The sequence below is a fragment of the Legionella maioricensis genome, from assembly GCF_023618015.1.
Taxonomy (GTDB): Bacteria; Pseudomonadota; Gammaproteobacteria; order Legionellales; family Legionellaceae; genus Legionella; species Legionella maioricensis.
The window spans coordinates 173,014-403,699 of the sequence record NZ_JAJKBJ010000001.1 but is presented as its reverse complement, the minus strand read 5'-3'; the positions used below and the strand labels follow the sequence as shown (position 1 = coordinate 403,699).

Here is a 230,686-nt window from a genome sequence, read left to right as displayed (position 1 = left end):
AGGATCATAAAAATAGCTCAAAAAAATCATAGCAAAAATGATTTCTATAAGAGCCGGCAATATCATCACAATAGGTCGACCAATAAGATCAACAGCGGACGAGTGTGAACGCTCTATGATTGTAAGAATTTCGCCTGATTTACGTTCTCTATGAAATTTTGTGGAAAGTGCTTGTACGTGATCAAAAAGTTGTAAACAAAATTTTCTCGCCCCTTCTAATTCTACAGGAAAAGCTATTACTTGACTGAGGGTGATACAAGCTTTAGATGCGCCCCAAACCGATGCATAAGTCAGAATGATGACTAAAGGGGTGCTGTTTAAAAATAAGGCATGTCCAGAGAGTGCATTAATGGCTTCTTTTAAAAAAATGGGGACACACAAATTGAGTGCAATCGAAATCAATATAAATACGAAGGCCAAGACAACGTGAATTTTTCCTTTGAGGCTGTTCTTTGTCCAAATGCAAGGCCAAAGATAGTGGATGGTTTCTTTGATGCTGGGGAAATTTTCATTCATCATGACGCACTCTTTTGCTGCTGGCTATTCCACATAGAGTAATATAATCCCTTTTTCTCGATTAATTCTTGATGCATTCCAGTTTCTACGACTTCTCCGTCTTGTAAAACAAGGATGTTGTCTGCATGAATAATCGTACTCAAACGATGTGCGATGATTATGCTTGTTGTATTTTTTGCAAGCTCTTCAATATTTTCCTGGATATTTTTTTCAGTTTGCGTGTCGAGTGATGCGGTTGCTTCATCAAATAACAAAATACTGGGGTTGCGCAATAAACATCTCGCTATTCCAATCCTTTGGCGTTCTCCTCCTGATAACTTGAAACCCCCTTCACCGATATTAGTTTCGAGGCCGTTGGGGAGTTTTTTTACCATCTCTTCCAAGTGCGCCAGTTGGATTACGGTATTGATTTTATGCTCGGAGGTATTTAGAGCACCATAGCAGAGATTGAACTTCAACGTATTGTTGAAGAGTAGAACTTCTTGTGGAACAATTCCGATTTGTTGGCGTAATGAATGCTTGCTCACAGTAGTAATATCTTGGTCATCTATGAGTATTTGTCCCTGAGTGACTTCAAATAATCCCAGTAATAATCTTGCAATCGTTGACTTACCCGATCCGCTGGGTCCTACAATAGCTGTCATCTTTGCGGGTGGGACTTCGAAGCTTACATTTTTTAAAATGGGGTGTGCTGGTTGATAACCGAAAGTAACGTTTTTAAAGTCAACATGCGGCCCAGTAATGGATAAAGGTTTTGCATCAGGATGATCTTGTTCCACTTCATCGGTTTGCTCTAATAAGTAGGCTGAATATTCTATTTTGGATAAATCATTTTTGGTATCTCGCCAACGCACACTAGCTTCGCTTAAAGGTTCAAATAACTGTAATAAATAGCCGTTAATCAGAACAAAGTCACCCACGCTTAACTGTCCAATTAAAATTTGATACCCTACTTTATAGGACAAAAAGGCAAGACCACCCGCAATAATGAGTGTTTGTATCACCAAAAATGTACCCATTCCACTAAATAATGCTGTATTTGCATGAACGCTTTCTTGTAAAAATTGGTCGATTTTTTTATGTTCTGTAGTTTGACTGTTATAGTATTTTACGGTTTCTGTGTTGAGTAGACTATCGGCAATTGCCGCACTTACATTTAATTCAGCATGGCTACAATTTCTCTGCAGGCTTGTAGATTTTTTTTGAGTAAGTCCATTAAAAACAAGATAGATTCCCAAAATAATAATGAGGTAGAAGCCATAACTTAAGCCATAGAAGTGCCAAATGATTAAAAAAGCAAATAGAATTTCTAAAAGAACAGGGGCAATTCGAAACAATATGTTCGAGATAAGCATTGCGATTGCAAGCTGTGCACGACTAATCGCGCTGGTTAATTTGCCGGTTTCCTTATCCAGATGAAATTTGTAATTTAAAGCATGAAGATGTGCAAAAACATGAGTACTATAATCTGCAATCGTTGTACTTATGTTTACATAAGTCAGCATCTCGCGAATTTTTTCAGTGCATCTTGCCAGTATCCAGAGCAATCCATAACAGCAGAGCAGTGAGATAATCATCATGCTCGATGTCTTTATCGTTCCAGATAATGCAGTTACTATTTCTTTAAAAAAAATGGGTACAATTAAATTTAAGGCAAGTGTTGTGAAAACCAAAAATAATGAAAATATGACCCGAAACTTTTTTTTAAAGTTTTTTTTTGGCCAAAAAAATGGAAAAAAATGGGATATTATCTGTAAACTCGTCAAATAGAGTCCGTATTGATTATTATCATATGATTGAGGAGGATAACATTAAACAATGTAGGAAGTAAAAAACCGTAGATATTGAGGCAAGCGCAAAATAATTTGTGTTCAAAAAAACATACATTTATGGAATAATATGAGTCAATCCGTAATGATATTCTATGCACTGACATGTTATTTGAAATAAAAGAATTCTTGATAATAGTTGATTATTGATAGGATATTGATCAAATTTTTTATAAAATAAATAGTGCAAAATTTTGATTACCAAATTTTGGAGGGACTATGGAATTATTAGATGCAGTTGAGGCATTGGTGAAAAATCCTCTCCTTGATACAGTGATTTTAGAGGATTGGATTTTAAGTAAAAGCTTGGTTGAATCATATAAAAACTCAGATACCCATAAGATCAGAGAGTTAATCACTGATAAAAAGAATTTTTCGGATATGAGTCATGTGATCCCGTATTCCGATATGACCCATGTTTTTCCAGTGACCCAATAGGGATTTAAGTGAAAGTTTTAGCGTTAGTTGGCACTGGAATTAAAACAATAGCTCATATTACAGAGGAAGCAAAAGGATATATTTCTACTTGTGACAAGGTATTGTATTTAGTTAATGAGCCTTTATTAGAGCGTTATATTCGTAAATTAGCGAAATCATCAGAGTCACTGGATGCAATCTACCTTAACTCTAAATCAAGAGAAAATGCTTATAATAATATGGCACAATATATTCATAGAGCGATAGAAGATGTAGGCTCTCTATGCGTCGTTATATATGGCCATCCATGTGTGTTTGCTACTCCTGGCTTGCTCGCTTTATCTGTGCTTAGCGATAGCATTAAAACAGTGGTGTGTCCTGGTATTTCTGCTCAAGATTGTTTATATGCTGATCTTCGATTTGATCCTGCATCTGGAGGTATCCAGTCCTTTGATGCTACAGAATATCTTTTGTATGATAAATCAGTAGATACTTCTTCTCATGTAGTGATTTACCAGATTGGTATGGTTGGAAATTTGGGTTTACCAACGAATAAAATCAATTTGGAGGCCCTTAATTTTGTTAAAAAAAAGTTAATCAAGCTCTATAAAAAAGAAAAAAAAGCTATTATTTACGAAGCCGCTCTTTATCCTGGTACTCATCCAAAGATATCTGAATTTGATTTAGAGCAACTTGATAGGCAAGAGTTAACAACACTATCTACTTTGTACATTCCTCCCGATGAAATACTACAAGTGCCGAGTCCTGATGCATTAAAGTTATTAAATCAAGTGGCATAGTTTAAGTAGATGTATCTAATTTTTATTTAATGTGAGGGATTACAATGAGCTCAACAGTCAGCTCTTCTAAAGTAGGATTTTCTTTTAGTGATTTACCAGTCACTTGTAAATTATTATTGGCTCTTTCTTTTATAGAAGCTATTGGAGGCGGTCTATCTTACCATATTGCGTATTTTTTTAGTGTAAGCACCAATTTTAATAAATTAAATATAGGTTTCTTAGGCTTTTCAATGGGGATTGGAGCTATTTTGGGTAGCATATTTGGTGGATACGTTACGGGAAAAGCACAAGCAAAGGGTATAATTGGGACAAGTTTCTTACTCATAGGAGTCGCATTTGTTATTTTAGCAAAAGTAAGTTCTTTTCATTTATCTGTTGTCTTTGTATTGTTAATGGGATTTGGAATCAACTTGTTCATCACTTGCAGTAACTCATCTTTGTTGCAGATTTCAAGAAATACCAATCACAGTTTAACAATTGCCCAATCCTACAAAAATGCACTGGAAAATACTGGTGGTATTGTGGCAATGGTATTGATAATGCTTTTAGCGCAAAATCATTTTAAATTAGCAATGATTTTGGTTGGCGTTACTTTGATATTGTTTTCAATAGTCATTTTTCTAAAATTAGAAATCAGCAATCATGATGTAGCTGCAATACCCAGTAATAAAGAAGAAATAGACACAATCTATAGCTCGCTTATTCCAATGTTATTTTCAGTATTTTGTATCGGTTTAACTTATGGGATACAAAAAACAGTACTAGGGATTCACTTAAACGAAACAATAGGAAACTCTTTAATCATTGGATTTTTTTTCGCAACCGATCCCATTTTAATTGCATTATTTCAAGTAAAATTATCAAAAAGGATTGAGCGATTCAATAAACATATAGTTGCTTGTATTGGCTGTATTTTATTAGGAGCGTCAACGTTTGCTATGGGCTTGTCTTCTACAATATTAGGAATGTTTTGTTCGCTTTTAGTTTTTACTCTTGGTGAGATGTTGTTTATGGCATACTCCGTTGCATTATGTCATCAATATGGAAGCTCTAACCACAGTGGCTTAGGAATAGGGGCGTGGCGTAGCGCATATGCATTAGGTATGATGATTGGCCCCCTCATATCAGGAGTAGCAATGTATTATTTCAATGCCCAAAACGCTTGGACAATATCTTCTTTGCTGTGTTTCATGAGTGCCTTCTTAGTATTTAATTCTAAAAGAGCACAGCGGTTAGAAGCTGTTTATTGAGATGCATCCTTTAAAAAAAGGGGCATCTTGACAAAAAGTGTTATTACTTAAATGATGCACTCCAGAATCATTTTTGAATAAATGATGAATGTCCGAAAGCCAATTTTGTTTATTCTCAAACCCATGGTAATAAACAAATTGAGCTTTTTTGGCCTTTTCTTCAAGAATTGTGCCGGCCCATTCTTCATGAATAGAGGAAAATAAGTCTTTGTATTTATTTGTAACGATTTTTATATTTTCAAGCTCAGAAATTAAAGTAGCTTTTTTTCTGGACAATCCTTGATATGGTCTAAAAATAGGATGTTGAAGCGAAAAATATACTGGATTTTGTTCAACATGTTTTTTAGGTATTAATATAGAAGGTTCTGTTTTTAGCTTATAAATGTCTTTTAAAACGTAGGTTATCCATGATGCGGGCAAGAGCTCATCAGTATTAGTAAACGAAAACCCATATTTTTCACCTATGAGAATTTCAAAGATATATTTAGCAGTATCTTGAATAAAAAAATCTCGCTCTAAATTTGACTTATCAAAGGCAACCCTAAAAATATGTTGATAATAGTCCCCGTAGTAGGTGTAAGCATAATAATTTAGATAGTATTTAAAGAAATATTTATTAATATTGATCCACTCAGGATTGTTAACAATGTTTTCTATCCATTTTTCAGAAAAGTAAACGATGGAGGCCCGCCACTTACTTTCAGAAGGGCAAGATTGGTAAATTCGTTTAAAGAATTCACTGTGATCATGGTATGAATTAGGGATGGTACAATCAATTCCAGATCGAATAAGACGATTATGGCTTCTTTTGCATCCAATGTTTTGTATTACAAGAGTGGTTTGTGCCCCAGCTTTTACAGACAGTATGCCATTAGGCAAGTATCGTTTAAGTGGTTTTATCTGGGTTACATGTCCAATGTTAAAAAAATCCCCTTTTTTATCTATGTAAACAGGATGCGTTTCATTTTCTGCATTACCTCTTAAGTACCATTCAAAGCCTTTATCTAATACAAGACCTAATGGACAACTATGAAATCCATAAAAGAGGTCTTTCGTAATTGGTTCTAGAGATGAAAAATTATTAAGGGTTTGAAGCTTTCCTTGGTGTGGAATATAAAAGGTTTCAGAATCACCAATTAAATCACCATATCCAAAGTTAAAAATATAAAGTGGGAAATCTTTTCCAGGCGCGATTTCATCAACCAAGAAAAAAAACTCAGGATTAGATCGTTTTACTTCCTCTCTAATTTCATCCCAACATACTTTAGTAAAATTCCTACAAAATTCCATATTAGTATTTTTATTAATTAAATTGATTTTATTTAGAACTAAAATGCGTATTTGCCAAATATTTTAGTGATATAAATGACAAACATATTATGCTCTAATCAGATCTTGCTTGTCAAACAAGTAAAGTACGCTGCTGTATCGTAATAAGGATTTTAATCATGAAGATTGTAAGTGAACAGGGTATTAATGGAGAGTATATTGCGGCTCAGGTTATTGATAAAATCTTAAGTAGTACGGAACATAATCTTGTTACATTATCCGATATATTAGGGATATCTTTAAAAAAGCTTGTTCTGAAAAAGGGATTTTCAAATGATGAACTCTTAATGATTGTAAATCTAGGAAGCTCTTTATTCATTAATTAGTAAAATACTTTAGATCCATTCTTGACCCAACCTATTATTTGAAACATTGATGCTGATTCAAATCGGATTTGTGGCCAGTTTGGATTGATAGGTGAGCATATAAATGTATTATCTTCAGAGCTTATTTTTCTAAATAAGTTTTCTTCTGTAGCCTTAATATGAATCAGTACTAAATCGCAATGGTTTTGTTTTTCTTTACAAAAAGTAACTAGATCGCCCGTATTATAAATAGGAAACATGCTTTTATCATGCACGATAAATGCAAAATCTTCATGAGTTATGTTGTCTTGAATTGATGAAGGTATTGGGAGATAACCTTCAATTTTAGATGAAGCATTGATTATAGGGATCGTTAGGAATGGATGATCCTTCATAGGTTTGTGGTCAATATCTAAAAATAATAACCATGTTGGAGAAACACCCAATGCACTACCGAGTATTTCTGCATCTTTAAGCTTGGGAGTTCTTGTTCCTCTTTCCCAATTACTAATTCGTTGCGCGGAAAAACCAGTAACTTCAGCCAACTGCACCGCAGTTAATTTTTTGTTTTTTCGCGACTCTTTAATTCTTAAACCTATTTTTAATTTTATATCCATATAAAAAACCTTGCAAAATAAACGTAATTGTTTATTATAAACGATATCGTTTATATTTGTGTGTATTTTTTACCTAGCGTTTATTATACACATAAGTTGAATGAAGAGTAACAAATAAACAAACCGATTTAGATAAAAAATATATTTTATGCGTTTTCTGTAGCTATCTACAGAATAATTTGAAAAGGAGTATTCGTTGTGGAAAATAACTTTAGGCTACAAATCTGTAAGAGCATCATTAATTATCTATTAGAGTCAACTAACTATACTCTAAAAGATATTGCTGCTTTATTAAACTGCTCAATAAGACAATTACGTTCTATTTATTTCGATGAGTTAATGCCAACAAATCTATATTGCGAACGGGATCTTGTGAGGCTGTATCATTTAATTCTTGAACTCAATACCAATAAGCAATATGTGCACCAGGGTTATAAATGGGGTTGCATATGAACACTTTAAATATTGAAGAGGCTTCAAAGTTTCTAGGTGCCCACAGGGAAACTATCCGACGAATGGCTGCATCAGGTGAACTACCTGGAGTAAAGATAGGGCGAGGTTGGCGTTTTATAGAACAAGATCTTGCGATGTATATGCGAAACAAGTACTCTACTTGCGATGCATCGTGGGGTGTCGATATAGGAGATAATAAATGGCACTCACGAAAAAAAATGGGTTCTGGTGGATCGACATCACCTTCGGTGACAAGCGTATACGCAGAAGCACTAGGACTAAAGTAAAACAACAAGCGCAACAATTCCATGATAATTTTCTTCAAGATCTGTGGAGTAACAAGCATACCCAATTACCTCAACAGAAATCGTGGGTAGATGCTGTTGTGCGATGGTTAGAGGAATCAGCGCATAAACGAAGTTTAGTTACGGATAAATTTCATTTGGCCTTTCTAGACCCTTATCTTGGCCAGAAAGCGTTAGATGAAATTAACGCCGAATTAATTGAATTTATTGCGCAAGAAAAAGAGCGGACTAATGTTACTCCAACGACGGTCAACCGAATGTTGGAAATTATACGTGCTATTTTAAACAAAGCTCATAAGGAATGGCAGTGGATAAACACCATGCCATTATTCAGAATGAGAAAAGTTGAAAATAAACGTATACGTTGGTTGAGTAGGGGACAGGCTAATAAATTGCTTCAGGAGCTACCAAATCATTTGAAGGATATGGCAGCTTTTACTTTGGCAACTGGTTTACGCCAATCTAATGTTACTCAATTGCAGTGGAGTGAAGTGGATTTAATTAGAAAACATGCACTCATTCACCCTGATCAATCTAAAACAAAGAAGGCTATCCCTGTTCCTTTAAACTCTCAGGCAATTGCCATTATAGAAAAACAAGTGGGCTTACATCCCACATTTGTATTTACCTATTTTGGTAAGCCTGTTACGCGATGTAATAATCATGCTTGGCAAAAAGCGTTGATTCGGGCAGGAATCAAAGATTTTCGCTGGCATGACTTGCGTCACACCTGGGCAAGTTGGCACGTGCAAAATGGTACCTCATTGCAAGAATTACAGCAATTGGGAGGATGGTCAGAATATGAAATGGTGTTACGTTATGCGCATCTTTCAAGTGACCATTTGAAAACAGCAGCAGAAAGAATTTCAAAAATTTCTGGCACGTTTTCGTCACTGTAACTTGGTTTTTACGGCATGCTTCGAACTAAATATTAGCTAACTTATTGATTTTACTGGTATTAAATGGCGCGCTCGGAGGGACTCGAACCCCCGACACCTTGGTTCGAAGCCAAGTACTCTATCCAGCTGAGCTACGAGCGCGATGGGGTGTGGATTTTGAAATTATTTTTTTACTTTTGATCTTTATAATATTAAGACCAAAGAGCAAAAATGGTGGGCCGTATAAGATTCGAACTTATGACACAGAGGTTAAAAGCCTCCTGCTCTACCGACTGAGCTAACGGCCCTTTACAGGGTAATTCTTTTTTAAAACTACATCTTACAGACTGTCGGTATCCAGCTTATTAAAACTGGTGGGCCGTATAAGATTCGAACTTATGACACAGAGGTTAAAAGCCTCCTGCTCTACCGACTGAGCTAACGGCCCTAAAGAGGCTGAAATCATACCGGATTAGCGTAGAATTTCAAGTGTTTTTATTGAAATTTTTTTTTTATAATCAGATTGAATCAATTATAGGCGGTTGGAAATGATTGAATCTTGATTAATAGGGGTTAAATTCTCCTCTGTAGCGAGTATAGTCCAATTTTTTGAGTGCAGCTTATCTCTAAGCGATGGCGCGTCCTGACGTGCGGTCAGAACCAGCAAAACATCAGCCCCCATGGCACCACAACCTTTAACTGCCAGGACTTCAGAATGAGTTTTTAATTGATTGATAAACTCTAAACTATGTTGAGCGACCAGATTTATTTCACTTAATTGATGATGATAGTTATTGATGGCATGAAGCAGTTGCTCACTATTTATTTGGTCAAAGGCTTGTTTTGCCTCATCTGCTATTAAGGATAATTCATCTACTTGGTACGGGAGGCTTGCTGCCTGGAGATGATGGTGAGTCGCCAGTTTAACTCCGGTATGGAGGAGTATAAAAGAAAGGTCTTTAAAGGGCCAATCATAGGATATGACGGTCTTTTTGTGTTTATTGATATAAACACAACCCTGTTGTGATTGCGCAATGACATCATAGCCACTGGGTCTTAAACCGGTGCCTGACCATGATGATTCGTAATAGGCTGTAAGCATAGCAGTTAAATCAGGTATTTTGTTCTCCAGATAGCTCGTTGCTAAATAGCTCGCTAAAAATTGAGCGCTGGAGGCTCCCAAACCACCAAGACCATTATAGGGGTCATACCAGGATAGACTTTTACCGGAATATTTTTGTTGGCGCCACCAGACACCTGCGGGTGAGTCAGGATGAATCCCGGTTAATTCGTCACTATCTGTTAATGACAGTTCAAAATAAGGGGTGGTCGTTAAAATTATGGCTGAAGCTTCGGCTACGGCTGCATATTCACCTAATAAAAAGGTTTTGGCAGGTATTTGCCATTTCATATAGCAATCGCCGTTTGCCTGATTTCCGCTAATAAGTCATGGGCATTATTCAGACTGACTCTTTTGTTGATGTATAGCCATTCTTGCAACCGTTCTTTGAGAACCGGCATTTCATTCTCGTCAGCGCCTGCTACTAAAAGCAGATTATCAATGTGCAACTTCATATGCCCCTGGATAATGCCATCAGTGCACAGGGCTTTAATAGCACCTAAATTCTGGACCAGTCCTACTGCCGCAATGACTTGAGAGAGTTGATTGGCTGAAGTGATGTTCATCATTCGTAAACACATTTTAGCCGTAGGGTGAAGGGAGGTCACACCACCTACAGTACCTACTATAATGGGGGCAGTTAATTCTCCAGTGAGGATACCATCCTCATAACGCCAGCGAGTGATTGCCTGATATTGGCCTGTTCGGGCCGCATAAGCATGTATCCCGGCCTCTACTGCTCGCCAGTCATTACCCGTTGCGATTAATACTGGATCAATACCGTTCATTACCCCTTTGTTATGAGTAGCTGCTCTATAGGGATCCATTTCTGCGAATAAAGAGGCCTCTTGTAATTTATGACCAAGAACCGGATCAATATGGCGTATTATTACCTGAGCAGTTGTTAGTTTTTGATCGTTTAAGTTGGATAAAATGCACATGGTGACTTCTTCACCCGTTAAATGTTCAATGGGTGTTTTCAAGTATTCAAGAACCTGATTAATGATATTGGCGCCCATCGCATCACAACTGTTCATGGTAAGATGAATAACGCCCATGTCTTTACCGTCTTCTCTTTTTAAATGACGCAACTGCAAATCAACGACTCCACCGCCGCGTTTGACCATGTTAGCAGCTACATCTTCATTCGCTTTTTCGATGAGATAGCGGCGATTTTCATTAAAAATACGTGAAAATCTTTGAAAGTCGTTGATTTTTCCTAATTGAATCTGTCCAAGAATACATTCGCCATGAATCCAGGTTTTTATTTCCCCATGTTGCCTTATCCATTTTGCCGATTTAGATAAAGCAGCAATAATAGAGGTTTCTTCCACGGCCAGCGGAATGACATAATCCTGGCCATCAATTTTAAAATTCGTTGCAACACCTAAAGGCAGTTGAAAATAACCGATGACGTTTTCTATCAATTTGTCAGCCAGGTTTAAATTCTTGATGCCACCTTGTTGTAGAAAAAGAATGTCTTCATGAGTGATAACACCTAAGGTTAATAATCTTTGAAAGCGTTCTTCTCGTGATAACTTTGAAAATCCGCAGAATAATTCTTCAGCATTAGAAGCTATGGACATGCCTTCTCCTTTAAATCGCTAAGTATAAGACTGCCAGTACAGAACATGGCAGTTTTTAATTCATATTCTATAGCCATCATCTTATTAAGAACGTGTTGGCTTGATTCCAGGGCTGCTTCAAGCATAGGTTTGGCAAAACCTACAGTGGTTGCACCTAGAGCAAATAATTTAGCGGCATCCAGGCCGTGCCTTACTCCTCCTGAGCCCCATATTTCAAAATCAGGATTTATAGCGACAGCATTTTTTACACTTTGCAGGGTATCAATGCCCCAATTGCGAAAGGTATCAGCGGTTTGATGCTTCAGGTAGTCATTAACCGCTCTATGGCCCTCTATACGTCCCCAATGAGTGCCGCCAACACCACTCACATCCACAGCAGCAACACCGATATCGTTCAAGCGAATTAATGTATTTTTCGAAAATCCGCAACCGGTTTCTTTAACAATTACCGGGGTAGGGAGGGTTTTAACCAATTGAGCCAGAGCGGCCCAACACCCTTTAAAATCGGTAGTTCCTTCAGGTTGAATGCACTCTTGCAGGGGATTGCAATGAATAATTAATGCATCAGCTTGAAGTGCATCTATTAAACGTTGAATGGCTGAAACAGGGGTATTAATCAGTTGTGCTATTCCCAAGTTACTGAATAAACTTACGTTGGGAAATTCATGACGCAGAGGTGTCCATTCAAAAGCAGCTTGTTTATCAGTTAATTCTCGTCGTTGCGAGCCTACACCCATAGCCCATCCTGATTGGGCACAAGCTTCTATAAGACGTTTATTGATATTAATTGAATTGGAGTGTCCCGCGGTCATTGAACTAATAAGAAACGGTTTTTCAACGTCTTTATTAAAGCGCTTATTGCCAATGGATATGTCATTAAAATTAATGTCAGGTAAGGCTTCATGTACTAAAGAAAAATGATCAAAGGGGTTTAATTCGCTGCTTTGATTGGCTGGCATTAATGCCAGTTCAATATGGTCGCGTTTCCGTTGTTCAAATTGACTGTAGTCGTTTTGCATACCTGAATTCTGAATTTGAGAAAAATAGTTGCAATTTTATCATAAAGTAGCAAAGCAAACCACCTGGAAGTTTCACCTGATGGTAATGTTTATGAGGAATATAGTAACGGTGATGAGAATACTTCTTAACTAGGGGCGCTAAAAAAATGATAATAATTACCATCGCAGGGCATTAAAATAAAAACATTACATGAGAAAACAACAGCCCTTAGTTGATTCTTCCTCCGACAAATTCATTTCTTCAAACTTGAAAACGCCTAATTGCGTTAGAAGACTACCATAATCTTTTTTTAACGTGCCGATATTTTTTTCGTTACTGTATTGAGTCAATATTTCTTTTGCTGTGTCTGGCAGAGTAATGCACTCACGGTCTAAATCAAGCACTCGCGCTGTCGCCGTTTTTTGCAAATCGAGTTGACTCAGTAATATAGCTTTCTTATTTTCATCGTGAAAAAACTTCATACTCTGGGTAACGATGATGGTATTGTTGTTAATGCATGCAACCGCGCTATAACCTTCAGGAAAATTAATACGACTTACGTTTTTATCTTTAAGTTCTACCATCAACCGTCCTGCAATGATGGGAGCCTTGGAATAATTTTTTGCTATGTTAGGATTTTGCATGACCGCTGTAAAGTCAGACCCCATCCCTCTGTCAATGCTTTCCAAAAAAACGCTTGAACTTGCTTTTCTATCAATATCTATACCAGTTGCATGATAAAGAACAAATTGATGATCAACTTTTCTCCTGGCGACAATTGCATTACATGGCGCGAATTCCCTCGAAAATACATTTTTACCTGTTCTTGTTCCGGCGACGCCGGCCTCATTGCCACGTCCACCTGAAAATCTTAGATGTTTAATTAATGTCTCTAATTCATCCTTGTTCTCTTCATTACAATTTACTTTGCCCTCATAATTATTTTTTAATTCATCTATTATGCATTGATCATCGCAATAAAAGGTTGTAGGAACGGAGGAAACAAGCAGTTTATCTTCGACAAAATAAACTTTTCTTTCTTCATCATGGCCTATTAGCACGATTGCATTTTCTTCTTGTTCCCGTATTTCATTTATTTTACTCTCTAAATTTTCTTCACTATTAAATTGATAAAGTACATAATCTTTATAAGCCAACTGTTGCTCAATTAAAAGCACAGGAACAAAAATAAGAGCAATCTCGCTACCATGCTCTAACTGAGATAAGGGATTTCCATTGGTGTCCATGACTTGAACTTGTCCATCACTGGCTGCATGGAGAACTATTACAGGAGGGACGCTGTTTTGTGGCACCATATTTATTTATCCTCAATAAAAGCCAAAATAGAACATAGCGAGATTATGAGAATTGAGTAGCGCTATGAAAGAGTGATTTTAATACAATTGTACATTAAAAAGAATTATAAGTTCAATATTTGTTCTTATGATTAAGAACCCATTAACTGATTTGTTCTCTGTTGGTATCTTTATTTCGATGGTATCCCCACATTGGTTAATGCATGGCCTAGATGGGGAAGATTAACAGTATATCAAAAAGCTTATGCATAAATTTGGAATAATTTGCCACATTCTTGCCGGGTGTGCATCTATTCATTAGCAGAAGTTTACCCAGCGCTGATATTGTTAAGGAGAGGATATTATGAATTGGCACTTAGATTGCATTCAGAGTTGAACAGTAGATTCTAGAATTAGTAACAGTCCTATATTAGCAAACTAAGAGAGGATGACAAAACATGGTGGATTTAAATAAGTATAAAACGAACTTGTTGCTGAAATTAGAGGGGGAGCAAATTATTTTTGATCTAATTAGTAACGGCATTACTATTACCAATCAAGATTCTCTTATTCTTTACACTAATCCAGCGTTCACAAACATTACGGGATATACTAAAGAAGAAGTAAAAGGTAAAAATATTGGGATGATTCATTCCGGATACCATGACAAACTATTTTATGAAAATATGTGGGACAGTATTACCCGCACCGGGGTGTGGGAAGGTGAAATTTGGAATAGACGAAAATCAGGTGAAATATTTCCTGAGTTTTTAACTATCTCACAAATTGAACAAGACAAGGATCGTCTTTTTTTCTATATAGCGGTTTTTTCTGATATCACTTTTTTAAAAAGTGATATCAACAAAAAATTTCATTTGGCATTTTATGATCCTCTGACAGAACTCTCAAATAGAAATATGTTTTATGATCGTTTAAATAAATTACGTGAAAAAAAGATAACCGTTTTTTACATGGATCTTGATAAATTTAAAGAGGTTAATGATACTTATGGGCATTGCATTGGTGATACTTTATTAAACTATGTTGGGAAACGTCTGGCTTCTATCTGCAGAGCAGAGGATATTGTTGCGAGAATCGGTGGTGATGAATTTGCTGTGATTTTACAGTCTGATAGTAGTAAAGCATCTGCAATGGAATTGTCTGAACGTATTGTTAATAGCATTGAACAACCCTTCAATATTGATGGGCGCAGTATTTCTATTTCGATTAGCATCGGGATCAGCTTTTATCCGGGTGATGCTAATTATTTAGAAGGCTTAGTTAGTAATGCCGATAAAGCCATGTACAAAGCAAAAAAAAGCGGATCAAAAATTGAGTGTTTTGATGAATAGAGAAAACGTTCTTAAAAAGTAGGAATGAGTCGTTCCGAATTAATTAATAATTAATTAATTGTTCACTTATTTTAAACATCTGTTAGAGCAATCTAACAGATGTTTAAAAATTTAGCTTCGAACTCTTATCGTCTCCAATGATGCCAGCGGTGCCAACGGTGTCCACGATGCCAGCGGTACCCGTGATGCCAGCGGTGCCAACGATGGTAATAGCCACCATAGTAAGCAAGTTGGATCGGAGCTACGTTAGGCACAACATTCACATCTCTTGGAGCTGCGTTGGCAGGAGAGGTGAATAGCAGCGCCCAGAATAATAAGGCAAAAACGGCAATAGATTTAAATGCCAGTTTACATTTGTAGAAGTAACTTTCCATTGTATATACTCCTCATCATATGTTCATGTCTTATTATAGACCAATATATTTATAAAATAATCAAGATGATTTTTAATTTCCCTCTATAGGAGATACGTTTCATTGATGTGAATAAGATCTAAAAAGTCGCGATCATGAGAAATTATAATAAAAGGTCCTGGATAGCTTTTTAGCAAGGTAACTACATGATTTCTTGTCTTAAGATCCAGGTTATTGGTGAGCTCATCAAGGAGAAGCAATTTAGGTGGTTTTGCAGCAATTTTAGCCAGGCTTAATCGTGCTTTTTCACCGCCAGAGAGCATAGCCACAGTAGAATTTACTTGTTCATTTTTACGAAAAAGAAAATTATTTAAATGATGGCGAATGGTGTTATGAACCCAGTCTGGTCTGCACTGAGCGATAGTTTCCAAAACAGTGTCTTCCTTGTTCAATAATTGATAATGTTGATCTAGATAGCCAATATCTGTTGGGGAAGGAGTTATCCATAGTCCATCTTTATGGACTGACGAGTCCCCCATAATGGCCTTTAGTAGAGTTGATTTGCCTGAACCATTAGCGCCGCAAAGCGCTAAACGGCTCTGACCGGTGACATTTAAGTTGATGTGATTCAAAACCACGTGTTGGTCATAGGCAATTGCTCCTTCTGTAATGGTCACTAAAGCTTTAGTAGTACTACTCGATAAAGTGAGCTCAAATTGCGGGATAATTTCTTCTTCTCTATCTAATTCCTGCAATCGATTCGATAGAACCCTCTTATCTTCAGACAGGTTTTTCTTCTTTTTACCGGATGTTTCCAGAGCTCTGAGCATTTTTGATTTGGAAACTATAGTGGGCCATTTGGATTGTTGAATTGATTTTTCTCCTTTGATTCGTGAGTTTTTTGCACGTACTTGTTCTTTCATCAAAGAGAGATGATTTTGTTTTTTTTGCTGCTGTAAATGCTCTATTTGTTCTTCAACGGCCTGCCGTTGTAACATCCTCTGCTGTTGGTAGTGATCAAAATTTCCGTGAAAAGTAGTTATTTGTTTTTGATTAAAATGCCAAAAACAATACTTCTGTCTTCGTAACAAACTCACATCATGAGAGGCTATTATTAAAGTACCACTGAATTGATCTAACAAGCGCATAAGGCTTTGACGGTTTTTACTATCCAAATGATTAGTCGGTTCATCAAGCAGCAATACATGAGGATTCTGAGCTAATGCAGCAGTCAATGCATGATTAAATTGTTCAGCTCCACTGGAGGAAACAGCGCAATCTGGTAACTGGGGAACATAAGCAATAGTCAGATCTTTTGCGTATTTAATGAAACCATCGCTGGGAGAAATAAGCTTTTTAATGATTTTAAGCATACTGCTTTTTCCAGAACCATTATTACCAATTAAAGCAATACGTTCGCCGGCCTGAATTTCATAATTAAAGGCTTCAAAACAGGTTTTTGGGGTAAAATATAGACTGATGTCAATTAATTGAATAAAACAATTCATATACACACTCTCTCAAAAGATTTGGGCGGGGATCGGTTTGCCCATTCTGTGGGCCTTATTGAGAGATAATGTTCATGTCAGATAGACCTAAATTTTGATTAATTGCGTTTTATTATATCTATTAAGCTGAAGAGTTGCAAACTTGAAGCCAGTAACTTTGCTTTAGCTCTACCTGGGGGGGAAAGTTACTCACTAAGCCCTACATTAGACCATAAAATGGATAGTCAAATTTGGTATACGGCTCATAAACAATAGAGAGGGGGCCGCCATATAACTATGAGTTATGCGTCCATTTTAATTTATTAGAATTATTTATATTCATTTTTTTTGTGTTTTTAGTAAATGTGACTGAAATTGGTTTTTAAATTAGGCATCTTGGTACAAATATCACCTGGACCAAAAGGGGACTGGATGATTAATTTGTTGATTCCTTTTTATAAAAAAAAACAAACATTTATTGGGGCAACAAGCTGTTGAAAATATGATCTATTTTTTGACTCTTTTTTTAATTTTTTTTATGGAGTTGTACAAAAAAAGCGAGTACCATCCGCACATTAATTGTTCATAACCTTGGGGATCTAAAATGGCTAGAGTAAAAATAGCGCAAGCGAAATTAACGAAAATATATAAAGCCGCTGAATTGATTAGAAAAAATTTAATCAAAAATTTAGAAGAGTGTAAAACGGCGGGTGGTTTTAAAGCCATTATGGCTCAATACCGGAAAGATACTCTGGATGGTCATTTCTCTCTGGTAGGCAAAAATTTAACAAAGTCTCGTAGGGAAACTCTTGAAAGACTAGATGCTCAAATTGATATGTTGATCAACGAGAAAAGAGAGCAATTTGAGGATAAATTGACCCAATTACATGAGAAGGAGAAGGCGCAGCAAGCAGCAGAGTTGTCTTCATCTAGCGATGAAAGTGAACATTCTGATGTAAGTGAACACTCTGAGCACCCTGAAGTAATTGAGCCACCTAAAGAAACTGAGCACCCTGAAGTAATTGAGCCACCTAAAGAAACTGAGCAACTTGAAGAAACTGAGCAACTTGGAGAAATTATTGATGCTCCTCCCCATGATCTTAATCACATTCCTGCTTGCTGCTCTGTAGGCTCTGAAAAGAAAGTAGAGAAAGTTCTAAAGAAAGAAAAATCGAAGACAGTTCTAACTCCAGATTCTACAATCTCAACTTCTGAAATCCCAGTTGTAACGAGAGAAATTAATCCTGAGCGAGTAGTGCATTTAGCGCGGGTTAAAGCACAATTAGATGCTCTTTCAGATAAAAAGGCTGAATTCATTGGCAAATATTCTGCTCATGCGGAGAGATATCCCAATGATTTAGCAAAACTGGAAGAATTTAACAAGGCGATCCAAGCTACGGAAAATATCCATCATAACGTAACCTCTATATATAATGCATACGTGTACGGCGATATAGAACTGGATCATTTTAAAGAAGCAGCAGCCCCTTTACTGGATAATGATGTTGAAGACGTACAGACACTGAAATCGCATCGTGGTTTGAAAGAGATAGTGGTTAACTTATTAGCTGCTATTTTAACTGTTGGTCTTATTCATACAGCTGCTGCTATAGCTAAAGGAAAGTTCGAGTTTAGATTGTTTAAGCCAGCAACAAAATCTGGTGTAATAGTCGACAATCTTGAAGATGCAATTGAACATTCTCAAGTAGCCGCTGCAACTGCCTAAGTAACTGCCCGCTAATTTGCTGTTCTGTTTGGTATAACAATCAGAACAGCAAAATTTTTTTAAGCTAACCGGCTTATATCGTTTATTTTTCTTATAATCATTTTGCCTTTTTTCAGCCTCTTTGCCATTGACTTAAGCCGCTTTCCGTCCTCCCGAGAAGTTTGCGACGAGGGAGCTCTTGAAATAGGCATGGCCACATTTGGGAGATCCTTCGCTTCGCTCTGGATGACGTTTTTTTGGGGGGCTGGATGACGTTTCTTTCGCTCTGGATGATGTTTCTTAAGTCAATGGCAGTGCTCCTCAGCCTGAACGGAGCGAGATAAATTGGAACAAAATCCTTAACTTAAGGGCAATGATTCTTAGAGTTCGTCAGCACTACTAAAAATTCTAAATAGAAATATAAGAAGTATGAATAATATTATGATAACATGACTCATTAGCTTTTGCGGTCTTAGGCTATATTGTATTATCCTGGGGCAATTTATAAAAAAAATAACTATGGATCAAAGCAAAGCTCAAATCACATTCGACAAAGAACAAAACAGATTCCAGTGCAGCGGCGACTGGAGTGTTCTGGCCATGGGCGGCTTGTCGAAAAACTTTAGAGACAGTGATTTACCCAAAAAGCAAAAATTAATAATTAATGGCGAGTTAATCAGTTCCTTTGACAGTGCAGGAGCCTTGGCTTTAAAGACCTGCGTTGATGAGCTCAAGGAACGAGATAATGAAGTTAAGTTAATTAATTTTTCTGAAATCCAAAATCAACTTATTCAATTGATTGAATCGAAACAGGACGTTTTATCCTATCAAATTCCCACTCCCAAAAAAGAGGGGGTACTTTACCAAATAGGCAAAGAGTCAGAAAATAAGCTAATGCAGGTCGATGGTCTTGTTATCCTCATTGGTGATTTGAGTACCAAATTATTTGAAGCTATGGGAAGTTGGCGTCGGTTTCACTTTCCCAGCATTATGTCAAATATTGATTCAGCTGGACTCAAAGCCTTACCTATTGTAGCCTTGCTTTCCTTCTTAATTGGGGTGGTGCTTGCTTATCAAATGGGGCTTCAGTTAGCCACTTACGGGGCCAATATTTTTATTGCCTATTTATCGGGTATGGCCATTTTTCGTGAATTTGCTCCTTTAATTACTGCAATTATTGTTGCTGGACGAACCAGCTCCGCCTTCACGGCTCAGATTGGAAGTATGAAAATTAATGAAGAAGTTGATGCGTTGCTCACTATGGGACTTTCTCCCACGGAGTTACTTGTCTTACCCAAGGTAATCGGTTTATTGATCGTTTTTCCTTTATTAATTTTTTGGGCAGATATTTTTAGCGTTTTAGGGGCAATGATTATGTCCAAATCCATGCTAAACATTGGTTTTGAAGATTATTTACAGCGTCTGAAGGATTCTGTTGGGCTTTCTCAAATGATGTTAGGATTATATAAAGCTCCTGCTTTTGCAGTGTTAATCGCGCTGGTTGGTTGTTATCAGGGATTTAGAGTTGAAGCGAGCGCTGATAGTATAGGAAGTCAAACAACCAAAAGTGTGGTGCAGGCCTTGTTTTTGATTATCATAGTTGATGCGATATTTTCTGTTGTTTACAGCTGGATGAAACTTTAAATGAGTGAGCCCGTCATTGAAATAAAAGGGATGAAGAATTTCCTCGGTAATCAATGGGTGCATTCTGATGTTAATCTAACGGTAGAAAAAGGAGAGATACTGGCCATTATTGGCGGCTCTGGTAGTGGAAAGACCACGATACTACGTAGCTTGCTGATGTTATTGAAACCTACGGCCGGTAGTATTAAAGTATTCGGCAAAGAAATTTACAACCTCGATGCGCATGAAGCATTTAGGCTTCGTCGTCGGTGGGGAATGCTTTTTCAACATAGCGCCTTGTTTTCAGCGATGACTGTTTTGGAAAATATTATGTTCCCGATGCAGGAGTTCACTAATTTAGAACCAGAATTTATGCAGGAATTGGCATTATTGAAGATAGCTTTAGTTGGATTACCCAAAGAAGCAGCGGGAAAGCTGCCTTCTGAATTGAGTGGGGGTATGCAACGAAGAGCCGCTGCTGCGCGTGCCATAGCTATGGATCCTGAATTGTTGTTTCTCGATGAGCCAACAACAGGATTAGATCCACGCGGTGCAAGACTTTTTGATGAGTTGGTTCTTTTTTTAAGAGATTCATTGAATTTAACTATAGTCATGATAAGCCATGATATAGAGTCTTTAAAAGGAACAACAGATCGTGTAGCTTTTGTTGGAGATGGGAAAATTCTTAGTGTAGAACCCATTAAAGAATTGATGAAAAATAAAAATCCATTGATTGCTGATTATTTCAGTAAACTTTAAGGCAAAATATATACATATAGGGGATAGTTTACTTGGAATCAAAAACCAACTACACCATTGTCGGGCTGATCGTACTTATTTTGGCAGCTGGGCTTCTATCTGCAGGTTTATGGCTTTCTGTTGGTTTTAATCAGAAGAAGTATTCTTCATATACAGTGTATTTTCCTGAGTCTGTGGCTGGTCTGACTCAAGATGCTCCTGTGAAATTTAATGGCGTGCAGGTAGGTAACGTAAAGAAAATTAAATTGAATAATAATGATCCCAGACAAGTAGAGGTTACATTAAATATTGAAGAGGGCACACCCATTACGAACAGTACTTCTGCAACTTTGATTTCTCAAGGGATTACCGGAGTAACCTATTTAGGATTATCTGCAAGTACTTCCGATTTAACTCCATTACAAAAAATGCCTGGCGAACCTTATCCAGTAATTCCTACAAAACCTTCTTTATTTAATCAGCTGGATACGATATTAAAAGAGGTCTCTGAGAATGTAAATAAATTGAGTAATGAAGCTCAGCGTATATTTAATGAAGAGAATGCGAAGCACATAAAAGAGTCATTGGCGAATATAGAACGGGTTACTCAAGTAGTTGCAGATAACAATGATAAAATTAATCGCAGTTTGAAAAATGCTGATTTATTTTTAGCCAACATGGCAAAGGTCAGTAATGATATTCCTCAGCTGATTAAGGAGTTAAAGACCGGGGTAGTTAAATTTAATTCTGCCGCTACAGACATAGGTAAAGCCGGTAAGCATGTATCGAAAACTATGGCTTCCGGAAAAAATGCTATAGATAAAATCTCACAGCAGGCTCTTCCTCCCGCAGTGATTTTGCTTCACCGATTGAATGCTATTTCTGCTAACCTTGAGAAGATTTCTAATGAAATGCGTCAAAATCCTTCGGTAATTATTCGTGGAACAAAGCCACCTAAACCTGGTCCAGGAGAATAATCATGTGGATCCTAAAGCTCCTTTTTTTGACTATGGGAATAACGTTACTCATAGGGTGTTCTCCAGTTAAACTGCCTGTGACCAAGGAGTTTCAGTTGAGTTCTTATAGTGCCAAGCAATTTGCTTCAAGTCCTCGTCAGATCACTCTTTTGATTACTACGCCTGAGGCTGTTGCAGCGTATCAGACTGATCAAATGCTCTATATTCAAAAGCCCTTTCAAATCGAGGCATTTTCTAAAAACTCATGGATTAGTCCTCCTGCAGATATGCTGTATCCCTTATTAGTGCAAAGCTTACAGCGTACAGGTTATTTTTATGCTGTCGCCTCCAGTCCTTATAATGAGAAAGCAGATTATCGGTTAGATACTCAATTATTAACTTTGGATCAGAGTTTTATAAAAAAACCCAGCGTGATTGAGTTTGCCGCCAAGTTGGTACTGACTCGTACTGATGATAATAAAATAATTGCATCGCGAATTTTCAGCCAACAAATTCCTTGTCCGACAGATACTCCTTATGGTGGTGTAGTTGCTGCAAACAGGGCATCTCATCAGTTTACTGCAACTGCAGCAGACTTCGTGATTTCACATATAAAACGGGACTAAACATGGTAAAGCAATAGCCAATAAATAAAAAAAATTGTACAATGGCACCCCATGATTAGCATGTGTAATTTCTAATAATAAAAAGAACTAAAGGAGATTGAGGATGAAAGGCAGATTGTTATATAAATTGGGACTGCTTGTAGCAAGCGTAGTGCTCATTGCTGCTTGTTCCAAAACACCGGGAAGCGCTAGTGGTGCTGATATGAGTGATGCTGATGCTTCTGCTCAAGGTTTAGGGCAAATGACTCACTTTGCTGGTCAACAACCAGGTGAATCTTATACAACCCAGGCACCTCATAATCAATTGTATTTGTTCTCTTATGATGACAGTAATTTGGCGCCCAAATATTTACCTTCAGTAAATGCCCAGGCTGAGTATCTGAAGTCACATCCAGGTGCACGCGTTTTACTGGCAGGTCATACCGATGAACGTGGTAGTCGCGAATATAACGTAGCTCTCGGAGAGCACCGTGCAAACACTGTAGCTGATATTTTGCGTATGGCTGGTGTAAGCAGACATCAAGTACGCGTTGTTAGTTATGGAAAAGAGCGTCCTGCTAATTTAGGACATGATGATGCATCGCACGCGCAAAACCGACGTGTAGAATTTACTTATGAGGCAACAAGATGATTAATTGCAAAAAACACATTATCGCCATTGGATTTACTTTAATGCTTCCATTGACCGGTTGGTCGGAAGCACCTGTAATCGACGATAGTGAGAATTTTGCATTTACAGACGGCCAGCAGATAGCGGAAGCTTCTGCTGGTCATCCCAAGTACGATGAATCACATGTAGAAAATGGTCAGTTTGATGGCGCACAGAATGAATACTATCAAATGGACAGCGCCCAGTCCGATGATGGTCCGGCTCTAGTCAGAGAAGATCAGAGTAGTGACTCCAATAATGATATTAATAACAATGCGAAACTGATTGATAAAATACAAGCGCTTCAGCAAGAAATTCAAGAACTGCGTGGACAACTGGAAGTTCAAGCCCATGATTTAAAATTACTACAGCAACAACAAGTTGCTTTTTATAAAGATTTGGATGCTCGGTTAGGGAATGGCTCTCCTAAGACGGCACAAAATAAACCTGTTACAGACATTACTTTAGGTTCTAAAACACTGGCTGCTCAACCGAGCTCTACTGCTACGGCTGCAACCCCAACTAATGCAGTGAAACCTGCTGCTGCACCTCAGCCCGTAATTGCAGTTTCCAGAACTAATCCGGCCGATGAGCAAATTAGTTATTTGGCTGCCTATGAATTAGTAAAAAATAAACGTTACGATAATGCAATTAATGCCATGCAAACATTTGTCCAAAAATATCCCAAAGGAGGATATACTGCTAATGCGGAATATTGGTTAGGCGAGTTATACCTGGTTAAGAAAGATTATTCTAAAGCCATAGAACACTTCGAAGTGGTATTACATCAATTTCCTGCTTCCAGTAAATCCGCTGCCAGCCTGTTGAAATCTGGGTATGCCTATGCTGCAACAGGTAATAATCAAGAAGCAAGAAAACGTTTCCAACAGATCATCAAAAGTTATCCTGATACATCGACAGCCCAGTTAGCCAGCGCAAAATTGAAAGCAATTAAAACTTTATGAAACGATTCAATAATCAATTAAGAATTACGGAAATTTTTCATTCATTGCAGGGTGAGTCAGTTACAGTGGGATTACCAACCGTGTTTGTACGTCTAACCGGTTGTCCATTACGTTGTCAGTATTGTGATACGGCCTATGCCTTTACTGGCGGTGAAATACGAGAAATGGATGAGGTACTTAATACAGTCGCTTCGTATCAATGTAACTATGTCTGTGTTACTGGTGGCGAACCTCTGGCACAACCAGGGTGCATTGATCTACTAAAAAAGTTATGTGATGCAGGATACTCCGTTTCATTGGAAACAAGCGGAGCGCGTGATATCTCTAAGGTTGATCAACGAGTCATGGTCGTGATGGATTTAAAAACACCGGATTCGCTAGAGTCTGATAAAAATTTATTAGCTAATCTGGATTATTTAAAGGCCGACGATCAAATTAAATTCGTACTATGCAGCCGAAATGATTACGAATGGGCCTGTAATGTAATCAACGAGTACCGCTTGTATGAACGGGTACAATTACTTTTTTCACCGAGTTGGAATCAACTTAATCCGACTGATCTTGCCAATTGGATAGTACAAGATAAATTACCCGTTCGTTTTCAGTTGCAATTACACAAAATTTTATGGAATGACGCGCCAGGTCATTGATCTCAAGGAGAAAATTTATGCATTGGCTAGCTCAAGCTCCTGCAAATATTGCTTTAATTAAATATATGGGAAAAAGCGATGAAGATTCGAATCTTCCTGATAATTCTTCATTGTCATATACTTTAAACAATTTACTAAGTACAGTAAAACTAGAGATATTCCCTGGAAAAAAAGATATTTGGGAACCCCTTATTATTCCAGGTGGTAGTGAGTTTAAGTTATCTGCGGATGGACAGAAAAGATTTATTGAACATCTCGCTCGTATAAAATCTTATTTTAATTATCAAGGCGGCTTTTTAATCCAGTCCAGTAATAATTTTCCTCATAGTAGCGGATTGGCAAGTTCTGCATCCAGTTTTGCTGCCTTAACCAAATGCGCCTCACTTGCGCTGAGTGAATTGACCCATAAACCAATGCCCACTATTGACGAGCAGGCTCAATTAAGCCGCCAAGGATCTGGTTCATCATGTCGTTCCTTTTACTCTCCTTGGGCATTATGGAAAGAAGATACCGTGTCTGCCATAGATTTGCCTTATAAGAAATTATTGCACCAGGTTATCGTTATCAGTGGTCAAGAGAAACAGGTGTCTTCCAGAGAAGCTCATAAACGAGTTAAGACCAGCAGTTTTTATGCGACTAGAAGTCAAAGAGCAGAGGAAAATTTAAAGCTTTTGCTTAACGTACTGATGGCTGAAGATTGGGCTAGCGCTTATGAAATTTGCTGGCGGGAATTTCAAGACATGCATCATTTGTTCACGAGTTGTGAGCAACCTTTCTCCTATATAACAAAAGAAAGTTTAAGTGTACTGAACACCTTACAAGATCAATGGCAGAGCAAGGGCGATGGACCTATAGTCACTATGGATGCTGGACCTAATATTCATTTATTATATCGACCCGATCAAGAAGATATGGCGCGCCAGTTTAAATCCGATTATTTGGTTGGTAATTATGATGTTTTATGATTTTGACACTACAACATTTGGTAAATGGATTTTAGCAGGAGAACATGCCGTAGTCAGAGGGCATGAAGCTTTAGTATTTCCTATTAAAGAAAGGCAGCTGATCTTACGCTACCAAGCTTGTTCCAGTTCCTTAGGCGCTGATTATACTGGAAGTAGCGGTGCAGATATGCATTTACTATTTTGGAGTGTACTCGAGCAAGGCATGCAATTATTAGGGCGCTCATTAAATCAATTGGGCGGTCACTTTCATTTAGAAAGTAATATTCCTGTGGGCGTAGGCATGGGCGCATCGGCTTCTCTTTGTGTTGCTATGAGTCGTTGGTTCTGCGCTCAGAATATGATCTATGAAAATAAAATCAATGAATTCGCCAGAGAGCTAGAACATTTATTTCATGGTAAAAGCAGTGGTCTGGATATTGCTGGTGTAGCCTCAGAAGAAGGCGTATTTTTTAAGCAGGGTTCCTGTACTCCTTTAAAACAGATAATCCATCCTAAGTGGTTTTTATCTTCGTGTAATCAAATTGGTATTACCTCTCACTGCATTCAACAGGTACAGCACTTGTGGGATAATAATCCCTTGCTTGCTCAACAAATTGATAATCAAATGATTGAAGCCACTCAAGAAGCTAAAATTGTTTTGGAGCAGGGCGGTACTAATGCTGTGGAGCGTTTAGCTAAGGCTATGAATAAAGCTGCAGATTGCTTTTACCAATGGGGGCTGGTGAGTGAGAGTTTACAACAGCATATGAATCAATTAGTTTCTAATGGGGCAATTGCGGTTAAGCCAACGGGTTCAGGCGGGGGAGGATTCGTACTGAGTCTCTGGGATAATACGCCGTCAGAGAATTTGGATTTTATTGCAGTTTAATTGGCCTTATTAATCAACAAACTGATAGTAAACTTCATTTTCTTTTATCATCCCTAGTTCATAACGTGCCTGTTCTTCCAGAGCTTGATCACCACGTTTTAGCTCTTTGACGTCGGCCTCTAATGCTCTATTTCGTGCCGCCAATTTGTTATTTTCATGTTGGTGCTCTTCAAGTTTTTTTTCAAGACTAATCCATTGGATTAAATTGCCATCACCTAGCCATAGCTTATGTTGTAAAACAACTAAAGCAATAATCAAGATAATGAATACGGGGCGCATATGTTTGTCTATTTTTAAGGTATCTTTGATTATTGTATTACCATATTACAGCTAGGGGCAATATCTGGCAGAAGTAATTCTGTATTTAATTTATTGATTTAGAGTTACTACGGCATCTCGAGCGTATCGAGAGATCTCACAGCTAGGGCACAGGGCCATATTTTGGAGATCTCTCGTTGTGTTCGAGATGACGGCGTTACGCACCTCCTCAGCTATTTACTCAACACTGTTTTACCTGCATAAGCCAGATTTGCTATTTCATTAATGCGCAGTAATTGATTATATTTTGCTGTACGATCAGTTCGACACAAAGAACCTGTTTTGATTTGTCCACAACCTGTGGCAACCGCGAGATCAGCAATAAAAGAATCTTCTGTTTCTCCAGAGCGATGGGACATAACGCAGCGATATTTGTTTTGATGCGCCAATTTTATTGCTTGTCTTGTTTCGCTCAAAGTTCCTATTTGATTGACTTTAATCAGTATTGAGTTTGCAACGCCTTGCACTATTCCTTCTTGTAGAATTTTAGGATTGGTGACAAATAAATCGTCTCCAACCAGTTGAATGTTATTACCCAGGCGGTTGGTTAGCTGTTTCCATCCCGCCCAATCTTTTTCATCCAGTCCATCTTCAATACTGACTATAGGATAGTTAGAAACAAGATCAGCGTAATATTCGATGAGTTGCATCGAAGTAAATTTCTGATTTTCAGAAGCCATGTGGTAAAAATCTTGATCATAGAGTTCTGAAGCGGCAACATCCAGGGCAAACACCATATCCTCACCTAAACGAAAGCCTGCTTTTTCAATAGCTTCACTGAGCATATCCAAAGCTTGTCGATTAGATTTTATGTTGGGAGCAAAGCCGCCCTCATCGCCCACAGCAGTATTCAATCCTTGTTTTTTTAGTACGGATTTTAGTACATGAAATGTTTCTGCGCCCATTTGCAGTGCTGTTGGGAAGTCAGGAGCCCCTACTGGCATAATCATAAATTCTTGAATGTCTACGTTGTTATCAGCGTGCGCGCCACCATTCAAAATATTCATCATGGGAACCGGCATAGACATTTTTTCCCCCTCATTGAGGGCTATATATAAAGGTTGGTTGTGAGAATTGGCCCGGGCTCTGGCACTGGCAAGGGATACCGCTAGAATTGCATTAGCTCCCAGACGCGATTTATTGTCCGTCCCATCCAGCTCACATAACAGATGATCTAAAGCAGCTTGGTCCTCAACAGAACACCCGTGTAATGCTTTATTGATTTCATTATTAATATGAGAAACTGCATTTAATACACCTTTCCCTCCATATCGCTTTTGATCATTGTCTCTAAGCTCACATGCTTCGCGGCTGCCTGTAGATGCTCCTGAGGGAACACTGGCTCTTCCAGTAATATCATTTCTAAGCGTGACATCAGCTTCAACAGTAGGGTTACCACGGGAGTCTAAAATTTCACGAGCTTGAATTTTGGTTATTTGCATGATGAGTCCTAAGGGCAATTAATAGTGTGTCAGGTATAGACCTCTTGTATAACCTGCATCTTTTTGCATTATTGCCGTGTTGTAAGCGTTTTTCCGGTGCTTATTTACTTCATGTAAATTCTGCTCCTTGAAACGTTTACGCCTGGCACTAAAACAAAACATGCAGGTTATGTAAGTGGTCTATTGTTTTGTTAACTGTCTTGGTTGTCAAGTATTCTCTAAATATATAGAGAGAGGCTTGCATTTAAAATAGGCAAACTGATATGGAGGTGTCTATAAAGTACTATATGTCTAATAGTACTATATAAAGTGAACGGCGCCGAGATTTATCATAGCATTGGCCAAGGGCAAAAGCGGTAATCCAAGTATGGTATCTTCATTTCCCTGTACTTCCGTAAATAACCATTTACCTCGTGCTTCATAATGGTAGGCCCCGCAACTATGATAAGGTTGTTCTGTATGCAGGTAAGCATTAATTTCCTTTTCACTTAAATGACGTACAGAAAGGTGTGCCATGTCGTGATATTGCCAGACAATTTCATTGTGCTTAGCAATACAAACGCAGGAAATTTGTTGGTGTTTTTTGCCACTCAATAATTGTAAATGTTCTATTGCTGTTTGATGGTTTAATGGTTTATCCAGTACTTTATTATTAATAACACAAAGCTGATCCGCCGCTATTACAAAATGTTCTGGATAACGTTCACTGACATCCAAGGCTTTAGCTTTTGCAAGGGTAAGGCCTAAATCAAGAATGCTTTCAGATTGGTGGTTTTTTTTAATAGCCTCTTCGTCACACTCTGAGGGAATAACTAAAAACTCCAAGCCAAGAGAATGAAACAGTTTTAATCTAACGGCAGAGCTCGATGCAAGAATGAGCGGTTGCTGTTGTAAAAATTTAGACATACGCCGCGACCGAAGCCATAAGTAAAAAACCGATGATGACGAAACTAAAGTCTCTCAAATTACAGCAACGTTCCACCATGACACAGCGTTCTAATCCGTGCAATGTACCTAAGTAGAGAAACGTACCTGCAGAAGCTGCAATTAATATAGGATCAAAGATGGAGTTAGTCTCCACTCCATGTCCGAAATACCAGCCAAAATAAATACCTAAAGGCGTCATGATGCTGAACAAGAGAAAGAACATCATACTTTTGTTAGTGCTCATCGAACTTTTGTTTAATTGCACCGCCATAGCAAAACTTTCTGCCCATTTATGAGTAATAATTGCCAGAAATAACATAATGATCATCGAGTTGTAGTGAGCCAGCCCTAAAGCAGCACCCAACATGACCGAGTGCACGGAAAGCATAGCCCAAGCTAAAAGAGCAAAGGCGGGGTGTTCTGCACTGTGGTGGTGATAGAGTTCCTTTCCTAAGTGTTCAAACCATAAAAAAATCAGGAAGACCGCACCGGTGATGATAAAAGCAAAAGGATAGTGATAACCCATTGCTTTAAATAAATTATTCGCCTCAGGCAACATATGGAGGAGGGCTGCTCCTAAAAACACCCCAGTGGCTAAAGTCTCTCCTATGGGAAAATCAATGTGTTTATCGTCACGGATACGTTTTTTGAAGGGATACCAGCCAGCCATAAGAACGACTATAAAAATTGAAAGACCAAAAATTATTTTTAAACTGGTTGCCGAGACCATGAAGTATTCCTGCTTTAAAAAGTGTATATTATTTTCACAAGACTGATTTAGCAAGCTTTTTTATCTTTTTACTCATAGATTTTATTGGGCAGGTTTAATTGTGGTGCATAATTTTATGCACACTGAATAAACGTACCTCTTCAATATCGGCCTGTAGTTTCAAAGCTAAAACAACTCGTTTATGTAGCTCTTGCCATTGGGTGAATTCTTCAGAGCAAGCGATATCAATACTTATTTTCCCATCTAAATAATGTAAATTCCAAAACACTATCTGGGGGAAGTCTATATGCACCTCGCTAAGTAATTGCTCTTGCAATACTTTCCTACTTGGTAAATGCAAAGAAGGACTACTGACCTCATCATCTTCAGGGTCAACATGAACAATAACATCGGTCACGCTATCAATTTGATCAACTAAAGCATTATGCACGTGTTGTGCTATGTAGTGTCCTTCAGATACTGATATTTTAGGAGAGACCAGAATATGGACATCAATTAACACATCATTACCCATAAATCGACTACGTAGTTGGTGAATTTTTTGAACTCCATCTATATTTTGAATTACTTCCTCTATTTGAGCCAGTAATTCTGGTCCAACCGCTGTATCAACAAGTTCTTTTACACTGTTCCAGCCATAACTCCACCCCATTTGGACAATCATGATGCCCACTATAACTGCTGCAATAGCATCCAGATAAATAAACCCTGATAGACTACCTATTAAACCCAATAGCACTACAATGGATGATGCTGCATCAGAACGATGATGCCAGGCATTGGCAGTAATCAATGGAGAATTAATACGTTTGCCTATATGATGCGTGTAATGAAATAAGGTTTCGTTTGCTAAAATGGAAATGCAAATGATGGGCAAAGACAGCCAATTAGGCATGGTAGAGCTTGATTTGATTAATTCGTCAAGCGCATCCCAGGCGATTCCGAAGCCGGCAAGAATAAGAAAGAGAGATAATAACAGGGTTGCTGCTGTTTCTATGCGCTGATGTCCATAAGGATGAGAGTCATCGGCATCAAGACTTCCATATTTAGAGGCAAATAAAACCATAATGTCAGTAAGGAGATCTGAAAAAGAATGTACTCCATCAGCGACTAATGCATGAGAGTGATATAAAAATCCACCAATTAATTTAATAAGACCAAGAAGGGCATTTACAATAGCGCCAATTACGGTTACTTTTTTGGCTTGCCAATACCTGTCATGCTGAGTCATGAGTAATCCTTAACCAGTTCAAAAAGTTTCATGGATTTTTCGCATTAAACGATAAGAATAAAATAATATCATTTTGTGTGGTAGATACATACCCCGTCACTTTGATGTTCGCTGCTATTAAGTGAAGGGATTTCTACAAATGTTTGCGTTTAGAACAATGCTATCGCACGTAACGTTCCTGCTGTGGCTGAATTTAAACTAGCGCTCTGTCCTGGGTCAGGAATATAGGAAATAGCGGGTTCGAGATAAATATTAGTGAGAATCTTGGCCTGGTAATATAATTGAAACATCAATTCAGTCTTGCGATTTGTTATTTTTTGATTGAGCCAGGCGAGAGAGAAGCCGGCGCCAATAGAATCTGAGTCGCGGTTAGCAACAAGCCCAAATGCAGTTAAGCCGGCTCCAACAGATTGTTTCATGGGTAATACGCCGGAGTTATTAATTCCATACTGATAAAAAGCTGAAACACCGCTAATGTCATATCCTGGATGTCGATACCATAAGCGTTGAGAGCCAAATAAATAAGCTCCTGTTGCGCTCATTTCACTAAGATTATTTTGTTGGATAAGCCCTGCCTGATGCCATAAGCCTATGCCTACAGTGCCGGGTTTTTGCCCTAGAAGCCAGGCGCTTCCTGTTTCTCCTACGTGAAAATAATTGCCATTAAAAGAGGGACCTGTCAGACCGGTTTGTTTGCCATTCGCCAAATTGCCATCATAGACCCCATAGGAGACATACCATTGCTTGATTGGAGCATAGGTTGCTGTAATCCCATATGCCGAATTGGTGTAACCGGGCATGACCCCAACCAAAGTAGGGTTAATAAACACTGGAGTATAAATTAAGCTGGTAACCGCCGGAATATTAGGGTCACCCTGAGCGAGATTAACCGGTTTAATCACGTTATTAAAGTCTAAGGTTGTGATTGTTTTTCCTATACGAATAAAAAGACTATCATCAAAAAGAGCTTGTCTATACCAAAGAGCATAGAGTTCAGAACGATTGTAAGGAGCGACATCGGGTAAGGAGTTATATCCTTGCATAATGCCAGCTTGACCATTTGTGTTTTGCGCATTCTGTTGCAGGAATTGGGCGCTAAACAGCCCACCTTCCCACCCATTAAATCGTTGCGTATCAATAGTTAAGTTAACCAGTCCTACACTATTCGAAGTCGACTTTTTTGCATCTGGGATGCCTCCTGAAAACAAGCCATTTGTATCGCCTATCCAGGCTCCTTGCACTTCAATGCCATGATTGTCATGTATACCTAATTTTTTTTCTATATAACGTTGAATAATTCCTGAGCCACTAGTCACGTTAACCGCAGCCGGGTTTGAGCTGATGCTTGTTGTGACCGCCTTGCTTGCATGATCCGGCGATTTTTGGGGTTTTGTCGACACACTCTTGGAGGAATTGGCATGTGACTCCAAGACACTAAACAAAGATAAAAATAGTGTAGTGAAGAATATAAAACAGCTGCTTTTTCTTAGGTGCATAAATTTACTTGCTTTTTACTGGCTCACATATAACTATATTCAATATTAGCTATTTTTAACAGGACTTAAAATGCTAAAAGGATTACACGTTTTCTCATTGTTTTTAACTACCTTGTATGCTTCTTCCCTCATGGGGCAAACGTATCGAGTTCCGGCCACTTCAGAAACGACCACCCTGGGTCTTTTTACTCTTGATAAACCTCCTGTGATAAAAGTTCGTTCGGGTGATTCCGTTTCAATAGAAACATGGAATAGTTGTCTTCATGAAATGGTCTACAATAAAACAACTCCTGCCGATGTGGCAAAATTTTATATAAAGCACGACATTCAGAAAAGACGCGGCATGCATACTTTAACCGGACCAGTTTACGTTGAGGGGGCTGAACCAGGAGATGTGCTGGAGATTCGGATTCTTGATATTAAACTGAATGATTTTGGTTATAATTTCCTAAGCCCAACCCAAGGCATTTTAACGGAATTTACCAAGCCCCGGATCAAATATTTCAAATACGATAAAAAAACTAATACTACAGAATTTAAAAAAGGCGTGTGCTTACAGTTGAAACCTTTTCCAGGCGTAATTGCTGTAGCTCCTCCGCTTGATTGGCCAGATGGATGGCCCGTTAATTTGCAAACCAAAATGGGACAGCCAGTATCTGGCCAGTTTAATTCCGTTCCTCCAGGACCTTTTGGCGGGAATTTGGATGAGCCCAGTTTGCAAGCCGGTTCCATCCTCTACCTCCCGGTATTCCAAAAGGGAGCACTGGTTTGGACTGGAGACTCTCATGCGATGCAAAGTAACGGTGAAATTGATGTGACCGCTTTGGAGACTTCATACGAAGGGATCACCCTGCAATTTATTGTAAGAAAAGATCTGAAAGCAGAGGGAGTTTTTGATAAAACGAAACGAAATGGGGGCAATTTATTTACCTGGCCAATTATCGAAAACGCTAAGGAGTGGATTATTGTGGGCTTGAATGAGGATCTTTTTGAGGCAATGCAACAGGCTTCAAAAAACGCCATTGACTTTTTAGTGCGCACCCAGGGATTTTCGCCTCAGGAGAGCTATCAGTTTTTGAGTATGGTCGGTGATTTCGAGATTGCTGAAGCAGTTAATGTCATTAAAAGCGTAACAGTGCACATTCCTAAAAAATTATTTAAAGAACGTGGTAAAACGTCACTTTGCGCTGAAGGCACTTTTCCATTAAAAGTTGCAAAGAGCGCTGCAGATGCTCCCTGTGTACCTCAAGAAGGGATAACGGTTGAATAACTATTAGGTGATAAAATGAAAATAATCATGGCCTGTTTGCTGCAACTACTAGTAGCCTCAGCAGGATTTGCTGAGAATATTTTAATCAACAACGAGACTACCTTTCCTATTAAAAAACAAAAATCAAAACTTGTTATCCAATGGGCAGCAAGTGCTAAAGAGATCCAGGAAGCGAATAAGGCTATAATTTATGGATTAAAATTGGATCCTAGTTCATTGCAAATTATTTCAAAGGCGGGAGAGAATATTTTAAATATTCCCAAAAATGCAGCGCATTTTAGACTCCTTGCCTGGTCAAAAGATGCGGAAATGCCCGATTTGCTCACTAGTTGGGTCGATGTTGTTCCGAATAAATCGTATAAACTACAAAAAGATCAGCTAGTCCTGGCCGTTCTCATGTCAGGCGCAGGATGCTAGCTATTGTATTGATGTGAGCTAAGCGGTGATTATGAAATCATTACATCTTTGCGGGAACAGATTCTACTTTTAACTCGGGGCGTGGTTTAATCAAAAAGCTAGCCCCAATTTGATCAAAACCTAATGACTTGTAAAAGTTGTGAGCCGTTTCTCTTTTAAGATTGCTGGATAGGGCCATTTTATAACAACCTAGGTCGTCACACGTATGCATAGCAAAATTCATCATGAATTTCCCTATGCCTTTGCCTTGAGTTTTAGGACTTACCATGACGTCCTCAATGATTGCTAAACACTTACCGTCATGAATAAGGTCTGGTGCAATTAATAAAGCAAAAGTTCCTACAACAGCTCCTTCTGAAAGGCTGACAAAAATTTTATAGTTTGGGTAAGAACGCATTTTTTTATACAGATCTATGGCTTGCTGTGGTGACAATATATTTCCATCATCCATATCAGGCTGAGCATAGAGATTGAGAATTTCAGGAAGATCTTCTTCAGTGGCTTCACGTATTTTTAAGCTGGTGATAATGGAGATAAATAATGTATTTTTTCTATCTTTCCTGGCCTTACTTTCAAAGTCCACCACAAAACACTTACCATGGTGTTCAAAATCAGACAATTCTTCAGTAATAAGCTCATCATTGGAGAGGGTCAACTTATAACATTTGCGATCGCGACAATGCTGGATGGCAAAATCCATCACTGCTTGTCTTATACCCTGCTGGTTTCTTTTTACATCCAATACTAAGTTGTCAATAATCCCTGATGGCGTTCCTTGATGAGCTAAATTATCCATTATTAACAAGGAAAATGTACCAATAATACGTTTTTCCTCTGTAATGATGAATAACTTATAATCAGGATAAGATTTCATTTGTTTTAATAATGGAACTGCGGTTTCAATCGATAAACGCCTTTCATTAGTTGATTGGCTTATTAAGGTTAGAATTGTTGGTAAATCTTCAAGTGTCGCCTCTTTTATTATAAATGACATATTATTTTATCCTTATATAAAATATTGTTTCTGATTCCATGAAACAGCTTGGTAAGTTCTAAATCATCTCTAAAATAGTCTGATTTTATAAGGTATTTTAGGTTCTGTGCACAGGGTTATCCACAGATTTTGTGGATAAATTAATTGTCCTTTTTTTACTGATTTAGTTGATATAAGCCTTTATTATCAGGGGTCTTAGAGATTTCAAGAGAGGTAGGGGTATTAAAGTAAAACAAGGTATTAAAATAATTATCCACAGGAAGTGGATGAGGCTGGCGGGACAGCAAGATTGACTATAGTAACAAAGAAATAAATAAAAAACAGTCTTGACTTCGCATATTTTACAAATATTTTTTACCCTTGTAAAAATTGCTCAAAATTACCTAGCCAGCGTTGGGTGATAATGCGCGCCGTTTCAGGTGCTTCTTGAACTAATTGTCGGGCAAAGGGAGGTAAAAGCGTCAAAAGCGCTTTATCTCGTTGCAAGTTAGCTAATTTAAATTGTCTGTATCCTGTTTGTCTTGTTCCTAATAGTTCTCCGGCTCCTCTTAATTCCAAATCTTTTTCCGAGATAATAAAGCCATCATTAGTAGAACGCATTACTTTTAGTCGTTCAGAACCTTGATGAGATAGGGGGGCTTGATAAAGCAAAAGACAATGTGACTGGGTCGTTCCTCTGCCTACTCGACCACGTAATTGATGTAACTGGGATAAACCTAATCGTTCGGCATTTTCTATAATCATTAAACTGGCATTAGGAACATCAACCCCTACTTCAATCACTGTAGTAGCAACTAACAAGTCTATTTCACCAGATTTAAAAGCAGCCATAGTTGCTTCTTTTTCAACAGCCTTCATTCGTCCGTGAACCAGTCCAACACGGGCTGAAGTGAGCTGTTCTTGCAAGGCTTGGGCTGTATTCGTTGCGGCCATGCATTGTAATTTTTCCGACTCTTCAATCAGGGTACATACCCAGTAAGCTTGTCTGCCACTGGCAATGGCTGCCTGTAATCTCTCTATAATTGATTCGCGTTTATCCTGGCTTAATACTGCAGTGGTAATGGGAGAACGACCTGGTGGGAGCTCGTCAATCACCGAGATATCCAAATGGGCAAAATGAGTCATGGATAAAGTTCTGGGAATAGGAGTTGCAGTCATCAATAATTGGTGCGGAGTTAGCTGAGCCTGCTGTCCTTTTTGCTGCAGAAGTAATCTTTGTTCTACTCCGAAACGGTGCTGTTCATCGATAATTACTAAGCCTAGCCGGGCAAATTCTACTTCATCCTGAAATATGGCGTGAGTTCCAATAATAAGCTGACAACTATTATCCAAAAGAGCGGCAAGCGCTGTTCTGCGTTCAGCAATTTTCATTTTACCACTCAGCCTTAAAACTTTTATCTCTAAAGGCTCTAACCAGTTTGTTAGGTTATTAAAGTGTTGTTCACTCAATAAATCAGTCGGAGCCATAAAGGCTACTTGATATCCATGAGCAATAGCCTGCAGTGCAGCAAGGGCTGCAATAATGGTTTTGCCAGCGCCAACATCCCCTTGCACCAAACGCAGCATCGGTTTAGTTTGCATTAAATCGTCTCGGATTTCCGTTGCGACTCTTTGTTGGGCGTTAGTCAGTTGGAACGGAAGGGATGTCAGAAAACGATTGCTTACATTATGTTCAGCGGGTATTGCAGGGGCATGACGTTTGCTTCGTGATTGTTTGGCAAATTGCATACTTAATCGTTGTGCCAGTAGTTCATCAAATACTAAACGCTTAAGGGCAGGGTGTTCCCCCATTTCCAGACTATGCAATGAAGTATCTGGTGGTGGGTTGTGCAGTAATTTAATCGCATCGCCTAGGTGATGGAAGTTATTATCTTCTAATTGCTGTTGACTCATCCACTCCAATTGATGGAGTTCCGTGTCACAACTTTTAAGCGCAATTTTAACCAGTTGTCTCAAACGCGTTTGCGTTAAACCTTGAGTTGTTGGATAAATAGGCGTCAGGGTTTCATCGACCAGGCATTCACTTTCATGGTCAAGCAATTGATATTCAGGATGGATCATTTCTAAAGAGTTATTAAATTCTCGTACCTCACCAAACGCATGAATCATATAACTATTATTCAAGGCACTGACTTGTTGTTTGTTAAAATGAAAAAAGCGAAGTTTCACAATCCCTGTTTTATCTTCTACATAGCAATTTAACATCATTTTCTTGCCGTATTTAATTTCGGTTTTACAGACATGCCCGGCGATAACACACCAGTCGTTGGAGCGTAAATCTTGAATTGGAGTTACTCTGGTTCTGTCTTGATATCGATAAGGTAAGTGAAAGAGCAAGTCTTGCACTGTCAGTATGCCGCATTTTACCAGTTTAGCTGCAAGCGTTGGGCCGACACCGGCTAAAGATTCACAAGAGTTGGACAGCACAGTATTATGAGATAGTGTAAAAATTTAATAATAACAGGAAAATATATCCGTTGCGAATTGAGTATTCCGACGTCGCGTCGCTTGTCCGCGAGACGTCGAAATAAAAGTCGGCAAGGTTTTATTAATAGGTTTTAATCAAGTAATGATTATTTAATCAAGGACTATGAAAGAATACAGGAACACTTTATTCTATAATCATTCATGATTAGGAGTTAAACTGGATGAATCGCATTATTTCTTTTGCGGCAGGCTTGGTTTTGGTCTGGATAATAGGCTCTTTGTTAATTGCCGGCAGGGGTATATTAATTCCTATCGTGATTGCTATTTTTCTTTGGCATTTATTGAATACGATTAATAGTGGTGTACAGAAAATTCCCTTTTTCGGATCACGCTTACCCACATGGCTTAGCATGATTTTATCCTTATTAGTTGTCGTTATTTTTATGGATATGCTTATTAATATTATTAGCAACAACGTTAATGAAGTGATTGCTACCTCTCCACGATATCAGGATAATTTGTTAACAATTTTTAATAATTTAGACCAGCGGTATCATATAAAAGGATTTATGGATTTTAATTATATAATTAAAAATTTAAGCATTCAGAGTATGGTTGTTAATATTTATGGTGTCTTTACCACCATAACCAGTTCAGCTGTTTTAATTGCCTTATATGTTGTTTTTTTATTTGTTGAACAACATTATTTTACTCAAAAAATGGAGGCTATATTTCATAAAGAGGAACATCAAAAACTGGTTAATAATATTATTTCGCATATAACCAAAGATACACAGACTTACCTGGGCATTAAAACCATTTTGAGTTTGCTTACCTCAATATCAAGTTGGTTTATCATGAATTGGGTAGGATTGGATTTTGCTGAGTTTTGGGCTTTATTAATTTTCTTTTTAAATTATATTCCTAACATAGGCGCTATTGTGGCCACCGCTTTTCCTGCCGCTTTGGCTATAATTCAATTTCAAAGCTGGGTACCGTTTTTAGAAGTGACTTCAGGAATTGTCGCGGTGCAGTTTGTCGTGGGTAATTTTCTAGAGCCCCGTCTATTAGGTAAGTCATTAAATCTCAGTCCATTAGTGATTTTAATTGCCTTAGGCTTATGGGGGGCCATTTGGGGCGTATTGGGAATGTTTTTATCAGTACCTATTACAGTAATGATGATGATCATATTTGCCCATTTTGATAGAACAAGGCCCATAGCTGTTTTATTATCACAAGACGGTTATATTTATAAATCTTATGAGACTATTGATGAAGAGGTGGTGATTAACAAAGTTTAAGTTTTTGTTTTATTCTATAGATTTAAAAAAAACCACTAGACGAATAGCTCTTATTATCACAGAATTGTCAAATACATATAAGGAAGTTGTTTGATGAAAAAAATCATACTTTGTGGGGCGCTATTTAATTTAATCTGTACTCAAGTACAGGCTTTACAAGCTTCAGATTCCGTTTCTAAAACAATACCCTCGAAGACTAAATCGTCTGTGACCAAAAAAGCAGCGCAACGGGCAGCATCAACAGCAAAAAAACAACCACAAAATAAAATAAAAGACCAAATTGCAGGGTTAAAACAATCATCTCCCATCGCCCCAAATACGCAAATCATTGAACCCGAAACAATGGAACAACAAAAACAATCAATTATTAATTGCGACTCCAGAATTTCTCCTGAAACCACGAGCATTGAGCAAGACTTCATATTAAGCTGGGCTGCATATGCAGTCACTCAGTCTTTTGATTTTAACCTTGCATCACTTGATACCCAATTGCGGAAATTACAATCCTGTTATACTAAAAAAGGATGGGTTGGATTTACTGCCGCACTTCAAAAATCAGGTAATATTGATGCAATTAAAACCCAAAATTTAAGAGTGAGCAGCAAGTTAGATGGCGCTGCTCGACTGATTGAAGCGAATGACAATCAATGGAAAATCATCTTACCCTTAAAAGTTGTCTACCAAAACGACGAGGAAGAAGAGACCCATTTTTTAAATATCTATTTAATCATTGGGTGGAAAAATGCTTTTGGTTTAGGGATTACTCAAATGATTGCCACCCCACGCTCTGCTCCTTTATCTCAAAAAGCAGCCACACTAAAAGATGCGCTGCAAAGTGTTTATATTGCTGCCTCAGATAAAAGAACCGATGGGGTACAACAGATTGCTACCCCTTTTGTTGCTTCTTTATTCCAAAAAGAATCAAGAGCCTCATCCCCCTATGCTGATATAATTCACAGCCAGGCTGACTTGACTCAAGAAAGACAAAAAAGCCAAACGACAAGAGAGACTCCACATCTTGCTCAACTACGACCTGCCCCTGTCTTACAAAATGCACAAATAGCACCACCAATAAGCAGGACACAGAATAAAATAGCCTCTGTCACGAATCACGCTCATGAAGCGGTTCCCGACACTGCAAAAATGAATAAAGTTTTGGTTTTAAATGAAGTAAAATCTGCAAATCCAATTTTTGATTTTAAGCCCGCTTTCCAGGCTTCCTTGCAGAAACTGCAAGGATATGGTGAAAACGGATGGAATGAGCTTCAGGCTTCAGTACAAAAATTAAGCTATATCGAAGCAATTAAAACGCCAAAGTTGACCGTGAACAGCCCAAAGGACAGACAACCTCAATTGATTGAAACACAAAACAATCAATGGAACATCACTTTACCCATGCAGGTGGTGTATCAAAATGATAAGAATAAAGTAAGCCAATTACTTAATGTTAATTTAACTGTCGGTAGAACAAGGACCGGTGAACTTGGAATTATGCAAGTCGCTGCTGCCCCGAATGGTGCTCCTTCGCAAACGACAAAAATTTCTTCTAATCAAGATAAACAGCGAGAACACTTATCGCAAAAAGCAGAACCGAATAATACAAGCAGACTGGCTCAAGCTCTTACCCTTCATCAACCGGTGTCTCAAAAGGCTTTTTCTAAGCCATCCCAAAAACCAGGGGGCATTAATTGTAACTATAAAATTCCTGCTGAAAATACAAAAATTGATGAGGAACTGGTTTTAACTTGGGCAAAAAAAGCCACAGCGCAATCCTTTGATTTTAACTCTTCATCTATAGATACCCAACTGCAGGAATTACAGTCATGTTATACTGAAAAAGGATGGAATGAATTTAAAACTGCATTGCAAAAATCAGGTAATATTGAAGCCATTAAAATTCAGAAACTCGTTGTGAATAGCGAAGTAGATGGTCAGCCGCAACTGCTCGAAACCAAAGACAATCAATGGAAAGTCACTTTACCCTTACATGTGGCTTATCAAAATGACAAAGACAAATTGGTTCAATTACTTAATGTTAATTTAACTATAGGCCGTAAAATTACAGGCGAGCTTGGCATTATGCAAATGATTGCAACACCAAGAGTAGCTCCTGTCACTTCCGATACAACACCGACTTCTTCACCTAAAGAGCTTGCATCACACGCAGAGCTAACTCAAAAAATGCCAGAGAATAATACGGTGCAGCAGTCTCAATCCCCGTCTGTACCTGTGGAACAACAGCCTCAAAAGGTTGAGATCATCCGTTGTGATTATAAAATCCCTGCTGAAACTCAAAAAATTGATGATGCGGTTGTTTTAAGCTGGGCTGTACAGGCTGCACTTCAATCTTTTGATTTTAATTTTGCCTCTATAGATACCCAATTGCAGCAATTACAACCCTGTTATACTGAAAAAGGATGGGATGAATTTAAGAGCGCATTACAAAAAGCAGGTAATATTGAAGCATTTAGAACACAGAAACTGACTGCGATCAGTCAGATGGATGGACGAGCTCAATTAATTGAATCTCAGGGTAATCAATGGAGAATCAGCTTACCTTTACACGTGGTTTATCAAAATGACAAAGGTAGCACAACTCAACTATTGAATGTTAATTTAATTGTGGTACGAAAACCTACGGGCGAACTAGGAATTATACAATTAAACTCTTCCTTGCGTGCCGCAGCAGGGACTCCTGAATCGCCACGTAGTTAACTTCCTTCAGAACCCAGGCTAAATATTAAATCAGTGGCTGAAGGATATCGTTTTCTGGTCTGCTCGCCAGCTTTTTTCTTTTTGTTCGCCAAGAAACCTGGCTGGCTAGAGAATCTGCTGGGCCTAACAGCCAGCCTACGCTTATTTTTAAAGACAGTATCTCCATTTCTCTCAAGGCTCAGATCTACCTCTAATTAAGGACAATGGGGTTTGGATTCAATTGGTTATTTTGTTTTATAGCCTCTATATAAAACGGTACCTTTTCATAAGGCTTGAAAAAGCGCATAATAGCGTTATTTTGACGAATATATGAGTAGTATGAAACATTCCATAGAACATCTTTTAAAACAGGCGCTAAACTCCTTGCAGAAATCAGGTGAAATCCCTGCGGATTTAGATGTTGATATTAAAGTAGAGAATGCAAAAGATCCCGTTCATGGCGATTATGCAACTAATTTGGCTTTGATTTTAGCCAAGCCATGCCGACAAGCCCCTCGAAAATTAGCTGAACTATTGGTTCAGGCTTTACCGGCTGATGCAGCGGTGGAAAAAATAGAAATAGCAGGCGCGGGATTTATCAACTTTTTTATTCGTAGTAGCGCCCGTTCATTAATTGTTGCTGAGATTCTAAAAAAAGGTAAAGAGTTTGGTCGCAGCCATTTAGGGCAAAATCAAAAAGTTTTAGTTGAGTTCGTTTCAGCGAATCCAACAGGACCTCTTCATGTTGGCCATGGTCGAAGTGCCGCTTTTGGTGCTACTTTGAGCAATGTTTTAAGAGCTGCTGGTTATGATGTGACTTTGGAATATTACGTCAATGATGCTGGACGACAAATGAATATTCTTGCAGCCAGTGTCTGGTTACGTTATTTGGAATTAGCGGGTGCTGCGGTTGTTTTCCCAACAAACGCTTATAAAGGCCAATACGTTTATGAAATAGCTCAAGAGCTGTGGGCTCAATACGGCACAGCCTATGTCCATCCATGGGATTCAATTATTTCAGGATTACCTGATGATGAGCCCCAAGGCGGGGACAAAGAAGAGTATATTGATGCAATGATAGCACGAGCTATTGTTTTGCTGGGTAAACCTGGTTTTGCTCTGTTTCATCAACATGCATTAAAAACGGTTTTAGATGATATCAAAGAAGATCTCCTTGGATTTGGGGTAAATTTTGACAGTTGGTTTTCTGAACAATCATTATTCGAAGACGGTTCTATTCAAAAAGGGATTCAAGCACTGAAAGACGGAGGCCATACTTTCGAGAAAGAAGGGGCTCTTTGGTTTAAAGCAACTGATTTTGGTGATGAAAAGGATAGGGTCTTGGTACGAGCTAATGGCCAAACCACTTATTTTGCTTCAGATGTTGCTTACCACTGGAATAAATATGACCGAGGTTATGATCGGGTAATTGATATATTTGGAGCTGATCACCACGGTTACGTAACACGCGTCCGTTCTGCAGTGACCGCTTTAGGACATGATGAAAAAGCTTTAGACGTATTATTAGTCCAGTTCGCTATTCTGTATCGAGGCGGGGAACGAGTTCAGATGTCTACTCGTAGTGGTTCTTTTGTGACTTTACGGGAGTTACGCGAGGAAGTAGGTAATGATGCTGCCCGATTCTTTTATGTAGCACGTAAGCCAGAACAGCATATGGATTTTGATTTGGATTTGGCAAAATCGGAGTCAAGTGATAATCCGGTTTATTACATTCAATATGCCCATGCCCGGATCTGTAGTGTATTAAGACAATTGAAGGAAAGAGGCTTGCTTTGGGATCAAGCTATGGGTCTTAAGCATATTGATTTATTAGAACAACAGCACGAAGCCACTTTAATTTCCTTAATTTGTCGCTATCCCGAAATTGTGGAAACATCAGCTTCTTCTTGTGAGCCTCATCAGTTAGCCTACTATTTAAGAGAGCTGGCTAATGGGCTACACAGCTACTATAATGCGGTTCAGCTTTTATGTGAGCAGGAACAATTACGCAGCGCACGTTTATGCTTGTTAGAAGCGGTACGGCAAGTATTGAATAATGGGTTGAATTTATTGGGTGTATCAGCTCCTGAGAGTATGTAATGGCAAGACAATACGGTAATAAACGGTCTTCTCGACAGCGTGGTAGCGCACCGCAGCAGTTTCTGGTAGTTATTGTTACTTTTTTACTGGGGTACTTAACGGCTTCTGTTTTTGATGTTGAAACAATAAGTCATTGGATGAATACTCAAGTATTAGCTCATCAACAAGTAAAACAACAACCTGTTAAAGCGGAGAAGCAACAGGCACAATTACCACCAAAGCCGAAGTTTGAATTTTATACTCTATTAGCTAATGAGAAAGCTGCTGGAACAACAGCTCAGTCTAATGCGAACAGTCATTCCGCCCGTCCTTCAGCTGCTGTCTCGGCAACCCAAGCAGCTTCTACCGCTGCAGTGAAGACAGCCGCGACTCATCCTGCAACAAAACAGTCCTCTAATCCTCAACAGAGAATGCCGGCTAAAGTTGCTGAAGCAAGGCCCTCAGCCCAAGCTCAAGTATCTAAGGGAAGTTATTTGGTGCAAGTGGCATCATTCAAGGCTCGGCAGGATGCCGAGCATATGAAAGGAATGTTAATTCTTAAAGGTTTTAATGTTAATGTGGTGCCTGTTCAAGCTCGAGGTGGTTGGTTTAGAGTAGTGGTTGGACCATATTCTAATCGCGTTCTGGCACAAAAAGCTCAGGAAACCCTGGCTCGGAATGAGCGGCTTAAAGGGATGATAACAAGTGCTGGCGCTTAAGTAGAAAAAAATATCCAAATAATTGTCGTTGCGAACGAAGTGAAGCAATCCAGTACAGAACTCTAACGAAACATCGTTCCGGAATGCTTCGCCAAGGCTCGACGAGAGGGAATTAACTTGCCCGTGAACAAGTTATATACACTTCCCTCGCTTCATTTCACTTGCACTTTTAGTGGATGATGTTATAGAACATTATCGATTAACAACAACCTGGATGGTGCCAGCATTTTTAATTGCATGCGGTTTACTTACCGCCACGGTAACCTGAGTTACTTTAAATTCCTGTTTAATTAAGTGGGCCACTCTGTCAGCCACAGACTCAATGAGTTGGAAGGATTGGGATTCCACAAATCCTGTTACGGTTTGGCAGAGGGCATCATAATCTATCGTATTTGCTAAATTATCCTGACAGGCACTAAAATCTGCAGGGATAGTAATGTCTATTAATAACTGTTGATCGATACGCTGTTCCCAGGCATGTACTCCAATTCTAGTGGCTACATTCAGGGCTCTAATATTTAAAGTATCCATAGTACATCCTTAGATAATGATCATTGTATCGCGATTCTACACCATGTTTCGAAATGCATACCACTGTAATAGGATAGTTATCATGGTACCATAAGCGCAATTCATTGTAGTTGAGACTCAAATATGTACGACTTAAATCAATCTTTATTTCTTCGCGCTTTGCGACGTCAACCAGTAGAGCGAACACCTGTATGGATCATGCGTCAAGCAGGTCGTTATCTGCCGGAATACAGAAAAACCAGAGAACAAGCGGGTGATTTTTTAAGTCTGTGTAAGAATCCTGAACTGGCTTGTGAGGTGACCTTGCAACCTTTACGTCGTTTCTCTTTAGATGCGGCCATACTGTTTTCCGATATTTTAACGATTCCTGATGCCATGGGACTTGGTTTGTATTTTGCAGACGGAGAAGGACCCTGTTTTAGCAAGCCTATACGGGATGTGAAGGCAATTAATGATCTGATTATTCCCGATATTACCGATTCTTTAGACTATGTGATGAATGCAGTGCGTTTAATCCGTCGGGAAATGCCGCAAGAATTGCCTTTAATTGGTTTTTCCGGTAGTCCTTGGACCTTGGGCTGCTATATGGTTGAAGGGGGAAGCAGCAGAGATTTTAAGCGCATTTTAAAATTAGTCTATACTGAACCTGAGGCTGCTCATTTGTTATTGAATAAATTAGCTCTATCAGTTAGTGCGTACTTAATGGAACAGATTAAAGCCGGGGTTAATGCAATCATGATTTTTGATACGTGGGGAGGGATTTTAACCCCAGTCAATTATCAAAATTTTTCTTTATATTATATGCAGAAAATCGTTAGAGAAATCAAAGCCAAATATGCTGATATCCCTATTATATTGTTTACTAAAGGTGGGGGACAATGGTTAGAGCAAATGGCTGCGACCGGATGTGATGCTTTAGGAATTGATTGGACATGTGATTTGCACTCTGCTCGAAAAAGAGTGGGAGACAAAGTTGCTTTACAAGGAAACCTGGATCCGGCTGTACTTTTAAGCTCAGAACAATGTATTCGTAAGCAAGTGGAGCAGGTCTTGGCCTCTTTTGGACAGGGAGCAGGGCATGTATTTAACCTGGGACATGGAATTACTCCTGATGTTCCTCCTGAGCATGTTGCGGTGATGATTGATGCGATAAATGAATTTAGTCCGCAATATCATTCGAGATCATTATGATAATTGAGAGTCGATTTAAACCTGCGTGGTGGCTGACTAATCCTCATGCACAAACTATATATTCTTCTATGAGACACCCTGTACGCGCGTCTATTGATAGAATAGAAAAAATGGATTTGCCTGATGGAGATTTTTTGAATTTGGCATGGAGCACGGCAGATTTACCTGAAAATGCCCCATTAGTCATCATACTTCATGGATTAAGCGGTTGTGTAAATTCCAGCTATGTTGCACGATTTATGCAGGCGTTTAATCAACAAGGCTGGCGTGCCGTATTAATGCATTTTAGAGGCGCGGGTGACGAGCTTAACCGTCTACCGAGAGCTTATCATTCGGGTGATACCGCTGATTTAGACTATTTAATTAAAGTCTTGGATCAACGCGAACCTGAAAGTAAAAAATTTGTAGTAGGCGTCTCATTAGGAGGAAATGTTCTACTCAAATGGTTAGGGGAAAAAGGACCTACTCAATCTATAGTGAGTGCTGCTGTAGCCGTCTCTGTTCCTTTTGTTCTGAATATAGTGGCTGACCGCATGAATAGTGGTTTTTCTCGTTTGTATCAGACACGTTTATTAAATCAATTAAAAGAGATTTTTGCTCGTAAAGAGAGTTTTTTGAAACATCCCCCGGAGGCGATAAAAAGAGCGGCTGAATGTCAGTGCTTTTGGACTTTTGATGATCAGGTGACCGCCCCTTTACATGGTTTTAATAGTGTCCATACTTATTATCGGGAATGCAGTTCCCGGAAATACTTAAAACATATAACCACACCTACACTTATTATTCATGCTTTGGATGATCCTTTTATGACCGCTGAAGTTTTACCTTCAGAGGATGAATTATCTGATTCGGTGATTTTAGAATTGAGTAAAAAAGGAGGTCATGTAGGATTTATTACCGGGAACACGCCAGGAGTGCCGGTCTATTGGTTAGACCAGCGAATTCCTGAGTATATTTCAGAACAATTAGGTAGCTAAGCATTTCTGAATTGTCTGCTCAATTGCAGAGCCATTTCAATTGATTGTTCGTAATTTAGTCTGGGATCAACCAGGCTGTGGTATGCCGTTTTCAGATCTTCAGCATCCAGGCCTCGAGCGCCACCGATGCATTCAGTAACATTATCACCGGTTAGTTCAAAATGTACTCCACCCAGGTAACTTCCCATAGAACGATGGATTTCCAATGCTTGTTTTAGCTCGGTAAGGATGTTATCAAAGTGACGTGTTTTAGTGCCATCAGCAGTTGTTTCAGTATTTCCATGCATGGGATCGCAAGACCAGGTTACTGGAATTTTGGTTTTCTTTACTGCCTCAATCAACGGAGGTAATAATTGATCGATATGTTTTGCTCCTAAACGAGTGAACAATAGAATGCGTCCCTCTTCGCGTTGAGGATTGGCAAGAGCTAACACCTCAGCAAGCCATTCAGGCGTAGCACCAGGCCCTACTTTAATTCCTATAGGATTTTGAACTCCGCGTAAAAATTCCAGATGAGCACTGTCAATTTGTGCTGTACGCATCCCTATCCAGGGCAAATGCGTTGATAGATTATACCAATGGCCATCTTTTACCTGACGAGTCAGAGCTTGTTCATAATGCAGGTGCAGTGCTTCGTGTGAGGTATAAAAATCTACTTTACTCAGATTACTGGAGCGTATTCCATCTATAGCCTTCAAGAAATCTAAAGCATCTTCAATGGAATCAACAATATTTTGATATTCTTTTTTTTGTTTTGAGTGCTCCACAAAACGTAAATCCCATCGCTGGGGGTTATGTAAATCTGCAAATCCCCCTTCCAGTAAAGCGCGTATAAAATTTAAAGTCATTGCCGAGCAGCTATACGCTTGCAACAGCAACTTGGAATTAGGTTCCCTGGCTGTTTGAGTAAATTCGGGTGAATTAACTATATCCCCTCTGTAACTGGGTAGGGTAATACCACCGATGGTTTCAAAATCAGAAGAACGAGGTTTAGCATATTGTCCCGCTATCCGCCCAATTCGAATAATGGGTTTACGTAATCCGTACAACAAGATCAAGCTCATTTGCAACATGATTTTCAATTTGTTACCGATCACTTCAGAACGGCAATCATTAAAGGATTCAGCACAGTCGCCACCTTGAAGTATAAAGGCTTCACCACGTCCGGCACGAGCCACTTCCTTTTTTAAACGCTTTATTTCACCACTGGTAACTAATGGAGGCAAAAGGCTTAATTGTTCTACTACTTTGTTTAATTGTTCTTGATCTGCGTAAGTTGCGGCTTGCAAATACGAATATTGTTGCCAAGAAACTGGCGACCATTCTTGCATAATAGACCCAAATGTTTTTTTTGATACCTAAGTATGGAATAAATGAACATTTACTGCAAGCCGTGTCTTAATTCATGGTTTTTTTATATGCAGTCGATATGCAAGGTGGTCTGATGAATTGGATTAACTACATAAAATCAGGTTAATAAGAGGGCTATTTAGTTCTTGATTTCAATTGCATTGAATTTTAATTCAAAATAAAGACTTGAAATTTCATAGGGGTGACCCCATGTGCTAGAGTCAAGTTAGTCAGGAGTCATTATTGATGAGTAAACATAACAAAAAAGATTGGAATAAATTTAAGGAAGAAAACAAAACAGAAGAAGTGATGGGAGAAGAGTCTTCTGAGGAACTACCGCAGGAAGAGGCTGCCTTAGCTCATCCCAGTTACACTGCTTTGGAAGAGCAACTTACTATTGCCGAGCAAAAAGCTCATGAAAACTGGGAAAAATCAGTGCGTGCATTAGCTGAACTGGACAATGTACGACGTCGTATGGAGCGTGAAGTCGCCAATGCTCATAAATATGGTGTAGAAAAATTGATTACTGCTTTGTTACCCGTTGTAGACAGTCTTGAACAAGCCCTGCAGATAGCGGAAAAAAATGCAGATGCAGCCATGCATGAAGGTTTGGATCTTACTATGAAACTCTTTACTGATGCATTGCAAAAATTTGATGTAGAACGCATTGATCCTATGGGGGAATCGTTTGATCCGCAACAACATGAAGCAATGTCTATTCAGGATGTACCTGGTACACCTCCTAATACGGTTATAGCGGTATTCCAAAAAGGGTATAAATTGAGTGACCGAGTGATCAGACCTGCTCGAGTAATTGTGTCAAAAAACAAATCAGCAGAAGAAAATTAATAAGAAGGCAAAGTGACTTCTTATCTATATAAAGATAAAGAATGTCGCTTTTTATGGGTTGAATTATACGTTTACAACCCCATATGAATATTATTGTACTAGAAACCACTAATTTGGAGCAAAAAAACAATGGCTAAGATTATAGGAATAGACTTGGGTACTACTAACTCATGTGTTGCTGTAATGGAAGGTGATAAACCCAAGGTAATTGAAAACAGTGAAGGCATTCGAACTACTCCTTCCATTGTTGCCTTTACTGACGACGATGAAGTATTAGTTGGTGCCGCAGCAAAGCGTCAATCAGTAACTAATCCTGAAAAAACTTTGTTTGCAATCAAACGTTTGATCGGTCGCCGTTTTGATGATGCTGTTGTGCAGAAAGATATTAAGATGGTCCCCTATAAAATTGTTAAAGCAGATAATGGGGATGCTTGGGTTAGAGTTAAAAATCAAGATAAAGCGCCACCACAAATTTCTGCAGAAGTATTGCGTAAAATGAAAAAAACAGCAGAAGATTATTTAGGCGAAGAAGTTAAAGAAGCCGTGATCACCGTACCTGCTTATTTCAATGACTCTCAGCGTCAAGCAACTAAAGATGCTGGTCGTATCGCAGGACTTGAGGTAAAAAGAATTATTAACGAACCCACTGCGGCAGCTCTGGCCTATGGTATGGACAAGAAACGTGGTGATTCGGTTATTGCTGTTTATGACCTGGGTGGTGGTACCTTTGATATTTCCATCATTGAAATTGCAGAAGTAGATGGCGAACACCAATTTGAAGTATTAGCTACCAACGGTGATACCTTCCTCGGTGGGGAAGATTTCGACTTGGCTTTAATTGAGTATTTGGCTGCTGAATTCAAAAAAGACTCCGGCATCGATTTACATAATGATCCGCTTGCCTTACAACGACTGAAAGAGGCTGCTGAGAAAGCCAAAATTGAATTGTCTTCAGCACAACAAACCGATGTAAATCTGCCCTATATCACAGCAGATGCTTCTGGACCCAAACACTTAAATATCAAACTGACTCGTGCAAAACTGGAGTCTCTGGTTGAAAAATTAGTTGAGCGCACTGTTGAGCCTTGTAAAATAGCGTTGAAAGATGCTGGCCTGACTGTATCGCAAATTAATGAAGTGATTTTGGTGGGTGGTCAGACACGTATGCCTTTAGTTCAAAAAACTGTTGAAGAATTTTTTGGTAAAGAACCACGTAAAGACGTTAACCCCGATGAAGCGGTTGCAGTGGGTGCTGCTATTCAAGCGGCCGTATTATCAGGCGAAGTGAAAGACATTCTTTTACTTGACGTTACTCCATTATCTCTGGGTATAGAGACAATGGGCGGTATCATGACAAAATTGATTGATAAAAATACCACTATTCCTACTAAAGCCAACCAAGTATTCTCGACTGCGGATGACAATCAAACTGCGGTTACTGTTCACGTGTTACAAGGGGAAAGAGAACAGGCTTCAGCGAATAAATCTTTGGGTCGATTTGATTTGGGCGATATTCCTCCTGCACCTCGTGGCGTGCCTCAAATTGAAGTGACGTTTGATATCGATGCCAATGGTATTCTAAATGTTTCTGCTAAAGATAAGGCAACAGGTAAAGCTCAATCAATCGTCATCAAGGCATCTAGTGGTCTAAGTGATGAAGAAGTTGATGCTATGGTAAAAGATGCTCAATCTCATGCGGAAGAAGACAAGAAATTTAAGGAAATGGCAGAGCTTCGCAATCAGGCAGACAGTATGATTCATAGCTGTGAAAAATCGATGAAAGATTTAGCCGGTGAATTGTCTGAAGATGAGAAAAAAGGCATCGAAACAGCAATCGCTGAATTAAAAGAAGCGGTACAAGGTAGTGATAAAGCTCATATTGAAGAGAAATTAAAAGTGTTAACAGATGCTTCTGCTAAAATGGCTGAGCGGGTTTATGCTAAAAAATCTGCGGAAGGACAACCCGGTTCTGCTGATGCTCAACCTCAAGAGTCTGCTAAACCAGCTGAAGAGGGTGTTGTTGATGCCGAGTTTGAAGAGGTCAAAGAAGATAAAAAATAAGCTCCGGTACGAGCTTTGGGTCGGGACGATAATTTTTCGTCCCGTTGGTATTTTGACAAGGACTTAATTGTTAAGTCCTTGCTATTTATTTAAAAATTGTGAGCAGTTATGGAACAGCGGGATTATTATGAACTTTTAGAAGTTAGTCGAAACGCTAACGATGTTGAAATTAAAAAAGCATATCGCAAACTGGCAATGAAGTATCATCCCGATCGTAATCCCGACGATTCTTCTGCTGAAGAGAAATTTAAAGAAATTCAAAAAGCCTATAATGTGCTATCGGATAAACAGAAACGTGCTGCTTATGATCAATTTGGTCATGCCGGAGTTGATCCTTCTATGGGCGGTCAAGGCGGATTTGGTAATGGTTTTGGCGGCTTTGGGGATGTCTTTGAAGATATTTTCGAAAATATTTTTTCCGGTGGTCGCGGAGCTGGGCGCCAATCGCGCGGTCAACGTGGAGCCGATCTTCAATTTAATGTTCAGTTAACTCTTGAAGAAGCCGCTGTGGGTAAAGAAGTGGAGATTACCGTTCCTCGCCATGGTAGTTGTACTACTTGTGAGGGATCCGGGGCTAAAAAAGGAACCCAACCTAAGACCTGCGAAACCTGTAATGGTATGGGACAGGTTAGAATTCAACAGGGTTTTTTCTCGATTCAGCAAACATGTCCTGGTTGTCATGGCGAAGGAAAAATTATTTCTGATCCATGCCCAAGTTGCCATGGACAAGGCCGGATTCGAGAAAGCAAAAAATTAACCGTTAAAATTCCCGCCGGTGTGGATAATGGCGATAGAGTAAGATTAAGCGGTGAAGGTGAAGCGGGTGTTCATGGCGGTGGCTCAGGAGATCTGTATGTTCAAATTAACATTAAAAAACATGCGATATTTGAACGCCATGAAAATGATTTACATTGTGAAGTTCCTATCAGTTTTATAATAGCTGCATTGGGTGGCTCTATTGAAGTTCCGACGCTTGAGGGCAGAGTGACCTTAAAGATTCCTGCTGAAACTCAAACGGGCAAAGTATTTCGTTTAAGAAGCAAGGGAATGAAATCAGTTCGCGGTTATGCTCAGGGGGATTTGCTGTGTAAAGTAGTAGTGGAGACCCCAGTCAACTTGTCTCGCGAACAGAAAGAACTATTAACCCAATTACAAGATTCTCTGGAAAAGGCTAAAGCAAACCATTCCCCGCGTTCCAGTTCCTGGTTTGCTGGGGTGAAAAAGTTTTTTGAAGACATGAAATTTTGAGCTAAGTGAGTTACAATTGTAACTTTAACAATTATGTGCAAGGATTGCACATTTTTTATAATTGTGCTCTGGGTGGTAAGGATAGCTATACATTGAACAATATCGAGTCTACTCATGATAAATAAACCAGCAATTTTGGTATTAGCTGATGGCACTACCTATGAGGGCTTATCAGTTGGGGCTGCTGGAGATTGTGTCGGTGAATTGGTTTTTAACACCTCAATGACTGGCTATCAGGAAATGCTCACTGATCCCTCTTACGCTCGCCAAATAATTACTTTAACTACTGCTCATGTGGGCAATACCGGTTGTAACAGTGAAGACATGGAATCTCACAAGGTTTGGGCTGCCGGTTTAGTAATGCGAGACTGTTCCCTTTTGCATAGTAATTATCGTGCTGAACAATCTCTCCCTGATTGGCTTAAAAAAAATGGCGTTGTTGCCATTTCCGGCGTGGATACTCGCGATTTAACTTTAAGGTTGCGCGAACATGGTGCTTTAGGGGCCTGTATTTCTACCAATACTGCTGAACCGGAAAAAGCTCTTGAAAAAGCTCAGTCTTTTTGTGGCTTACAAGGCGTGGATTTAGCTTTAGAGGTGTCGCGACAAACGATAGAACGATGGCATGAAGGGCAAGGGGAGTGGGGGGAGCAATCCAAGCCGCATCAATTTCATGTAGTCGCTTATGACTTTGGGGTGAAGCATAATATTTTACGTATATTGCATGATAAGGGATGTCATTTAACTATAGTGCCCGCTAAAACCTCTGCCGCAGAGGTTCTTGCCATGAATCCAAATGGTATCTTTTTGTCTAATGGTCCAGGGGATCCTGAAGCCTGTGATTATGCCATCAAAGCAACTCAGGAGTTTTTAGCAAGCAACATTCCCGTTTTTGGTATTTGCTTAGGTTTCCAGATTTTGGCATTAGCTTGTGGCGGTATTACCAAAAAAATGAAATTTGGTCATCATGGCGCGAATCACCCTGTGGTGGAAACCCAAGGAAATAAACGAGTCTTTATTACCAGCCAAAACCATGGTTTTGCTGTTGACGAAGAAAGCTTGCCTGATTGTTTAGAAGTAACTCATCGTTCTTTATTTGATGATAGTTTGCAAGGGATTAGGCACAAAAATAAACCAGCATTTGGTTTCCAGGGTCACCCCGAAGCTAGCCCCGGCCCACATGATATAGAAATTATATTTAATGAATTTATAACATTAATGAAGTAAGGGGTGCCCAACTTCATAGTTTAGAGGGATATGTAATGAATGAATGCCATGTTTTTACCTCCGAATCCGTTTCTGAGGGGCATCCGGATAAGATAGCGGATCAAATTTCTGATGCCGTTTTAGACGCTATTTTAGCTCAAGATCCTGCTGCGCGAGTTGCATGCGAAGTTTTTGTTAAAACCGGTATGGTTCTGGTAGGAGGAGAAATTACGACCAAGGCTTGGGTTGACGTAGAGGAAATTACCCGCCATGTAATTAAAGATATAGGCTATAATAGCTCCCAAATGGGTTTTGACTGGGAGTCTTGCGCCGTACTTTCTGCTATTGGCAAACAATCGACCGATATTGCTCAAGGGGTTGATAATCAAAAAACTAAAATTCTGGGGGCAGGAGATCAGGGCTTAATGTTCGGTTATGCCAGTCGTGAAACAGATGTATTCATGCCAGCTCCTATTGCCTATGCACATCGCTTGATGGAAAAACAAGCAAGCATGCGTAAATCAGGGGCATTGCCTTGGTTAAGACCTGATGCGAAATGTCAATTGACTTTAAAATATGATCAAGGTATGCCAGTAGAAGTAGATACTGTAGTGTTTTCTACTCAACATGCACCCGATGTAACTTATGACGATTTAACTGAAGCTGTTCGTGAAGAAATTATTAAAAAAATACTGCCTGCTGAATGGCTAACAGCAAAAACACGTTACTTTATAAATCCGACTGGGCGTTTTGTTATTGGTGGTCCCTTAGGCGATTGCGGTTTAACCGGCCGTAAAATTATAGTGGATACCTATGGTGGGATGGCCAGGCATGGAGGAGGTTGCTTCTCCGGTAAAGATCCATCAAAAGTTGATCGATCCGCGGCTTATGCGGCCAGACATGTAGCTAAAAATATAGTAGCGGCAGGTTTGGCTGATAAATGTGAGATCCAAGTGTCCTATGCTATAGGCATAGCAGAACCCACGTCAATTTTCGTTGAAACGTTTGGTACTGGACGCTTAAAAAATAGTGAAATTATTGATTTAATTCATACTCATTTTGATTTAACGCCACAAGGAATTATTGACCATCATGATTTGCTTCGTCCCATTTACAAAGAGACAGCAACTTATGGTCATTATGGAAGAGATCATTTTCCCTGGGAGCGTTTAGATAAGGTAACTGCATTAAGCAAAGCACTCTAATTCTAATAAGGATATTCTAATGAACTTAGTTGATGACACAGCGGCTCAAGTGAAGAGCTTCCATGATTATAAAGTAGCTGATATGTCTTTAGCTGACTGGGGGCGTAAAGAGATTGCTATAGCAGAAACCGAAATGCCTGGTTTAATGGGATTACGGGCGGAATTTGCTGCAAAGCAACCTTTAAAAGGAGCAAGAATTGCTGGTTGTCTGCACATGACTATTCAAACTGCGGTCTTGATTGAAACGCTGCTTGCTTTAGGGGCTGAAGTTCGCTGGTCATCCTGTAATATATTTTCGACTCAAGATCATGCTGCTGCGGCAATTGCAGCAAAAAATATCCCTGTGTTTGCCTGGAAGGGTGAAACAGAGGAGGAGTATTGGTGGTGTGTTGAGCAAACTTTAAGTGGCCGCGAGGGATGGAGTCCCAATTTACTATTAGATGATGGTGGCGATTTAACCCAAGTCGTTCATCAAAAGTATCCTCAGCTTTTGTCCGCGATTAAAGGCGTTTCAGAAGAAACAACTACAGGTGTTGCCAGATTGTATGAAATGGCAAAGCAGCGGCTTTTAAAAGTTCCTGCGATTAACGTAAATGATGCAGTTACCAAATCCAAATTTGATAACCTCTATGGTTGCCGGGAATCTTTATTAGATGGCTTAAAACGGGCAACCGACGTTATGATTGCTGGTAAAGTGGCTCTGATTTTGGGCTATGGTGATGTGGGTAAGGGATGTGCACAAGCATTACGTGGACAGGGTGCTTCCGTTTTGATCGCAGAAATTGATCCTATTTGTGCTCTTCAGGCAGCAATGGAGGGGTATAGAGTAGTCACTCTCGATGATGTGGCTGAACAAGTGGATATTGTGGTTACAGCAACAGGTAATTATCATGTAGTTACTCTGGAACATATGAAGCGTATGCGTAATCAGGCAATATTATGTAATATTGGCCATTTTGATTCTGAGATTGATATTCAAAGTTTGAAACAATACAAATGGGAGAATATAAAACCCCAAGTTGATCATGTCATATTTCCTGATGGCAAGCGTCTTATCGTGTTGGCTGAAGGTCGCCTGGTTAATTTAGGTTGTGCTACTGGTCATCCTAGTTTTGTAATGTCCGCTTCCTTTACTAATCAGGTATTGGCACAAATTGAGTTATTTCAAAATTCAAGTCAGTATGAACATCAGGTTTACGTGCTTCCCAAATTATTGGATGAAAAAGTGGCTCGTTTACATTTAAGTCGTATTGGCGCCAAATTAACTGAATTAAGGGATGAACAGGCTCAATATATTGGGGTGAATAAAAAGGGGCCTTATAAACCGGATCATTATCGTTATTAAATTTAAACACTACATTTGCACATACCACGTCATCTTGAACAATGCCACGTCATCTCGAGCGCCAGCGAGAGATCTCCTGGCATGGGTACCGAGCCTCCATTTGGAGATCCCTCACTACGTTCGGGATGACGTAGTATTGCTCGAATGACAAGACACTTCTCCAATGGATGCCACGTCATCTCGAGCGCTAGCGAGAGATCTCCTGGCATGGGCACCGAGCCTCCATTTGGAGATCCCTCACTACGTTCGAGATGATGTAGTATTGCTCGAATGACAAGACACTTCTCCAATGGATGCCACGTCATCTCGAGCATCAGCGAGAGATCTCCTGGCATGGGCACCGAGCCTCTATTTGGAGATCCCTCACTACGTTCGGGATGACGTAGTATTGCTCGAATGACAAGACACTTCTCCAATGGATGCCACGTCATCTCGAGCGCCAGCGAGAGATCTCCTGGCGTGGGCACCGAGCCTCTATTTGGAGATCCCTCACTAGGTTCGGGATTGACGTAGTATTGCTCGAATGACAAGACACTTCTCCAATGGATACCACGTCATCTCGAGCGCCAGCGAGAGATCTCCTGGCATGGGCACCGAGCCTCCATTTGGAGATCCCTCACTAGGTTCGGGATTGACGTAGTATTGCTCGAATGACAAGACACTTCTCCAATGGATGCCACGTCATCTCGAGCATCAGCGAGAGATCTCCTGGCATGGGCACCGATCCTCTATTTGGAGATCCCTCACTAGGTTCGGGATTGACGTAGTATTGCTCGAATGACAAGACACTTCTCCAATGGATACCACGTCATCTCGAGCGCCAGCGAGAGATCTCCTGGCATGGGCACCGAGCCTCCATTTGGAGATCCCTCACTAGGTTCGGGATTGACGTAGTATTGCTCGAATGACAAGACACTTCTCCAATGGATGCCACGTCATCTCGAGCATCAGCGAGAGATCTCCTGGCATGGGCACCGATCCTCTATTTGGAGATCCCTCACTAGGTTCGGGATTGACGTAGTATTGCTCGAATGACAAGACACTTCTCCAATGGATACCACGTCATCTCGAGCGCCAGCGAGAGATCTCCTGGCATGGGCACCGAGCCTCCATTTGGAGATCCCTCACTAGGTTCGGGATTGACGTAGTATTGCTCGAATGACAAGACACTTCTCCAATGGATGCCACGTCATCTCGAGCGCCAGCGAGAGATCTCCCGGCATGGGCACCGAGCCTCCATTTGGAGCTCCCTCACTGTCTTCGGAATAGCAATTCCCATTCTGAGGTTAGGTTTAACCTTACGCCTTTTCCTGGTTGCATTTAAAAATGCTGACTATCCCTAAGTCATCACAACTTAGTCTATGTTTCATGACGGAAAAATTAGTGTTTCCTATCTCCTTCCCTTTTGCGATTTTATTTCTAAAGGTGTAACGTATAGTTGATACCTATGGATAGTTCGCCAAAGACTTTAATAAGGAGATTGAAGGATGGTTTCAAAAAAAGGGATTATGGCGTTAAGCCTTTTGTCATTATCACATGCTCTTTTTGCTTCACCTGATAATGAAACTATAAGAGTTATTATAAAATACAAACAGCAAAATCAATCAGCGTCTGCATTAAAGTCGCAAATTATTCATGCTACTCAATTACCAGTAAAAGAACTGAATCCCATGGCTAATGGGGCTTATTCAGTAATTTTAGATAGTTCCAATTCTGATTTAAAAAATGTTAAGGATCAGGATGCAACCTCCCTGATATTAAATCAGCTACGCAACAATCCCAATGTGCTTTATGCAGTTAAAGATAGAATAGGTTATTTTAAACCAGTGCCCGATCCATCTATCAGTAAAAGCCTTGGTGAGTTGCTGTCCCATGATAGTCAATGGGACGAATTCGCGCCTCCGGGCGGAATTATGCTGGAATCCAAGTCGGGATTAAGAGACGGTGCCTGGGCTTATACGTCAGGATCATCAAAAAAACCTATTGTCGTCGCAGTATTAGATACAGGTATTGCTCTTAATGAGAGTTTGGAAAATAACTTGTTAAAAGATAAGAATGGACAGGTTTGGGGATGGAATTTTGCTGGTAATAACAATAATTTAACAGACGAAACCAAGTCTTATCATGGAACTCATGTTGCCGGGACTATTGCAGGTTATGGGCATGTGATGAATGGTGTTGGTGAAGATTTAAAAATATTAACGGTTAAAATTCCTGGTGAAACAGGAATGTTTTATGAAAGTGCGGTGGTCAATGGAATTTATTGGTCTGTTGGTGCAGATGTGCCTGGGATTCCTAAAAATATGTATCCTGCGAGAGTACTAAATATGAGTTTCGGTGTTGATTTAGAACCAGGTAAGGAAATAGATTACTGTGATGAAGCACTGCAGGAAGCTGTATTTTTCGCGCGCAAAAAAGGTGCTGTACTCGCTGTCGCTGCTGGTAATGATAATGTTTGGGAGCATTATAATGCCCCTGCAGTATGCAATGGCACGATTAAGATTGCCTCTACTGGACCTGAAGGATTAAGGTCTTATTTTTCTAACTACGGACCAAGTGTTACCTTGGCTGCTCCTGGTGGTGATAAACGATATGGAGCTGCTGGGGGGATTCTATCTACAGTAAATCCGGGTGGAGGATATAATTCTTCAGGATTTGATTTTTATCAGGGAACCAGTATGGCTTCTCCCCATGTTGCGGGAGTGGCAGGGTTAATTTACGCGATTAATAATAATTTAAAAGCAGAGCAAGTCGAGCAAATTCTTTATATGACGACCCATGACTTTGGTAGAACCAATGATACCAATAAATCCTGCGTAGGAAGAAAACCCTGTGGACATGGTATATTGGATGCTGAGAGTGCGGTGAAAACAGCACTGAATGGCTATGATGTATTATTCTCTGCTCCGGCAAAAGTTGCTTTGACAACCAAATCCTGTGGCCAGATGATGTTTCAGCCAGGAGACAGTAAAATAAACTCTGAAAATGCAGTGTGGATACCAACTCAATTGGGGTGCGAGTCTGAAGAAAATTATCTGCATCCCCACATAGAAAAAACTAAAGACGGAAAAATTCTGGCTTATTACGGTTCGGTGAGTTATCAATTAGATCAAACAGCTTTTAAAGAGTGTCATGTCGTTGGTTATGATGGGGTAGGGTGTTATTTGTAAGGAAGGGAAGGCTCTAGGCTTTGTAAGGTCTAAATGCCGTAGAAGTACCCCGTCATTCGAACTACTACGTCATCCGAACTATTACGTCATCCCGAACGAAGTGAGGGATCTCCAAAACTGGGCGCAGTGCTTAGGTCAGGAGATCTCTCGCTAGCGCTCGAGATGACGTGGGATTGTGCGAGATGACGTGGATATTTCTTCGGATCGGTGAATGATTATTTCAGCCACTCATTTAGAATATCAACAATTTTTTGGGCTTGATCAGCACTGGAGATATTGAACTTGGATTTTTGCCAATATTGATTATTTCTTTTTTGATAACGTCTAATAGAATATTTAACAGGCCCATAATCATTTTTAGCATTATCCCAGTCTTGATATTTAAACATAATAGTAGTCCAAGCCCCCTTGGTTAATACTTGTTTATCAAGCTCTTTAGTCGTTTCAGTTCCATTTTCACTAAAAGAAATAGTGATATCGTCTACAGTTTCAGCCATTTAAGTTAGATCCTCAATTATTTGTTGATGGATTGTAGTTTGCCATCGACAAAAGTCAAGGAAACAGTAGGTTGATATTGTCCTGGTTGATAAATCCAAATTTGCGGTTTTTGGGCTGTAGGGACTATTTGGTTAATAAAAGTATTGTTCACGACAGAAGGACTGCCACAAGAACCATAGACCTTACCGACCGGATCACCTACTTGAATATTAGCTCCGTTGCAAATGGAAAAAGCATTCGAGTCAGAACCATTGACTTTAATTCCTTTAACTCTACTATTCACTACATCTACTTGTAATTGCGTGCCTCCATTTCCTGTTGGTACGTTCCATACCCCATAAAAAGCGGTTGCAGCACCCTGATTATTATAAATTAATTGTTGCACAGGAATTCTTTGCATAATAGGTTGATTTGAGTCTTGTTGACTTAAAGGTTGGCCACAAGCGGCAATAACCTCGTTAGGAGACATCCCAACATTGATATAGGCATGATTTTGAGGACAATAAAAGGATTGATCCGCCATAAGGCTGAAAGGCAAACCTAACAAGACTAAACCATATATAGATTTAATGTTCATATGTCCATCCAGTCAGTTCCGTACAATTCAATTATAGTCCTTTTTAATTCACTACGCTCTATAAGAGATTCCATGGTAAGGAAGCACTGATAAATAAGGTAATAATTTTTAATATGATCATCATGATAATAGGAGAAAAATCAAAACCGGAAATATCAGGAATAATTTTTCTGCCCAGAATTAATAATGGTTCAGTCAATAAACGCAGAAAATCCGCTATTGGATGTTGCCAGCGAGGATTTACATAGCTCATAATCACGCGAATCAGAATAGCGTAGAACAGGAGATTACAGGGCTGAATAATTAAATCAGCAAGGACGTAAAGTAGTATAAAGACCACAGGTATTATGGCATGAAACACCAGTAAACTGAGGGTGATTATTTTAATAAATTCAACCAGTATTAAAGTGCCAAAAGCCACCCAGTCATATTTTTGCCCTGGTTTATATTTTTGTTTAAATAAATGAAAGGGGCTAACTAAAGGATCAGTGATAGTGGCAATAAGCTGACTGAACTGAGTCAGTGAGCTGATTCGTAAGTAACGCAAAGCAATACGAACCCATAAACTGTAAATGATCACTCCAAAAAATAAAGAAAATAAAAAAAATCCTACCGCAGTAAAACCAGACATCATTCCTCCTGTTTAGGGAACTTTAAAATACCTTGGGGAACGGTAAAATGGGTTATTCCACTGTTCCTAATTCATGGGCACGCTGTTTCGCAGCACTCATTGCTGCAAGGGTCAGGGCATTTAATTGTTCATGCATTATACTGAGTGCTGCAGCTGTGGTCCCTCCTGGTGATGTTACCTTTGTTCTTAGCTGGGTTAAACTTAAATCGTCGTTTTGAGCTAATTTTAATGCGCCACTAAAGGTTTGCAGCACGAATGTTTTGGCAATGGACTCCTTTAAACCCAAGGCAATCGCCGCCTCAACCATAGCTTCTAAAAATGAAAAAACATAAGCAGGGCCACTTCCTGAAAGGGCGGTAAAGGTATCCATGTCGTCTTCATTTTTTGCCCAGGTGGTTATTCCAATTTGGGAGAAAATCAATTCTGCTTGTCGTTTCTGTTCTGGACTTACAAATTGATTTGCTATCATCGGTGTTGCTGCGAGTCCAACAGATGCAGGAGTATTAGGCATGGTGCGGATAAGCGGCTGATTGGCTTTACAATGTTTGGCGAACCAGGACAGACTCAAGCCCGCGGCAACAGAAATAAGAAGACAATCAGGGGGAAGAAGAGGAGTAATTTCGTTAAGAATTAAGCTCATTTTCATTGGTTTTACAGCCAGGATGACAACTTCTGCTTTTTTAATTATTTCTTTATTATCGTAATGAGTCTGAATTTGATCTTTGTTTCTACCTGCACTTAATGAGGGGGCTGCAGCAGACAAGGAATACGAACCTTGTTGACTTAACCCGCGCGCAATGGCTTTAGCCATATTTCCATAACCTATAAAACTGATATTCATGCTCTTATACCTTATCGTTCGCCAAAAATTGCTCGACCTATACGAACAATAGTAGAGCCTGCTTTGATTGCAGGAATCAAATCATCGCTCATTCCCATGGATAAAGTATCCATTTTTAACCCTGATTCTTGATTGATGGAATGCATCAATTGATTGAGTTGTAACAATAAATGATATTGTTCTTCGGGAGCCTTTTGCGGTGGAGGAATAGTCATAAGCCCTCTCAGTTTGAGATGGGGTAATTGACTGATCGCCAGAGCTAATTCACGAGCTTGCTCGGGGAGTATTCCCGATTTGGTTTCTTCTGCGACTAAATTGACTTGCAAACACACATTAAGCGGGGGCAAATTTGATGGTCTGTATTCATTAAGTTGTCTGGCGATTATAATCCGGTTAATGCTGTGCACCCAATTAAAATGCGTGGCAATACCTTTAGTTTTATTACTTTGAATTGGACCTATAAAGTGCCAGGAGATGGGTAAATCTTTTAACGCATTTATTTTATTTAATGCTTCTTGATAATAATTTTCGCCAAAGTGGGTTGCACCCAATTGAAACGCTTTCGTAATGGTTTCAATACTTTGTTTTTTACTGACAGCCAATAATAAAACACTACCCGGTTTTCTGTTGCTGATTATCTCAGCTTGCGCAATTAATTGTCTCACATGATTAAAATTTTGTTCCAGACCCATGCTCATTCCACGATTTATATATTAAAGCGGTATGATAATACAACAATAGACCTCTTGCATAACCTGCAAGAGGTCTAATATTTGCTGTGTATCATTTCCTGAGCTAATCTACTAGAAACAATTAAGGAGTTATCTATTTTTTCCTGGTATACCCGGGAATAAATAGGATAATTAATAAATAATTAGGGATAATGGTACATGGACATAGCAGAGTTATTAGCATTTTCTGTTAAAAATAAATCTTCGGATTTGCATATATCCTCAGGATTACCTCCGATGATTCGTGTAGATGGGGATTTACGTAAAATCAATTTACCCGATTTAGAACACAAAGATGTGATAAAAATCATCTACGACATCATGAATGACAGGCAAAGAAAGGAGTTTGAAGAGTTTTTAGAGACTGATTTCTCTTTCGAGATTGCTAATCTGGCCCGTTTCAGGGTTAATGCGTTCAATCAATCCCGTGGTGCTGCTGCCGTATTTCGAACCATTCCATCGACTATTTTAAGTATGGAAGATTTGAATTTACCACCCATTTTTAAAGAGATGGCCTCTTTCTCCAGAGGTTTGGTGTTGGTCACTGGGCCTACTGGTTCAGGGAAAAGTACGACTCTTGCAGCCATCATCGATTTTATAAATTCTTCACGCTATGAACACATCCTGACAGTCGAAGATCCTATAGAGTTTGTTCATCAAAGTAAAAAATGTTTGGTAAACCAACGTGAAGTGCATAGAGATACCTTAAGTTTTAATGCGGCCTTGCGTTCTGCTTTGCGTGAAGACCCGGATATTATTCTGGTAGGGGAATTACGCGATCTGGAGACGATTCGCTTGGCAATGACTGCTGCTGAAACAGGACATTTGGTATTCGGCACTTTACACACTAACTCCGCCACTAAAACAATCAACCGGATAATTGACGTATTTCCGGCTGAAGAAAAATCAATGGTTCGCTCTATGTTGTCCGAGTCATTACAAGCGGTTGTAGCGCAAAGCTTATTGAAAAAAACTAATGGGGGACGAGTTGCTGCTCTGGAAATAATGATATGTACCGGAGCAATTCGCAATCTTATTAGAGAGGATAAGGTGGCGCAAATGTATTCCTCTATTCAGACTGGACAAGCTAAAGGAATGCAAACTTTAGATCAACATTTAACAGAATTAGTAAATAAAAATATTATTTCCCGTCATATTGCTAATGAGGCAGCCGTGAATAAAACCTTATTTTAGTTATCCAGGATTAGGCTAAGAGTATTTATAATGTCTTGAAATAGAGATTCGGAGTTGATAATACTTCTTGGTCTTAATAATTTATTAATGTTCATTATCTACAATAAGCCCCCATGATTTATTTAGTGGTGGTTAAAAAGTGTTAAAATACGACATTCAGGAAGTACGAAATACCTTGAGATAAATAGGGATTTTTTTCAGCGTCTGTTGAGGGAAAATATAAAAGATCCCCAACTGAGTGTCTTTATGAATGGATTGAGACCCTTATTGTACCAAAACACGCGAAGGCTATCTAAAGACAGCATTACTCCTGTAATATATAAATGGAGAGACGAGGGTGATTTTGAACCTGCACTAGGCTACGAAGAAATTAGAAAATATATTGTAGACAATAAAGAACTCCTCGAGCCTATTTACAATAGAACCTTCAAATGTTGATATTTCTGACAAACAGACGATGACGCAAGATCATCAAAAATTGACTTGTGATTTGATTCATGAAGTGAATCATCCAACAAGTGAAGTAATTTCTGATCCAATGATGAATATTGGTATGCAGGTGCTAGGTGGTTTTATTGCATTAGTTGGCTGTGCGGCAGTTACTACTGCTTTTGTATTGCTGAATGCTGCGACTTTCGGTATACCTGGCTTAATTGTCGCCGGATTGGGAGTTGCTTTTGTGCTTGGAGGAGTAGGTTTATTTGCTCGGGGCACATCCCAAAAAAATCAGACAGAGCCTGATGTAACCATCGATTTTAGTGAAGAACAATTACCAGCTCCACTTTGATCTAGGCAATGGTCTTAAGCTTTGATGGGTATTATTATTCAGGGAAAAGAAGGATTAGAGCTCGGAAAAATGCCCCCCGAGCTCTATACATGCTAAGGATTAGGCATTTTTTTGTAATTCAATCAATTGAGGAATGCCAATTTCTGCAAGAGACAACATACTATTGAGTTGCTCACGACTAAAACTTCGGTCTTCTGCAGTTCCTTGTACTTCAATAAAATGTCCTTCTTCATTCATGACGACGTTCATATCGGTTTCCGCCAGCACGTCTTCTGCATAATCCAGGTCAAGAACAGCTTGTCCTCTATAGACGCCTACTGATACGGCGGCAATATAATTAAAAGCAGGCATTTTGCGAATTTTTTCCCGTTGTACCATCCAGCTGATCGCGTCTCTCATTGCGACACAAGCACCAGTAATTGCTGCCGTTCTCGTTCCGCCATCCGCTTGGATTACGTCACAATCCAGGGTTATGGTATTCTCGCCAATTGTTTTCAAATCAACACAAGTTCTTAAAGATCGCCCAATAAGACGTTGAATCTCCAGCGTTCTGCCACCTTGTTTGCCTTTACTGGCTTCTCTATCGCTACGGCTATGAGTTGCTCGGGGCAGCATACCGTATTCTGCAGTGACCCATCCCTGATTTTTTCCTTTAATAAACCGAGGAACCCCTTCTATGATGGAAGCATTACAAAGTACTTTAGTTTGTCCAAACTCAACAAAAACAGAACCTTCAGCATAATTGGTATAATTACGCGTTATTTTAATGGGGCGAAGTTGGTTGGGTTCGCGGTTACTTGGGCGCATCACATAATCCTCAATAAAAAATGGGGAGTATAACGTGTTAATGCTGGAGTTGCACTCCTTGCGACAGTAAATGCTCCGGGTTTAAAGTGACTATTTGAAGATCTATCTCTGTCCAACAGTTCCCATTTGAGGTATATTCGCACAAGGTTTATTCGTCGGTATTTTTATGATTCATAGCATGACAGCTTTTGCTCGATCTCAAAAACAGGTTGACGCGGGTCATCTTTGTTGGGAAATCAGGTCTGTTAATCATCGTTATTTGGATGTTTCATTTCGTTTACCAGAGTCTTTTCGTTTTATTGAAACTCATTTACGCGCTTCGTTGCGAGATAAAATAAATCGAGGAAAACTTGAATGCCAGCTTAAGTATCAAGATACAAGTTGCAATAATCAGTCTATGCTTATAAATATAGGTATGGTTAATGCATTAGTAGATTTAAGCTCTAAATTAACGGACTCACACCATTTGGCAAATGATTTGAGTGTCAGTCATGTACTTTCCTGGCCCGGTGTGGTGCAATCCAATCCATTGGATATGGAGGAGTTGGGAAAACAGGCTTTGCAGTTATTTCAGGATACTGTAGAGCAACTAAGTCATACCCGATTGACTGAAGGTCAGGCTTTAAAATCGCATGTGACAGGGCGTTTGCAGGCATTAAGTCAAGAAGTAGAGCGTTCCAAGTCTGTAGTAGCCACACTGGCAAACCAGACTAAAGATAAATTGCTCACTCGCCTCTATGCTGTGCAGCTTGAAGTCCCCGAATCACGTGTGGAACAAGAAATTGCTATGATTTTAGCGCGACTTGATGTCAGTGAAGAGCTGGACCGGTTACAAACACATATTAAAGAAGTGGGTCGTACCCTGGAGTGTGATAAAGTAGCGGGTAGAAGATTAGATTTTTTGATGCAGGAATTAAACAGAGAAGCAAATACGTTGAGTTCAAAATCGGACTCCATTGAACTAACCCAAAGCGCTGTTGAAATGAAAGTGTTAATTGAACAAATGCGTGAACAAATACAAAATATTGAGTGAGTTATATGGTTGGTAATGATTCTGGAAATTTATTCATTGTTGCTGCGCCTTCTGGAGGGGGCAAAACAAGTTTGGTGCGCAAACTGATTGACACTCTCGATCGTATAGAGGTTTCAATTTCCCATACTACACGAGCGATGAGACCAGGAGAAAAGCACGGGGCTGATTATTTCTTTGTTAATGAAGAAGACTTTATTGGTATGGTCAATGAGAATGCCTTTATTGAGCATGCCAGGGTTTTCAATCATTTATATGGAACATCAGCTGCGCAAATTACCGAGCGACTGATGTACGGTATTGATGTGGTTTTGGATATTGATTGGCAAGGAGCGGAACAAATCAGACGCTCCTTCCCCAAGGCCATCAGCATCTTTATTGTTCCTCCTTCACTGGAAGAATTAAAATTAAGATTGATGAATCGACGTCAGGATAAAGATGAAGTAATCAGCGAGAGGATGAAAAAGGCACAAAATGAACTAAGCCATTATCCCGAGTTTGATTACTTAATTGTGAACGATGATTTCGAACATGCGGCATCTGAATTGGCAGCTATAGTGACTGCAAATCGTCTGCGAATGGATAGGCAGGTAAATAAACAAGCAAAATTGCTTTCATTCCTGTTGTCATCGCAGTAAAATATAGGGTTTGAGTGAGAAACAGATAAAAACCGAGTTAAATCGAGTATCTGTTTATAATGACTGGAGAAATTTATGGCACGAGTAACAGTTGAAGATTGTTTAGAACACGTCGCAAATCGATTTGAATTGGTTATGGTCGCTACTAAACGAGCAAGACAAATAGCAGTTCGCGGCGATCAGCCTATGGTTGAGTGGGAAAATGATAAGCCTACTGTGGTTGCTTTACGTGAAATTGCTGAAGGTTTTGTGACTGCAGATATTTTAGATAAAGAATAAAATATGTTGTTAACTTTGCAGTAAGAGGATCTGTCCTCGATAAATATACCACTTGCAAAAGCAAGTTATGGTATTTAAGCAAAGCATGGCGTCTAAAGGCAAAGCATAAAACCATAATTTGACAACGAGAGGTATTAAAAGCCATGTTGGACATTAGGGAGTACTGCGTGAGCTACTTTAAGGAGCTCGATGAAGAGCTGAAATGCTACCTTGAGCAGGCGCAAATAGAAAAATGTTACCAAGCATATCTGGTTGCTGAAAAAGCACACCATGGCCAAATGCGCCGTTCAGGCGAGCCCTACATTACTCATCCGGTAGCCGCTGCCTTAATTCTTGCGAGAATGAGGTTAGATTATCAAACGATAATGGCTACTTTGCTCCATGATGTTGTCGAAGATACTTCTATTAGTAAAGAAGATTTAACTCGTCAATTTGGTGAAGAGGTGACTGCCCTGGTGGATGGGGTAACCAAACTAACCAAAATAAAATTTGAATCCAAAGCAGAAGCTCAGGCAGAAAATTTTCGCAAAATGGTTTTGGCCATGGTTAAAGACATACGTGTTATTATTGTCAAACTGGCGGATCGTTTACATAACATGCGCACTTTAGGGGCCATGCCTGCTGCCAAGCGACGGCGTATCGCCATAGAAACGCTGGAAATTTATGCTCCAATTGCCAATCGCTTGGGGATGCACTCTATTTATGTAGGTCTTGAAGATTTAGGTTTTCAAGCCTTATATCCTATGCGATACAGAGCCATAAAATCTGCGGTAGAAAAATCGAGAGGCAACAGAAGAGAATTAACTCAGACCATTGAAAAAGATTTACAACATGCCCTGTCGCAACTCAATATACCTTATGAACAAGTATTTGGCAGGCAAAAGCATTTATACAGCATTTATCGTAAGATGCGCTTAAAAAAAGCCTCATTTACTGAAATTACTGATGTTTTTGCTTTTCGGGTGATTACCGAAGACATTGATTCCTGTTATCGAATTTTAGGTGCCTTACATTGTACTTACAAGCCCGTTCCACAGCGCTTTAAGGACTATATTGGCATTCCCAAAGCGAACGGATATCAATCATTGCATACTACTTTGTTTGGTCCGTTTGGCGTTCCACTTGAAGTACAAATTCGTACTCGTGAAATGGATAAAGTGGCGGATAACGGAGTGGCAGCGCATTGGATTTATACATCCTCTGGTCTTGAAGTGAACGAAGCGCAATTACGGGCAAGAGAGTGGGTGCAAAGTTTATTGGAGATGCAACGCAGCACTGGAAGCTCATTGGAGTTTATTGAAAACGTAAAAATTGATTTGTTCCCGGATGAAGTGTACGTATTTACTCCAAAGGGACATATTATGGAATTGCCTAAGGGGGCAACACCAGTCGATTTTGCCTATACCGTACATTCTGGGGTAGGGAATAGTTGTGTTGCGGCCAAAGTAAACAGGCGTTTGGTGCCACTGAGCATCCCTTTATCTAACGGTCAAACAGTTGAAGTCATCACGGCTCCTGGAGCTCATCCTAATCCTTCATGGTTGAATTTTGTGGTAACCGGTAAAGCGCGCTCTAATATTCGTCATTTTTTAAAAAGCCAGCAGCATTCGGAATCCATTATTTTAGGAAAACGCTTATTAGAACAGTCATTAATTGAATTATCCAGCGATTACGCTAAAGTACCGCCCGAATCGCTTCAGGCCTTACTTAGTGATTTGCATTACAAAACTATTGATGACTTATTATATGCAATAGGAATTGGTAACCAAATGGCTATGGTTATTGCTAAACGCCTGGTGGTTACCCAGGACTCTAATGAACTGGATAAGAGCCATAAACCCAGGCCTTTGGCGATCAAAGGGACTGAAGGCATGGTGGTGCATTTTGGTGAGTGTTGCCAACCGATACCTGGTGATAATATTGTTGGTAAATTTCAACAGGGTAGAGGTATTATCGTTCACTCCAGTGATTGTTCTTCCTTTAAAACGTCGCGTAGCCATCCTGAGCAGTTTATTGCTTTGCGTTGGGATGAGAAAGTTCAGGGTGAATACTGGGTTGATATTACTGTGGATGTTCCCAATGAGCGTGGAGTATTGGCTGCTTTGGCAACAGCTATTTCTGAAGCAGAATCTAATATAGGTAATATTAATGTAGATCCACGTGATGGACGTCATAATGCGGTTACTTTTTCTATTAGCGTTAATGACAGGACACATTTAGCGCGGGTCATGCGTAGGTTAAGATCAAATAAGGTCGTGATGCGGCTCTATAGAAAAAAACAAGGGGATAATTAATGCAACCAATCAACACGAAATTGGCACCAGAAGCGATAGGCACATACAGCCAAGCAATACGCTGTGGGGAAACCGTTTATCTTTCCGGCCAAATTCCGCTTGATCCCAAAACAATGCAAATCTGCAGTGAAGATATTAAGTTACAAATTAATCAAGTGTTGGATAATTTATCTGCCGTATGCGAAGCAGCTGGAGGTTCTTTAGCTAATATCGCGAAATTGTCTGTTTATTTAACCGATCTAAGCCATTTTCCGCTGATTAACGAAGCAATGAGTCGTTATTTCGTTGAGCCATATCCAGCCAGAGCTGCAATAGGCGTTTCTGCTTTACCTCGTGGTGCTCAAGTAGAGATGGATGGTATTATGGTTTTGCCTTCTTCGAACCGTTAAGATGAGTGACGATCCCTATGATCGCACAGGACGCATCATGTTCCTGTTTGTCTGGATTATCTTATTTGCAGGTTTATTTTTATTTTTTTATTACCACGGAAAATCAGAAAAAACAGTTTACTCCGCTAATCATAGTGAAATGATACTAAGTGCGGATCAGGAAGGACATTATCATATTAAAGGACGGATCAACGAATATCCGGTTGAATTTCTAGTGGATACTGGTGCAACCCTGGTTGCAATTCCGCAAGTACTTGCTGATCGTTTGCATATTTCGGGACGTTATCCAATAACGATGTTAACGGCGAACGGAGAGGTAACGGGTTCTTTAACTCGGTTACAAAAATTATCTATTGGTGAATTTACCCTGAACGATGTTAAAGCGGTGATTATTCCTGGTAATGATGACAATCTGGTCTTGCTTGGAATGAATGTGTTGTCACAATTTAATATAATACAGCAAGATAAGCGGTTAATCTTAAAAAGAAATCAGCAGCCGGTAGGCCAGTAACGTATTGTTTATTAAACATAGAGTTTTTATATGAGTATATTTTCCCTTAATGGTGTCACACTTATTCTTGCAGGTAATCGTTTGCTGGATCAGGCTGATTGGCAAATTCAGCCTCAGGACAGAATTGCCTTGGTTGGACGTAATGGCGCTGGAAAATCAACTCTTCTCAAGCTATTACAAGGAGATCTGGTTCCGGATAGCGGTCAGATTCATCAGCTTTCCGGATTACGTATTGCGGGATTAACTCAGGAAGTACCCGTTAGCGAAAAAGAATCTGTCTATCATTTCCTGGTGAAAAGCTTAGGCGAAGTCGGCGAGGTTTTAGCTCAATTTAATGAACTATCCCAGCAAGAAGATATGGATAAGTTAGCGCAATGTCAGCAGAAAATGGATAATTTGCATGCTTGGGATCTATTACCCAAAGTTGAAATGATGGCCAGTCGTTTGGGTATCAATATTTCGGAGCAGATGAATAACTTGTCGGGTGGGATGAAACGGCGAGTGTTACTTGGCGCGGCCCTGATTGCAGCCCCTGATTTATTATTATTGGATGAGCCAACCAACCATTTGGATATTGAGGCGATTGAATGGTTGGAGTCTTATTTAAAAAGTTTTACAGGCAGTGTGGTGGTTGTAACGCATGATAGAGAGTTTTTGAGCCAGGTAGCCAATCGGATTGTTGAAATTGATAGAGGGAAACTCTATCAGCATGAGTGTGATTATGAAACCTATCTCGACAGACGCGAGTCTATAAGGCTCAGTGAGCAAAAACAAAATGATTTATTTGATAAAAAATTAGCGGAAGAAGAGGTCTGGATTCGCACTGGAGTTAAAGCAAGACGAACACGCAATGAAGGTCGAGTTCGTGCTTTAAAAGCATTAAGAGAAGAATATAAAGCGCGTAGAAATCAATTGGGAACAGTGAAATCTTTGACCTTGGACGTCACTCGGTCGGGTTCTATGGTGATAGAGGCGCAAAAGGTCAATTATGCAATCGCTAATAAAACCATTGTTCGTGATTTCTCATTATTACTCACTCGCGGCGATAAGCTTGGCATTATTGGCCCTAACGGATGTGGTAAGACCACATTAGTGCGTTTATTGTTAGGGGAATTACAACCTGATTCCGGGACAATCAAACAAGGTACTTCGTTAAATGTTGCCTATTTTGATCAGTTGCGCCGTCATCTTCAAGAAGATAAAACGGTCATGTTCAACGTGGGTGATGGGGCTGATTATGTGACGATTAATGGCAAGCAAAAACATGTGGCCAGTTATCTGCGTGACTTTTTGTTTTCTCCAGAGCGATTCAATCAGCCGGTTTCTTCTTTATCTGGCGGAGAAAGAAATCGATTACTATTAGCCAAATTATTCGCCAAGCCAGTCAACCTATTAGTAATGGACGAACCTACCAATGATTTGGATATTGAAACTTTGGAGCTTTTGGAAAATATGCTTATGGAGTATCCTGGCACCTTAATCTTGATTAGTCATGATAGAGCTTTTATTAATCAAGTAGTGACCAGTGTGCTGGTTTATGAGGGTGAAGGACAATTTAGTGAGTTTGTTGGCGGCTATGATGAATATAAGATGCATAGAAAACAACAACGTGAAGTAGCAGTAAAAGCCCCCAGTACAAAACGTACTAATTCCGCTAATAAATTGAGCTTTAATGAGCAGCGTGAATTGTCTCAACTGCCCCAGCAAATTGAGCAATTAGAGAAGAAAATAGAAGCCCTGCAGTTGCAAATGGCTGAACCCCAATTTTATCAGCAGGATGCACAGGCTATTGCCAAAGTTAGTCAGGAATTGGCAAAAGAAGAAGCTTCATTAGCCGCTGCTTTTGCACGTTGGGAAGCATTGGAAGAGAGGCAATAAATTGAATTGCTGAATTAAATTTTAGAGATATTATTTATTAGGAACAAATATGTTATTCACTCTAGCTGCAGTTGTCTTTTGTGCCGCCATTTTCGTTTTTTTTTCACAAGAGTTTATTAGAACGTTCAAGAGGATATTTGCCATAAAAGGGGCTCCTTTAATCCTTCCTTTGGCTGCTGCATCTTGGGTGATATATAATTTTGATGATTGGGTCTATTTGGTAATTTATTATTACCGCGACGTGTTGCGCGCGATTGTAACTTTTTTAACCAAGATAATTCCGTTGGGACAGCTATCTTCTTATGTGGCAGTCATTTTATTATTAACGTTTATTTCAGTTGTACCTGTGTTTGTGTTGGATTGGTCTTTTCGGAGAAAAACCTATAAACCCTACCCATATCCCTATTTGACCAGTACTTTAATCTGGCTAATCAGTGCTTATTTGTTAACCATATAGAGGGTTATAATAACCTCTTCTCGAGCCAGTCTTTTAGAAAGTATCGATACTACACTCTAAAATACCGTGTTATTATATACTTACTATAATTTTCCTTGCTGGTATTGTTCTGTATTTAAAGTTTGTCCAAGCCGAGAATGGGATTTAACAACAGGTAGATTAAGTTGCACAAGGACAATCGAAAACTTGCTCCTTAACACCAACAACAGTTTCTGAGTTCCAACATGATGAGATCGAGAATAGTAAATCAATTTAAATTCAATGCGTTAGAAAAAAACTCTCTCAGATTGTTAACACCCATTCTGGAATATATAGAAAAGTGTTCACATTGCCAGAATTGGTGTTCACTTTTTCAATCAGAATGAGTGTTCATTTGGGGAACAGAATATGCAGATATCCACTTAACCAATGTTACTAGCAACTACATTCCCAAATAGACATTATCGATTTCATGCTCCTCAGGTACCTCATTCTCCCCTACATAAAAATCTGAAAATGGGCCCGCTTCGCCTGGATTGGCATAAATACTTAATGGTAATTCTATTCTATCTTTACCTTTTTCCAGAGCTTTTGCTAACTCCCGACCAATATCTTTTACTGTGATGAATACAAAAACTGAAGAATAGGATGTTGTTTCTATTAAAGACTTCATAATGCATTTATTGGTATAAGCAACAGGTCTAGCTGGATCTTCAGGCCAAAACACACACAATTTCTTGTTTTGATTTCTATAAAAATGATGAAGCAAATCCTCTTTTCGATAGACGATAGAACCCATCTTCGTATTGCTTTCCCAGCTTCGTAAGCAAAATAAGGGTTCACTCACAGATAAGTCATTTATAGGATTCCCACTCTTTGACATAATTAAAGGAGAGGTGCTCCGGGTAAGCCAATATGAAAAGCCATAGGTAAATCCTAATGCTGAACCTTGGCGAATAAATTCCCTAGCACGAAACTGATAATCAATGGCGTTGTCGGTTTGAATAAGTTCGCGAGATAAGTTATGAAATTGTATTTTGTTGTATTGCGTTTCATCTATACTTATCTCAGTGTACCCTTCGAATTGAAGCGGATCAAATAAATGCATACACAAGGAACCCAAGTCGCCTTGGTGCTCGGCATCTAAACTATCCTCAGCATCGATCTCTAACAAATATGCATTAGTTACGGGCTTTATATTTGTTCGCGTACCACCATAGTTAAATAATATTTGATTTTTTTCAATATCCTTATTGGCAAAAAGTGCATATCCAATGGTAGATCGTATTTTACAATGCCTATACTTTCGAGAGCTGTTTTATTATTTATTTTGATTTCTCTGCCCGTATCTAATTTTATTTGTTCAACAACCTCTTTGAGTGGAAGGAGCTTTACATCAGCCAGATTAAATTCTTTACCTCCAGTTAGATCAAGAAACGCTATTGTTTCTACTGATTTCACGTCATTACTTATGTCATACTTTGCATACATTTGAATAATTCTCCTCGAAAATAACCTTCATTGAAATACCCTACTCCAAGTAGATCTTTATCAAATGCTATGAATTTTGAAGGGGTATTTCGAATGGTCTTTTCATAAGTTAGTCTGCCTCTTTGTTGGGGGAACCCTTAGCCATAGTGATCTTATTTGACGCCATTTTTCAAAGCTGAGCGGCAGCGTCTGTTTCTAAAAGTTTATAAGGTAAAGAGGGGGAATTGCAGGTCAGATTATCACTGAGCAAGTTTCATGAAAGGGTTTTGTTACCTTGTCATTCCATCTTTACCTCACCGACAAACCCGTTTAATGATTAAATCTAGGAAAATACCAGTCCTCTTTCGGCCTTAAAGAGAAGATAAGTCGTTTGCTTGGATAAGTTTAATCCAATGGAGCCTATTATAGTTTTCCTATATTAAGAAATACTTAGCTGATTTACGCAAAAACTGGATATAACATACGAAAAACATATAACAGCCGTGGCTATTTTTAATACAGTTAGCGATTTTAGTTTTTAATGTAATTAAAGTAAAGAAAGAAATTTTCAGAACAAATCGACCAATGCCATATTTGTGGGATGCTAGTGAACGAAAACGTGCTAGCGCATAATGGTAAAATTACCAGTATAGTGGATTTGTGAATGAAATTTGCTTTGATGATTCATTATTAGGTATTACTCTAACAAGTACATGTCTTGAAGGTTACGACACTAAATATACTGATTACTGGGCAGAAGCCTTAATCCTTGATGATACAGCGCAGATAAGACTTGATTTTTATAGACTATTTTATGCCATGGCATTTATGGGGAAACATTCAATACTAACGCCCAATGATAACCCACTCGTGGGAGCGAGTGAGTAGATACAGCTATTAACATCACCTTGATATCTCAAAGAACAGCTATTTCATAATTAATAAATTCCGCAAAATGATGGGTTTGTGGACTAAATAAAGTAACGTCAATATTCCTATATTTTTAGATTCTAAATCGGTTCCAAATCTCTATCCTAAAATCAAAGTTTGTTTTGATTTAGACTGAATTTAACGTTTTATTGAACCGAAACAAATTTAAGGGGCAGGTCTTGAATTTCGAATTTTAAAAAGTTTAATTCAAATTTCAAAGCCTAACCCTATAGCTCCTCACACCATAGATTCGATTTCAAAAAACAAGATTTTTGTATATATGTGAATTTGATCAAAAATAAGGGCGGCGGTATTATAGCGCAAGTTTCGGATCGCTAGGCCATTATACTTCCAGCTCTTTAGCGATTTCTACTATATGACCATCAAGATCCAGGAGGATTGCACTTTCCCATCCCCATGGTTTGACTTCCGGAGGGATAATTGACTTTGCTCCATTTTCAAGTGCAGTTTCGTATGCTTCTTTAAGATTATGAGGTTCAAAAGAAATTTGAGAACCAATGAGTTGTTTTTGCGATGCTTTTAAGTATTTTTGTTTAATAATATCTTTAGCAAGATTATGCGCACAAAATGCTAAAGTAACTTCGCCAGTATCCATTTCTGCATAATCTCCACTTTCATGAATAAAACGATTTTTGATACCAAAGGCATTTTGGTAAAATTCCACAGAATCGTTCACATTATTTACATATAAAATGGTATAAGTTAGTTTCATACATCCTCTCTATTAAGAAATAAAAGTACATTAGACTGTATTGTAAGATTGGAACATTAGACTGTATTGTATAATTGGGACATTAGTTCTTTTGGTGTCAAGCCACAAAGATTTTTAATGGATTTATTCATGTCAGCCTGATCGTAGTAACCAGATGCTATGGCTAGATCACTAAGTGAGGTTGTACTTTTTTGTTGAGAGAGTTTTATAAATTGGTTAAGTTTCCTGGTTTGACTCAAATCTCTAGCAGGGTAGCCAAAATAATTTTTAAAAATTCTGTACAATTGTCTTCTAGAGATTTTTTCTTTGCTGGCGTGTTTTGAGATATCACCAAAATTCATTTCTGCTAGATGATTTATTCTTTTGATATTTTCTTGATATTGGATTGAATTAATTTTTTTGAATAAGAATTTTGAGATTTCCTGTTCAATTTTTAAGGAATTTATTTCTGGAAATTCCATTAGGTCTTCAATTTTATTTTTTTCAAAATTTTGTGAAATATCGACAAGTTGATCGAGAGTTTCTTCCATAGGGAAATTAAAAAATTGAGATCCATGACCAGGCTTAAAGCGAAAACCCCAATAATCAATTTTTTCTTCGCGTTCAATCATCACGGCTTTTGTCATCGTACCGCAAAAAACAATATCTATTCCAAATGTTGTCCTTTTTATAATAATATCAGTAGCAGAGTCAGGTAGAATGAGCATTTTATTTTTAGGAGCTACAGATGAATGCCAAATTGCTTGATTCGATGTTGTTAGTAAATGAAGTGATGTCTCTCGCTCTTTATACATAGTATTGGTTGTGCTTTGTTCTGGTTATGTTGAATATTTATAAAAATTTCAGAATTTTCTTATTTTAGCATGAGGGTCACTCTTTCATAAAATGTACTAAAACCATCATGAAATTTCATTTTTTAATAGTTTATAGACTGTAGATCTGCCAATACCTAGTTGTTTAGCAATTTCACTAGCTCCTTTGCCAGATAATTTTAAGGAGTGGACTTTTTTTCTATCGATTTTTCTTTTACGTCCAAATTTAATACCTTTTGATATCGCTTCAAGCCGACCTTCATTAGTTCGTTCTAAGATGCGATGACGCTCAGCTTGGGCTACTGCTGATAAAATTGTAACAACCATTTTTCCCATAGTTCCTTCTGTACTAATCCCATCATCGATAAATCGGATAGACACCCCAATTTCATCAAACTCTTTAATGAGTTGAATCATGTCTGCAGTATCTCTTCCTAACCGATCCAATTTAGTCACCAAAATAACATCACCTTTCTCCACTTTGACTTTTAGTAAATTTAATCCTTCTCTATTTGTATTACTCCCTGTGGCTTTATCAGCAAGCGTAGCCTTGATGGAGCAACGCGTAATCAAGGTTTTCGTACTGAAATTTAGGCATCGAAATAAATTAATGCTCATGAGCCCAAATGGCATTCAAAGATTTGAGGTAATGAATATTTATCCTTGATTACGCATTGCTCCATCAAGGCTACGCTCGCTTTTGGCATCAGTTATTTTTCGGGGAGATTACCGGTTTATATTAAAAAGACTACACTATATATAATTATATAATCAGTCAGGGATAGATTAAGAAAAAATGAAACCTATAACATTCGAATTGTTACTAAATTTTTTAGTTTCAGAAATGGAGAAAAAAGGTCTCGTAATAACTAATTATACCTTTGCTTTAGATAATGAATTTGTACGTGCCTGCAATGAATTCTGTGGTACTTCTTCAAAAATAGATAAATACCGTGAAATTTTGCAGCAGTGTATCACTCATGAGTATATTAGAAATAAAACAGTCAGTCCTTTAACTTGTCTCGCAATAACTCAAAAAGGAGTGGGAATTGTTAGTTCAAATAGACGCTCAAAAGAAATAGATGATTCAAAAACATGTTTAAAAAAATTATCGGATATTGTTTTAGAGCATCATGGATTATTTATAGCTATCGGCGTAATTCTAGCCTTAATAACTTTATTTATTAAATTATGGTGGAACAAATGAGTGAAAAATCTTACAAAATAGAACTTAAGTGTCTTTTTTGTGACCATGTTTTAGTGGCGGAGGAAAGCAAAAAGTTCCAATCTGGTGATTTAATTCCATGCTCAAATTGTAATAAAGAAAATGACTACGACTCCCTAATCGAAGTAGCTAAAGAAAAGGGTATAGAATTAATCAGGGACGATCTTAAAGATCATTTTAAAAAAGCCTTCGAAAAAAAATGAATTTATACAAGCCAGTAATTAAAAGAGGTAAATAAACCCCCGATTTTTTTCCTGTTGAATGTTGCCAAGGCTATAAGTGGCCCCAAACTACTTTTATTGAACCAATTTATATTTTGACAAGCTCTGATAAAAGACCTATAATTAGGTCGTATAAAAGTACTTTATTGAGGTCTTGTTATGCAAACTTTATATGCAACTCAAGTTGCGAGTATTAGTGAATTAAAGAAAAATCCAACTAAGGTGATCAATGATTCACATGGACAACCTATAGCAATATTAAATCACAATACAGCAGCTGCTTATTTGATACCTGTAGAAACTTTTGAGCGGATGATGGATCTACTTGATGATAATGAATTGAATAAAGTAGTTGATCAACGCTTGTCCTCTCCTTTTAAATCTATAAAGGTTGATATAGATGAGTTATGAGCTTCATTTTCATCCTCTGGCACTTAAAGAATGGAAAAAACTTGCAAAAGGATTGCAGGAGCAATTTAAAAAAATATTAAAACGTCGCCTTGAAGACCCACATGTAATATCGTCAATTCTAAGTGGCAAACTGAAAGATTGTTATAAAATTAAATTACGCCAATCTGGTTATCGTTTGGTTTATCATGTGAATGATAATAAACTAATAATAACTGTTATAGCCGTCGGTAAAAGGAATAAGAACGAAGTGTATGACGAGGCAGAGAATAGAACAGAATAAAGTATTCTACAATCAAAGGATATCATCGGCCTAATGTAACAAGCAGTGTCCCAAAAACACATGATTTATTCATAAATCAAATTATGGACGCAGGTATTGACATCAAATAGGGAAGAATATGAAATTTGAATGGGAATTAATTGAAAAGAATGAACGCAATCAAAAAGGTGGTGGAACGCCTTATACTTATAGAGCCAAAATAATTGGTGGCTGGTTGGTTAAGCATACTACGGATCAAGGAGTTTCTTTGGTATTTGTTCCTGATCCAGAGTATAAATGGATCATTGATTAAAATAATGACATATCATTCTAAATTAATCATGTCCAAAAAAAGAATATCGATAACGAGAAAACAATTTTTCTCAATTCTGGGGCCGGGCACTCTTCAAAACTAACATTATAACTTTTATTACAAGGAATCAATGGGGTTGAAAATCAATGAGGTCAGAAGCAGTAACGTTCGTAAACTCCCCGTTTATCTAACTAATTAAATCTCTATTTGAGTCGAATAATTTTCTTATTGGCTTGATTTATGAGCCTAATGACTCTATTGTTAAACTCAAAAAATGAGCCGAATAATCTTATTAATTGGCTCGCGAGGTAGAAACTATGAATGACATTCAAATAAAATGGATCTGGCAACTGGTAGATTGGCCAAAGTTTCATTGGCAAGAACAGCTTATTCAGCCTTTATTACGGGAAGTTAGATTGAAACAGGGGGTTCTAATAGGTAAAACGGGCTCTGTAGCAGAAAATATATCTTTGGAATCTGCTCTGGATACTTTGTTGCAAAATATAATTGCCTCCTCTGCAATTGAAGGTGAGCGGTTGAATGAACACTCAGTGCGCTCTTCACTTGCAAAACGGATTGGATTACATCTTAAGCAACCTTACCCAACTACTGAGCGCTCAGAAGGTTTAGCGCAAATGATGTGGGATGCTATTAATAACTTAAAGACACCTTTATCGCTAGAGCGCCTACAACAATGGCACAAATGGTTATTTCCTGATGATGAGGGATCTAAATTATATAGAGTTAACGCAGGGCAGTTAAGAGGTGAGGAGCCTATGCAAGTTGTCTCTGGGCGCATTGATAGGCCAACAGTGCATTTTGAGGCGCCGCCAAGGGAACGATTAGAGCAAGAATTAAATGCGTTTCTGGAGTGGTTCAATCAAAGCCTAAAAGAACCAACGTTGGATCCATTATTACGAGCAGCAATTAGCCATTTTTGGTTTATCACAGTACATCCATTCGAAGATGGAAACGGACGGATCACGCGCGCTCTAACAGATTTAGCCTTAGCTCAAGAGGATAAGCAGAGTATTCGGTTTTATGCAATGTCGGCAACTATCCTTGCTAATCGCAACGATTATTATAAAATTTTGGAGAAAAGTCAGCGGCAAACCACAGATATAACCATGTGGTTATTATGGTTTTTAAATACTTTGGAAAGTAGTATTCAAACTGCCATCAATAATATTGACCAAACTCTTGCTAAGAGCCTATTTTGGCAGGTTTTTCAAGAAAGTGAGCTCTCTAAGGAGCAAATAAAAATTATTAATTTAATGTTTGATGAAAAAGATAACTCATTCGAACAAGGAATTAGCGCTGCTCAGTATAAAAAAATTACTAAAGTAAGTAAGGCTACAGCAACCAGACATCTTTCGGATTTATTAGATAAAGGTTGTTTCGAAAAATTGCCTGGTGGAGGAAGGAGTACTCGATATCAAATTACATCAAAATTTATGAAGAGAATTATTCGAGATGATTAATATCCATTTGGTAGTTCAGGTTTAGCGCACTAATGACAACTACAGAATTTTATGGGAACAAAGTTGTAGACTATGTGTACATAACCCTTTAGATTTTTGCGTCAGGGCCAGGTTCCGGAGCAATATGCCTATTGATATGAATGACTTCATCTAAAGTTGCTTAAGTCGGTGAACCGTTCCATTACGTCCCAAGGGCTTTGGTTGAGAGACCCTATTATCCAGATTGAGCAGCAAAATAATATGAGACCGGTATGTTGAACCTCATTTTCAATTAACGTGATTTAGCATCAGATGTTATGGGTGTTAGATCATTCAGGCTTAAATTGGTCATTCCAATTGACGTAGCGCACTGTAAAAAGAAGGCAAATTGAAAAGATGCTCGACTCATTTTACTTAATATACTGGTATGAGTTTCTTGGACATCAATGGTGTAGAATTGAGGTTTCTGAGGGTAGCAATCCTTCTTTAGAATCTGAGCGTATTACCATTCCTGGCTAGGTAATTTATTAAAATAACCTATCTACATGTTTTGTCATTGCCCAACCAAGTGAGCAATCCCATATATAACTCTAAAAAGAATCGCCCAGGATTGCTTTGTTAAGGCTGGCTCCGACGTAATGTACTCTGTGACGGCTGCGAGCATAAGCTAGCCTTTCAGTTTAGATTCCGCAATTTGAAATCTTATTACTGAGTCTGACGATGTAATACAGACGACTCTGGATCTAGATCCAAATCTGCAGGCAATACCAGTATCTCACAAAAAAGAGCATAAGAGATTTTATGAACGATCCTTGGAGAACCAGGAATACTTGCATCATTAGGATCTATGAAATAAACGTAGCCATTTTCATCACTATCTATCTCTGCTCCAATGATATTTATAATATGAGTATCCTCCCCTTTTTCTGCATCAGATTCAGACACATCAGAAACAAAATAGCCGAGACCATGTTCGCCAAAGGTATGTCGTAAGTTAGATGAGAGCGTGACAAGAGCCAGATCAATTTCAGCAAGACAAGTTCCCTGACGCAATTCCTGAATTAGACCGGTTAATTTTTTCTCGGGGCGCCAAGAGGATTGAGCATAGCCCAAGCTCTTCCATATATGAGTAATAATAATATGATCATAATGAGTTGATAGTTGATCCAAGGACAGATTTTCGGGTAGTAAATTAAGCTTCTTAAGATAAGCATCGACAGCTTCTTTAATAGGAAAACCTAGATTGGCACTAACTTCATTTATCGCATTAATCAAGAATTGGGCATGGCGGTCTAATAAAAAATAGGTCAAGTCAGGCTGTCCGCTGTCTAAAAAATCTTTAAGTAGCCTCATCTGAATTTTTAGTGGCTCTGACGGACTGGGAATGCAAGCCAACCTATTCAAAATAGATTGAGAATAAACTTGATCAGCTGATTGAGTTTCATTAGCTTTAATTGCTTGCCGCTGTAAATTGTCATTAAAATGATCAACGAAATCATCTTCTATTTCCTTAATCAGGGATAAGGCGGTGCATTGCTTTCGAAAAGTGGAAATTATTATTTCTTCTTTACGTTTTTTTGCCTCGTCACTATTTGCACTTTTCCCCATGAAAAATCGGCCATAATGAGTATGTTTGGCGGCATAGTACCAGCAAAGGCCACCTTTATTTCCATATTGAATTTGTGGTGTCTGTGAATCGGTCAACTTGAATATTTGACCATTATCTATGTAAGTGATTGCTAAACTGTTTGGGAGACCTGCTGCCTTCTTGGTATTTAAACTATATTTACCACTGGGAATGTAATGAAGAACTCTATTTGTTTCATTGATATAAAATGAGGAGGGCATATTAATACCTATTATTGTAAATTATATCCTTGCAAGAAATTTATTTCCGTTGGTTTATTTTATGCTTACCCGGATAAGTAATCAATACGTAATTGGTTGGGGATTGAACAAATAAAACAGCCTCGCGACAACTAAGAGGGCTATGCCATTGCAGTGATCCATGGGTAGGTTTGTTAAATGAACTTAACGTTTTCTTTGCAATAAATCACTAAATGGGCATGGAATTAATGGATTAAATAGCCTAATATTGAATCATAGACGGCACACATTGAGCAGCCAACGTCATAATCTAGGAAGCCAGATTGAGAGTGTGGTGAGCAAGCTTAGCCAAGGCTAAGAAGCCAAAAGCATTCCAGAGGAATCCACCTGATGAATCGGACTGTATGCAATCTTACTGTCTATACCTAATTGTTAAAGAGCATATTTTATATGCTCTTTTTATTTTTAAGTCTCTTTTTTATTGATTTGATTTTAACTAATTAATCTTCTTAAACATGCACCATGCTGTTGTTTATTCGGCACTTTCTACCAAGTTACGTCCATTTTTCTTGGCCTGGTACATGGCTTTGTCAGCTCTGAAAAGACAATCTTCTATAGCCGTATCCGTTGCCTTCAGAATGGTAACGCCAATGCTAACAGTACAGCCTGTTTCCTGACCGTTAAAAAACAATTTGTGCTGAGCTATAGCCTGGCGAATGCGCTCACACAGGAGCATCGCCCCTTCCAGTTCAACATCAGGCATCAATATGGCAAATTCCTCTCCACCAATACGAGCGAAGAAATCAGTATCTCGAAGCTGCTGTTGAATCTGGCGACACAAGGACTGGAGCATCTCGTCTCCTGCCGCATGGCCGTAGTGAACATTGATTTCTTTAAGGTGATCTATATCTAACGAGGCGACACATAAATAGGTGAGATGCCGTCGGGCACGAACGAACTCCTGGACAGAGCGCTCTAAAAAATATCTGCGATTTGGAATATCAGTCAAGGGATCACGACGGATTAGCTTTACTAATTCGTTTTCAATTTTCTTTTGCGTCGTAATATCACGAAAAAACCAGACTCTTCCCATATATTGATGATTATCGCTCCATAATCCTCTGGAGTGACGCTCTAATGTTCGACCGTCTTTTAATTCCAATTCACAAAGATCGCTTAGTTCAGGGTTATCATATAACATCTTCACACGTTCCAGAAAGGCTTGAGGATTGCTTACACGGCTGGTTACTGTGGTTAATATGGGCTCATCACTAGTCCCGATTGCTATATTTTGGGCCATTGGATGATGAATTGAGAGTTCCCAAACCTCGATAAATCTCTGATTGTAGCAAACAATGATTCCTTGCTTATTAACTACCAGTACACCGTCTAGAGATGCCTCTAAAATTGCTTTTATTAAGGTGTGCTGAAACTCTGGATCCTCTGGCTTATTTTTCAAGATTTCGTTTTCCATAATGTCACCTTTCTGCCTATGTAAATGGGAATAAAGGCCGTTGATCTTTTATATCCTGCCTAAGAGTATAGTCAATGGCGTCAACATATGGAGAAGAAAGGAATATCATGGCTTTGGCTCAGTGTATTGAAATCCACGTATTACGCTGCGCTAATACCTGCTACAAAACTTTGAGTAAGTGCCGTTAGTTGCAAATAGCGACTATAGATGCTTAGAAATTAGTTTAATCTTTTAACTTCAGTGTATAATAGCGCCAATTTATTTTCAGGTTGCGTTATGAATAAACAAGACTTTTATTTTGACTTACCTCCAGAGTTGATAGCTCAATATCCTCTGGAACAACGCAGTGCTTCTCGACTTTTAACCTATAATCGTGCAATAGGGGAGTATGGTCACTACCAATTTAGAGAAATCGCTGACTTTTTAAACCCAGGTGATTTATTAGTCATGAATGACAGTAAGGTTATTCCTGCACGACTTTATGGCCAAAAATTAACTGGCGGAAAAGTTGAATTGTTAGTGGAGCGTGTTACTGGAGAGTTTACTTTCCTTGCGCATATAAAAGCCAGCAAAGCGCTCAAGCCAGGCGGAATTATCCAATTGGAACAAGGAAATCAACTTGAAATATTAGAAAGACAAGATGATTTATTTATTTGTAAAGCCAATATTGCTGTATTGGATTTATTGTATCGTTTAGGGCATATTCCATTACCGCCCTATATTACCAGGCAAGATGAACTGCTTGATGAAGATCGCTATCAAACTATTTATGCTAAATATGCCGGTTCAGTAGCAGCTCCTACTGCAGGTTTGCATTTTGATGAATCCATAATATCCAGTCTGCATTCTAGAGGGGTAAATATAGCATATGTTACTTTACATGTAGGTGCTGGGACATTTAGACCTGTGCGTTGTGATAATATTAAAGAACACAAAATGCATAGTGAACACTTTACAATAAGTTCCGAGCTGGTTGCTGCTGTGAATGCAACTAAAGCGGCGGGGCATCGTGTGATTGCCGTAGGGACTACAGCACTACGGAGTCTTGAAAGTGCAGCCCAGGATGGCGTTCTTGCTCCTTGCAGCAAGGATACGGATATATTTATTTATCCTGGTTATCAATTTAAAATTTGTGATGGATTAATGACTAATTTTCACTTACCTGAGTCGACTTTACTGATGCTGGTTTCTGCTTTTATCGGCCACCAACAAGCAATGGCCCTGTACCAGGAAGCAATTAACAAAAAGTATCGTTTTTTTAGTTATGGTGATACTAGTTTATTACTTTAGAATTTTAGTATTTCAGGGGACAATGAATGTTGCACGCCGTTCAAAATTTTTTACCTATAATGACCTCAGACGCGGGTTTATGTCTTACCGCTGCCAATTGGCAGGAGGTAAACATTACTTCCATTGCCCTCTACCTTGATTCTTTATTATTGAAGCCAGGTTATGAGTTATTAAAAAAAATTCCCAATTTATCTGCATACATGGGATGGTCTGGAGCAATTATTTTAAATGCCGCTTCGCTTGCAGCAAACAAAGAGGGGATTTTTACCATTACCTCAACCTACGATGGGAGCAAGCTTAAGTTAACATATGCCCAACTCATCGAAATAATACTGCATCTAAAACCCAATGCAGTCATTTTACCGCGAAAGATAGTCCAGGAATTTCCCCAAATCTGGGAGAATTGGGATGAATCGATTACTCCCATTATTGGCGTTGATGATTTATTAAAACAGGAGGTACACCGAGTTCATGGCGTGTATTTCCACTGGGATAACTCCCTTTCCCGGGACGCTTTTTTAGAACAATTAAAAAGATGGTCTCATTTACCTCGTTATGTAACAGGACATCTAAGCCTGGAGCTTATGACGTATTTGAAAGAGGAAGGAATAGAGTTTCTTGAATCCAATGAACCTGCAGCATCAGGTATGCAAGGCAAAGTATTCTGCCGAAAAGGTGTCGTGGATTTAACAGAAGATTCCACCGCAATGCAGTTTGAAGTCATTGATGGTGAATGCGCTTGCCCCACCTGTTCTCAACAATTAACAAAAGCATATCTTCACCATTTATTTCTTCACACCCCTTTGTTATGCCAGCGATTTTTAATTCAACATAATGTCTACTATGCGCTAAGTTATTCAGGAAATTAAATCGAAATTGATTCGATTCATTTACCTTCCGGGCAATTATCTATATGATGTCACGCTGTTGAACAATAGACTTTGATACATCGGGTTATTGAAGTCTAATGCAATAAATTAATAGCAGATTTGAGGAGATTATATGAGTTTTTTTATTAGCGATGCTTTAGCTGCGGCCGGCACACCTCCAGCAGCTCAAACTGATGGAACCTTTTCACTCATAATGATCGCTGCCATCTTCGTGTTGTTCTATTTTATGTTAATTAGACCACAAAATAAAAGAGCGAAAGAACATCGTGAGTTAATCAGTCAATTGAAGAAGGGTGATGAAATTATTACTTCTGGCGGTATGTTGGCCAAAGTAGTCAGTATTGATGAGCAGTACATCAAAGTCAGCCTCGCAGAAGGCATAGAGGTTAATTTGCAAAAAGGTGCGGTAAGTACAGTATTACCTAAAGGCACTTTAAAATCTCTTTAAGTCAGTCATAGGGACACGGAAATGCAAAACAAATATCCTCTATGGAAAAACCTGATGCTGATTGCTATTGCAGTTATCGGGTTTATTTATGCCATACCTAATTTATATACAGAAAACCCTGTAGTACAAATTTCTTCCGACGCTCTTGTAGATAAAGAAGCATTAATGACTCAGGTAGAAACTGCTCTGAAACAAGCCAAGATTGAGTACAAATCAATAATTATGGAGAACGAGGGAGTTGAAGTCGTATTTTCATCTACAGATTCTCAATTATTAGCCAGAGATGTAATTAAAAACAGCTTGGGGAGTCAATATACCGTTGCTTTAAATCTGGCTCCATCTACACCTCATTGGCTAGAGGCAATTCATGCCCGTCCCATGAAACAAGGTTTGGACCTTCGAGGTGGAGTGCATTTTCTTCTCGAAGTGGATGTAGAAAGTGTGATTAGTCGTCGCTATGAAGGGATAATGAAAAATATAGGCCAGGAGATGCGTGATATGGGTATACGCTATTCTGGTATTCGCTATATTCCTGATAAAGGAATTGATTTGCGATTTCGCGATGCCGATTCTATGAATAAGGCACTCGCTGAATTAAAACAAAAAATACCTGAAGTAGTGTTTGTCAAAACCAAGCTCGACAATGTGGTCTTAGGTTCTATTTCACCCGCAGAATTAAATACGATTAGACAAAATACCATTGAACAAACAATGAGCATTTTACGTAATCGAGTGAATGAATTGGGTGTTGGTGAAGCCGTGGTTCAACAGCAAGGAGCGACCCGTGTTGCCGTTGACTTACCAGGGATTCAAGATGCTGCCAGAGCCAAACAAATTCTTGGTGGAACTGCCACGCTGCAATTTTATTTAGTGGACCAAGACAATGATGCTCAAATTGCAAAACAAACTGGCGCAGTACCGGTTAGCGACAAACTATATATGATGGATGGCCATCCTATCTTATTGAAAAGAATGGTGGTTTTAAGTGGTGATTCCATTACCTCTGCGGTATCCAGTTTTGATCAACAAACAGCAACCCCTGCGGTGCAAATCCAATTAGGTGGCGGCGGTGAGGCTTTATTCACTAAAATCACCCGTGAAAATATTGGTAAACGTATGGCAATTGTTTATGTTGAAACCAAAAATACCATGCAGACAGTTAATGGAGTTGAAAAGCGGCTGACCCATAGAGAAGAGCGGGTTATTAGTGCACCTGTGATTCAAAATGCATTAGGTAATAATTTTCAGATTACCGGACTTACTGATTCAAAAGAAGCAAGCAATCTGGCGTTATTATTAAGGGCAGGGGCTCTACCTGCAGCAATTTATCCCATTGAAGAACGAACTGTCGGCCCAACGTTGGGTAAGGAAAACATACGCAGAGGAATCGTATCACTGCAAGTAGGAATGGGTTTAATTTTAATCTTGATGCTAGTGTACTATCGATTTTTTGGTTTGATTGCTAACATTGCATTGGTACTGAACCTTATTTTGCTCTGTGCTTTGCTATCCATTATCGATGCGACATTAACTCTTCCGGGTATTGCAGGGATTGTGTTGACGGTAGGTATGGCGGTTGATGCAAACGTGTTGATTTATGAGCGTATCAGAGAGGAGTTGCGTCATGGCTTGTCTCCTCAGGCAGCAATTTATGCTGGTTATGAGCGCGCATTTTCGACCATTTTGGATGCGAATGTGACTACCTTTATTGTGGCTGTAATTCTGTTTGCAGTAGGTACTGGACCAGTTCGTGGGTTTGCTGTAACTCTGTCTTTAGGGTTATTAACTTCTATGCTGACAGGTATTACTTATACTCGAGCGATTGTGAATTGGTATTACGGTAATCGCAACGTAAAAAAATTATCTATAGGTATTTAAGGCGAGGCTCAGATGGAATTTTTTAATCCAAATTCAAAAGTGGACTTTATGGGGGCCCGTCGTTGGACGGCCGGGTTTTCCATATTAATTTTTGTTCTTTCTATTAGTGCTCTGGCGATCCACGGATTAAAATGGGGGCTTGATTTTACAGGTGGTACGCAAATTGAGGTCACTTATTCCAATGCGGCAGACTTGGCACAGATTAGAGAAAATCTTAATAAGATTGGCTTTAAGGAAGCGCAAGTAGTGAGTTATGGAACCTCCAAAGATGTCCTTATCAGTATTGCGCCACGTGCCGATAAAGATCAGTCTCTTCTGGTAGAGCAAGTGATGAGTGCTTTACCGGGCGCAGTGAAGCAAAGGGTTGATTTTGTGGGCCCGCAAGTCGGTCAGGAACTAGCTACTAAAGGAGCCCTTGCTATTCTGGTGTCTTTGCTGGCGACTATGATTTATATTGCCATGCGCTTTGAATACAGGCTCGCGGTCAGTTCTGCAGTGGCCTTGATTCACGATCCAGTGTTGATATTGGGAATATTTGCCTTTTTTGGCATTGAATTTGATCTTAAAGCTTTGGCAGGATTACTGGCGGTAATAGGATACTCACTAAACGATACCATCGTGGTTTTTGACCGGGTGCGGGAGAATTTTGTTAAAATTCGTCGTACTAGTCCGATAGAAATTATGAATATTTCAATCAACCAAACCCTTTCAAGAACCATCATGACTTCAATGTTGACTTTATTTGTCGTCGTTGCCTTATTTGTCTATGGCGGCGAAACAATTCACGGCTTTGCTTTGGCATTAATTATTGGAATAGTGATTGGTACTTATTCTTCTATTTACGTGGCAGGAGCTTTAGCTGTTGCTATGGGCTTGGATAGAAAGGACTTCATGCCTAATCAGCGCAAAGAATTAGACGATCGTCCTTGAGATTATTTGATTTAATTTTGGCTTTGTAGAGGAGATCATTTAGATTTTCTTCTACAAAGACATTAAGAAGTTATCCTGCGTAACAGTTATCATTAATGACTACGACTTGGTTGAGGGTAAACAGCCTTGTCACTGTTAGCACATTCTGCAGCTTGCTCAGCCTCTTTGCGGGCTTTAATAATCTGATTAAGAATACTAATCTCTAGTGCCGTAAGGTGCATGTCGTTTTTGGCAGCTTGAACCCGCTTCTCCGTTTGGATGATTTGCTGTTTTGAGTTTTTAATTGCATCTAGTCGTGAGGCAACATTTATCTTATAACTTTCCAAAGGTGAATAACTATTTAGAGATGCTCTTAAAAGATATTTTTCTGACCTACTGCCTCCCTGCTCTAAATTCGCAAGTGTTTTAGCCCTTTCCGCTTCTTCTTCCATGACTTTAGGCTCTGTGGCCAACAAGAGTTGATATCTTTCTTCTTGCTGAGCGAGTTTTTCCCAAACTAATTTTAATTGCGCTTCAGCTCTCTCCATACGAGCGTCTATTTCAATCACATGAGGCCCATATTTTTTATTTAATTCTATTAACTCATTTAATGGTAGAGACTGTAAATGGATATGTAATTCATGTACAGTCTTATTTTTTAAAAAAAAGGCCATAATAAACCCTAGATGAGTGAAAAAAATACATGGTAAATTATTCATCAGTTTGGGTCAAGAAAGAATGAGAGATTACATTCAATTTTCCCCACCCTTGTTTGCCATTAGATAGGGTGGGGGCTTGCAGAGGTGAGGAAATTCTTAATATATTAATCTTTAAAGAATAAGTAAATTGTCCAATTTTGCGGCACAAATAAAATCGTTGTGCGTTAAACCATCGAGTGCATGAGTCATAAAAGTGACACGACAATAATTATAACCAATTTCCAGATCAGGATGATGGTTTTCACTATTGGCAATCCAGGCGAGTGCATTAACAAAAGCCATAGTTTCATAAAAATTATTGAAAGCTAATGAACGTTTAAGCATTCGTTTATCGTCAGTTACTTGCCATTGCTTATTTAATTGAGGCAATAAATTTTTTATTTGTTCTGCATTCAATGCAGCTCCAATTCCTTCACACGATTCACAATGTTTTTGGCTTAAGTCACTAGTCATGCTCGTTCCTTATATTAGTAATATTTAAATGGACCCTGTTGCATTAAATTCTAAACCTGATTTAATTTAATGGCTTTGGACGTAGGTTGGGTCATTTGACCGTAGACGTCAAGCTCAAGAAAAAATCTCCGTCGTTGCGATGGTTAATTTTAAGCTGCTTCTCCTGTTTGTCCTAAACATAATAACTCTTTAATGCAGCAAGAAAACGAGAGTTCTGCTCTTTAGTCCCAATACTCACTCTGATGTACTGGTTCATTTTATAAGCATGCAAGGGTCTTACAATAATCCCTTGCTCTAAAAGATAATTATAAAGAGCTAAACCATCTTCTTTACAGTCAACAGTGAGAAAGTTACAGGCCGAAGGCAAATAGTTGAGTTTTAACTCATCAAAACCGGTACGTAATTGCTGCATTCCTTCATCATTGGTTCGCAAACTTAACGTAATAAAATCATCATCATCCAAAGCCGCGTGGGCAGCAATAAGCGCTGCTTGATTGACTGAGAAGGGCAATTGGACTCGTTGTAAGAGGTTAATAATAGAGGGATTGGCAATGGCATAACCTAAACGTAATCCTGCCATTCCATACATTTTTGAAAAGGTTCTGGTAATAACTAAATTGGGGTGTTCAGGCAACCATTCCAAACTGTTGCAACTGAGTTTGGAAGCTGCAAACTCATAATAAGCTTCATCCAGTACGAGTAGGGTACTTTCCGGAATGTGTTCTAACAGGTATTTAATTTCGTTTTGACTTATTAGAACCCCAGTTGGATTATTGGGATTAGCAATAAAAATAATTCCGGTTTGAGCGTTACAGGTCTGGATCAGGTTATTGATATTAACTTGCCAATCGGGATTTATAGGGACAGTCCGAACTGGTATTTTTAATGTGTTTGCCTGAATGGCATAAGCGCTGAACGCATATTCATGAGTGAGTATGTGTTTATCAGAATGAAGAGCAAAGCAATATAATAACATAGTAAATAAATGATCTGAGCCATTACTCAAAAACAGTTGCTCTGTGCTAATGCCCAATTTATTGGCTAGTTTGGGTGTTAAGGCATGATTCACTGGGGAAGGGTATGTCGCTATCAAATAAGAAGACATAGTCTGTAATGCGTTTAATGCCAAGGGGCTACAACCTAAAGGATTTTCATTACTGGCCATCTTAATAATGTCTGCAATCCCTTTTTCTCGCTTAAGTTCTTCTATAGATTTACCCGGCTTATAGGGAACTAAAGAGCGAATTCCTGGATGGGGTAATTGAGTAAAATCTATAGACATAAGCTGTGTTCCTTCAGGCAAAATTAAATGCACATCTTACCTAAGCCAGCCGCTACTGTCATCATCCGATCATGGTTAATTCGTCACCAAGAATCTATAAGTTATTAAATACATGCACTTTTTTCGCAAGAGCAGTTAATTATTTGTAAAAAAGAAGATCTCATGAGGGGAGGAAATTTATTAACATCAGGGGGCATTATAGATCCCTAAAAATACTTAAAAATTAAGAGAGGGCCCTTCTTGCTTTTTTTTATAGAGCACGTTAATCTGCGCCCGGCAACCAACCTCAGGAAGAAGTAAATGGCTCATCAAAAGGGATTTTCCCTAATTGAAGTATTAATATCATTAATGTTAGTAACTATTTTGGGTTTGGCTTTATTAGAGCAACAGACTCAAATCCGACAGTTATTAACACAATTGGGACTACGTACACAGGCATCTCAATTTCTTGATCAGATTGACGAATCATTATTTGTTGGCCTTCCTGTACTCCCTATTGCGCCGTCACCCTATTTTTTTGAGTTGAATGAAAATCAACACCATATTATTTTGCGCCTCAGCTGGTCTAAGCATTTTGGAACTTTAACGCGAAAAAGAAATCCAATTGGGACTTTGCAATGAATAGGCCTAATAATCAATCAGGTATTGGCTTATCCGAGGTTCTGATTAGTCTTTTTCTAGCAAGTCTTATTATGACTACGTTAATCCAACTGTATTTAAGTAATAAACGCCAATATGTTGAAGCGCAAAAATTGTTAGGAGCGGGTCTTGACTTACAATGGATTAGTGATTTGCTTAGTGACAGTATTCGGCGAGCGGGATTTACTCCCTGTTTAGGAATCGAGCAATTAACGACTATGGATAGACGGAATTTTAAAAGTACTATTCCTGGATTAATCATTGAACAGACTCCGGAACAATTGATTCAAATTAATCGAATGAGTGAATCTTTTACAAGAGTTATTGCTATCCAGAGTCCCACCCAACTAATAATTTCTAATGGTAATTTATTTAAAGAATTACGTCCGGTTCTGATAGCTGATTGTGAACATGCTGAGATCCATCAGATTTTGAGGGTAGAAAAATTAGAAAGAAACTATTTGGTGATTTTAACCAAACCATTGATGTTTTCTTATACTCCCTTCGTTTATTTAGGGGAGTGGTTTGAAGAAAAATGGTTTATCAAAGAAAAAGATAAAAAAAAGACGGCCTTGTATTATAAGTTATTTCATACTGAAGAGCTAAGCACGTTAATTCGCTCCTTAGCTATTAAGAGAATGCGGGTTAACGGAAAACTGCTAATTACTATTGTGATGGGTTTAGATAATCATAAAACACAGCAATTAGTGGTTGCTGTTCGTGGATCATGAAAAAACAATGCAGCGGGTTTATTTTTTTAATGACACTATGTGTTATTTTAGTAATCAGTCTGTTGTTAATTACTGGTTTGCACCATGTTTTACTCTATCATAAAGCATTAAATCAGCAGGAACTGCAACATCAGCATTTTTATCAATTGGAGCATCTGGCCGTTCAATTAGCCCATATTGCAACGGGGGCAAGCGCGAAGAGTTGTGTGGAGTATGGAGATGCGGCAAATGAAGTCATCCAACGGTTAATTGAGAATCAGGGGTGTTCCTTAACTGATGGACAGGCAAGATATCGATATCTTATTGAAGACTTGGGTGATTTTCCTTGTCTGGTGTTCCCTGGGCAAAACCGTGCATCTCGTCATTTTAGAATAACACTTTTGCTCCTTAAGGATGATGAGAATTCAGCCTCGGTATTACAACTAAGAATGATTAAACCATCAGGAATGATTCGGTGTTCTGGAGAGGAACGTGCTGTAACTGAAGGCATCAGCAGCTGGCGTTATATTCCAGCTGTCTAAAGCCGGAAAAACAGTTCAATCCTCGATGCGTCGACTTATTCTTGTGCGGTAGTGACGTAGGTTGGTGCTGAGCTCCGCGAAGCCCAACAGCAGAGTCTGCATTTACTGCATATCAAGATTGTTGGGCTTCGCAGTGCTCAGCGCCAACCTACACTTTTAATTTAATCCATCAGGCCTTGTTTAAAACTCGAAACATTGTCCTTTGACCACAAATCCCAGAAAACCGTCTTTTTTGGCATCAGGAAGTGAGCCAGGATTATAGTGATAGAGCCACATTTTTTTCTTTATATGTGCTGGCAAAAGCCTTAGTTCGGAGTAGTGGGAGTGCACCGTACTTTTAGTTGGTGTTGTTTCACAATCGTGGAAAATAATATCTGCTTCTTCATAGAAAGGGGTCAGATATTCCGGGGTGCTTTGGGTATCGGTAGTAAATAAAACACGAGTTTTATTATAAGTAAATATTAAGCCATAACTGGGCATTAGTTCGTATTCACTATAAAAATGAATAGTCTGAATCAATTTAAATTCTATAGAATGCCAAGTAAAACATCCGTCTTTCTTTATAGGTTTGGAATTAAAAAAAGAATCAATGGAGGGATGTTTATGTGGGAGAGTGCTTAATCCACCTGATAAAGTTTTGTTCCATAAATCAATAATAACTTTTTCATTGGCAAAGAGATTGGGTTTACCTTTATAGTTTGGATCAAAATGAGTGGTTAATGCCAGCCATTCTAGTCCCCCGGTGTGATCACCATGCAGATGCGAAATATATACGTTATTGATGTCCTTATAACTTAGATTTTGTTCGCGTAATGAATGTCTGATATCTGAGCCGGCATCAAGAAGAAGAGTATCTTTTCCCAGTTGAAATAAAATATTGGAATGATAGTTTTCTGGGCCTATAGTGAAGGCTGAACCTGAACCAAGAAAAGTCATTTTTAGCGTCATTTCATTCTCTATTAAATGTCGGTTACTCTTCTTAAAAAGACCGATGTAATCAAAACTCTTTCACCGTATTCATTACGGTGTCGCTATTAAAAAATAAGAATACTTTTTATATCAAAAACAAAAAAGGCCATGCCTCCTACAATCAAATGAGATAATGAAACACCAATCAGTGTTTTATTTCGGGCATACATCCATCCCCAAAATAGGCCAGGGAGAAGCACCGATAAGGCTAAGCCAATAGATACATGCAGATGCGTCACACTAAATAAAATATTAGAGATGATAATAGCCCACCAAACACGGCTTGGACCAGTCAAAAATTCTTGTAAGGAGCTTTGTAGAGCACCTCGGCAAATTAATTCCTGAATAGGCGTAAAAACCAAATAGGCAAAGATAAGTGTAATTAATATGGGAATATTGGTTTGACCGAGCTCATTAGTCGTCTGCATGCCGCCAGCGTTAAAACTTAAATGAATCAGAGTTAGATCATGAAATTGAGGAATAAGATTAATGGATAGCCATTTGATAAAGGCAATACATGAGATAAGGATAATACTCACAATGACGCTATCTTTAAGAGATTGACGCCAATTACTTGTGGTCAATCCATAAAATTGCATGGAATAACCGCTGCTTTTCATCATCATTAATACGGCCATTGCAAAGAAAATAATTAAAGGGATGCTAATGACGCTGGTTGAAAGGCTGTTATTCGCCATTTTCTCAATGATCTTAAAAGCATACATATAGACCGCCAGGACAAATAGAAGGTTGATCATAAATTTGCCCATGGCTACTCGGGCTTTGGAAAGCTCGAGTTCACTCTTTAAGGATTCGACAGTCACCTGGTTTGTTTGTCGCATCCTTCCGCTCAGTGTATTAGCCAGATTAGAGATTAAAGTAAAATAAATCGGTCGTTCACTCATGGACAGCCGGAGATCTTTAACCAAATCGGTTAGTTTGGTAATTATTTGATTATAAAGAAAACCTTCATTGGCCAAGGTCTTAAGATCGGCAATGGAAACAGAAAGAAGTTTGGTTGGAGAGAGGGTTCGAATGCTTGCTGAACGAGGTGAATTATCAAGCAGCCCCATTTCACCAATTACTTCGCCGGCATGGAGTACTGAAATACGTAAGAGGGTTCCACTCCCTGATTTTTTCAAGACCTCAACGGTTCCTTCTCTAATAACATATAAGTCGATGGGAATATCATTTTCATTGATAATTATTTCATTAGCATCATAACTGGTGATTTTAAAAAGAGGTATTATTTGCTCTAGTTGTTTACTGGATAGGGAACCAAACAAGGCGCTTTTTTGAAGCGCCTCAACAATGCTATCTGTTGAATTATCTATTTCCATCATTAGTGAGTGTCCATAAGCAATGGATTCCTACGAAAAGTATAGGAGGGCTTACATAAAATAGCCAGAATTAGATGATGGGGTAATTCTTAGATTTATGGATGGGATTTGCGACTAAAAAAGTGCTCTTATTTTACCTTTATAGGCGGGCTGACTGTAGAGCGACTTGAGAATTATTTAAGAAGTTAGATGTTGGTCAAATTGGATGAACAGTATATTACGAGAATAAGGTAAGTGATCTCTTGAGTAAGGTCTTACTAGGTTGTATTGTTATGAAATAATTAATAAAAAGGTCTTCGTGGATGGGGTTATTCAGGGGGTTCGAATTTAAATACTGGCCACAAATAAGCGTTCTTGTTTTGTTGCTAGTAGCTTATGGTACTTATCGCTATTTTGCCTATTATGATACCCGATCAAATGACGCATACGTCTCAGCTAACATAGTGAATATAACCCCTTTAGTTTCTGGACCAGTGACCAATCTGTATATAAAAGAAAATCAACAGGTTAAAAAAGGAGATAAACTGATCGAAATAGATCCTCTTCCTTATATTTACGCAGTCCAACAGGCTAAAGCCAAATTAAATATTGCTAAATTGAATTATGAGAATGAAAAACTCGCCATAATCAAGGCGGAGCAACAATTAAAACAAAATCAAATCAAGTTAAGTTTGAGCCAGGATCATTATAATCGTTTCAGTAAATTGCAATTGAAAGGAGATATGCCAAAGATTACCCTCATCAATTTGGCTGATAAAATTAAAGAAGAGGAAGCCGCAATTATTGAAGCGGAGCAACAATTAAAAATAGCGCAAATTAATCTGGATGATAACGAAATTTTAGCGGCTCAAGCTGAATTGGATCAAGCCAACTATCTGTTGAATCATACGGTTCTTGTTGCCCCAGAAGACGGTTATATTACTAATTTCAATTTACGCATAGGTCAGTACATTCAGACTGGACAGGGATTATTCGCTCTGATTGAGACGAAACAATGGTGGGTGGTTACCCGTTATAGAGAAACTGCGATTCGACTAATTAAACCGGGAGATAAAGCGAAAATTATGATTGATATGTACCCGGGTAAAGTTTTTCACGGACATGTGAATAGCATCGGTTGGGGCATTAACAGAGTGCAAACTGGCAATGTGGCCTCTTCAACATTACTTTACATGGAGGCTACTGAGGATTGGATTAGAATAGCCCAGCGTTTTCCAGTTCGTATTTATATTGATGATTTAACGGATCAATATCCAATGCGCATTGGTGCCAGTGCTACAACGATTACTTACAGGTGACCTGGTGCTGTTCTTCTGGCCTCAAAGCGTGGAAAATAGAGCAGCCTTAAGAACAGCCTTCGCTGCTTTGATTGCCGTTTTAATCTCATTTGCATTTCATCTTGAAACACCTTACTGGTCAGGAATGAGTGTGGTTGTTGTTGCTAATTTATATACCGGCAGCATTATCGATAAAGCAACGATGCGCATTATTGGAACCATTGCTGGTGCCTTTATCGGTTATTTTGTTGCTGGTTTAGTCGTTAATAGTTTTTTACTTTATTTATTTTCGTGTTTTTTAATCATCGTTATCGCGGTCTATTATTATAATCTTAGTGCCTACGGTTATGCTTATTTATTGGGGGCCTTATGTGCTTTCATTATTATTTCCCAATTAGCCATAAATCCTCAAAATGCCTTTTTTGTCGCTATTTGGCGCCCTGTTGAGATTGGTATAGGGGTATTAGTTTCAGCGCTTAGTGCTTATGTAATTTTTCCTAATCACTTAAAAGACAATATCAATGTACAGGTTCATGATATTTTTGATGATTTTTCCGCTGAATTTAAGCAACTATCAGGGAGTTTGCTGCAGGGAAAAATGGATTTTAATACAGTGACTCAAAGTAATTTAAAAATAAAAAAGAAAATTCGTAAAGCAGTAGAACTAATAGGGGCAATGAATCATGAGATAGGCGTGACAAAGGAAAAAACTGATGAATTAAGAGCCTTTTTGGATGCTTTTTATAATTTATCCCGCCAGTTGCAGTACTTAAACCTTTCTTCTCCAACCCCCGAAGATCTAAGCTCAATACAATCTATGCCTATTGAGCCAGTATTTGCTGCTATTCAACATGATTTGGCTTTGTTGCAATCTGCTTTCACCGGTCAATCCTCAATAACCATGGTTTTACAAACCACAGAAGCAATAGCTACTTTAGAAAAGCATTTTAGCCAAGAAAAGCGGGGCTATCTGGTCAAAAGCGATTTCGTTTATTCCTTTATCCATTTTTTACAACAAATCAGTCAATGTTTTTCCTCAATGCATGCCTTATTAGTCGGTTCTCCTGTTAATAAGCCCAAGTTTCAATTCATTAACAGACAACAACGACTGCGCTCTGATTACGATCTGATCAAACACAGTATCAAGGCAGGAGTTTCTGTCATTCTTGCCTTAAGTTTTTGGTTGGTCAGTAACTGGCCAGGGGGATTGAACGGCATTATAAGTAGTCTGATTATTTCCATACGCAAGAATCTTTATGACATGACTAACATCAGCATTTATCGATTCATAGGATGTTTTCTTGGCGGGGGAGTCGCTTTATTTTCGTTATTCATTTTAGAAATGAATCTGTTTGAGTTGATTATGATCCTTTTTTTCTTCGTGTGGGGATTTTCTTATTTCATGTTTAAGTATCCCAAGTATGCTTATATAGGCCTACAGGCGAACATTGCTTTAATTATTTCTCTTGCTCAGGAAGGAGGGCCTCCGGTTCTGTTGGATCCTCCTTTACAACGTCTTGCTGGGATTATTATTGGCATAGTGGCGAGTTTTATAGTCGCCAATATTCTATGGCGTTCGGATGTATGGACCATATTGAATCGTTATCTTAATAAATTATATAACTATATGACTTTTAACCTGCAGCAGATCCTCACGGTATCAGAAGGAACACTCTCATTACACGATTTAGCTAATTTATTCTGGGTCTCACGAGGGATCATGGAAGCTCTGGCTGATGAACATTTAAGTCCTAACAAACAGAATAGGTTAACGGAGCTCACCCACAGATTTGAGTCTTTAGTCTTCATTCAGGCAACCATAAGCCACATATTAGTAACTATTGATAGAGAGAAAGCGCATGCTACCGCAGAACTTTTCAATTTAAACTTGCCACTTTATGAACAACAATTAGTTGTACTATTTGAACATCACGATAAAGCAGGTGGAGAAGCCTTAAATCATCAATTGCAAGTGTTTTTAGATGGAATCGAGCAGCATTCAAGCTATTCTAAAGTTGATGATAATGACCTGAGAAATTTATTTGCCTATATTAATGCCTTGAATCATTTAGCTTTACGCATTCAATAAAAGTAAAATTTTATTTTTATCTTTCGCATCATGATTTGGGCGGTCGGTATAACTCATTAAACCTATTTTCATAAACTGGACTTTAAGTTGGTTAATAACCGTCTTTGCCTGTGTTAGCAAAGCGATCCAGAATTCGTTAAAATTGAAATTCTATTCTGTATTGCTTCACTACGTTCGAAAATACGACAACTCATCGTCAATTTTCAAAAAGGACCAAAGTCTAATTAAATATAATTACATAATTTTCTCATATATTTAAGAAAGATGAGGTATGCTAAGTGCAGAATTCAAATTTTTTTTAAATGGAATTTATTGTCATGAATGCATTGAAAATTAATTATATTTTACCATTTTTAACGATGGATAAAGCATAAAACAAACAGGCTTTAGTTGCAATTAAACCCATTACGTGTAAAAATTGACCGCTATGAAATTGAAAATTATATCTCTTACAACGCTCCTGGCTTTAATTGCTTTGGGTATCTCGGCATGGTGGTTTTGGTCCCCCAAACCTGCTTTTCGTCAGGTTAGCTTTAATCAGCTTCCGGGTTGGGAAACAGGCGAATTCAAGAAGTCGTTACTCACGTTCCAAACCTCATGTCGTGCATTTATTAAGCAAGATCCAGAACAAGTGGTCGGTACGGATCAAATAAATTTGCAAGTTAAAGATTGGCAACCAGCCTGTCGCGCGGCTTTAAAAATTAATCCGGTTATTGAAAAGTCGGCAAAACTTTTTTTTCAGAAATGGTTTGCTCCCGTAGAGTTTTACGATAATAAACCAGTAAAAGGGTTATTTACCGGGTATTATCTGCCTCTGATTAAAGGCAGCTATACTAAATCAGCTCAATTTAGCGTTCCTATTTATGAAACACCCAGCAATTTAGTCAATGTTGATTTAGGCTTATTTATCCCTGATTTAAAAAATCGCAAGCTTGTCGGTCGAATAGTTGGAAATAAAATTCTTCCTTTTTATACCCGCGAACAAATTAATCAAGGAGCTATTAAGGATACCGCTCGTGTGCTGGTATGGATTAATAGCCCGGTAGATCGATTATTTTTAGAAATCCAAGGTTCCGGAATAATAGAGCTTGAAGATGGTAAAAGAATCTACGTAGGCTATGATGCACAAAATGGTGCTCCTTATACTCCCATCGCAGGGGTTTTAATCAAAAAAGGAGTTATGACCAAGCATAATGCTTCCATGCAGGGGATTAAGAAGTATTTTAAAGCACATCCAAAAGAAATGGATAAAGTGATTAATCAGAATAAGTCCTTTGTTTTTTTCCGGTTACTGTCGTTAGAAGCGGCACTAGGTTCTCAAGGGGTAGCACTGACGCCAGGGTACTCTCTTGCTATTGATCGAGAATGGATACCTATGGGGGCACCTCTTTGGTTAAGTACCTCACGCCCAGACAGTAAGAATCCTGATACGAGTAAACCGATGCAGCGGTTGATGGTAGCCCAAGATACCGGGGGCGCCATTCGTGGTAAGGTTAGAGGTGATGTATTCTGGGGTGGGGGCGATAAAGCTACTTTAATTGCCGGGCATATGAAAAATGAAGGGCATTATTGGTTGCTTTTACCTCGCCATGCTTTATCGCGATTGGAAAAAATATCGTAATTATTTTTCTAAGTATAATTCGATATAAGGGCTATTGACCATTCATTTTAAAGTTGGCCTCTGGCCGTCTTGCGCCAGAAGTATCTGGTGGTCGAGGGAGTATCCCTGGATCCTGAGATCGAGTCGGTGTTGTTGCATCAATCAAATTGTGTCCCCACCTACATCTCGCGGACAAGCCGCGGGACGTTGAAAAAATAGTAATCAACAGCCTCTAAGATGAAGATGCTGGTTTTTCTAATGAAACAGGTATTGCTGGAATAGCTGAAGCAGAGTCATTGAGCGTTTGCGCGGTATTTCCTTTTAACGCATCGGCCAAACTTATAAATTTGTAACCGTTACTTTTATACATTTCAATTATATCTCTCAAACACAGGCTGTTTAACAAATTTGCATGAATTAATAAAATTTGTTTCACGGGTTGACCTTTTGCTCTTTTTTCTGCTTTCAGCGTTTGTTGCCAGATATAAGCAAGATAACGTTTTTTAAATTGTTTGATGCTTTGAGCTCTTTGACGGTAGGGAATTCTATAAAAGCGGGCATTGAATTCATAATCCTTGCTGTCAATAGTAACTGGAGCAATCGTATATTGATGAGCGGCAAGGTAATCAAGAACTTTTTGTTTTTTCTCCCCCTTACCTTCGGCAAGATAGGGATAACGAAAATATTTAGGCTCAGTCATTACATGCGCTAATTTAACATCAGCTCGTTCTATATCCGCTATGTATTTTTCTGCACTAATCGCATTTAGGCTACGGTGAGTATAAGTATGATTTCCTATTGTAAAACCTTGATTGCGAAATGTTTCCATTAAATCCCATTCATTTTTGGCAACCGCACCGCCAATAGCAAATCCAGTGGCGGGAACTTCATTTTCGACAAGAGCATTTACCAGAGCCATAAATCGCTCTTGAGTTCTTTTCAAACTAGCAGGGGTGCTGCTCCCGGAGCCAACAAAGGGTAAATCATCAATGGTAATCGCAATTTCCCGCTCTTCGGCAAAGCATTGAGTATTGAGTATAAAAAACAACAATGAAGCTACACCTAGCCCGCGCATTAACATGTTTCCCCCCACCCGGAATTAAAATATCCGTTGTTATTTTTTTAATTACTTTAAACTATAGACGATAATTTTAATTTGCACGGAATAAGAAGAAAAAATATGTATTTTATGAATAAAATGTGATAGAGAGAAGGATAAATAAAATGTTATTCTCTTATTTATCAATGAAGTATCGTATTTTAACACCACTCTTTAAGTGATTCTGGAAAGGAACTGCTTTGCACATGATAAAGGACTATTTATGACTTGTACTTTGCCCAAACATGCCTTGTTAGCATTTCTGTTCACCGCGATGATCTATCTTGGGCTTTTGTCGTTTATTACTTATCCCTTAACTACTTTATTAAAGCCCATCCCGATCATTTGTTTGATCATCGGGACGTTACACATGAATATCTTGCCCCGAGCGAAAACATTAATAGTTTTTGCTCTGAGTTTTTCACTTTTAGGGGATGTAGTTTTGACATTACCTGTTTCATTGACGCTGGAGCTGGGAATAGGATGCTTTTTGCTGGCTCATTGTTTTTATATTACTTTATTTTTAAAAGTATTTGAGTATCGATTTTCCCATTTTGTTTATTATTTACCGGTTCTCTTATTGATGATTGTTTGTGCGGGAATTTTAATTCCCGCACTTGGATCTTTGTTGATTCCCGTAATAATTTATTTTTGTATTTTACTGTTAATGGTTTTTAGCGCTTTTCAAGTGAACCAGCAAGGATTAATTATTAGTGCGGGGGCTTTAAGTTTCATGGTATCTGATCTTACTCTTGGTTTTAATTTATTTGTCTATCCCCAGATAAATGTCCGGATTTTTATTATGTTAAGTTATTACCTCGCTCAGTTATTGTTGATCTGGGGATTGGTAAAAATTTTCAGGCAGGCTGAGCCTCTTCACTCATTAAGCACTAAAGAAATGAAGTTGAAGTTTGATATGCACTAATTTCACAGCGCGGGTGGTTTTATCTAGTTCTGGAGCAATTGATCCCTTATATCCAAATTATTTGTTTAATTAAAATTAACCAGAAAAGGCCTCATCGTTTTGTTCACCGGATCATATTGGTAACGTCCTGTATAATTTAAATTTTTTCCATAAACGTGTAAGGAAATGGCTATTTTTTCTGATTCATTAACCACGCTGTGTATGTCATCAGGTAAAAAAGTGATAATGCCTCCTGCCGGTCGGATAATAGCCTTTTTTTGTCTTTCTATGTCGGCGTACCCTGGTTTTGAGCCATCGTCTACTCTGATCCACTGATAATTTTTTTCAATACCAACAACGCATCCAACGACACCCCAGGTTTTATGATCGTGCGGTGTGATTTCGCGTCCAGGTTCCCAAGCCACTAAATTAATCGCTAAAGAATGATCTTTTTCTTCATGGAGAAGCCAAGAGCTAAAACCTACACTGGAATCTACCGAGTAATATTTTTCTTCCAGCCAGTCCTGATGCATTACCCATTGGGACAAGAGCCCTGACACTCTCATAATGTTAGTATGGTCATCATGCTGCAAAATATTATATGTTTTAAGTTCTTTAATGAAAGGCTCTAAACCTTTGGGTAGAGGCGGACTCATGGAAAACTCCTTTTATTTTCTGATTCCAGTCTAGCAATTTAAAGCTGAAGATTAGTATGGTCAAAATTCATCCTCAGTTTAAAGCTAGTGTCATAAATTATATTCTATAATTAAAGAAAATTAATTGATAAGAGATAAGTTAGTCAAAAGTTATCAATGGGTTATGCAAGGTATTAAATTTAGTATGGGAAAAAAATTATAAAAAATAAATGATTAATTGGACATTAGGGATTTAAGAAGAGTAAAAAAGGAGTGCTAATAATGCCATCCCAATCTAATTTGAAGTTAGATTCTTTGGGCCCTGCGGAGACAAAAGCATTATTAAATGCCCTATTGTCTTTTAAGAAAGGGGATTTTAATGTTCGATTGCCAACGGATTGGCTAGGCCTCCCCGGAAAAATTGCTGATGCATTCAATATTATTATTGAAACCGCGGATGGACAAAGTAAAGAGTTTGCACAAATAAGCAAAGAAGTTGGGAAAGAAGGACGAATTGAAAAGCGAGTCAGTTTTTTGCAGGGATATGGGGCATGGCGCATTAATGTGGACTCAATCAATAATCTCATCGGCGATTTAATTCAGCCTATGTCAGAGATGGGAAGAGTTGTTGGAGCGGTAGCCTCAGGAGATCTGAGTAAAAAAATGCCAATAACAGTTGATGGCAAGCCTTTAAAAGGAGCGTTTTTAACTACCGTAGAAATTGTTAATTCTATGGTGACTCAATTAAATGCTTTCTCTTCAGAAGTAACCCGCGTTGCCCGTGAAGTGGGTACTGAAGGTAAATTGGGAGGTCAGGCAAAAGTAACGGGTGTTTCCGGTACTTGGAAAGACCTAACTCAAAATGTTAATTTGATGGCAAACAATCTGACTCTACAAGTACGAAACATCGCTGAGGTGACTAAAGCAGTTGCTAGCGGTGACCTCTCAAAAAAAATTACCGTGGATGTTAAAGGTGAGATCCTTGAATTAAAGAATACGATTAACACGATGGTGGATCAATTAAGCTCCTTCGCTTCAGAGGTAACTCGTGTTGCCCGTGAAGTGGGTACCGAAGGGAAACTTGGTGGTCAGGCTACGGTGAAAGGTGTATCGGGTACCTGGAAAGATTTGACCGATAATGTAAACCAAATGGCCAGCAATTTAACTGCGCAGGTGCGCAATATTGCCGAGGTTACTACGGCTGTTGCGAATGGCGATTTGTCTAAAAAGATTACCGTGGATGTGAAGGGAGAAATATTTGAGTTAAAAAACACCATTAACACGATGATGGTACAACTAAACTCTTTTGCCTCTGAAGTAACGCGTGTAGCGCGCGAGGTGGGTACGGAGGGAAAACTGGGCGGTCAAGCTGAGGTGGAGGGCGTTGGGGGGACCTGGAAAGATTTAACTGAGAACGTGAATTTGATGGCCAGCAATCTTACCGCTCAAGTGCGTAACATCGCTGATGTGACTACAGCGGTGGCCAATGGGGATTTGTCCAAGAAGATTACCGTGGATGTGAAAGGGGAAATTCTTGAATTAAAAAACACCATCAACATCATGGTGGATCAATTGAATTCTTTTGCTTCAGAAGTAACCCGGGTGGCACGCGAGGTCGGTACGGAAGGAAAACTGGGAGGCCAGGCAGAAGTCACTGGCGTGGGGGGGACCTGGAAGGATTTAACTGAAAATGTGAATTTGATGGCCAGCAATCTTACCGCCCAAGTGCGCAACATCGCTGATGTGACTACAGCGGTGGCCAATGGCGATTTGTCCAAGAAGATTACAGTTGATGTGAAAGGGGAAATTCTTGAATTGAAAAACACCATCAACATCATGGTGGATCAATTGAATTCTTTTGCTTCAGAAGTAACCCGGGTGGCACGTGAGGTCGGTACGGAAGGAAAACTAGGAGGCCAGGCAGAAGTCACTGGAATAGGCGGAACCTGGAAGGATTTGACTGAAAACGTGAATCTAATGGCCAGCAATCTTACCGCTCAAGTGCGTAATATTGCTGGAGTAACTACAGCGGTGGCCAACGGGGATTTGTCCAAGAAGATTACCGTGGATGTGAAAGGGGAAATTCTTGAGTTAAAAAACACCATCAACATCATGGTGGATCAATTGAATTCTTTTGCCTCTGAAGTAACCCGGGTGGCACGCGAGGTCGGTACGGAAGGAAAACTCGGTGGCCAGGCAGAAGTGACCGGTTTAGGGGGGACATGGAAGGATTTAACCCAAAACGTTAATATGATGGCAAATAATTTAACAGACCAGGTACGAAATATTGCTGAAGTAACGACAGCGGTTGCTACAGGTGATCTTTCTAAGAAAATCACTGTGGACGTGCGTGGAGAGTTTTTGCAGTTGAAAGACACGATAAACACCATGGTGGAACAGTTGCGTACCTTTGCGTCAGAGGTAACGCGGGTTGCTCGTGAAGTAGGTACTGAAGGTAAGCTTGGCGGCCAGGCCTACGTACAAGGGATGGCTGGAACCTGGAAGGATTTAACCGAAAACGTTAATTTAATGGCCAGCAATCTGACCAATCAAGTGCGTAATATTGCTGGAGTGACCACCGCGGTGGCGAATGGTGATTTATCGAAAAAAATCACCGTTGATGTTAAAGGAGAAATCTTTGAATTAAAGAACACGATTAACACCATGGTGGATCAATTGAATTCTTTTGCTTCAGAAGTAACTCGGGTGGCACGTGAGGTGGGTACGGAAGGAAAACTGGGAGGCCAGGCGGCCGTGAAAGGGGTATCCGGTACCTGGAAAGACTTAACGGACAGTGTAAATCTTATGGCAACCAATTTAACCGATCAAGTACGGGGTATTGCCATGGTAGTGACAGCGGTGGCTAAAGGAGATCTGGAGAAACAACTAGTGGTTCAGGCCAAAGGAGAAATCGCTGAACTGACCGATACCATCAACAGTATGATTAATACCCTGTCGACTTTTGCAGAGCAAGTAACCACTGTAGCTCGTGAAGTAGGAGTAGAAGGTAAACTGGGCGGCCAGGCTAATGTTCCTGGGGCATCAGGTATCTGGAAAGACTTAACCGAGAACGTAAACCAGTTGGCTGCAAATTTGACGACCCAGGTGCGAGCTATATCCGAGGTTGCACAAGCTGTTACCAAGGGGGATTTAACCCGAACAATTCGCGTCGAAGCACTAGGTGAGGTGGCCGTTCTCAAAGACATCATCAATGAGATGATTAATAACTTAAAAGATACGACGTTGAAAAATACCGAACAAGACTGGTTGAAGACCAATCTCGCCAAATTTACTCGAATGTTACAAGGGCAAAAAGATCTGATGTTGGTAGCAAAACAGATTTTATCTGAATTAGCGCCGGTGGTTAATTCGCAACACGCATTGTTTTATATCATGGATAATACGGGATCTACAGCCAAACTAAGGATGCTGGCTTCTTATGCGTTCAAGCAACGAAAAAACTTATCCAATGAGTTTGCGATTGGTGAAGGATTAGTCGGACAATGTGCCTTTGAAAAAGAAAGGATTTTACTAAATAATGTCCCTGATGACTATGTTTACATTACCTCTGGTTTGGGTGAATCAGCCCCACTAAATATTATCCTTTTACCTGTATTATTTGAGGGACAAGTGAAAGCCGTGATTGAATTGGCTTCATTTGATCGCTTTTCTATAGCGCAACAAGCGTTACTTGATCAATTAACGGAAAGTATTGGTATTGTATTGAATACCATTGAGGCTAATTCTCGAACAGAAGAACTGCTTAAACAGTCTCAATCAATGGCACAGGAATTACAAAGTCAGCAAGAAGAGTTACAACAAACTAATGAAGAGTTGGAAGAAAAAGCTAAATTACTGGTAGAACAAAATAATGAAGTAGAGAATAAAAATAGAGAGGTAGAGCGTTCTCGTAAATCTTTGGAAGAAAAAGCAGAGCAGTTAGCATTGACTTCAAAATACAAGTCTGAGTTTTTGGCCAACATGTCGCATGAGTTAAGGACGCCACTTAATAGTTTGTTGCTCTTATCGAAACAGTTGTCCGAGAATCGCACTCATAATTTAACCAAAAGTGAAGTGGAATACGCGAATACCATCTATTCATCTGGTGTGGATTTATTAAATCTAATCAATGATATTCTCGATTTATCCAAAATTGAATCTGGCACTGTAGAAATTGATATTACAGAAATATCACCCAAAGAAATTTATGATAATTTGTATAAGATGTTCTGTCACGTAGCTGAAGAGAAAGGTCTAACATACACTATTGAATTAGCCCCGGATCTTCCCAAAACTATTTTTACAGATGTCAAAAAATTGCTCCAAATCCTTAAAAATTTACTGTCAAATGCATTTAAATTTACCGCGCAGGGAACTGTCAAAGTAGATATAAGTACTGCTAAAGCGAATTGGAGTATTGAACATTTGAACTTGAACAGAGCGAAACGCGTGATTGCTTTTTCCGTCATGGATACAGGCATCGGTGTAGCCAAAGAGAAACAAAAAATTATATTTGAAGCGTTTCAACAGGCTGATGGCAGCACCAGTCGTAGATATGGTGGTACAGGGCTTGGATTATCAATCAGTCGTGAGATTGCCAAGTTATTAGGAGGAGAAATTTGTTTAATTAGTGAAGAAGGAAAAGGATGCAATTTTACCTTATATCTACCTCAGGATGATGAGAGCAATTTGAAGAGGAAGACATTTGATGAGGACGCACAAAAAAATCAGCAAGGAGGACGATTTTTAGAAAAAATAGCAAAAGCAGAAGAAGAGGATCTTAATAAAAGTGAAGGTATCACCCTGGGGCATGAAAATAAAGAGACACCTGTTCGTGAAATATCTACGATGATAGCTGATGATCAAACAGAGATTTTAACTAAAGATCGAGTTGTTCTTATTATTGAGGATGATTTGGCATTTGCAAATTTATTGCTGGAAAAAACTCATGAGCAAGGTTTTAAGGGTATCGTAACCACTTTAGGGGCAGACGGTATCGAGTTGGCAAATCATTATCTTCCTGATGCGATTACCCTGGATCTTCATTTACCGGATATGGATGGTTGGCGAGTCTTGGATACCTTAAAAGAAACCCCCTCAACGCGCCATATCCCTATACATCTTATTTCTGCTGATGAGGAGTCATTTCGTGGTTTTAGGCACGGAGCAAAAACATTCCTTGTTAAGCCAGTTACTGAGGAAAAATTGCAAGAGATGTTTGAAACAATCAAAAATTTTTCAACCAAAGAAGTAAAGCAATTATTAGTAGTCGAGGATGAGGAAATAATGCAACAGAGCATTGTGGAATTATTAAAAGGTGACGATGTTGAAATAACGGTGGTAGGTACGGTAAAAGATGCATGGGAGCGTTTAGCAAAAACTACATTCGACTGTATGGTAATGGATTTAGGATTACCAGATAAAAACGGTTTTGAATTACTGGAAGAGATTGGCAGTACTCCTATGTATAAAAATATACCCATTATTATTTATACGGGTAAAGAATTAACGCGAAAAGAAGAGATGCAATTACGTAAAGTAGCTCAATCAATTATTGTTAAAAATGTTGCCTCACGAGAGAGATTACTTGATGAGACCACGCTGTTCTTACACCGGGTTCATAAGAAATTGTCAAAAGAAAAAAGAAAGGTTATTGAAAAACTTCATAGTGGAGAGGAGTTACTTGCAGGAAAAAAAGTATTAATTGTTGATGATGACTACCGTAATATTTTTGCGCTGGCTGGTGTATTAGAAGTGTACCAAATGAATGTTCTGACTGCAGAAAATGGAAAAGTAGCCATTGAGATTTTAAAGGCAAATCCAGATGTAGATATTGTCCTAATGGATATCATGATGCCGGAGATGGATGGTTATGAGGCGATGAGGGAAATTCGCAAAAATCCAAAATTTAAAAAATTACCCATAATTGCTGTAACTGCCAAAGCGATGAAAGGTGATCGTGAAAAGTGTCTTGAAGCAGGTGCATTTGAATATATAGCCAAGCCCGTAGATATTGAGCGCCTAGTGTCTATGTTTAGGGTATTGCTCTACCAATAAAGGATCCGTATGAATAGTTCTCAACTCATGCCTGTAGATGATATTCAAGTGAACTCGTTGCTAGAGGACATTTATAATGAATATGGATATGACTTCAGAAATTATGCTTCTGCTTCATTAAAAAGACGTTTACGACATTATATGATTATTAATAATATTCCAACTATTAATAATTTACATGATCGAATTTTTTATAACGAGGAAAATTTCAATGATCTATTATTGACTCTATCAGTATTAGTGACTTCTATGTTTCGTGACCCCGATTTTTTTCGGGCGTTAAGAAATAAAGTGATTCCTTTATTACATACTTATCCTTTTGTCCGTATCTGGATCGCCGGTTGTTCGACAGGTGAGGAAGCTTATTCGATGGCAATATTACTGGTGGAAGAAGGACTTGATCAGCGAAGCTTCATCTATGCTACTGATATGAATTTAAGAGTAATTGAAATGGCAAAGCAGGGTATATTTTCTATGCCATCAATGAAGCAATACGCTAGAAACTATATGCAATCAGGTGGTAAAAGAGCTTTTGCTGAGTATTATACTTCAGATGGTGAGAGTGCGGTGATTCATAAGGCGATAAGGAAAAACATCCATTTTGCTCAGCACAATCTTGTAACAGATTCAGTATTTAACGAATTTAATCTTATTCTCTGCCGCAATGTGATGATTTATTTCAATCAGAGTTTACAGCAACATACCCATAAATTGTTGTACCGGAGTTTAGCTCCCTTTTGTTTTCTTGCATTAGGAGAAAAAGAGTCCATGTTATTTACTCCTTATGAAGATTGTTATATTACCGTTGATGAGAAGGAAAAGATTTATAAAAAGGTAAGATAATATGTCATACCAACTCTTGGTCATTGGGGCATCTATAGGTGGTTCCAAAGCCATAACTGCAATTTTAAAGGAATTACCTCGTGATTTTCCTGTGCCAATTGCTATTGTTTTGCATCGAGCGAAAAATGTAGATACTTTAAGTGGTTTTTTCCAAAAAAATTGCGTATTAAAAGTTCTGGAAGTTGAGGATAAAATGATGCTCCAGAAAGGATATGTTTACTTGGCTCCTGCTGATTATCATTTAATCGTGGATAAGAATTATTTTTCGTTATCCCTGGATGAATTGGTTCATTTTGCCAGACCCTCTATTGATGTCTTGTTTGAATCAGCTGCAGATAGTTTCCGAGCAAAAGTTATTGGATTGTTACTTACGGGCAGCAGTTCTGATGGGGCAGAGGGTTTATTATTGATTAAACAAGCTGGCGGTTACACCATAGTGGAAGACCCTAAAACTGCAGAAAGTAAAATAATGCCCGAGGCTGCTCTTGAGCTGCAGGCTGCTTCTCAAGTATTGGCACTAGATAAAATTCCCAGGCATTTAATAAAGCTTTGCCAGTATGAAGAGATGTTTCCCCAAGGCAAAACAAAGATATGAAGTAAAAGAGGCCGGGATATTTTTCATGAAAAGCTGTATTTGTATTCATTAGCTCAATGTGAGTAAGAATCTACCGTGGGACGGTTCTTAGAGAGGAATTGTCAACGCAACTGAATATGTTTATGATTGTCGCTGAAAATGAGGGCCTCATAAGTAATTCTTGGGCATCAAACATCACTATTAATTAAAAGCCCTTATTATTTCAACTGGTATGTATTTATATAGCTTTATGAAGGGATGCTGTTATATGAAAAAAACAAATAAACTCCTTATGGAAACCACCTTGGCACTGCTGGTTACATCAAGTTTTGCTGCACCAATGAAGGATGATCACCTGTTTAGAGTGTTTATTCCCGATCTGAGACCGGGATTTGAATTGAATGTGGGTGCTTCATATCTCTAACCGTTAGCTAATAATCTGGGGTGGTCTGTAACAACTACAGTACTTCCGATCCCTTCACCTAACTGGAGTGTTAATGTTATTAAACCAGATTTTAGTCCTGGTTTTAACCTCGGAGCACGTTATATTCTATTAAATCCCGGAACGGATGTTCAATTAAATTGGTTTCATTTGGATACTACTGATCACGATGAAGTTTTTGTAGATCCTTCCTCACAGTGGGTGTCTCCTTTTTAACAAACGGGTACTCCGCCAACAAATACCGGACAAATTACTGGAATTTCTTTATTAAAAGTGGGAAATGTAACTCTGCATTTTAATTATGATTCAGTAAATTTGGATCTGGGGAAATTTATCAATTTTGGATCTAACCTTCAAACGCGATTTTTTACTGGCCTAAGTTCTGTGTTTCTAAAAGAGCAGATAAATTCTACTTTTCATGGACTGCCTGCACTACCTATATTTAATTTTAATAATACGTCCACTTATAATGGAGTAGGGCCAAGATTAGGAATTAATAATAACTATGAGTTTTCTCATGGGATTCATTTGGTGGGACAATTAGCAGGCTCTGTTCTTTATGGCAGAATGTAGCCCGCTCAATATAAATTTACAGGCACATCCATTGAGCTGATTTTGGCTGGAATAAATGTAAATCATGAGGGGCTTTCTAATCCACGTGTCAGTCAATTAGTGCCAGCCCTCGATGCAAAAATAGGCTTAAGCTATACCTATATGATTAAGCAAGCTTCTGAATTAACTTTGGAGCTTGGTTATATGGGCGCTATGTATGTAGATGCTTTATCCAGTAATGAAACAAACAATAATGTAATTGCTATTGATTCAGGATCATTATCCACTGCAAGTGCACAACATACTCAAAGTAATTTTTCTGTAGGCGGACCCTATATTACTGCTCAGATATTAGGGGCTGATGCTCCCATCACCTCCGTGCCTCGGCTTGTCCGAGGTATCTAAAGCTTTATACTTGTGTTCAAACAGCGTAAAAGGGGCTAATGCGTATTGTAGGTTGGTGCTGAGCAACGCGAAGCCCAACAATAAATTAGAATCATGGCATTATCTTAGATGGTTTTAATGCTAGAAAATATTAATGCAATAATAAATAAAGTTTTTAACAACATCACAAAGAATCAAATTCAAAATAAAAGAGTGCGATTTAGTGGGTGATTGAGAAAGGGTTTGAGATTTCGGGTAATCTTGGTAACCACCATGTAATCCATTGATTATCATGGTGGCCAGAGGCGGAATCGAACCACCGACACGAGGATTTTCAATCCTCTGCTCTACCGACTGAGCTATCTGGCCCCGAGGGTTGCTATTAGACTCCGAGATGGATTTTGAGTCAAGAGTTTGTTTACATTTTTTTTGAAAATAGTTTATTTTGATAGGCAATTGCTATCTGTGCACCCAATAATGCATTACTTTTTATCAATTCAATATTGGCTTCCAAACTTCTGCCTGCTGTTAACTCCCCAATTCTTCTTAATAAAAAGGGAGTAAGTGCCTGGCCATTGATGTCTTTTGCTTCTTCATGTGCCTGATGAATGAAGGGCATAATTTCATCGTCTGAAATTTCAGCTGCAACGGGAATCGGATTCGCGATGATGATGCCATTATTCATGTTTAACATCCGTTGATAAACCATCAGCTTGGCAACCTCTTTAGCGCTGTTTAAACGATGAATCACCGGGATACCACTGGAACGGCTATAGAAGGCTGGAAATTCGTTGGTAGCGAACCCTATGACGGGTACGCCATGGGTTTCAAGAACCTCAAGAGTTTTGGGTAAATCGAGAATGGATTTGGCTCCTGAGCAAACGACAGTGACTGGGGTAGTGGCAAGCTCGATAAGATCAGCGGAAATATCAAAGCTATTTCCTACTTCTTGATGAACCCCTCCAATCCCACCAGTGACAAATAAGGGCAGATTTGCCAAATGAGCACAGAACATAGTCGCCGCGACTGTGGTACTTGCTGTCATTTTGCGGCTTAAAACGTAAGCGATATCTCTGCGTGAAGCTTTTATTACCGCTTTATCCTCAGCCAAATGCTCCATGGTCTTTTTAGTCAAGCCAATATGAATTTTGCCGTGATAAAGGGCTATGGTCGCAGGAATGGCTCCTTGATTACGAATAATTGTCTCAACTTCAATAGCAGTCGCTAAATTAGCAGGATAAGGCATACCATGAGAGATTATAGTCGATTCGAGCACCACAATGGGACTTCGATTATTAATTGCTTCCATTACCTCTGGTTTTATTTCTAATAAATCATGAAACATATGTTTGTCCTTATTCTTTTGCAGTATAGCCAGACGGTTTTGCTGAGCCTTCACCAAAAAAATATTTTTGCATTTCCTCTTTTAAAAATTCACGTGACTTTGCTTCTATTAAATTGAGGCGGTATTCATTAATTAACATGGTCTGATGAGACAGCCACATATCCCAGGCTTTTTTTGATACTTCATTAAATATTTTTTCGCCCAGGGCTCCTGGGAAAGGAGGTTTTTGCATGCCTTCAGCTTCTTCTTTTAATTTACAACAAAATATTATTCGACTCATGTTTTTATCCCATACATTCTTTAAAGAGACACATTATGCGCGAATCCGGTGTCTACTCCAAGTAATACCCATCTGCAACAGGGATAATAATTAGTCAGCACGACTTTTTACCTGGGCTTGTAAAATATGTTGGGAAAGTAATTGCTCTTGCTCACTGGTTAGGCCATTAAACGTGATTGCGGTACGATAATGATTATCACTTTGGTATTGGCTATAAACTACAGTTGCATCGAGAATAATAGGAATCATTTTTGGCTTGGTGTAGATAACAACTTTTAAATTTGTTTTTTCTTTTAGGAGTTCATCCGTTCTAAAAGCCATTCCACCCAAACTGATATTCACTTTTCGTAATTGAGCTTTATGAGTCATTAACATCTGGCGAGATAAATAATCTATTTTGGCATTTAATAGATTAAGGTAATGAGCCAACGCGGGTTCTTTTATCCCTAGAGCCTGGGTTAATTCCGCCAGTTCATAATCAATATTTTGAAAGTATTGGGCAGCCTCCATATATCGCTGACCGCTTTCACCCAATAATTGATTGGTGATGGATAGATCAGAACAGAATTCCCCTGGTGCTATAACTCGATAATCAAAATATAAATGATCATCGATGCGGAAATGTTGACGTCTTTCATGTACTGGCATAATAACTCCATTAATTCCGTTTGATGAAAAAATAATTTTTCATGGTTCCTTGTGCTTACCGTCCACTGGTTATACCTTAGGATATCAATTCGACTTATCTATAAATATAGACAGAGTTTAGCCTGTTGGTGAGAAAATAATACATTTTTTTTATTTCTAAGGTTAAATAGTGCGAGAAGCACATGGATTTGCTATTAGGTTATTTAATTTGACGGGGCAATAAAGGCATAGAGGGAGTAAACTAATCCTTCCTTTTCAAGAGAAAAAGGAAGGATTAATAATTTAGCATAAATCACAGGGCGAAATTAGTTGAATCTAATCTGGGCGGCTCGTCAACTGGAGCAATTGGCAATGGGTCCCAATTGATTTCACCTACAGTAGTTCTATGACCATGAATAGGTTTTTTACGATGACTACCATCGCCTCTGAATAAAGCGGTTCTGACACTATCTACTCGGCTTGCAACAGGAGCCTTTGGTTTAACCGCAGTTTCGTCATTTACTTTGCTACTTGAGAAAAAAGCCGGTCGTGCAGCCACAGACGTTCGTTTTTTATCGTTAATGACTATGGTTCCCCAATCTGACGAGCTCTCTGAGGACTCTTTATCCAGCGATTCATCATGCTTTGCATCAGATTTTGTTAGCGAAGAGTCTTTTTTCATACTACTTACAGGTGTTACATTCAACGGAGCAATTTGCTTACTTATTTCAGGCGCTTTGCTTAAAGGGTCTTTTTCCATACTGCTAACAGGAGTTGCATTTAATGGAAGAGTTTTCTTCTTGCTTTCCGCCGCTACATCCAACGGTATAGTCGTAGAAATTGCAACATCTTCTGTGCTTTCTGATGATTCCTGTTGCGCCATTGAATCGTGAGATATTATCATCTCCACATTTTCTCTAATGACGTTTTTCAGATATTCCGCCTCAATTTTCCCCAAACTATCCATAGCTGATGGAGTAAGGAATTCAAGATGAGGGAAGTAGGATAAAAATTGTTCACCATTTAAATCCAGTCCCATAGTATCTTGAATATCAGAAAGCTGGGTTACTCTATCTACAGAGAAATAACCAAAAGACAGTACATGAATTAACTTTCTATACCAAGGAGCTTCTTCCCAGTCATTGTTTAAAAGAGCTGTTTCAATAGATTGTTTAAAAAAGGGTTCTGCATATTCCCGATAACATTTAGTTGCCAGTTTTTCAGCCATACGAATGAGGCGAGGTTCTTGGCTCTTGGATATTTTATTAAAAAGAATATTGGCCTGAGTGATGAACTCAGTCTCTGGAAAACTACCATTCAACAGGGTATTGATTGCATCTATATCTTCTTGAAATCCGAGAGTTGCGGAAGGTAATTCTTCCTCGATTTTTTTATAGAAGTGCTCTGGTTTCATATTACGAAACTTCAATAAATTTTTGAATTGTTGAATAGATAATCTTTTGTTGGGATCAGGACGAGTTAGCTCTTGAATGAGTAAAGAGAAGTTAACAATCGGGTTGGGAGTCGTTTTAAAATAAAGTGCTGGATTAAAATCATGTTTTCTAAGCTCTGCAATTTCCACATCATCTACTTGAGTTAAAATTAAAAATTCTTTTAAAGCCATACCCAGTTGATAAGCCATAAATTGAGGCATATTCATCACAGTTTCGGATGCAACATCGCTATCGTAATTAGTCCAACGTTCATTAAGACAGGCAGTGAATTCATCCGGAGCATATGGAGGAGTACTACGTATCTCTGAGGCCATGGGGTGTGCCTCAGCGGTAAAGGTCTTTCTATCACTAACGCGGATTAGGTTGGAGTGGACTAAAAAATTAGTTAATTTGATATCGGGATGATAAGTCTTTGCTTCTATTAGTTTTTCACAAAAATCGCCAAGCTGTGCAAAATAAAAGCAAGCCTTGGCTCCGAGATCTTTATCTCGAGTGCCCCTAAGTGATCTGGCGACTTCAGCTAAATTACCACCAGTGGCATATTGACTTAATACTACTGGTCTATACTCAATAGGAAAATCTGAGCCCTTAAATCTCATCATAAATACTGCATAATCTTCGATGAAATATTTTGCTACTGGAAAAGAGTGAAGATCTTGTTCCACACCTAATTTATCCCTGTCTTCCACACGAAACACAAAAAGGTCATCTATACCTTCTATTTCAAGTGTATAAAGGTCATTGTTAACATGTCCTCCCAACTCTTTAGTTTTATAGGTTGGAGTCGGACCAGCAGCGGGCAATGTTTCTCTTTTTTGAATCGCATCAAGCTTTGCTTTCGCCATAGCCAGGATTTCGGAATGCCGGTCCAATATTTCTTTAATTCTACGTTCCGAATCTACTAAAACATGCAGCTGGCAGTTAACGGCGATATAACGTTCCTTGCACGCCTCAAATGAAGGATTTCTTAATAATTCATCGCGCTCTTGCAATAATGGATAAACGTCTTCAACTTGAATTGGCAATGGTTTGTCTTTGGTGTGCCGAGCAATTGCTTCAGCAAATTGCATTCCTTTAACAAAGATTGAAGCATCAGCATTAATGGAATAAGCATGCAAATGCGCCTGCCAACCCTCAGGCCCAGTATCACTTAACCAAGCATAGGACGAGCTATTAAGAGTAATATCCTTTAGTCTGTAATTGATTTTTTGTAAATAAAAAAGACGCTGAATGTGATCTTCTTCGGGTATGGTATTAAATGTTGTGATTAAATTTAGAAAATCTTCGGGAATACCAAAAATTGATGGGGGAGATTTCAACGCCATTATTTGCTCCAAAGCAAGAAATATGTATTAAAAAATGGTTTAAATGTATAAATAATAAATTTTTGCATAAAAATAACACAGCATGGTGGTAATTACAAGCATACTTTATAGTCAACAAGGGATTTTTTAATGCTAAGCGTTTTTAATTTTTCTTGACTGTTTTTTTCATACTCTTAAAAAGAATGACCCATTTGAAAGAAATAGCTTTAGACTCTATCTTCAATAGGGCATTTTATGCTTTAATATCCGCTATTTTCTTAGTTTAATTGAAAGGTTTGCTATGACTTTTGTGGTAACAGAAAGTTGTATTAAGTGTAAGTACACCGATTGCGTGGAAGTATGTCCTGTTGATTGCTTTTACGAAGGGCCCAATTTTTTAGTGATTCATCCGGAAGAATGTATTGACTGTGCTCTTTGTGAACCTGAATGTCCGGTTAATGCTATTGTTTCTGAAGATGATTTGACTGACGACCAACAGCAATTCAAGCAGCTTAATGCAGAACTTGCGCAAACCTGGCCCAATATTACCGCTAAAAAAGATGCTCCTGATGATGCAAAAGATTGGGAAGATGTCAAAGACAAACTTCAATATTTGCAAAAAGAGTGGAAGAAATAGCGTCTCTCGCTGAATCCTGTCGGCGAATTCTTAGTGAAAAAGGAAGGCTTTCTACAGCAATTCCCGGGTTTGTAGCACGAACCCCCCAATCTGACTTAGCAGTAGCCATTGCGCAAGCTATTGCTGACAAATCCACTTTAGTTGCCGAAGCAGGAACCGGAACTGGTAAAACGTTTGCTTATCTATTGCCCTGCCTCTTAAGCGGAAAAAAAACACTTATCTCTACTGCAACTAAAACCTTGCAAGACCAACTCTATCAAAAAGATTTACCTACTCTGGTCAGGGCTTTAGGTTTATCAGCTCGTATTCAAAACCTGAAGGGGCGATCCAACTACATTTGTCAATATCGCGTTAATTTACACGCTGAAGAAGGGCAGTTTCAAACGCCCCAATGCGCTCATGAAGTATTGCATGTGAAAGATAAATTGTCTCAAATGAAGGATGGCGAACGCTCCGAGCTACCTGAGCTTAGCGAAGATTCCTCTGTTTGGCATTATGTTACTTCTACAACGGATAATTGTTTAGGTGCTGAATGTCCTAATCATGAAACGTGTTTTCTGGTAAAAGCCCGTAAGCGTGCACTGGAATCTGATATTGTAGTGATTAACCATCATCTTTTTTTTGCAGACTCACGTCTAAAACAAGAAGGTTTTGGAGAGTTGTTACCTGGGGTAGACGTAGTCATTTTTGATGAAGCACATCAACTCGCTGAGATAGCGACCCATTTTAATGGCGAACGCGTTGGTACCCGTCAATTTTGTGATTTATTAAATGATATCATTGAGGAATGGCCGGTTCTGGATCTGCCGAATCAACCTTTAAAAACACTAAGTCATAAAGCAGATCAATTAGTAGATGAATTATTGAACTCTTTGTCATCTCGAGAGGAACGTATTAGCTGGGATGAGGTAAGGCGTAATAAGGTCTTTATGACAGCCTGGGATAAGTGGTTGGCGTTAAAAGATGAGTTACTTCATTGTTTCGATGATGAGAGCATCACTGAAGCTCCGGGGCTGATTCGTTGTAAAGAGCGCCTGGAAGAGTTGGAAAAAATATTATTGTCTTTTACGCAGCCCAACACGGATACTATTCGATGGCTTGAACGCTTTAAGCAGACTTTAGTTTTTCACGCCACGCCTTATGACGTCGCCAGTATTTTTAGCGAATTGCTGGAGCGTCAAGCTTGTGCGTATGTATTTACTTCAGCAACCCTAACGATGGCTGCTTCTTTTGATTGTTTTTGTAAACCTTTAGGCCTTAATAGCGCCCGAACTTTATTATTGCCTAGCCCGTTTAATTTTCAGGAGCAGGCCTTACTGTATTTACCGCGTGGTTTACCGGATCCGAAGAATGCCAGTTATTATGAGTGTTTGTTGGAAAAAGCCATTCCTGTGATCGAAGCCTGTGGAGGGCGCTGTTTTTTCTTATTTACTAGTCATAAAGCATTAAAATTAGTTGCTCAAATGTTGGGCAATACTTTAAACTATCCGCTCTTGATCCAGGGCGCTGAGGCAAAGCCTATATTATTAGCTCGATTTAGACAGCTTGGTAATGCCGTACTATTAGGTACAGCCACCTTTTGGGAAGGTGTTGATGTCAAAGGGGAGGCTCTTTCTTGTGTTATTATTGATAAATTGCCCTTTGCCAGCCCAGTTGATCCGGTAACGCGCGGCAGAATGGCTTATTTAAAAGAAAAAGGTTTGTCTGGATTTGACGAGTTATCCTTACCTAATGCCGTGATTGCCTTAAAGCAAGGGGTAGGGCGCTTGATTCGCGACATCACTGATAAAGGGGTGTTGATGATAGCCGATCCTCGTCTTACAGGCAGAGAATATGGACGAGTTATTCTTGCGAGTTTACCGCAATTACCTAGAACTCGTGATGAACAAAAAGTATTACAATTTATTAGAGAGTTGGCATTAGACTATGAAACTGTTAGCGATTGATACATCCACTGAAATAGCCAGCGTAGCGTTAATGGTTGATGATGAAATTTCCTGCGAAGAACAGGGAAGTCAAAAAACTCATGCGCAACTCATATTGCCAATGATAGACCGATTAATGGTTCATGCAGATTTACAAATGAATCAATTGGATGGAATCATTTTTGGGTGTGGTCCCGGAAGTTTCACTGGTCTACGAATAGCCTGTAGTATTGCCAAAGGGCTTGCTTACGCACATGATTTGGGCTTAATTCCAGTCAGTAGTTTAGGAGCTATTGCCTGGGCAGCTCGTGAGTTACATCATGATGCAACTTTACCCGTTTTAGCAGTTTTAGATGCGCGAATGCATGAAATGTATTGGAGCTATTTTGCTGAGGGGAAATTAGAATCTGAAGAACGAGTGAATGCGGTACAAGAGATTCAATTACCTGAACAGCAGTCTGTAATTCTTGCTGGCGTGGGGATAGATGAGTATTGGACTGATTTTCCCGATGCCCTTAAAGCGCAGATTACTGCCAAAGTAACTTTATATCCTAAAGCGACAGCTATGATACAATTAGCGCAGCATGCTGTTATAAAACCGGTCTCAATAGCACAAGCTCAACCCGTATATGTGCGAAATCAAGTAACTCAAGGAGGTTCGCGTGGATAAGCGATTATTGGAAATATTGGTTTGCCCTTTATGTAAGGGGAAGCTCTTAGTAAAAAAACAAGAATTGATCTGTAGATTTGATCGCCTGGCTTTTCCTATTCATGATGGTATTCCTGTCATGCTGGAGCACGAAGCGCGAGTTATTTCATTAGAAGAGAAAGATAAATTATGACCTCTAATGTTCATATTGTTATCCCGGCCAGATATGAGTCAACGCGTTTCCCTGGCAAATTGCTTCACGATTTGAATGGTCAAACAGTGATTGAGCGAGTTTATCGACAAGCCCAATTGGCACAACCTCAAACAATTACTATTGCAACGGATCATGAAGCAATAGCGAGTCATGCCAGAAGTTTTGGCGCGCAAGTCATGATGACTTTATCCACTCATCAAACTGGAACGGACCGAATTGCCGAGGTAGTTGCAAAAGGGGATTTTGCTGCTGATGATATTATTGTAAATGTGCAGGGCGATGAACCTTTTATTGCACCGCAATTAATCATGCAGGTAGCCCAGGGATTAACCCAGACTCAGGCTCCTATGTCCACTTTATGCTGGCCTATCACCAGTCTTGAGATGTTAAACAATCCCAATATAGTTAAAGTGGTGCGCTCACGTGATAACCATGCCTTATATTTTTCCAGAAGCCCCATTCCGGCCCATAGAGATGAAGTCCAATCTTACGCACAAACCTACAGACATATAGGTTTGTACGCTTATCGAGCTGCTTTTTTATTGGATTATGTGAGTTGGCCAGTTTGTGAGTTGGAACAACATGAGGCTTTAGAGCAGTTGCGTGTTTTATGGTCTGGATTTCCTATCAAAGTCGATGAGGCTTGTATTGAACCACTGCAGGATATCAATACTAAAGAGGATTTAGTCTTAGCCCAACGTCTTCTTATTTCAAAGCAAGAGTCTTTCATTTAAGTTTATTGCCCCCATTTATTTACGCATGGCAAATGGACCGTCAGCCAGTAGCCTGGTTGCTTGCAACCAGGCTACTTTCGGATGTTTCTTTATCGGGTGATGTATCTTTTGCGCAAATAGAGTACTAATGCAGGAAATAACATGGCTAATATGCCAAGAGAAAAAATCCTGCGAAAATGCCCGGCGCCACCTACATCCATCATTTGCTCAGGAGGAATAAAGCCAACACATATAGTAATGGCGCAGCCTAATAATCCCAAGATGCAAATCAGATAATATCCCACTTTACCCCCAGGTATAGCAAAGGGTCTTTTTAAATGAGCGAATTTACTTTTCAGGTTCCAGGCGGCAATAAACATTAGCACATACATCATCATGTAAAGTTCAGTACTTAAGTCAGTAAATAACCAATAAATGGCATTTACACTAGGGAATAAAAGAAAGCCACTACACAATAAAGTAACCAATACCGCTTGCAATATTAAAATCCGGGACGCAATTCCTTTCTTGTTTAATTTACATAGAGATTGGGGCAAAAAGTCGTGATTAGCGGCCATCAACAGTCCTTTGGCAGGAGATATAATCCAGTTAATCATAGAGCCTAAACTGCCTAGGAGTAACAAGAAGACCAATACTGGCATTAACCAAGTCAGGTGATACGCCTGGAAAAAATTATCAAAAGCTCTCATCACTCCGTCAACCAGACTGATTTTCTCTTTGGGTAAGACAAAAGCTATCGCTAAAGAACCAAAGATCATCGTAAATAAAATAAGGAGTACAGAAAAGAACATGGCTTTAGGGAAGTTTTTCTGCGGATTTTTAACATCGCGAACATGGACTGCCGCTAATTCCATGCCAAGAAAAGAAGTCATGATGGCGGTTAAAGAAACCCATGATTGACTGTCTTTCCATTGGGGGAGTAAATGAGGCAAACTCAAATCAATTGCTATGGGGTTGCCTTTAATTAACCAAATGAAGGCGAGAAATATGATAAACCCCATGGGAACTATCATTCCTACTATGGCACAGAAACCAGCAAAAGTTGCTGAAGTGCGTAAACCGGAGCAACCAACCAGTGTTAATGACCAGAAAATAGTGAGGATTACGGAGATTAGGTAGTATTTGTTTTGTGCCAGTTCGGGATTAACCAGATAAGCTATGGTTCCTGCAATAAAAGATAAAATAGTTGGATACCAAACCAGGGTATTAATCCATTGCAGCCAAATGGTGAAAAAAGCGACGTTTTCTCCAAAAGCGTGTTTAACCCAACTGTAAATACCGCCTTCTTCTTCAGACCAGGTTGAAGAAAGCTCTGCTGAAATTAGAGCTACAGGTATTAAAAAGATGATGGCCGAAAAGATAAAGAAAAAAATAAGGGTCGAGCCAAATAAAGCAGTTCCAGGCAAATTTCTGATACTGTCAATTGCCCCGGTGATGAGTAATACTAATGCGAGCACCGATATTTTTTCGATGGAACTATTTTTCATTGATTCTTCGACTTGATAAAAAGATATACATTATACAGGAAGTTGGACCTTGAGGTGAAGATTTATTTTTATTGTAAAAGGTGTTTCTTTTGCATTATCTCTAACATTTGTCATTCTTAGCTGTTTTTGTAACCATCTTTGCAAGCTGGTGAATTTAATACAGATTTGTTCTTCTGAGCCCATTCTTCTGATGTATATAAATGCAGACTTAAAGCATGAAGCCCCAGTTCAAACTCGTTGCTGAGCAGATGATTAACCAGCCTATGGCGGGCTACCCGACTTAATTCCATAAATTGTGCAGAAACCGCAATCACTTTAAAATGAGTTTGAGCTCCTTCAGGTACATGATGATTTCGTGATTCATCTTCAACACTTAAAAAAGTGGGCAAAAGCTCTGTTGTTAATTTTTGTTCTATACGTTCTTTGCGTGACATAAGTTTCCTCGGATACGAAACGAGAAATAATTATACCGATTTAATAGATCATTGTCCTAATTTATGTATGCGATTACTCCCCGCATGACATAAAAATGCTGTCATTCCCGCGAAGGGGGAAACCATCCTTAATGTGGCAATAATCAAAATTTTAATTTAGGGGTTGGATGACAGTGTTTTTGGGTAATGTACAAAGATGATGTTGTCATAATGTGACAATATTCGTCAGATTATTATTTTTTTAATACATTTTTCTGGTAATTAAAAATTGCCTATTGATTTGTATCCACTTATATTCAACTACTATTTTGGTTATTATGTTGGGGTATTTACCTAAAATACAGTCTATTGAGGATACTATTTATTAAAATGGCATTTTGCTTGCATGCATTATATAGTGTAATTAAAATTTTTGGAGATAGCCATGAAACAGAAGGGTTTTACGCTGATTGAATTGATGATAGTGGTAGCAATTATTGGTATTTTGGCTGCTATTGCTATTCCAGCTTATCAGGATTATACGATTAGAGCGCGCGTAACAGAGGGACTGCAATTGGCTTCTTCAGCACAACTTGCAGTATCGGAAACAGCAATAACCAACAATGCCCTACCAGCTACGCAGGCAGCTACTGGTTATACAAGTCCGGCTGCTACTCCAAACGTTAACTCTATCGCTATATCTAATGATGGTCTGGCTGTTATTACTGTAACTTATACGGCAACAGCTGGTGGTGGAACTTTAACCTTAACTCCTACTTTAACTGCTAATGGAGATGTGACCTGGGTTTGTAAGGTAGGTACTCTATTACCCAAATACGCTCCTGCAAGTTGCAGATAATACTGCGCTAAATGGATAAATAAATAAAACCGCCTTTTAAGGCGGTTTTTATTTATTTATCGTTTAAAACATTAAACTGGCATTTTATATGCTTCTCTAATTTATATGCTCAGTCAGGGATACCTATGTATGGGAGAGGATTTACATTAATAGAGCTGATGGTTGTTGTCGCAATCATAGGAATTCTCGCTGCAATTGCAGTTCCTGCTTATCAAAATTATACCATTAGAACACGGGTTATTGATGGTTTAAACCTGGCTTCTGCAGCCCAGTTAGCCGTAAACGAATATACTTTAACCAATAATCAATTACCCGCTGTGCCCGCTGATACTCAGTATACCTCTCCTGCCGCAACTCCTAATGTATCTTCCATTGTCATGGGCAATTTGGGGGTGATTACCATCAATTATACAGCCAACGCGGGTAATGGTTCGATAATTCTAATTCCTACTCTTCAGGTGGGGGATTTACTTTGGGACTGCACGGGAGGAACGCTGCCCGACAAATACCGGCCATCTGCGTGCCGTTAAGCAACGTCATCTCGAACGAAGTGAGAGAACTCCTGAGATGAGCATTGTACCTTCATTTTTTCGGGGCTATTTGAGACGTAAGTAATAGTAGGCTGGGCTGTTAAGCCCAGCAAAAAGTTATATTAAACCCTCTAGCTTGGTTGATTCCAACATTCATTGTTATCTTTGCCGAGAGGAAGAGGGATTGCGCGACTAGTGGGCTGGTGTTGATGATATTAAAATCTAATTTGGCGTAGATAAGAGAATACGCTGGGCTTAACAGCCCAGCGTACATTTAAAAATTGGCGAACTCTCGCAATCCACTCTCATTACTAGAGTTTTTTGTCCACTAACTGATTTTTCAATCGGACATAGTTGGGTAGGCCATTGGTATAACTTGGATAAGCTTCACCTTGAATCAAAGGGGCTAAATAACGTTTGCAGGCAGGAGTAATTCCCATTCCATCTTCAGTAATGTATTCAGCTGGCATGTCTTTTTCCTGATTAGCAACATCAGCCAGGGCGACTTGACCTATAGACCATTGGTAGGGCTCATCCTTTTCGCGAATAATGACGGGCATAATGGCATTATGTCCTTTAATGGCATATTCCACTGCTGCTTTACCCAAGGCATAGGCTTGTTCCACATCCACTTGAGAGGCGATATGCCGAGCTGCACGTTGAAGATAATCAGCAACTGCCCAGTGGTATTTGTAACCTAACTCTGCTTTGATTAGTTGGGCTATGACCGGCGCAACACCGCCTAACTGCGCGTGACCGAAAGCGTCTCGTAATCCGGCATCACTTAAAAACTGCCCTTCTTTATTACGAATTCCCTCAGATACAACCACAACACAGTAACCGTAGGTTTTGACACATTCATCTACTTTACTGAGGAATTTAGCTGGATCAAAAGTGACTTCAGGTAATAAAATGATATGTGGCGGTTCACTTGGGTGTTGGCTTGCCAATCCACTTGCTGCAGCTATCCAGCCAGCATGACGTCCCATAACCTCCAGAATAAAAACTTTAGTTGAGGACGCAGCCATAGAGGCCACATCAAAACCTGCTTCTTTAGTGGAAATAGCAACATATTTGGCTACAGAGCCAAAACCAGGACAGTTATCGGTAAAGGGAAGATCGTTATCAACGGTTTTAGGTATTCCAATGCAGGTAATAGGATAGCCCATAGTTTTACCCAGTTGCGATATTTTATGCGCCGTATCTTGCGAATCTCCGCCACCATTATAGAAAAAATAGCCTATATTATGAGCTTTAAACACTTCAATCAGGCGTTGATATTCGTCACCATTATCTTTTAATTTATAGCGACATGAACCAAAAGCACCGGAAGGCGTTTGCATTAATTGGGCAATATCTTCATCACTTTCAAGAGAGGTATCAATTAGCTCCTCATTTAAGGCGCCAATAATTCCATTTTTTGCAGCAAAGACTTTACCTATGTGCTCCGGATATAACCGAGCGGTTTGAATGACACCACAAGCTGAAGCATTAATAACCGCGGTAACTCCACCTGATTGAGCATATATTGCATTTTTTACAGCCATTTTTTCTCCATGGAATTGAAGGCTATTAAAGAGGCAATGGGACATTTATTCTTTAACAGCCCTTATTAAATTGTAACTTCTCAATAAGTCCGGGAAAATACTCTACCGATGTCCCGCGGCTTGTCCGCGTGACATCGAAAAATTAGGTTTTCCTGGACCTATTGAGAAATTTCATTAAATTTTATTAGCGTATTGATTTTCATATTCACTAATCACTGCGTCAATATTCTGAATTAATTCTGCAAAAGGTCCTGATAAGTCCTCAATTTTTGTAACGGATCGTGCTAATTTCTCTAATTGCATTACTGATTTTTGTAATTGAGGAACACCACAAAAACAACAGGCACCATGAAGTTTATGAGCCGCCTCACCCAGCGCTTTAATATCTTTTTTATTCATTAATTGGATGAATTCTTCGCGATTTTTATATAGTTCCTCTATGAATTTAGCAAGAAACTCTTCTGCAAGGCCTTGATTTCCCGAAACTTTTTGTACGCATAATTGCCAATCAATAGCGGTGTGTTTTGCTTTATCTACAATACGCAGAAGCTGAATTAATAGTTGTTTTTCATCAATTGGTTTTTGAAGGCAGAAATCCACGCCTGATTTCTTTAAATCCACAGTACTTAGATCAGTACTATTGGCACTGATAAGAACAATAGGAGAGTGCTTATTAAGCAGGGATTTTTGACGGATCATGCGTGCAGCGTCTAGCCCGTTTAACTTAGGCATTTGCAGATCCAACAGAATAAGATTATATTTTTTTCTTCGCAGGCGGCTACCGCCATTTCACCATCGTCTACGGCTGTGACGCTGGCATTATCACTTAATAAAGAATTCAGGAGCATTTTATTAATTGGGTTGTCTTCGGCAATTAATAACTCAGGATAGAGAAAGCGTAGTTGCTCTCGTAAACTGTCTAACTCGTGGTTGATTATTTTCTCAGAAAAATTTTCGTTATTTATTGACTCGATGAGATCCTGAAGTTTTTGAATACTAATGGGCTTATACAAGCAGCCCTGAGCTCCAAGTGCCTCATAATTATTGATTGGCCATTTGGAAATTAATACAAAAGGCATATGTTTATGTGTTGCTATAAGTTCGGCAACTTGTTGTTCACAGCCTTGATTTACATTAATAAATGCTATCTTACAGTCTTTATTTTTGCTTAATGTTTTGGCAAGTTTATTGAATGAACTCACGGCGATACATTCCATTCCCCAGTATCCTAACCCGTTACATAAAGCTTCCAAATGCAAAGAATTATCATCAAAACAGAGTATTTTTAAATGAGCAAATCGATGGGTTTGATTTTTTTCTATTTCATAGGCCATCAGCTTTTCTACTTTAATCCGAGCGGTAAAGGTAGAGCCTTTATTTAATTCGCTGGTAAGGTTTAGACGTCCTTGCATTTCCTCACAGAGTTTTTTGCATATGACCAAACCCAGACCTGAGCCTCCGTAGCGGCGAGTAATGCTGGTATCAGCCTGGTTAAAGGCAGTAAATAATTTATTTTGATCCTCTGGGGAAATACCAATACCTGTATCAATAATAGTGATACATAGAGTGTAATCTTTCTCCGTGTCTTGTTCGATTTTAGTACGTATTAAAACATATCCGTGGTCAGTAAATTTTACGGCGTTAGTGATCAGGTTGCTGATAATTTGTTTAATCCTAAACGGATCGCCTAAAACCGTTTTAGGTACATTAACCTCGGTGATGGGAATTAAATCTATGCCTTTTTTATGGGCGTTAGGGCTGGCAAGTGCCAATACTTCATCAATACATCCGCGGATATCCAGTGGAATACAATCTAAATGTAATTTGCCTGCATCTATTTTAGAGAAATCAAGAATGTCATTGATAATTCCCAAGAGATCCTGAGCGGATAATTTAATCGTTTTAACATAGTCCAATTGTAAGGGATCTAATTTACTTTCCAGTAACACATTAGTAAATCCTATAACACCGTTCATAGGCGTACGAATTTCATGGCTCATATTGGCGATAAATTCTGATTTCTGACGGCTTTTTTCTTCACTTTTTTTCTTATCAAGTGACAGCTCAATGTTTTTTTCCTCCAGAAGTTCGAGGCTTTGCTGCAAATCTTCGGTAGCTGTTTCAATATGCTGATTGAGATCACGAATGGTACTTAAATATTGTTTCTGTAAATGAGCACAACCTTTTTCAATAACACCTAATTCCCCTTTACTGGAAACCCGTATTTCTGTTTCGAATTCGTTACGTAAAATTTGTTTCATGCTGCGTCGTAAACGTGCGAGTGGCACATAAATCTGTTTGGATAGAAAATAATGGATGGTTAATCCCATTAATAAACCGAATAAGGTAATGAAAATAGTGACTATCATCATTTGATATCGTTTTATCAGCATGGATTGAGTGTCTATATCAATCGACAACCAACCTAAAATATCGTCGGCCTGAAAAGCAGAGGGGCTTAAAGTTCTGACAAATGAAGTATTGGAATAGAGGTTAAATTTAGGGATGGTAATGGGCGCTATAAAATTAATGGTAAAAGGATTGATTTGTCTGCTTTCAATATAGTCACCCGTAAAATCCGGCGGATTAAACGGTTTATGAATAGAATGTTTTCCACCGCGATAAGCAAGTAATTGTCCGCTGGAATTGTAAAAAGCTAAAGCTTTTACTTCTGGATTAATGGTGGAGGCATTGATTAAACCTTGTAGTGTACGGGTGTCATTGCGGAGCATAGCATACTGGGCAGCAGGTAATAATTGGCGAATATAAGCTTCACCTAAACGAGACATATGCTGCTTCAAGTCTTTACCAAATTGGCCGTTATAAAAGACCGCAAAAAGTAAGGCTACTAGAAAAGCTGGAATAAGAGTAGTGATTCTGAGCTGATATTTTATACCAATACTTTTCAAGATAACTCCCGGATTATGCTAAGGTACTGTAAATTCATAAACCTATACCCCTTGGCACCCCATCTTATCGCGATAGTACCCCGTTCTTCAATCGCAAAAGTAACAAGTACATGCGCTTTTATGCAAGAAGATCATTCAATCTCGCATCAATCCAGGTACTAATAGGTATGAGTTATGAATTTGTGGTGTCTAATTCAGCAGTTGAATCTTTGCGTTGCCGGTAAAGTGGGCTATTATAGCCCGATTATTTTATTCCTTACAATGGAAGATATTATGACTGTCAGAACTCGATTTGCACCAAGCCCCACTGGCCTTTTACATGTGGGAGGCGTGCGGACTGCTTTATTTTCATGGCTTTATGCTAAACGTCACCAAGGACATTTTATTCTTCGTATAGAGGATACTGATAGAGAGCGATCTACTCAGGAATCCGTTCAAGCGATTCTGGATGGAATGGCCTGGTTGGGCTTGGAGAGTGATGAGGGACCTTTTTATCAAACGGATCGGTACGATAGATACAATGAGGTTGCGCTGAAATTTTTAGCTGAAGGTAAGGCTTATCGATGCGAATGCAGTAAAGAGCGCCTGGAGTCTTTACGAGAAGCGCAGTTGGCCGCTAAGGAAAAACCGCGTTATGATGGCCATTGCCGAAATAAAAATCTGCCTTTAACCGACAAGCCTTACGTCATTCGCTTTAAAAATCCTGATACTGGGGTAGTTTCCTTCCGGGATGAGGTCTATGGGGATATTCATGTAGAAAATAGCGAATTGGATGATTTGATTCTCGTTCGTTCTGATGGTCATCCTACCTATAATTTTGCTGTGGTTATTGATGATTTGGATATGCAGATTACTCACGTTATTCGTGGAGATGATCATATTAATAATACGCCAAGGCAAATTAACTTATTTAAAGCTTTAAATGCCCCCATTCCGGTGTTTGCTCATTTACCCATGATTCTCGGTGATGATGGGAAACGTTTGTCAAAAAGACATGGGGCGGTGAGTGTGCTGCAATTTAAAGAGCTAGGGATTTTGCCCCATGCTTTGTTAAATTATTTAGTCCGTTTGGGGTGGTCACACGGCGATCAGGAAATTTTCAGCGTAGAGGAAATGATAGCGAGCTTCGATTTGAACCATGTAAGCAGGGGTGTTTCAAGCTTTAATTACGACAAATTATATTGGTTGAATCAGCATTATCAAAAAAGTGACTCGCCAGAGTCTGTGGCCAAGGCTTTGCGCTGGCACTTTGAAAAAGCGGGTATCGATCTGAGTAAAGGGCCTGCGCTCAAGGATTTGGTGACGACTCAGGCTGAACGATGTAAAACTCTGGATGAAATGTGCCAGATGAGCCAATATTTTTACACTGATGCTGTTGAGTATGATGAGGATGCTGTAAAAAAACACTTACGCCCCGTGATTTTAGAACCTCTAACGGCACTGTATGAACATTTGCAAAAGCTTGATGATTGGCAAAACGATGCGATACAAGAATGTATCAATGAAGTCAGTGCTGCCTTCGATATTAATATGGGTAAAATTGCCCAGCCTTTGCGTGTAGCGGTAACCGGCTCAAGTATGTCTCCATCAATAGATATGACCCTTTTCCTATTAGGAAAACAAAGAGTTTTAAGTCGTCTGGAAAATGCGTTGGAGAAAATAAGAATTAGAGCCAGCGCACAATAAGATGTGTGCCCGCTTAATTTACCATCGCTCTGTGGTTTATTCCTGAGCGATGGACTCCATTTATCTCGAGCCTTAGCGATAGTTCTCCTGAATGCAGCACGGCGCCCATCCCAGAAAATCTCTCGCTAACCCTGAAATAAAAGTAGTGGTAATAGCTGCTTAATTCAGGATAACATGAAGTTCTAATTATAATTATCCTGAGGGATTTTTGGATATAATATGATAATCAATAAAAATTTATTTCGTCTGAGTTTAGCCGCTTTACTCCTCTTTCCAGCCCATTATGTACATTCCGACTCTGCTGATAGCTTATTAACTCAAAACATGCAGAAAGTAGTGGATGATTACTATAAGACCTATAATAAAAAAGAAAAATTCACTGCTGTTTCCGCCTCTGTGTTAATTCCACGCGACAAGCATATTGACCCAAACGATATCAAAACAGTAGTTACAGGAACTATGGGCGTTTCGCCATTGAACCAATTAATTACTCCCAATAACTTGTTTGATATTGGCAGTATTACTAAATCATTTACTTCCTTGATTCTTTTGCAGTTACAAACAGAAGGTAAATTATCCCTGGAGGATCCTTTGGGTAAATGGTTGCCCCAGTATACTCAATGGAAAGACGTTACTTTGCGGCAGTTATTGAATATGACCAGTGGTATTCCCAATTACTCAGAGGATGACGTATTTGATAAGAAATTATATGGAGATATGAGCCATGTATGGACTAAGGAAGAGTTATTGACTTACGCTCATCCGGAGCGCCCGCTTAAGATTAATAAAAATAAGCGTTACGAATATTGCAATTCTAATTACATTCTTGCGGATATGGTTATTGAAAAAGTGACAAATGATACTTATGAGAATCAATTAAAACAGCGCATCCTGAATCAGCAAAACTATCTGAAGGATACCTTTTATCCTGCCGGACCTGATGGTGCTGAGGTGGCAAAAAACTTATTAAATCGAAGAGTGCATGGGTATTTTTATGATCAAAAAACCCAAAAATCAGTGGATACCATCACTAATGATTTATCCTGGGCGGGAGCGGCCGGCGCCCTTGTTGCAAATACTGATAATGTGGCCCGATGGGTACAATTGCTTTACCACGGGACCTTAATTATACCGCAATACAGAGAACGAGCCTTGACTGAATTAGAGGGATTGGTTTCTACAGAAACTGGAAAGCCTATCGCTGGCGTCTCTGAAAAAGACCCGAAAGGATTTGGTTTGGGGGTTGCGGCTATCTATGATAAGCAATTGAAACAGTCTTTTTGGTTTTATGAAGGCAGCACACTGGGATTTCGGGTCATGTATCTTTGGAGTCCATGTAATGATGTAACTACTGTCGTTGCTTTGAATAGTAAAGGCGGGGAGGGGGAGCAAAAATCGAGGATAGGTGATCATATTCATGATGCCAATCAGAAATTATACCAGTTGGTTATGCAGCAAAATCCCGAATTACGTTGTAAAAATTAATCGTTTGCGAGCTGGTTTTAGGTGTGCTTAGCCGCTTGTAGTTGAAACCTGACTGCAAGCAGCTGAATCTTATGTACATCTCTTAAAACTTAGCCCAACTCTACTCAGTGTCCCGCGGCTTGTTCGCGGGATCCAGAATATCTACACTAAAACATTGGATCCCGCGGACAAGCCGCGAGGAGTAGGCAGAAGTGATCAAAAACAGCTGCTTGCAGTCAGGTTTCAGTCCCTTTTTTTATCAACCAAATGATCAAATAAATTACAATTTGGAATGATTTTCATGACATTTTTAATGTCTTAAGTATATAATGCTTAATAATTTTACATTGATACTATGACATGAAAAAAACTATTAGCATTGACAAAGACAAAGACCATTTTTTTATTGCTATCTGCAAACAGGGTAAACATTCTTTTTTGATGCTCGGTATTTATGATCAAAATCAGGTAACTCAGTTGCTTTGTCGCGTTGGTAAGTTCTTTGATGTTCCTCAAAATCCTAAAGACCGTGGCTATTGCGATACCAACAGGCGATTGTGTAATGCCTTATTTTCGAGTTCCAGAGCCAAAATTATGGACGAACGACTTTCTCGAGAAACTAAGGGCGAAATTCCTATTAGTTATCAAGCCTATGATCTCAGCTATCAGCATTATTTGGAATTCATTCAGCACCTAGAGAGCTTGCAAACTGATGACAATAAATACAAATGTTATAAACCCATTGCCGAAAAGCAGGGTAAGGTTCATTTAAAACTGACTCGTGAGTTAATTTTCACTCCCCAAACGAACTCAGGTGATATAGCAGACAGTGCGAGTGAAGTAAGTATCAATAACACCTGTCGGCATACCGCTATAAAACTGATCGAGGAAGTCCAGCATACGCCTATCTCCTCATTAGTTTCGAGCAGTTTTTTAAGAGATTTACCTTATCAAACCCGACTGGATTACGGTCAGCCCAGCGCAGAACTCCCTTTTTACGTTTTACCTCCTTCTCCTGCCGCTTATCCTGATTTGAGTGAAGAGAAAAGAAGCGTGATGACTAAATTGTACGCGCGCATGGAGCGTGTGTTGTTGATTGATCCTCATTCAGTAAAAACTCAAAATAAATTTCAGTGCCTTAAGGATTTATACACCGAGATTACTGGCCCACAAAAAGATCTGACTTTAGACGAGTTGTTATTTAGTATTCAGAGCTGGAAGCAAGCTAATGAATCCATCTTAAATGGACTAAGGGAAAAATATTTTTGGGATTATTTTTTTACAAGACAGTCTGCAACAAGCCGGTTGATTACTGAAATTGAACAGGATTTAGAAAGAGCCCAATTTAATAATTACGAAATGAATTGAAAGTCCGCGCTCATTTAAAATATAACTCGATAAGTACCTTACAAATAAGATAAATCATCGAATGATATTAGAGTTACTTAAATGAGAGTGGTCAAAATAATGGAGTAACAAACTTAATAAGAACTCAGAATAATTATTGCCTTAAAAATGTATTTGATGCATGGTATAGTGAATCAAAAGAGGATTAACCGGATTAAACAACGGAGTGATTATGAAATTTTATTATTGTAAATCAGCATGTTCCCTGGTAGTTCGTATTATTCTCAATGAATTAAATCTCGACTTTCAAGATGTGGAAGTGGATTTAAGAACCAAAAAAACGATGAGTGGCGACGATTTTCTGACCATTAATTCCAAGGGAGCTGTTCCTGCCATTCGTCTTGATAATGGTGAAGTACTCACTGAAAATCAGGTCATTTTGCAATATCTGGCAGATACTACGTCTGGTCAAAAACTTTTGGCTCCAGTGGGTGATTTTAAACGTTATCGTACTTTGGAATGGTTAAATTATATTTCTACAGAACTGCATAAATCTATGGGTATGTTTTTTAATCCAACACTCCCTGAGGAAGTAAAAACCAAGGTTTTAACCCCAATGATTATGGCACGATTTGCCTATATTAATGAGCGTTTGACAAAAGGTTCTTATTTTATGGGGGACCATTTTACCTTACCTGATGCCTATTTATTTGTGATGTTACGATGGGCTCATTATTTTAAAATGGACTTATCCGCCTATAAAAATTTAGGGCAGTTTATGACACAAGTCCAAACACGGCCTGCGGTAATTAAATCTTTACAACAGGAACAATTATAAGCACCAATTGGGAAGCCTGATGACTGATACTTTTAAGGGCGGGCTGGATTTAAAATTTGTTGCTAATTCAGAGTTTGAATCGCTGGAACACATTGCTCCAGCGGATCATGCTCCAATCATTGCGCGCAATGCGCTGCGTTTATTGATGATGGGATGGCCGTCTGAATCCTGGACTCAATTATTATCCTGGCCTGTTTTAAAAGCAGTTTTTGTTAATCGGGCTCCTCAGTTATTAAAAGAACTACGTTTCGCTTTTCAAGAGGGGTTCGAGTTATTATTTACTCAATTACAAGGGAAAAAGTTAAATGCGGAACAAAGTGAGCAGGTTCAGCTTTATTTAAGTAATTGTCTTAGTTTATTACCCTATTCTGATTTAACTCCATACGAGTCAATTAAGATTCCGCAAAATATAAATGGTGAATGGGAGTTGGTTGAATACCACATTACTCCCATTGAGTTGACTCCTACAACAGGCTTTAAAAGTTTTTTTATCCAAGACGTTGATCGTGTTTTTGCTTATGGGCTTGAACCTATCCAGAACCGGGAAGCTCAGCCGCATTTAATTTTTATGGGAACCACTTATCCTGCAGGACAAGGCTTTTTACCACAAATTAAGACTGATTTTAAAGGGTTTGAGACATTAGGTAAATCTTTGTACAAAAGCGGTATAGAGAGAATTAAGCAATGGCTATTAAGACAAAATGATAATGTCCATGTCTGTGGTGTAAGTCTTGGGGGATCTTTAAGTTTGCTTCTTGCGATTCATCAAGGGAAGCATCTTAAAAGAGTAGATGCTTTAAATCCGGCGGGACTTCACGATTCCTGGAACAAAAGTCGATATGATAAATGGGATGAGTTAGAACAAAAGCCCGAGGTTGTTGTTCAGGAACAAGCCAATGATCCCGTGTCCCTTCTGGGAGTATGGAAAAAAGACTGGAAAATTATCCGTATAACTCCTCCTGAAGATAAGAAGGGTCCAAACAGCTTGTGTGATCATTTTTTAAATTATGCTGGCTTTGCTCAAACAGAATTTACTTATATAGATGCCGAAAAAGAGAATGCACAACGAAGAACACGCAATTTCTGGCTGTACTCTGTAGGCAGAAGCATCATCTATTATTCAACAATTATTCCCTATAATTATCTAATTCGACCGGCCTTATACTTCATCCTGCGGCATTGGTTAGCATTTACTTTAGGTTTTTTGTTCTCGGCAGGAGTGAGTGCTTTTATTGGATTAAGTGTTTCTGGAATTCTTCCTCTATTTACGCTAATGGGAACTTTTTCTGCATTAACAATAATGACTACTATGTATGTCTTATGCAATTTTTTTACGGCTTCATCTACAGAGCAGAATGAGTATCAATTGGCGAGACTTCATGATCCGACTCTTTCAAGAAATCCTTCCATGGATATTTATAATCCTGATAATCAAATTGAAGTGGCGCTCACCTATAAAGAAATAAATACTTATTATCAGGTGATGCGTTGCCTGGTGAAACAAAAAAAATTTTTACCGGATGAGGAGCAACAAGCAGAGTCTGAGCATTGTCTCTCTAAAAAAGAACTGTTGCTTGCCAGTCAAAATCCTGAAAATAATGATAAGGTTGTTTACATGACCAAAACCAAAGCTAAAGCAATACATATAAGGCATGTTTTAACTTTAATAAATCAAATCGGCATGGAGAATAAACAAGAATTGCAACAAACTTTAGAACAGGATTACAGACAATACAGTATAGGCAAGCATCCTTAATGTCCATCTTCACTGCCATTGTTCCTATTCTTTTTAAGTTCGCATTTTGTTCACGATTTATATAAAATAAACGCTTATTAAATGTTTTTTTGAGTAGTCCCGTGCATCATTACCAAGATTTAATTACTATTTTTAATGAGTGTTTTGCTTCTAGCTATAATACTCGACTTGTTAAAGGAGATGATGAGCCTATCTATCTTCCTGTTGACGGGGAGCGCAATTATAACGCAATATTTTTTGCCCATGGTTTTTTTAGCAGTGCTTTGCATGAGTGTTCACATTGGTTAATTGCCGGTGAAGAGCGTAGAAAACTGGTTGATTTTGGATATTGGTACATGCCTGACGGACGTACTGCGGAGCAACAGGCATTATTTCAACAAGTTGAAGTAAAACCACAGGCCATGGAATGGATACTTTCTATGGCTGCCGGGCATCGCTTTCGTGTGAGTATAGATAATTTAAATGGTTCGGAGTCAGACACAGAGGCCTTTAAAAGCGCAATACATGCTCAGGTGAACAATTATTGTCAGAATGGGTTACCACAACGTGCTCATCAATTTCGAACCGCCTTATGTGCTTTTTATAATCAACCCATTGACTTAAAATTTGAAGCATTTGCCTTGGAGGAACTGTAGTTCTTCCTAATGGTGTAAAACCACCCCTTTTGTCCAATCCAGATTTAATGAAGAGGATATGTAATTGACCGTTTGTTCGGGGTAAATTCCATAACCATCAACCATTAATGCATAATAATATGCAGAGAAGAGGCAATACTGATACACATAATCATCATTGGGAAATTGGGAATTAAGCTTATCCCACTGTTGATGGCATATTTGGGAATCTGCTTGTTGCATTAAATTTTGATTGGTCAGTTGGCCATTTTCAAAATGAAATAATTTGTTATCAGCCAGATTAGTTAGGCCACCTATAGCATACCAGGCATCAACAGGGTTGCCAGCAAGTACGGGTTGGATGGTTTTATCGACCCCATGTACCGCATTCATTAGCGATGATACTTCCTGTTCGCAAGAAGGGGCATTTCCTTGCCCTGATTCCCCATCTGGAAGGGGGTAGTCATTAGCGAAGCAGGGAGCCGAGTTAAGAAATTGATGCGACATTTCAGTCTGACCTAATCCCAGAAAGCTGTGAACATACAAGTTGATATGCTGGCCGTAAAGATCCAGCTCGACCTGAGAGTGATTATCGATTTTTTCGTTTTTCTGGACGGGAAAAACAATTTGTACCGAAGCTCCACCCATGTCCATGACGCCTACGGATTTATTTTGAGCTGATTTTAATGTACCTAAATGATAATTAACCGAAAGCCAATCATACAAAGCTTCTTCATTGCCCGTTATTGTTTTGGCATCGATGAGATGCCATTGATCTTGTTGAGAAAACCAATGTTGGAGTTCTTGATAATATAATTTTTGTTTTGCAGAAGGTAACAGCCGCATACCTGCAGTGGCATAAAAATAAACAGGAATTTGTTGATTGGGAGCACCTGATAATAAAGTAATAAGATAGGCTTCTATAGTATTATAGTTGGGTTCAATACTGGCAAATCCTGGTTTAATTTTTTTTGTCCATACTTCATTAATATTAATGGGGGTATTGGTTTCATCCATGTCATAAGCATAAATATGCACTCTTGAGCCTGTACTGCCGGCATCAATCACCGCAATACACTGATGTTCATTACAGGAGGCAGTTTCAGCGTAAACAATGGGCGTCACGAGGAAAAGACAAGAAAGAACAATCAAGAAACGCAACATGGGAAATGCTCAAGTTCAAGGTTGGGCCATAGTACATTATGTATATTTTGTTGTCAATTACTTGTTCTCGGACAAGCGACTTAATATTACTCCTTAATCTGAACCAAGTGTTCAATAATTTACTTATTAGTTTTAAAATAGTATAGTGTCGCTATTTATAATTTTACCCACATTATTTTTGGACGGATAAATCATGAAATCCCAGGAGCAACGAGGTTCTCTATACGCCATAGTATCAGGACTTCTTTATGGTTTTATTGGCTATTTTGGCTTTAGTGCAATGAATGGCCATCTTTCAGCCAGTAATATGCTGTTTTGGCGATTTTTAATTTCCAGCATCATCATCCTGATTATTTTAATTCCCCAATTAAAAAATCTTAAGGATTCCTATCGACAGATGTTTCATGCTTTTATTAGTGGTGTTTTTTATTATGGAATATCGACATTACTTTATTTTATTGCCAGTGAATATCTGGGAACAGGGCTTTCAATGGTGATATTTTTTACCTATCCAGTTGTTATCATGCTATTGAATTATTTCTTTTATGGTCAAGTGATTCCCAAAGTTTATTATTTGGCTATTTTTATTATTTTGACTGGTATGGTGCTTCTGATTGATATGAATGAAGTAGCCTTTGATTTGTGGGGCATTTTTTTGGGGCTCGCTTCAGCATTTTTTTATGCATGTTACGTTATGTTTAGTAAGAAAAATGAAATATCGCCTAATGTTTCAACCTTAATGGTGTGTTTAGGTTGCATGGTGACCAGCTTTTTTGTCGCCTATTTTGGCAATACTTTTTCAGTGCCTTCTTCTATGATGGTCTGGCTTAATTTATTCGGTATTGGGGTGATTGCTACTGTCTTGCCTATTTTATTGATGTTGCACAGTTTAAAATATATTAGCTCAGAAAAAGCGTCTATTTTATCTGTTTTAGAGCCGGTTTTTGTGGTGATATTAGGCGTGTTACTCCTAGGAGAAACACTTGAGCCATGGCATGCTTTAGGGATTGTTTTTGTATTGGCCGGGGCTTTAATTACCTTATTCAGTCATAAAATTAATTTTCGACCCAAATTGTTCTTCCGGGCTGATAAATTAAATTAATTTCTTGGAGTTTAACCAAGAATCGATTATTTCATGATCAGCTGTTTCTAGCAGAGCTGGGGCATGCCCGGCGTCTGCAATTTCATATACTTCGGTTTGTGCGTGAGTCCTGAGCATTTTTTTAATGATTTCCGGGGTGAGAAGTTCAGAATGAGCCCCATGAATTACTAAAACCGGACAGCGGATTTTATTCCAAATTGACCAAAGATCGATGTCATATAAGATCCCTTCAAGGGCTTTTTGGGGGTGGTGAAAAAAATCCGATACCACTTGCATCGTCGACTTAGGGTTTTTAATGGCAGGATCTACCTTGGCTACAAATACTCTAGCCGCACGTTTCTCAACACTATGTTCTGTAAAATCATCCCATTGCTTCTCACTTAAGATACCAAATTCACTGTAGTTTTTTTTGAAATGCTGTTTTGCTTCTTCCATGCTTTTAAATTCGGGATCATTGCCTATGTATTTGGCAAGCTTTCTTAAGCCATGGAGTGGAATCTGAGGGCCAACATCATTAAGAATAAGTCGACGGATAGGGGTATTGGGCAATGCCGCCAACATCATTCCTATCATACCTCCCATAGAGGTTCCTATCCAATCAATTTGTTGCGCGTGAGTTCTTGCGATGAGAACATTCATATCCGCCACGTATTGATTGAAATTATAATGATGAGCGTGTTTAAACCACGAACTATCACCCCGTCCGACAACATCAGGGCAAAAAATATGTCGTCCCTTTACCCCAAGGTAATGGGCTAATGCGTCAAAATCTCGGCCATTTCGAGTATAACCATGAACGCAGATTACCGTGGGAAGTTCAGGAGACGAACTTCCCCATTCGGTATATGCAACGTTATGGAATCCCTCTTCAGATACGCCGAGAAAACTATTCTTTTTCATGGGACTCTGCTAGTGGTTTAAACACTATTAAGTTTAATACCAATTACCAACACCGCTGCAGCCGCAACAGCTGTCAACACAGGTATTCGTACAGCCCCCCCCACCGCCACAACAGCCGCCGAGTAAAGAAGATGCTGTAACCACGAGTAAGACCAGTAATATTTTTTTCATGGGCTATCCTTGTCTCATTGTGTACTTTAAATATACTATATGATTTTGAATTTAGCCAATATGTGTAAAAATATTTATTTATGAGCAGGTTAGATAAACCGATAACTCCAGATACAACATCATCCTGAACTGCCCCTAGACCATCCTGAACTGCCCCTAGACCATCCTGAACTGTCCCTACATCATCCTGAACTGTCTCTACGTCATCCCGAACGAAGTGAGGGATCTCCTGGGTATGGCAGTAAATCCCTCACTAAAAATTCGTAAAATGGCTAATAATACATAATCAAGTCAATCTTGATCCCAGGATATGCTCTCGCTGCACCTAAACTACATTTTTCTATGGATCTTATCCCGGGCTGACGTTAACTTATTGAATTTGGAGCCATTGGAGTTTCCATAATTCAAACAGGAAAAATTGATTGTTTTCATTATTTAAATAAGGTCTTAGCTCCTGGTTTGACAGGAAACGATTATTGGCAATCAGGCTCATTAATTGATGAGACACACCCTGACTATCCCATTGGCAGCCATTTATATACAATTGATATTCTGATTTTTGATCTGCAGTTTGATAAGCAAAGCGGCAGGATGCATCTCTAATCAGGCCTGAACCTTCCAACAGTTCCTCCATAAAATCAGACAAATCCAGTGAGTCGTCATCTTCTAAAGGAATAGGTAATTGTTGTTCTGCCTGTTGGTCCAGACGAGTTGCAAAACAGCCAAACCATGATTTCATGACGTTTTCATCGTTGATTAATTGATGTAACAAGGATTGAGCACTTTTCCACGCCGGCTCAGTGATTTCAGAAGTATTTTTTAAATGCGACCAATCAGGATCTTGATACAAATTTTTGAACAATTCTTTCTCAGATAAATAATCCCCCAAGCTGTCCCATATCTCTTGCCCCTGATAACTTCTGTATCCGAAAGAGTAGGTCATGCATTCTTCAGAAAGGGCAATACCATAATGGCCTATATGAGGTGGCAGATAGAGCATGTCGCCTTCTTCAAGAATGAGTCGTTCCTCTACATCAAATTCATTCATGATGCGTAACTCAAGATCTTCTATATAATTTGCAGGATTGCACTTTTTTGAAGTTAAAGACCATTCACGGCGTCCCTTAGCCTGAAATAAAAAGACATCATAGTTATCATAATGTGGACCTACACTACCATTAAGTGCTGCGTAACTAATCATTACGTCATCAATACGCCACTGAGGGATAAAATCAAAATGGTTGAGTAACTCACTTACCTCGGGAATGATTCGATCAACGCCTTGAACCAGCAGTGTCCAATTGGTTTTAGGTAAAGTACTGAAATCATCCTCTAAAAAAGGACCTCGTTTTAAATGCCATTGAGGATTGTTGTTGGGGGTTTCAATAACAATACGACTTTCAATCTCTTCTTCAAGAGCCAGTCCAGCCAATTCATCGGGTGATAGGGGATTGATAAAGCCAGGTAAAGCCTGGCGGATTATCAAAGGTTTTTTTTGCCAATAGTCACTGAGAAAGGTTTTTAAAGTAATTTCCTGAAAATGTACCATGAATTAATCGAACTCTTAATTTTACCGTTGCCAATTTAAACATTTTGGGGCTAAGGTAAGCAACTGGTAAATAATATTTTGCTTTATAGTTAGCTATTCTGCAGAAGACGCTCTAATTCACCTTTTGCCTGGCGTGAAAAATTAATAAGATCGGTTTCCTCTTCAAAAAACTCAAAAGATTTATATAGGGCCGCTTCATCATGCTTTTGAAAAGCGGATGCTTTTTTCTCTATATCCTCCGGTTTATATCCGACGAATTTTAAGATTTCTTTGGTCATAGTTAATGATGAATCAAATAATTCTCTTCGGAAATAATCTACTCCCATTTTATGCAATTCATAGGCATGGCGGCGATTTCGGGCGCGGACAAAAATTTTTAAGTGGGGAAATTCTTGTTTTGCCAATTTGACTATTTCCAGATTCGTATCGGGATTTCCTACGGCTACTATCAATAATTTTGCATATTCGGCACCTGCGCTTTTCAAGAGGTCCAACCGATTGGCATCACCAAAATACCCTTTGTAGCCAAATTTTCTTAGTAATTCAATTTGTTCTGGATTTTTTTCAAGTACTGTAACTTTTATATGTTCCCCATTGAGCAATCGACCAATAATTTGTCCAAAACGCCCATAGCCTGCAAGAATAATCCCATTTTTTTCATTAATGGGATCATATTCTGGTTGAGGAATAATACTCATGAATTTGGGCACTACAAATTTATGATACAGCAACATAAGAAAGGGGGTGGCAAGCATGGATAATGCAACAACTAGGGTAAAAAATCCCGCTGCATCCTGAGTTATCACTTTTGTTTCACTCGCATATTGAAAGAGAACAAAACCGAATTCGCCACCTTGAGACAGGGCTAAAGCAAAACCTATAGTTTGGATTTTCGTCAGTTCAAAACGACGACCGAGAACAAATAAAATAAGTGCTTTGACGGCGAGTAGTCCTAAGACTGCCGCAATAAGTAAGGACGTTTGTTGCGAAAACAGGGTAAAATTCATTCCCATGCCCACCGAGATAAAAAATAAACCCAGTAATAACCCTTTGAAAGGTTGTATATCAGCCTCCACCGTATGTTTGTACTGAGAGTTAGCTAAAACGACTCCAGCAATAAACGCTCCCAAAGCAGGAGATACTCCAATGCACTCCATTAACAGGGTAATACCTACAACCAGGGCCAGAGAGAAAGCAGTAAATACTTCACGTAAATGGGTTCGGGCTATGATAAAAAACAAATGTCTGGACAAATAATGACCTGTTAAAATGACAGCACCAATTACTCCGGTAATTAATAGAGCATGGAGTAACTTGGGAAGTTGAGTGATAAAGGAAGGTTCCTGAGTACTTACTGCAATGGCCCCCAACGGATCGAGCAAAGGCATGACAATAAGAATAGGAATAACCGCGATATCCTGAAATAGTAAGACCGCGAAGGAAGTCTCGCCCTCGGTAGTTTTTAACAGATTTTTTTCCTGAAGCATTTGTAAGACTAACGCTGTTGAAGAAAGGGAAAGTGCCATACTGATTGCCATACTGGCTCGCCAATTGTACCCTAGCAGGATGCCAATACTGGTTAATGCAGCTGTGGTGAAGATGACTTGCATACTGCCCAAACCAACTATTAATTTTCTCAGTTTCCAAAGCTTGGCCGGTTCTAATTCCAAACCGATTAAAAACAACATCATGACCACCCCAAACTCGGCAAAATGCATGATTTGGTTTGCATTTCCAATCAGTTTAAGGCCAAAGGGGCCAATAAGAATTCCCACAATAAGATAGCCTATTACTGAGCCCAGTTTGAAACGACTGGCTAGAGGAACCATCACACTTGCTGCTGCAAGAAAGATAAATACGTTTAAAAGAAAATGTTGGCCCATATTAAACCCGAATTAAAAGTTTATTTATCGTGACAGTTTTTAAATTTTTTACCGCTGCCACAAGGGCATGGACTGTTACGTGATATTTGTGGCTTGTTATTTTTTTTAACAGGCAATTTTTTGTGATTTCCATCCACATAAAACCACTGATTCGCCTCTTGATGAAACTCACTCAGTTCATGAATATTTTTTAATTGATTGTTTTCCCTAAAGAGCGCTTTAAACTCTACAAAGCCTTTCTCCGGTGTTTCCAAGTAGGATTGAATGATTTTTAACCCTACCCAGGTCACACTCGAAGCCCATTTTTGGACTTCCGATTCGTTAAAGTCAATTAAGGGCTTACCTTTCATGGTGTATTTAATGTAATCAATTTTAGCCAGACTATAAGCTGTGTATCTGGAGCGCATGAGCTGCTCGGGTGTTTTAGGGGATTCCTTTTTTTCTATAAATACTTCGCAGCATTGTTCATAAGATTTTTGTGATCCACAGGGGCAATGTGACATTGAATTTACCTAAAAAAATGAATTAAATGATAATTAAGAATTTATATTATATTCTATATGGCATTGTATCTTTATTGAATTGTTTTATTTGATTTCTTTTTTACTAGGGAAGGGTTTAAAAAATGATTACATTATTTCAATTTTATAGAGTTTGGGGCTTACCTAATGCCAGCCCTTTTTGTATGAAAGTTGAAACTTATTTACGTATGATGAAATTGCCCTATGAAAGTAAGTTTGTAAATAACCCTCAAAAAAGTCCTAAGGGAAAATTACCGCATATTAAGATGGATGGAAAATTTTATCCTGACAGCGAGTTGATTATCGATGAATTAAAAACTCGTTTTGGCGATGAACTGGACAGAGGCTTAACCGCCGAACAAAAAGCATTGGCTGTATTAATTGATGTGGATTTTTGTGAACGCCTATACTGGATAATGATTTATCTTCGCTGGCAGAATGATACAGGTTGGGAGCATGTTAAAGAAAGTTTGTTTGAAAATTTACCCGCCCTTGCTAAATTATTTGTGCCTAACATGATTAGAAAATATATGTTAAAACAATTGAATCATCAAGGAACAGGAAGGCATACTCTTCAGGAAGTGCTGCAAATGGGAATAAAAAACCTGGATATTATGTCGGTGATTCTGGGGGAAAAAAAATACTTTTTAGGTGATAAGCCAACCACAGTTGATGCCACTGCCTTTGCATTTTTAGCGAATATCCTCTGGAATCCTCTTCATGATCCTTTCAAAGAGCACGCTCTTCAACAGAATAATATTGTTGCTTATTGCCATCGGATGTGGGATGAATATTATCCCGATTTTGTGAAACCCCAAACAGAGAGTTATGTCGTTAATAATTTGTTACACTAACACTGATAATTGAACAAGGTAAAAAAATGAATTCCTATGTGTTAACTCAAAATATAGAACAAATTAATCATCAAGAAAGCATCAATGTTTTGGAGGCAGGTAAAATACTTTTTTTCCCTGAGCATTATTTTTCTTCAATAGATCACGCTTTGATGTCTGAATCGATTTTACACAGCACTCATAAAAATGTAAGTTATGACTATAAACGCAATAAACTGGGTGCATTTAAAAAGGATGTTCCTGGTTTAGACAAGAAATTGGAACATTTCATGAGAGGATATGCCGAGTTTGCCCACAAGCTCATTCAAACTGCGTTACCTTCTTATGTACCTCATTTGCAATGGGGAAGAACCAGTTTCAGACCGGCGCAAATAAGTGGTAGAGCTACTTCCAGACGTAAAGATGATACTCGTTTGCACGTTGATTCATTTTCAGCGACTCCGGTTAATGGCTTAAGAATTTTGCGGGTCTTTTGTAATATTAATCCGCAACAGGAGCCTCGCGTATGGAATCTTGGTGAGCCTTTTGCTCAGGTGCTGAATCGTTTTGCACCCAGAATCCGCCCATACAGTAAATTAACGGCAAGAGTTCTGAAGTTGGTTAAAACCACTAAAACTCTGCGCTCACCATATGATCATTACATGCTTCATTTGCATGATACAATGAAACGAGATGATCGTTACCAAGAGCAGGTTGAAAAAATTCAAATTAATTTTCCGTCGCAAAGCTCCTGGATTGTGTTCACTGATCATGTGTCTCATGCGGCACTTAGTGGACAATATTTACTAGAACAAACTTTCTATCTTCCCGTGGATAAAATGGCCAATCCTGAACTTTCACCATTCAATGAATGGAAAAAAATCAGGCCGGAATTGCGCCATACAGCTTCCCGTTAATGGCATAGGCGTCAAGTTAAGATAATTTTGATCCTTGTCCTTCCTCATCAATCTTCTGTACACCTACGTCCTGCGGCTTGTCCGCAGGATCCAGTCTTTCTGGATGCCGCGGTAGGGATGAGGAGAAATACGCCAGTGTAGTTGTGGAAAAAACTTAAGCCTTTTGTAGCCTGGATGAGCGCAGCGTAATCCGGGATCTCGGCTTGAATCAGGTTCCGATCCAGGGTTATGGCTGCGCCTTTACCCTGGCTACATCCTACCACGGATAAAACCATGACTAGAAATTTGATTTTATGTAACAATGCCTTTCAACATCGCGGCATGTCGAAGAGCAAATCCTCATAAAAAAGGCACATTCTTTTTGCTACCCAACTCAAAATTCGTTATGATAAAAGGCTCTGTAATTCTCTATTAATCAATTTAATGAAGGATAGTGGTATCCTATGGAAGGAAAACAATTCGAGGATATTGATAATAGCGAATCGATGATCCCAAAAAATAAATTGGAATGGTTACCACCTGCGTGGAATTGGGGGATAATAATCATGATGATCTTATTTCTTGGTTTGATCTGGTACTTTCTGGTCAGGGAAAAGCACAAAGATAATGTAATTAAACCAATACCTGTCGTTTCTGCTGTTGCTACAGTTCGTGATGTTCCTCTTTATCTTTCCGCATTGGGTAGTGTTACCCCAAAGTATAGTGTCTCGGTTAGAACCCAGCTAAATGGTATTTTGTTTAAAGTACTTTTCACAGAAGGGCAAATGGTAAAAACCGGAGATTTATTAGCGCAAATAGATCCTCGACCCTATGAAGCCTTGTTAATTCAATATGAAGGAAATCTAAAGCGAGACACGGCACTTCTTGCGAATGCAAAAATTGACCTTAAACGCTATCAAAGATTATGGAAACAGGACTCTATTTCCCAACAAACCCTGGCTACTCAAATCGCATTGGTTGAACAATATGAAGGCGCCGTCAAAACAGATCTGGGTTTGATTCAAAGTACCAAAGTGAGTCTAATTTATACTCGTATTACCTCTCCCGTTGATGGCCGTATTGGTTTACGTTTAGTCGATCCGGGCAACGTGGTGCAAACCAGCGATACTAACGGTATTGCTGTGGTGAATACTCTGAATCCAATAACCGTTATCTTTACCTTACCTGAAGACAATGTGCCACAAATAGTTCCACAGGTTTATGCTAATAAGAAAATGGTTGTACAGGCTTTTGATCGTCAACAAAGTGAATTGCTGGCAACAGGAACCTTATTAACGATAGATAATCAGATCAACCAAAGTACAGGCACAGTCAAATTGAGGGCGATCTTTGATAATAAAGACAACAAATTATTTCCGAACCAGTTTGTGAATGCGAGGATATTGGTAGAAACTTTGCATCAGGCCACAGTGGTTCCTACCGCCGCCATTCAGCACTCTACAACAAAGGGCGATTTTGTTTATTTGGTGAATAAAAACAGTACTGTGACGGTCAAACTGATCACGTCTGGACCCGCTAGTGAGAATCAGACAGTTATTAAGGCGGGGATAAAACCAGGTCAATCGGTCGTAGTGGAAGGTGCCGATAAATTAAGAGATGGATCTAAAGTGGTGGTAGGCAGCGCGGCAAAATTATTCTCTCACAGTAAAAAGAGAATACATTCTAATTCAGAACGTAGTATAGCATGAGTATTTCAGGTCCTTTTATCACTAGAGCAATAGCAACGTCGCTTTTAATGTTTGCTATTCTGCTCACCGGAGCGCTTTCTTATAAATTATTACCTGTTTCCTCATTGCCTGATGTGGATTATCCTACTATTCAAGTGTCAACTTTTTATCCCGGCGCAAGTCCTGAGGTGATGGCTTCCTCAGTGACAGCCCCTCTTGAACGTCAATTTGGTCAAATGCCAGGGCTAGAGCAAATGACTTCCATCAGTTCGACTGGCTCATCGGTTATTACCATGCAGTTTACTTTATCGCTGGGTTTAGATGTAGCAGAGCAAGAAGTACAACAATCGATTAATGCAGCCAGTAGTTTTTTACCTGCAGATTTACCCAATCCTCCTGTTTATAGCAAAGTAAATCCCTCTGATACACCGATTATTACTTTGGCATTGACCTCAAAGGGCCTGCCCCTACCTAAAATAGAAGATTACGCTGAAACACGCCTTGTTCCCAAGTTGTCGCAATTATCTGGCGTGGGTTTAGTCAGTATAGGCGGGGGGCAGCGTCCTGCAGTACGTATTCAGACTAATCCTAATGCGTTATCTGCCTACGGTCTAACAATGGAAAATGTGCGCAGCATTGTTTCTGCCTCTAACGTGAATGCTGCAAAAGGTAATTTTGATGGGCCAAGGCTTTCTTATACCATTAATACAAATGACCAACTATTAACTGCTGCAGAATATCGCCCACTCATCATTGCATATAAAGATGGTGCGCCTGTCCGTCTTTCTGATGTCGCCAATGTGATCGATGGCGCTGAGAATACCATGCAAGCCGCCTGGATGAATATGGAGCCTGCGGTTATTCTCAATATACAGCGCCAGCCTGGTGCGAATGTTATTGAAGTGGCTGATCGGGTAAAAGAATTACTTACTCGTCTTCGAGCTACCTTACCTCATGACATAAAAGCCGAGATCTTAACGGATAGAACAGTCAGTATTCGTTCCTCAGTAGATGACGTGCAATTTGAATTATTATTATCTGTAGTTCTTGTTGTGATGGTTATCTTCCTTTTTTTACGCAATCTTTCAGCTACAATAATTCCCAGTATTTCTGTACCACTGGCACTTGTTGGTTCGCTGGGGGTGATGTATCTGCTTGGATTCAGTCTTAATAATTTGACACTGATGGGCCTAACGATTGCTACAGGTTTTGTAGTAGACGATGCCATTGTCATGATAGAAAATATCATGCGCTATCTGGAACGAGGTGATACTCCTTTAGACGCAGCTCATAATGGAGCAAAACAAATTGGTTTTACTATCGTCTCGTTATCCATTTCTCTTATAGGTGTATTAATTCCCTTGTTGTTTATGGGGGATATTGTTGGAAGAATGTTTCGCGAATTTGCCCTGACTTTGACCATAGCCATTCTAATCTCCGCCTTTGTATCGTTAACCTTGACACCGATGTTGTGTTCCAGATTATTACGTCATCGAGGGGAGCATGAAAAAAACAACAAGATCGAAAAAGCTTTGGAAGAGGGTTTAAATTACATTATTGATAAATATAAGGTGTCTTTAGGATGGGTTCTTTCTCATCAGCCATTAATCTTAATAATATTTTTTTTAACAATTCTTATTAATGCCCTTTTACTTTTTATGATTCCTAAAGGTTTTTTCCCTCTCCAGGATACTGGGGTGATTCAGGGTATATCAGAAGCGTCACAAACTATTTCATTTCCTGCAATGGCTGAACGCCAAAAAGCTCTGGCTCAAGTGGTTCTTGAAGATCCGGCAGTGGAGAATTTATCATCATTTATTGGTATTGATGGGATAAACAGTACCCTAAATAGTGGGCGTATACTCATTACCCTTAAACCACTGGAAGAACGTGCTGGGGCAATGGAAGTGATTAACCGCATCCAATCCAATCTTCAAAAAGTGGTAGGAGCAACTTTGTATATGCAACCCGTACAGGATCTAACCATTGATACAGTGGTTAGCCGAACCCAATTCCAATACAGCATTAGTGCTCCTGATGGGTCTCAAGTTAAAAAATGGTCTGAGTTAATGTTGGATAAAATGCGTCGCCTTTCCATATTACAGGATGTAAATACAGATCAGCAAAATCAGGGGTTAGTATCATTAATAACCGTAGATCGCGACATGGCATCACGACTTGGTATTACCATGCAGATGATTGATGATACGTTATATGATTCTTTTGGACAGCGGCAAATATCGATTATGTTCACTCAAAGTAATCAATATCGGGTTGTCCTTGAAGTATTGCCCTGGCTGCAACATGCTAGTTCTGCGTTTCGGAATCTTTTTATTAATTCGTCAGTAACCAATTCAATTAATCCTAATTCAGTTGCTTCTAAAGCCTTTGTTTCCAATTCCAGTAACAGTATAACGTCCAGTGGTTCGGTGCCCTTTAGTACCTTTTCAACTTTATCTCATACCGTGGGGCCTCTTCAGGTCACACGTCTGGATCAATTTCCTTCTGCCACGCTTTCATTTAACCTGGCTCCTAATGCTTCTTTAGGAGATGCTGTGAGCGCCATCGACTCCATAAAACAAAGTCTTAACATCCCGGAAAGTGTGCATGCTGATTTTTTAGGAACGGCAAAAAGCTTCCGGGATGCTCTCGGAAATGAAGGATGGTTGGTATTAGCGGCCATTATAGTGGTCTATATCGTATTGGGAGTACTTTATGAGAGTTATATTCATCCCATAACTATTTTATCTACCTTACCCTCGGCCTTTATGGGGGCATTGCTTGCTTTATTCTTTACCAGAAATGATCTCAGTGTCATTGCATTAATTGCCATTATTTTGTTAATTGGACTGGTGATGAAGAATGCAATTATGATGATTGATTTTGCTTTGGAGCAGGAGCGAAAATATCAAAAGCCACCGCAGGAAGCCATCTATCAAGCCGCTCTTTTACGTTTCAGGCCTATTTTAATGACCACTATGGCCTCGATGCTGGGAGCGATTCCCCTGGCATTCAGTTTTGGTATCGGGGGCGAATTGCGCAGACCCTTAGGTATTGCCATTATTGGAGGATTAATCGTAAGTCAATTAATTACCTTATATACAACCCCGGTTATTTATTTAGCTTTTGATCGAATGGGGCGCCGGATAATGAGTTTAGGTCAACCCAGATTGCCAGTAGAAGGTACCTAATATGTTAGAGGCAAAAATGTGAATTTATCACTACTGTTCATTCAACGTCCTATAGGAACTACATTGTTGGCAGTAGGGCTTGCTCTTGCAGGTATGCTTGCTTTCGATTTATTACCCGTTGCTCCTTTGCCACAAATTGATTTCCCTACGATTACTGTACAGGCTCAATTACCGGGGGCTAGTCCTATTGTTATGGCTACATCAGTTGCAACCCCTCTTGAACGCCAGATAGGACGAATTGCAGGTATTACTCAAATTACCTCAACCAGTATGCTGGGACAGATGAGTATTATTGTCCAATTTGATTTGTCACGTAATATTGATGGTGCAGCTCGAGATGTACAGGCAGCAATCAATGCATCGCTGAGTCAGCTGCCTCCCAATTTAGTTAATAATCCTACTTATCGTAAAATAAATCCTGCCGATGCGCCCATTATGATTCTTGCCCTTACTTCAGAAAAGCATACGACAGGAGAAATGTATGATGTGGCCTCCACAATTTTACAGCAGAAAATTTTGCGTACGGAGGGTGTTGGGCAGGTTTATGTTGGAGGCAGCTCCTTACCTGCTGTTCGTGTAGAACTTAATCCGACAACCCTTAATAAATATGGAATAGGATTGGAGCAGGTTGCAACAGTCATTGCACAAGCCAACACCAATCAGGCAAAAGGCCAAATAACCAGTGCAGACGGTACTATTTCAACTATTCGTAATAATGATCAAATGTTTACCGCCGCAGAATATGCCCCCTTAATTATTAAATATCAGGATCATAGTCCTGTGCGTATTTCTGATGTGGGTGACGTAGTGGACTCAGTTGCCGATTTACGTAATGCCGGATTTTCAAATGGCAAGCCTTCGGTACTACTCGTTCTCTACAAATCGCCTGGGGCGAATGTGATTAAAACAGTAGATCGAGTCAGGGAGATACTGCCTCAGCTCAAGGCCTCTATCCCTAGTAATATAGAAGTGACTACTTTGTTAGATCGCACCTCCACCATTCGTACTTCCTTACACGATGTTGAGCTGACCCTTTTAATCTCCATGGTGCTGGTGATCTTGGTTACTTACTTATTTTTAGGCAGTTTTCGTAGCATGATCATTTCCGGTACTGCAGTGCCTTTATCTTTGCTAGGCAGTTTTGTCGTGATGCAGTTAATGGGGTATAGCCTTGATAATTTATCATTAATGGCGTTAACCATTTCGACCGGTTTTGTGGTCGACGATGCCGTAGTAGTTCTCGAAAATGTTTCTCGCCATCTGGCAATGGGCAAAAAGCCTATGCAAGCTGCTCTTGATGGTTCCAAAGAAATAGGTTTCACAGTTATATCAATGAGTCTCTCGTTGATTGCTGTTTTTATTCCGATTTTATTAATGGGCGGGATAGTTGGACGCTTGTTTCATGAGTTTGTAGTAGTGCTCTCAGTCGCAATATTAGTATCTTTAGTTGTTTCGTTAACATTAACCCCGATGCTGTGTTCAAGAGTATTACAGAAAGAAAGTGATGAAAAAAACCATATGTTTATGCGCTTTATTGAGCATTTGCGTCAACGTTATGCACACAGTTTGAAGTGGACCTTATTGCATCCATCCTCCATGTTACTGCTTACCCTTGCGACCATCGTATTGACTGGCTATTTATTTAAAGTGGCTCCCAAAGGATTTTTTCCCCAGCAAGACACAGAACGAATTGTGGCGTCTCTGCAAGCAGATCAAAATATTTCTTTCCAGGCTTTGAAAAAAAAGTTAATTCAGATTATTGCATTGATAAAAGAAGATACTGCAGTCAGTAATGTTGCCGCATTTATAGGGAGTGGGGGAGGTGGTAATACCTCTAACACCGGATCAATATTTATCATGTTAAAACCGTTGCAAGAACGCAGGATATCAACTGATGTGGTACTTAATCGATTGCGCAGTAAATTAGCCGTAGTTCAAGGAGCAAGGATTTATATGCAGGTTCCACAGGATCTTACTATAGGTGGTCGCCAAAATAATGCCCAATTTCAATACACCATATCGGATAACAATCTCCAGGAATTAAATTATTGGACACCCAAAATTATGGAAGAACTATCAAAACTTCCTGGAATATCCGATCTAAACAGCGATCAGCTCAGTAATGGCTTGCAGATTTATGTGGATGTAGATCATGATACAGCATCCCGTTTTGGGATCACTCCACAAAAGATAGATAGTGTTTTATACAGCGCTTTCGGACAAAGTCAGGTGTCTATTTTATACATGCCCATGAATCAGTATCGCGTAGTCATGGAAGTTGCTCCAAAATATTGGCAAGACCCAGAAACCTTAAATGATATTTATGTACTCTCATCGTCTGGTAATGAAGTACCTCTTTCTGCCTTTGCCAGTTTTGCCCCGTCTTCAACATTGCTGTCGGTTAATCATCAAAGTCAGGCGCCTTCTGCAACTTTATCATTTAATTTAATACCTGGTACAGCACTTGGGGATATAGTACACAAGGTTAATGTTGCGGTAAAAAACATGAAATTACCTCCTACAATTAGTGGGTCATTTCAAGGTACGGCACAAGCATTTCAGCAGTCCCTCGCTAATGAAGTATACTTGATTGCGGCTGCATTATTAGCGGTTTATATTGTACTGGGGATGCTTTATGAAAGTCTGATTCACCCTATAACCATTTTATCGACATTACCCTCTGCAGGATTGGGGGCGTTATTAGCCTTAGTAATATGCCGAACTGATCTTAGTCTCATTGCACTAATTGGGATAATTCTCCTTATTGGCATAGTAAAGAAGAATGCCATCATGATGATTGACTTTGCGTTGAATGCAGAGCGAACTGAAAACAAATCGTCACGTGATGCTATTTATGAAGCTGCATTATTACGTTTTAGACCTATTCTAATGACGACGTTGGCTGCCTTATTAGGAGCATTGCCCTTAGTTATCGGGTTTGGATTAGGCTCAGAATTACGTCGTCCACTGGGTATTGCGATTGTTGGCGGATTAATCGTCAGTCAATTTCTAACGCTATATACTACTCCAGTTATCTATTTGACGATGGAAAATACCGCGATTCGCCTGCGTCATTTTTGGAAGAAGATTAAACCGCAAAGAGGTGCATATGGACACTAAGGCTCAAGAAATAAAGATCTCTTTGAAGAGTAAATTAACCCTGACGGTCACCCTTGTGTCATTACTTTCATCTTGTATGGTAGGACCGAATTATAAACGCCCTCCAGTGCTAGTGTCTCCAAAGTTTAAAGAAGTAAAAGGACAACCGCAGATTAAGCAACTCCCAGGACCAGACGATAAAAATTGGAAACCGATACATCCTCAAGATTATTGTGATCGGGGGGAGTGGTGGAAAATATTTAATGATCCTTTATTAAATGATTTGGAAAAGCAGCTTAATGAATTCAATCAGAATATTGTGAATGCCGAAGCCAATTACCGTCGATCACTAGCTATTGTTGAGCAGGCACGCTCTAATCTATTTCCTTCATTAGAGGGAGCTTTTAGTCTTTTTCGCCAAAAACAGGGGGGAGGGACCACCACGTTTATCAGTACTTCAGGCGGAACAACCACTACTGGAACAGCATCATCCAGTGCAACGGGTTCTTCCGCTGTAACCACCACTACTTATTCGTCGGTACTGACTGCATCTTGGGAGCCCGATATTTGGGGAGCAGTTAGACGTACTATTGAAGCAGATGTAGCTGTTGCACAATCAAATGCCGCATTTGTAGCGTTTACTCGCTTGTCAGCTCAAGGCTCACTGGCGCAAATTTATTTTGAATTACGTACTTTAGATACAGATCAAAAATTGTTAGATGATACGGTCAATGCGTATAAAAAAACATTGCAGCTGACACGAAATCAATATGCGTCTGGGGTGGCATCAAGAGCTGATATTGTACAAGCTCAGGCGCAACTGGAATCGGCGCAAGCCCAAGCAATAAATAATGGCATATTACGTGGTCAATATGAACATGCTATTGCTGTATTAATGGGGCGTCCCCCTGCTTTTTTATCTTTAAAATTTATGCCTTTGGCTACCAAATTACCCGAAATTCCTGTGGAAGTTCCAAGTGTCTGGTTGGAGAGACGGCCTGATGTTGCTCAAGCAGAACGCTTGGTACAACAAACAAGTGCTCTCATTGGTGTGGCTGTTGCAGCGTACTTCCCAACATTGACCTTAACTGGTTCGGCAAGTGCTGCTGCTAACAGTTTCCATAAACTGATTCACACTCCATCCATTGGTTGGTCAGCGGGATTGCAAGCGGCAGAAACACTATTTGATGCGGGTTTTCGAGCAGCAACTGTCAGATCTGCAAAAGCAGCCTATTATGCTCAGATTGCAGCTTATCGGCAATCGGTACTCACAGCGTTTCAAGATGTTGAAGATAATCTGATTGCTCTGCGCCTCCTTAGGGAACAGCTCATAGTGCAAAATAAAGCGGCGGCAAGTGCAAACTTAGCCCTTAAATTGGTGATAAACCAATATAAGGCAGGCACGGTGGATTATGCCAGCGTGGTTACATCACAGATTAATGCGTACACCGCGCAAAAAGCTGCTAATGACGTGGCTGGTTTACTTATGTCTACAGAAGTTGGTTTGATAAAGGCCTTAGGTGGGGGGTGGGATGCAAAGTCTCTTTGTTGCGTGGCTAAAGATCATTCTTGACCCCATCACATCATCAAGCATGTGACCCGTCTTGCATGTTGCTTGTCATGAATTACCACATGCCTTTACTAAGTTTGGTATGGGGTGAAGTAGACTCTGTAGATGCAGGATGATATTCGTATTGAGTCAGATTAAAGTTTACAGGCATTTCAGTGCCATGGATTTTTATTGCCTGCTCCAAGGATTCGTAAATTATTTTTTGAATTATCTCCTTAATGGGCATTGCCTTACATTCTTCAAGAATGGTTATTTGAGTGGTTATATTTATAATTTGTTGTTCTCCGTAAAAAGTGTCTGCAGGTGCTTCTTTTCTGAGATTAAATAGATGCTTTATTTTATTATCAATTACTTCCAGATCTTCCCTACGGGCATTACACATTGCGGTTTCCATTTGAGCAATTATCAGGTGAGGAGCTTTTAAGTGATGGGTTATCAGAACGTGGCAAGCTATTGCTAAGGAACTAATTTCCTCATGGTATACATCATTATTACCTGACTTATGAGCATGCATTGCATTAACACTACAGGTTGAAAGTAAATTATCACATTCTTCTTGAGAAAGAAGTGGAGGTTCTTCATTTTTGTCATATGACATGATGAATCTCCTTTCGGGTACTCATACTATAAGTATAGCATTCAAATGTGTATAAATTAGTCATCTATTGTATTATATTGTTTGCAAGCAATATCAATGTTTGTTTTGTAGGTAAATGTTTTCATTGTTATTTTTTTGTATGACTTTTTATAATTTGGTCAAATCATATTGACAATATTGCAAATTTTATATAAAATGCGGTATTTTTAAGCATTTTGAGGGGTTGTATGTCTGGTTTTGAGTTGCCACAGGTTATGAGTACTCTTGATGCAGCTGCAGTAAGAGCAACTGCGACTGCTAGAGAATACGTCAGTAGTTCTCCTGGTTTTTTTACCCCTTATAGAAGTGCTGGTGATTTTGCCAAGACTGTAGCAGCACCTGTTGTTTGTCCAATAAGCTTTGCTGTTATAACGGGATTGTTGGGTGTGGCAAGTGGTATTGCAGCGGCTATTTGTATTACAAGTTTTGCAGCAGCAGGTATCGCAGCCGCCGCGGGTAATCAAGATGCTCGTAATAGTGCTCTTTCTGTTGGAGTGATTTGTGGTTTTGCTGCGGTAGCCGCTCCTCTCCTGGCAGCTGCGTTTGCTCTATGTATAGTGGCTTCTCTTATCATGACAGCGGCGGCCTTAGTCACTCGAACAGGTGCTACTGTAGTGAATGGCGTAGCTAATGGAGTAAAGGCTCTGTCTCAGTGTTGCCATTCTGAAGAAAATCATCACGACAACGAGATGACTACATCTCATAGCCTGGCTTAATTTCTACTTGAATCCCAGTATCCCTTCTATTCTGATGATAGAAGAGGGTGCTGCATTTATAATGCTTGATACTACTTGGATTGTTCTTTCCCAATATATCGCCCCCTAAAAATCCATCTGTTATTTTTTCAAAAGAAATAGATTCGATGCTGGCAGAACATATCAGTCTGCTTCTTGAACAGAGGTCCATGCCTTGACATCGGAAAATTTTGTTTCGTTACTCAATAGTTTCTTGACAAGATATTGCCTAAAAAGTTAGCATGTACGTTAGATTTAATTAAGATAAATTTCGATAATGAATTTAAATCGACATTCTACTTGCGGTACTACATCCTACCCATGTCGCAACAGCTTGATTGCTGGGGTGTCGCGTGTCTTTTTAGTCTTATCATTTGTCTTTGTGGTGGTGCGTCACTTTACCCTTTCCTCAGCTCTGAGCCGGCCCACTCTCTAATTTATCTGCCCCGCCTCAGGGCGTGAAAGCAAGCAGATAAATACTGAAAATAATTATCACAACTAGGGGCTTAAATCCTCTATAACCCCGTGATGGAAATGAGTGGCTGCATTGTCTTGTCCAGATAATAATAGCAGTAGTTCTATATCGGTGGTTATTTTAAGGTCGATGTAATTAGCAATACAATTGCACAAGCCTATAACAATATATTTAGGAGTTATAGTGAATACATTTAAAAGCAAGCATCAGTGGCTAGTAAAAGCCTATCCTTGGATTATTTGGACCATTGCCGCAAGTTTTTTCTTTTATAAATATTTAATCCAAGTATCTCCCAGCGTAATGACTGATGATTTAATGCAAGCTTTTCAAGTGCATGGGGCGGGTCTTGGTAATCTATCTGCTTTTTATTTCTATGCTTATTTAATCATGCAGATTCCTGTAGGGGTGATGCTTGATAGATTCAGTCCACGTTTGCTAACGACCGCTGCTATTTTTCTTTGCAGTATAAGTACTTTTATTTTTTCACAAACTGATACGTTTTGGTTGGCTTGCGTTAGTCGCGCCTTAATGGGAGCAGGTGCTGCTTTTGCTGCAGTATCCTGTTTTAAACTGGCAGCCGTATGGTTTTCTCCAAAACGCTTTGCTCTGGTTTCTGGAATGTTTATGACTGCAGCCATGCTTGGTGCTGTTGGTGGTCAAATGCCATTATCACTCCTGGTACAAAATGTTGGCTGGCGAATGGCGCTTGAAATCGTTAGTGTGATGGGAATTATTCTCGGCATTATCTATTTCCTTGTTTTAAGAGATAAACCCAAAAAAGCGGTACATGCAATTGAGAATAAGGAAAAAATCAGCGATTTATTAAAAAGCATTGTAACAAATAAACAAACATGGGCATTGTCTTTATATAGTGGGTTGGCCTTTGCACCGGTTTCTGTATTTGGCGGACTATGGGGCGTGCCGTTTTTGGAAAAGGCTTATCACCTGTCCCGAACCGATGCAGCACTTGCAATATCATCTATTTTTATAGGATTTGCTGCGGGAGCACCATTCTGGGGATGGTTTTCTGATTATATAAGACGCAGAAAACCCGTTTTATTTATAGGAACATTTTCAGCTTTATTATGTTTATTAGTGGTACTTTACAGCCCTAGTCAAGTTTTGTCTTCATTAATGATCCTTTTATTCTGTTTTGGATTTGGGGCTAGCGGATTTTTTACGAGTTTTGCCATGATTCGTGAATTATTTTCTTTAGTCCTGGTCGCTACCGTCCTTGGTATTATGAATACTTTTAATGCCGTATTTGAAGCTTTATTTGAGCCTTTAGTAGGCGTCATTTTGGACTGGACCTGGGATGGAACAACCCTTAATGGCGCACATCAATTTTCGGTACAGGGTTATCATCTCTCTTTGTTCTTGTTGCCTGCCTCTCTTATTTTATCTTTACTTACGTTAATTTTGATTAAGGAAACTCATTGTCGGGTAATAGACGAAAGTGAGTTTTAAATTGGTGAAATAATTTTTATAAGAGCCTGTAGTGGCTATTGCTACTACAGGTCAGAGGATATAATGTAAGGCAGGTAAAAATTAAATCAATGCAATTGTTGTTGCCCTTGTAGTTCCTCAATAAAGACAGCTAATTTTTCACTAATGGGGATGCCGCTGTTTCTTAAAGTGTTAACTAAATGCTCTTTACCTTTTTGAGGATTCTTATAATTAAAGCAAATGGTTTGAGCTATTTCGGTTAGAAAGCAATCAGGATTTAAATCATTTGCTTTATTAATCAGTTGTTCCGCTTTTATAAAGTCTTCATTTAAGGCATATACTAAAGCTAAACCGCCCCAGCCATCGGCTAACTCGTCTACCAGCTCCACAGCATCCTGATAAGTTTCATGAGCTTCATTAACATGATCATTCAGAAGTTGGCACCAAGCTAAAGCAATATGGCAGTCATAAAATTCAGGATAGATTTCTACTGCTTTTTGCAGCGTACTTTCTGCTGAGTCTAAATCACCTTGTGTCATATAAGTGTTACCTAAAGCGAACCACAGACGAGAGTCTTGGGGATTGATTTGTAATAGCTCTTCGATTTCCTCTATGGTCGTTTCATGAGTTATGAGGCGGATCAGCATATTTACTAATTTTGCATCATAATTTTCTGGGTTTATTTTCAGCGCTCGAAGACTTGTTTCATTGGCTAAAGCATCCTCATTGAGATCAAAATACAGGAGGGAAAGACAACCTAAGGCTTCAGCGTCATCTGGATTGTGTTCTAAAATATTTTCCACCAAGCCGATTGCTTCCTCTATAGAATCTTGTCGATGAAGGATGCGTGCCATTAAAAGCTCTGCTTCTGGATAATGCTCTCCTTCCAGAAGAGGGGCTAAAACCTCCCAGGCTTTTTCAAAATCAAAAGTTATAAAATAAGTGAACCCCAAATTGTACCGAAGCGCAGGAGTCTCAAGGTGATTTAATGCTTCAAGAAAACATTCTTGGGCTTGCGAAAACTTACCTTGATTTAAATGAAGTAAGCCTTGATGGCCCAGACAGGCTTTATGGTTAATTATCTTGGCTTTATCGAGGTAGCTTTGAGCTGATTCGAAATCATCTAATTCCATATAAAGATCGCTAATCTCTACTAATAAGGTTAAATTGTTTTCGTCCTGATCCAGAAAAGATAAGTGACGATTTAGTTTATCGGCTAATTGCTGATTGTTCATGGGGCAATCCTTATATATATAATCAGGTGAAATACTCTGAAGGTGAGCGTTCTACATCGCAGAATTTGTTCAAAAAAACCGCATGGAATTATTTTATGCATGAGGTTCACGGTCGGATAGTATCAGGACTATCAAAAAACCCCAATCTCTTTTCATTGAGTACATTGTATTTTTTCAGGTAAAAAGCCATTGGTGCTTTGTACCAGAGGATTATAACTTATAGTACATTGCGATGTTTTCTTAGCCAAAGGCTGAGTGAGTTTAATGCCTGTCTGATTGTACTCACAAACTATATAAATCCTTTGTTTGCGAGAGAATGTCCATTTGGATACTTTTTTATTTATTGAATTAGGCTTTAAACTAGCTCCTTCCTTAGGATGTCCTGAGTAAAAAGAAACGCCACTTAAGAAATTATTGGGAATACTGGAAATCGTTTCCCAATTATCATGAGCTGTATTGATGTGTTCTATTCTGTTTATTTGTTTAGGACAATTGGGGGTATAGATCTTCGCCTGCACCATAATTGAAAAAAATATAAAATATAAACTCGTTACTAATTTCCAGTAGTTCATTTTATTCCTTATAAGGTAATTAAGTTTATTAAATCAACTGAGATAAATAAAGGAATTCTGAGGGGCACTCAAACTTATTCAAGGGTGAAATGAAATTTGCAGTGACCATTCATCTCAAGGGGCTGTTGAACATTCATTTTTTAAAAGCCTGACGGTCGCGACGTATTTGGCATTGTTGTATTAATCTTTTATACCCTTCTACAGATCGATTACTGCAACAACGCCAAATACGTTGTGGGATGCCTACAACTGTCAGCAGACCCCAATATAAATATTTCAAAAAAATTATTTATTAGCTGGACTCCAATAAAAAAATACTGTAGCTTAATGTTTGACTATTTATATAGTATATAACTTTCTAATTGTACGAGTAAATTTATATTAGAATACGTTAAAATAATTAGTTTGAAGTTTTTAAGTCTGCAGTATCCAGACGAGAAAAATTACTTTCTGACTTTTTTAATTCAAATATTCGATATAAGTTTAAAGGCAATAATAAAGAGTGCAGAATAAAAATTGGGTACAAATTACTCCCAAAGGCATAAAGGATAAATGCCACATTGCTGCTGATTGCGATGAGACGTAATGTCAAAATCCTTTTGACATAAAAAGTCGCAAAAACTAATGAGGCGGCGATATAGCCTATCATATCAATCATTGATTCCATTTTTTAACTCCATTTAAAAATCCCCATATTAAACATAGCACCTACTATGCTTAACTCGCAAGTATGTTTTAAAAAGTTGCATCACTTATTCTGCTCGTTCTTGTGAAAAAAATTCCATTTTTTTACTTTTATTCATTGCAAATCAATTATCTAATAGATTATAGTCCTTGCATTTAGTATTAATTGGATAAATGGATTTATAGTAATGATACGAAAATATTGCTCTGTTGTTGTTTTTTCTAGCGCCATGTTCGGCGGCATGGTTTTTTCTGAGCAGGCTCTTGCTGTTCGAACTATCTATGGTATTGAAAATGCGGGGCACCTCAAAAGCGTTTCTAATGGTGAGTTTTATATTCAAGCAGAAAGCTTTCTAAATAAAGCCAGGGCGCATCAATATCAGCTTTTTTTACAATCAAAAACCAATTACCCGGTAAAGACTATTCATAATAATCGTTACTATCGGGTAATTATAGGCCCAATTCGCTCTTCTCAGGAAGTGAGGCAGGTGGCTGTTCGTATGTCTTCTCCCAGGAAAACATGGCCTGTGGCAAAAACGTCATTTCACATACCGTCCTCAAATATAGCGAAGCAAAACCATATTAAGCAAAACAGTATTAAGCAATATAAGCTTAAGAAAAATGAAAATAATTCCGTTGTTTCTACCTTAACTCCAACAGTAGTGCGTTCTGGCACGAACAGCAGCTGGTTTGTCTCTCTTGGTGGGGGAGTTCAGTCTCCACTGTTTAATTCCAATGTTGCGATTAATAATAACACAGGTTTCCCAGCTCCTTATAATGAAGACATCTACTCCACAAATGACACGGAACAAGCCATTATTGGTGTAATGGCTGGACGACGTTGGGAGCGCGACAGTTACTGGCTTCCGGCTTATTCACTGGGAATATATTATCAATATTTTTTCCCAAAAAATGTCGGTGGGACTGTGATGCAGTATTCCCTGCCTGAATTTACTAGTTATAAATGGAATCTTTCCTCAAATCTAGTATTGGCGTCAGCAAAACTCAATCTACTTCAATATGCAAATAATATCTCTCCCTTTATCAATGGTGGTATAGGAGCTGCGTTTAATAATGCAAATGGATACAGTGAAGAGGCGTTACCTGGTACTTCAAGAGTAAGCCCTGCTTTTACTAATAATACGACAAGCCAATTTGCCTATGCACTTGGGGCCGGCATTGATTATAAAATCATGCAACAGCTGATTGTTTCCGTCGGATATAATTATCAGAATTTAGGACGGTTCTCCTCAGGCCCAGGTACGCTGAGATGGTCTGGCCAATCATTGAATTTGGGAACATACCAATCTAATGACGTGTTTGCTAGTGTCAGTTATCTATTTGATAAAGAGTTATTAAAAAATTATAAATAATGACCCGTGCAAATTATACTTTTTACTGCTTTGATTTTATTATTTTCTCAAGCAAGTTCAGGAGCAAACCCTATTGCATGGTAGTTGAATCACTCTTTTGGCGCCACAGCTCCAGTGGGTCTACTCAACTGTCACAATCAACGATTCCTATAGTTTAATCAGACGAACATTGAGCTGTAATTGGACACATGATGTAATCACACGCGTTAACTGATTACCCTTAGTGGCTTTATTGTTTGGCTAGCCTGTTAAAAATATGTTTAGGAAGCAGTAACCAATAATGCCCTTTATTTTTCATATGTTCGCCAAGAAATGTTGCAATTTTTCCGGATCCCCAATAGATGTCACCGCGCATAAATCCGCGAATTGCCCCACCAGTATCTTGAGCAATCATAAGGCGTTGGAATTGTTTCTCATTACTTTTTTGCACGGGTCGCTTGGTGTCTAGCCAAAGTGGTGCCCCAAGGGGGATCCATTTTTTATCAATGGCTAACGAATAACCTGGAGTAAGAGTCATATCTTGAGCGCCAATAGCAACGGGTCTTTTTAAATTTTCAAAGAAAACAAAGGACTTGTTTTTGTGGATGATATTATTTGCTATATCAGCATGACTTTCCAAATAGCGTATAATGGCGGCTTTCGACGCATTATGCTTAGTCATGATTCCTTTATTGATCAGCACCTTTCCAATTGAAGTATAGGGAGCGCCGTTTTCACCGGCATATCCTAGATATATATTTTTACCATTAGTTAGTTGAATAACGCCAGAACCCTCTATTTCCAAGAAAAGTCGTTCAATAGGGCTGTGAATCCAGGCAATTACAGGTGCTTTTTTATTTAAAACCCCATTATCTATTTGTTCACGAGTATAATGTTTTTGGCTTGCTCTCTTGGGTAATCCATAAATGGGTGTACTGAATTCAGAAGTTCTTTTTAAACTGCCTTTCAGCTGGGGCATGTAGTAACCTGTAAATAAGCCATGAACGGGCTTTTTTTGTTCAAACTCAAGAGGATGAAACCACTTTTCAAAAAATGTTCTTGCTGTATCTTCCGAGATTGAATCAAGGGCGACAGCTGCTTTACATGCTGGATGCCAGTCCCCAGCTTTTAATTTAATGTGCTTGGAGCCAGTTGCATGGGAGGGTTTCTGCTTTAAGAATGTTTCACATGACAACTGGAATGCTGATAAAGACTTTTTAACATCGGCTTTATCCCAGCCAGGCAATTCATCAAAAGATATTTTTGTTAAAGCAAGATTTGCAGCACTGCTTTTTATAATGACTTTTTCTTTGCGCTTATGAGAAGTACTTTTCTTTTTATGAGCAATACTTTTCCCTTTATGAGAAGTATTTTTGCTCTTAGGCGGAGCATTTTTACTCTTAGGGGAAGCATTTTTTTGAGGAGTCTCTTCCTTTAACGCAACCTTATCCGAAGTATTCTTCTTTACTGTTGGTTTCTTTAAAGGTTGGGTTTGAGTGACTTCTTTTTTAGGAGGTACTATTGTCCCTGGAACTTTTTCATGGGGCATAAGCACCACGAATCTGAACGTAAGATAAACTATACTTAATATTGTGTAAATTAATTTACTGTTCATAATCGAAGCAAATTTTACACAAGATTGAGTTTAAAGCAACTTTTTATTGGCTTGTTTTTCAATATTTATTCATTTAGCACACATTTAAGTCATATTTTGGATATAACAAAGCTAAAAATGCATCAGATTTCAATAGGACCTCTAATTTATTAAGTGGGGACTCTCTATAGATTATTATTAATTACTGGTACCCCCAGGTTTTGACAGGCGGTCATTAGCTCGTTGATGCACTCACTATTTTCATTTGAAAAAGGGGCATATTGCCTGGAAATATTATGATAAAGAGCTCGAATTTCACATCTTTCCGGATTGCTATAGGCTATATCTTTTCCATTGGTGATTAGAACCATTACGATAATGCCCTGCGTATTCATTTGACAAGAGACGTTAGGCTGATTAATGAATAAGGTCTGTAGGTGATAGAAGTTAAAGCACGCACAAGAGAATCCAGACTCTGAAATCAGAAGTAAGTAAATACAAAATAAAGCCTGGAGGAACACTTTAATCCTTTGCATCATGGTCCCTATTTTTATTCATATAACTATAATTTTAGCAGTTCCCACCATGATTTTTATTAAGGTTAGGTCATTACATATTATCGTCTTCTATACTCAGTTTGTGCCTAGAAGGATTTCCTGTTAACTCCATTATTTTTTTAAAGAGGGGGGGCTGGTTATTTCTTCATAATTCTGTAATGCACAATCTGGTCTAATATATTGCTTATATGCCTCATAAACTTTTTTAAAATTACTATCCTTTTCCAAATTTTCTTGAAAATAAGAAATGGCGTCCGGATCTTTATAACTAACCGACAAATCCAGCCAGTCGAAGCCTGCTTGCGAATCATATTGCAGGGTAACATTGGAAAAATCGACTTCAATATCAGGATCCATTTCATTTTTTAACGCTTTGAAATCACAAAAAGAAAGAAGTGCTATTTCAAGTTGCGCACTGCTATAACGTTGGTCCCCGTTAGAATTTTTATTAATTCGGGTGGCCTCTTTTAAAAGATCGTGCATATATTCTTGGAAAGGAACACGGTGTTTTGCTGGTTGAAAAATGGATCGTCTCATTTAGGTACTTTCAGTTTAATTAAAATGCAATTGTATCAATTAAAAACAAATTTTGCAAAATTATTCTGTGTTTAAGTGTTTTAAGTGTATAGCATAATTTATGGTTAGACATTATCTCGAAGCAATATTCTGAATTAAAAATCGTCCTTGATAAACCTATATAATTTTTCAATACTTTCTGATAACGTTATTTTTTTAAAGTATTGAAAGAGGCATTTTGTGAGGGAAAACAAGAAGCGAGTCAGTAAACTATCTTCTGCACTAGTGAAGAAACTATCCGTTATAGCCAGTTTTTTATTCGCTTGGTCAATAGGTCAAGCCAATCATGCTGGCAGTGGCTTGTTATTTAATGTTATTGCCACAGGAGCCCCCAATGTTGCGAATATCACTCTCTGCCTCAATGGAAAAGCCGCTCTTAGTTGTCAGAACTATACTGTTTCAGCATTAAACTTAAACATTACCACCACTGTGCCTAATCATGTTTATCCCTTTGCCGGAATTAAAATTAATTCTCAACATACCCTGGCAAACTTGGGGATTGACTGCACGCCTTCCAGTAATGGGTATTGTTTGTTTTCGGTGAGCAATACCGTTCCTAAAACGATTATTTTATTTCCACCAATAGGAGCCAGTTACGGGGGGGGAGTTGTCGCTTGCTTGGGAGGAGCTCCCTATATGAATCTTATTGCCGCAACGAACGATAGTATTAATGGAATACCCTGGGGTGGCTTTGGTACTGCTACTGGAGCACAAAGCACCGTTGATGGTGCCAGTAATAGTAATTTAATTATAGGCGCAGGAATAACCAATTCGGCAGTAAACCTTTGTTTAGGAACAATCAATGGATACAATGACTGGTTTTTACCTGCAAAAGAGCAACTGAATTGTCTTTATACAAATCAAGCCGCTATTTCGGGTTTCATGAATGCGGTTTATTGGAGTTCTACTGAGAATGATGAAAATAGTGCCTGGTTCCAGTTTTTTGATAATGGCAATCAACTTAGTGTTTTTAAAACATTCTATAACAGTGTGAGATGTGTGAGAGCTATTACTCTTAACTGAATACGGACGATCATGAATATGAGGCCTAAATTGGCAAGCTAAACTTTACAAAAGGAATTTGGTCAAATGAAACTATGTATCTCTTTTCTCTTTCTTATAGCGAACTGTTTTATATCAGTTACTGCTCATGCAGATAATTTTTCAGCACCAAGTGGTAGCCCAAGCATCACCCATTCTTTAGAATTGCAAAACTATGTAAAAACGATTGCAAACTATCAGCCAGAAACGACTGCTTTAAAAAAGCGACTATTAAAAACGATTGCTTACTATAAGAAAATTCATATTTTAAAAACCATAAATAAAAACCATTACACTGTAGATTGTATCCCTTTTGCTGAGCAACCTGCCTTAATCGACAATCCTGTATTAACCCAAAATATGTTGTCAGCAATAAAAAAAGCTACTAAAGATAACTTAAACGCATTAAAAAAAATGGGGGAGAATTTCGATTTCAATTCTGCCAGCCAATGCCCAATAGGGGGTGTTGCTATTTTACGCCCCTCCAAAGTGATGCTTACTTCCAGGCAAGCTAATAAAAAACAAGCTCCAGCAGTAGGGAAACCACCCCATGGAGGCTATTCGTATCAGTTAGGTGAAGATGATTCAGGTAATCTGATTAGTATTTTAACAGAAGCCAATCAAGCGTATTTCAAAGGCCCACAAAATCAAACCGTAAGAAGTAATAATTTCTCAGATCATTCACTGGATCAGTTTTGGTTTACAAACAATACCTATCAACAAGCGATTCCTACTTATTCAACAGAGTTTGGAATTATTGCCAGTGCTTATTTTACTGATCCTGCTTCCACCAGTATCTTTGTTTTTGCCAGTGTTGATAATTATGGAAATAACTCTTGTTATAATGTTGAGTGTCCTAATTTTGTTCAATTTCCTAATACTCCTGTATTAGGTAGTCCCACTAATACAAGTCTGGATTATATTTTCCAAGTGACCCACACCACGCTAAGTCAATATTTAAATAGTCCTGCCTATTATCTAACACTGGTTACACATAATTCTTCGGGCCCCAATGCTGCAAACAGCGTCAGTGTATTATTAGGCTATTATGCTGACAGTATTTACCCCTCAATTAATGACCTGCCTAAATATTTTAGTGCTGGAACTGAAGTTTATGCAGATAGCCCTCATGATGGTACTGAAATGTATGGTAATTACATGACCCCCTACGTGGGGTATACGGGTTCTTTAAAGATTCAACCCAGTTCAGAAAATAATAATTTCTTTCCTTATTATATAACTAATGGCCCTTCACCTTATGGTCTAATATGGCACTTGGGGCAAGCTCAAACAGCCGGATAATACTTGTTATTGGCACATCGGGTTTTTAATGAGTGTCATCCTGTGAAGTATTCACAAAATCATGTCCCATGGACGAGTCATGGGACGTCAAAGCCAGTTGTCATGGCTCATTATTATAAATTCATTGGCAGATCGGGATTGTTGTCTGTCAATTCAAAATTCTGGGATAAATTGTGATAACTATAATCCACCTCATATTGGGTTGCGCACTCATTAGCTTTTTGTTGTATTTTATCCAGATATTCCTCGTCGGAAAGGTTGGTTTTAAATCCCGTTTCTTCAACGAACCGTGATAGTTTTCCTATACCGCGATCGCCTAGATTACTAATAAAACTTATTCCCGAGTTAAATACATTGGTAGATTGATGTTTTTGAGGAACATTAGCCTGAAAAGTATTTTCAAGCACTTGGCCAATACTCGTTTTTAATCCCTTGCTATTTACTTCATTTGCCCAAATATAAGCGTTCTGCAAGAAAGATCGAAGAGTATCAACTTTATCTGTATCTGATAGCGTCTTATCAAAACATACAGCCGTTATCTTATTTATTATTGCTTGCTTATAACCAGTTCTATCGGTTGCTGCTAGTCCAATTCTATTGGTTATATCATTATTGAGCAGAGTCCAGTCGTACTTTGTAACATTTTGTTGAAGATTCTGTAATATTTCATTGGATTGGATAGCTTCCTCAAGTGGCAGTATGATTTGGGCGTGACGTCCTTTTATTTCTGCTCTTACTTTATCAATCCTGGTGCATTCAGGTTCATAGTTTTGCAGATCTATTCGATATTGGGTCATTTCCTGATTGTAAGAGATCATTTCATTATCGTAGTTTTCATTAGGAATTTCTTTGGACTCACTGTCGCCGCCAACGTACCCACCACCGCCAATATAAGAGGGATCGTATTCAACATAATTAGGATTGGGCATCCATCGGCTTGGTTCATCGGGCTTGTTTGGTTTTAAGGGGTATGGATTTTGAGCGAGCTCCTTCTGTTGAGCATTTAGAGCTTCATCCAATTTACTGCGTAATTGTTCCAGTTGTCGCGCAACCCCTTGATGAAAAGGGTTGTCACTTTCAGGATGAAAGAAAGTAAGCTGGAAATCGAACTCTCGGTCTATTTGTGCTAAAGCAAGTAAATCATTACTAAGGGGTTCCAAGTCAAAACGGGCTTGAATGTCTTGCAGTTGAGAAATTAAATCACTTGGGGTTACCGGTATTAGCTCATCATTAACTTTGATGTAGTACATCACAATTCTCCCTAGCAAAAACGTCAGATAAAAGTGTGAACAATTTAGTGAGTTTTTGAGTGGTGTATCTTGATTAAATTATAGTCAATATTTCGTCTTTTGGGTGATAATAGCTAAAGCGTAACAGGGCGGGCCACTTGGCCAAAGCCGTCAAGCTAAGGAAAAAATCCCGTCGTTGCGAGCATAGCGAAGCAATTGGCGGAGTTTTGTTTGAAAGTAGTACTGGATTCCCAGAGGTTATTCTTTTCAGGTTCCTTCAAACCTGGCTTGTAAAGTTCTTTCCTGGGCTATGGGAATTACTGAAGATCCTAAAGCCGTCAGATTGCTGCAACCATTACACTTCCTAATACCACCATGGATGATATTCCCCAAGGCGTTGCTGGTGTTAAAGTCACTTTATCTCCGAATGTAAACGTAAATCCCTTTTATTTTGCTATTTTCCCATTTATTGATAAAACCAATCCTCTTATCCGATTCTTACAAGCTACTTCACTGGATGGCGGCTTTGGCTTTTTCAATGTCCCGAAGGGAGAGTACCTCATAGAAGCAAAAAAAAATGGTTTTACCTCGACAATTAAAGTTATAGCGCGCCCAGGAGTTCTGGTGAACGCAAGTCCGTCGCATGATCTTATCCTGCAGCAAGAACCTAAACTGAATGAAATAGAGAAAAAGCCCAATCACTATAATTTTTTTAAACCAGCAGTAGCAATAGGTTTGACAACTGCGGGTGTTTGCTTGGCTGGCGCCGTGATAAGCAGGACTTTAAACACCTAATGTATTCACGCTATCCCCAATCGATATTGGGTTTTGAATCTTATCCACAGACCAGGGCAATTTATTGTTCCTTCCGCAGGTTAACCACTGTGGGGTTTGGCGATGTGATAGCTACAAGCTCGAGCATGCAATGCCTGGCCTGGATAGAGGCCTTCTGTGGCCAAGCTTATTTAGCTGTTTTTATTTATCAGCTTGTAAGGAGATATCTAGCGGGTTATAAATAATCATAAAAGACTTAGTAGATAAGCCTGGAGTTTACATTTGGTTAGTTATACTATGAAAAAGTGTTCCGGACGAGACGCGCCGTACCTGGTTAAGATAAGACGACGCCTTTTTATTATTTTGAAAAAGGAACAATCATGTTATTAGCTTGGCTTAACTTGTTTTTGGCAGGTCTCTTAGAGGTATGCTGGGCAATTGGTTTAAAATACACCGATGGTTTTTCAAAATTAGTCCCCAGTCTATTCACTTTGGCAACATTGGTAGGCAGTATGCTGTTATTAGCAAAAGCGGTGCAAGTTCTCCCTATAGGAACTGCTTATGGAGTATGGGTAGGAATAGGGGCGTTGGGTACTGCTGTATTAGGAATTCTATTGCTCCATGAACCTGTATCTCTGCTAAGATTTATGTTTCTCAGTCTTCTGCTTATCTCTATAATTGGCTTAAAATATACAGCTTCAGTTTAAGCAATAGATAGAAAACTCCATTTTTATAATATTGTGTTTGCGTTTTCTCCAATATAAAAAGGACTTTAAATGAAGAATGATCCTCCAACCGGTTTGATCCGTGCTCTTGGTTTAAGTGCTTTAATTATTTATGGGGTAGGGGACATACTTGGGGCAGGAATTTATGCCATTGTAGGAAAAATTGCGGGGCATGCCGGTTCATTAACCTGGCTTTCATTTGCTATTGCAATGGGAATTGTATTTCTCACAGCACTGACTTACGGCGAACTCGGCAGTCGTTTTCCCAGGAGTGGCGGAGTCTCCGTTTATATTCAAGAGGCTTTTGATTCCCAATGGTTATCGATACTGGCTGGTTTATTGCTCCTTAGTGCCACTATTCTCTCTATGTCCACTTTATCGCATGCATTTGTTGGATATCTTAATACCTTTGGATTCAATATTCCTAACTGGCTTGGTGTCTCTGGTTTTTTGAGTATCTTGCTTTTAATTAATCTACGTGGAATCAAACAATCATCTCTGGCTAATGTAATAAGTACCTCTGTGGAGGTAAGTGGTTTATTAATAGTGCTGGTTTTGGGTTTTTGGTATTTGGCAACTACCCATGTCGAGGTTATGGTCACTCCCGGAGAAAGAATGCCCAGAATCGGGGATGTGTTTCAAGGTGCGGCTTTAGCCTTTTTTGCTTTCACAGGGTTTGAAGATCTGGCAAACGTTGCAGAGGAAGTCAAACAGCCAGAAAAAAATATACCTCGCGCAATATTATCCTCTATCGCAACAGCTGGGATTTTGTATCTTGCTGTGAGTTGGGTGGCGACAGCAATTATTCCCCCTAGCCAACTGAGTCACTCTGACTCCCCTCTATTAGATGTGGTCAGCAAATCCTATCCCGCTATGCCCCAATACTTGTTTTCAATTATTGCTATTTTCGCGGTTTCTAATACAACTTTATTAAATTATATTACAGCATCACGCTTGCTTTATGGGATGTCAAAATCTAATCTTTTACCCCAATTTTTGCAGACGATTCACAGTAAATTTCATACCCCCTATATTGCAATTTTATTGATATATCCTTTAGTCCTGGGATTCAGTTTAACGGGGACTTTGGCGGGACTTGCCAGTTCTACAAGTACTATAGTCTTGCTGGTATTTTCATTAAGCAGTATTGCCTTGGTAAAAATTAAATGGGATGAGGGCAAAGAAAAAAGCGATGCTAAAATATTTAAAATTCCTCTATTTGTGCCCTGTTTCGCAGTGGTTTTAAATCTTACTGCCATTACATTTTTACCTCCAAGTGCTCTTATCCCTGCAGCCGTGTTTATTGTTATAGGTTGTATCATTACATGGGTTATCACAAAGGTTTTTCCATCTATCAGTACACAAATCAATGAGTGAAATGTGTCCCTTATAGAAATCATGTTAAGTCCTTATATTGAAAATGTTATGTTCTGTATTGCATACTGCGATTCCTAATATCAATTAACAAAGACTGTCATGAATAACCAACAGAAAATCACCTGCCCGACCTGTGGCAAACCTAATACCTGGCGCCCAGAAAACACCTTCAGACCCTTTTGTTCCGATCGCTGTAAACTAATAGATTTAGGGGAATGGGCTAGCGAAAGCCGAAAAATTCCAGGTGAGCCCGTTGACTTCAATCTGTCACCGGATGGCAATAATGATCCTAATGATTCGGACGACCATTTCTTTTAAATACCAAAAAAAAGACGAGTAGTTGTGTCTCAATGGGGATACGACTACTTGGCTGTCAGTGTCAGTAAACACAGGCTCTAGATAAGCGGAGCAAGAAACCCGTGCTGGGAATGATGAAACTAAAAGCCATAATAAGAAACGTAATTAATAAGAATGAGTTTTTTTGCTCATCAATGATCACATCATTATTACCAGGCAGATATTTTTTATTGACTGTTAAAAGGTAGATTAAAACGACAAGTCCAAAAAAATAAAATGGAATCAATTGCGTTTTATCATCATAATGTACAACCTGCATTGTTGTAATACCAGCTGTTGGGAAATTAAGTAAAAATAAGCCCGTAAGCCAAATTTTAGCTGACTGTGATAGCGGTTCTTTTTCCTGCATTATACTTGCCCATAACAGCATTAAAGGAAATAGTAATATTGGAAAATAATAAACCCAACCTAGAGGGCTGAGTATTAACATCGTTACGAGAGTTAAACAGAACGGCTGGTGGTTTATATCATCAGAGGTACCATTTGAGGTGAGACTCCATAAATACCCAATTAGGGATACAAACAATACGATAATATAGGTGGGCATAACCCAATCAATGTAGTTTATCTCCGCAAATAGACGATGAATAAATGCTAATACAGAAGCATTCCAGAGATTTTCGTACCACTCAATACCTATCATCGCATTGTAAAATTGACTGTAAACCGTTGGGCCATAAATAAGCAAGGGGATTAGAAAACAGAAAGCAACTGCGGCCAGCATAATAATAAACAATTTGATACGGTTTTGTCTTAAAACATAAAAAAAGAGCAAGCCCGGAAATAATTTTAATCCAATAATAAATCCCCAGAGAATTCCTGCGAGATAATCATCATTTTTAAGGTAAAAATAGTACCCTAGCATAAGGCAAAGCAATAATAATGTTCCTACTTGATTCGTTGATAAACAAATCAAGGTGAAGAAGAAAAATAGATACGTCGCATAAAGACTTAGCCAGTTTTTCTTAATAAAGTTTTGTGCAAAAACAATTTTAAAAGTATACCAGGCGCCAATTAAACCCATGATAATGGAAAGAACCAGCCAGATATTAAGGGCCACAGGATAACTAAAATAAGTCAATGGATAAAATAGCAATAAGATAATAGGTGGATTTAAATTAATAAGGCTTTGAGTTTTTATAGGAAGAAAGCTGGTAAATATTGTCTGGTAAGGGTTATGGCCTTGTCTTGCAGCCAATGCTGAAGAATAAAAGGAGGCAAAGTCAGAGTTATATTGGCAGGTGATCATCGTGTAAAAAAGAGCGCAATATACACTAATAATAAAAGCAAAAATAAAGAGTCTTACATGAGAAAAAATAATTGGAGACTCCACGACCATTAACCTTATATTTATGGTAAGTTAATTACTGCCTGCCTTAATCAAACCCTATGTAAAACGGGGCACTCAATTTGAAACAAAAAAATTATTATCTAATACATTAGAGGTTTTGACAATCGAACTTTATATTGAAAATTATCGAGCCATTGCATAAGATTTAAGAAAGTTAAATAGATAATCCTATGTTACCGCCACAAGGAACCATATGCGGGCAAAAACACTCTATTCTTCCATCGCTAATAAGCCTAAATTTGCAGGAGTTCTTTTTATTGTCCTGACGAGTATTATTACCTTAATGGTTTATCTATTTACCCCCCGAATCCCTCAATGGGAGAGCTATCACCAGTTTGCTGATGTCCGTCAAATATGGGGAATTCCCCATTTTTGGAATGTTGTTTCGAATATACCTTTTCTTCTGGTGAGTATTCTTGGATTTATATCATTACAAAAACAATGGAAAAATAATAATTTGACAGCAAAAGAGGCGATTGTTTTTTTTATATTATTCTTTGGAGTCTTCCTTATTGGCATTGGTTCTTCTTATTATCATTGGGCACCCGATAATGATCGTTTAGTATGGGATAGGATTCCGATAACGATTGTTTTTATGTCACTACTGTCTTTGACAGTAATGGAAAGAATCAATTCTAACTTGGGGTTTAGGCTATTAACCCCATTTATAGCTTTGGGGATTTTCTCTGTTTTATATTGGTATTGGACTGAACTATCGGGCCAAGGCGATCTAAGATTATATGGTTTAGTGCAGTTTTATTCGATTTTTTTAATTGTTTTTATCCTCTTTTTCTTTCCCTGCTCTTATCCTCCATTAAAAAGCTATGTATGGATGATTGTTTTTTATGGTGTTGCAAAAATATTTGAACACTATGATCCAATGATATATGGATTGATAAGTGGACATACTTTAAAGCATCTTTGCGCAGCAATAAGCACTTATTTTATAGTAATTATGCTAAATGCACATCCGACTGTTCAATCAACCGGATTGCGGAAATGAATCTCGAGCTTTATCTATTATCTTGAACTTAGTGAAAATACTCTTCACTAACGTACAGAACATTGATACATTTATCGTTTATCTCTTTTATTAGAGGGATAGTAAGAGGTATTTAGATTTAATAATATCACCGGAAACTGTCTATGACACGTGATGAGCCACACAAGAATAATGCCTGGTATTGGAAACCATTGTGCTGGTTTATAGCTCTAATCAAATTTCTCTTTAAATTAGGCCTCATCGTATGGGCTGGTCTTGCTATCTATTATTCCAATCTGCCATGGAGTGCAGTGCGCATTGGTCTGTCGATTACGTTCACACTATTTGGAATCTGGGCTTTATGGTTTGCCCATAAACCGCGTATGCTTATGCTCTATACTGCACTATATATTGGCTTAATGGTTTGGTGGAGCAGTATTTTGCCTTCACACGATCGCCCATGGCGACCAGAAGTAGCGGTCATGCCAAGGGCGATCATCAGCGGGGATAAGGTGCGCTTTATTGGTTTTCGTAACTTTGATTATCGAACCAGAGATGATTTCACGGTACGTTATGAAGAGCGCGAAGTATCGCTTGCGCACTTAATGGGAGTCGATCTCTACATCTCTTATTGGATGCCAGGACCAGTGGGACACACATTCCTGAGCTTTATTTTTGACAATGCAGACCCTGTTAGCATCTCAATCGAAACGAGACCGGAAGTTGGTGAAGGTTTTTCGCCAGTTGCTTCTCTATTCAAACAATTTGAACTGATTTACGTTGTAGGCGATGAGCGTGATCTGGTACGTGTCCGCACGAATTACAGAGGAGAAAATACTTATCTCTATCACATCAATATCTCGCCTGAAAATGCGCGTAAACTCTTCATGGTATATCTGAAGCGAATCAATCAACTTGCCGATAAGCCGGAATTTTACAACTTGCTAAGCAATAGTTGCACTATAAATATTATACGCTATGCCAATGCAGCGGGGAGGAAAGGGCGATTAGACATCCGGCATTACCTAAACGGTTGGATCGACAGCTATCTGTATACTAAGGGATGGCTGAACACGTCATTACCCTTTGACGAATTGCGCCAGCGCTCCCTGATTAACAAGGCAGCTCAGGCTGCTAATAAAAGCAGGAATTTTTCTCAACGTATTAGGGTCTCGCTGCCACGAAATGACTGATCTAAAAGAGGATGCCACCCAGGGCAACCGCGTCTTAAATTAATCCTTTAATAAGAGTTGCACGTACATCATCATTCAGTGCTGCCATATGCCTCTTACGTTTAATACTGGCCTCGATAGAGGTATTTCGACGAATAATGTTGAGCGCAATATGCCTAAAGATGGCATAATTTTCTGGCGCAGCTTCTTTTCTAATTCTGGACTCATCTTCTCGAAATGTAACATCCGGTGTCCAATGCAGAGAATTTTCAATGCCCCAATGCTTACGACTAGCATTTAAAAGGGGCTTGGCTGAAGGCTCACATGAGCTGATATAAAAGCGCGTATCAAAAGTTTTAAAATCACGGCCATCTCTACTTGTCTCTATCATGACTAGACTGGTTAATTTTTTCCATTTCATGCCTTCAGGCATATGCTCTCTATATTTTTTAAAATCAACGGCATAAGCACGTCGGATCTCGATACGACCATGTCCTGCATCGACCTCTACATGAAAATCATGTGCTACATTCTTAAAATTAGCAGATTTTGCCAGCATTAAAAATGACATAACTTCTTCATGAAAATTTCCTTGGTTTCCTTTCAGGGCAAGCAAATAGTCGTCTTTTTGTCTCACAATTTGCTCAGCTATATTTTTCTGACATCCCATGGCATCAATAGTGACAATACATCCTTTAATAGCCAGGCTATTTAATAGTTCAGGAATAGCTGTTACCTCGTTACTTTTTTCGGCTGTTTTTTCTTGCCCTAACACGACGCCATTTGCACTACTCCAGGCGCTTACCATGCGGATCGCTGACTTTCCATCCCTTGTATTAAAGCTACCCCGCAATGTTTTTCCGTCAATCGCAATAACGTCTCCATTTGTTGCTTCTGTTACCGCTTGAATCCAGTGTGTAAAGCAATTGGCAAATTGTTTTGTATTCAACTTCCTCATGAGTCTTGCTATAGTGTCATCAACAGGAACACCATTCTCATAACGTAGATATTGCTTTAACCAATTTAACTTAAGTACGCCAAAGTCTCTGATGGATTTCCAACCTTTACATCCGGAAATTGTTGCACTAATGATCAAAAAAATAATTTCAATCAAAGGATAGCGTTTAGTTCTATCAATTCGAGGGTCTTCTAAGGCTTTAAAGTGAGACAATAAATCTGCTTGCATGCTCTGCTCTTAATAAAAAAGAACATTTGATCATGTCTGCTTTAGTTTGTCGCTCCTTTATGTTAAACATATCGTCTGAAGTATGGCGTCAACCATGATTTAGACGATCTTGCCCTGGGATGCCACCTATCAAATAGGTGTAGCATAAAAATAAGTGCTAAACTTACCTATAGTATCTTCTATGGATGCAGTAATTCATGCCAAAAAAATCAGGGACGACGGGCCGATCTAACACTAAAAAGAAAGTGACTCTTATTGATCTGGCATTGCAGGGTGGTGGGGCTCATGGAGCTTATACCTGGGGCGTTCTCGACCGCTTACTGGAAGAGCCCGGGCTATTGATCGAAGGAATTTCTGGAACTTCTGCTGGATCAATGAATGCAGCTGTTTTAGTAAACGGCTATGTCAGTGGCGGCGCAAATGGGGCAAGGGAGGCCTTGACTTCATTTTGGAAACGAGTCTCTGAGGCTGCGCGTTTTAGTCCTTTTCAACGAGGGCCATTAGATATTCTTTCCGGAAATTGGACTATGGATAACTCACCTTTATTTGTCGCTTTTGATATCACTTCACGTCTTTTTTCACCTTACGATCTAAACCCTATCGATCTTAATCCTTTGCGAAATATACTGGAGGAGAGTATTAATTTTCCTGCATTGATTAAATCACCTATTAAATTGTTTATCACCGCAACTAATGTAAAAACTGGACGAGGAAGGGTATTCCGAAATCAGGAAATTACTCCAGATGTGTTGCTTGCTTCTGCCTGTTTGCCCTCAATGTTTCAAGCGATCGAGATTGATGGTGAGGCTTATTGGGATGGTGGATATACAGGAAATCCCACCATTACTCCTCTGATCCAGGAGTGTGAATCCAGTGATACTGTGCTCGTGCAGATAAATCCTATTGAGCGGCCCGGTACACCAAAGAGTGCTCGCGATATTCTTAATCGTCTTAATGAAGTTGCCTTCAATGCCACATTGATGAAAGAGTTACGTATGATCGCCTTGCTAAGAAAGACTGCTCATCTCGATTTAGGAGAAGGGGCGCGTTGGGCTAAAATGCGTATTCATCGTATTACCAGCTCCAAAATGGTTGAATTAGGATACTCGTCTAAATTAAATGCTGAATGGTCTTTTCTTCGCATGCTTTTTGAAGAAGGACGATCCACAACAGATGCTTTTTTAAATGCTCATGGAAAAGCACTGAATAATCATTCCACCCTTGATTTGGATTCATTTCTCTAATACTAATATTTTCCTAAATTGCCCGAATGTCCTCCCAGATAGCCCTCAAAACTCAAACTTAAAAAAAAATACTGTTTAATCATTAGGCTAGATTGATTCAAGCTTAACCTATTTGATCTAAATTTAATAGTGATCTAGAATGGTGTGTATTTTTTTTCAACAACATAAGGAAGTCCAACGATGAGAGAAAAGAAAGAAGCCCGCAGCAATGGAAAAGAAAAAACGCAAGGCAGCGTAATAAAGACTGGGAGTCGGCTGAAATTAGCGAGTGAGAGAAAAGGTTTCTTTTCCCGCTTTTTTAAATCCCAAGTAAATCCAACTTCGACATTAAAGCGAGAAGAATATGAGCAAGAACTAGAGAGCTCGCTTCCAACTATTAGTCCAGTCATGGAGTCTGCTCTGGGCGACAAAAAAAACGGAAAAGAAAAAGAAATTCCTCTATTTTCTGCCTCAAAAAACAAATTGAGTGTTCATTTAGACTCGTTAATCAAAATCGATAAGCACATAGAACTATGGAAGAAGACTTTAGTTTACGAAGTAATAGACGGCAATAGTGATGCCAAAATTAATCAGTTACAGAAATATCCTTGGCATACCGGTGCAAGCTTGCTTACTTTACAAACCTCACGCTGGTTAACCTCTCAACATGAGCTCCAGAAGCAACAAATACAATCGCTAAGAATAATATACGATGAGCTTTTGGAACCGGTCTTTCAGCAATATCTTCTTAGTGTTGAGAGTGAGATGGAGCAAGATCAGGCCCAACAATTCTGTAATTATCTAAGGCGGTGTATTGAACAAATCATGTCAAATACCTTATTTGAAGAAAATCCGCCTTTGCTTCATTCTTCATTCAAGGATAATAAAGGACAACTTTTTACTGACGGCATCGTATTTAGTGATGAGCACTTGGAACAGATAGTCCGGGCAAAGGTGCAGGTTCAGCCTTTACGCTTCACTGAAGCTCAAGCTTTTTGTCCGCCTTTTGATGTTATTTTACCTTTTATTTGTTCAAAACTTGATAGTGATCAGTACCATTATCATCTCAATGAGTTGATGGACAAAACTGTGTCAACAGGAATGGTTTATCGCTACAATCAAGAAAGAGTCAGTGCATTGCGTTTGGATTTGGAGAAAGGAATAGCGCCAGAGAACTATACAAGTCTAAGTTCACTGTTGCCCCCCAATAAACAGTTCCAACAAGCCGTTATCACAAAATTAGTCGGGTATTTGCATGCTCATATGACGCCAAACCATCCAAGATGTATAGGAGAGGAGAGCGATTTATTTATTCCATTAAATGGTTTATTGATACAGTCGTTGACTCGTAAAATTTCAGCTTTTGTCAAGGAGCATAAAAAATTGCAACCAGGAACGGAGACATTAAGCTCTCGTTTTATAGAGGCTATGTCTACTAATCTGGTGAAGCAACTGGCGGCTGAATTATTATCTGAACAATTTATTGAGCCTACTTCAAGACCTTTAAGTCATAATTTTGCGATGTAGGAACAAGTCTGGAAGAGTCATTGACTTAATAACCGTTATCCTGAGCGAGGCGAAGGATCTCTCCAATGTGGCTCATGCCTGGTCCAAGAGATCCCTCGTTGTAAACTCCCGGGATGTCGGAAAGCAGCTTAAGTCAATGGCAATGCTTCTCAGCCCTCATACTGTTTTAGCAAAAAGATTTTTTAATTAGCAAAAAATCTCTTGGCTCGACGATTATGGGTTGAGCTAATATCCTGTCCTATAAATGAATATTAAGTAATGAAAGATCTAAATTCGAGAAACCTGAGGACTTTTCCATGTTAAAAAATCCCCATTAAGTTAAGCGTTGGTAGCTTGGATTAGCGCCGCGTAATCCGGATTTGAATGGTACCTAAAGCAATGAGATTTCCCGAGTTACGCTGTGCTAATCCAGATTGGCATGGAGCTATAACACATCTATAATGTGCTTTAAACATTAAACTGTATTTTTATGAAACCTAATAATCTGTTAAAAATTATTCTAGCCAGCGCATCTCCAAGACGCTTGCAAATACTGCAAGAGCACGGATTAACTGCTGTGGTTATTCCAGCTCATATTGAAGAAATTCAGCAAAAAGGCGAGGATGCTCAAACCTATGTAACTCGACTTGCCAGAGAAAAGGCTCAAACTATTTTGACGCAGGTTGCAGTTGGCGCAGCGGATTTAATTCTGGCAGCAGATACTACAGTGTCTTATCAAGATCATATTTTAGAAAAACCTCGTGACTACGAAGATGCCTATAGAATGTTGCGCACGCTGAGCGGCAATTCCCACGAAGTCTATACAGGTTACGCTTTAATTTTTCTACCCGAACAACGATGGTATATTGATTATGTAACAACTAAAATTACTTTTCATACCCTTACAGAACAGCAAATGTATCATTATATTGATTCAGGAGATCCTTTCGATAAAGCTGGAGGGTATGGTATCCAGAACGTACGTGATAGTTTTGTTAAAGAAATACAAGGTTCCTATTATAATGTTATGGGCTTGCCCATTGAGGAAATCTTAAAAAAGATCTCCCTTGAGGGTTCGGATTAAATTCAATCCCAAGCAGGAAAAGGATGCGGGAGAAAAACTTGATAGGCTGTGGAACCAGTTGAACAGAGAGGGCAAGGTGCTTATGCCGCTTCAAGAATATCCCTTTAGTAAACGTTATGGCTGGGTACAGGACAAGTACGGCCTCTCATGGCAAGTAACTCCTACCTCTTTGGGCGAAATGATGAAAAATGGTACCCGTGAGCAGATTGACCGTCTAACCCAAGCATTTTTGCCGATGAAGAAATTCGATATCGCAACGCTCACGCGTGCTTATGAGGGAAAATAAATAGTCATGACTGAAAATTCATCCCCAGTGAGAGAAAATATGAGTAATGAACTGATTTAATTCGCGGGAGAGGGCTATAACCTTCTTGAGGTTAATCCTCTCTCGCGATGCAGAGGTGACTATATCTATGCTGCTTTTTCGCTCTTTGATACTAGCGTCAGTAACGCTTGAGCCGCGGCAGTGGAAGATGCAGGATTCTGTCCAGTGATGAGACGGCCATCAACGATTACAAAACTTTGCCAATTGGGGGCCTTTTCATAACGCCCACCCAGTCGCTTTAGCTCATCCTCGACGAGGAATGGCACCACATTAGTAAGATGCACTTCTTCCTCTTCACTGTTGGCAAAACCAGTCACTCGTTTGCCTTTGACAATAGGCGCTCCTTTGTAGGTCACCCGATGAAGCAGGCCGGGTGAATGGCATACCAAAGCAATCGGCTTGCCGGAATTGTAGAAAGACTCGATTAAGTTGATTGATACGGGACTTTCAGCGAGATCCCACAACGGGCCATGACCACCGACATAAAATATCGTGTCGAAATCTTCTGCCTTCATGTCGCCAAGCTTAGCGGTCTGGGAAAGAGCCTTTTTCGCCTTATCATCCTTCTTGAACCGCGTCATTGCGGGAGTCTGATTTTCTGGCAAATCGCTCTTCGGATCGACCGGAGGCTGCCCACCCTTGGGTGAGGCCAAAGTCAACTCGACGCCTGCGTCGACGAAAACAAAATAGGGGGCTGCGAATTCTTCAAGCCAAAAACCTGTTTTGCGCCCAGTATTGCCCAGTTGATCGTGGGAGGTTAACACCATCAATATTTTCATTTTCGTTCTCCTTTTCCATATTGTAACGAATGTGAACAGTCAAAGGCGTTCAACCTAAGAAGGATGTCGGGCCCCTGGCCCGGCAAATGCACTCCTTATGGGCATTATCGTTTATAAAATAAGCCATCTTATGACGGGCCAAAGGGCCCGACCTACCTTACAAAAGCTTAAGTCGACGCCATGGCATGAACAAGGATTCTACTGAGCGTGAACGGTATAAAAATCATGATAGACTGGCACGGTTCCTAAACGTTCATGTTCAGTCAATCTTTTTATCTTTTTTCATAGGATATCTTATTAATTTTAGTCCAAGTTGATAGGATTTACTAATGCGACACTACCATTAAGTTAAGAAATCAAGCGAGCATTATTTCATCCCCATATTTTTCTCGCGAAGGAAGGAAAACAATTCTATAGGGTAATAGAACGTGGCAATTGTAGCCTGGATTAGCGCAGCGTAATCCAGGTTAAAGGTTTAACTTAATGGCAGTGTAGATGCGGTTTCCTGAGTTTTATTTACGTTTTGGTAGTGCCACAAATAGAGAGCCTGTGTGATTTAGATTATTTGCTTCCACACCAGCTTTATCCCCCTCACCTTTATAAACGTCAACATGAGCGCCCATAATGGCTCCGCCTGTGTCTTGAGCCACACACCATGAAGTAGATTTGTTGGAATTATAGATAAAACTCATTCCAATAGGAATTACCTTGTGATCGGTTGCGCATGAAGCATGGGGCGTTAGCGAAATGTTTTCTGAACCATAAGGTCCACCATCTTCTTTAACAAAGAATACATAGCTCTGATCGCGATTTCTCAAGTTGGCAGCTTTATCACGATTAAGAGGGTTATCCAGATATTGACGAATTTGCTTTTCTGATGCAGCACTTTGTCTAATTTTTTTAGACACATTACAGCGTAACTTTGCTTCATCATGACAGTGAGGATCTTTAGCACAACGTTCTATTGCATCAAGGTTACCACCACAGGTTGGGTCTTGCGCGCATTGGACTATGCGACCAAGCATGGTGCGTGGCCTGCCGTTGGCACCATCGTAATTGATATGAAATAATTTGCCATCAAGAAGTAACGAACCAGAGCCTTCAAGCATTAAAAAAGCCGGGTCATTTGGATCTTTAACATGGCCAATTATATATTTTGGATTTAAAGCCCCATGCTCAATTTCCTCTCGGTCTGGCACTACGGAGTATTTGCCCTTGGCATTTTTCAGACAAAATCCACGCACCATTTTGGTCAGTGGATCCACGCCACAAAGAGGCGCTTTCAAATTCAGTTTTTTGCTTTCTGCAGCTACATTTACAACACCTGGATTACTATAGATTGGATATAAAAATCCTTCACCACGTTGGGTGCGTGCTTCAACAGCGGCTGGCGCGTAATAAGCAGTAAATTGAAATTCACCCTTTTTAAATCCGGCGTGATTTTCAGGCCAGCCATCGCTTTTATACCAGTCAAATTCAGTTTTGAGTAGGGAGAGATATTTTTGAAAATTGCCATGGGCAGCTTTTGCAATAGTGAGCATTTTTTTGTTGGCATTAAGGCACCACTCTTGCCGTTTGAGTCTACGACCAGCAATAGTCACCGTCTGAAATTCACCACGGCTTTTATTGCAGTTTTCAATCTGATTATTTAATGCTTTAATCACTTCATCCATATTGCCTACCGGATTATCTAACGGTAGCTCTGATGCTGAAACTTTATGAAACTTAAAGCGCAACACACCGGGCTCTTTGGCGGCCATTTTCTGTCTTGTCGTAAAGTCAGCAAACCTTCTAACATCCAAACAGCGTTGTATTGGATCAGCAGGCAGGGCTGCATGAGTGATGATGCTGAACGTCACTAGCACCATTATTAAAGCTGATTGAAACATAGGTATCCTTTTAACCTGGCAATGGTTGAGCCTTCACCCAACCATTGATTTGAATTTGTAACAAAGATTATATAGGCTATTGAACCAGCCATCAAAGGGAATGCTATCTTAAATCATGTGTGTATTAACCATGCGATGTTCCTGTACTGGATTTAGCATTTCTGTGGCAATATATTGCATATTTTCTTTAATACATTTCATAAAGAATGTTTTTGATATCTTTGCCGATTCATTGGGGTTATTTGTAACAAAGTTTTCGTATATTGCATCTAAAAAATCCTGATTTAGAGTAAAGGAGAAATTCTCTCTAAACTCCTTTATAAGTCCTAACCAATATAAACCTAAAGTTGTCGTACACGCTCCCCCCAATGCCGAATCAATCAAATCTTCTACAGTCTTTTCCGATGGGTTACGGATATTTTTGGCCCACAAATGTTTTAATCCTTCCATTTCGGTTTTACTTAAATTTTCTGATAAAACTTGGGTCAATAAGCTATAGCCATATGCGCTTAAAAAATCGGTGATACTATTAGGTAGAGTTGTGCTTCTCAATCCACCTTTATGGCAACTCAATACCAACATGATTTCAACGGTATTCAATATAAGGTTTAACTTATCTTTATCGATTTCCGTTGGCGAAGATTGCTCTTTAGAAGGCTGAGCATCTAAATATTCTTCATAGTAAGAGGGGTACCGTTTTTTTAACTGGGTGAGGAAGCGTTGTTGATCGAGGTTGCTCATCACCGTTAGTTTTCTATCATCGAAGCGCAGATTTGTTCGTAAAAAACCATTGTATTTATTTGCCAAGAAAACTGTTTCTAAGGAAAAAGCTTGATGATTGTTATTGTGTAAATTTTCCAGCGAAATAAATAAGTCATCTTTTAGATAAAGATCTTCCCAGCTTTCATAAGCAGTAGAACTGTAATCATCCCGGAAAAATACCTCGGGCATCATAAGGGGGAGGGGATTATCACTATCAACTAATTTTGCGATGGAATAAACAGAAGATTTTTCATCACAAGGTTTATTGATAAGTCTATTTTTATTTTTAACCCAATGTCTAAATAAAAGTATGGTTTGGTTTAGCTTAATATGGCTTATATAGGCGTCTACTTCTTTTTCTTGATTATTGGCGTATGTGTCGAATTTTATTCTCATATAAATCTCTTAATTGCATGAATGATAATATTTGCCCCATTGTGGTGCAAAAGTTGTCAATTAGGTGTAGCGGCAATTATATAGATAAAATATTAAGCAATTATTAAGGAGGAAAAATTCGACAAAGACCAAATAAAGTTCTATTTTAATTTATTCATTGCAAAGACATTCATCGCTTTAACTAGAAACTCAGCTAACTTAGGATGGTAATTATCATAAAAGCTTTTAAAATCAGTGTGTTCAAGATACATTTGACCAAGACTGATATAACTTTCTCTATTCGGAGTCCAAAATTGTTTCACCCAGCAATAATGTCTTTGTATTAAATCCTGAACCTCTTTATCCTCAGGTTTATTTTGTTTAGTAATACAATGAACCAAACCTTCATTAATTTCTTTCCCCTCTTCTGTATGTTCATCCCAATTGTTTTTTTTCCAATGACGAATGTTTTTCCAACTTTCATTAATTTCTTTTTGGGTTATTTTTCCGGTTTCAACCATATACTGCTCATGTTCTTGCTGCTTGTTTAGATTAAATCCTTCATACATTTCAATGTCGTTCATGATTAAATTTCCTCTAATATGTGAAATAGTTTTATCAATGGTTTTAATAAGAGATTTTATTTTTTCAAGGCTTTCTAAAAGGTTGGATTTATGAGCTATAAGAGCATCAATTTTATCAAAATGATCACTGCTCATTATTCTCTGTATGTCATTTAAAGGACAGCCAATCTCACGGAAAAATAAAATTTGCTGTAATATCAACAGCTGTTCTTTTTCATAATAACGGTATTGATTATCTCCATAGTAAGCGGGTTTTAATAAACCAATCTCATCATAATAACGAAGAGTTCGTGAGCTCACTCCTGAAATATTAGCTAATTGTTTTACTGTGTAAGGCATTTGCTCTTCCTCTAAATTGACACTTAACACAATAAAGGATGACGTAACGGAAATGTCAATGATAAATTTATTTAATAATTAGATAGGTGAAGCTAATTGAGATAGATAATCATAAGTGTTCATTTTTTTATCTTTATTAATAATGCCCAAAGAACTTTCTTTTTGTTTTGCAAACATTGACTTATGGCTTTCCAAGTCTCGGTAATTTGAGATTTTAATTTATCAAGACCGATCTCTTCTTTTGCGGATATTTCGATATAAACTGTAGAAATTCCTTGGTAGCTCAGCAAGAACGAAGCAAATTGGTGATTCCTGGTGCTGGTGTAGGAAGAGGCAATTTACTCCATTAATTTTAAAATGATTTGGCTTTTAGAAAAACAACCAAATTTCTCGCGTAAATTTTCAAAATGCCTTTCAATCGTTCGTCTGGATACATTCAGTAGTTTGGCCGTTTCCTCAGAGGTCTTTCCTTTGATATACCAAAATAATACCTCTTTCTCACGAGGGGTCGTTTCAATTTTAGATTCTAATGAATAAAAAGTTGCTGATAGAGTTTGCTCAATGAAATTATTTCGTCTAAATGTCAAATGACATAAATTAGCAAATTCAGAATATTGATCTTCTTGAAGATGATTTTGGTCTATTTTATTACGAATGAATGTAATTTTTTTTTCAAAATGGAGATTAAATTTTTTAAATACGTTGAGATTATTTAAATAAATATGGTTAATGTCCTGTTTTCCAAGCGGGGCATCAAAGGAATACAATTTAATGGTGCAATTATCAGTAATTTCTAATATGCGAAATGAATGTCCATACTCAAAATGATTAAGGAGTTGAAATACTGGTAAACTATATTTTTTGTACTCATCTTGATAAACGTCAATTAGATAAAACCCAGTTTTAGGATAAGTCTTTAAAATACTAGTAGGCGCGTTTTTAACCAGTTGTTGGTTAATACACTTCTCAAAATAATTGCTGTCGCTTCCTAACCAAATAAAATTACCTTGATTATTTATCTCGACATAGCTGAAATGATTAATACCGGTTACCTTAAACAGATCTTTGCAAATATGATTAACCAAATCGGTATAATTTATTAATTCGTCAGCACTCATCAATTAACTAATAGCTCACATTGAGTCATCACACTAATAATGTATAATAATTTAACACATAGAGCAAAATAAAACAAGACCATCTTGCATTTCTTGCTTTGGAATCCAACCAAAAAATCGCCCTGGGCTTTGCTTAACTGCTTTTTCCAACTCCGTTTTGCCTCAAATTCGTCATCTTGCCTTTTTATATTATTTGCATGGGAGCCGTTGATTTACAGCTTAATGCAGGCTCTCAACAAATAGAGATTATTTTAATATATATGAGTTTTTTATGAGCGATAATACTCGTTAATTGCTATGGTAATTGAGTCCTAACCTCGTGTCTCTCAGAGCTGGTTCAACGTCTATTTTAGGCATTCGAATCTAAAAACTCTTCCAGGACTGATTGTGGCCTGTTTCCCATTAAATTATTTTTCATATTATTTTTAAATGTGACAGGAACACCTCTAATAGCAGTACCACAAACATTTTCAAATTTATCGTTTACCATTTGATAAAAAATCCAGTCCCTGTATTTTTCTTTATTAGAAACTTGTTCGTAAACTGGCAAAAAAGCCTTACAGTGTGAGCACCATGATGCATGAACTAATAAGACTGTTTTCGGCATCGCTAGGGCCGCGCAATCTACGTTAGTGAAAGGTCTTAGCGTCGCAGAAGACAGGGTAGGGAGTAGTATTGAGAGAACTATGGTTAACCATTTTGTTGAATTTTTCATTTGCTTCTTATTCTGGACTTGATTTCGATGAAAGATGATAAGGTATATGATAATTCTAATCAATTAGCAGGACATAGCTCCAGACCTAATCATGGAGTTATCGCTCATTACCAAAAAAGGTAATTGCATATTTTTTCCTACTGAATCATCGAAATCAAAGAGGGATTCCCGGAGGAGAAATCTTTACCTGTTCCTTGATAAGCAATAGATAAGGGTCAAATAAGTAACTATAGTTGGTCATGGCATACAAAACATATTAATTAAAATAGCACTATTAAATGCATTGAATTTAAATATAAAATTATATGACATAACAAATATCGGTCACTCTTAAATTACTTTCCCCATTACCCACCCGTAAGGTGACACTGTCTCCAACTCTGGCTTTCAGTAATGTTTTTGCCAAGGGGGAAATCCAGCTTATTTTTCCTGTACTAATATCCGCTTCATCCAGACCTACAATTTTGACAGAATGGGATTCACCATTTTCATTGATGTACTGGACAGTAGCGCCAAAAAATACTTGAGTAAGACCTACTTGAAGTTTGGGATCGACTATTTGAGCGCTTTCCAATTGTTTCGTCAAATAGCGAATGCGCCTGTCAATTTCACGTAAACGTTTTTTTCCATAAATGTAATCCCCATTTTCTGAGCGATCACCATTACTCGCTGCCCAACTTACCACTTTCACAACTTCAGGCCTTTCATTACTAAGTAAATTCCGCAACTCAGTTTGCAGCATTGCAAAACCTGTAGGAGTCATGTAATTTTTGATGGCTGGTAACTCTAAGTCTGGAAGCTCTGGTTCAGTGTAATCATCATCTTCTTTAGTAAAAGCCTTACTCACTACAGACTCCTATAATGGTCGTTATGACAAGTTACTTTAATTATATCACTCTTTGATAAAGTAGCTGATTTCTCTTCGTAATTAAAAACGCATGATTTTACACAATGAGATTTTATTATTTCTATACAAGAAGTCTAATGATTGATGCTTTGAATTAATCCCGAAATTTGAATAGTCAACATTCGAGATAAATAATCCTCCTAACTCCATCAATTAACGCAGAAATACTTTATTTGTTGAATCCTAAAATAGTTTAGTACATCCGGGATGGGGGATATGAACTCTCCATTAGTGAAAACTTCCAACTAAGGCTTGAATCACTAAATCCCAGCCATCTATTAAGATAAAAAGTAAAATTTTAACTGGTAAGGAAATGCTCATTGGAGGCATCATCATCATACCCATGGTCATTAAAATGCCGGAAACGATCAGATCTACCAATAAAAAAGGTAAAAAGATCATAAAGCCTATCTGAAAGGCAGTTTGCAATTCACTTAATAAAAAAGCAGGAATTAATTGATAAAACTTAATTTCTTTGGCAGAAGAGGGCATCGGTTCTTTAGCTAATTCCAAAATAACCTGCATGTCTTTCTCGCGAGTTTGTTTTAACATGAATTGTTTTAGCGGTTTAGCTGCTGTATTGAGCGCTGTTTCAGTATTAATTTGATGCGCTTCATACGGTTGATAGGCTTCTTTATAAATAGTTTTTGCAACCGGCATCATAGTAAATAAGGTAAGAAATAATGATAGGCTGATAATCACCGTATTAGGCGGTGTTTGTTGTAATCCCAGTGCATTTCGTAATATGGAAAGCACTACGATGATTCGAGTAAAAGAAGACAACATAATTAATATGCTAGGAGCCAGACTTAGAACAGTCAGTAAAGCAAAAGCCTGTAGTGCAGGAGAAATATTATCTTGATCAAAGTGAATGAGACCAAAGTGAGTACCTGATGCAGCAAAACTTATGATGGGGCAGCATAGTAAAAAAACAGTAGCCAGTATGACGCAAGGTGAAATACGGGAAGGTTTTCCTATTTTTGAAGGAATTGCGTAACGTTTATTATTCATAAGCAGAAGAGGTCTCTTGTAACGCATGGATTGCTAGTGAATTTTGATTATCTGCCACCAGGAATTTCTGCCCTTGATAAACAATAACATAGACTTTGGTTTTATGATGCACAGCTATTCTTTCAATGATCTTACATTTTGCATTGGTACTGATTACCTTTTTTGAATTTTTAGCTAAAAGCAATAAAGCGATAAACAATAGGATTAAGACGATGCCGTAGGGAAACCAGTGAACTGTCGTAACCAGTTCTTTTTTAAAATTAATTGTCTCTTCAGCAAATAAGGGATTAACTAAAAAGATTAAAATAAACGTTGTAAGCTGACGCATTAACAAGTGACCTCAGTTATTTGTATTGCAAAATTGTCCTCATAACTCATTAACTCCCCCCTGGCTATTACTCTATCATTAAGAACAAGCTCAATGGGCTCATTGGTTTTTTGCTCCAAAGAAAGTACCTGTTCTGATTTGAGTTGTTTTAATTGTGCAATAGTCATATGAAGGGTGCCTATGCGAACACTGCATTGCACTTCGATATTGCCTACCAAGCCTAAATAATTATTATTAATCAATTGGCCTTCAGTTTGAGATTGTTGTTCAGTTAAAGCTATTTTTTTAACGCTAATACTCATGAGAACCTCTTTAGCAGTATTGATTTATAATGGGATGATTGGCCAAGTTCAGTCTGAGCTAAAACTTGGTTATTTCTAGTTAATCTTAGGGGCGTAGTTATAGGGTGTTCTGTAACAATTACATCACCTGCTTGTATATTAAGTAGCTGTTTAATGGAGATGTTAAGAGGAAGTAGTTCTAAATTCAAGGCAAGTGTTTGTTCTGCCAGTGCTTCATCTAGTGGGCAAAGATTATTTTTTAGTGTTTCATTTGGCGATAGACATTGATAAACCCAATCGGGGTTAAGAATAATAGTGACATTATTCTGGTTGATACTTAAGGTTAAAATAAGACAGGTTGAACCCCGGTAAAACCAATTTGGTGATGGCTGTACTACCTCCTCAATGACGCAATGTTCCACTTTGAACAACTGATACAACAAAATATACATCAATTCTTGACTGACGGAGTTGAAACAAGGCTCATTTTCACCAAATAATATTTGATTGAATATCCCTATATAGTGTTTCTCTATGATTGCCAAAGGATCTTTTTCAGTAAGAATATGTAACCCATTGTTAATTGAATAATTATCAGGGGGGGGGGCCAGATTCATAATTAAAGGAGTCCTTGCATATTCATTACTCCATGATCGGATTACTTGGGTAAAATGTTGATTAAGTTGTCCCATTTCAAACGAGTTAATTAATCTATAGGGCTTAATCATTTGGATTCAAGTCCTTCTAATAATTGTTTGTCTATATCCATTATCTGGGAACAAGCCTGAAACATTCTTTGTAAGATCACAATATTGGCAAATTCAGTGGTGGAGTCCACATTTGACGTTTCAACTTGCTTGGCTTTGATGCTTCCAAAACCATCTTTATTCGCGCGTCCCAAGTGTATTCCGTTATCACTTTTCGCTCTAAATAGATTATCCTTGGTTTGTACCAGCGTGTGTTCCAAATCATCGAATCGCGCTAAGCCGACAAAGATGCCTTCTATTGTTTGTCCATTGTCATAGTTATACGCAATTTGGCCGTTTTCATCGAAAGTAAAACTGATTTGTTTGCCTTCGCCATAACCATCATTTTGAAAAACTTCAATTTTAGTACCTTCCGGATTGAGTTTGGAGTCCTTCAGTTGGACAGAGCTGTCTGCTCCTTCTTTAAAGTTACCGAATTTAAGCGTTACATTCTGTTGGCCATTTAAAGTAAACTGGATGGAACTATTTTCAAGTTTTGCCCCCTGAGATAAGTCATTGAAAATAATTTTTTGGTCATAAGAAAAACTAATTTCCGTATCATTACAGATCATATTAACCAGATCCCAACTGGTGCCATTATCCGGGATATTAGTACTGTCACCATTAACTAAAACTGGGGTCGATTGAAATTGAAGTTTTATTTCATGCGCTTTGCCTTGGGCATCATAGATGTTTATTACCGAAAAGATTATGTCCTCATATTTATTTTTAAAGGGGCCTGGTTGGTTTTTATCCGCCTCTGATTTTTCACGAAGGATAAATTGTCCCTTGAGAAATACTTCCTGCGTAGCTTTCCCAGCTGATGTTTTAGGGCCTTTTTCATGGATGGGAGCCAGATTGCCTGCATTGTTGTATCCCTGTACTTGACCTCCACTATGTCGGTCGATGAGCACCCCGTCATTATTAAAACCAAACTCTCCATCGCGCGTATACAGTAGCTCTCCACTTTTGAGTCTGATTACAAAAAAACCTTGGCCTACTATCGCTAAATCAGAAGGGTTGCTGGTTTCCAAGTACTTGCCATCACTAAAGTTGGTAGCATTTCCTCCAATGCACACTCCCGATCCTAATCCTTCTTCGCCATTGCCATTACCTAAAGACGAATAAAATACGTCATTACGTTTAAAACCGGGACTTTGCATGTTGGCAACGTTGTTTGACGTGTTCTGTAAGCCATAACTTGCAGCAAGCATGCCTGATAAACTGGTATAATAAGTATTCGTCATGTTAATCCTTAACCTCAATAATTTGTCCTAAATCTACTTTCGTAATCTCACCATTGTTCATGATTACAGTCACTTTGGGTGGCTCATCGGTATGAAACTCTACGGTAGAGACTTTGCCTTCGTCCTCTGCATTTTTTAGTCTTACCTTTTTTCCCAGTAAACTCAGACTCTGATTGCCACTAGTCATTCCGAGTAATTGGGTCAAATTTGCATTTGTTGTTCTCGCCTCTTGTAGAGAAGAAAACTGTGCCATTTGAGCCATGAACTCACGGTTATCCACGGGTTTTAAAGGATCTTGATAGGTCAGTTCTTGCATGAACAATTTTAAGTAATCTGCCTGGTCCATTCCTGTTGCATTGACAGGTTCAGTCATTTTCTACTCCATTAATGATTAGTTTACTCAGAGTAAGGCCTTTATTTTTTAAATGATTTCTCATCATGCTAGTGAATTCTTTTTGTTCATCCGGAGCTAGATTTTGGATATTGAGAGTTAACTCCACTTGTTTATTGTGAATAAATAGATGATGATTTTTAAACTCATTGGGGTTGTAGGGTAAGGAATCAATTGCATTTATTTCTTTAAATTGATCCAATTCGTCTGTTTTTTGAGATGTCTCAGGTGTTTCAACAGACATTAGTATTGGGTTGAGTTTTGGTTCTAATTCTCTAAAAATTTGAGATACTTTGGTGTTTAAAACGGTATTATTCTGTTTTTCATATTGAAAAGGGTATCGATTCTGTCGAATTGGACTATTTGTTATTTGCAAATGCCCTTCTGGATTATACATAATCGTTTCCTTTTCCAAGACTTTTGTTTTCTTTGATTGATTTGCTATAGGCTGAGGATTAAATTGTAAACTCGATTGTTGTAATTGATCCTGATGTTGCCAATAATATTCATCACCACTATTTTGTTTGGTAGGGGTGTTGATCAACTGTTCAAAGTCCAACATATCATGGAGATTCTTTTTGGGGGTATGGGGGAACATTAATTCTAATTGCTCATTGATTTTCATAACGATTCCTTTTTTGTATGACCCATTCATCCAGGCTATGCTCGTGTATTTTCTTTTGTTGCCCTTGCTGATTGTGCTGTTCTCTTTCCAGATATCTTTCCAGCATTTTTAATTCCGTCTTAGTCCGGTGTAATTTATCTTTTAATTTGATCTCTAAAGCCTGATGTTTCTTTAAAATTAGCCCTAATGTTTCTTTTTGTTCGTTTAGCTGAGCAATGAAGTTGAGCCTGTTGATTTCAAGTTCTGGATTAATCAGGAAAGGGGTAACGCAGGATTGATTAAGTTTTTGCTCCAATTCTTCAAGTTGAAGTTTTACTTTCCCTGATTCATTTTCAACAGACTGTAAATGTGTATTCAGTTCAGTACGTTGCCAGTTTAATTTAGTCATTAGGGCTGTTAGCGATTGATTCATTAAAGGATCTCCTTAAAGCGATTGATGAGATCAACAAAAGATATAGCAGGTGTTTTATCTTGGATTAATATCTGGTTAATAGCGTTAACACGGCTTACCGCATTATCTAAGGGAATATTAGAGCCCGGCTTATACGCTCCTAATTCAATTAAGTCTTTATTTTGTTGATAAATACTCAGCATGGAAATAATTTGACTTACTATTTTTTGTTCGCTAGGTGAGAGTAATTGTTTGCTTAACCGTGAAATACTTTGCAGTATAGAAATTGCAGGGTAATGGCCGCGTTGGGCTAACTCTCTGGTTAGCACGATATGCCCATCCAATAATGCACGCATATGATCTGCAAGGGGCTCATTAAAGTCATCACCTTCGACTAAAACGGTATATAAAGCACTGATACTCCCGTGCTGTTTAAAATTACCGGTGCGCTCTATTATTCCAGGCAAAAGGGAAAAAACACTGGGAGTATAGCCACGAGCGGTAGGAGGCTCTCCTAAACTTAAGCTGATTTCTCGTTGTGCCATGGCGAAGCGCGTAATGGAGTCCATAAATAACAGGACACTTTTTCCTTGTTGGTGGCAAAAATATTCTGCAATAGCTGTAGCTGTATAGGCTGCTTGTCGACGAATAAGGGCGGACTCATCACTGCAGGCTATAACTAAAACAGTTTTTTGCATTGTGACTTCGTTTAAATGATTAAAGATAAAATCATTCACTTCCCGGCCACGTTCCCCAATTAAAGCAATCACATTGATGTCACTGTCAATATTTTGAGCTATGTTTCCCATGAGCATACTTTTTCCCACACCACTACCAGCAAATAAACCTACTCTTTGTCCCTTTCCCAATGGGAGGAGGCTATCTATTGCATGAACTCCCGTATGTAAACGCTCAGTGATGGGCTTACGGTTAAAAGGGTTAATTTTTTTATTTTGGGTAAGAATACTGTGTTTGCAAGAGAGTTTAATTTGTTTATCAATTGGTTGAGCGAATGCATCAACTACCTGACCAAGCAGATCGTTGCCAACATCAATAGAAAGTTGTTGTCCAGTAGCTCTGACTTGATAGCCCATCCGAATGGGGGCATTATCATACGGCATTAAATACACTTTTCCCTGATCAAACCCAATGACTTCAGCCTGCATTATGGGTTGATAATTTTGATCTAAAATGTCACAGACCTCACCTATAAATGTTTGGGGTGGGCCATTAGCAACCATTTTTAATCCTACAAATTGTTCTATCTCGCCTAATCGTTCGGTAGCTGATAAGTGTTTAATCCAGGGGTGCATGTAGCCCTCTTTTTCTTAGCTGCAATAAAAGATCTTTCAGTCTATCAATTTGTTTTTCTATACTGGCATCAAACATACCGTGTTCTGTTTTGATGACATAACCACCTAAAATCAGACTGTCATTACTTTTTATTTTCAAGCCATTTAAATGGTTTGCATCTAACTGGACTAATCCTTTTTGTAAGATGTCGATTTCTTTGGGATGTAAATAAAGCTCAATAGATTGTTTATTATTTAATTGTTTTAGTAGTTGATTTATTTGAAGCTTTAATGCTTTAGGATTAGATTCTTTTTCAAGAAAAAATTGTTGAGTAATATGTAATACAATATTTGCAATTTCGTTACTTAACTCCAATCGATTTTGCGCTATGGCTTGGGGTATTGCCAGTAATGCTGCCTCAAGTTGTTTTTTCAAAAGAGTAATTTGCTCTTCAATAAGGGTTTTTCCTGCTTCCTTGCCTGAGATATAGCCTTGTTGATAAGCTTCATTTTGCATTGCTTTCAATTGTTCTTCATTTATTGATGGTTGGGTACTGTCTAAAACCGGATCTTGATTTAAATTAAGTACTGATTCGTGAGCGGTTAAATAAGTTACTTCCGGACTGATTACCGCATTTTTAAATAATTTAGCCATGAATATTCTCCAGTTGCTCCATAAAACTCAACCGGTCTTGCCATTGTTTAAAAGTACATTTTTTGGTTGCAGGTTTAATAAAACAAACTCCTTCATGGATGAGTTGTTTTATTTCTTCTCTCTGTTCATGAGACTCGATAAATTCTTGCGCCCATTTAAATTGTCCTTGTTCCAGGATAATCGCGATATAAAGAGGTGATTGTTGAGTAAGTTGCTTACATAAATCGGGTAGTGGAGGGCTGGGAGAAATTTGAGGCAATTGAGGACACGGTAATTTGCGAAATCGTCTTGCTTTATTCAGTAAGGAATCGCCTTGCCATTGGGTGAATTGCTTTAGTTGTTTGGGGGTTAATTGATTTAGAACCCATTTTTGATCGGCTAACGGTAAGTTTGCAATTTTTAACAAGAGTTTTTTAAATTCGTTATTCATGGTGAGTAAGCCATTGAGTTAATTCGATTAAAAGCAGTTGACGTCTTTTATGCCTGGCTTTTTTAATCATTAGGATTGCCACGGTACTCATAAAAATAAATAAAATTAAAAAATAAAAAATTAGAGTTTTGTCAAACGCATAAGGCATTTTTTCCTGGGGAAAAGAAATTACAGGGATGGAAGAACGTGGCTGAGCGACTATCAAAGCTTCGACACTGATTATATCCCCTCGTTTTTCATTAAATCCCACGGTACTTTTTACCAGTCTTTCTACTTGGGCAATAGTTTGTTTATCCGTGTTTTGCGGTAAGACTACACTAATCGATAGTCTTTCTATAGTTCCGCTAGCTCGTTTAAACAATTCTTTTTCACTACCAAATTGATAGGATTTTTCAAGAATTACTTCTTGATTTGTTTTATCTTTTTCTTTTTTACCGGTAGAAGAATGTTTGATTTCTTTTTCATGAGTTACTTGCCCTTGGCTTTGTGGCTTAATCAACTCACGTTGTAGTTCATCGTAATTTATGGCGGCATCTATTTTTACTATGACTTGGTTTTTAGTGAAAATTTTGTAGAGTATTTGCGCCACTTTGTCATTTAAGTAATGCTCTATGGTTTTTTTAGTAGTGAACTGAGTTTGAGAACTATCTTCTTCACTTGCAGAAAGTGTATTACCGTTCTGATCTACTACGACCACATTGTTATTTGTCAAATGAGCAACGCTTGCAGTCACTAATTGTTGCATGCTTTTGACTTGTTTAGGGGTTAAGGCTTGTTTTAAATGTAAAGTAATCGCGGCTTTAGGTTGATTACTTTCTTTATCAAAGAGATGGCTTTCTGGAATTATTAAATGTACTCGGGCTTGACGTACCTCCTCAAAACTGGAGATAGTCCGTTCCAGCTCACCTTGTAAGGCACGTTGGTAATTGATTTTTTGCGAAAAATCAGTCATACCAAAATCGCTTTTATCAAATAATTCAAATCCCACACTACCAGTCAGTTGCATGCCGCTGCCCATAATTTTAAGACGAGTTTTAGCAATCAGTTTTTTATCAATTAAAATATCGCTACCTTGATTGCGTAACTGATAATTGATATTGGCCTGTTCGAGTTGACTTAAAATTTGATTGGCATCTTGTTCATCCAAATGATTAAATAATACAGCATAAGTAGGAGATAAGGCCCACCAGCTGAATAACACAGTAATCAGAGTGATGAATAGTATCGATAGCAACAAGCTCAGTTTTCGCTGCTGTGATAGGGTATTAAACCATTCGAGGGCTTTTTTTATATTATTCACTTAAATTTGCTCTCTTAACAAATCTTGATACGCGCTCATCAAGCGGTTACGAATTTGCTCCATATATTGAAAAGATAATTTTGCTTGCTCCAACGTGAGCATGGTTTGGTGTAAATTTTCCGCATGACCACTGGCTAATTGAGTTAAAGCCTGGTCAGCAGCATTGAGTTGATCATTAGTGCTGGTAATTTTTTCATTTATCCAGTTACTAAATGATGCTTCTGATTTCTCAGTCACCTCTATGGATTTAGTATTTGGAGTTAAAAACAGATGATTTAGGCTCTCTATTTTCATCGTTCTTCTCCTATACTCAGCGCTTGTAAGTAAAGGTTATGGGCTGTATTAATGATTTTGATGTTGGCTTCGTAGGCACGTGATGCTCTGAGGAGGGTGGTCATTTCATCAATGGTATTTACCCCAGGATAAGTTAAATAACCCTGTTTATCAGCTGCTGGATGACCTGGTTGATAGACTTTATTAGGGGGTAGATTTTCAGCAACCAGTTCTATTGAATCAATTCCCATATCTCCTTTGCCGTCTAGAAAATCAGAAAAAGGTTTCGCTGTGGTTATTACTTGACTGGCTTGAAACAAATTACCATCAGCACTTTTGAGTGAATGTTGATTTGCAATATTGTTAGCTACCACATCTACTCGTAGTTTTTCTACATTCATGCCTTGAGTAGCTATAGCGTAAATTTGATCATAATTCATTATTGATTTGTTCCTTGTAATGCTAATTTCATGATGGCCAACTTTTGATTTAATCCTTTGATTAAAGCGCGATAATGAGTCATATTTTGTACATTTAAGGCCATTTGTTCATCGATTGATGATTGATGTTCGCTTAACTGATAAAAAGGATTGATAGCGGATAGATCTTCATCATTATGATTAATGAGGCTTTCATTCAATTGTTGTTCGAAATTTACCTCTATTGTCTTATACTCATCTGTATTGATATTGGCGATATTATTTGCAATAGCCGTTTGGCGCATCAACGCAGCATCCAGAGCTAAACTAACTAATTTTACGGTTGAGTCTGAGTTCAAAATATTCTCCTTATTGGATGACCAATTCAGCATGTAAGGCTCCGGCTCGTTTTAAACTCTCTAAAATAGCGATTATGTCACGAGTGGAAGTCTGTACTTTCGTAAGAGCAGTAATTAAATCAGCTACAGTAGCCCCTTGCTCTAGTTTTACTGTATTTGCCACCGCTTCTTTGACGTTAATATTAGTCGAAGGGGCCACTACGGTTCGTACCTGTCTCCCCATATTCTGGATTAACGTAGGCTGAGAAACGTTGTAATCAGTGGCAATGGAGATTTGTAAATTGCCATGAGAAATAGTAACAGCATCAATTTTTACATCGGCTCCCGCAACCACAACCCCAGTTCGTTCATTAACAACCACTGTGGGTAAATTATCGGGGGTAATGATGACGTTTTCGAGTTGGCTGACAAAACGAATGAAATGCCTTCTTGCCAGCAGAGGAGGGTGGATTTCAATATCCTGAGCGGAGCGTGCCAGAGCTGTATCTTTGCCAAATTGTTTGTTGATTGCCGCTTCAATATGATCCGCCGTAGTAAAATCAGGATGATTTAAAATAAGATGGATGTCGCCGGTTTTATCGATTACGTCATTGTAGACGGTTTTTTCAACGACGGCTCCTCCTGGTATCATGCCTGTAGTCGGGTGGTTTTTTTGAATGACATTGCCATAAAGATCATATTTGAATCCACCAATGGAAATAGGACCCTGGGCCAAGGCATAGACCCTATTATCTGCACCTTTAAGAGGAGTTACTAATAAAGTTCCTCCTAATAAACTCTTTGCATCCCCGAGTGAGGCGACATTAATATCAATTTTGTCCCCTTGATGGACGTAGGAGGGGAGGCTGGTGGTAATGATTACTGTTGCTGTATTTCTACTGTTAATATCATTGGGATTGATATTAACTCCAAAGCTTAGTAATAAATTGGAAATCGCTTGAGTGGTGTCTTTATTGCGTCTTGAATCGCCAGAACCAGCTAACCCAATGACTAAACCATAACCAGTAAGCGGGTTTTCCTGTAACCCGGAGAGTCGCGCAATAGATTTTAAACGAACGGCACAGTATCCACTTTGTTGAAGAGTAATCTGAGCAAAGAAAAGAGCAATTATTATCAGTTTTTTCATCACACCAACCCCACAAATGACAGGATTTTGTAGATATAATTGTGATCCTGAGCATTAGATACGGAACCTTTTCCAGTATAAGTAATATGGGCATCAGCTAGTCGTGTTGATAAAATGGTATTTTGTGGGCTAATGTCTTCAGGCCTTACTATGCCACTTAAAAGTATTCTTTGTTGTTCGCCGTTGATGGTAATTAATTGTAAACCTTCAACTAGGTACGTACTGTTAGGGAACACCTCTTTAATTCTTACGGTTAAAGCGGCTTTAATTTTTCCATTGCGCCCCGTTTTAGCTCCAGCGCGCCCCTTACCCTTTAGTCCAAATTGAACCTCATGGTTGTCTTTGTTGTAGCCCACTTCCAAAGCAGTTTTTATTTCCTTACTGGATGAGAGATCGGCGCTGGTTTGTGCGTTGGAGGTTTCAAGGACAATAACGGTAAGAACATCACCGGGTAATGACGCTATACGATCAGCGATTAATGGTCTATATAATTCTTCGTCAAATAAATTAATGGCCCAACTTTGCTGAATCCCACACATTAAAGAAAACAATAAAATAGTAATTAATCTCATGATGGAATCTCAGCTTGATTTGGAGCCGTAACCACGGCTACAAAATATTTGTTGGTTTGCGGATTTTTCATTCTAATTGTTTGGCCTATATCACCATCATTTTGAGCTATGGCCTCAGTAATTATGGAAACACCATGAGTTACTATTTTAATCTGTACTGATTGTCCCTTGATGATAGAAGGAATTTCAATCAAATATTTTTGGGTCAGTACCTGAGCTGCATTAATCGATTTTTTAAGCCAGAAGGGATGGAGCAATTTGGTCAAAGGCATCTGTTTTAAACCGGAAATAGATTGTTCTTTCAAGATAAAATCATCTTCACGTACTATCGTACGATTTTTAATTTGATGCTTGGCTACCAACACTTTTTGATAGGCTTTTACAGTAAACCAAACGGGAATAGAGTGTTTCTCATAATTAAGTCTGACACATACTTGTTTCGCTACAGGATATTCACTAGGAATTTGTATTTTAAATGCGGAAAGGGGAAATACGCTGCCTTTTAATTTTGTTTTTGTAGTCAATTCAACATGGCTGTACTCCTGTTTCTCTAATTGATTTTTTAATTCTGATCGAGCTTTATTGATTAAATCCATCCCCGTAGTTTGGGTGCGCTGTTTAATTACTGCGGTTTTTTTCCCTCTCCATTGATACTTAAATGAACTTCTTTTATTTTTTATCCAGGCAATGATTTGTTTTTTTGTTATTTTTCGGCCTACTCCGGGATGACTGTCCAAAGGGATCTTGGCTAAATTATTTTTATCTCCCGTAATAACCAGCACATCCCCCAAATGTTGTGCATTAGGGGTAATATTGGTTTGGAATCTGAGTATGGTCTGGGCATTCGCCTGGTAAGCCAGGATTAATGCTCCTATTATTTTAATCACGAATTTCATTAGTTAATTTTTCCAGTTCATCAGCAATTTGTACGGCTTTTGCGTTCAATTGATAAACACGTTGCGCCATTGTGAGTTGCATTAGAGAACTAACCATGTCGACGTTCGAGCCTTCTATTTGATTCTGAGCTAGAGAGCCCAGGCCGCTATTTCCTGGAATATCAGTAAGCGGATCCCCTGATTCATCAGTTGGAATATAAATCCCGGAGCCGATTGGATCTAAGGTTTCAGGATTAATAAATTTGGCTAATTGAATGGTTCCTAGTAACTGCGGCTCGGGATCATCACTTACTATGACCTCTACGTCACCATTGGCTTGAATGGTTAACTTAGTGAAATCATCAGGAATTTGGATGTTATCAGCCAATCTTAAACCATCCTGAGTTGTGAGATAGTGATCAGAGTCGATGCTTAAAGTTGAGTTTCTCGTGTAGGCAATATTACCATCGCTATTGATAACTTGAAAAAAACCAGTTCCATTAATCGCAACATCATTCCAATTGTTAGTTGATTTTAAAGGGCCAGTTGAAAAATCCTTACTCGATTTATATACAGCTGTTCCGAGACCTAGTTTGGCACCAGGTTGATTATTAAAAAGGGGCTTTTCTCCATTTATGTTTTGATAAAGCATGTCTTCGAAGGCTAATTTACTTGCCTTGTAATTAGGTGTATTCAAATTTGCCAAGTCATTGGCAATTTTATCAATATAATATTCTTCTGCTTTAAGACCGCTGGCGGCAATAGAAAGTGCGTCAGACATTTCCTTCTCCTAACTGATTAATGGCGGCTGCTAATAGATTATCCGCGGTACGCATTATTCTTTGGTTTGCTTCAAAATGACGAGAGGTTTTCACCATGTCCATCATTTCATCTATGGATTTAACGTTAGATTGTTCTATAAATCCTTGTAGAACCCGGGTGTTGTGATCGGGCGGATTCGGAGACTCATCGGTTTGATAGAGCCCATTTCCTATGTAGTTTAATCGATTCGGTCGATTAAATTGCACGATGTTGAATTGATCTACTTGATGATGATCTATGTAGAGAGTTCCTTGGGTATCAACAGTAAAAGAATGGTCATCGACTTTGATGGCTCCCCCTTTGCCAAGAATAATTTCACCAGTAATGGTGGTTAATTCACCATGATTATTAACTTGAAAATCACCGCGCCGGGTATAAAAAATCCCTTGTTCACTTTGGACCTGAAAATAACCCTCTCCTGTTAAAGCCATATCGTTCATGTTATGAGTCTGGTTGAAGGTACCTTGAGTTTTAATTTGAGATTTTTGAAGTTGCTGAACTGTATTATTCGTTTGTACTTGGAGCTGCTCATCAAAACTATTAAGTTCCACCAATTGTTTTTTAAAACCGGGAGTATTCATATTTGTTATATTTTGACTTATTGATTGTAATTTTAATTGATCCACTTCCATGGCTAATTGCGTTGCTGTTATTGCATCAAACATCACTCTTCCTTATTTAACGATACCAAAAGACTCCACTTGAACATTCACTGGTATTTCGTTCATGGCTAAGACAGTGAGATGGGGAATCACCCTTTGGGTTAATTGTTTAATATGCCTTCTTAATAATGAGGAGCAGAGCAGAATAGGACGTTTACGCTCACCTAGCATTTGTTCGACCTGATGAGCCAATGAAGTAATCAGGTTTTCGGTTACACTAGGCTCCAATGCAAAATAATCTTTATTACTTAAATTTTGATTGAGTTTTTGCTCTAAGGCAGATTCAAGCGTTAGCACATGTAAGCTACTTTGATTGGCGAGTAGTTTTTGACAAATAGACATGGCTAAACCGGCTCTTACTAATTCAGTAAGTTGTATTGGATCTGGAATTCTTTTCGCGTGTTCTAGTAATATTTCTAATATGTGCGCCAAATGACGAATGGAAACTTTTTCCTGAAGTAATGTTTGGAGTATGCGCTGCACATGACCGAGGGGTAAAAGAGTCGGTATGAGTTCTTCACTTAGAGCTTTAATTCCAGGTTGGAGTAATAAACGCTCGGTTTCCTCGCGAGTTAATAATTCCGCTATATGAGATTGTATCGTTTCATTGATATGGGTGGTTAAAACGATTAGCGGTTCGCATACAGTAAAACCTTCATCTACAGCCCGAGATTTATCTTGCGGTTCTATCCATGCAGCAGGAAGACCATAACTGGGATCGCGTACCTCGATTCCTGCCGGTAAACTTTTGTTTTTTTGTTGGCTACGCATTGAAAAAATGGCTAGATTTTTCTCAAGATGCAATTGATTATTGCCCTCATTGTTGCCCTGAATAGAAATATGATACAAAGGGTAACCCAATTTTTTATCAGCTTTTATTTTTACTTCAGGTAAAACAAAACCTAAATCAAAGGCGAGTTTTTCTCTAATCTGTTGGACGGATTGAAGGAGGGAAACTTCATAGGGCAATAACGATTGATAAAGTTCTTTATTAAGATTAATTTCTATGGGATGAATCCGAATTTTTTCGTATAAATCTTCTTCAGCCTCCTCTATTTGTTCTTCTTTATTAGCTTTGAGCGCCAACCAGGTAATCAGAATAAATAAGGCTAAAATAAGCAATACTGGTAAAGTGGGAATTCCTTTTAAAAATAAAAGACAGACTAATCCCCCACATACCATAATTAAACTTTTAGGGTATGCGCTAATTTGTTTTGCTACCTCATTACCTAAATGGGCGTCTGTTGCGGCACGAGTTACGATGATTCCTGTGGCTGTTGAAATAATTAAGGCAGGGATTTGGGTCACTAAGCCATCACCCACTGTGAGTAGGGTATACGTTTGGATAGATTCAGATAGGCTTAATCCCTTTTGAACTAGTCCTATAGCAAAACCACCGATAATATCTACAAGGATGATTAATATGCCAGCAATCGCATCGCCTTTAACAAATTTATTGGCGCCATCCATAGCCCCATAAAAATTAGCTTCTTTTTCAATTTGTGCTCTTCTGCATTTTGCTTCGGCTTGTGCAATACTGCCCATATTCAAATCGGCATCAATGCTCATTTGCTTACCGGGCATGCTATCCAGAGTAAAACGTGCAGCCACTTCTGCCACACGCTGTGAACCATTTGTTACCACTATAAATTGCACAATAATCAGAATTAGAAAGACCACTAAGCCCATCACGTAATTGCCATGAATAACATATTGTCCCATTGCTTGAATCACTTTCCCTGCATCGCCATCAGACAAGATCAGACGGGTAGCTGAAATATTAAGTGCCAGACGAAAAAGCGTAGATATGAGTAATAAAGCAGGGAAAGTTGAAAAACTTAAGGGTTTATCGGTATAAAAAGTTAGAAGTAAAATAGTTAAAGCCCAACTGAAGTTGACTATAAGTAATAAATCTAACAGTGCAGAAGGGATGGGAATAAATAAGATAAAAAGAATACCTGTCGCAAAAGCGATCATAATCATTTCGCTGCTGTTGCTAAAAAAATTTACCTTACTACTCATTTATGATTCCTTTGCCTGTAAATATCTCTAAAAATGCTTGCTGCTATAGGAAATAGATCTTTGCTTATCCATTGATTGAGTTCTATTGATTGATAAAGCATGCGGGCAAAGGCTTTGTTTTCGATTATGGGTATACCATGTTTTTTAGCAATTTCTTTTATCTGTGCGACCATCTCACCTCGTGCTTTACAAACAACCTTTGGCGCAGGCATGACATGACGTTCATATTTTAGTGCTATAGCTAAATGAGTAGGGTTGGTAATAATCACATCTGCGGTTTTAACTAATTTTAAAGAAGCAGTTTTTTGGCGTAATTGATTTTGTAATTGTTTGATTTTGTTCTTTATCTTGGGGTCACCTTCCTTTTGTTTGTATTCATCTTTAACTTCTTGTTTACTCATGCGGTTATCTTTCTTGAACTTTCTTTGGGTATACAATTTGTCCAAGAAAGCCAAGATGGTGAGCACTAGAAGAAGCTGAAAAATAAGTTTTATAATAAAACTCATCATGAATAATAGTGTTTGATCAGGGCGAGTTATACCAAGTTGAAGAATACTGGATACTTGATGTTTAAAAGTAAAATACAGTAATAACAAAGCCAGTGCCAATTTAAGAGTTCCCTTAAAAGCTTCGAACCCTGCTTTCATAGAAAATAGTTTTTTGCAGCCCTGTATGAAATTCAAGCGTTTAAAATCTGGGATCAGAGGGGTAGTGGACCAGACCATTCCTGTTTGGGCTAGAGTACACAGAATAATAGTTAACCCGCTTGCCAAAGCAAAAGGAAGCCATAAAGTAGTGATCTTGGCCATAATTAATTGAAACATATGGCAGATATTATCAACACTAAATTGAAAGTGGGATGTATTCCCGAGCAAATGACGAAAGAGGCTGGAAATCTCCTCTAACTGTTTAGGCCATAAGGCAGTGATCATCCCAAGCATTACTAGTAACGAGATACAAGTAGTTAATTCAATGCTTTTGCTGACCTGTCCTTTTTCCTTAGCCTTTTGTAATTTATAGGGTGTGGCTTTTTCTGTTTTTTCAGTCATGAGAGGAAATCCTGCCAGGTATGAAAACAGTTCTCGAATACCGTGTTCGTTAGCGGATTAATGTAATTGAGCATCAAGGTTAACAAAATTAATCCAATTAGAATTTTTACTGGCAAGATTAGAAAGTAAGTGTTAATTTGCGGCATATTACGAGTGATTATGCCGCCACACAAATCAATAGCCAACAATGCAACGATTATGGGACTTGCAATCATAAATGCTAGGGTAAACATGAAACCAAATTGTTTAATAATGGGAGTAAAGCCTGCAAACAAAGCTAAAGAGCCTGGCGGTATAATAACAAAAGAGTAAGAGAATCCTTTGAATAACCACACATGTCCATCCAAACCAAAAAAGAATAAGACAGCTAACATGGATAATAAACGGCTGGTTAAAGGCTCTTGACTATGTTCATTTGGATTAAAGACTGCTAGTGAATTAAGTCCTATTTCATTATCAATGATTTGCCCAGCAATTTGAAAAACAGAAAAAGCAGCATATAAGCTTGCTGCTAGAATTAAGCCATTGGAAAATTCAACAATTCCTCCGATAAGAATAGTGCTATTATCCAAAATTTCTTGATTTGGGACGTAATTCATTAGCAATATGCTGAATATAAAAATTAATATCAAGCGAGTATGGACAGGTAATTGGCGTATTGCTTGAATCGGCGTAAATAATAAAACTGTACCCAACCGAATAGTGATAAATAATAAGCAAGTGATCCAGGAAAACGATAGAGTCATTGTGTTACCGTTCCTGGAATGTTTAAGAAAATATTTTGAGCAAACTCTATGAGTGAATGTAGCATCCATTCACCACATAGCATGAGCATTAATACTACAGCTAATATTTTCGGAACAAAGCTTAAGGTAGAGTCTTGAATTTGTGTGACTACTTGAAGAATTGAAATAATTAAACCGGTGATGAGTGATACAAGGATGATGGGGGCAGCAATAAAGACAGCATGCCAAAGTAATTGTTTACTTAAATAAATTGCTAAATCGCTAGACATAATCCTTTTTCCATTCATTTCTAACTTGCGGTCATCCAACCCGACTCAATCAATTGAGATAGGTAATTTTTTTTCCATAGATGATATTTAAAATATCATCGGGTAAATAAAAAAACAGTTGGCAAATTAAATCAAATTTATAAGTCTTAAACAAGTCCATTAATTAAAAATATTGAAAAGGATATTTTATTACCTATTGATATCTATCTAAAAATAGAAGGGGGTATGAAATATATGTATGATCAAGAATATAAATTTTGGTTTTACTGCGTATGCCTTATAACCTGCATCCCCTTCAATTGAGGCCGTTTCAAATTACTAAACTCAGTATCATTCACTAAACATTACGCCCTTTATCGTTATATATCCCGTAGCCCACCTTCTTGTCTCCTTCCTCCGGAGACTTTGTTCAGCTCTTCATTGGCGATTTTTTTTGTTCTTTTTTTGATCCTTTGGGTGTCTTGGTTGTTTTTTTATTCATGGAAACTCCAAATAAAAAATGGGTACCTTTTTAGTATAGACCCTGTGTTTAACGAAGCCTGGGGTCGGTTATGGGCGTTTTCCTTGGCTTTTTTCCCCTATCGGATTTTAAAAATTAGCCTAAAAGAGTAAATAAAGGCATTAAATTGTCTATATTTAGATCAAATGGATGATTTAAAGGGAATTGACTATGCTTACATTAATTACTCTGGCTGGGGGGTATTGGGGGACTAAACGCCATCAAATTGCTAAAGTAAATTATTACGCGGAGAAAATAAACCTCTATCACGTAAGCAATCCGGTAAAAGCTAAAGAATATGCGTCTAAGTTATTAGCCTATTATCGAAAGCTTGCAGACGAAAATAAAATAGTTAACGTAGTATCGGAATGGTTTATCGAAAATCCTCCTCTCCAAATAATAAAACGACTGGATCATCAGATTAACCGTGAGTTAACTCAAGACACTATTATCTATTTGTCTCGCGAGGCTCAACTCTATGAAATTTATGATAAATATCAAGGAAAGAGTAGCTTTAAAAGTTTGATTCAAAAAAAATTAAAGAAAATAGATGATGCGTTTGAAGTGATTACACTGGCTAGCGGCAATAATCCTATTGTGCTAGTGAATTACCAGGAACAACGTTTTGTTATTCGATTTTTACGCATGAATGTTGCCGAAGAAGCTAAAGGGCATTCGCCGAGAATAATTCGTGAATTAATGAACGGAATTCCACAAATTGCCAAGCCTTATCTGTTGGAGCATGTAGCCGAAGATAATATTGAAGTCACTTTTATAGAATACAGTGAATATTATGCCAATGGCAATCTGGAGGATCGTTTCCAAAATTTACGTATTCAAAAGCAAAAGCAGTATATAAGTCCTGCTGATTTTAGCAAAATACTTCTCAACTATGCTGTAAAACTAGTAAATTTTTATATAGTCATTAATCAGCAAAATATATGGTATACCGATTTAAAGCCCAGTAACATCTTACTCAATGATGAAGACGAACTGGTAATTAGTGACATAAAAGGATTAGTCTTCTCTACAGAAAAAATGGTTCGGTCAAGTTCAACCAGTACCAGTCAACAGTATTTTCAATCTTCCGTATTCGTCAAAAACCAAATTAATCTGGAGCGCTTACAGTGCCATACTTTGGGAACTACTCTATATCAACTAGCGTGTGGGCAATTACCAGAACAGGAGGAAAATGTTCCTGGTCAATGGAGCAACATTTATGATTTTCTTTTGCCTGTATTTAAAGGCCCTAAGGGTAGTTTTCTAAAAGGGCTTATTACTGATTTGGTCAGTGAAATGACAATGCCCATGAGTAATATACTGAATGACTTAAACGCTCAATTATTAGCTCATGATGATTTAAATAATACCATATCGCTCGATGAATATATTATCGATTTATCTCCATCGACCAAGGCCCAGTCATTATTCAAATAGCTTTGAGCGACTCATACGATGCACGCGTCTATTCGATTTTTCTGCATGGCAATTAAGGCCATAATCCATACTATTCTTAATATTTACCTAAGCTTACCATGTTATCATAGTGTTCTTTAATAAATCTAATGGAAGAAAAATGCCTGATAAAATATTTGACATTTTTAAATGTACTATAGATGAAGATCAGCATAATGTAGCAACTCAATGGGCTAAGACTTTTATCCATAATCCAATTGATTTAGCTACTGGTATGACTCAATTAGTAATGGCTTGCGTGGCCAGGGGCGACTTTAAAACTCGGTCTTATCTGTCTGGTTCTAGCGAATTACAAGATCCATCTGATCAGTTAACAATAGCTGATTATTTATCGCATGCCAGTCGTATAATCATCGATTATAATTCTTTATCAGAAGAAAATGCTCAAGAATTATTGAGTTTTTTTCCTGAAGCAAGTGGAACAAATAAGGTTTTTGCGCGATCGGCAACTCATAATGTCAACCAGGTTAATGATAAGGTTGTGGAAGGTAAAGGGGTAGTGATAGGGCTTTTAGGTCAATTACCCTCGATAGTCAAAAAACCATTGGATTTTGGTATCAATATTGCCATGGGCGGAGCCGGACAAGATAATTTCTATGGCAAAAAAATCTCTGACAATGGTTTTAGCGGTCATTTTTATTACCATCGCAATACAGAACACAAATTACTCCTTGCAGGTCTTGAACAATCTGCCCCGGCAGCTTCTGCATTAGGCTTGCTAATGGGAAGTGAGACGTATCCTGAGGAAGTACAACAAGGTCACGATCAATTTGGTCAGGGACATTCACTAACCGGTGCTTCAGACACCTACACTGCGGCCGGTTCCTTATATTTTAGTAGCCCAGTGTATCAAGCGAAATTATTGCTGGAAAAAGGGGTTTTCCCACCAGATAAATATGGAGCAATGCAAGTCACCATTACTGATGATAATTGGCCTTTGATTAAAGAGTATTTAAAGGAATTATCAATCGCAGTAGAGAGTGGGAATCAGCAAGAAGTAGTAGGACAATTGTTAGAAAAACCATCAACTGCAAAAAACACCAAAGGCGAATATAAGAGCTATGTAGCGCTGGATTTTAGTGCTTATTTAAAGCAAGTCTATAAAGTGTTTGTAGCCGATAGCGAATTAGAAGAACAGGAAAAATTAGGCTTTGAGTTATTGCAATCAGAGTTATTAATTCTCATTAAAAAATTGCAAGAAGGTAACGTAAAAGAGTACAACAAATTTGATAGCCTAATTAGCCAAATGATGTCAACCGAAAGACTACCCGAAGAGTACAAGCAAGCTCTTGCACGTATCAGTGAGTTATTTAAGCTACAACTGAGCATTGATCCTCAATTAAAACATACTCAGTTAAGTCGTCGATATCAGTTTGGAGATATAACATTGGGCGCACTAGGCAAAATTAATCAAATGCTTAATGGTGCACAAATTACCGAGGAAGGTGAAAAAGAATACGAATTTGGTGATATTACCTGGGGACTATTAAATAGAATAAATAATAATAAAAAATATCAATTTGGTGATTTATCCTGGGGAGCATTAGTAAAGATAAATGAAATGGTAAATGGTAAGAAAGAAGAAGAGTATCAGTTTGGTGATATTGTATCTGGAATATGGGGTAGGTGGAGTCAATCTGCTACACAAACAACTTCTGAAAAAAAGGAAGAGACACAAATCACTATTGAGATAACTTCTGAAAAAAAGGATGAGACAGCAACCAGTACTGGATATGGTTTTGTTAGTTATGCACGGAATCTTATTTGGAGAACCAATACTACAACTCCTGAAACACCTAAATCGGATAATAAAGAGGATAAAGTTACTCCGAGTTCCGATATTGGAATGTAAAGATAACATTTTATGTTTTAGACCTTGAGGACGCATTTTGTAAAAAATGACGTCCTTGTTGTTTTTAAAATCATCAGGTAACCAATGTCTTGAGTTTCCAGTTCTAGGCATTTGCTATTTATTCTATTTGCCTCCTCAAGTAAGCTGATATGCATTCATAAGTTCGTAAACGGTATCTTGAAATTCAATAAGCAGTTGATTTTATTTTGAACTCAAAGTACATTATTATTGCTAATGGCAGTGATTGAACTATCATTTATTGGTACAAAGATGTTATTGCAGTGAGGGTAATTTTCGGAGGGATGAGATGAACAAATTAATAATGGCAGCATTATTCACAGTATTTAATACCGTGGCCTTGGCTGATAGTGTCATTGTGACTCAAACCCAAACATGGGAAAGCATCCCCATAACCGTAAATCCAGAAAAACATACTTACATTACTGTGGAAGGTCCCGTACCTACAGGCAATTATTATTATACTTATTCTGGTTATCGATGCGTGCGAGAGAAAATAGAAATTGCGGGCACTGATGCAATTATCTATCACTCAGGTGTAGAAGGGGGCGGGGATATATATTGCTATCCTGAGTAATTTCAAACATAAAAGTAAAACGAATGCTTATGATAAAGTCGATTCGGGGGAGGTCTATAATCTTATAATGCTTCTATAGTACTTAGAGATTATAGACTCCTGTGATACTAGGGCTACTAAAATATGCGCTGGACGAAAATAAGAACTTTGCAAACAAAAAAATATTAGTTACAGTTAGATTTATATTTCTACTTAAAGGGAATGCAAATGAAATCAATAGCTAAAGTTATTTTTTGTTCTTTATTCATAAGCACTATTACTCATGCGGCAGATGCTACTGCTCCAGCATCCGACCAATCACCCAGTCAACAAATTGCGCAGCTTAATACTACGATTCAGAATCAACTGAAAGCCCTTCAGGCTCAACAGCAACAACAAATTGCTACTTTAAACTCACAATTTCAAGCTCAGTTAAAACAAGTGCAAACTGATTTACAAAACCAAATCCAAACCGTTAATACCCAGACCCAGAATCAAATGAAGGAGATGCAAACTAACCTGCAGCAGCAGATTGCTCAGGTCCAAGGGCAGATAAAGCATTAATAGTGGAGTGGGTTACGGATCAAAATATCTATAAAAGGCAAAAAATGCTTGACAGTATTGAGGTAGCTCATTAAACTGCGAGTCTTATTTTGGGGCTATAGCTCAGCTGGGAGAGCGCTTGCATGGCATGCAAGAGGTCGGCGGTTCGATCCCGCCTAGCTCCACCATCAACATCGTGTATGTTGATGGGGAAATAGTTCAGGGTCCCCATCGTCTAGAGGCCTAGGACACTGCCCTTTCACGGCGGTAACAGGGGTTCGAATCCCCTTGGGGACGCCATTATTTGGCGTTAGTAGTAAGTAGTAAGTAGTGTTGTAGTAAAGTAGTCTTGTAGTAAATAAGTTCCAGGTCCCCATCGTCTAGAGGCCTAGGACACTGCCCTTTCACGGCGGTAACAGGGGTTCGAATCCCCTTGGGGACGCCATTATTTAATTTGGCTCGTAGCTTTATAAATCATCCCTCCATCTGGGGCCGAGATCAAGAAAATAGTAGTATAGTAGTTAAATCTTTCTTATAAATTAAAACTTGGTTGACGCCTCGGATTGGCGCGATTATTCGCTAGTTTTTTCATTGTCTTAGTTCAATTCAAATTGAATCATTTAAAATCATCCTCTATTTTAAACCCACATTATGTTGTGCCAACATGGCATCTAACAAGCGCTGCTAGAAGCAGATAAATATTTCTTGAACATCAATGACTTTTTAACTCGTGGTGATAAGATAAATAATTATCTTTTTAATCTATTCATTTTAATATGTGCTAAATTTAAATTTATTAACTGCATGGAGTGAGTACATGAAGCACGTTGCTTTAGGAACACAAGGACTTCAAGTATCCCGTATTGGTTTAGGCTGTATGGGCATGTCAGAATTCTATAAAGGTGGTACTGAGAAAGAATCAATTGCAACCATTCATCGGGCTATTGAGCGCGGAATAAATTTTTTTGATACTGCTGATATGTATGGTCCATTTACCAATGAAATTTTAGTTGGAAAATGCCTTCGCAGTCATCGCAAACACGTTATTATTGCCACTAAATTTGGTATCGAACGAAGTACTGAGGGAGCTTATCTTTCTGTGAATGGACGCCCCGAATATGTGCATAAATCCTGTAATGACTCTTTAAAGCGTCTTGGGGTGGAGCAAATCGATTTATACTATCAACACCGTGTTGATCCTCATACCCCAATTGAGGAAACGGTCGGTGCTATGGCAGAATTGGTTCAACAAGGCAAGGTCCGCTATCTTGGGTTGTCTGAGGCAAAAATAGAAACGCTACGTCGTGCTCATCAAATTCATCCCATAACTGCCTTACAAACGGAGTATTCTCTTTGGAGCCGTGAGCCGGAAGATGGACTCTTACAGGCAACTCGGGAATTGGGGATCGGTTTTGTACCATACAGCCCTCTGGGTCGTGGATTTTTGACTGGTGCATTTAAGAGTCCCGAAGATATTCCTACTGATGATTATCGTCGCGCTGCACCTCGTTTTCAGGGGGAAAATTTTTATAAAAACCTGGAGATCGTGAAGCTCGTTGAGCAACTTGCCAAGAAAAAACGAGTGACTACGGCACAAATTGCTTTAGCTTGGGTTCTTGCTCAAGGTGAGGACATAGTGCCAATTCCTGGAACAAAACGGTTGGATAAACTGGAAGAAAATATTGCCGCGACAGAAATAAAATTATCTGCAGCTGAACTGGAAATGATAGACAGCATTGCCCCCAAAGGAGTTGCAATAGGCCAAAGATATGCGGACATGAGTAGAATAAATTATTGATGTCCGGAGTTAGTGACTGCTGAATGGGGCAGAATCCCATCCGATTCTGCCAATTCTTTGTTACAAAATAGCAATATTTTATAGCCTTTCAAAAATAGTCCTGGTATTAAATCCAAATAATCGCTCATGCATTCTATAGGCATATTCATCAGTCATATTAGCCAGGTAATCGCAAACCACCCGATAGGCGGCTGTTTCATCCTCTGCTCGTTTAAACAATTCTCGATTTTTATTATCCAATAAACTGGCTGGATTAGAACTGATGGCATCAAACAGCCTTAGGACCACCGTTTGCCCCCCATATTCAAAAGTACGAGCTTCCTGGGAATCAATGACATTATGATAAATACACTGCATTAAATAGTGCAAAAGAGCAGCTGCCTCTGGTGTAAGGGCAATGTTGTGTTTGAACAAGTTATTTTCAAAATTCTCATTGGTAACAACGATTTGAGTTGAGGTAATGAAATAATTAACCATCTCGCCGATCGTTTGTTTTCTTAGACATAATTCTTGAGAGAATAGAGAGTCGATCAATCGATCCTGGTGAGCAGATAATGAAGTATTACTTAATAGACTCCTGAACTCGTGAGTATCCAGGTGAGCTTGATTAATTAACCTCAAATGAATGGCATCCTCTAAGTCATGAACACCATAAGCTATATCGTCTGCTGTATCCATAATGGAACAATCAAAGCTGTGATAAGCAGCTTTTCCTGATTGAGTATCCTGAGGCTCCTTGGATAGAGACTGAAAAAATTTTTTGTCGCTCTCTGAGAAGGGCGATAGTAACCAATCAATTTCAGGCTGCTCACAATCAAAATAGGCTTTAGGTGGCAGCCAGTCGTTAATTTTAATTGTTTTATGAATGGACTCATGAATGGGAGGTTGCTTTCTGGCGACCACATTGGAGCGTTTAACCGGATATTTTAAAATACCTAATAGGGCTCGTCGGGTTAAATCAAGGCCAAATGCCCCATAACTATTTTCCACTTTGGTAAGCAATCTAAGCGTTTGTCCATTTCCCTCAAAACCGCCGTAATCGCGCATCATGTAATTCAGAGCTACTTCACCGCCATGGCCAAACGGGGGGTGACCTATATCATGCAATAAACAAATGACACTGACGAGATCATCATTGGGTAACAAGCTTGCCAATAACATCTGTTGATTCTGATTAGTAATCAGATTACGCACTATACTACGCCCAATAGAATCCACCTCCAGAGAGTGGGTTAAACGAGTGCGGTGAAAGTCTCCCTCGTCGGTTCCCAGAATTTGGGTTTTTCTTTGCAATCTTCTAAATGCAGGGCAATGAATAACGCGCGTTCTATCTCGCTCATAAGGATCACGATGATCTTGAGCCCCCCTTTGGTTTGTTTGACCGGAACGTCGATGTGTCCACATAAATTAAGCCATAAAAGAACAAAATAGATACTGTATGCCATAGTTTATCGGGAAACAACACAAGTTTCTAAAGTTTCCTATAATTATGAAGATAACAATAAAAAAGAATATCAATAAAAATAATAAATTAGGGGGCGTTGTGATGAATACTAAAATTAAATTAATAGCAGTAGCGATCTGCACCATTAATTTATCCTCATGCATGTATGAAGATAACCTAAATTCAAGCTACACAAGCTACGCCTATGACGAAAGCCAGTTGTATCCTCAAAATTACCGGATGAGTAATTTTGGATATCAAGATCAACCAAGCAGAAGAGTAGCTGTTCCTGATTCTTATCACGTTGGCGAATATCATTCTCCTGTTTCTTTTAAAGACAGAGATCGAAACTGGGTAAGCAGTCAAAACCCACAAGGCTATACTATTGAGGTTGCCAATGATGAGAAGGCCTCAGCAGTTGCGAAAAAGCTCTATAAAGCACCTAAAAATGATCGTATGGCCCAAGTTAAATATCAAAAAAATGGTAAAGAGTATTATAAAGGTTTGTACGGAACTTATGATAGTGCCGAGGCAGCACAAAAAGCATTAGAGGCTCTTCCTCCAGATATTAAACAAGGCGCTGGGGTTAAAAACTGGAGCAGTGTTCAGGAAAACCTGAATGAATAATTATCAATTGCTGGACTAGTCTGAGTGAAAGTGCAGGCTTTTGACTCAGGCTACAAATGAAGGTTGCTTAAGCTATTCAAATCCCTTATATTTTTATTTTTTAGATTTATGAAAAGGGAATTTCATGAGTTGCCTGGCTACGAAGCTGTCTTTTTTATCCCTTTCCATTCTACTTGCCAGTGCGGCAGTACATGCTGAGTTTAATCCTGTTCGATTGCCTTTTGTTCCTCGTGTTTCAGGGGAAGGCTTTGTCGGTAATAGAACGATTGGCGAAGCTGATGCCATGTTGCCACTTTACGGAAATCAAGACAGTATTTTTCATGTTGACGGTTTGGGTAAAATAGGTGGTGATAACGGTTCTTTGGGGAGTATTGGCGGAGGATATCGTAGTATTCCGGGGAATTACCTCTGGGGGGCCTATGTCTTTGCTGATTTTAACCGAATTGCAGAGGGCTCTCGTTTTTTTGTTCTTAATCCAGGATTGGAGTACATGACCAATCGTTGGGACGTGCATTTGAATGGCTACTTCCCCACATCGAAACAAAAAGTCCAAGGTACGTTTATAGGCTCTGAGGTGGGCATAACCCAATACGTCAGTTTTGCAGGCCATAATCAGTTCGACAATTTAGTGAATCTGGTGGATGAAGTGGGAAACGGTTTAGATGGTGAGGTGGGATTCACTCTGCCAGAAACCAGGAATATCCGTTTATTCACTGGCGGTTATCATTTTTCTTTTCAACAGGCACAGGATATTAATGGGGTTATTGGTGGGGTGGAATTGCCTCTTAATAAGCATTTTACCGTTTCAGTTCGCGACAGTTATGATCGAGTACAAAAAAACACGACCTTATTTACTGTTCGATTCACCATGGGTGGGGTGGAAAAAAGTGAACAAGCGGATATCCATAATCGCCTGTTAGACCCCATTCCAAGGCATTTGGGTACCTGGGATACCGGTTCGGGTATTCCCAGCCAGCAGGCTTTTATCAATACTGGTATTCCCGTATTGACCAGGGACAACATTTGGTTTTTTAGCAGTATCGGTTCTCCCTTTGTTGCGGCCAATGGTTTTAGTAATTGTACCTTTGAAAATAACTGTCTTGATACTTCGTTTAATCAGCCAACGGTCGATGCCATTAATGGCTTCTCACCCAATGCCAATTTCTATCTTGGCAATGGGACTTATGCTAATCTCACCGGTATGCCCTTCGCTCCACATCTTGCTTTCGTACCCGCTTCCAATCTGAATTTAAATGAAGGACAGGCGGTTTATGGACGAAGTAGTGATTTTACCTCCGGTTTTTTACGGGATATTAAAGGAAGTCTTATTCTTACCGGCAATAACACTTTTGATTTTGTTCGAGTATTAAATGATGAGGGGCACAACCCGGTTGGCTTGGTTATTTCAGGATCCAACATCAAGATAACCAATTCAACTGTTGGTGGTAATAGCACTTCCCAAAAATTTCAGTCCGCAGTGAATATTGAAGGGGCAAGCAACGTCACCATTCAAAACAGCTTATTGAATGCCTTTCTCGATAATTCAGATCCTTTTGATACGAACTCAACAGGAGTTCTTATTCAAAATTCTACTAATATTAACTTAATTAATAATAATATTATTGTTGACGCGACTCAGAGAACAGCCAATTCATTGTCAGCACAGGGAATTATTGCGGATCGTGCAGATGTAGTCGTTACTAATTCAACAGTAAGTGTGAATGCTTTAAATACAAGTAATGGAAGCAATGTAACTACAATGGCCCAAGGTATTCTTATTAGTGCTCAGGGAGCCATCGAGTTGTCTTCTAGTATCGTAAATGTTACAGCCAATGCCAGTGGAGGTACAAACAGCACTATCCTGGCTCAAGGTATTTTTAATAACGATGCTCGAAACATGCGCTTAGTAGAAAATGATATTTCTGTAAACGCAATAAATAATAATGGTTTGAATAACACTATATTAGGACGGGGATATCTTATAAGTGGTCCAGGAGGAGTGACACTACTCTCTAATTTCAAGGTAAATGCAGCCAGCACTGACGGAGAAAATAATCAAATTATTGCAGAAGGGGTTATTGTTAATAATGCCAACCCTCTTTTTCTTCGCTCACCGATAAGTGTTCATGCTTCTCAGCAAGGAGATATAAATAGTACCACCACAGAAATTGAGTTTAGTAATTAAGGGGCGATTGTTAGGTAACCCATGCAAAATATGTGCAATAAGCGGGAAAGGATATTAATCCTTCCCCGTCCTGATTATTCTTCTATCTTAACTTCGATGCGTTTTTCTAAAGCTTGTTCTTTTTTAGGAATAGATATTTCTAAAATTCCATTTTTATATTTTGCACTTATTTTACTTTCTTCCACGGTTTGAGGAAGCGTAAATTGGCGATGAAATTGTCCCAGTGAACGCTCAATTCTGCTATAGCCTTCCTGGGTATCGCGTTTTTCATAAGAGCGTGATCCTTGAAGGGTCAGAATGTTATTTTCCAGGGAGATGTGAATATCGTCCTTTTCAACACCGGGCAAATCCGCAATGACAAGAAATCTCTTTTTTTCTTCTTTAATATCTACGGCAGGTGCCCATTTACTCAAGTCGCCAAAAGTTGCATCATCGGTTTGAGTGCTTAAAAAGTTATCAAGTAATGAACCAAAATCTTTATAAATCGGAAAATAATTACGACGTAAGCCATTCATATAAACTCCTTATAAATTATTAGGTGTAATGTATATATTAGGATTCAAATATAAAATTTCAAGGGGAGTTTTAGGAAAAATTAAGGGCTGTTGAACAACAGATTTCATCTTAATAACGTTGCTTTTTATTCAGTACACCATCTTATTAATTGAAAACAGAATACAGGCCAAGTATCTTTTAAAAAGACATGTTCTCGCTTGCATTTATAACTTCGGGCTTTAAAATTGAATCTCTAAACAGAGGACTCTATGAAAACTACTTCTCGCTTTTCTTTCAAGCCCGTTGATAAATCGCAGCAACGGCTAGTCCATGAATGGATTGCTCAACAACATATTAGTGAATGGCTCGCGCAGTACATGTTTATAAAAAAGCAGGTTTTACTATTGTTGGTGAGTTTATCGCGTCCTGGCATCCTGTCCCACATTACCGGATGCGGTTAAATATGAATGATATTAAAAGATAGTTTTTTTAAAATCATCATTTTTGTATTTAAGAACTATAATTAAGTACTTAGAACTCTAAGGATAGATGATGAAAAAACTAGCTGGTAACGTTGCCCTTGTTACGGGCGCATCGAAAGGAATTGGGGCTGAAATTGCTACTCGACTTGCCGAAGAAGGGGCGTCAGTAGCCGTTAATTACAGTTCCAGTAAAGAGGACGCAGATCGCGTCGTTACTGAAATTATTAAGCAGGGGGGGAAGGCGATTGCGATTAAAGCAAATCTTACCGATCCTCAAGACATTGAAAACCTGATTTCAGAAACGAAAAATGCCTTCGGTCCTATTAATATACTGGTGAACAATGCTGGTATTTATGAATTTTCCCCCCTTGATGCTATAACTCCTGAGCATTTTCATAAACAGTTTAACTTAAACGTGCTGGGACTTCTTTTGGTATCCCAAGCCGCGGTTCGTCATTTTCATTCCGATGGGGGCTGCATTATAAATATTAGTTCTGCCGCATCAACTCTTACTCCCCTCAATTCCGCAGTATACTCCGCGACTAAGGCTTCAGTAGATGCAATTACCAGCGTTTTGTCCAAAGAGCTTGTGGCAAAAAAAATCAGAGTAAATGCGATTAATCCAGGAATGATTGTAACTGAAGGCTTAAAAGCAGCAGGTATGAATGAAGGTGAGATGCATGATGGGTTTATATCTATTATTCCTATGGGGAGGGTGGGGACCGTTAAAGAGATTGCTTCTGCTGTACTGTTTTTTGCCTCAAGTGAAGCGTCATATATTACTGGTGAAACCTTGCATGTATCGGGCGGTGTACGATAATACATTAAAACAGACCCTCAAAGAGTGAGGGGCATACATCAGTTGCTTATCGTAAAACTCAAGATTAAAACATTATCTCTCTCTTGAGTGGTGGAGCGCAGATACTGATTTAAATAACCTATATCTATAAGAATCGATTTGGATAACTGTGCAGCAACTCCAACGAATGCACGATTTTGTTCAAAGAGATAGGGAGAAACCCATTCGGGATGGTTTAGATTAAAAAAAACTTCATCATAAAGAGAAAAGGAGTATTTACTTTCGATTTTAAAAGGGATTCTTAACCACATTCTTTGACGTAAACGAATAGCCATTCGAGACTCATCCACATTTTCTCTTTCCTCTAAACGTGTACGACTGTTAATATTATAACCAGGTTTTTTTAATATACGCCAATTGAGTTGTTCCCAATATCGGTTTTCATGGACCATCACGCTAGCCGGGGTTTTGGTTACGATCCAGCCTGGACCTGCGTACAGGGCTATATTGTCATTAAATTGGTAACCAAGTCCTCCAAGTAAAAGGAATTGGTGAAAAAAATAATTATCGTCAATCAGACGTAATTGAGGTTCCAAGTAGTATTTAAAAGCGGAACTATTCGTTAATGGGCCAGTCATAGTGGCTACTGTCCATCCTTTAGTATAAGACGCTCCACTATTGGCGGGACTTATGCCAAAGGAAAGAAAAAAAACAAGCGTTATTTTTACAAGGCGGGAAAGTATTTGATTGGCCATAGATTCATAGATGCAAAATAAACAGTTTATATTCAACAGTTAAAATATCAAGAGTTCACTAAGAAATATGGAAAATATTTACAAACTGCGCCATCCCCGTTCAGGTTCATTGCCATTGACCTAAGCGACTTTCTGTCATCATGAGGCGTGTGCGACGAGGATCTCCTGAAATAAGTATGAGCCACATTTTGGATACCGTTTCTTCAGTTAATGGCGGTGCCCGAGCAGGTGGAATTAAAAAGAAATAGGGGTTTTTCATAAGTTTTGATATATTGCGTCTGTTTTATTGTTTATTTAATAAATATACTTTCACAAAAATAACCATTAACCTGATGTAATAGTTTATTTAGATTCCATTTATGCAAAAGAAACTTGCTGCAATTTATGTAACCAAACCGGAATTTCTTCCTGAGCTCTGCGAGGAGTTAGGCGAATTTTCTCAGGTTATTGAAGATATGGTTTTTTCTTCCCGACTGAAAACCAATGTGTGTTTTGCTTTAGACATATGGCTTGAACCACAAATTGTAACTTTTCAATCCATTTCTGAAGCGGTCAAAATTCTTCGTCAGGCGGGAAAGTTCTGGTATTTGCATCCTGTCAGTCAAATAAGAAGATCACGATTAATTGAAGGACAATTACGCAAGTGCCCGTCACTTCAGCGCCACTTTCCTCTTGAAACAGAAATTCCCCCTTCTATCGGTGGTTTTTGTCTCCTGGATAATAATACGTTGTTGTACAGCACCAAGCGTTTAAAAAAATGGCCGCAAGGGCACTGCTTTTTTATTGAAGATAAAATAAATCCTCCTAATCGCGCGTACTTGAAATTATGGGAAGCACTTTTTCTTTTAGAAAAATATCCTGAATCGGGAGACTCCGTTTTAGATTTAGGCGCATCGCCTGGGGGGTGGACTTATGTCATGCAATCATTAGGGGCAAGTGTGACCTCGGTTGATAAGGCTCCGTTGGATGAAAAAATTGCAAAACTTCCACACGTTAATTATTTAAAACAAAGCGCTTTTGCTATAGAGCCATCCAAACTGGAACAAAGTTATGATTGGGTATTATCTGATGTTGCTTGCTACCCCGATAGAGCCTACTCTCTCATTATGAAATGGATAGAATCAGGCAATGCAAAGCAAATGATTTTTACTATAAAATTGCAGGGCAAAATTGATTTGGCTACCATCAAACAATTTCAATCAATTCCCAACTCACGCATTCTGAACATGTTTTATAATAAACATGAAGTCACTTTTTTTTATCCTGTTTGAAATTTAACCTTTATTAACCCTTAAGAGAAAGTGGGGTCGAGTATATTTCGATACTGGTAAGCTGTTCATCAGCTATGCTAAATTCTATTAACTAAATTTAATAAGGATTTTAATTATGGCACAGCATCCCTCTGTATTGATTGCAGGAGCCGGCCCTTCAGGATTAATGATGGCTTGTGAATTGGCTCGTTATGGGGTTTCTTATCGAATTATTGATAGAAAAAAAGGACGTACTCAGACAACTAATGCAGCGGGTATTCATACCAGAACCCTCGAAATCTTTCATCATATAGGGATTGTCGATCGTTTTCTTAACGCAGGGCAGCGTTGGAGTGCTTTTCGCTTGTACTCAGAAGATGAGTTAATGGCACGTATTCCTTTTGATAATATTGATTCTTTCTACCAATTTTCCTTGCTACTGGCTCAGAGTGAAACAGAAAAAATTCTAAATGAACGATTGGAAGAATTTAAGGGCCATGTTGAATGGCAAGTTGAGTTAATTGATTTTAAACAGGTAAAGGGAAAGGTAATAGCAACAGTCAAGCATGCTGATGGGCATACGGAAACAATTGAAAGTGATTGGCTGATTGGTTGTGATGGGATTCATAGCATTGTGCGTGAAAAATCTCAAATTTCATTTGTCGGAGATGATATTCCTCATGAATATTTGGTGGCGGATGTGCAATTATCAGGGCCCATCGATGATGAGGCGGATGCTTTTCTGGGTAAAAAGAATATGCTTGCTCTTTTCCCTCTTGGGAAAGAAATTTATCGTATTGTAGCGACAGCTGAAGGTTCAGAAGTAAAAAAAGAATTTACCGATGATGAGGTGAAGCAAATTGTTGAGCGCCGTTGTGGCAATAAATTTATAGTAACCTCGGTATTGTGGTCATCAGCTTTTTGGATACATAGTAAAATTGCAGATAAGATGCGTGATGGGTCTGTGTTTATCGGAGGTGATGCTGCTCATGTACATTCTCCAGCTGGCGCACAGGGGATGAATACGGGTTTGCAGGACATTTATAATCTGGCATGGAAGCTGTCATTTGTAATTAAAGGAAAAGCGAAACCCGAGTTATTGGATAGTTATGGGATTGAACGACTTCCTGTCATAGAGGAGATAGTAAATAAAACGGAAAGCATTACCAAAGCTGCGTTTCTTGAAAATCCACTATTGATTAAACTGCGTGAAGTGGTGACTAAGAATATTATTGGCCAGAGTGATTTTCTTCAGGATAAATTCGGCATGCAGCTTACTCAGTTATCGATCCATTATGAGGATAGCCCCATCATTCATTATCATACTGATATTAAAGGCCATACAGCACCTAAGCCTGGAGAAAGAGCTCCTGATGTTGTTATCAATAAGGCATCTGAGCGTTTTTATGATTACCTGCGAAATACACAATATAATTTATTACTCTTTACAGGCCATAATATCAATGATGTTCAATTAGCCAAGTTCCTGGATATTATGCAATGGATAGAGCAGACCTATTCAGATACCGTTAAGGTATCTATCGTTAGTTTTACCCGGATGGCTGATATAAAAAATACCATTATTGATGAGCAGTTCGCTCTTCATAATCGCTATAAGATGGAGGATTCGGGGTTTTATTTGATTCGTCCAGATCACTATATTGCTCTTTGCAGTTATAAAGTTGATAAAAAAACATTAAATGGCTTCTTTAATAGCGAGGCCAATTTGATTGCGTGATTAGTTAAAAGAGTACTAATGACAATGGTATTTCCAGATGTCGCGATCAAGTCGCGGCAGGTGGGGATTTTTATTAAGCTAACGCCAACTCAAAGGAACTGAAAAAAATGTTTCGTACTATTGTTCACTCATTACATCCGACTGTATTTTATTTAGTCGTATCAATAATTTACATAAGCTTTGCGTTGGTTACCTACTTTATTGCTACTAAAGTATTGGATGTAAAGAGGGGAAGAAGCGACCATCTTGATGAGGTGGCCAGCATTTCGTTGGGTACAATAAATGGGGCTTATAGCATTATCTTAGGATTTATTTTATTTCTGGTATGGGGAAATTTTCAAACTGCTATGCAGATTGCTGTGGATGAAGGCAGCAAATTGAGCATTATCTGGGAAAGTAGCCGTGCCTTGCCTCCTGCTGCTGCCCAAAAGATACAGAATATTGTGGAACAGTATGCCAATGAAGTGACTGAACTTGAATGGCCCGCTATGGCCGTCGGCGAAGACTCTCCTCAAGTGACTAAAACTTTGGGGGATATGTATGTGCTTTTGCAAAGCTTTTCACCTGAAACCGTTGTGGCTCAGACTTTTTATCGCAACATGGCCAGTGCTTTAAATGGAGTTGTGGAAAAGCGTAATCATCGTTTAAGCATGCTGGAAAGTTCAATCCCTACTGCTTGGTACCTTTTTGTTTTTGTGGTTGCCTGTGTCATTATCCTGCTGAATTCTCTTATTTTGCGTCGAAGTCTACTGCAATTGTATACGCATATTTTGCTGGTGTTGGTAATTAGTTTCTTTATCACAGCAATTGTTGCTTTGAGTTATCCATTTTCAGGATATATATCCGTGAATAAAAAGGAGCTTACTTATAGCTTTATTCCGAAAAAATAACTTTTTTATTATTTATAATACCTGTGCTGGGCTGGAAAGCTCAGCAATCAACCAAACGAAACAGCACCAAACGCCTCACCTCATCAGCAACGCATCACGCCATCTCGAACACATCACGCCATCTCGAACGCATCACGTCATCTCGAACGCATCACGCCATCTCGAACGCATCACGCCATCTCGAACGCATCACGCCATCTTGAACGCATCACGCCATCTCGAACGCATCACGCCATCTCGAACGCATCACGCCATCTCGAACGCATCACGCCATCTCGAACACATCACGCAATCTCGAACACATCACGCCATCTCGAACACACCACGCCATCTCGAACACATCACGCCATCTCGAACACATCACGTCACCACGAACGCATCACGCCATCTTGAACACATTCACGTCACCACGAACGCATCACGTCATCTCGAACGAAGTGAGAGATCTCCTAACCTAAGCACTGCACCCATATACGGAGAGCCCTCACTTCATTCGGGATGACGACTCCCCAAGCAGGGTACAGCTTATTCATTCAGCCAGGCCATAAGATTTAATTAGGAAGTCGCACTAATGATAATCATTAATTTGGTTATTCCAGGTATTTCACTATGTTGTACGTCAAATTGTTTGATCGTAATCGTGTATCGATCATTAATTTTAGCCAACCACCCCATAAATAATTTAAAAGGGACCGCATCAAAGGTTAATTGGATATCTCCTGATCCGGTTTGTTGGAGTTGATAGGGAAATTTAAGAGTGGAATTATCCTTAAGCTGAGTTGCCAGTAAGGTGAGTAATTGACTGTTATCCACTGTTTGCTTTGTTTTTGAAGAGAGCCCTTGTTGTTTTACCTTTTGCATCCAGGCCAACGTTTCAATTTTCTCATTCAATTGAGCCGTTTTTTGAGTCACTTTATTGCTTAGCGGGGCATACAATAATAAGTAGTAGCAATAAATAAAGAGGCATACAGCGGCAATAACCACCATCCATTTTTCTCGCTCATTCAGCGTATTCAAATAGTGTTTCACGTTAACTCCAGAGTGGCGACAACATGCTGATCTCGAGTTGAGGCCTGTGTCTGCTTCACTTTAAGCTGCAATTTTTTCAATTTATTTTCAATATCTTCCAAACTGGCGAAGTCTGAACTAATGAGTGTTACAGATAATGTTTTATTTTGATAGCGAAGCTCTTCGATAGTCGTTTGATTCTCATTCATTACTTTAGCAAATTGATTTAGCAAAAACCAAAAATGAGTTTGAGCGTCTGATGCATTACTACCAAGCAGCTGACTGATACGAAATTTGGGACTAATTACTTGTTTGGCTTCAGGAAAAAACTCATGATAAATAGTTGCGATTTGCTGATCAATCGCATCCGTTTTTTTATTTAAAAAATGCAAGGAGAGGGCGTTGACCAATAAAAGAGACAATAACCAAATACCGCATAATGCTCCTGCCAGTTGATAGCCCTTTTGGGTCCAACCAGAAGTATTACCGTGAAGCATTTCTCCCTGACAAAGATTCATTGGTTTTGTTTTCAGGATCTTCTGAGCCATCCAGGTGTAGGAAAAATCATTGCTTTTGGGCAAGGAATTATCAACTGTTATTTCACTGTCTTGAAAGAAAAGCGGCTCATTTAATGGGTGCTTTTTTATATAAGATCGTGCCAGCTCGCCGGAAAGAGCTCCTTTAAAATCATCATTATTAATCAATAAAGTGGATTCGCTAATGCATAACTCTTGAGAGGATAAAGCAAACCAGTCTAAAGTAATGAGATCAAACTCAATATTTTGTTCATCAAGAAGGTGCATCAGGTATTGAATTCTTTGTTTACTTATTACTGCGACAACATAGTGATTATTTTGATATCTTAATTTATCAAAAGCAAAATGAAGTTCTTCCACTGATTGGGCCACTTTATCTTCAAGGGCGTATGGAATTGCTACCCTTGCCTTTCTCTCAGGCAGCCAGGGTAATTCAAGATCAAGGATGCTGGAGCTTGCAGTCGTTTCGATGATTAGGGTAGTACATTCTTTTTGTAATGTCTTAATTTCTGCAAAGTTACGTTGAGCGGGTGCAGCGATAAGCTCGCCTTCCTGCGAAATTTTTAAACAAAAACAACCCTTATCATTAAGATGTTTTGTAAATAAGAAACAATGATCCATGAGTCGAACTCTATTTAGTTAATATAGAACGTTCCCGTATTTTTCGAAGCTTAATACGGGACGTTTCTAATCCCGTAGAGCGCTTCACTGCATACGGGCAAGGTAACTGATTGATTATACATATGCTCTATGTTTTTGTGCATTCATTTCAATCCATTGTTTTTTTAGCTGTTGTGACAATAAATAGACTACAAGGGCATATTGTGGACTGGAATTATAACGAGTAATGACAAAGAAATTAGGATAAGCCAACCAGTATTCTTTTCCTTCATCAGTCATGAGTTCAATTAAGCCCGCGCGATTAGGGTGATTATGAGAGGCAGTTATTGGTCTGACTCCTGCTTTTTCCAATTGCAAGAAATTATAATTGGCTGTTTTAGGATTGGTTTGGATTTGTCTAAATCTCCAGCCAGTTAATTTAGCCTGTTGGGCAATGCCTTCATTTAATTTCCAGCCGTGTTTTTGGAAATAATTAGCAACACTGGCAATGGAATCACCATTATTAGCGATTAGATCACGTGTGCCTTTATTTTTAAAATCTACTGCATAATAACGGTAACTGCTTGGCATAAATTGAGGCTTGCCCATCGCGCCGGCATAGGAACCTTTATAATAGGTAGCTGGAACCTTGTGTTCACGGCATAGAAGTAAATATTCTTTCAACTCTTTGGTAAAATATGGGGAGCGTTTAGGATAATTGAAAGCTAAAGTGGCCAGTGCGTCCAGAACTCTGTATTCCCCCTGACGTTCACCATATAACGTTTCTACGCCCAGAATAGCAACAATAATCTCTGGAGGAACACCATATCTTTTTTGTGTTTTTTCCAAGGCTTTCTGGTTCGCTTTCCAATAATTCAATCCCCCTTGCAATCTTTGCTGGGTAAGAAATAGCTCTTTATAAACATCCCAGTTTTTCTTTTCATAAGGTTTTTCCATAGATTCAATAATCTGAGGCTGGATCTGTACCTGGCTTAACGTTTCAGTCAATTGCTTGGCGTTAAAGTGATGCTGCTTTACCATGCTTTTAATAAAAAGTTGTACGTCTTTGCGTTGAGTAAACGCAGTATCGGCAAAGTTAGTAAAAGAAAGAAGAAAGAGTATAGTAAAGCCTAGCCAGCTTATTCGTCGCATGGTGCATCCTATGTTGAGGCCAAAACCACGAATTCTAGTAAAATTATGGGTTATTAGCAAATTTTCTTTACATAATGAACCAATTAGTTCACAAAAATAACAGAATTCTCTTTGCCTACTTTCTGCACGCAAACATTTAAGATAGAATCAGGCTATTTGCAAAAAGGCTATTTCAGTTGAGTGACTTAAAGCGGATTCGTAACTTTTCAATTATTGCCCACATCGACCATGGTAAATCTACTTTGGCCGATAGGTTTATTCAAATTTGTGGTGGTTTAACAGAGCGCGAAATGAGCTCTCAAGTCCTTGATTCTATGGACATAGAGCGTGAGCGTGGCATCACTATTAAAGCACAATGTGTCTCGTTAAATTATACGGCAAAAGATGGAAAAACCTATTTATTAAACTTTATTGATACCCCAGGGCACGTAGACTTTAGCTATGAGGTGTCTCGATCTCTTGCTGCCTGCGAGGGGGCCATTTTAGTAGTCGATGCGGCTCAAGGGGTCGAAGCTCAGACCGTGGCTGTTTGTTATACTGCTATTGATCAATCATTATCTGTATTACCGGTATTAAATAAAATAGATCTTCCTCAGGCTGAGCCTGAGCGAGTGATCTCCGAGATAGAAGATATTATTGGTCTTGATGCTCATGACGCAATAAGAGTCAGCGCTAAAAGCGGAATGGGAGTAGAGGATGTTCTTGAAGCCTTGGTAACCAATATTCCTCCTCCTGAAGGAGAGCTTGATGCTCCCTTGCAGGCTCTTATTATCGATTCATGGTTTGATAGTTATCTTGGAGTGGTTTCGCTGGTGCGTATAGTCAATGGTTCTATACGTAAAGGCGATAAGATGCGAGTCATGTCTACAGGTCGGGCGTATGAAGTGGACCAAGTAGGTATCTTCACTCCTAAGCGCACTAAATTGGAAGTATTGCAAGCCGGAGAAGTAGGGTATGTTGTTGCTGGCATTAAAGAAATCCAGGGTGCTCCTGTAGGTGATACTTTAACTTTAGATAAAAATCCTGCTGAGAAAGCACTTCCAGGCTTTCAACGCGTTAAACCTCAAGTATATGCTGGTTTATTTCCTATTAGTTCGGATGATTTTGAAGCATTCAGAGAGGCTTTGGCTAAATTAAGTTTAAATGATGCTTCTTTATTCTATGAACCAGAATCTTCAGAGGCCTTGGGTTTTGGTTTTCGATGTGGATTCCTGGGCATGCTGCATATGGAAATTGTTCAGGAACGATTAGAGCGAGAATACAACCTGGATCTGATTTCTACAGCACCCACGGTTGTTTATCAGATCATTACCCAAAAGGGAGAGACTCTATTAATTGATAATCCTTCACATCTTCCTCCAATTCCGCAGATTAAAGAAATGTCAGAGCCTATAGTGCGGGCTAATATTTTAGTTCCGCAAGACTACCTCGGTCCCATTATTACTTTATGTGTCGAAAGACGTGGGGTACAGGTGAGTATGACTTACAGTGGACGACAGGTTTCGGTTTCCTATGATATTCCCATGAGCGAAGTGGTATCAGACTTTTTTGATCGATTAAAATCAGTTAGCCGAGGTTATGCTTCATTGGATTATAATTTTTTACGTTTCCAAGAAGCTGATCTGGTAAAAATGGACATCTTGATTAATAGTGAAAAAGTAGATGCCCTGTCCGTGATTGTGCATCGTGATACTGCCCATAGTCGAGGAAAAGCAATCGCTGAAAAAATGCGCGATCTGATCCCACGTCAAATGTTTGATGTTGCTATTCAAGCAGCGCTTGGAAGTCATATTATTGCACGTCAATCAGTTAAGGCGCTGCGTAAAAACGTTACTGCAAAATGTTATGGTGGTGATGTGTCGCGTAAACGGAAATTATTAGACAAACAAAAGGCTGGGAAAAAACGCATGAAACAAGTCGGGCATGTGGAAATACCTCAAGAAGCATTTATGGCAGTTTTTCAAACCGATAGAAAAAAATAGGACTGTTTATTGATGTTTCTCGTAGAAACTAATTTTTGGGATATAAAGTTATGAATTTTGCTTTAATATTAGTTTTATTATCTTGTATCAGTGGATTTATTTACTTATTAGATGTGGTTTTTTGGGCTAAGAAACGCTCACCAGGTCAAAAGCCGGGACGTATTATTGAATATTCCCGTTCCTTTTTTCCTGTATTTTTTATCGTTTTATTACTCCGTTCATTTCTGGTTGAACCCTTTCGTATTCCTTCAGGTTCTCTGGAGCCGACTTTATTAGTCGGTGATTTTGTGGCAGTTAATAAATTTGCTTACGGTTTAAGACTCCCTGTATGGGAAAAAAAAGTAGTATCCATAGCTGAGCCTAAAACAGGTGAAATTGCTGTGTTTCGCTGGCCGCCTGATCCTTCTTATGACTACATTAAAAGAGTGATTGGTGTCCCTGGCGATAAAATCAGCTATCACAATAAGACATTATCGATTAACGGAAAGGAAATGCCACGCACTTTTGTTGAATATACGATGGATGAGAGTTCAGGAAAAGCTGTGGCTAAATATAAGGAAGACTTAAATGGAGTTGTTCACGATATATTTATCAGGGCAGATGTACCGGCAACCGATTTTGATGTAGTGGTTCCGGAGGGAAGTTATTTCATGATGGGCGATAATCGGGATGATAGTGCTGATAGTCGCTATTGGGGGTTTGTTCCAGAAAATTATCTGCGCGGAAAAGCCTTTTTAGTGTGGATGAGCTGGAATGGAAAGACTGATAATCTTCGTTGGTCAAAAATTGGAAGATTGATTCATTAAGGGAATAATTTATGCAAAAGCAACAAGGAATGACACTAATTGGCATGTTATTAACTGTAGTGGTTTTAGTTATGGCGGCAATCGTAGTGATGCGATTGGTGCCTGTTTATATACAGCACTATGAAATAGTGCAATCTATAAAATCTTTAAATACAGTAC

At 38.7% G+C, this 230,686-nt stretch carries 215 protein-coding genes, 7 tRNA genes, 3 pseudogenes and 1 riboswitch (2 of these 226 running past the window's edge); of the genes and pseudogenes, 120 read left to right on the top strand and 105 right to left on the bottom strand.

Annotation, left to right across the window (positions count from 1 at the left end):
* Both LOX96_RS01780 and LOX96_RS01775 read right to left on the bottom strand, forming a co-directional pair.
* Positions 1-519, bottom strand: partial view of an ABCB family ABC transporter ATP-binding protein/permease gene (locus LOX96_RS01780; protein ID WP_058387871.1) — the 5' end (the start) only. Its footprint begins 1,275 nt before the window's first position; 519 of the gene's 1,794 nt are visible here — the first part of the coding sequence; its start codon is at positions 517-519; its stop codon lies beyond the left edge, outside the window.
* A complete protein-coding gene (locus tag LOX96_RS01775) occupies positions 516-2,282 on the bottom strand; it encodes an ABCB family ABC transporter ATP-binding protein/permease (protein ID WP_058387870.1) in 1,767 nt (588 codons plus the stop codon). The genes LOX96_RS01780 and LOX96_RS01775 overlap by 4 nt, the downstream gene beginning before the upstream one ends.
* Before the next feature lie 282 nt (positions 2,283-2,564).
* Between LOX96_RS01775 and LOX96_RS01770 the strand changes: the two genes are divergently transcribed.
* The 3 genes from LOX96_RS01770 to LOX96_RS01760 are packed head-to-tail and all read left to right on the top strand — an operon-like array spanning position 2,565 to position 4,812.
* Positions 2,565-2,783 (top strand): hypothetical protein, encoded by a 219-nt coding sequence (locus LOX96_RS01770; protein WP_058387869.1) that lies wholly within the window; start codon positions 2,565-2,567, stop codon positions 2,781-2,783.
* A gap of 8 nt (positions 2,784-2,791) precedes the next feature.
* The gene (locus tag LOX96_RS01765) at positions 2,792-3,562 is read left to right on the top strand and encodes an SAM-dependent methyltransferase (RefSeq protein WP_058387868.1); all 771 of its coding nucleotides are present in this window, start codon (positions 2,792-2,794) and stop codon (positions 3,560-3,562) included.
* A gap of 44 nt (positions 3,563-3,606) precedes the next feature.
* Positions 3,607-4,812, top strand: a complete 1,206-nt coding sequence (locus tag LOX96_RS01760; protein WP_058387867.1) for an MFS transporter — start codon at positions 3,607-3,609, stop codon at positions 4,810-4,812.
* Here LOX96_RS01760 and LOX96_RS01755 read toward each other — a convergent pair.
* Positions 4,795-6,102 (bottom strand): hypothetical protein, encoded by a 1,308-nt coding sequence (locus tag LOX96_RS01755; RefSeq protein WP_058387866.1) that lies wholly within the window; start codon positions 6,100-6,102, stop codon positions 4,795-4,797. The genes LOX96_RS01760 and LOX96_RS01755 overlap by 18 nt on opposite strands.
* A gap of 158 nt (positions 6,103-6,260) precedes the next feature.
* Between LOX96_RS01755 and LOX96_RS01750 the strand changes: the two genes are divergently transcribed.
* Entirely contained in the window at positions 6,261-6,467 is a 207-nt protein-coding gene (locus tag LOX96_RS01750) for a hypothetical protein (RefSeq protein WP_058387865.1), read from the top strand.
* Here LOX96_RS01750 and LOX96_RS01745 read toward each other — a convergent pair.
* Positions 6,464-7,063: a helix-turn-helix domain-containing protein gene (locus LOX96_RS01745; RefSeq protein ID WP_058387864.1), complete on the bottom strand. Its 600-nt coding sequence runs from the start codon at positions 7,061-7,063 to the stop codon at positions 6,464-6,466. The genes LOX96_RS01750 and LOX96_RS01745 overlap by 4 nt on opposite strands.
* 437 nt (positions 7,064-7,500) lie before the next feature.
* Between LOX96_RS01745 and LOX96_RS01740 the strand changes: the two genes are divergently transcribed.
* Positions 7,501-7,803: a helix-turn-helix domain-containing protein gene (locus LOX96_RS01740; protein ID WP_082631441.1), complete on the top strand. Its 303-nt coding sequence runs from the start codon at positions 7,501-7,503 to the stop codon at positions 7,801-7,803.
* The gene (locus LOX96_RS01735; protein WP_058387863.1) at positions 7,716-8,720 is read left to right on the top strand and encodes a tyrosine-type recombinase/integrase; all 1,005 of its coding nucleotides are present in this window, start codon (positions 7,716-7,718) and stop codon (positions 8,718-8,720) included. The genes LOX96_RS01740 and LOX96_RS01735 overlap by 88 nt, the downstream gene beginning before the upstream one ends.
* Before the next feature lie 64 nt (positions 8,721-8,784).
* On the opposite strand, the gene LOX96_RS01730 is transcribed toward LOX96_RS01735, so the two are convergent.
* From LOX96_RS01730 to LOX96_RS01700, 7 genes are all read right to left on the bottom strand, one after another.
* Positions 8,785-8,861 (bottom strand) — tRNA-Arg (locus LOX96_RS01730).
* A gap of 70 nt (positions 8,862-8,931) precedes the next feature.
* Positions 8,932-9,007: transfer RNA gene (locus LOX96_RS01725), tRNA-Lys, on the bottom strand.
* A gap of 64 nt (positions 9,008-9,071) precedes the next feature.
* A tRNA-Lys gene (locus tag LOX96_RS01720) sits at positions 9,072-9,147 on the bottom strand.
* Between the two features lie 84 nt (positions 9,148-9,231).
* Positions 9,232-10,110 carry a hypothetical protein gene (locus LOX96_RS01715; protein ID WP_250420763.1) on the bottom strand — a complete coding sequence of 293 codons (879 nt, stop codon included), beginning with the start codon at positions 10,108-10,110 and terminating at the stop codon, positions 9,232-9,234.
* Entirely contained in the window at positions 10,107-11,405 is a 1,299-nt protein-coding gene (locus LOX96_RS01710) for a hydroxymethylglutaryl-CoA reductase, degradative (RefSeq protein ID WP_250420764.1), read from the bottom strand. Before LOX96_RS01710 ends, LOX96_RS01715 begins: the two co-directional genes overlap by 4 nt.
* Positions 11,396-12,424, bottom strand: a complete 1,029-nt coding sequence (gene fni / locus LOX96_RS01705; protein ID WP_250420765.1) for a type 2 isopentenyl-diphosphate Delta-isomerase — start codon at positions 12,422-12,424, stop codon at positions 11,396-11,398. The genes LOX96_RS01710 and fni overlap by 10 nt, the downstream gene beginning before the upstream one ends.
* 186 nt (positions 12,425-12,610) lie before the next feature.
* A complete protein-coding gene (locus LOX96_RS01700) occupies positions 12,611-13,720 on the bottom strand; it encodes a hypothetical protein (protein WP_250420766.1) in 1,110 nt (369 codons plus the stop codon).
* 437 nt (positions 13,721-14,157) lie between these two features.
* On the opposite strand from LOX96_RS01700, the gene LOX96_RS01695 reads away from it, so the two are divergent.
* A complete protein-coding gene (locus LOX96_RS01695) occupies positions 14,158-15,051 on the top strand; it encodes a sensor domain-containing diguanylate cyclase (RefSeq protein ID WP_250420767.1) in 894 nt (297 codons plus the stop codon).
* Between the two features lie 457 nt (positions 15,052-15,508).
* On the opposite strand, the gene LOX96_RS01690 is transcribed toward LOX96_RS01695, so the two are convergent.
* A complete protein-coding gene (locus tag LOX96_RS01690; RefSeq protein WP_250420768.1) occupies positions 15,509-16,912 on the bottom strand; it encodes an ATP-binding cassette domain-containing protein in 1,404 nt (467 codons plus the stop codon).
* A 583-nt stretch (positions 16,913-17,495) separates the two neighbouring features.
* On the opposite strand from LOX96_RS01690, the gene LOX96_RS01685 reads away from it, so the two are divergent.
* The 10 genes from LOX96_RS01685 to LOX96_RS01640 all read left to right on the top strand — a co-directional run bounded on the left by LOX96_RS01685 (position 17,496) and on the right by LOX96_RS01640 (position 26,636).
* A complete protein-coding gene (locus LOX96_RS01685; RefSeq protein ID WP_250420769.1) occupies positions 17,496-18,617 on the top strand; it encodes a hypothetical protein in 1,122 nt (373 codons plus the stop codon).
* A gap of 498 nt (positions 18,618-19,115) precedes the next feature.
* Complete coding sequence (locus tag LOX96_RS01680) at positions 19,116-20,240, top strand: MlaE family ABC transporter permease (RefSeq protein ID WP_250420770.1); 1,125 nt, start codon at positions 19,116-19,118, stop codon at positions 20,238-20,240.
* The gene (locus tag LOX96_RS01675; RefSeq protein WP_250420771.1) at positions 20,241-20,978 is read left to right on the top strand and encodes an ABC transporter ATP-binding protein; all 738 of its coding nucleotides are present in this window, start codon (positions 20,241-20,243) and stop codon (positions 20,976-20,978) included.
* A 32-nt stretch (positions 20,979-21,010) separates the two neighbouring features.
* A complete protein-coding gene (locus LOX96_RS01670; protein ID WP_250420772.1) occupies positions 21,011-21,934 on the top strand; it encodes an MlaD family protein in 924 nt (307 codons plus the stop codon).
* Positions 21,935-21,936: 2 nt separating this feature from the next.
* Complete coding sequence (locus tag LOX96_RS01665) at positions 21,937-22,539, top strand: ABC-type transport auxiliary lipoprotein family protein (RefSeq protein ID WP_250420773.1); 603 nt, start codon at positions 21,937-21,939, stop codon at positions 22,537-22,539.
* Between the two features lie 103 nt (positions 22,540-22,642).
* Complete coding sequence (pal, locus tag LOX96_RS01660) at positions 22,643-23,170, top strand: peptidoglycan-associated lipoprotein Pal (protein ID WP_250420774.1); 528 nt, start codon at positions 22,643-22,645, stop codon at positions 23,168-23,170.
* Positions 23,167-24,153 (top strand): tol-pal system protein YbgF, encoded by a 987-nt coding sequence (gene ybgF, locus LOX96_RS01655; protein WP_250420775.1) that lies wholly within the window; start codon positions 23,167-23,169, stop codon positions 24,151-24,153. Before pal ends, ybgF begins: the two co-directional genes overlap by 4 nt.
* The gene (gene queE, locus LOX96_RS01650; protein ID WP_250420776.1) at positions 24,150-24,803 is read left to right on the top strand and encodes a 7-carboxy-7-deazaguanine synthase QueE; all 654 of its coding nucleotides are present in this window, start codon (positions 24,150-24,152) and stop codon (positions 24,801-24,803) included. The genes ybgF and queE overlap by 4 nt, the downstream gene beginning before the upstream one ends.
* Before the next feature lie 17 nt (positions 24,804-24,820).
* Positions 24,821-25,768, top strand: a complete 948-nt coding sequence (locus LOX96_RS01645; RefSeq protein ID WP_250420778.1) for a diphosphomevalonate decarboxylase — start codon at positions 24,821-24,823, stop codon at positions 25,766-25,768.
* Positions 25,758-26,636 carry a mevalonate kinase family protein gene (locus LOX96_RS01640; RefSeq protein WP_250420815.1) on the top strand — a complete coding sequence of 293 codons (879 nt, stop codon included), beginning with the start codon at positions 25,758-25,760 and terminating at the stop codon, positions 26,634-26,636. The genes LOX96_RS01645 and LOX96_RS01640 overlap by 11 nt, the downstream gene beginning before the upstream one ends.
* Before the next feature lie 9 nt (positions 26,637-26,645).
* On the opposite strand, the gene ftsB is transcribed toward LOX96_RS01640, so the two are convergent.
* From ftsB to LOX96_RS01610, 6 genes are all read right to left on the bottom strand, one after another.
* Positions 26,646-26,915: a cell division protein FtsB gene (gene ftsB / locus LOX96_RS01635; RefSeq protein ID WP_250420779.1), complete on the bottom strand. Its 270-nt coding sequence runs from the start codon at positions 26,913-26,915 to the stop codon at positions 26,646-26,648.
* A 212-nt stretch (positions 26,916-27,127) separates the two neighbouring features.
* A complete protein-coding gene (gene eno / locus LOX96_RS01630) occupies positions 27,128-28,396 on the bottom strand; it encodes a phosphopyruvate hydratase (RefSeq protein ID WP_250420781.1) in 1,269 nt (422 codons plus the stop codon).
* 300 nt (positions 28,397-28,696) lie between these two features.
* Positions 28,697-29,302, bottom strand: coding sequence for a Maf family protein (locus tag LOX96_RS01625; RefSeq protein ID WP_250420782.1), 606 nt, complete (start codon positions 29,300-29,302; stop codon positions 28,697-28,699).
* The gene (locus LOX96_RS01620) at positions 29,295-30,053 is read right to left on the bottom strand and encodes a ZIP family metal transporter (protein ID WP_250420783.1); all 759 of its coding nucleotides are present in this window, start codon (positions 30,051-30,053) and stop codon (positions 29,295-29,297) included. Before LOX96_RS01620 ends, LOX96_RS01625 begins: the two co-directional genes overlap by 8 nt.
* A 94-nt stretch (positions 30,054-30,147) precedes the next feature.
* Positions 30,148-31,284, bottom strand: coding sequence for a cation diffusion facilitator family transporter (locus tag LOX96_RS01615; RefSeq protein ID WP_250420784.1), 1,137 nt, complete (start codon positions 31,282-31,284; stop codon positions 30,148-30,150).
* Between the two features lie 149 nt (positions 31,285-31,433).
* Positions 31,434-32,780, bottom strand: coding sequence for a carbohydrate porin (locus tag LOX96_RS01610; RefSeq protein WP_250420785.1), 1,347 nt, complete (start codon positions 32,778-32,780; stop codon positions 31,434-31,436).
* A gap of 70 nt (positions 32,781-32,850) precedes the next feature.
* On the opposite strand from LOX96_RS01610, the gene LOX96_RS01605 reads away from it, so the two are divergent.
* Both LOX96_RS01605 and LOX96_RS01600 read left to right on the top strand, forming a co-directional pair.
* On the top strand, positions 32,851-34,050 hold the full coding sequence (locus tag LOX96_RS01605; protein WP_250420786.1) for an acetamidase/formamidase family protein: 1,200 nt from the start codon (positions 32,851-32,853) through the stop codon (positions 34,048-34,050).
* 15 nt (positions 34,051-34,065) lie between these two features.
* Positions 34,066-34,467 (top strand): hypothetical protein, encoded by a 402-nt coding sequence (locus LOX96_RS01600; RefSeq protein WP_250420787.1) that lies wholly within the window; start codon positions 34,066-34,068, stop codon positions 34,465-34,467.
* A gap of 40 nt (positions 34,468-34,507) precedes the next feature.
* On the opposite strand, the gene LOX96_RS01595 is transcribed toward LOX96_RS01600, so the two are convergent.
* Both LOX96_RS01595 and recG read right to left on the bottom strand, forming a co-directional pair.
* On the bottom strand, positions 34,508-35,461 hold the full coding sequence (locus LOX96_RS01595) for a GNAT family N-acetyltransferase (RefSeq protein ID WP_250420788.1): 954 nt from the start codon (positions 35,459-35,461) through the stop codon (positions 34,508-34,510).
* Between the two features lie 354 nt (positions 35,462-35,815).
* Positions 35,816-37,888 (bottom strand): ATP-dependent DNA helicase RecG, encoded by a 2,073-nt coding sequence (recG, locus tag LOX96_RS01590; RefSeq protein WP_250420789.1) that lies wholly within the window; start codon positions 37,886-37,888, stop codon positions 35,816-35,818.
* Positions 37,889-38,109: 221 nt separating this feature from the next.
* Here recG and LOX96_RS01585 point away from each other — a divergent pair, with 221 nt between their 5' ends.
* The 4 genes from LOX96_RS01585 to LOX96_RS01570 all read left to right on the top strand — a co-directional run bounded on the left by LOX96_RS01585 (position 38,110) and on the right by LOX96_RS01570 (position 44,681).
* Complete coding sequence (locus tag LOX96_RS01585; protein ID WP_250420791.1) at positions 38,110-39,189, top strand: AI-2E family transporter; 1,080 nt, start codon at positions 38,110-38,112, stop codon at positions 39,187-39,189.
* A 93-nt stretch (positions 39,190-39,282) separates the two neighbouring features.
* On the top strand, positions 39,283-41,904 hold the full coding sequence (locus LOX96_RS01580) for a DotI/IcmL family type IV secretion protein (protein WP_250420793.1): 2,622 nt from the start codon (positions 39,283-39,285) through the stop codon (positions 41,902-41,904).
* Between the two features lie 318 nt (positions 41,905-42,222).
* Positions 42,223-43,983, top strand: a complete 1,761-nt coding sequence (gene argS, locus LOX96_RS01575) for an arginine--tRNA ligase (protein WP_250420795.1) — start codon at positions 42,223-42,225, stop codon at positions 43,981-43,983.
* Positions 43,983-44,681, top strand: a complete 699-nt coding sequence (locus tag LOX96_RS01570; RefSeq protein WP_250420796.1) for an SPOR domain-containing protein — start codon at positions 43,983-43,985, stop codon at positions 44,679-44,681. The genes argS and LOX96_RS01570 overlap by 1 nt, the downstream gene beginning before the upstream one ends.
* 192 nt (positions 44,682-44,873) lie before the next feature.
* Here LOX96_RS01570 and folB read toward each other — a convergent pair whose 3' ends face one another.
* On the bottom strand, positions 44,874-45,212 hold the full coding sequence (folB, locus tag LOX96_RS01565) for a dihydroneopterin aldolase (RefSeq protein WP_250420797.1): 339 nt from the start codon (positions 45,210-45,212) through the stop codon (positions 44,874-44,876).
* A gap of 123 nt (positions 45,213-45,335) precedes the next feature.
* Here folB and hemE point away from each other — a divergent pair, with 123 nt between their 5' ends.
* Both hemE and LOX96_RS01555 read left to right on the top strand, forming a co-directional pair.
* Positions 45,336-46,403 (top strand): uroporphyrinogen decarboxylase, encoded by a 1,068-nt coding sequence (gene hemE / locus LOX96_RS01560; RefSeq protein ID WP_250420798.1) that lies wholly within the window; start codon positions 45,336-45,338, stop codon positions 46,401-46,403.
* Complete coding sequence (locus tag LOX96_RS01555) at positions 46,400-47,380, top strand: hydrolase (protein ID WP_250420799.1); 981 nt, start codon at positions 46,400-46,402, stop codon at positions 47,378-47,380. The genes hemE and LOX96_RS01555 overlap by 4 nt, the downstream gene beginning before the upstream one ends.
* Here the strand turns inward: LOX96_RS01555 and LOX96_RS01550 are convergent.
* Positions 47,377-48,711 (bottom strand): 3-deoxy-7-phosphoheptulonate synthase class II, encoded by a 1,335-nt coding sequence (locus tag LOX96_RS01550; RefSeq protein WP_250420800.1) that lies wholly within the window; start codon positions 48,709-48,711, stop codon positions 47,377-47,379. The two genes, LOX96_RS01555 and LOX96_RS01550, sit on opposite strands and share 4 nt — an antisense overlap.
* A gap of 265 nt (positions 48,712-48,976) precedes the next feature.
* On the opposite strand from LOX96_RS01550, the gene grpE reads away from it, so the two are divergent.
* The 7 genes from grpE (at position 48,977) to LOX96_RS01515 (ending at position 59,814) form a co-directional block, all read left to right on the top strand.
* Entirely contained in the window at positions 48,977-49,579 is a 603-nt protein-coding gene (gene grpE / locus LOX96_RS01545) for a nucleotide exchange factor GrpE (protein ID WP_250420801.1), read from the top strand.
* A gap of 129 nt (positions 49,580-49,708) precedes the next feature.
* Positions 49,709-51,640 (top strand): molecular chaperone DnaK, encoded by a 1,932-nt coding sequence (gene dnaK, locus LOX96_RS01540; RefSeq protein ID WP_250420802.1) that lies wholly within the window; start codon positions 49,709-49,711, stop codon positions 51,638-51,640.
* A gap of 108 nt (positions 51,641-51,748) precedes the next feature.
* On the top strand, positions 51,749-52,888 hold the full coding sequence (dnaJ, locus tag LOX96_RS01535) for a molecular chaperone DnaJ (protein ID WP_250420803.1): 1,140 nt from the start codon (positions 51,749-51,751) through the stop codon (positions 52,886-52,888).
* 114 nt (positions 52,889-53,002) lie between these two features.
* Positions 53,003-54,115 carry a glutamine-hydrolyzing carbamoyl-phosphate synthase small subunit gene (gene carA / locus LOX96_RS01530; RefSeq protein ID WP_250420804.1) on the top strand — a complete coding sequence of 371 codons (1,113 nt, stop codon included), beginning with the start codon at positions 53,003-53,005 and terminating at the stop codon, positions 54,113-54,115.
* Between the two features lie 35 nt (positions 54,116-54,150).
* Positions 54,151-55,299, top strand: coding sequence for a methionine adenosyltransferase (gene metK, locus LOX96_RS01525; RefSeq protein ID WP_250420806.1), 1,149 nt, complete (start codon positions 54,151-54,153; stop codon positions 55,297-55,299).
* Positions 55,300-55,318: 19 nt separating this feature from the next.
* Positions 55,319-56,644: an adenosylhomocysteinase gene (gene ahcY / locus LOX96_RS01520; RefSeq protein ID WP_250420807.1), complete on the top strand. Its 1,326-nt coding sequence runs from the start codon at positions 55,319-55,321 to the stop codon at positions 56,642-56,644.
* Positions 56,645-58,131: 1,487 nt separating this feature from the next.
* Positions 58,132-59,814 carry a S8 family peptidase gene (locus tag LOX96_RS01515; protein WP_250421250.1) on the top strand — a complete coding sequence of 561 codons (1,683 nt, stop codon included), beginning with the start codon at positions 58,132-58,134 and terminating at the stop codon, positions 59,812-59,814.
* 215 nt (positions 59,815-60,029) lie between these two features.
* Here LOX96_RS01515 and LOX96_RS01510 read toward each other — a convergent pair whose 3' ends face one another.
* From LOX96_RS01510 to LOX96_RS01490, 5 genes are read right to left on the bottom strand one after another with little or no spacing between them, the layout of a single operon-like run.
* Positions 60,030-60,311: a hypothetical protein gene (locus LOX96_RS01510; protein ID WP_250421252.1), complete on the bottom strand. Its 282-nt coding sequence runs from the start codon at positions 60,309-60,311 to the stop codon at positions 60,030-60,032.
* A gap of 17 nt (positions 60,312-60,328) precedes the next feature.
* Complete coding sequence (locus tag LOX96_RS01505) at positions 60,329-60,889, bottom strand: DUF2845 domain-containing protein (protein WP_250421259.1); 561 nt, start codon at positions 60,887-60,889, stop codon at positions 60,329-60,331.
* Between the two features lie 58 nt (positions 60,890-60,947).
* The gene (locus LOX96_RS01500; protein WP_250421261.1) at positions 60,948-61,520 is read right to left on the bottom strand and encodes a YggT family protein; all 573 of its coding nucleotides are present in this window, start codon (positions 61,518-61,520) and stop codon (positions 60,948-60,950) included.
* A 52-nt stretch (positions 61,521-61,572) separates the two neighbouring features.
* Positions 61,573-62,361: a pyrroline-5-carboxylate reductase gene (gene proC, locus LOX96_RS01495; RefSeq protein WP_250421269.1), complete on the bottom strand. Its 789-nt coding sequence runs from the start codon at positions 62,359-62,361 to the stop codon at positions 61,573-61,575.
* Between the two features lie 11 nt (positions 62,362-62,372).
* Positions 62,373-63,053, bottom strand: coding sequence for a YggS family pyridoxal phosphate-dependent enzyme (locus LOX96_RS01490; protein ID WP_250421270.1), 681 nt, complete (start codon positions 63,051-63,053; stop codon positions 62,373-62,375).
* Between the two features lie 198 nt (positions 63,054-63,251).
* On the opposite strand from LOX96_RS01490, the gene LOX96_RS01485 reads away from it, so the two are divergent.
* Positions 63,252-64,286, top strand: coding sequence for a type IV pilus twitching motility protein PilT (locus tag LOX96_RS01485; protein ID WP_250421281.1), 1,035 nt, complete (start codon positions 63,252-63,254; stop codon positions 64,284-64,286).
* A gap of 457 nt (positions 64,287-64,743) precedes the next feature.
* A complete protein-coding gene (locus LOX96_RS01480) occupies positions 64,744-65,073 on the top strand; it encodes a hypothetical protein (protein ID WP_250421283.1) in 330 nt (109 codons plus the stop codon).
* Between the two features lie 99 nt (positions 65,074-65,172).
* Here the strand turns inward: LOX96_RS01480 and rph are convergent, their stop codons facing one another.
* Entirely contained in the window at positions 65,173-65,880 is a 708-nt protein-coding gene (gene rph, locus LOX96_RS01475; protein ID WP_250421285.1) for a ribonuclease PH, read from the bottom strand.
* 166 nt (positions 65,881-66,046) lie between these two features.
* Between rph and LOX96_RS01470 the strand changes: the two genes are divergently transcribed.
* The 8 genes from LOX96_RS01470 to LOX96_RS01435 all read left to right on the top strand — a co-directional run bounded on the left by LOX96_RS01470 (position 66,047) and on the right by LOX96_RS01435 (position 73,356).
* Positions 66,047-66,913 carry a YicC/YloC family endoribonuclease gene (locus LOX96_RS01470; protein ID WP_250421287.1) on the top strand — a complete coding sequence of 289 codons (867 nt, stop codon included), beginning with the start codon at positions 66,047-66,049 and terminating at the stop codon, positions 66,911-66,913.
* A gap of 5 nt (positions 66,914-66,918) precedes the next feature.
* Positions 66,919-67,548: a guanylate kinase gene (gmk, locus tag LOX96_RS01465; protein WP_250421293.1), complete on the top strand. Its 630-nt coding sequence runs from the start codon at positions 66,919-66,921 to the stop codon at positions 67,546-67,548.
* Positions 67,549-67,623: 75 nt separating this feature from the next.
* On the top strand, positions 67,624-67,827 hold the full coding sequence (gene rpoZ, locus LOX96_RS01460) for a DNA-directed RNA polymerase subunit omega (RefSeq protein ID WP_115148690.1): 204 nt from the start codon (positions 67,624-67,626) through the stop codon (positions 67,825-67,827).
* Between the two features lie 167 nt (positions 67,828-67,994).
* Positions 67,995-70,121 carry a bifunctional GTP diphosphokinase/guanosine-3',5'-bis pyrophosphate 3'-pyrophosphohydrolase gene (spoT, locus tag LOX96_RS01455; protein WP_250456339.1) on the top strand — a complete coding sequence of 709 codons (2,127 nt, stop codon included), beginning with the start codon at positions 67,995-67,997 and terminating at the stop codon, positions 70,119-70,121.
* Positions 70,121-70,510, top strand: a complete 390-nt coding sequence (locus LOX96_RS01450) for a RidA family protein (protein ID WP_250421297.1) — start codon at positions 70,121-70,123, stop codon at positions 70,508-70,510. The genes spoT and LOX96_RS01450 overlap by 1 nt, the downstream gene beginning before the upstream one ends.
* Position 70,511: 1 nt before the next feature.
* Entirely contained in the window at positions 70,512-71,021 is a 510-nt protein-coding gene (locus tag LOX96_RS01445; protein ID WP_348645836.1) for a retropepsin-like aspartic protease family protein, read from the top strand.
* A gap of 30 nt (positions 71,022-71,051) precedes the next feature.
* Complete coding sequence (locus LOX96_RS01440; protein WP_250421301.1) at positions 71,052-72,899, top strand: ATP-binding cassette domain-containing protein; 1,848 nt, start codon at positions 71,052-71,054, stop codon at positions 72,897-72,899.
* 49 nt (positions 72,900-72,948) lie between these two features.
* A complete protein-coding gene (locus LOX96_RS01435; RefSeq protein WP_250421303.1) occupies positions 72,949-73,356 on the top strand; it encodes a hypothetical protein in 408 nt (135 codons plus the stop codon).
* A gap of 421 nt (positions 73,357-73,777) precedes the next feature.
* Here LOX96_RS01435 and LOX96_RS01430 read toward each other — a convergent pair whose 3' ends face one another.
* Positions 73,778-74,509: a hypothetical protein gene (locus tag LOX96_RS01430; protein ID WP_250421304.1), complete on the bottom strand. Its 732-nt coding sequence runs from the start codon at positions 74,507-74,509 to the stop codon at positions 73,778-73,780.
* Between the two features lie 20 nt (positions 74,510-74,529).
* Positions 74,530-74,826 carry a hypothetical protein gene (locus LOX96_RS01425; RefSeq protein WP_250421305.1) on the bottom strand — a complete coding sequence of 99 codons (297 nt, stop codon included), beginning with the start codon at positions 74,824-74,826 and terminating at the stop codon, positions 74,530-74,532.
* A 639-nt stretch (positions 74,827-75,465) separates the two neighbouring features.
* Here LOX96_RS01425 and LOX96_RS01420 point away from each other — a divergent pair.
* Complete coding sequence (locus LOX96_RS01420) at positions 75,466-75,693, top strand: hypothetical protein (protein ID WP_250421306.1); 228 nt, start codon at positions 75,466-75,468, stop codon at positions 75,691-75,693.
* A gap of 385 nt (positions 75,694-76,078) precedes the next feature.
* Here the strand turns inward: LOX96_RS01420 and LOX96_RS01415 are convergent, their stop codons facing one another.
* From LOX96_RS01415 to LOX96_RS01405, 3 genes are all read right to left on the bottom strand, one after another.
* Entirely contained in the window at positions 76,079-76,468 is a 390-nt protein-coding gene (locus tag LOX96_RS01415) for a VOC family protein (protein WP_250421307.1), read from the bottom strand.
* Between the two features lie 56 nt (positions 76,469-76,524).
* Complete coding sequence (locus LOX96_RS01410) at positions 76,525-77,262, bottom strand: AraC family transcriptional regulator (protein ID WP_250421308.1); 738 nt, start codon at positions 77,260-77,262, stop codon at positions 76,525-76,527.
* Between the two features lie 105 nt (positions 77,263-77,367).
* Complete coding sequence (locus tag LOX96_RS01405) at positions 77,368-77,898, bottom strand: recombinase family protein (protein ID WP_348645834.1); 531 nt, start codon at positions 77,896-77,898, stop codon at positions 77,368-77,370.
* Between the two features lie 178 nt (positions 77,899-78,076).
* Here LOX96_RS01405 and LOX96_RS01400 point away from each other — a divergent pair, with 178 nt between their 5' ends.
* From LOX96_RS01400 to LOX96_RS01375, 6 genes are all read left to right on the top strand, one after another.
* Complete coding sequence (locus LOX96_RS01400) at positions 78,077-78,487, top strand: hypothetical protein (RefSeq protein WP_250421309.1); 411 nt, start codon at positions 78,077-78,079, stop codon at positions 78,485-78,487.
* On the top strand, positions 78,484-78,708 hold the full coding sequence (locus LOX96_RS01395) for a hypothetical protein (RefSeq protein WP_250421310.1): 225 nt from the start codon (positions 78,484-78,486) through the stop codon (positions 78,706-78,708). The genes LOX96_RS01400 and LOX96_RS01395 overlap by 4 nt, the downstream gene beginning before the upstream one ends.
* A gap of 177 nt (positions 78,709-78,885) precedes the next feature.
* A complete protein-coding gene (locus LOX96_RS01390) occupies positions 78,886-79,137 on the top strand; it encodes a type II toxin-antitoxin system prevent-host-death family antitoxin (RefSeq protein ID WP_250421311.1) in 252 nt (83 codons plus the stop codon).
* A complete protein-coding gene (locus tag LOX96_RS01385) occupies positions 79,127-79,417 on the top strand; it encodes a type II toxin-antitoxin system RelE family toxin (protein ID WP_250421312.1) in 291 nt (96 codons plus the stop codon). Before LOX96_RS01390 ends, LOX96_RS01385 begins: the two co-directional genes overlap by 11 nt.
* Before the next feature lie 118 nt (positions 79,418-79,535).
* Positions 79,536-79,709, top strand: a complete 174-nt coding sequence (locus LOX96_RS01380) for a hypothetical protein (RefSeq protein WP_250421313.1) — start codon at positions 79,536-79,538, stop codon at positions 79,707-79,709.
* Between the two features lie 317 nt (positions 79,710-80,026).
* Entirely contained in the window at positions 80,027-81,190 is a 1,164-nt protein-coding gene (locus LOX96_RS01375) for a Fic family protein (protein WP_250421314.1), read from the top strand.
* 271 nt (positions 81,191-81,461) lie between these two features.
* Here LOX96_RS01375 and LOX96_RS01370 read toward each other — a convergent pair whose 3' ends face one another.
* The 3 genes from LOX96_RS01370 to LOX96_RS01360 all read right to left on the bottom strand — a co-directional run bounded on the left by LOX96_RS01370 (position 81,462) and on the right by LOX96_RS01360 (position 84,470).
* Complete coding sequence (locus LOX96_RS01370; RefSeq protein ID WP_348645903.1) at positions 81,462-81,617, bottom strand: DUF6471 domain-containing protein; 156 nt, start codon at positions 81,615-81,617, stop codon at positions 81,462-81,464.
* Positions 81,618-81,874: 257 nt separating this feature from the next.
* Complete coding sequence (locus tag LOX96_RS01365) at positions 81,875-83,017, bottom strand: hypothetical protein (RefSeq protein ID WP_250421317.1); 1,143 nt, start codon at positions 83,015-83,017, stop codon at positions 81,875-81,877.
* A 511-nt stretch (positions 83,018-83,528) separates the two neighbouring features.
* Positions 83,529-84,470: a sensor domain-containing diguanylate cyclase gene (locus LOX96_RS01360; protein ID WP_250421319.1), complete on the bottom strand. Its 942-nt coding sequence runs from the start codon at positions 84,468-84,470 to the stop codon at positions 83,529-83,531.
* A 276-nt stretch (positions 84,471-84,746) separates the two neighbouring features.
* Here LOX96_RS01360 and queA point away from each other — a divergent pair, with 276 nt between their 5' ends.
* From queA to secF, 5 genes are all read left to right on the top strand, one after another.
* Complete coding sequence (gene queA / locus LOX96_RS01355; RefSeq protein WP_250421321.1) at positions 84,747-85,760, top strand: tRNA preQ1(34) S-adenosylmethionine ribosyltransferase-isomerase QueA; 1,014 nt, start codon at positions 84,747-84,749, stop codon at positions 85,758-85,760.
* A gap of 26 nt (positions 85,761-85,786) precedes the next feature.
* Positions 85,787-86,629, top strand: a complete 843-nt coding sequence (locus LOX96_RS01350; RefSeq protein WP_250421322.1) for a queuine tRNA-ribosyltransferase family protein — start codon at positions 85,787-85,789, stop codon at positions 86,627-86,629.
* A 133-nt stretch (positions 86,630-86,762) separates the two neighbouring features.
* Positions 86,763-87,098, top strand: a complete 336-nt coding sequence (gene yajC, locus LOX96_RS01345) for a preprotein translocase subunit YajC (RefSeq protein WP_250421323.1) — start codon at positions 86,763-86,765, stop codon at positions 87,096-87,098.
* A gap of 21 nt (positions 87,099-87,119) precedes the next feature.
* Complete coding sequence (gene secD / locus LOX96_RS01340) at positions 87,120-88,976, top strand: protein translocase subunit SecD (RefSeq protein ID WP_250421324.1); 1,857 nt, start codon at positions 87,120-87,122, stop codon at positions 88,974-88,976.
* A gap of 12 nt (positions 88,977-88,988) precedes the next feature.
* Positions 88,989-89,906, top strand: a complete 918-nt coding sequence (secF, locus tag LOX96_RS01335; RefSeq protein ID WP_250421325.1) for a protein translocase subunit SecF — start codon at positions 88,989-88,991, stop codon at positions 89,904-89,906.
* A gap of 92 nt (positions 89,907-89,998) precedes the next feature.
* Here secF and LOX96_RS01330 read toward each other — a convergent pair whose 3' ends face one another.
* The 3 genes from LOX96_RS01330 to hisC all read right to left on the bottom strand — a co-directional run bounded on the left by LOX96_RS01330 (position 89,999) and on the right by hisC (position 92,339).
* The gene (locus LOX96_RS01330) at positions 89,999-90,559 is read right to left on the bottom strand and encodes a hypothetical protein (protein ID WP_250421326.1); all 561 of its coding nucleotides are present in this window, start codon (positions 90,557-90,559) and stop codon (positions 89,999-90,001) included.
* A 156-nt stretch (positions 90,560-90,715) separates the two neighbouring features.
* Complete coding sequence (locus tag LOX96_RS01325) at positions 90,716-91,057, bottom strand: 4a-hydroxytetrahydrobiopterin dehydratase (RefSeq protein ID WP_250421327.1); 342 nt, start codon at positions 91,055-91,057, stop codon at positions 90,716-90,718.
* A 172-nt stretch (positions 91,058-91,229) separates the two neighbouring features.
* Positions 91,230-92,339 (bottom strand): histidinol-phosphate transaminase, encoded by a 1,110-nt coding sequence (hisC, locus tag LOX96_RS01320; RefSeq protein ID WP_250421328.1) that lies wholly within the window; start codon positions 92,337-92,339, stop codon positions 91,230-91,232.
* Positions 92,340-92,639: 300 nt separating this feature from the next.
* Between hisC and LOX96_RS01315 the strand changes: the two genes are divergently transcribed.
* The 3 genes from LOX96_RS01315 to LOX96_RS01305 are packed head-to-tail and all read left to right on the top strand — an operon-like array spanning position 92,640 to position 94,230.
* The gene (locus LOX96_RS01315; protein ID WP_250421329.1) at positions 92,640-92,960 is read left to right on the top strand and encodes a type IV pilus modification PilV family protein; all 321 of its coding nucleotides are present in this window, start codon (positions 92,640-92,642) and stop codon (positions 92,958-92,960) included.
* Positions 92,957-93,709: a PilW family protein gene (locus LOX96_RS01310; RefSeq protein ID WP_250421330.1), complete on the top strand. Its 753-nt coding sequence runs from the start codon at positions 92,957-92,959 to the stop codon at positions 93,707-93,709. The genes LOX96_RS01315 and LOX96_RS01310 overlap by 4 nt, the downstream gene beginning before the upstream one ends.
* Positions 93,706-94,230: a type II secretion system protein gene (locus LOX96_RS01305; RefSeq protein ID WP_250421331.1), complete on the top strand. Its 525-nt coding sequence runs from the start codon at positions 93,706-93,708 to the stop codon at positions 94,228-94,230. The genes LOX96_RS01310 and LOX96_RS01305 overlap by 4 nt, the downstream gene beginning before the upstream one ends.
* A 180-nt stretch (positions 94,231-94,410) precedes the next feature.
* Here the strand turns inward: LOX96_RS01305 and LOX96_RS01300 are convergent, their stop codons facing one another.
* The gene (locus LOX96_RS01300) at positions 94,411-95,178 is read right to left on the bottom strand and encodes an MBL fold metallo-hydrolase (protein ID WP_250421332.1); all 768 of its coding nucleotides are present in this window, start codon (positions 95,176-95,178) and stop codon (positions 94,411-94,413) included.
* Between the two features lie 86 nt (positions 95,179-95,264).
* Positions 95,265-96,542, bottom strand: a complete 1,278-nt coding sequence (locus tag LOX96_RS01295) for a cyclic nucleotide-binding domain-containing protein (protein WP_250421333.1) — start codon at positions 96,540-96,542, stop codon at positions 95,265-95,267.
* A 299-nt stretch (positions 96,543-96,841) separates the two neighbouring features.
* On the opposite strand from LOX96_RS01295, the gene LOX96_RS01290 reads away from it, so the two are divergent.
* The 3 genes from LOX96_RS01290 (at position 96,842) to mltA (LOX96_RS01280) (ending at position 101,526) form a co-directional block, all read left to right on the top strand.
* Positions 96,842-97,837 (top strand): HlyD family secretion protein, encoded by a 996-nt coding sequence (locus LOX96_RS01290; RefSeq protein WP_250421334.1) that lies wholly within the window; start codon positions 96,842-96,844, stop codon positions 97,835-97,837.
* Positions 97,812-99,905: an FUSC family protein gene (locus LOX96_RS01285; RefSeq protein WP_250421335.1), complete on the top strand. Its 2,094-nt coding sequence runs from the start codon at positions 97,812-97,814 to the stop codon at positions 99,903-99,905. The genes LOX96_RS01290 and LOX96_RS01285 overlap by 26 nt, the downstream gene beginning before the upstream one ends.
* A gap of 427 nt (positions 99,906-100,332) precedes the next feature.
* On the top strand, positions 100,333-101,526 hold the full coding sequence (gene mltA, locus LOX96_RS01280; RefSeq protein WP_250421336.1) for a murein transglycosylase A: 1,194 nt from the start codon (positions 100,333-100,335) through the stop codon (positions 101,524-101,526).
* Between the two features lie 211 nt (positions 101,527-101,737).
* Here the strand turns inward: mltA (LOX96_RS01280) and LOX96_RS01275 are convergent, their stop codons facing one another.
* Positions 101,738-102,586, bottom strand: coding sequence for a polysaccharide deacetylase family protein (locus LOX96_RS01275; protein WP_250421337.1), 849 nt, complete (start codon positions 102,584-102,586; stop codon positions 101,738-101,740).
* A gap of 241 nt (positions 102,587-102,827) precedes the next feature.
* Here LOX96_RS01275 and LOX96_RS01270 point away from each other — a divergent pair, with 241 nt between their 5' ends.
* A complete protein-coding gene (locus LOX96_RS01270; RefSeq protein ID WP_250421339.1) occupies positions 102,828-103,529 on the top strand; it encodes a lysoplasmalogenase in 702 nt (233 codons plus the stop codon).
* Between the two features lie 65 nt (positions 103,530-103,594).
* Here the strand turns inward: LOX96_RS01270 and LOX96_RS01265 are convergent, their stop codons facing one another.
* Positions 103,595-104,164: a cysteine dioxygenase family protein gene (locus LOX96_RS01265; RefSeq protein WP_250421340.1), complete on the bottom strand. Its 570-nt coding sequence runs from the start codon at positions 104,162-104,164 to the stop codon at positions 103,595-103,597.
* A gap of 261 nt (positions 104,165-104,425) precedes the next feature.
* Between LOX96_RS01265 and LOX96_RS01260 the strand changes: the two genes are divergently transcribed.
* From LOX96_RS01260 to LOX96_RS01240, 5 genes and pseudogenes are all read left to right on the top strand, one after another.
* Positions 104,426-110,200, top strand: a complete 5,775-nt coding sequence (locus tag LOX96_RS01260) for a HAMP domain-containing protein (RefSeq protein WP_250421341.1) — start codon at positions 104,426-104,428, stop codon at positions 110,198-110,200.
* 9 nt (positions 110,201-110,209) lie between these two features.
* Positions 110,210-111,043 carry a CheR family methyltransferase gene (locus tag LOX96_RS01255; RefSeq protein WP_250421342.1) on the top strand — a complete coding sequence of 278 codons (834 nt, stop codon included), beginning with the start codon at positions 110,210-110,212 and terminating at the stop codon, positions 111,041-111,043.
* A gap of 1 nt (position 111,044) precedes the next feature.
* Positions 111,045-111,638: a chemotaxis protein CheB gene (locus tag LOX96_RS01250; protein WP_250421343.1), complete on the top strand. Its 594-nt coding sequence runs from the start codon at positions 111,045-111,047 to the stop codon at positions 111,636-111,638.
* A 247-nt stretch (positions 111,639-111,885) separates the two neighbouring features.
* Positions 111,886-112,041 (top strand): hypothetical protein, encoded by a 156-nt coding sequence (locus LOX96_RS01245; RefSeq protein WP_250421344.1) that lies wholly within the window; start codon positions 111,886-111,888, stop codon positions 112,039-112,041.
* A gap of 15 nt (positions 112,042-112,056) precedes the next feature.
* Positions 112,057-113,016 (top strand): annotated as a pseudogene (locus LOX96_RS01240) (Lpg1974 family pore-forming outer membrane protein).
* A 272-nt stretch (positions 113,017-113,288) separates the two neighbouring features.
* Here the strand turns inward: LOX96_RS01240 and LOX96_RS01235 are convergent.
* The 5 genes from LOX96_RS01235 to LOX96_RS01215 all read right to left on the bottom strand — a co-directional run bounded on the left by LOX96_RS01235 (position 113,289) and on the right by LOX96_RS01215 (position 118,026).
* Positions 113,289-113,364: transfer RNA gene (locus LOX96_RS01235), tRNA-Phe, on the bottom strand.
* Positions 113,365-113,413: 49 nt separating this feature from the next.
* On the bottom strand, positions 113,414-114,340 hold the full coding sequence (locus tag LOX96_RS01230) for a pseudouridine-5'-phosphate glycosidase (RefSeq protein WP_250421345.1): 927 nt from the start codon (positions 114,338-114,340) through the stop codon (positions 113,414-113,416).
* A gap of 10 nt (positions 114,341-114,350) precedes the next feature.
* A complete protein-coding gene (locus LOX96_RS01225) occupies positions 114,351-114,620 on the bottom strand; it encodes an oxidative damage protection protein (protein WP_250421346.1) in 270 nt (89 codons plus the stop codon).
* 90 nt (positions 114,621-114,710) lie between these two features.
* The gene (locus tag LOX96_RS01220; RefSeq protein WP_250421347.1) at positions 114,711-115,268 is read right to left on the bottom strand and encodes a PilZ domain-containing protein; all 558 of its coding nucleotides are present in this window, start codon (positions 115,266-115,268) and stop codon (positions 114,711-114,713) included.
* Positions 115,269-115,560: 292 nt separating this feature from the next.
* Entirely contained in the window at positions 115,561-118,026 is a 2,466-nt protein-coding gene (locus tag LOX96_RS01215) for a serine/threonine-protein kinase (RefSeq protein WP_250421349.1), read from the bottom strand.
* Between the two features lie 280 nt (positions 118,027-118,306).
* Here LOX96_RS01215 and fdxA point away from each other — a divergent pair, with 280 nt between their 5' ends.
* The 5 genes from fdxA to kdsB are packed head-to-tail and all read left to right on the top strand — an operon-like array spanning position 118,307 to position 122,164.
* The gene (gene fdxA / locus LOX96_RS01210) at positions 118,307-118,642 is read left to right on the top strand and encodes a ferredoxin FdxA (RefSeq protein WP_250421351.1); all 336 of its coding nucleotides are present in this window, start codon (positions 118,307-118,309) and stop codon (positions 118,640-118,642) included.
* Positions 118,630-120,588 (top strand): DNA repair helicase YoaA, encoded by a 1,959-nt coding sequence (yoaA, locus tag LOX96_RS01205; RefSeq protein ID WP_250421353.1) that lies wholly within the window; start codon positions 118,630-118,632, stop codon positions 120,586-120,588. Before fdxA ends, yoaA begins: the two co-directional genes overlap by 13 nt.
* Complete coding sequence (gene tsaB / locus LOX96_RS01200) at positions 120,569-121,237, top strand: tRNA (adenosine(37)-N6)-threonylcarbamoyltransferase complex dimerization subunit type 1 TsaB (RefSeq protein WP_250421354.1); 669 nt, start codon at positions 120,569-120,571, stop codon at positions 121,235-121,237. Before yoaA ends, tsaB begins: the two co-directional genes overlap by 20 nt.
* Positions 121,230-121,409, top strand: coding sequence for a Trm112 family protein (locus tag LOX96_RS01195; protein WP_250421355.1), 180 nt, complete (start codon positions 121,230-121,232; stop codon positions 121,407-121,409). Before tsaB ends, LOX96_RS01195 begins: the two co-directional genes overlap by 8 nt.
* Positions 121,406-122,164, top strand: coding sequence for a 3-deoxy-manno-octulosonate cytidylyltransferase (gene kdsB, locus LOX96_RS01190; RefSeq protein WP_250421356.1), 759 nt, complete (start codon positions 121,406-121,408; stop codon positions 122,162-122,164). Before LOX96_RS01195 ends, kdsB begins: the two co-directional genes overlap by 4 nt.
* An 89-nt stretch (positions 122,165-122,253) precedes the next feature.
* On the opposite strand, the gene LOX96_RS01185 is transcribed toward kdsB, so the two are convergent.
* Positions 122,254-123,651, bottom strand: coding sequence for an APC family permease (locus tag LOX96_RS01185; RefSeq protein ID WP_250421357.1), 1,398 nt, complete (start codon positions 123,649-123,651; stop codon positions 122,254-122,256).
* 116 nt (positions 123,652-123,767) lie between these two features.
* The gene (locus tag LOX96_RS01180) at positions 123,768-124,085 is read right to left on the bottom strand and encodes a BolA family protein (protein WP_250421358.1); all 318 of its coding nucleotides are present in this window, start codon (positions 124,083-124,085) and stop codon (positions 123,768-123,770) included.
* A 424-nt stretch (positions 124,086-124,509) separates the two neighbouring features.
* On the opposite strand from LOX96_RS01180, the gene LOX96_RS01175 reads away from it, so the two are divergent.
* Both LOX96_RS01175 and LOX96_RS01170 read left to right on the top strand, forming a co-directional pair.
* Complete coding sequence (locus tag LOX96_RS01175) at positions 124,510-124,923, top strand: pilin (RefSeq protein ID WP_250421359.1); 414 nt, start codon at positions 124,510-124,512, stop codon at positions 124,921-124,923.
* A 125-nt stretch (positions 124,924-125,048) separates the two neighbouring features.
* Positions 125,049-125,453, top strand: a complete 405-nt coding sequence (locus tag LOX96_RS01170) for a pilin (protein WP_250421360.1) — start codon at positions 125,049-125,051, stop codon at positions 125,451-125,453.
* A 311-nt stretch (positions 125,454-125,764) separates the two neighbouring features.
* Here the strand turns inward: LOX96_RS01170 and LOX96_RS01165 are convergent, their stop codons facing one another.
* Both LOX96_RS01165 and letS read right to left on the bottom strand, forming a co-directional pair.
* The gene (locus LOX96_RS01165) at positions 125,765-127,000 is read right to left on the bottom strand and encodes a 6-phosphofructokinase (protein WP_250421361.1); all 1,236 of its coding nucleotides are present in this window, start codon (positions 126,998-127,000) and stop codon (positions 125,765-125,767) included.
* Positions 127,001-127,174: 174 nt separating this feature from the next.
* Positions 127,175-129,912: pseudogene (gene letS, locus LOX96_RS01160) on the bottom strand (two-component system sensor histidine kinase LetS).
* Between the two features lie 270 nt (positions 129,913-130,182).
* On the opposite strand from letS, the gene gltX reads away from it, so the two are divergent.
* From gltX to LOX96_RS01130, 6 genes are all read left to right on the top strand, one after another.
* A complete protein-coding gene (gltX, locus tag LOX96_RS01155) occupies positions 130,183-131,595 on the top strand; it encodes a glutamate--tRNA ligase (RefSeq protein WP_250421363.1) in 1,413 nt (470 codons plus the stop codon).
* A 219-nt stretch (positions 131,596-131,814) separates the two neighbouring features.
* Positions 131,815-133,080, top strand: coding sequence for a serine hydrolase domain-containing protein (locus LOX96_RS01150; protein ID WP_250421364.1), 1,266 nt, complete (start codon positions 131,815-131,817; stop codon positions 133,078-133,080).
* A gap of 339 nt (positions 133,081-133,419) precedes the next feature.
* The gene (locus LOX96_RS01145) at positions 133,420-134,427 is read left to right on the top strand and encodes a hypothetical protein (RefSeq protein ID WP_250421366.1); all 1,008 of its coding nucleotides are present in this window, start codon (positions 133,420-133,422) and stop codon (positions 134,425-134,427) included.
* A 211-nt stretch (positions 134,428-134,638) separates the two neighbouring features.
* Positions 134,639-135,244, top strand: a complete 606-nt coding sequence (gene gstA / locus LOX96_RS01140; protein WP_250421368.1) for a glutathione transferase GstA — start codon at positions 134,639-134,641, stop codon at positions 135,242-135,244.
* A gap of 19 nt (positions 135,245-135,263) precedes the next feature.
* On the top strand, positions 135,264-137,000 hold the full coding sequence (locus LOX96_RS01135; RefSeq protein WP_284498264.1) for a hypothetical protein: 1,737 nt from the start codon (positions 135,264-135,266) through the stop codon (positions 136,998-137,000).
* Between the two features lie 101 nt (positions 137,001-137,101).
* Positions 137,102-137,635, top strand: coding sequence for an elongation factor P hydroxylase (locus LOX96_RS01130; protein ID WP_250421369.1), 534 nt, complete (start codon positions 137,102-137,104; stop codon positions 137,633-137,635).
* A 6-nt stretch (positions 137,636-137,641) separates the two neighbouring features.
* Here the strand turns inward: LOX96_RS01130 and LOX96_RS01125 are convergent, their stop codons facing one another.
* The gene (locus LOX96_RS01125) at positions 137,642-138,778 is read right to left on the bottom strand and encodes an acetate and sugar kinases/Hsc70/actin family protein (protein ID WP_250421370.1); all 1,137 of its coding nucleotides are present in this window, start codon (positions 138,776-138,778) and stop codon (positions 137,642-137,644) included.
* Between the two features lie 193 nt (positions 138,779-138,971).
* Between LOX96_RS01125 and LOX96_RS01120 the strand changes: the two genes are divergently transcribed.
* Positions 138,972-139,880, top strand: coding sequence for a DMT family transporter (locus tag LOX96_RS01120; protein WP_250421371.1), 909 nt, complete (start codon positions 138,972-138,974; stop codon positions 139,878-139,880).
* Here the strand turns inward: LOX96_RS01120 and LOX96_RS01115 are convergent.
* From LOX96_RS01115 to LOX96_RS01095, 5 genes are all read right to left on the bottom strand, one after another.
* Positions 139,872-140,780 carry an alpha/beta fold hydrolase gene (locus LOX96_RS01115; protein ID WP_250421372.1) on the bottom strand — a complete coding sequence of 303 codons (909 nt, stop codon included), beginning with the start codon at positions 140,778-140,780 and terminating at the stop codon, positions 139,872-139,874. The genes LOX96_RS01120 and LOX96_RS01115 overlap by 9 nt on opposite strands.
* A gap of 33 nt (positions 140,781-140,813) precedes the next feature.
* Positions 140,814-140,951: a hypothetical protein gene (locus tag LOX96_RS01110; RefSeq protein ID WP_250421373.1), complete on the bottom strand. Its 138-nt coding sequence runs from the start codon at positions 140,949-140,951 to the stop codon at positions 140,814-140,816.
* A gap of 370 nt (positions 140,952-141,321) precedes the next feature.
* Positions 141,322-142,500, bottom strand: coding sequence for a JmjC domain-containing protein (locus tag LOX96_RS01105; RefSeq protein ID WP_250421374.1), 1,179 nt, complete (start codon positions 142,498-142,500; stop codon positions 141,322-141,324).
* Positions 142,501-142,589: 89 nt separating this feature from the next.
* A complete protein-coding gene (locus LOX96_RS01100) occupies positions 142,590-144,383 on the bottom strand; it encodes a monovalent cation:proton antiporter-2 (CPA2) family protein (RefSeq protein WP_250421375.1) in 1,794 nt (597 codons plus the stop codon).
* Positions 144,384-144,403: 20 nt separating this feature from the next.
* Positions 144,404-144,886 carry a YchJ family protein gene (locus tag LOX96_RS01095; RefSeq protein ID WP_250421376.1) on the bottom strand — a complete coding sequence of 161 codons (483 nt, stop codon included), beginning with the start codon at positions 144,884-144,886 and terminating at the stop codon, positions 144,404-144,406.
* Between the two features lie 122 nt (positions 144,887-145,008).
* Between LOX96_RS01095 and LOX96_RS01090 the strand changes: the two genes are divergently transcribed.
* The 6 genes from LOX96_RS01090 to LOX96_RS01065 all read left to right on the top strand — a co-directional run bounded on the left by LOX96_RS01090 (position 145,009) and on the right by LOX96_RS01065 (position 156,184).
* Positions 145,009-145,758 carry a glutathione S-transferase family protein gene (locus LOX96_RS01090; protein ID WP_250421377.1) on the top strand — a complete coding sequence of 250 codons (750 nt, stop codon included), beginning with the start codon at positions 145,009-145,011 and terminating at the stop codon, positions 145,756-145,758.
* Positions 145,759-145,784: 26 nt separating this feature from the next.
* Complete coding sequence (kdoO, locus tag LOX96_RS01085; protein ID WP_250421378.1) at positions 145,785-146,654, top strand: Kdo hydroxylase KdoO; 870 nt, start codon at positions 145,785-145,787, stop codon at positions 146,652-146,654.
* 443 nt (positions 146,655-147,097) lie between these two features.
* Positions 147,098-148,342, top strand: coding sequence for an efflux RND transporter periplasmic adaptor subunit (locus LOX96_RS01080; RefSeq protein ID WP_250421379.1), 1,245 nt, complete (start codon positions 147,098-147,100; stop codon positions 148,340-148,342).
* Entirely contained in the window at positions 148,339-151,512 is a 3,174-nt protein-coding gene (locus tag LOX96_RS01075) for an efflux RND transporter permease subunit (RefSeq protein ID WP_250421381.1), read from the top strand. Before LOX96_RS01080 ends, LOX96_RS01075 begins: the two co-directional genes overlap by 4 nt.
* An 18-nt stretch (positions 151,513-151,530) precedes the next feature.
* Positions 151,531-154,632 (top strand): efflux RND transporter permease subunit, encoded by a 3,102-nt coding sequence (locus LOX96_RS01070; protein ID WP_250421382.1) that lies wholly within the window; start codon positions 151,531-151,533, stop codon positions 154,630-154,632.
* Complete coding sequence (locus LOX96_RS01065; protein ID WP_250421384.1) at positions 154,622-156,184, top strand: efflux transporter outer membrane subunit; 1,563 nt, start codon at positions 154,622-154,624, stop codon at positions 156,182-156,184. Before LOX96_RS01070 ends, LOX96_RS01065 begins: the two co-directional genes overlap by 11 nt.
* Before the next feature lie 52 nt (positions 156,185-156,236).
* Here the strand turns inward: LOX96_RS01065 and LOX96_RS01060 are convergent, their stop codons facing one another.
* On the bottom strand, positions 156,237-156,779 hold the full coding sequence (locus LOX96_RS01060; RefSeq protein WP_250421385.1) for a hypothetical protein: 543 nt from the start codon (positions 156,777-156,779) through the stop codon (positions 156,237-156,239).
* 227 nt (positions 156,780-157,006) lie between these two features.
* On the opposite strand from LOX96_RS01060, the gene LOX96_RS01055 reads away from it, so the two are divergent.
* Positions 157,007-157,534, top strand: coding sequence for a hypothetical protein (locus LOX96_RS01055; protein ID WP_250421386.1), 528 nt, complete (start codon positions 157,007-157,009; stop codon positions 157,532-157,534).
* 676 nt (positions 157,535-158,210) lie between these two features.
* On the top strand, positions 158,211-159,494 hold the full coding sequence (locus LOX96_RS01050; protein WP_250421387.1) for an MFS transporter: 1,284 nt from the start codon (positions 158,211-158,213) through the stop codon (positions 159,492-159,494).
* Between the two features lie 86 nt (positions 159,495-159,580).
* On the opposite strand, the gene LOX96_RS01045 is transcribed toward LOX96_RS01050, so the two are convergent.
* From LOX96_RS01045 to LOX96_RS01035, 3 genes are all read right to left on the bottom strand, one after another.
* Entirely contained in the window at positions 159,581-160,708 is a 1,128-nt protein-coding gene (locus LOX96_RS01045; RefSeq protein WP_250421388.1) for a tetratricopeptide repeat protein, read from the bottom strand.
* 152 nt (positions 160,709-160,860) lie between these two features.
* Positions 160,861-161,280, bottom strand: a complete 420-nt coding sequence (locus LOX96_RS01040) for an STY0301 family protein (RefSeq protein WP_250421389.1) — start codon at positions 161,278-161,280, stop codon at positions 160,861-160,863.
* Between the two features lie 400 nt (positions 161,281-161,680).
* Positions 161,681-161,947, bottom strand: a complete 267-nt coding sequence (locus tag LOX96_RS01035; protein WP_250421390.1) for a hypothetical protein — start codon at positions 161,945-161,947, stop codon at positions 161,681-161,683.
* 205 nt (positions 161,948-162,152) lie between these two features.
* Here LOX96_RS01035 and LOX96_RS01030 point away from each other — a divergent pair, with 205 nt between their 5' ends.
* Complete coding sequence (locus LOX96_RS01030) at positions 162,153-163,337, top strand: SPOR domain-containing protein (RefSeq protein ID WP_250421391.1); 1,185 nt, start codon at positions 162,153-162,155, stop codon at positions 163,335-163,337.
* A gap of 229 nt (positions 163,338-163,566) precedes the next feature.
* Here the strand turns inward: LOX96_RS01030 and mltA (LOX96_RS01025) are convergent, their stop codons facing one another.
* From mltA (LOX96_RS01025) to LOX96_RS01015, 3 genes are all read right to left on the bottom strand, one after another.
* Positions 163,567-164,865: a murein transglycosylase A gene (mltA, locus tag LOX96_RS01025; protein WP_348645835.1), complete on the bottom strand. Its 1,299-nt coding sequence runs from the start codon at positions 164,863-164,865 to the stop codon at positions 163,567-163,569.
* Between the two features lie 230 nt (positions 164,866-165,095).
* Positions 165,096-165,449, bottom strand: coding sequence for a hypothetical protein (locus tag LOX96_RS01020; protein ID WP_250421392.1), 354 nt, complete (start codon positions 165,447-165,449; stop codon positions 165,096-165,098).
* Between the two features lie 129 nt (positions 165,450-165,578).
* Complete coding sequence (locus LOX96_RS01015; RefSeq protein WP_250421393.1) at positions 165,579-166,004, bottom strand: hypothetical protein; 426 nt, start codon at positions 166,002-166,004, stop codon at positions 165,579-165,581.
* Between the two features lie 219 nt (positions 166,005-166,223).
* On the opposite strand from LOX96_RS01015, the gene LOX96_RS17605 reads away from it, so the two are divergent.
* Positions 166,224-167,066: an Lcl domain-containing protein gene (locus LOX96_RS17605; protein WP_250421394.1), complete on the top strand. Its 843-nt coding sequence runs from the start codon at positions 166,224-166,226 to the stop codon at positions 167,064-167,066.
* 66 nt (positions 167,067-167,132) lie between these two features.
* Positions 167,133-168,386 carry a neprosin family prolyl endopeptidase gene (locus tag LOX96_RS01005; protein ID WP_250421396.1) on the top strand — a complete coding sequence of 418 codons (1,254 nt, stop codon included), beginning with the start codon at positions 167,133-167,135 and terminating at the stop codon, positions 168,384-168,386.
* Positions 168,387-168,499: 113 nt separating this feature from the next.
* Here the strand turns inward: LOX96_RS01005 and LOX96_RS01000 are convergent, their stop codons facing one another.
* On the bottom strand, positions 168,500-169,636 hold the full coding sequence (locus tag LOX96_RS01000) for a hypothetical protein (protein WP_250421398.1): 1,137 nt from the start codon (positions 169,634-169,636) through the stop codon (positions 168,500-168,502).
* Between the two features lie 354 nt (positions 169,637-169,990).
* Here LOX96_RS01000 and LOX96_RS00995 point away from each other — a divergent pair, with 354 nt between their 5' ends.
* The 5 genes from LOX96_RS00995 to yacG all read left to right on the top strand — a co-directional run bounded on the left by LOX96_RS00995 (position 169,991) and on the right by yacG (position 172,809).
* Entirely contained in the window at positions 169,991-170,410 is a 420-nt protein-coding gene (locus LOX96_RS00995) for a hypothetical protein (protein WP_250421399.1), read from the top strand.
* Entirely contained in the window at positions 170,410-170,634 is a 225-nt protein-coding gene (locus LOX96_RS17670; protein ID WP_431606633.1) for an ion channel, read from the top strand. Before LOX96_RS00995 ends, LOX96_RS17670 begins: the two co-directional genes overlap by 1 nt.
* Positions 170,635-170,678: 44 nt before the next feature.
* Positions 170,679-170,743, top strand: a riboswitch (guanidine-III (ykkC-III) riboswitch).
* A gap of 26 nt (positions 170,744-170,769) precedes the next feature.
* Positions 170,770-171,096, top strand: a complete 327-nt coding sequence (locus tag LOX96_RS00990) for a DMT family transporter (RefSeq protein WP_250421400.1) — start codon at positions 170,770-170,772, stop codon at positions 171,094-171,096.
* 69 nt (positions 171,097-171,165) lie between these two features.
* Positions 171,166-172,491, top strand: a complete 1,326-nt coding sequence (locus LOX96_RS00985) for an APC family permease (RefSeq protein ID WP_250421401.1) — start codon at positions 171,166-171,168, stop codon at positions 172,489-172,491.
* Positions 172,492-172,590: 99 nt separating this feature from the next.
* Complete coding sequence (gene yacG, locus LOX96_RS00980; RefSeq protein WP_250421402.1) at positions 172,591-172,809, top strand: DNA gyrase inhibitor YacG; 219 nt, start codon at positions 172,591-172,593, stop codon at positions 172,807-172,809.
* A gap of 61 nt (positions 172,810-172,870) precedes the next feature.
* On the opposite strand, the gene LOX96_RS00975 is transcribed toward yacG, so the two are convergent.
* Complete coding sequence (locus LOX96_RS00975) at positions 172,871-174,181, bottom strand: glycosyltransferase family 87 protein (RefSeq protein ID WP_250421403.1); 1,311 nt, start codon at positions 174,179-174,181, stop codon at positions 172,871-172,873.
* 211 nt (positions 174,182-174,392) lie between these two features.
* Between LOX96_RS00975 and LOX96_RS00970 the strand changes: the two genes are divergently transcribed.
* Positions 174,393-175,202, top strand: coding sequence for a ceramidase domain-containing protein (locus tag LOX96_RS00970; RefSeq protein ID WP_250421404.1), 810 nt, complete (start codon positions 174,393-174,395; stop codon positions 175,200-175,202).
* 143 nt (positions 175,203-175,345) lie between these two features.
* Positions 175,346-176,374: an Lnb N-terminal periplasmic domain-containing protein gene (locus LOX96_RS00965; RefSeq protein ID WP_250421405.1), complete on the top strand. Its 1,029-nt coding sequence runs from the start codon at positions 175,346-175,348 to the stop codon at positions 176,372-176,374.
* 34 nt (positions 176,375-176,408) lie between these two features.
* Here LOX96_RS00965 and LOX96_RS00960 read toward each other — a convergent pair whose 3' ends face one another.
* A complete protein-coding gene (locus LOX96_RS00960) occupies positions 176,409-177,539 on the bottom strand; it encodes an ISAs1 family transposase (RefSeq protein WP_250421406.1) in 1,131 nt (376 codons plus the stop codon).
* A 197-nt stretch (positions 177,540-177,736) separates the two neighbouring features.
* Between LOX96_RS00960 and LOX96_RS00955 the strand changes: the two genes are divergently transcribed.
* The 4 genes from LOX96_RS00955 (at position 177,737) to LOX96_RS00940 (ending at position 181,638) form a co-directional block, all read left to right on the top strand.
* Positions 177,737-178,783: a patatin-like phospholipase family protein gene (locus LOX96_RS00955; RefSeq protein ID WP_250421407.1), complete on the top strand. Its 1,047-nt coding sequence runs from the start codon at positions 177,737-177,739 to the stop codon at positions 178,781-178,783.
* A 180-nt stretch (positions 178,784-178,963) separates the two neighbouring features.
* The gene (locus LOX96_RS00950; RefSeq protein ID WP_250421408.1) at positions 178,964-180,289 is read left to right on the top strand and encodes a hypothetical protein; all 1,326 of its coding nucleotides are present in this window, start codon (positions 178,964-178,966) and stop codon (positions 180,287-180,289) included.
* A 469-nt stretch (positions 180,290-180,758) separates the two neighbouring features.
* Positions 180,759-181,352 carry a Maf family protein gene (locus LOX96_RS00945; protein ID WP_250421409.1) on the top strand — a complete coding sequence of 198 codons (594 nt, stop codon included), beginning with the start codon at positions 180,759-180,761 and terminating at the stop codon, positions 181,350-181,352.
* Entirely contained in the window at positions 181,336-181,638 is a 303-nt protein-coding gene (locus tag LOX96_RS00940) for a VOC family protein (protein ID WP_250421410.1), read from the top strand. The genes LOX96_RS00945 and LOX96_RS00940 overlap by 17 nt, the downstream gene beginning before the upstream one ends.
* 125 nt (positions 181,639-181,763) lie before the next feature.
* Here LOX96_RS00940 and LOX96_RS00935 read toward each other — a convergent pair whose 3' ends face one another.
* From LOX96_RS00935 to fliQ, 31 genes are all read right to left on the bottom strand, one after another.
* A complete protein-coding gene (locus LOX96_RS00935) occupies positions 181,764-182,456 on the bottom strand; it encodes a type 1 glutamine amidotransferase domain-containing protein (protein WP_250421411.1) in 693 nt (230 codons plus the stop codon).
* Between the two features lie 512 nt (positions 182,457-182,968).
* Positions 182,969-184,345: an MltA domain-containing protein gene (locus tag LOX96_RS00930; protein ID WP_250421412.1), complete on the bottom strand. Its 1,377-nt coding sequence runs from the start codon at positions 184,343-184,345 to the stop codon at positions 182,969-182,971.
* 108 nt (positions 184,346-184,453) lie between these two features.
* Positions 184,454-185,503 (bottom strand): hypothetical protein, encoded by a 1,050-nt coding sequence (locus LOX96_RS00925; RefSeq protein ID WP_250421413.1) that lies wholly within the window; start codon positions 185,501-185,503, stop codon positions 184,454-184,456.
* Between the two features lie 140 nt (positions 185,504-185,643).
* Positions 185,644-186,405, bottom strand: coding sequence for a MerR family transcriptional regulator (locus LOX96_RS00920; protein ID WP_250421414.1), 762 nt, complete (start codon positions 186,403-186,405; stop codon positions 185,644-185,646).
* Positions 186,406-186,743: 338 nt separating this feature from the next.
* Positions 186,744-187,523, bottom strand: a complete 780-nt coding sequence (locus LOX96_RS00915; RefSeq protein WP_250421415.1) for a helix-turn-helix transcriptional regulator — start codon at positions 187,521-187,523, stop codon at positions 186,744-186,746.
* A 349-nt stretch (positions 187,524-187,872) separates the two neighbouring features.
* Positions 187,873-188,238: a thioredoxin family protein gene (locus tag LOX96_RS00910; RefSeq protein ID WP_250421416.1), complete on the bottom strand. Its 366-nt coding sequence runs from the start codon at positions 188,236-188,238 to the stop codon at positions 187,873-187,875.
* A gap of 301 nt (positions 188,239-188,539) precedes the next feature.
* Entirely contained in the window at positions 188,540-189,085 is a 546-nt protein-coding gene (gene greB, locus LOX96_RS00905; protein ID WP_250421418.1) for a transcription elongation factor GreB, read from the bottom strand.
* 288 nt (positions 189,086-189,373) lie between these two features.
* A complete protein-coding gene (gene fliP, locus LOX96_RS00900; RefSeq protein ID WP_250421420.1) occupies positions 189,374-190,156 on the bottom strand; it encodes a flagellar type III secretion system pore protein FliP in 783 nt (260 codons plus the stop codon).
* Positions 190,149-190,484, bottom strand: coding sequence for a hypothetical protein (locus tag LOX96_RS00895; protein WP_250421421.1), 336 nt, complete (start codon positions 190,482-190,484; stop codon positions 190,149-190,151). Before LOX96_RS00895 ends, fliP begins: the two co-directional genes overlap by 8 nt.
* The gene (locus tag LOX96_RS00890) at positions 190,484-190,786 is read right to left on the bottom strand and encodes a FliM/FliN family flagellar motor switch protein (RefSeq protein ID WP_250421422.1); all 303 of its coding nucleotides are present in this window, start codon (positions 190,784-190,786) and stop codon (positions 190,484-190,486) included. Before LOX96_RS00890 ends, LOX96_RS00895 begins: the two co-directional genes overlap by 1 nt.
* The gene (locus LOX96_RS00885; protein ID WP_250421423.1) at positions 190,783-191,493 is read right to left on the bottom strand and encodes a FliM/FliN family flagellar motor C-terminal domain-containing protein; all 711 of its coding nucleotides are present in this window, start codon (positions 191,491-191,493) and stop codon (positions 190,783-190,785) included. The genes LOX96_RS00890 and LOX96_RS00885 overlap by 4 nt, the downstream gene beginning before the upstream one ends.
* On the bottom strand, positions 191,490-192,758 hold the full coding sequence (locus LOX96_RS00880; RefSeq protein WP_250421424.1) for a flagellar hook-basal body complex protein: 1,269 nt from the start codon (positions 192,756-192,758) through the stop codon (positions 191,490-191,492). The genes LOX96_RS00885 and LOX96_RS00880 overlap by 4 nt, the downstream gene beginning before the upstream one ends.
* A gap of 1 nt (position 192,759) precedes the next feature.
* Complete coding sequence (locus LOX96_RS00875) at positions 192,760-193,131, bottom strand: flagellar hook assembly protein FlgD (protein WP_250421425.1); 372 nt, start codon at positions 193,129-193,131, stop codon at positions 192,760-192,762.
* Positions 193,124-193,774, bottom strand: a complete 651-nt coding sequence (locus tag LOX96_RS00870; RefSeq protein WP_250421426.1) for a hypothetical protein — start codon at positions 193,772-193,774, stop codon at positions 193,124-193,126. The genes LOX96_RS00875 and LOX96_RS00870 overlap by 8 nt, the downstream gene beginning before the upstream one ends.
* Positions 193,761-194,186 (bottom strand): hypothetical protein, encoded by a 426-nt coding sequence (locus LOX96_RS00865; protein ID WP_250421427.1) that lies wholly within the window; start codon positions 194,184-194,186, stop codon positions 193,761-193,763. The genes LOX96_RS00870 and LOX96_RS00865 overlap by 14 nt, the downstream gene beginning before the upstream one ends.
* On the bottom strand, positions 194,186-195,478 hold the full coding sequence (locus tag LOX96_RS00860; RefSeq protein WP_250421428.1) for a FliI/YscN family ATPase: 1,293 nt from the start codon (positions 195,476-195,478) through the stop codon (positions 194,186-194,188). The genes LOX96_RS00865 and LOX96_RS00860 overlap by 1 nt, the downstream gene beginning before the upstream one ends.
* Positions 195,462-196,112, bottom strand: a complete 651-nt coding sequence (locus LOX96_RS00855) for a FliH/SctL family protein (RefSeq protein ID WP_250421429.1) — start codon at positions 196,110-196,112, stop codon at positions 195,462-195,464. Before LOX96_RS00855 ends, LOX96_RS00860 begins: the two co-directional genes overlap by 17 nt.
* Entirely contained in the window at positions 196,105-196,542 is a 438-nt protein-coding gene (locus LOX96_RS00850; protein WP_250421430.1) for a hypothetical protein, read from the bottom strand. The genes LOX96_RS00855 and LOX96_RS00850 overlap by 8 nt, the downstream gene beginning before the upstream one ends.
* Positions 196,535-197,842 (bottom strand): flagellar basal-body MS-ring/collar protein FliF, encoded by a 1,308-nt coding sequence (gene fliF / locus LOX96_RS00845; protein ID WP_250421431.1) that lies wholly within the window; start codon positions 197,840-197,842, stop codon positions 196,535-196,537. Before fliF ends, LOX96_RS00850 begins: the two co-directional genes overlap by 8 nt.
* The gene (fliE, locus tag LOX96_RS00840) at positions 197,843-198,136 is read right to left on the bottom strand and encodes a flagellar hook-basal body complex protein FliE (protein WP_250421432.1); all 294 of its coding nucleotides are present in this window, start codon (positions 198,134-198,136) and stop codon (positions 197,843-197,845) included. It lies immediately after the preceding gene.
* Positions 198,133-198,555, bottom strand: a complete 423-nt coding sequence (gene flgC, locus LOX96_RS00835) for a flagellar basal body rod protein FlgC (RefSeq protein WP_250421434.1) — start codon at positions 198,553-198,555, stop codon at positions 198,133-198,135. The genes fliE and flgC overlap by 4 nt, the downstream gene beginning before the upstream one ends.
* Positions 198,555-198,893, bottom strand: coding sequence for a flagellar basal body protein (locus LOX96_RS00830; RefSeq protein WP_250421436.1), 339 nt, complete (start codon positions 198,891-198,893; stop codon positions 198,555-198,557). Before LOX96_RS00830 ends, flgC begins: the two co-directional genes overlap by 1 nt.
* A gap of 10 nt (positions 198,894-198,903) precedes the next feature.
* Positions 198,904-200,019, bottom strand: coding sequence for a flagellar basal body P-ring protein FlgI (locus LOX96_RS00825; protein WP_250421438.1), 1,116 nt, complete (start codon positions 200,017-200,019; stop codon positions 198,904-198,906).
* The gene (locus LOX96_RS00820; RefSeq protein WP_250421440.1) at positions 200,019-200,591 is read right to left on the bottom strand and encodes a flagellar basal body L-ring protein FlgH; all 573 of its coding nucleotides are present in this window, start codon (positions 200,589-200,591) and stop codon (positions 200,019-200,021) included. The genes LOX96_RS00825 and LOX96_RS00820 overlap by 1 nt, the downstream gene beginning before the upstream one ends.
* Positions 200,588-201,487: a flagellar basal body P-ring formation chaperone FlgA gene (flgA, locus tag LOX96_RS00815; RefSeq protein ID WP_250421442.1), complete on the bottom strand. Its 900-nt coding sequence runs from the start codon at positions 201,485-201,487 to the stop codon at positions 200,588-200,590. Before flgA ends, LOX96_RS00820 begins: the two co-directional genes overlap by 4 nt.
* Positions 201,471-202,247, bottom strand: coding sequence for a flagellar hook-basal body protein (locus LOX96_RS00810; RefSeq protein ID WP_250421443.1), 777 nt, complete (start codon positions 202,245-202,247; stop codon positions 201,471-201,473). The genes flgA and LOX96_RS00810 overlap by 17 nt, the downstream gene beginning before the upstream one ends.
* On the bottom strand, positions 202,240-202,953 hold the full coding sequence (locus LOX96_RS00805; RefSeq protein WP_250421445.1) for a flagellar hook-basal body protein: 714 nt from the start codon (positions 202,951-202,953) through the stop codon (positions 202,240-202,242). Before LOX96_RS00805 ends, LOX96_RS00810 begins: the two co-directional genes overlap by 8 nt.
* A 9-nt stretch (positions 202,954-202,962) precedes the next feature.
* Positions 202,963-204,972, bottom strand: coding sequence for a flagellar biosynthesis protein FlhA (locus tag LOX96_RS00800; RefSeq protein WP_250421446.1), 2,010 nt, complete (start codon positions 204,970-204,972; stop codon positions 202,963-202,965).
* Positions 204,969-206,021 carry an EscU/YscU/HrcU family type III secretion system export apparatus switch protein gene (locus LOX96_RS00795; RefSeq protein ID WP_250421448.1) on the bottom strand — a complete coding sequence of 351 codons (1,053 nt, stop codon included), beginning with the start codon at positions 206,019-206,021 and terminating at the stop codon, positions 204,969-204,971. The genes LOX96_RS00800 and LOX96_RS00795 overlap by 4 nt, the downstream gene beginning before the upstream one ends.
* Positions 206,018-206,767 carry a flagellar biosynthetic protein FliR gene (locus LOX96_RS00790; protein ID WP_250421450.1) on the bottom strand — a complete coding sequence of 250 codons (750 nt, stop codon included), beginning with the start codon at positions 206,765-206,767 and terminating at the stop codon, positions 206,018-206,020. The genes LOX96_RS00795 and LOX96_RS00790 overlap by 4 nt, the downstream gene beginning before the upstream one ends.
* A complete protein-coding gene (gene fliQ, locus LOX96_RS00785; RefSeq protein ID WP_250421451.1) occupies positions 206,764-207,036 on the bottom strand; it encodes a flagellar biosynthesis protein FliQ in 273 nt (90 codons plus the stop codon). The genes LOX96_RS00790 and fliQ overlap by 4 nt, the downstream gene beginning before the upstream one ends.
* Positions 207,037-207,706: 670 nt before the next feature.
* Between fliQ and LOX96_RS00780 the strand changes: the two genes are divergently transcribed.
* From LOX96_RS00780 to LOX96_RS00745, 8 genes are all read left to right on the top strand, one after another.
* Positions 207,707-208,972: a protein kinase domain-containing protein gene (locus tag LOX96_RS00780; protein WP_250421452.1), complete on the top strand. Its 1,266-nt coding sequence runs from the start codon at positions 207,707-207,709 to the stop codon at positions 208,970-208,972.
* Positions 208,973-209,111: 139 nt separating this feature from the next.
* The gene (locus LOX96_RS00775) at positions 209,112-210,863 is read left to right on the top strand and encodes a hypothetical protein (RefSeq protein ID WP_250421453.1); all 1,752 of its coding nucleotides are present in this window, start codon (positions 209,112-209,114) and stop codon (positions 210,861-210,863) included.
* Positions 210,864-211,170: 307 nt separating this feature from the next.
* Entirely contained in the window at positions 211,171-211,458 is a 288-nt protein-coding gene (locus tag LOX96_RS00770; RefSeq protein WP_250421454.1) for a hypothetical protein, read from the top strand.
* 207 nt (positions 211,459-211,665) lie between these two features.
* On the top strand, positions 211,666-212,001 hold the full coding sequence (locus tag LOX96_RS00765) for a hypothetical protein (protein ID WP_250421455.1): 336 nt from the start codon (positions 211,666-211,668) through the stop codon (positions 211,999-212,001).
* A gap of 91 nt (positions 212,002-212,092) precedes the next feature.
* Positions 212,093-212,168, top strand: a tRNA-Ala gene (locus LOX96_RS00760).
* 36 nt (positions 212,169-212,204) lie between these two features.
* A tRNA-Glu gene (locus LOX96_RS00755) sits at positions 212,205-212,280 on the top strand.
* A gap of 69 nt (positions 212,281-212,349) precedes the next feature.
* A tRNA-Glu gene (locus tag LOX96_RS00750) sits at positions 212,350-212,425 on the top strand.
* A 372-nt stretch (positions 212,426-212,797) separates the two neighbouring features.
* Positions 212,798-213,778, top strand: a complete 981-nt coding sequence (locus tag LOX96_RS00745) for an aldo/keto reductase (protein WP_250419786.1) — start codon at positions 212,798-212,800, stop codon at positions 213,776-213,778.
* 78 nt (positions 213,779-213,856) lie between these two features.
* On the opposite strand, the gene LOX96_RS00740 is transcribed toward LOX96_RS00745, so the two are convergent.
* Positions 213,857-215,182, bottom strand: coding sequence for an anti-phage deoxyguanosine triphosphatase (locus LOX96_RS00740; RefSeq protein WP_250419789.1), 1,326 nt, complete (start codon positions 215,180-215,182; stop codon positions 213,857-213,859).
* 142 nt (positions 215,183-215,324) lie between these two features.
* Between LOX96_RS00740 and LOX96_RS00735 the strand changes: the two genes are divergently transcribed.
* Positions 215,325-215,849, top strand: coding sequence for an SPOR domain-containing protein (locus LOX96_RS00735; protein ID WP_250419792.1), 525 nt, complete (start codon positions 215,325-215,327; stop codon positions 215,847-215,849).
* A 124-nt stretch (positions 215,850-215,973) separates the two neighbouring features.
* Entirely contained in the window at positions 215,974-218,034 is a 2,061-nt protein-coding gene (locus LOX96_RS00730) for an inverse autotransporter beta domain-containing protein (RefSeq protein ID WP_250419795.1), read from the top strand.
* Positions 218,035-218,108: 74 nt separating this feature from the next.
* Here LOX96_RS00730 and LOX96_RS00725 read toward each other — a convergent pair whose 3' ends face one another.
* Entirely contained in the window at positions 218,109-218,549 is a 441-nt protein-coding gene (locus LOX96_RS00725; RefSeq protein ID WP_250419798.1) for an Hsp20/alpha crystallin family protein, read from the bottom strand.
* A gap of 347 nt (positions 218,550-218,896) precedes the next feature.
* On the opposite strand from LOX96_RS00725, the pseudogene LOX96_RS17665 reads away from it, so the two are divergent.
* Together LOX96_RS17665 and LOX96_RS00715 are read left to right on the top strand one after the other, a co-directional pair.
* A pseudogene (locus LOX96_RS17665) lies at positions 218,897-219,013 on the top strand (GNAT family N-acetyltransferase); the annotation flags it as partial.
* A gap of 68 nt (positions 219,014-219,081) precedes the next feature.
* Positions 219,082-219,831: an SDR family NAD(P)-dependent oxidoreductase gene (locus LOX96_RS00715; protein ID WP_250419804.1), complete on the top strand. Its 750-nt coding sequence runs from the start codon at positions 219,082-219,084 to the stop codon at positions 219,829-219,831.
* 38 nt (positions 219,832-219,869) lie between these two features.
* Here LOX96_RS00715 and LOX96_RS00710 read toward each other — a convergent pair whose 3' ends face one another.
* The gene (locus LOX96_RS00710; protein WP_250419806.1) at positions 219,870-220,565 is read right to left on the bottom strand and encodes a DUF2490 domain-containing protein; all 696 of its coding nucleotides are present in this window, start codon (positions 220,563-220,565) and stop codon (positions 219,870-219,872) included.
* Positions 220,566-220,924: 359 nt separating this feature from the next.
* Between LOX96_RS00710 and LOX96_RS00705 the strand changes: the two genes are divergently transcribed.
* The 3 genes from LOX96_RS00705 (at position 220,925) to LOX96_RS00695 (ending at position 224,443) form a co-directional block, all read left to right on the top strand.
* Positions 220,925-221,836 (top strand): SAM-dependent methyltransferase, encoded by a 912-nt coding sequence (locus tag LOX96_RS00705; RefSeq protein WP_250419809.1) that lies wholly within the window; start codon positions 220,925-220,927, stop codon positions 221,834-221,836.
* A gap of 115 nt (positions 221,837-221,951) precedes the next feature.
* Entirely contained in the window at positions 221,952-223,553 is a 1,602-nt protein-coding gene (locus LOX96_RS00700) for an FAD-dependent monooxygenase (protein ID WP_250419811.1), read from the top strand.
* Between the two features lie 107 nt (positions 223,554-223,660).
* A complete protein-coding gene (locus LOX96_RS00695) occupies positions 223,661-224,443 on the top strand; it encodes a bestrophin-like domain (protein ID WP_250419813.1) in 783 nt (260 codons plus the stop codon).
* A 555-nt stretch (positions 224,444-224,998) separates the two neighbouring features.
* Here LOX96_RS00695 and lspM read toward each other — a convergent pair.
* From lspM to mltB, 3 genes are all read right to left on the bottom strand, one after another.
* Complete coding sequence (gene lspM, locus LOX96_RS00690) at positions 224,999-225,472, bottom strand: GspM family type II secretion system protein LspM (protein ID WP_250419816.1); 474 nt, start codon at positions 225,470-225,472, stop codon at positions 224,999-225,001.
* Complete coding sequence (gene gspL / locus LOX96_RS00685) at positions 225,469-226,608, bottom strand: type II secretion system protein GspL (RefSeq protein WP_250419819.1); 1,140 nt, start codon at positions 226,606-226,608, stop codon at positions 225,469-225,471. Before gspL ends, lspM begins: the two co-directional genes overlap by 4 nt.
* Before the next feature lie 114 nt (positions 226,609-226,722).
* Complete coding sequence (mltB, locus tag LOX96_RS00680; RefSeq protein WP_250419822.1) at positions 226,723-227,739, bottom strand: lytic murein transglycosylase B; 1,017 nt, start codon at positions 227,737-227,739, stop codon at positions 226,723-226,725.
* Between the two features lie 146 nt (positions 227,740-227,885).
* On the opposite strand from mltB, the gene lepA reads away from it, so the two are divergent.
* The 3 genes in view from lepA to LOX96_RS00665 are tightly spaced (at most 50 nt apart) and all read left to right on the top strand, a layout consistent with a single transcriptional unit that may run on beyond the window.
* The gene (gene lepA, locus LOX96_RS00675; RefSeq protein WP_250420155.1) at positions 227,886-229,721 is read left to right on the top strand and encodes a translation elongation factor 4; all 1,836 of its coding nucleotides are present in this window, start codon (positions 227,886-227,888) and stop codon (positions 229,719-229,721) included.
* Positions 229,722-229,771: 50 nt separating this feature from the next.
* Positions 229,772-230,527, top strand: a complete 756-nt coding sequence (lepB, locus tag LOX96_RS00670) for a signal peptidase I (protein WP_250419824.1) — start codon at positions 229,772-229,774, stop codon at positions 230,525-230,527.
* Between the two features lie 11 nt (positions 230,528-230,538).
* Positions 230,539-230,686: the beginning of a DUF4845 domain-containing protein gene (locus tag LOX96_RS00665; RefSeq protein WP_250419827.1), read on the top strand. It continues 245 nt past the right edge of the window; 148 of the gene's 393 nt are visible here — the first part of the coding sequence; it begins with the start codon at positions 230,539-230,541; the stop codon falls past the right edge of the window.

Coding starts and splice junctions, on each gene's coding strand:
- LOX96_RS01770 (WP_058387869.1), top strand. CDS start 2,565: ATGGAATTATTAGATGCAGTTGAGGCATTGGTGAAAAATCCTCTCCTT.
- LOX96_RS01760 (WP_058387867.1), top strand. CDS start 3,607: ATGAGCTCAACAGTCAGCTCTTCTAAAGTAGGATTTTCTTTTAGTGAT.
- LOX96_RS01755 (WP_058387866.1), bottom strand. CDS start 6,102: ATGGAATTTTGTAGGAATTTTACTAAAGTATGTTGGGATGAAATTAGA.
- LOX96_RS01750 (WP_058387865.1), top strand. CDS start 6,261: ATGAAGATTGTAAGTGAACAGGGTATTAATGGAGAGTATATTGCGGCT.
- LOX96_RS01745 (WP_058387864.1), bottom strand. CDS start 7,063: ATGGATATAAAATTAAAAATAGGTTTAAGAATTAAAGAGTCGCGAAAA.
- LOX96_RS01740 (WP_082631441.1), top strand. CDS start 7,501: ATGGGGTTGCATATGAACACTTTAAATATTGAAGAGGCTTCAAAGTTT.
- LOX96_RS01735 (WP_058387863.1), top strand. CDS start 7,716: ATGGCACTCACGAAAAAAAATGGGTTCTGGTGGATCGACATCACCTTC.
- LOX96_RS01715 (WP_250420763.1), bottom strand. CDS start 10,110: ATGAAATGGCAAATACCTGCCAAAACCTTTTTATTAGGTGAATATGCA.
- LOX96_RS01710 (WP_250420764.1), bottom strand. CDS start 11,405: ATGTCCATAGCTTCTAATGCTGAAGAATTATTCTGCGGATTTTCAAAG.
- fni (WP_250420765.1), bottom strand. CDS start 12,424: ATGCAAAACGACTACAGTCAATTTGAACAACGGAAACGCGACCATATT.
- LOX96_RS01700 (WP_250420766.1), bottom strand. CDS start 13,720: ATGGTGCCACAAAACAGCGTCCCTCCTGTAATAGTTCTCCATGCAGCC.
- LOX96_RS01695 (WP_250420767.1), top strand. CDS start 14,158: ATGGTGGATTTAAATAAGTATAAAACGAACTTGTTGCTGAAATTAGAG.
- LOX96_RS01690 (WP_250420768.1), bottom strand. CDS start 16,912: ATGAATTGTTTTATTCAATTAATTGACATCAGTCTATATTTTACCCCA.
- LOX96_RS01685 (WP_250420769.1), top strand. CDS start 17,496: ATGGCTAGAGTAAAAATAGCGCAAGCGAAATTAACGAAAATATATAAA.
- LOX96_RS01680 (WP_250420770.1), top strand. CDS start 19,116: ATGGATCAAAGCAAAGCTCAAATCACATTCGACAAAGAACAAAACAGA.
- LOX96_RS01675 (WP_250420771.1), top strand. CDS start 20,241: ATGAGTGAGCCCGTCATTGAAATAAAAGGGATGAAGAATTTCCTCGGT.
- LOX96_RS01665 (WP_250420773.1), top strand. CDS start 21,937: ATGTGGATCCTAAAGCTCCTTTTTTTGACTATGGGAATAACGTTACTC.
- pal (WP_250420774.1), top strand. CDS start 22,643: ATGAAAGGCAGATTGTTATATAAATTGGGACTGCTTGTAGCAAGCGTA.
- ybgF (WP_250420775.1), top strand. CDS start 23,167: ATGATTAATTGCAAAAAACACATTATCGCCATTGGATTTACTTTAATG.
- queE (WP_250420776.1), top strand. CDS start 24,150: ATGAAACGATTCAATAATCAATTAAGAATTACGGAAATTTTTCATTCA.
- LOX96_RS01645 (WP_250420778.1), top strand. CDS start 24,821: ATGCATTGGCTAGCTCAAGCTCCTGCAAATATTGCTTTAATTAAATAT.
- LOX96_RS01640 (WP_250420815.1), top strand. CDS start 25,758: ATGTTTTATGATTTTGACACTACAACATTTGGTAAATGGATTTTAGCA.
- ftsB (WP_250420779.1), bottom strand. CDS start 26,915: ATGCGCCCCGTATTCATTATCTTGATTATTGCTTTAGTTGTTTTACAA.
- eno (WP_250420781.1), bottom strand. CDS start 28,396: ATGCAAATAACCAAAATTCAAGCTCGTGAAATTTTAGACTCCCGTGGT.
- LOX96_RS01625 (WP_250420782.1), bottom strand. CDS start 29,302: ATGTCTAAATTTTTACAACAGCAACCGCTCATTCTTGCATCGAGCTCT.
- LOX96_RS01620 (WP_250420783.1), bottom strand. CDS start 30,053: ATGGTCTCGGCAACCAGTTTAAAAATAATTTTTGGTCTTTCAATTTTT.
- LOX96_RS01615 (WP_250420784.1), bottom strand. CDS start 31,284: ATGACTCAGCATGACAGGTATTGGCAAGCCAAAAAAGTAACCGTAATT.
- LOX96_RS01610 (WP_250420785.1), bottom strand. CDS start 32,780: ATGCACCTAAGAAAAAGCAGCTGTTTTATATTCTTCACTACACTATTT.
- LOX96_RS01605 (WP_250420786.1), top strand. CDS start 32,851: ATGCTAAAAGGATTACACGTTTTCTCATTGTTTTTAACTACCTTGTAT.
- LOX96_RS01600 (WP_250420787.1), top strand. CDS start 34,066: ATGAAAATAATCATGGCCTGTTTGCTGCAACTACTAGTAGCCTCAGCA.
- LOX96_RS01595 (WP_250420788.1), bottom strand. CDS start 35,461: ATGTCATTTATAATAAAAGAGGCGACACTTGAAGATTTACCAACAATT.
- LOX96_RS01585 (WP_250420791.1), top strand. CDS start 38,110: ATGAATCGCATTATTTCTTTTGCGGCAGGCTTGGTTTTGGTCTGGATA.
- LOX96_RS01580 (WP_250420793.1), top strand. CDS start 39,283: ATGAAAAAAATCATACTTTGTGGGGCGCTATTTAATTTAATCTGTACT.
- argS (WP_250420795.1), top strand. CDS start 42,223: ATGAAACATTCCATAGAACATCTTTTAAAACAGGCGCTAAACTCCTTG.
- LOX96_RS01570 (WP_250420796.1), top strand. CDS start 43,983: ATGGCAAGACAATACGGTAATAAACGGTCTTCTCGACAGCGTGGTAGC.
- folB (WP_250420797.1), bottom strand. CDS start 45,212: ATGGATACTTTAAATATTAGAGCCCTGAATGTAGCCACTAGAATTGGA.
- hemE (WP_250420798.1), top strand. CDS start 45,336: ATGTACGACTTAAATCAATCTTTATTTCTTCGCGCTTTGCGACGTCAA.
- LOX96_RS01555 (WP_250420799.1), top strand. CDS start 46,400: ATGATAATTGAGAGTCGATTTAAACCTGCGTGGTGGCTGACTAATCCT.
- LOX96_RS01550 (WP_250420800.1), bottom strand. CDS start 48,711: ATGCAAGAATGGTCGCCAGTTTCTTGGCAACAATATTCGTATTTGCAA.
- grpE (WP_250420801.1), top strand. CDS start 48,977: ATGAGTAAACATAACAAAAAAGATTGGAATAAATTTAAGGAAGAAAAC.
- dnaK (WP_250420802.1), top strand. CDS start 49,709: ATGGCTAAGATTATAGGAATAGACTTGGGTACTACTAACTCATGTGTT.
- dnaJ (WP_250420803.1), top strand. CDS start 51,749: ATGGAACAGCGGGATTATTATGAACTTTTAGAAGTTAGTCGAAACGCT.
- carA (WP_250420804.1), top strand. CDS start 53,003: ATGATAAATAAACCAGCAATTTTGGTATTAGCTGATGGCACTACCTAT.
- metK (WP_250420806.1), top strand. CDS start 54,151: ATGAATGAATGCCATGTTTTTACCTCCGAATCCGTTTCTGAGGGGCAT.
- ahcY (WP_250420807.1), top strand. CDS start 55,319: ATGAACTTAGTTGATGACACAGCGGCTCAAGTGAAGAGCTTCCATGAT.
- LOX96_RS01515 (WP_250421250.1), top strand. CDS start 58,132: ATGGTTTCAAAAAAAGGGATTATGGCGTTAAGCCTTTTGTCATTATCA.
- LOX96_RS01510 (WP_250421252.1), bottom strand. CDS start 60,311: ATGGCTGAAACTGTAGACGATATCACTATTTCTTTTAGTGAAAATGGA.
- LOX96_RS01505 (WP_250421259.1), bottom strand. CDS start 60,889: ATGAACATTAAATCTATATATGGTTTAGTCTTGTTAGGTTTGCCTTTC.
- LOX96_RS01500 (WP_250421261.1), bottom strand. CDS start 61,520: ATGTCTGGTTTTACTGCGGTAGGATTTTTTTTATTTTCTTTATTTTTT.
- proC (WP_250421269.1), bottom strand. CDS start 62,361: ATGAATATCAGTTTTATAGGTTATGGAAATATGGCTAAAGCCATTGCG.
- LOX96_RS01490 (WP_250421270.1), bottom strand. CDS start 63,053: ATGGGTCTGGAACAAAATTTTAATCATGTGAGACAATTAATTGCGCAA.
- LOX96_RS01485 (WP_250421281.1), top strand. CDS start 63,252: ATGGACATAGCAGAGTTATTAGCATTTTCTGTTAAAAATAAATCTTCG.
- LOX96_RS01480 (WP_250421283.1), top strand. CDS start 64,744: ATGACGCAAGATCATCAAAAATTGACTTGTGATTTGATTCATGAAGTG.
- rph (WP_250421285.1), bottom strand. CDS start 65,880: ATGCGCCCAAGTAACCGCGAACCCAACCAACTTCGCCCCATTAAAATA.
- LOX96_RS01470 (WP_250421287.1), top strand. CDS start 66,047: ATGATTCATAGCATGACAGCTTTTGCTCGATCTCAAAAACAGGTTGAC.
- gmk (WP_250421293.1), top strand. CDS start 66,919: ATGGTTGGTAATGATTCTGGAAATTTATTCATTGTTGCTGCGCCTTCT.
- rpoZ (WP_115148690.1), top strand. CDS start 67,624: ATGGCACGAGTAACAGTTGAAGATTGTTTAGAACACGTCGCAAATCGA.
- LOX96_RS01450 (WP_250421297.1), top strand. CDS start 70,121: ATGCAACCAATCAACACGAAATTGGCACCAGAAGCGATAGGCACATAC.
- LOX96_RS01445 (WP_348645836.1), top strand. CDS start 70,512: ATGAGTGACGATCCCTATGATCGCACAGGACGCATCATGTTCCTGTTT.
- LOX96_RS01440 (WP_250421301.1), top strand. CDS start 71,052: ATGAGTATATTTTCCCTTAATGGTGTCACACTTATTCTTGCAGGTAAT.
- LOX96_RS01435 (WP_250421303.1), top strand. CDS start 72,949: ATGTTATTCACTCTAGCTGCAGTTGTCTTTTGTGCCGCCATTTTCGTT.
- LOX96_RS01425 (WP_250421305.1), bottom strand. CDS start 74,826: ATGTATGCAAAGTATGACATAAGTAATGACGTGAAATCAGTAGAAACA.
- LOX96_RS01415 (WP_250421307.1), bottom strand. CDS start 76,468: ATGAAACTAACTTATACCATTTTATATGTAAATAATGTGAACGATTCT.
- LOX96_RS01410 (WP_250421308.1), bottom strand. CDS start 77,262: ATGTATAAAGAGCGAGAGACATCACTTCATTTACTAACAACATCGAAT.
- LOX96_RS01405 (WP_348645834.1), bottom strand. CDS start 77,898: ATGAGCATTAATTTATTTCGATGCCTAAATTTCAGTACGAAAACCTTG.
- LOX96_RS01400 (WP_250421309.1), top strand. CDS start 78,077: ATGAAACCTATAACATTCGAATTGTTACTAAATTTTTTAGTTTCAGAA.
- LOX96_RS01395 (WP_250421310.1), top strand. CDS start 78,484: ATGAGTGAAAAATCTTACAAAATAGAACTTAAGTGTCTTTTTTGTGAC.
- LOX96_RS01390 (WP_250421311.1), top strand. CDS start 78,886: ATGCAAACTTTATATGCAACTCAAGTTGCGAGTATTAGTGAATTAAAG.
- LOX96_RS01385 (WP_250421312.1), top strand. CDS start 79,127: ATGAGTTATGAGCTTCATTTTCATCCTCTGGCACTTAAAGAATGGAAA.
- LOX96_RS01380 (WP_250421313.1), top strand. CDS start 79,536: ATGAAATTTGAATGGGAATTAATTGAAAAGAATGAACGCAATCAAAAA.
- LOX96_RS01375 (WP_250421314.1), top strand. CDS start 80,027: ATGAATGACATTCAAATAAAATGGATCTGGCAACTGGTAGATTGGCCA.
- LOX96_RS01365 (WP_250421317.1), bottom strand. CDS start 83,017: ATGCCCTCCTCATTTTATATCAATGAAACAAATAGAGTTCTTCATTAC.
- LOX96_RS01360 (WP_250421319.1), bottom strand. CDS start 84,470: ATGGAAAACGAAATCTTGAAAAATAAGCCAGAGGATCCAGAGTTTCAG.
- queA (WP_250421321.1), top strand. CDS start 84,747: ATGAATAAACAAGACTTTTATTTTGACTTACCTCCAGAGTTGATAGCT.
- LOX96_RS01350 (WP_250421322.1), top strand. CDS start 85,787: ATGTTGCACGCCGTTCAAAATTTTTTACCTATAATGACCTCAGACGCG.
- yajC (WP_250421323.1), top strand. CDS start 86,763: ATGAGTTTTTTTATTAGCGATGCTTTAGCTGCGGCCGGCACACCTCCA.
- secD (WP_250421324.1), top strand. CDS start 87,120: ATGCAAAACAAATATCCTCTATGGAAAAACCTGATGCTGATTGCTATT.
- secF (WP_250421325.1), top strand. CDS start 88,989: ATGGAATTTTTTAATCCAAATTCAAAAGTGGACTTTATGGGGGCCCGT.
- LOX96_RS01330 (WP_250421326.1), bottom strand. CDS start 90,559: ATGGCCTTTTTTTTAAAAAATAAGACTGTACATGAATTACATATCCAT.
- LOX96_RS01325 (WP_250421327.1), bottom strand. CDS start 91,057: ATGACTAGTGACTTAAGCCAAAAACATTGTGAATCGTGTGAAGGAATT.
- hisC (WP_250421328.1), bottom strand. CDS start 92,339: ATGTCTATAGATTTTACTCAATTACCCCATCCAGGAATTCGCTCTTTA.
- LOX96_RS01315 (WP_250421329.1), top strand. CDS start 92,640: ATGGCTCATCAAAAGGGATTTTCCCTAATTGAAGTATTAATATCATTA.
- LOX96_RS01310 (WP_250421330.1), top strand. CDS start 92,957: ATGAATAGGCCTAATAATCAATCAGGTATTGGCTTATCCGAGGTTCTG.
- LOX96_RS01305 (WP_250421331.1), top strand. CDS start 93,706: ATGAAAAAACAATGCAGCGGGTTTATTTTTTTAATGACACTATGTGTT.
- LOX96_RS01300 (WP_250421332.1), bottom strand. CDS start 95,178: ATGACGCTAAAAATGACTTTTCTTGGTTCAGGTTCAGCCTTCACTATA.
- LOX96_RS01295 (WP_250421333.1), bottom strand. CDS start 96,542: ATGATGGAAATAGATAATTCAACAGATAGCATTGTTGAGGCGCTTCAA.
- LOX96_RS01290 (WP_250421334.1), top strand. CDS start 96,842: ATGGGGTTATTCAGGGGGTTCGAATTTAAATACTGGCCACAAATAAGC.
- mltA (WP_250421336.1), top strand. CDS start 100,333: ATGAAATTGAAAATTATATCTCTTACAACGCTCCTGGCTTTAATTGCT.
- LOX96_RS01275 (WP_250421337.1), bottom strand. CDS start 102,586: ATGTTAATGCGCGGGCTAGGTGTAGCTTCATTGTTGTTTTTTATACTC.
- LOX96_RS01270 (WP_250421339.1), top strand. CDS start 102,828: ATGACTTGTACTTTGCCCAAACATGCCTTGTTAGCATTTCTGTTCACC.
- LOX96_RS01265 (WP_250421340.1), bottom strand. CDS start 104,164: ATGAGTCCGCCTCTACCCAAAGGTTTAGAGCCTTTCATTAAAGAACTT.
- LOX96_RS01260 (WP_250421341.1), top strand. CDS start 104,426: ATGCCATCCCAATCTAATTTGAAGTTAGATTCTTTGGGCCCTGCGGAG.
- LOX96_RS01255 (WP_250421342.1), top strand. CDS start 110,210: ATGAATAGTTCTCAACTCATGCCTGTAGATGATATTCAAGTGAACTCG.
- LOX96_RS01250 (WP_250421343.1), top strand. CDS start 111,045: ATGTCATACCAACTCTTGGTCATTGGGGCATCTATAGGTGGTTCCAAA.
- LOX96_RS01245 (WP_250421344.1), top strand. CDS start 111,886: ATGAAAAAAACAAATAAACTCCTTATGGAAACCACCTTGGCACTGCTG.
- LOX96_RS01230 (WP_250421345.1), bottom strand. CDS start 114,340: ATGTTTCATGATTTATTAGAAATAAAACCAGAGGTAATGGAAGCAATT.
- LOX96_RS01225 (WP_250421346.1), bottom strand. CDS start 114,620: ATGAGTCGAATAATATTTTGTTGTAAATTAAAAGAAGAAGCTGAAGGC.
- LOX96_RS01220 (WP_250421347.1), bottom strand. CDS start 115,268: ATGCCAGTACATGAAAGACGTCAACATTTCCGCATCGATGATCATTTA.
- LOX96_RS01215 (WP_250421349.1), bottom strand. CDS start 118,026: ATGGCGTTGAAATCTCCCCCATCAATTTTTGGTATTCCCGAAGATTTT.
- fdxA (WP_250421351.1), top strand. CDS start 118,307: ATGACTTTTGTGGTAACAGAAAGTTGTATTAAGTGTAAGTACACCGAT.
- tsaB (WP_250421354.1), top strand. CDS start 120,569: ATGAAACTGTTAGCGATTGATACATCCACTGAAATAGCCAGCGTAGCG.
- kdsB (WP_250421356.1), top strand. CDS start 121,406: ATGACCTCTAATGTTCATATTGTTATCCCGGCCAGATATGAGTCAACG.
- LOX96_RS01185 (WP_250421357.1), bottom strand. CDS start 123,651: ATGAAAAATAGTTCCATCGAAAAAATATCGGTGCTCGCATTAGTATTA.
- LOX96_RS01180 (WP_250421358.1), bottom strand. CDS start 124,085: ATGTCACGCAAAGAACGTATAGAACAAAAATTAACAACAGAGCTTTTG.
- LOX96_RS01175 (WP_250421359.1), top strand. CDS start 124,510: ATGAAACAGAAGGGTTTTACGCTGATTGAATTGATGATAGTGGTAGCA.
- LOX96_RS01170 (WP_250421360.1), top strand. CDS start 125,049: ATGTATGGGAGAGGATTTACATTAATAGAGCTGATGGTTGTTGTCGCA.
- LOX96_RS01165 (WP_250421361.1), bottom strand. CDS start 127,000: ATGGCTGTAAAAAATGCAATATATGCTCAATCAGGTGGAGTTACCGCG.
- gltX (WP_250421363.1), top strand. CDS start 130,183: ATGACTGTCAGAACTCGATTTGCACCAAGCCCCACTGGCCTTTTACAT.
- LOX96_RS01150 (WP_250421364.1), top strand. CDS start 131,815: ATGATAATCAATAAAAATTTATTTCGTCTGAGTTTAGCCGCTTTACTC.
- LOX96_RS01145 (WP_250421366.1), top strand. CDS start 133,420: ATGAAAAAAACTATTAGCATTGACAAAGACAAAGACCATTTTTTTATT.
- gstA (WP_250421368.1), top strand. CDS start 134,639: ATGAAATTTTATTATTGTAAATCAGCATGTTCCCTGGTAGTTCGTATT.
- LOX96_RS01135 (WP_284498264.1), top strand. CDS start 135,264: ATGACTGATACTTTTAAGGGCGGGCTGGATTTAAAATTTGTTGCTAAT.
- LOX96_RS01125 (WP_250421370.1), bottom strand. CDS start 138,778: ATGTTGCGTTTCTTGATTGTTCTTTCTTGTCTTTTCCTCGTGACGCCC.
- LOX96_RS01120 (WP_250421371.1), top strand. CDS start 138,972: ATGAAATCCCAGGAGCAACGAGGTTCTCTATACGCCATAGTATCAGGA.
- LOX96_RS01115 (WP_250421372.1), bottom strand. CDS start 140,780: ATGAAAAAGAATAGTTTTCTCGGCGTATCTGAAGAGGGATTCCATAAC.
- LOX96_RS01110 (WP_250421373.1), bottom strand. CDS start 140,951: ATGAAAAAAATATTACTGGTCTTACTCGTGGTTACAGCATCTTCTTTA.
- LOX96_RS01105 (WP_250421374.1), bottom strand. CDS start 142,500: ATGGTACATTTTCAGGAAATTACTTTAAAAACCTTTCTCAGTGACTAT.
- LOX96_RS01100 (WP_250421375.1), bottom strand. CDS start 144,383: ATGGGCCAACATTTTCTTTTAAACGTATTTATCTTTCTTGCAGCAGCA.
- LOX96_RS01095 (WP_250421376.1), bottom strand. CDS start 144,886: ATGTCACATTGCCCCTGTGGATCACAAAAATCTTATGAACAATGCTGC.
- LOX96_RS01090 (WP_250421377.1), top strand. CDS start 145,009: ATGATTACATTATTTCAATTTTATAGAGTTTGGGGCTTACCTAATGCC.
- kdoO (WP_250421378.1), top strand. CDS start 145,785: ATGAATTCCTATGTGTTAACTCAAAATATAGAACAAATTAATCATCAA.
- LOX96_RS01080 (WP_250421379.1), top strand. CDS start 147,098: ATGGAAGGAAAACAATTCGAGGATATTGATAATAGCGAATCGATGATC.
- LOX96_RS01075 (WP_250421381.1), top strand. CDS start 148,339: ATGAGTATTTCAGGTCCTTTTATCACTAGAGCAATAGCAACGTCGCTT.
- LOX96_RS01065 (WP_250421384.1), top strand. CDS start 154,622: ATGGACACTAAGGCTCAAGAAATAAAGATCTCTTTGAAGAGTAAATTA.
- LOX96_RS01060 (WP_250421385.1), bottom strand. CDS start 156,779: ATGTCATATGACAAAAATGAAGAACCTCCACTTCTTTCTCAAGAAGAA.
- LOX96_RS01055 (WP_250421386.1), top strand. CDS start 157,007: ATGTCTGGTTTTGAGTTGCCACAGGTTATGAGTACTCTTGATGCAGCT.
- LOX96_RS01045 (WP_250421388.1), bottom strand. CDS start 160,708: ATGAACAATCAGCAATTAGCCGATAAACTAAATCGTCACTTATCTTTT.
- LOX96_RS01040 (WP_250421389.1), bottom strand. CDS start 161,280: ATGAACTACTGGAAATTAGTAACGAGTTTATATTTTATATTTTTTTCA.
- LOX96_RS01035 (WP_250421390.1), bottom strand. CDS start 161,947: ATGGAATCAATGATTGATATGATAGGCTATATCGCCGCCTCATTAGTT.
- LOX96_RS01030 (WP_250421391.1), top strand. CDS start 162,153: ATGATACGAAAATATTGCTCTGTTGTTGTTTTTTCTAGCGCCATGTTC.
- mltA (WP_348645835.1), bottom strand. CDS start 164,865: ATGCCCCATGAAAAAGTTCCAGGGACAATAGTACCTCCTAAAAAAGAA.
- LOX96_RS01020 (WP_250421392.1), bottom strand. CDS start 165,449: ATGATGCAAAGGATTAAAGTGTTCCTCCAGGCTTTATTTTGTATTTAC.
- LOX96_RS01015 (WP_250421393.1), bottom strand. CDS start 166,004: ATGAGACGATCCATTTTTCAACCAGCAAAACACCGTGTTCCTTTCCAA.
- LOX96_RS01005 (WP_250421396.1), top strand. CDS start 167,133: ATGAAACTATGTATCTCTTTTCTCTTTCTTATAGCGAACTGTTTTATA.
- LOX96_RS01000 (WP_250421398.1), bottom strand. CDS start 169,636: ATGTACTACATCAAAGTTAATGATGAGCTAATACCGGTAACCCCAAGT.
- LOX96_RS00995 (WP_250421399.1), top strand. CDS start 169,991: ATGGATGATATTCCCCAAGGCGTTGCTGGTGTTAAAGTCACTTTATCT.
- LOX96_RS17670 (WP_431606633.1), top strand. CDS start 170,410: ATGTATTCACGCTATCCCCAATCGATATTGGGTTTTGAATCTTATCCA.
- LOX96_RS00990 (WP_250421400.1), top strand. CDS start 170,770: ATGTTATTAGCTTGGCTTAACTTGTTTTTGGCAGGTCTCTTAGAGGTA.
- LOX96_RS00985 (WP_250421401.1), top strand. CDS start 171,166: ATGAAGAATGATCCTCCAACCGGTTTGATCCGTGCTCTTGGTTTAAGT.
- yacG (WP_250421402.1), top strand. CDS start 172,591: ATGAATAACCAACAGAAAATCACCTGCCCGACCTGTGGCAAACCTAAT.
- LOX96_RS00970 (WP_250421404.1), top strand. CDS start 174,393: ATGCGGGCAAAAACACTCTATTCTTCCATCGCTAATAAGCCTAAATTT.
- LOX96_RS00965 (WP_250421405.1), top strand. CDS start 175,346: ATGACACGTGATGAGCCACACAAGAATAATGCCTGGTATTGGAAACCA.
- LOX96_RS00960 (WP_250421406.1), bottom strand. CDS start 177,539: ATGCAAGCAGATTTATTGTCTCACTTTAAAGCCTTAGAAGACCCTCGA.
- LOX96_RS00955 (WP_250421407.1), top strand. CDS start 177,737: ATGCCAAAAAAATCAGGGACGACGGGCCGATCTAACACTAAAAAGAAA.
- LOX96_RS00950 (WP_250421408.1), top strand. CDS start 178,964: ATGAGAGAAAAGAAAGAAGCCCGCAGCAATGGAAAAGAAAAAACGCAA.
- LOX96_RS00945 (WP_250421409.1), top strand. CDS start 180,759: ATGAAACCTAATAATCTGTTAAAAATTATTCTAGCCAGCGCATCTCCA.
- LOX96_RS00935 (WP_250421411.1), bottom strand. CDS start 182,456: ATGAAAATATTGATGGTGTTAACCTCCCACGATCAACTGGGCAATACT.
- LOX96_RS00930 (WP_250421412.1), bottom strand. CDS start 184,345: ATGTTTCAATCAGCTTTAATAATGGTGCTAGTGACGTTCAGCATCATC.
- LOX96_RS00925 (WP_250421413.1), bottom strand. CDS start 185,503: ATGAGAATAAAATTCGACACATACGCCAATAATCAAGAAAAAGAAGTA.
- LOX96_RS00920 (WP_250421414.1), bottom strand. CDS start 186,405: ATGCCTTACACAGTAAAACAATTAGCTAATATTTCAGGAGTGAGCTCA.
- LOX96_RS00915 (WP_250421415.1), bottom strand. CDS start 187,523: ATGAGTGCTGACGAATTAATAAATTATACCGATTTGGTTAATCATATT.
- LOX96_RS00910 (WP_250421416.1), bottom strand. CDS start 188,238: ATGAAAAATTCAACAAAATGGTTAACCATAGTTCTCTCAATACTACTC.
- fliP (WP_250421420.1), bottom strand. CDS start 190,156: ATGAATAATAAACGTTACGCAATTCCTTCAAAAATAGGAAAACCTTCC.
- LOX96_RS00895 (WP_250421421.1), bottom strand. CDS start 190,484: ATGCGTCAGCTTACAACGTTTATTTTAATCTTTTTAGTTAATCCCTTA.
- LOX96_RS00890 (WP_250421422.1), bottom strand. CDS start 190,786: ATGAGTATTAGCGTTAAAAAAATAGCTTTAACTGAACAACAATCTCAA.
- LOX96_RS00885 (WP_250421423.1), bottom strand. CDS start 191,493: ATGATTAAGCCCTATAGATTAATTAACTCGTTTGAAATGGGACAACTT.
- LOX96_RS00880 (WP_250421424.1), bottom strand. CDS start 192,758: ATGACGAATACTTATTATACCAGTTTATCAGGCATGCTTGCTGCAAGT.
- LOX96_RS00875 (WP_250421425.1), bottom strand. CDS start 193,131: ATGACTGAACCTGTCAATGCAACAGGAATGGACCAGGCAGATTACTTA.
- LOX96_RS00870 (WP_250421426.1), bottom strand. CDS start 193,774: ATGAAAATCAATGAGCAATTAGAATTAATGTTCCCCCATACCCCCAAA.
- LOX96_RS00865 (WP_250421427.1), bottom strand. CDS start 194,186: ATGAATCAATCGCTAACAGCCCTAATGACTAAATTAAACTGGCAACGT.
- LOX96_RS00860 (WP_250421428.1), bottom strand. CDS start 195,478: ATGCACCCCTGGATTAAACACTTATCAGCTACCGAACGATTAGGCGAG.
- LOX96_RS00855 (WP_250421429.1), bottom strand. CDS start 196,112: ATGGCTAAATTATTTAAAAATGCGGTAATCAGTCCGGAAGTAACTTAT.
- LOX96_RS00850 (WP_250421430.1), bottom strand. CDS start 196,542: ATGAATAACGAATTTAAAAAACTCTTGTTAAAAATTGCAAACTTACCG.
- fliE (WP_250421432.1), bottom strand. CDS start 198,136: ATGAAAATAGAGAGCCTAAATCATCTGTTTTTAACTCCAAATACTAAA.
- flgC (WP_250421434.1), bottom strand. CDS start 198,555: ATGAATTATGATCAAATTTACGCTATAGCTACTCAAGGCATGAATGTA.
- LOX96_RS00825 (WP_250421438.1), bottom strand. CDS start 200,019: ATGAAAAAACTGATAATAATTGCTCTTTTCTTTGCTCAGATTACTCTT.
- LOX96_RS00820 (WP_250421440.1), bottom strand. CDS start 200,591: ATGAGATTAATTACTATTTTATTGTTTTCTTTAATGTGTGGGATTCAG.
- flgA (WP_250421442.1), bottom strand. CDS start 201,487: ATGAAATTCGTGATTAAAATAATAGGAGCATTAATCCTGGCTTACCAG.
- LOX96_RS00810 (WP_250421443.1), bottom strand. CDS start 202,247: ATGTCTGACGCACTTTCTATTGCCGCCAGCGGTCTTAAAGCAGAAGAA.
- LOX96_RS00805 (WP_250421445.1), bottom strand. CDS start 202,953: ATGTTTGATGCAATAACAGCAACGCAATTAGCCATGGAAGTGGATCAA.
- LOX96_RS00800 (WP_250421446.1), bottom strand. CDS start 204,972: ATGAGTAGTAAGGTAAATTTTTTTAGCAACAGCAGCGAAATGATTATG.
- LOX96_RS00795 (WP_250421448.1), bottom strand. CDS start 206,021: ATGACTGAAAAAACAGAAAAAGCCACACCCTATAAATTACAAAAGGCT.
- LOX96_RS00790 (WP_250421450.1), bottom strand. CDS start 206,767: ATGACTCTATCGTTTTCCTGGATCACTTGCTTATTATTTATCACTATT.
- fliQ (WP_250421451.1), bottom strand. CDS start 207,036: ATGTCTAGCGATTTAGCAATTTATTTAAGTAAACAATTACTTTGGCAT.
- LOX96_RS00780 (WP_250421452.1), top strand. CDS start 207,707: ATGCTTACATTAATTACTCTGGCTGGGGGGTATTGGGGGACTAAACGC.
- LOX96_RS00775 (WP_250421453.1), top strand. CDS start 209,112: ATGCCTGATAAAATATTTGACATTTTTAAATGTACTATAGATGAAGAT.
- LOX96_RS00770 (WP_250421454.1), top strand. CDS start 211,171: ATGAACAAATTAATAATGGCAGCATTATTCACAGTATTTAATACCGTG.
- LOX96_RS00765 (WP_250421455.1), top strand. CDS start 211,666: ATGAAATCAATAGCTAAAGTTATTTTTTGTTCTTTATTCATAAGCACT.
- LOX96_RS00745 (WP_250419786.1), top strand. CDS start 212,798: ATGAAGCACGTTGCTTTAGGAACACAAGGACTTCAAGTATCCCGTATT.
- LOX96_RS00740 (WP_250419789.1), bottom strand. CDS start 215,182: ATGTGGACACATCGACGTTCCGGTCAAACAAACCAAAGGGGGGCTCAA.
- LOX96_RS00735 (WP_250419792.1), top strand. CDS start 215,325: ATGAATACTAAAATTAAATTAATAGCAGTAGCGATCTGCACCATTAAT.
- LOX96_RS00730 (WP_250419795.1), top strand. CDS start 215,974: ATGAGTTGCCTGGCTACGAAGCTGTCTTTTTTATCCCTTTCCATTCTA.
- LOX96_RS00725 (WP_250419798.1), bottom strand. CDS start 218,549: ATGAATGGCTTACGTCGTAATTATTTTCCGATTTATAAAGATTTTGGT.
- LOX96_RS00715 (WP_250419804.1), top strand. CDS start 219,082: ATGAAAAAACTAGCTGGTAACGTTGCCCTTGTTACGGGCGCATCGAAA.
- LOX96_RS00710 (WP_250419806.1), bottom strand. CDS start 220,565: ATGGCCAATCAAATACTTTCCCGCCTTGTAAAAATAACGCTTGTTTTT.
- LOX96_RS00705 (WP_250419809.1), top strand. CDS start 220,925: ATGCAAAAGAAACTTGCTGCAATTTATGTAACCAAACCGGAATTTCTT.
- LOX96_RS00700 (WP_250419811.1), top strand. CDS start 221,952: ATGGCACAGCATCCCTCTGTATTGATTGCAGGAGCCGGCCCTTCAGGA.
- LOX96_RS00695 (WP_250419813.1), top strand. CDS start 223,661: ATGTTTCGTACTATTGTTCACTCATTACATCCGACTGTATTTTATTTA.
- gspL (WP_250419819.1), bottom strand. CDS start 226,608: ATGGATCATTGTTTCTTATTTACAAAACATCTTAATGATAAGGGTTGT.
- mltB (WP_250419822.1), bottom strand. CDS start 227,739: ATGCGACGAATAAGCTGGCTAGGCTTTACTATACTCTTTCTTCTTTCT.
- lepB (WP_250419824.1), top strand. CDS start 229,772: ATGAATTTTGCTTTAATATTAGTTTTATTATCTTGTATCAGTGGATTT.